173 protein-coding genes, 4 tRNA genes and 4 pseudogenes are annotated in these 197,406 nt (G+C 72.4%); 81 read left to right on the plus strand and 100 right to left on the minus strand.

Annotation, left to right across the window (positions count from 1 at the left end):
• Nucleotides 1-243: 243 nt before the first annotated feature.
• From IFT88_RS14710 to IFT88_RS14730, 4 genes and pseudogenes are all read right to left on the minus strand, one after another.
• Nucleotides 244-975 (minus strand): NADPH-dependent F420 reductase, encoded by a 732-nt coding sequence (locus IFT88_RS14710; protein ID WP_249409074.1) that lies wholly within the window; start codon nucleotides 973-975, stop codon nucleotides 244-246.
• 1,112 nt (nucleotides 976-2,087) lie between these two features.
• Nucleotides 2,088-2,686: pseudogene (locus IFT88_RS14720) on the minus strand (chaplin family protein); the annotation flags it as partial.
• 99 nt (nucleotides 2,687-2,785) lie between these two features.
• A complete protein-coding gene (locus IFT88_RS14725) occupies nucleotides 2,786-3,823 on the minus strand; it encodes a hypothetical protein (protein ID WP_192121460.1) in 1,038 nt (345 codons plus the stop codon).
• A gap of 183 nt (nucleotides 3,824-4,006) precedes the next feature.
• Nucleotides 4,007-4,690 (minus strand): hypothetical protein, encoded by a 684-nt coding sequence (locus IFT88_RS14730; protein ID WP_192121462.1) that lies wholly within the window; start codon nucleotides 4,688-4,690, stop codon nucleotides 4,007-4,009.
• 376 nt (nucleotides 4,691-5,066) lie between these two features.
• Between IFT88_RS14730 and IFT88_RS14735 the strand changes: the two genes are divergently transcribed.
• Nucleotides 5,067-6,359 (plus strand): ice-binding family protein, encoded by a 1,293-nt coding sequence (locus IFT88_RS14735; protein WP_192121464.1) that lies wholly within the window; start codon nucleotides 5,067-5,069, stop codon nucleotides 6,357-6,359.
• Nucleotides 6,360-6,456: 97 nt separating this feature from the next.
• Nucleotides 6,457-6,969 carry a MarR family winged helix-turn-helix transcriptional regulator gene (locus tag IFT88_RS14740; RefSeq protein ID WP_192121466.1) on the plus strand — a complete coding sequence of 171 codons (513 nt, stop codon included), beginning with the start codon at nucleotides 6,457-6,459 and terminating at the stop codon, nucleotides 6,967-6,969.
• Between the two features lie 22 nt (nucleotides 6,970-6,991).
• Here the strand turns inward: IFT88_RS14740 and IFT88_RS14745 are convergent, their stop codons facing one another.
• From IFT88_RS14745 to IFT88_RS14760, 4 genes are all read right to left on the minus strand, one after another.
• A complete protein-coding gene (locus IFT88_RS14745) occupies nucleotides 6,992-8,407 on the minus strand; it encodes a LamG-like jellyroll fold domain-containing protein (protein WP_192121468.1) in 1,416 nt (471 codons plus the stop codon).
• Between the two features lie 35 nt (nucleotides 8,408-8,442).
• Complete coding sequence (locus IFT88_RS14750; protein WP_043597598.1) at nucleotides 8,443-9,048, minus strand: hypothetical protein; 606 nt, start codon at nucleotides 9,046-9,048, stop codon at nucleotides 8,443-8,445.
• 183 nt (nucleotides 9,049-9,231) lie between these two features.
• Nucleotides 9,232-10,908 carry an ABC1 kinase family protein gene (locus tag IFT88_RS14755; protein WP_231567191.1) on the minus strand — a complete coding sequence of 559 codons (1,677 nt, stop codon included), beginning with the start codon at nucleotides 10,906-10,908 and terminating at the stop codon, nucleotides 9,232-9,234.
• 41 nt (nucleotides 10,909-10,949) lie between these two features.
• Entirely contained in the window at nucleotides 10,950-11,492 is a 543-nt protein-coding gene (locus IFT88_RS14760; RefSeq protein WP_043597601.1) for a PadR family transcriptional regulator, read from the minus strand.
• 386 nt (nucleotides 11,493-11,878) lie between these two features.
• Here IFT88_RS14760 and IFT88_RS14765 point away from each other — a divergent pair, with 386 nt between their 5' ends.
• Together IFT88_RS14765 and IFT88_RS14770 are read left to right on the plus strand one after the other, a co-directional pair.
• Entirely contained in the window at nucleotides 11,879-14,173 is a 2,295-nt protein-coding gene (locus tag IFT88_RS14765) for an Ig-like domain repeat protein (RefSeq protein WP_192121470.1), read from the plus strand.
• Between the two features lie 59 nt (nucleotides 14,174-14,232).
• Complete coding sequence (locus IFT88_RS14770) at nucleotides 14,233-14,646, plus strand: Ig-like domain repeat protein (protein ID WP_192121472.1); 414 nt, start codon at nucleotides 14,233-14,235, stop codon at nucleotides 14,644-14,646.
• A gap of 211 nt (nucleotides 14,647-14,857) precedes the next feature.
• On the opposite strand, the gene IFT88_RS17735 is transcribed toward IFT88_RS14770, so the two are convergent.
• The gene (locus IFT88_RS17735; protein WP_192121475.1) at nucleotides 14,858-15,817 is read right to left on the minus strand and encodes a CBM35 domain-containing protein; all 960 of its coding nucleotides are present in this window, start codon (nucleotides 15,815-15,817) and stop codon (nucleotides 14,858-14,860) included.
• A gap of 235 nt (nucleotides 15,818-16,052) precedes the next feature.
• On the opposite strand from IFT88_RS17735, the gene IFT88_RS14780 reads away from it, so the two are divergent.
• Nucleotides 16,053-17,123, plus strand: a complete 1,071-nt coding sequence (locus IFT88_RS14780; protein ID WP_342211828.1) for a LacI family DNA-binding transcriptional regulator — start codon at nucleotides 16,053-16,055, stop codon at nucleotides 17,121-17,123.
• Nucleotides 17,124-17,370: 247 nt separating this feature from the next.
• Here IFT88_RS14780 and IFT88_RS14785 read toward each other — a convergent pair whose 3' ends face one another.
• From IFT88_RS14785 to IFT88_RS14805, 5 genes are all read right to left on the minus strand, one after another.
• Entirely contained in the window at nucleotides 17,371-18,156 is a 786-nt protein-coding gene (locus IFT88_RS14785; RefSeq protein ID WP_192121477.1) for an SDR family oxidoreductase, read from the minus strand.
• A 258-nt stretch (nucleotides 18,157-18,414) separates the two neighbouring features.
• The gene (locus IFT88_RS14790) at nucleotides 18,415-20,826 is read right to left on the minus strand and encodes a beta-xylosidase/alpha-l-arabinosidase (protein ID WP_192121479.1); all 2,412 of its coding nucleotides are present in this window, start codon (nucleotides 20,824-20,826) and stop codon (nucleotides 18,415-18,417) included.
• Nucleotides 20,827-20,867: 41 nt separating this feature from the next.
• A complete protein-coding gene (locus tag IFT88_RS14795; RefSeq protein ID WP_056227554.1) occupies nucleotides 20,868-21,773 on the minus strand; it encodes a carbohydrate ABC transporter permease in 906 nt (301 codons plus the stop codon).
• Nucleotides 21,770-22,804, minus strand: coding sequence for a carbohydrate ABC transporter permease (locus tag IFT88_RS14800; RefSeq protein ID WP_043597606.1), 1,035 nt, complete (start codon nucleotides 22,802-22,804; stop codon nucleotides 21,770-21,772). Before IFT88_RS14800 ends, IFT88_RS14795 begins: the two co-directional genes overlap by 4 nt.
• A 10-nt stretch (nucleotides 22,805-22,814) precedes the next feature.
• A complete protein-coding gene (locus IFT88_RS14805) occupies nucleotides 22,815-24,101 on the minus strand; it encodes an ABC transporter substrate-binding protein (protein ID WP_192121480.1) in 1,287 nt (428 codons plus the stop codon).
• Nucleotides 24,102-24,248: 147 nt separating this feature from the next.
• On the opposite strand from IFT88_RS14805, the gene IFT88_RS14810 reads away from it, so the two are divergent.
• Genes IFT88_RS14810 through IFT88_RS14820 form a run of 3 tightly spaced genes read left to right on the plus strand, consistent with a single transcriptional unit; the run spans nucleotide 24,249 to nucleotide 26,680 of the window.
• Nucleotides 24,249-25,256 (plus strand): LacI family DNA-binding transcriptional regulator, encoded by a 1,008-nt coding sequence (locus tag IFT88_RS14810; RefSeq protein ID WP_192121642.1) that lies wholly within the window; start codon nucleotides 24,249-24,251, stop codon nucleotides 25,254-25,256.
• Nucleotides 25,257-25,316: 60 nt separating this feature from the next.
• On the plus strand, nucleotides 25,317-25,958 hold the full coding sequence (locus IFT88_RS14815; RefSeq protein WP_056227548.1) for a hypothetical protein: 642 nt from the start codon (nucleotides 25,317-25,319) through the stop codon (nucleotides 25,956-25,958).
• Nucleotides 25,955-26,680 carry a hypothetical protein gene (locus IFT88_RS14820; protein ID WP_192121482.1) on the plus strand — a complete coding sequence of 242 codons (726 nt, stop codon included), beginning with the start codon at nucleotides 25,955-25,957 and terminating at the stop codon, nucleotides 26,678-26,680. Before IFT88_RS14815 ends, IFT88_RS14820 begins: the two co-directional genes overlap by 4 nt.
• A 268-nt stretch (nucleotides 26,681-26,948) precedes the next feature.
• On the opposite strand, the gene IFT88_RS14825 is transcribed toward IFT88_RS14820, so the two are convergent.
• Together IFT88_RS14825 and IFT88_RS14830 are read right to left on the minus strand one after the other, a co-directional pair.
• Nucleotides 26,949-28,322 (minus strand): SLC13 family permease, encoded by a 1,374-nt coding sequence (locus IFT88_RS14825; RefSeq protein WP_192121484.1) that lies wholly within the window; start codon nucleotides 28,320-28,322, stop codon nucleotides 26,949-26,951.
• 118 nt (nucleotides 28,323-28,440) lie between these two features.
• Nucleotides 28,441-29,802: a homoserine dehydrogenase gene (locus IFT88_RS14830; RefSeq protein ID WP_342212170.1), complete on the minus strand. Its 1,362-nt coding sequence runs from the start codon at nucleotides 29,800-29,802 to the stop codon at nucleotides 28,441-28,443.
• A 167-nt stretch (nucleotides 29,803-29,969) separates the two neighbouring features.
• Between IFT88_RS14830 and otnK the strand changes: the two genes are divergently transcribed.
• Genes otnK through IFT88_RS14845 form a run of 3 tightly spaced genes read left to right on the plus strand, consistent with a single transcriptional unit; the run spans nucleotide 29,970 to nucleotide 32,724 of the window.
• On the plus strand, nucleotides 29,970-31,244 hold the full coding sequence (otnK, locus tag IFT88_RS14835) for a 3-oxo-tetronate kinase (protein WP_192121486.1): 1,275 nt from the start codon (nucleotides 29,970-29,972) through the stop codon (nucleotides 31,242-31,244).
• A complete protein-coding gene (locus tag IFT88_RS14840) occupies nucleotides 31,241-31,918 on the plus strand; it encodes a class II aldolase/adducin family protein (RefSeq protein WP_043597614.1) in 678 nt (225 codons plus the stop codon). The genes otnK and IFT88_RS14840 overlap by 4 nt, the downstream gene beginning before the upstream one ends.
• 20 nt (nucleotides 31,919-31,938) lie before the next feature.
• Entirely contained in the window at nucleotides 31,939-32,724 is a 786-nt protein-coding gene (locus IFT88_RS14845; RefSeq protein WP_043597616.1) for a DeoR/GlpR family DNA-binding transcription regulator, read from the plus strand.
• Here IFT88_RS14845 and opgC read toward each other — a convergent pair whose 3' ends face one another.
• The 13 genes from opgC to IFT88_RS14910 form a co-directional block, all read right to left on the minus strand.
• Nucleotides 32,725-35,271: an OpgC domain-containing protein gene (gene opgC, locus IFT88_RS14850; protein WP_192121488.1), complete on the minus strand. Its 2,547-nt coding sequence runs from the start codon at nucleotides 35,269-35,271 to the stop codon at nucleotides 32,725-32,727.
• A complete protein-coding gene (locus IFT88_RS14855; protein ID WP_192121490.1) occupies nucleotides 35,259-35,678 on the minus strand; it encodes an ATP-binding protein in 420 nt (139 codons plus the stop codon). Before IFT88_RS14855 ends, opgC begins: the two co-directional genes overlap by 13 nt.
• The gene (locus IFT88_RS14860; RefSeq protein WP_043597617.1) at nucleotides 35,671-36,003 is read right to left on the minus strand and encodes an STAS domain-containing protein; all 333 of its coding nucleotides are present in this window, start codon (nucleotides 36,001-36,003) and stop codon (nucleotides 35,671-35,673) included. The genes IFT88_RS14855 and IFT88_RS14860 overlap by 8 nt, the downstream gene beginning before the upstream one ends.
• The gene (locus IFT88_RS14865) at nucleotides 36,000-37,949 is read right to left on the minus strand and encodes a glycosyltransferase (protein WP_342212178.1); all 1,950 of its coding nucleotides are present in this window, start codon (nucleotides 37,947-37,949) and stop codon (nucleotides 36,000-36,002) included. Before IFT88_RS14865 ends, IFT88_RS14860 begins: the two co-directional genes overlap by 4 nt.
• Nucleotides 37,950-38,008: 59 nt before the next feature.
• A complete protein-coding gene (locus tag IFT88_RS14870; RefSeq protein WP_056227531.1) occupies nucleotides 38,009-39,199 on the minus strand; it encodes a GAF domain-containing SpoIIE family protein phosphatase in 1,191 nt (396 codons plus the stop codon).
• 157 nt (nucleotides 39,200-39,356) lie between these two features.
• Nucleotides 39,357-39,962: a hypothetical protein gene (locus IFT88_RS14875; RefSeq protein WP_056227528.1), complete on the minus strand. Its 606-nt coding sequence runs from the start codon at nucleotides 39,960-39,962 to the stop codon at nucleotides 39,357-39,359.
• Between the two features lie 77 nt (nucleotides 39,963-40,039).
• Nucleotides 40,040-40,432: a hypothetical protein gene (locus IFT88_RS14880; protein ID WP_249409075.1), complete on the minus strand. Its 393-nt coding sequence runs from the start codon at nucleotides 40,430-40,432 to the stop codon at nucleotides 40,040-40,042.
• A gap of 20 nt (nucleotides 40,433-40,452) precedes the next feature.
• Entirely contained in the window at nucleotides 40,453-41,544 is a 1,092-nt protein-coding gene (locus IFT88_RS14885; protein ID WP_192121492.1) for an Asp23/Gls24 family envelope stress response protein, read from the minus strand.
• A 96-nt stretch (nucleotides 41,545-41,640) separates the two neighbouring features.
• The gene (locus tag IFT88_RS14890) at nucleotides 41,641-42,243 is read right to left on the minus strand and encodes a hypothetical protein (RefSeq protein WP_056227520.1); all 603 of its coding nucleotides are present in this window, start codon (nucleotides 42,241-42,243) and stop codon (nucleotides 41,641-41,643) included.
• A complete protein-coding gene (locus tag IFT88_RS14895; protein ID WP_192121494.1) occupies nucleotides 42,240-42,818 on the minus strand; it encodes a DUF6286 domain-containing protein in 579 nt (192 codons plus the stop codon). The genes IFT88_RS14890 and IFT88_RS14895 overlap by 4 nt, the downstream gene beginning before the upstream one ends.
• Nucleotides 42,815-43,168: a hypothetical protein gene (locus tag IFT88_RS14900; RefSeq protein ID WP_043597627.1), complete on the minus strand. Its 354-nt coding sequence runs from the start codon at nucleotides 43,166-43,168 to the stop codon at nucleotides 42,815-42,817. The genes IFT88_RS14895 and IFT88_RS14900 overlap by 4 nt, the downstream gene beginning before the upstream one ends.
• The gene (locus tag IFT88_RS14905; protein ID WP_043597628.1) at nucleotides 43,165-43,353 is read right to left on the minus strand and encodes a DUF2273 domain-containing protein; all 189 of its coding nucleotides are present in this window, start codon (nucleotides 43,351-43,353) and stop codon (nucleotides 43,165-43,167) included. The genes IFT88_RS14900 and IFT88_RS14905 overlap by 4 nt, the downstream gene beginning before the upstream one ends.
• The gene (locus tag IFT88_RS14910; RefSeq protein ID WP_043597631.1) at nucleotides 43,350-43,787 is read right to left on the minus strand and encodes an Asp23/Gls24 family envelope stress response protein; all 438 of its coding nucleotides are present in this window, start codon (nucleotides 43,785-43,787) and stop codon (nucleotides 43,350-43,352) included. The genes IFT88_RS14905 and IFT88_RS14910 overlap by 4 nt, the downstream gene beginning before the upstream one ends.
• Before the next feature lie 191 nt (nucleotides 43,788-43,978).
• Between IFT88_RS14910 and IFT88_RS14915 the strand changes: the two genes are divergently transcribed.
• From IFT88_RS14915 to IFT88_RS14925, 3 genes are read left to right on the plus strand one after another with little or no spacing between them, the layout of a single operon-like run.
• The gene (locus tag IFT88_RS14915; protein WP_192121496.1) at nucleotides 43,979-44,614 is read left to right on the plus strand and encodes an RNA polymerase sigma factor; all 636 of its coding nucleotides are present in this window, start codon (nucleotides 43,979-43,981) and stop codon (nucleotides 44,612-44,614) included.
• The gene (locus IFT88_RS14920) at nucleotides 44,611-45,219 is read left to right on the plus strand and encodes an Asp23/Gls24 family envelope stress response protein (RefSeq protein WP_043597669.1); all 609 of its coding nucleotides are present in this window, start codon (nucleotides 44,611-44,613) and stop codon (nucleotides 45,217-45,219) included. The genes IFT88_RS14915 and IFT88_RS14920 overlap by 4 nt, the downstream gene beginning before the upstream one ends.
• Nucleotides 45,216-45,551 (plus strand): hypothetical protein, encoded by a 336-nt coding sequence (locus IFT88_RS14925; RefSeq protein WP_043597633.1) that lies wholly within the window; start codon nucleotides 45,216-45,218, stop codon nucleotides 45,549-45,551. The genes IFT88_RS14920 and IFT88_RS14925 overlap by 4 nt, the downstream gene beginning before the upstream one ends.
• 99 nt (nucleotides 45,552-45,650) lie before the next feature.
• Here the strand turns inward: IFT88_RS14925 and hxlA are convergent, their stop codons facing one another.
• Nucleotides 45,651-46,274 (minus strand): 3-hexulose-6-phosphate synthase, encoded by a 624-nt coding sequence (gene hxlA / locus IFT88_RS14930; protein WP_043597635.1) that lies wholly within the window; start codon nucleotides 46,272-46,274, stop codon nucleotides 45,651-45,653.
• A gap of 177 nt (nucleotides 46,275-46,451) precedes the next feature.
• Here hxlA and IFT88_RS14935 point away from each other — a divergent pair, with 177 nt between their 5' ends.
• Nucleotides 46,452-47,303, plus strand: coding sequence for a helix-turn-helix transcriptional regulator (locus IFT88_RS14935; RefSeq protein WP_192121497.1), 852 nt, complete (start codon nucleotides 46,452-46,454; stop codon nucleotides 47,301-47,303).
• A gap of 346 nt (nucleotides 47,304-47,649) precedes the next feature.
• Here the strand turns inward: IFT88_RS14935 and IFT88_RS14940 are convergent.
• Together IFT88_RS14940 and IFT88_RS14945 are read right to left on the minus strand one after the other, a co-directional pair.
• Nucleotides 47,650-47,722, minus strand: a tRNA-Arg gene (locus tag IFT88_RS14940).
• Nucleotides 47,723-47,809: 87 nt separating this feature from the next.
• Nucleotides 47,810-48,100: a hypothetical protein gene (locus IFT88_RS14945; RefSeq protein WP_056227446.1), complete on the minus strand. Its 291-nt coding sequence runs from the start codon at nucleotides 48,098-48,100 to the stop codon at nucleotides 47,810-47,812.
• A gap of 182 nt (nucleotides 48,101-48,282) precedes the next feature.
• On the opposite strand from IFT88_RS14945, the gene IFT88_RS14950 reads away from it, so the two are divergent.
• The 3 genes from IFT88_RS14950 (at nucleotide 48,283) to IFT88_RS14960 (ending at nucleotide 51,191) form a co-directional block, all read left to right on the plus strand.
• Nucleotides 48,283-48,870 (plus strand): helix-turn-helix domain-containing protein, encoded by a 588-nt coding sequence (locus tag IFT88_RS14950; protein WP_192121500.1) that lies wholly within the window; start codon nucleotides 48,283-48,285, stop codon nucleotides 48,868-48,870.
• Nucleotides 48,871-48,878: 8 nt separating this feature from the next.
• Nucleotides 48,879-50,258, plus strand: coding sequence for an MFS transporter (locus IFT88_RS14955; RefSeq protein ID WP_192121502.1), 1,380 nt, complete (start codon nucleotides 48,879-48,881; stop codon nucleotides 50,256-50,258).
• Between the two features lie 72 nt (nucleotides 50,259-50,330).
• A complete protein-coding gene (locus IFT88_RS14960) occupies nucleotides 50,331-51,191 on the plus strand; it encodes a phosphatase PAP2 family protein (RefSeq protein ID WP_192121503.1) in 861 nt (286 codons plus the stop codon).
• Between the two features lie 62 nt (nucleotides 51,192-51,253).
• Here IFT88_RS14960 and IFT88_RS14965 read toward each other — a convergent pair whose 3' ends face one another.
• Nucleotides 51,254-52,405 carry a VIT1/CCC1 transporter family protein gene (locus IFT88_RS14965; protein WP_056227437.1) on the minus strand — a complete coding sequence of 384 codons (1,152 nt, stop codon included), beginning with the start codon at nucleotides 52,403-52,405 and terminating at the stop codon, nucleotides 51,254-51,256.
• Between the two features lie 33 nt (nucleotides 52,406-52,438).
• On the opposite strand from IFT88_RS14965, the gene IFT88_RS14970 reads away from it, so the two are divergent.
• The 3 genes from IFT88_RS14970 (at nucleotide 52,439) to IFT88_RS14980 (ending at nucleotide 54,289) form a co-directional block, all read left to right on the plus strand.
• Nucleotides 52,439-53,311 (plus strand): DUF429 domain-containing protein, encoded by an 873-nt coding sequence (locus tag IFT88_RS14970; protein WP_192121505.1) that lies wholly within the window; start codon nucleotides 52,439-52,441, stop codon nucleotides 53,309-53,311.
• 89 nt (nucleotides 53,312-53,400) lie between these two features.
• Complete coding sequence (locus IFT88_RS14975; RefSeq protein WP_192121507.1) at nucleotides 53,401-53,913, plus strand: GNAT family N-acetyltransferase; 513 nt, start codon at nucleotides 53,401-53,403, stop codon at nucleotides 53,911-53,913.
• A 16-nt stretch (nucleotides 53,914-53,929) separates the two neighbouring features.
• Entirely contained in the window at nucleotides 53,930-54,289 is a 360-nt protein-coding gene (locus IFT88_RS14980) for a hypothetical protein (RefSeq protein ID WP_192121509.1), read from the plus strand.
• A gap of 365 nt (nucleotides 54,290-54,654) precedes the next feature.
• Here IFT88_RS14980 and IFT88_RS14985 read toward each other — a convergent pair whose 3' ends face one another.
• The gene (locus IFT88_RS14985; RefSeq protein ID WP_192121511.1) at nucleotides 54,655-55,074 is read right to left on the minus strand and encodes a YchJ family protein; all 420 of its coding nucleotides are present in this window, start codon (nucleotides 55,072-55,074) and stop codon (nucleotides 54,655-54,657) included.
• A gap of 402 nt (nucleotides 55,075-55,476) precedes the next feature.
• Between IFT88_RS14985 and IFT88_RS14990 the strand changes: the two genes are divergently transcribed.
• The 3 genes from IFT88_RS14990 to IFT88_RS15000 all read left to right on the plus strand — a co-directional run bounded on the left by IFT88_RS14990 (nucleotide 55,477) and on the right by IFT88_RS15000 (nucleotide 58,090).
• Nucleotides 55,477-55,872, plus strand: coding sequence for a hypothetical protein (locus IFT88_RS14990; RefSeq protein ID WP_043596840.1), 396 nt, complete (start codon nucleotides 55,477-55,479; stop codon nucleotides 55,870-55,872).
• Nucleotides 55,873-56,029: 157 nt separating this feature from the next.
• Complete coding sequence (locus IFT88_RS14995) at nucleotides 56,030-56,896, plus strand: metallophosphoesterase family protein (protein ID WP_192121513.1); 867 nt, start codon at nucleotides 56,030-56,032, stop codon at nucleotides 56,894-56,896.
• 177 nt (nucleotides 56,897-57,073) lie between these two features.
• Nucleotides 57,074-58,090 (plus strand): NAD-dependent epimerase/dehydratase family protein, encoded by a 1,017-nt coding sequence (locus IFT88_RS15000; protein WP_192121515.1) that lies wholly within the window; start codon nucleotides 57,074-57,076, stop codon nucleotides 58,088-58,090.
• Nucleotides 58,091-58,143: 53 nt separating this feature from the next.
• Here IFT88_RS15000 and IFT88_RS15005 read toward each other — a convergent pair whose 3' ends face one another.
• The gene (locus IFT88_RS15005; RefSeq protein WP_192121518.1) at nucleotides 58,144-58,797 is read right to left on the minus strand and encodes an HAD-IA family hydrolase; all 654 of its coding nucleotides are present in this window, start codon (nucleotides 58,795-58,797) and stop codon (nucleotides 58,144-58,146) included.
• Nucleotides 58,798-58,855: 58 nt separating this feature from the next.
• On the opposite strand from IFT88_RS15005, the gene IFT88_RS15010 reads away from it, so the two are divergent.
• The 3 genes from IFT88_RS15010 to IFT88_RS15020 all read left to right on the plus strand — a co-directional run bounded on the left by IFT88_RS15010 (nucleotide 58,856) and on the right by IFT88_RS15020 (nucleotide 61,158).
• Entirely contained in the window at nucleotides 58,856-59,275 is a 420-nt protein-coding gene (locus IFT88_RS15010; RefSeq protein WP_192121667.1) for a hypothetical protein, read from the plus strand.
• Between the two features lie 376 nt (nucleotides 59,276-59,651).
• Nucleotides 59,652-60,584, plus strand: coding sequence for an aminodeoxychorismate lyase (locus IFT88_RS15015; protein WP_235472244.1), 933 nt, complete (start codon nucleotides 59,652-59,654; stop codon nucleotides 60,582-60,584).
• Between the two features lie 304 nt (nucleotides 60,585-60,888).
• Complete coding sequence (locus IFT88_RS15020; protein ID WP_043596849.1) at nucleotides 60,889-61,158, plus strand: hypothetical protein; 270 nt, start codon at nucleotides 60,889-60,891, stop codon at nucleotides 61,156-61,158.
• Between the two features lie 140 nt (nucleotides 61,159-61,298).
• On the opposite strand, the gene glgX is transcribed toward IFT88_RS15020, so the two are convergent.
• A complete protein-coding gene (gene glgX, locus IFT88_RS15025; RefSeq protein ID WP_137848374.1) occupies nucleotides 61,299-63,356 on the minus strand; it encodes a glycogen debranching protein GlgX in 2,058 nt (685 codons plus the stop codon).
• 371 nt (nucleotides 63,357-63,727) lie between these two features.
• On the opposite strand from glgX, the gene IFT88_RS15030 reads away from it, so the two are divergent.
• Complete coding sequence (locus IFT88_RS15030) at nucleotides 63,728-64,774, plus strand: hypothetical protein (RefSeq protein WP_192121520.1); 1,047 nt, start codon at nucleotides 63,728-63,730, stop codon at nucleotides 64,772-64,774.
• A gap of 139 nt (nucleotides 64,775-64,913) precedes the next feature.
• Here IFT88_RS15030 and IFT88_RS15035 read toward each other — a convergent pair whose 3' ends face one another.
• From IFT88_RS15035 to IFT88_RS15045, 3 genes are all read right to left on the minus strand, one after another.
• Nucleotides 64,914-66,827: an amino acid transporter gene (locus tag IFT88_RS15035; protein ID WP_192121650.1), complete on the minus strand. Its 1,914-nt coding sequence runs from the start codon at nucleotides 66,825-66,827 to the stop codon at nucleotides 64,914-64,916.
• Between the two features lie 197 nt (nucleotides 66,828-67,024).
• Nucleotides 67,025-67,816 carry a response regulator gene (locus IFT88_RS15040; RefSeq protein ID WP_192121652.1) on the minus strand — a complete coding sequence of 264 codons (792 nt, stop codon included), beginning with the start codon at nucleotides 67,814-67,816 and terminating at the stop codon, nucleotides 67,025-67,027.
• 5 nt (nucleotides 67,817-67,821) lie between these two features.
• The gene (locus IFT88_RS15045; RefSeq protein WP_192121522.1) at nucleotides 67,822-70,365 is read right to left on the minus strand and encodes an ATP-binding protein; all 2,544 of its coding nucleotides are present in this window, start codon (nucleotides 70,363-70,365) and stop codon (nucleotides 67,822-67,824) included.
• Nucleotides 70,366-70,665: 300 nt separating this feature from the next.
• Here IFT88_RS15045 and IFT88_RS15050 point away from each other — a divergent pair, with 300 nt between their 5' ends.
• Both IFT88_RS15050 and IFT88_RS15055 read left to right on the plus strand, forming a co-directional pair.
• On the plus strand, nucleotides 70,666-71,331 hold the full coding sequence (locus tag IFT88_RS15050; protein ID WP_192121524.1) for a TetR family transcriptional regulator: 666 nt from the start codon (nucleotides 70,666-70,668) through the stop codon (nucleotides 71,329-71,331).
• 3 nt (nucleotides 71,332-71,334) lie between these two features.
• A complete protein-coding gene (locus IFT88_RS15055; protein ID WP_342212171.1) occupies nucleotides 71,335-72,111 on the plus strand; it encodes an aminoglycoside phosphotransferase family protein in 777 nt (258 codons plus the stop codon).
• Nucleotides 72,112-72,188: 77 nt separating this feature from the next.
• Here IFT88_RS15055 and IFT88_RS15060 read toward each other — a convergent pair whose 3' ends face one another.
• From IFT88_RS15060 to IFT88_RS15090, 7 genes are all read right to left on the minus strand, one after another.
• A complete protein-coding gene (locus IFT88_RS15060; protein ID WP_192121526.1) occupies nucleotides 72,189-72,932 on the minus strand; it encodes a glycosyltransferase in 744 nt (247 codons plus the stop codon).
• The gene (locus IFT88_RS15065) at nucleotides 72,929-74,302 is read right to left on the minus strand and encodes a PIG-L family deacetylase (RefSeq protein WP_192121528.1); all 1,374 of its coding nucleotides are present in this window, start codon (nucleotides 74,300-74,302) and stop codon (nucleotides 72,929-72,931) included. Before IFT88_RS15065 ends, IFT88_RS15060 begins: the two co-directional genes overlap by 4 nt.
• Nucleotides 74,296-75,480, minus strand: a complete 1,185-nt coding sequence (locus IFT88_RS15070) for an acyl-CoA dehydrogenase family protein (RefSeq protein WP_137847869.1) — start codon at nucleotides 75,478-75,480, stop codon at nucleotides 74,296-74,298. The genes IFT88_RS15065 and IFT88_RS15070 overlap by 7 nt, the downstream gene beginning before the upstream one ends.
• A 117-nt stretch (nucleotides 75,481-75,597) precedes the next feature.
• Nucleotides 75,598-75,930, minus strand: coding sequence for a hypothetical protein (locus IFT88_RS15075; RefSeq protein ID WP_052505121.1), 333 nt, complete (start codon nucleotides 75,928-75,930; stop codon nucleotides 75,598-75,600).
• A 166-nt stretch (nucleotides 75,931-76,096) separates the two neighbouring features.
• Nucleotides 76,097-76,186: transfer RNA gene (locus IFT88_RS15080), tRNA-Ser, on the minus strand.
• 478 nt (nucleotides 76,187-76,664) lie between these two features.
• Entirely contained in the window at nucleotides 76,665-78,029 is a 1,365-nt protein-coding gene (locus IFT88_RS15085; RefSeq protein WP_192121530.1) for an LCP family glycopolymer transferase, read from the minus strand.
• 141 nt (nucleotides 78,030-78,170) lie between these two features.
• Entirely contained in the window at nucleotides 78,171-79,232 is a 1,062-nt protein-coding gene (locus tag IFT88_RS15090) for a glycoside hydrolase family 6 protein (protein WP_192121532.1), read from the minus strand.
• Between the two features lie 277 nt (nucleotides 79,233-79,509).
• On the opposite strand from IFT88_RS15090, the gene IFT88_RS15095 reads away from it, so the two are divergent.
• Nucleotides 79,510-79,809, plus strand: coding sequence for a hypothetical protein (locus IFT88_RS15095; RefSeq protein ID WP_043593605.1), 300 nt, complete (start codon nucleotides 79,510-79,512; stop codon nucleotides 79,807-79,809).
• 144 nt (nucleotides 79,810-79,953) lie between these two features.
• Here the strand turns inward: IFT88_RS15095 and IFT88_RS15100 are convergent.
• The 3 genes from IFT88_RS15100 to serS form a co-directional block, all read right to left on the minus strand.
• Nucleotides 79,954-80,041: transfer RNA gene (locus IFT88_RS15100), tRNA-Ser, on the minus strand.
• Between the two features lie 118 nt (nucleotides 80,042-80,159).
• Nucleotides 80,160-81,014 carry an HAD family hydrolase gene (locus tag IFT88_RS15105; RefSeq protein ID WP_192121533.1) on the minus strand — a complete coding sequence of 285 codons (855 nt, stop codon included), beginning with the start codon at nucleotides 81,012-81,014 and terminating at the stop codon, nucleotides 80,160-80,162.
• Entirely contained in the window at nucleotides 81,011-82,276 is a 1,266-nt protein-coding gene (gene serS / locus IFT88_RS15110) for a serine--tRNA ligase (protein WP_192121535.1), read from the minus strand. The genes IFT88_RS15105 and serS overlap by 4 nt, the downstream gene beginning before the upstream one ends.
• A gap of 98 nt (nucleotides 82,277-82,374) precedes the next feature.
• Between serS and IFT88_RS15115 the strand changes: the two genes are divergently transcribed.
• Nucleotides 82,375-83,400 (plus strand): diacylglycerol/lipid kinase family protein, encoded by a 1,026-nt coding sequence (locus IFT88_RS15115; protein ID WP_137847873.1) that lies wholly within the window; start codon nucleotides 82,375-82,377, stop codon nucleotides 83,398-83,400.
• Nucleotides 83,401-83,434: 34 nt separating this feature from the next.
• Here IFT88_RS15115 and pheA read toward each other — a convergent pair whose 3' ends face one another.
• Complete coding sequence (gene pheA / locus IFT88_RS15120; RefSeq protein ID WP_043593582.1) at nucleotides 83,435-84,388, minus strand: prephenate dehydratase; 954 nt, start codon at nucleotides 84,386-84,388, stop codon at nucleotides 83,435-83,437.
• A gap of 69 nt (nucleotides 84,389-84,457) precedes the next feature.
• Here pheA and pgm point away from each other — a divergent pair, with 69 nt between their 5' ends.
• A complete protein-coding gene (pgm, locus tag IFT88_RS15125; protein WP_043593580.1) occupies nucleotides 84,458-86,077 on the plus strand; it encodes a phosphoglucomutase (alpha-D-glucose-1,6-bisphosphate-dependent) in 1,620 nt (539 codons plus the stop codon).
• Nucleotides 86,078-86,212: 135 nt separating this feature from the next.
• On the opposite strand, the gene IFT88_RS15130 is transcribed toward pgm, so the two are convergent.
• Nucleotides 86,213-87,022, minus strand: a complete 810-nt coding sequence (locus IFT88_RS15130; protein WP_192121537.1) for a M15 family metallopeptidase — start codon at nucleotides 87,020-87,022, stop codon at nucleotides 86,213-86,215.
• A 149-nt stretch (nucleotides 87,023-87,171) separates the two neighbouring features.
• On the opposite strand from IFT88_RS15130, the gene IFT88_RS15135 reads away from it, so the two are divergent.
• The 3 genes from IFT88_RS15135 to IFT88_RS15145 all read left to right on the plus strand — a co-directional run bounded on the left by IFT88_RS15135 (nucleotide 87,172) and on the right by IFT88_RS15145 (nucleotide 90,284).
• Complete coding sequence (locus IFT88_RS15135; protein ID WP_235472242.1) at nucleotides 87,172-89,001, plus strand: MDR family MFS transporter; 1,830 nt, start codon at nucleotides 87,172-87,174, stop codon at nucleotides 88,999-89,001.
• A gap of 398 nt (nucleotides 89,002-89,399) precedes the next feature.
• Nucleotides 89,400-89,960, plus strand: coding sequence for a MarR family winged helix-turn-helix transcriptional regulator (locus tag IFT88_RS15140; protein ID WP_137848128.1), 561 nt, complete (start codon nucleotides 89,400-89,402; stop codon nucleotides 89,958-89,960).
• Nucleotides 89,961-90,110: 150 nt separating this feature from the next.
• Nucleotides 90,111-90,284: a hypothetical protein gene (locus IFT88_RS15145; protein WP_156155460.1), complete on the plus strand. Its 174-nt coding sequence runs from the start codon at nucleotides 90,111-90,113 to the stop codon at nucleotides 90,282-90,284.
• A gap of 114 nt (nucleotides 90,285-90,398) precedes the next feature.
• Here the strand turns inward: IFT88_RS15145 and IFT88_RS15150 are convergent, their stop codons facing one another.
• On the minus strand, nucleotides 90,399-91,259 hold the full coding sequence (locus tag IFT88_RS15150; protein WP_192121539.1) for a DNA-methyltransferase: 861 nt from the start codon (nucleotides 91,257-91,259) through the stop codon (nucleotides 90,399-90,401).
• A 71-nt stretch (nucleotides 91,260-91,330) separates the two neighbouring features.
• Here IFT88_RS15150 and IFT88_RS15155 point away from each other — a divergent pair, with 71 nt between their 5' ends.
• Nucleotides 91,331-91,615 (plus strand): GNAT family N-acetyltransferase, encoded by a 285-nt coding sequence (locus IFT88_RS15155; RefSeq protein WP_043593575.1) that lies wholly within the window; start codon nucleotides 91,331-91,333, stop codon nucleotides 91,613-91,615.
• 70 nt (nucleotides 91,616-91,685) lie between these two features.
• On the opposite strand, the gene IFT88_RS15160 is transcribed toward IFT88_RS15155, so the two are convergent.
• The 6 genes from IFT88_RS15160 to IFT88_RS15185 form a co-directional block, all read right to left on the minus strand.
• On the minus strand, nucleotides 91,686-92,735 hold the full coding sequence (locus IFT88_RS15160) for a lipoate--protein ligase family protein (RefSeq protein WP_192121541.1): 1,050 nt from the start codon (nucleotides 92,733-92,735) through the stop codon (nucleotides 91,686-91,688).
• Nucleotides 92,736-92,744: 9 nt separating this feature from the next.
• Nucleotides 92,745-93,620, minus strand: coding sequence for an alpha/beta fold hydrolase (locus IFT88_RS15165; RefSeq protein WP_137848129.1), 876 nt, complete (start codon nucleotides 93,618-93,620; stop codon nucleotides 92,745-92,747).
• A gap of 44 nt (nucleotides 93,621-93,664) precedes the next feature.
• Nucleotides 93,665-94,315, minus strand: coding sequence for a PepSY domain-containing protein (locus IFT88_RS15170; protein WP_192121544.1), 651 nt, complete (start codon nucleotides 94,313-94,315; stop codon nucleotides 93,665-93,667).
• 161 nt (nucleotides 94,316-94,476) lie between these two features.
• Nucleotides 94,477-96,060: an ATP-binding protein gene (locus IFT88_RS15175; protein ID WP_342212173.1), complete on the minus strand. Its 1,584-nt coding sequence runs from the start codon at nucleotides 96,058-96,060 to the stop codon at nucleotides 94,477-94,479.
• Entirely contained in the window at nucleotides 96,053-96,730 is a 678-nt protein-coding gene (locus IFT88_RS15180) for a response regulator transcription factor (protein WP_043593570.1), read from the minus strand. The genes IFT88_RS15175 and IFT88_RS15180 overlap by 8 nt, the downstream gene beginning before the upstream one ends.
• Before the next feature lie 132 nt (nucleotides 96,731-96,862).
• Entirely contained in the window at nucleotides 96,863-97,615 is a 753-nt protein-coding gene (locus IFT88_RS15185) for an SDR family NAD(P)-dependent oxidoreductase (RefSeq protein WP_192121546.1), read from the minus strand.
• A 171-nt stretch (nucleotides 97,616-97,786) separates the two neighbouring features.
• Here IFT88_RS15185 and IFT88_RS15190 point away from each other — a divergent pair, with 171 nt between their 5' ends.
• Complete coding sequence (locus IFT88_RS15190) at nucleotides 97,787-98,491, plus strand: HAD family hydrolase (protein WP_192121548.1); 705 nt, start codon at nucleotides 97,787-97,789, stop codon at nucleotides 98,489-98,491.
• Between the two features lie 97 nt (nucleotides 98,492-98,588).
• On the opposite strand, the gene IFT88_RS15195 is transcribed toward IFT88_RS15190, so the two are convergent.
• Complete coding sequence (locus IFT88_RS15195) at nucleotides 98,589-99,008, minus strand: VOC family protein (protein WP_192121550.1); 420 nt, start codon at nucleotides 99,006-99,008, stop codon at nucleotides 98,589-98,591.
• A gap of 147 nt (nucleotides 99,009-99,155) precedes the next feature.
• On the minus strand, nucleotides 99,156-100,382 hold the full coding sequence (locus IFT88_RS15200; RefSeq protein ID WP_192121553.1) for a multidrug effflux MFS transporter: 1,227 nt from the start codon (nucleotides 100,380-100,382) through the stop codon (nucleotides 99,156-99,158).
• A gap of 75 nt (nucleotides 100,383-100,457) precedes the next feature.
• Between IFT88_RS15200 and IFT88_RS15205 the strand changes: the two genes are divergently transcribed.
• Complete coding sequence (locus IFT88_RS15205) at nucleotides 100,458-100,919, plus strand: MarR family winged helix-turn-helix transcriptional regulator (protein ID WP_043593561.1); 462 nt, start codon at nucleotides 100,458-100,460, stop codon at nucleotides 100,917-100,919.
• Nucleotides 100,916-102,304, plus strand: a complete 1,389-nt coding sequence (locus IFT88_RS15210; protein ID WP_082452481.1) for an MFS transporter — start codon at nucleotides 100,916-100,918, stop codon at nucleotides 102,302-102,304. Before IFT88_RS15205 ends, IFT88_RS15210 begins: the two co-directional genes overlap by 4 nt.
• A gap of 23 nt (nucleotides 102,305-102,327) precedes the next feature.
• Here the strand turns inward: IFT88_RS15210 and IFT88_RS15215 are convergent, their stop codons facing one another.
• Both IFT88_RS15215 and IFT88_RS15220 read right to left on the minus strand, forming a co-directional pair.
• Nucleotides 102,328-103,362, minus strand: a complete 1,035-nt coding sequence (locus IFT88_RS15215; RefSeq protein ID WP_192121555.1) for a YdcF family protein — start codon at nucleotides 103,360-103,362, stop codon at nucleotides 102,328-102,330.
• Nucleotides 103,363-103,465: 103 nt separating this feature from the next.
• Complete coding sequence (locus tag IFT88_RS15220) at nucleotides 103,466-104,317, minus strand: cation-transporting ATPase (protein ID WP_192121557.1); 852 nt, start codon at nucleotides 104,315-104,317, stop codon at nucleotides 103,466-103,468.
• A 175-nt stretch (nucleotides 104,318-104,492) separates the two neighbouring features.
• Here IFT88_RS15220 and IFT88_RS15225 point away from each other — a divergent pair, with 175 nt between their 5' ends.
• Nucleotides 104,493-105,545 (plus strand): hypothetical protein, encoded by a 1,053-nt coding sequence (locus IFT88_RS15225; protein WP_192121559.1) that lies wholly within the window; start codon nucleotides 104,493-104,495, stop codon nucleotides 105,543-105,545.
• A 121-nt stretch (nucleotides 105,546-105,666) separates the two neighbouring features.
• A complete protein-coding gene (locus IFT88_RS15230; protein ID WP_192121561.1) occupies nucleotides 105,667-106,539 on the plus strand; it encodes an endo alpha-1,4 polygalactosaminidase in 873 nt (290 codons plus the stop codon).
• A gap of 36 nt (nucleotides 106,540-106,575) precedes the next feature.
• On the opposite strand, the gene IFT88_RS15235 is transcribed toward IFT88_RS15230, so the two are convergent.
• The 3 genes from IFT88_RS15235 to IFT88_RS15245 are packed head-to-tail and all read right to left on the minus strand — an operon-like array spanning nucleotide 106,576 to nucleotide 110,107.
• The gene (locus IFT88_RS15235) at nucleotides 106,576-107,421 is read right to left on the minus strand and encodes a transglutaminase family protein (RefSeq protein ID WP_043595803.1); all 846 of its coding nucleotides are present in this window, start codon (nucleotides 107,419-107,421) and stop codon (nucleotides 106,576-106,578) included.
• Complete coding sequence (locus IFT88_RS15240) at nucleotides 107,418-108,344, minus strand: alpha-E domain-containing protein (protein ID WP_043595802.1); 927 nt, start codon at nucleotides 108,342-108,344, stop codon at nucleotides 107,418-107,420. Before IFT88_RS15240 ends, IFT88_RS15235 begins: the two co-directional genes overlap by 4 nt.
• Nucleotides 108,338-110,107, minus strand: a complete 1,770-nt coding sequence (locus IFT88_RS15245; RefSeq protein ID WP_192121563.1) for a circularly permuted type 2 ATP-grasp protein — start codon at nucleotides 110,105-110,107, stop codon at nucleotides 108,338-108,340. The genes IFT88_RS15240 and IFT88_RS15245 overlap by 7 nt, the downstream gene beginning before the upstream one ends.
• 277 nt (nucleotides 110,108-110,384) lie before the next feature.
• On the opposite strand from IFT88_RS15245, the gene IFT88_RS15250 reads away from it, so the two are divergent.
• From IFT88_RS15250 to IFT88_RS15275, 6 genes are all read left to right on the plus strand, one after another.
• Nucleotides 110,385-110,597 carry a hypothetical protein gene (locus IFT88_RS15250; RefSeq protein WP_055978025.1) on the plus strand — a complete coding sequence of 71 codons (213 nt, stop codon included), beginning with the start codon at nucleotides 110,385-110,387 and terminating at the stop codon, nucleotides 110,595-110,597.
• Nucleotides 110,598-110,745: 148 nt separating this feature from the next.
• Nucleotides 110,746-111,015, plus strand: a complete 270-nt coding sequence (locus tag IFT88_RS15255) for a GlsB/YeaQ/YmgE family stress response membrane protein (protein WP_043595797.1) — start codon at nucleotides 110,746-110,748, stop codon at nucleotides 111,013-111,015.
• Between the two features lie 468 nt (nucleotides 111,016-111,483).
• Nucleotides 111,484-112,224 carry an aminoglycoside 3'-phosphotransferase gene (locus tag IFT88_RS15260; RefSeq protein ID WP_192121565.1) on the plus strand — a complete coding sequence of 247 codons (741 nt, stop codon included), beginning with the start codon at nucleotides 111,484-111,486 and terminating at the stop codon, nucleotides 112,222-112,224.
• A gap of 59 nt (nucleotides 112,225-112,283) precedes the next feature.
• Complete coding sequence (locus IFT88_RS15265) at nucleotides 112,284-112,478, plus strand: antitoxin VbhA family protein (RefSeq protein ID WP_192121567.1); 195 nt, start codon at nucleotides 112,284-112,286, stop codon at nucleotides 112,476-112,478.
• A 73-nt stretch (nucleotides 112,479-112,551) separates the two neighbouring features.
• Nucleotides 112,552-113,070: a Fic/DOC family protein gene (locus IFT88_RS15270; protein ID WP_249409076.1), complete on the plus strand. Its 519-nt coding sequence runs from the start codon at nucleotides 112,552-112,554 to the stop codon at nucleotides 113,068-113,070.
• Nucleotides 113,071-113,190: 120 nt separating this feature from the next.
• Complete coding sequence (locus tag IFT88_RS15275; RefSeq protein WP_192121571.1) at nucleotides 113,191-115,905, plus strand: phosphoenolpyruvate carboxylase; 2,715 nt, start codon at nucleotides 113,191-113,193, stop codon at nucleotides 115,903-115,905.
• 128 nt (nucleotides 115,906-116,033) lie between these two features.
• Here IFT88_RS15275 and IFT88_RS15280 read toward each other — a convergent pair whose 3' ends face one another.
• The 5 genes from IFT88_RS15280 to IFT88_RS15300 form a co-directional block, all read right to left on the minus strand.
• The gene (locus IFT88_RS15280; protein ID WP_056227337.1) at nucleotides 116,034-116,996 is read right to left on the minus strand and encodes an SDR family NAD(P)-dependent oxidoreductase; all 963 of its coding nucleotides are present in this window, start codon (nucleotides 116,994-116,996) and stop codon (nucleotides 116,034-116,036) included.
• Between the two features lie 260 nt (nucleotides 116,997-117,256).
• Nucleotides 117,257-117,883 (minus strand): CDP-alcohol phosphatidyltransferase family protein, encoded by a 627-nt coding sequence (locus IFT88_RS15285; protein WP_043593207.1) that lies wholly within the window; start codon nucleotides 117,881-117,883, stop codon nucleotides 117,257-117,259.
• A 109-nt stretch (nucleotides 117,884-117,992) separates the two neighbouring features.
• A complete protein-coding gene (locus IFT88_RS15290) occupies nucleotides 117,993-118,427 on the minus strand; it encodes a hypothetical protein (protein WP_056227334.1) in 435 nt (144 codons plus the stop codon).
• Between the two features lie 177 nt (nucleotides 118,428-118,604).
• Nucleotides 118,605-119,690 (minus strand): alkene reductase, encoded by a 1,086-nt coding sequence (locus tag IFT88_RS15295; protein WP_192121573.1) that lies wholly within the window; start codon nucleotides 119,688-119,690, stop codon nucleotides 118,605-118,607.
• A gap of 105 nt (nucleotides 119,691-119,795) precedes the next feature.
• Complete coding sequence (locus IFT88_RS15300) at nucleotides 119,796-121,052, minus strand: MFS transporter (protein WP_192121575.1); 1,257 nt, start codon at nucleotides 121,050-121,052, stop codon at nucleotides 119,796-119,798.
• Between the two features lie 22 nt (nucleotides 121,053-121,074).
• On the opposite strand from IFT88_RS15300, the gene IFT88_RS15305 reads away from it, so the two are divergent.
• The gene (locus IFT88_RS15305) at nucleotides 121,075-121,650 is read left to right on the plus strand and encodes a TetR/AcrR family transcriptional regulator (RefSeq protein ID WP_192121577.1); all 576 of its coding nucleotides are present in this window, start codon (nucleotides 121,075-121,077) and stop codon (nucleotides 121,648-121,650) included.
• Between the two features lie 52 nt (nucleotides 121,651-121,702).
• On the opposite strand, the gene IFT88_RS17770 is transcribed toward IFT88_RS15305, so the two are convergent.
• The 3 genes and pseudogenes from IFT88_RS17770 to IFT88_RS15315 all read right to left on the minus strand — a co-directional run bounded on the left by IFT88_RS17770 (nucleotide 121,703) and on the right by IFT88_RS15315 (nucleotide 123,379).
• Nucleotides 121,703-122,188, minus strand: coding sequence for an NAD(P)-dependent oxidoreductase (locus tag IFT88_RS17770; protein WP_446718837.1), 486 nt, complete (start codon nucleotides 122,186-122,188; stop codon nucleotides 121,703-121,705).
• Nucleotides 122,171-122,577, minus strand: a pseudogene (locus IFT88_RS17775) (NAD(P)-binding domain-containing protein); the annotation flags it as partial. The gene IFT88_RS17770 and the pseudogene IFT88_RS17775, both read right to left, overlap by 18 nt.
• A gap of 52 nt (nucleotides 122,578-122,629) precedes the next feature.
• Nucleotides 122,630-123,379, minus strand: a complete 750-nt coding sequence (locus tag IFT88_RS15315) for a lysophospholipid acyltransferase family protein (RefSeq protein ID WP_192121579.1) — start codon at nucleotides 123,377-123,379, stop codon at nucleotides 122,630-122,632.
• A gap of 383 nt (nucleotides 123,380-123,762) precedes the next feature.
• Here IFT88_RS15315 and IFT88_RS15320 point away from each other — a divergent pair, with 383 nt between their 5' ends.
• Nucleotides 123,763-124,236: a hypothetical protein gene (locus tag IFT88_RS15320; RefSeq protein WP_192121581.1), complete on the plus strand. Its 474-nt coding sequence runs from the start codon at nucleotides 123,763-123,765 to the stop codon at nucleotides 124,234-124,236.
• Here IFT88_RS15320 and recQ read toward each other — a convergent pair.
• The 4 genes and pseudogenes from recQ to IFT88_RS15335 all read right to left on the minus strand — a co-directional run bounded on the left by recQ (nucleotide 124,197) and on the right by IFT88_RS15335 (nucleotide 130,316).
• On the minus strand, nucleotides 124,197-126,317 hold the full coding sequence (gene recQ, locus IFT88_RS15325) for a DNA helicase RecQ (protein WP_192121583.1): 2,121 nt from the start codon (nucleotides 126,315-126,317) through the stop codon (nucleotides 124,197-124,199). The genes IFT88_RS15320 and recQ overlap by 40 nt on opposite strands.
• A gap of 31 nt (nucleotides 126,318-126,348) precedes the next feature.
• Entirely contained in the window at nucleotides 126,349-127,056 is a 708-nt protein-coding gene (locus IFT88_RS17780; protein WP_446718838.1) for a CPBP family intramembrane glutamic endopeptidase, read from the minus strand.
• Between the two features lie 323 nt (nucleotides 127,057-127,379).
• Nucleotides 127,380-129,699, minus strand: a pseudogene (locus IFT88_RS15330) (bifunctional metallophosphatase/5'-nucleotidase); the annotation flags it as partial.
• Between the two features lie 197 nt (nucleotides 129,700-129,896).
• Nucleotides 129,897-130,316, minus strand: a complete 420-nt coding sequence (locus IFT88_RS15335) for a GNAT family acetyltransferase (protein WP_192121587.1) — start codon at nucleotides 130,314-130,316, stop codon at nucleotides 129,897-129,899.
• Nucleotides 130,317-130,445: 129 nt separating this feature from the next.
• On the opposite strand from IFT88_RS15335, the gene IFT88_RS15340 reads away from it, so the two are divergent.
• The 3 genes from IFT88_RS15340 (at nucleotide 130,446) to IFT88_RS15350 (ending at nucleotide 132,781) form a co-directional block, all read left to right on the plus strand.
• On the plus strand, nucleotides 130,446-131,321 hold the full coding sequence (locus IFT88_RS15340; protein WP_192121589.1) for a shikimate dehydrogenase: 876 nt from the start codon (nucleotides 130,446-130,448) through the stop codon (nucleotides 131,319-131,321).
• Nucleotides 131,322-131,323: 2 nt separating this feature from the next.
• Entirely contained in the window at nucleotides 131,324-132,163 is an 840-nt protein-coding gene (aroD, locus tag IFT88_RS15345; RefSeq protein WP_192121591.1) for a type I 3-dehydroquinate dehydratase, read from the plus strand.
• 219 nt (nucleotides 132,164-132,382) lie between these two features.
• Nucleotides 132,383-132,781 (plus strand): hypothetical protein, encoded by a 399-nt coding sequence (locus tag IFT88_RS15350; protein ID WP_192121593.1) that lies wholly within the window; start codon nucleotides 132,383-132,385, stop codon nucleotides 132,779-132,781.
• A 21-nt stretch (nucleotides 132,782-132,802) separates the two neighbouring features.
• On the opposite strand, the gene IFT88_RS15355 is transcribed toward IFT88_RS15350, so the two are convergent.
• Complete coding sequence (locus IFT88_RS15355; RefSeq protein ID WP_056227301.1) at nucleotides 132,803-133,273, minus strand: DUF805 domain-containing protein; 471 nt, start codon at nucleotides 133,271-133,273, stop codon at nucleotides 132,803-132,805.
• Nucleotides 133,274-133,430: 157 nt separating this feature from the next.
• Here IFT88_RS15355 and IFT88_RS15360 point away from each other — a divergent pair, with 157 nt between their 5' ends.
• Nucleotides 133,431-133,685, plus strand: a complete 255-nt coding sequence (locus IFT88_RS15360; protein WP_043593189.1) for a DUF6458 family protein — start codon at nucleotides 133,431-133,433, stop codon at nucleotides 133,683-133,685.
• An 82-nt stretch (nucleotides 133,686-133,767) separates the two neighbouring features.
• Here the strand turns inward: IFT88_RS15360 and phoA are convergent, their stop codons facing one another.
• From phoA to IFT88_RS15375, 3 genes are all read right to left on the minus strand, one after another.
• Nucleotides 133,768-135,708, minus strand: a complete 1,941-nt coding sequence (gene phoA / locus IFT88_RS15365) for an alkaline phosphatase (protein ID WP_342212175.1) — start codon at nucleotides 135,706-135,708, stop codon at nucleotides 133,768-133,770.
• A 206-nt stretch (nucleotides 135,709-135,914) separates the two neighbouring features.
• The gene (locus IFT88_RS15370; RefSeq protein WP_192121595.1) at nucleotides 135,915-138,917 is read right to left on the minus strand and encodes an AAA family ATPase; all 3,003 of its coding nucleotides are present in this window, start codon (nucleotides 138,915-138,917) and stop codon (nucleotides 135,915-135,917) included.
• Nucleotides 138,914-140,131 (minus strand): exonuclease subunit SbcD, encoded by a 1,218-nt coding sequence (locus IFT88_RS15375; RefSeq protein WP_192121596.1) that lies wholly within the window; start codon nucleotides 140,129-140,131, stop codon nucleotides 138,914-138,916. The genes IFT88_RS15370 and IFT88_RS15375 overlap by 4 nt, the downstream gene beginning before the upstream one ends.
• 206 nt (nucleotides 140,132-140,337) lie before the next feature.
• Here IFT88_RS15375 and IFT88_RS15380 point away from each other — a divergent pair, with 206 nt between their 5' ends.
• Entirely contained in the window at nucleotides 140,338-141,549 is a 1,212-nt protein-coding gene (locus tag IFT88_RS15380) for a M20/M25/M40 family metallo-hydrolase (RefSeq protein WP_199859306.1), read from the plus strand.
• Between the two features lie 153 nt (nucleotides 141,550-141,702).
• Here the strand turns inward: IFT88_RS15380 and IFT88_RS15385 are convergent.
• Nucleotides 141,703-142,494, minus strand: a pseudogene (locus IFT88_RS15385) (isocitrate lyase/PEP mutase family protein); the annotation flags it as partial.
• Nucleotides 142,494-144,161: an MmgE/PrpD family protein gene (locus tag IFT88_RS15390; protein WP_192121599.1), complete on the minus strand. Its 1,668-nt coding sequence runs from the start codon at nucleotides 144,159-144,161 to the stop codon at nucleotides 142,494-142,496. The pseudogene IFT88_RS15385 and the gene IFT88_RS15390, both read right to left, overlap by 1 nt.
• Nucleotides 144,162-144,344: 183 nt before the next feature.
• Between IFT88_RS15390 and IFT88_RS15395 the strand changes: the two genes are divergently transcribed.
• A complete protein-coding gene (locus IFT88_RS15395; protein WP_192121600.1) occupies nucleotides 144,345-145,097 on the plus strand; it encodes an Ltp family lipoprotein in 753 nt (250 codons plus the stop codon).
• 146 nt (nucleotides 145,098-145,243) lie between these two features.
• Nucleotides 145,244-145,912, plus strand: coding sequence for a hypothetical protein (locus IFT88_RS15400; RefSeq protein WP_192121602.1), 669 nt, complete (start codon nucleotides 145,244-145,246; stop codon nucleotides 145,910-145,912).
• A gap of 91 nt (nucleotides 145,913-146,003) precedes the next feature.
• On the opposite strand, the gene IFT88_RS15405 is transcribed toward IFT88_RS15400, so the two are convergent.
• From IFT88_RS15405 to IFT88_RS15415, 3 genes are all read right to left on the minus strand, one after another.
• A complete protein-coding gene (locus IFT88_RS15405) occupies nucleotides 146,004-147,008 on the minus strand; it encodes an acetamidase/formamidase family protein (RefSeq protein WP_082059782.1) in 1,005 nt (334 codons plus the stop codon).
• The gene (locus tag IFT88_RS15410; RefSeq protein ID WP_192121604.1) at nucleotides 147,005-148,459 is read right to left on the minus strand and encodes an APC family permease; all 1,455 of its coding nucleotides are present in this window, start codon (nucleotides 148,457-148,459) and stop codon (nucleotides 147,005-147,007) included. The genes IFT88_RS15405 and IFT88_RS15410 overlap by 4 nt, the downstream gene beginning before the upstream one ends.
• Before the next feature lie 115 nt (nucleotides 148,460-148,574).
• Nucleotides 148,575-149,501 (minus strand): proline iminopeptidase-family hydrolase, encoded by a 927-nt coding sequence (locus tag IFT88_RS15415; RefSeq protein ID WP_249409077.1) that lies wholly within the window; start codon nucleotides 149,499-149,501, stop codon nucleotides 148,575-148,577.
• Between the two features lie 127 nt (nucleotides 149,502-149,628).
• On the opposite strand from IFT88_RS15415, the gene IFT88_RS15420 reads away from it, so the two are divergent.
• The 3 genes from IFT88_RS15420 to IFT88_RS15430 all read left to right on the plus strand — a co-directional run bounded on the left by IFT88_RS15420 (nucleotide 149,629) and on the right by IFT88_RS15430 (nucleotide 153,455).
• Nucleotides 149,629-150,435: a FadR/GntR family transcriptional regulator gene (locus IFT88_RS15420; protein ID WP_192121608.1), complete on the plus strand. Its 807-nt coding sequence runs from the start codon at nucleotides 149,629-149,631 to the stop codon at nucleotides 150,433-150,435.
• 148 nt (nucleotides 150,436-150,583) lie between these two features.
• Nucleotides 150,584-152,314 (plus strand): alpha,alpha-phosphotrehalase, encoded by a 1,731-nt coding sequence (locus IFT88_RS15425; protein WP_192121610.1) that lies wholly within the window; start codon nucleotides 150,584-150,586, stop codon nucleotides 152,312-152,314.
• Nucleotides 152,315-152,699: 385 nt separating this feature from the next.
• The gene (locus IFT88_RS15430) at nucleotides 152,700-153,455 is read left to right on the plus strand and encodes a hypothetical protein (protein WP_192121612.1); all 756 of its coding nucleotides are present in this window, start codon (nucleotides 152,700-152,702) and stop codon (nucleotides 153,453-153,455) included.
• Between the two features lie 121 nt (nucleotides 153,456-153,576).
• On the opposite strand, the gene IFT88_RS15435 is transcribed toward IFT88_RS15430, so the two are convergent.
• On the minus strand, nucleotides 153,577-154,569 hold the full coding sequence (locus tag IFT88_RS15435; protein ID WP_192121614.1) for a siderophore-interacting protein: 993 nt from the start codon (nucleotides 154,567-154,569) through the stop codon (nucleotides 153,577-153,579).
• A gap of 158 nt (nucleotides 154,570-154,727) precedes the next feature.
• Between IFT88_RS15435 and IFT88_RS15440 the strand changes: the two genes are divergently transcribed.
• The 5 genes from IFT88_RS15440 to IFT88_RS15460 all read left to right on the plus strand — a co-directional run bounded on the left by IFT88_RS15440 (nucleotide 154,728) and on the right by IFT88_RS15460 (nucleotide 161,911).
• A complete protein-coding gene (locus IFT88_RS15440; RefSeq protein WP_056227268.1) occupies nucleotides 154,728-156,290 on the plus strand; it encodes a pyridoxal phosphate-dependent decarboxylase family protein in 1,563 nt (520 codons plus the stop codon).
• A complete protein-coding gene (locus IFT88_RS15445) occupies nucleotides 156,287-157,882 on the plus strand; it encodes a lysine N(6)-hydroxylase/L-ornithine N(5)-oxygenase family protein (protein ID WP_192121616.1) in 1,596 nt (531 codons plus the stop codon). Before IFT88_RS15440 ends, IFT88_RS15445 begins: the two co-directional genes overlap by 4 nt.
• On the plus strand, nucleotides 157,879-160,344 hold the full coding sequence (locus IFT88_RS15450; RefSeq protein ID WP_249409078.1) for a GNAT family N-acetyltransferase: 2,466 nt from the start codon (nucleotides 157,879-157,881) through the stop codon (nucleotides 160,342-160,344). The genes IFT88_RS15445 and IFT88_RS15450 overlap by 4 nt, the downstream gene beginning before the upstream one ends.
• A gap of 378 nt (nucleotides 160,345-160,722) precedes the next feature.
• Complete coding sequence (locus IFT88_RS15455; protein WP_192121618.1) at nucleotides 160,723-161,223, plus strand: MarR family winged helix-turn-helix transcriptional regulator; 501 nt, start codon at nucleotides 160,723-160,725, stop codon at nucleotides 161,221-161,223.
• Nucleotides 161,224-161,404: 181 nt separating this feature from the next.
• The gene (locus IFT88_RS15460; protein ID WP_043594550.1) at nucleotides 161,405-161,911 is read left to right on the plus strand and encodes a mycothiol transferase; all 507 of its coding nucleotides are present in this window, start codon (nucleotides 161,405-161,407) and stop codon (nucleotides 161,909-161,911) included.
• Between the two features lie 210 nt (nucleotides 161,912-162,121).
• On the opposite strand, the gene IFT88_RS15465 is transcribed toward IFT88_RS15460, so the two are convergent.
• The 3 genes from IFT88_RS15465 to yczR form a co-directional block, all read right to left on the minus strand.
• Nucleotides 162,122-164,284 (minus strand): DEAD/DEAH box helicase, encoded by a 2,163-nt coding sequence (locus IFT88_RS15465; protein ID WP_192121620.1) that lies wholly within the window; start codon nucleotides 164,282-164,284, stop codon nucleotides 162,122-162,124.
• Between the two features lie 712 nt (nucleotides 164,285-164,996).
• Nucleotides 164,997-168,143, minus strand: a complete 3,147-nt coding sequence (locus tag IFT88_RS15470; RefSeq protein ID WP_043594557.1) for an efflux RND transporter permease subunit — start codon at nucleotides 168,141-168,143, stop codon at nucleotides 164,997-164,999.
• 163 nt (nucleotides 168,144-168,306) lie between these two features.
• Nucleotides 168,307-169,761 carry a MocR-like transcription factor YczR gene (yczR, locus tag IFT88_RS15475; RefSeq protein WP_137847973.1) on the minus strand — a complete coding sequence of 485 codons (1,455 nt, stop codon included), beginning with the start codon at nucleotides 169,759-169,761 and terminating at the stop codon, nucleotides 168,307-168,309.
• A 62-nt stretch (nucleotides 169,762-169,823) separates the two neighbouring features.
• Between yczR and yczE the strand changes: the two genes are divergently transcribed.
• Together yczE and IFT88_RS15485 are read left to right on the plus strand one after the other, a co-directional pair.
• Nucleotides 169,824-170,450: a membrane protein YczE gene (gene yczE / locus IFT88_RS15480; protein WP_056227251.1), complete on the plus strand. Its 627-nt coding sequence runs from the start codon at nucleotides 169,824-169,826 to the stop codon at nucleotides 170,448-170,450.
• Nucleotides 170,451-170,562: 112 nt separating this feature from the next.
• Complete coding sequence (locus IFT88_RS15485) at nucleotides 170,563-172,839, plus strand: APC family permease (protein ID WP_342212176.1); 2,277 nt, start codon at nucleotides 170,563-170,565, stop codon at nucleotides 172,837-172,839.
• 322 nt (nucleotides 172,840-173,161) lie between these two features.
• Here IFT88_RS15485 and IFT88_RS15490 read toward each other — a convergent pair whose 3' ends face one another.
• Nucleotides 173,162-174,358, minus strand: a complete 1,197-nt coding sequence (locus IFT88_RS15490) for an NAD(P)-binding domain-containing protein (protein ID WP_192121622.1) — start codon at nucleotides 174,356-174,358, stop codon at nucleotides 173,162-173,164.
• A 140-nt stretch (nucleotides 174,359-174,498) separates the two neighbouring features.
• Here IFT88_RS15490 and IFT88_RS15495 point away from each other — a divergent pair, with 140 nt between their 5' ends.
• Together IFT88_RS15495 and IFT88_RS15500 are read left to right on the plus strand one after the other, a co-directional pair.
• On the plus strand, nucleotides 174,499-174,696 hold the full coding sequence (locus IFT88_RS15495; RefSeq protein WP_056227242.1) for a DUF3073 domain-containing protein: 198 nt from the start codon (nucleotides 174,499-174,501) through the stop codon (nucleotides 174,694-174,696).
• 13 nt (nucleotides 174,697-174,709) lie between these two features.
• Nucleotides 174,710-175,096 (plus strand): VOC family protein, encoded by a 387-nt coding sequence (locus tag IFT88_RS15500; RefSeq protein ID WP_056227237.1) that lies wholly within the window; start codon nucleotides 174,710-174,712, stop codon nucleotides 175,094-175,096.
• Between the two features lie 123 nt (nucleotides 175,097-175,219).
• Here IFT88_RS15500 and IFT88_RS15505 read toward each other — a convergent pair whose 3' ends face one another.
• Together IFT88_RS15505 and purM are read right to left on the minus strand one after the other, a co-directional pair.
• Complete coding sequence (locus IFT88_RS15505) at nucleotides 175,220-175,441, minus strand: hypothetical protein (RefSeq protein WP_043597427.1); 222 nt, start codon at nucleotides 175,439-175,441, stop codon at nucleotides 175,220-175,222.
• A gap of 109 nt (nucleotides 175,442-175,550) precedes the next feature.
• Nucleotides 175,551-176,675, minus strand: a complete 1,125-nt coding sequence (gene purM, locus IFT88_RS15510) for a phosphoribosylformylglycinamidine cyclo-ligase (RefSeq protein WP_192121624.1) — start codon at nucleotides 176,673-176,675, stop codon at nucleotides 175,551-175,553.
• Between the two features lie 71 nt (nucleotides 176,676-176,746).
• Between purM and purF the strand changes: the two genes are divergently transcribed.
• From purF to IFT88_RS15525, 3 genes are all read left to right on the plus strand, one after another.
• Nucleotides 176,747-178,207 (plus strand): amidophosphoribosyltransferase, encoded by a 1,461-nt coding sequence (purF, locus tag IFT88_RS15515; RefSeq protein WP_043597430.1) that lies wholly within the window; start codon nucleotides 176,747-176,749, stop codon nucleotides 178,205-178,207.
• A gap of 132 nt (nucleotides 178,208-178,339) precedes the next feature.
• Nucleotides 178,340-179,140 carry an ABC transporter ATP-binding protein gene (locus IFT88_RS15520; RefSeq protein ID WP_235477952.1) on the plus strand — a complete coding sequence of 267 codons (801 nt, stop codon included), beginning with the start codon at nucleotides 178,340-178,342 and terminating at the stop codon, nucleotides 179,138-179,140.
• Nucleotides 179,122-180,696 (plus strand): hypothetical protein, encoded by a 1,575-nt coding sequence (locus IFT88_RS15525; RefSeq protein WP_043597432.1) that lies wholly within the window; start codon nucleotides 179,122-179,124, stop codon nucleotides 180,694-180,696. Before IFT88_RS15520 ends, IFT88_RS15525 begins: the two co-directional genes overlap by 19 nt.
• A gap of 62 nt (nucleotides 180,697-180,758) precedes the next feature.
• Here IFT88_RS15525 and IFT88_RS15530 read toward each other — a convergent pair whose 3' ends face one another.
• Both IFT88_RS15530 and IFT88_RS15535 read right to left on the minus strand, forming a co-directional pair.
• Entirely contained in the window at nucleotides 180,759-181,169 is a 411-nt protein-coding gene (locus tag IFT88_RS15530) for a hypothetical protein (RefSeq protein WP_192121626.1), read from the minus strand.
• A 79-nt stretch (nucleotides 181,170-181,248) separates the two neighbouring features.
• Nucleotides 181,249-181,629, minus strand: coding sequence for a sterol carrier family protein (locus IFT88_RS15535; RefSeq protein ID WP_043597433.1), 381 nt, complete (start codon nucleotides 181,627-181,629; stop codon nucleotides 181,249-181,251).
• Between the two features lie 334 nt (nucleotides 181,630-181,963).
• Here IFT88_RS15535 and purD point away from each other — a divergent pair, with 334 nt between their 5' ends.
• From purD to IFT88_RS15555, 4 genes are all read left to right on the plus strand, one after another.
• Nucleotides 181,964-183,232 (plus strand): phosphoribosylamine--glycine ligase, encoded by a 1,269-nt coding sequence (purD, locus tag IFT88_RS15540; protein WP_192121628.1) that lies wholly within the window; start codon nucleotides 181,964-181,966, stop codon nucleotides 183,230-183,232.
• Entirely contained in the window at nucleotides 183,229-184,212 is a 984-nt protein-coding gene (locus IFT88_RS15545) for a phosphoribosylaminoimidazolesuccinocarboxamide synthase (RefSeq protein WP_192121630.1), read from the plus strand. Before purD ends, IFT88_RS15545 begins: the two co-directional genes overlap by 4 nt.
• A gap of 319 nt (nucleotides 184,213-184,531) precedes the next feature.
• Nucleotides 184,532-185,377, plus strand: coding sequence for a VOC family protein (locus tag IFT88_RS15550; protein WP_043597455.1), 846 nt, complete (start codon nucleotides 184,532-184,534; stop codon nucleotides 185,375-185,377).
• A gap of 49 nt (nucleotides 185,378-185,426) precedes the next feature.
• Nucleotides 185,427-185,996 carry a GNAT family N-acetyltransferase gene (locus IFT88_RS15555; protein WP_056049576.1) on the plus strand — a complete coding sequence of 190 codons (570 nt, stop codon included), beginning with the start codon at nucleotides 185,427-185,429 and terminating at the stop codon, nucleotides 185,994-185,996.
• Between the two features lie 100 nt (nucleotides 185,997-186,096).
• Here the strand turns inward: IFT88_RS15555 and IFT88_RS15560 are convergent, their stop codons facing one another.
• Nucleotides 186,097-187,599, minus strand: coding sequence for a catalase (locus IFT88_RS15560; protein ID WP_056049517.1), 1,503 nt, complete (start codon nucleotides 187,597-187,599; stop codon nucleotides 186,097-186,099).
• 56 nt (nucleotides 187,600-187,655) lie between these two features.
• The gene (locus IFT88_RS15565; protein WP_082060211.1) at nucleotides 187,656-188,168 is read right to left on the minus strand and encodes a Fur family transcriptional regulator; all 513 of its coding nucleotides are present in this window, start codon (nucleotides 188,166-188,168) and stop codon (nucleotides 187,656-187,658) included.
• Between the two features lie 127 nt (nucleotides 188,169-188,295).
• Between IFT88_RS15565 and IFT88_RS15570 the strand changes: the two genes are divergently transcribed.
• The 5 genes from IFT88_RS15570 (at nucleotide 188,296) to IFT88_RS15590 (ending at nucleotide 194,433) form a co-directional block, all read left to right on the plus strand.
• A complete protein-coding gene (locus IFT88_RS15570) occupies nucleotides 188,296-189,651 on the plus strand; it encodes an acyltransferase family protein (protein WP_192121632.1) in 1,356 nt (451 codons plus the stop codon).
• A gap of 288 nt (nucleotides 189,652-189,939) precedes the next feature.
• Nucleotides 189,940-190,203 carry a phosphoribosylformylglycinamidine synthase subunit PurS gene (purS, locus tag IFT88_RS15575; RefSeq protein WP_137848084.1) on the plus strand — a complete coding sequence of 88 codons (264 nt, stop codon included), beginning with the start codon at nucleotides 189,940-189,942 and terminating at the stop codon, nucleotides 190,201-190,203.
• On the plus strand, nucleotides 190,203-190,898 hold the full coding sequence (purQ, locus tag IFT88_RS15580; protein ID WP_043597441.1) for a phosphoribosylformylglycinamidine synthase subunit PurQ: 696 nt from the start codon (nucleotides 190,203-190,205) through the stop codon (nucleotides 190,896-190,898). Before purS ends, purQ begins: the two co-directional genes overlap by 1 nt.
• A gap of 35 nt (nucleotides 190,899-190,933) precedes the next feature.
• Nucleotides 190,934-193,249, plus strand: coding sequence for a phosphoribosylformylglycinamidine synthase subunit PurL (gene purL / locus IFT88_RS15585; RefSeq protein WP_056227580.1), 2,316 nt, complete (start codon nucleotides 190,934-190,936; stop codon nucleotides 193,247-193,249).
• Between the two features lie 101 nt (nucleotides 193,250-193,350).
• Nucleotides 193,351-194,433 carry an acyltransferase family protein gene (locus tag IFT88_RS15590; RefSeq protein WP_192121634.1) on the plus strand — a complete coding sequence of 361 codons (1,083 nt, stop codon included), beginning with the start codon at nucleotides 193,351-193,353 and terminating at the stop codon, nucleotides 194,431-194,433.
• Nucleotides 194,434-194,748: 315 nt separating this feature from the next.
• Here IFT88_RS15590 and IFT88_RS15595 read toward each other — a convergent pair.
• From IFT88_RS15595 to gltX, 3 genes are all read right to left on the minus strand, one after another.
• Nucleotides 194,749-194,820 (minus strand) — tRNA-Gln (locus IFT88_RS15595).
• A 54-nt stretch (nucleotides 194,821-194,874) separates the two neighbouring features.
• Nucleotides 194,875-195,810 carry an NAD(P)/FAD-dependent oxidoreductase gene (locus IFT88_RS15600; protein WP_192121637.1) on the minus strand — a complete coding sequence of 312 codons (936 nt, stop codon included), beginning with the start codon at nucleotides 195,808-195,810 and terminating at the stop codon, nucleotides 194,875-194,877.
• Nucleotides 195,807-197,297: a glutamate--tRNA ligase gene (gene gltX / locus IFT88_RS15605; protein WP_192121638.1), complete on the minus strand. Its 1,491-nt coding sequence runs from the start codon at nucleotides 197,295-197,297 to the stop codon at nucleotides 195,807-195,809. Before gltX ends, IFT88_RS15600 begins: the two co-directional genes overlap by 4 nt.
• Nucleotides 197,298-197,406: the final 109 nt, after the last annotated feature.

The raw sequence follows: 197,406 nt of genomic DNA on the forward strand, positions 1-197,406 counted from the left end.
GCGGCGCTGGGCTCGGACGAGGACGAGCTCGACGAGGACGACGTGTCGGTCGACGAACCGGAGTCCATCGAGCACGCGGCGAGCGAGAAGATCAGGGCGCCCGAGGCGACGAGGCCCAGCGTGGTCTTGGTGATGTTCTTGCGAGTGAAAGCGTTCATGGTGAAGCTCCTTGTCAGTTGGTCCCGGTGGGGATGTACAGGGTTCGCCACCGCACCCGAAAAGGATTGGAACGCATCTACTTCGTTACCCCGCCGTGACCTCCGACGTCTCGTCGACACCGGTGCCCGGGTTCGACGAACGTCGCGCGCGAGCCACCGCGAGTCCGCGTTGCGAGCTCCAGAAGTCGCGCACCGTCTCGCGGAGCTCGGATGCACCGACGTCCGCCCCGAAGGCCAGCGACCCCGGCTCGAGGGCGATGCCGTCGGCCAGGGTGGGCAGGGCGACGGGGTCGAAGCCGATGGCGTCCACGAGGTCCGCGACGACGTCGAGTGCCTCTCGGTCGTCCGACGCCAGGGCGATCGCGCTCCGCTCGGGATCACCGGCGGGCAGGGCTCCCTCGTCGAGGTCGTGGTACCCCATGTGGTTGAAGCCCTTCACGACGCGTGACGTGGGCAGGTGCTGCTGGACGAGCTCGCTCGTCGAGGTGCGGACGTCCGAGAGGTCGTCGCGCAGGCCGTCCGTCTCCCACCAGTAGTTCATGGCGTCGACGACGACCTTGCCCGCCAGGGCATCCACCGGGACCGAGTCGAGCTTGCCGAGCGGCAGGGCCAGGACGACGATGTCGGCCTCCCGTGCCGCGTCGGCCGACCAGACCGCTCGGGCCCCGGGGGCGATCACGTCGACGATGAGGCGGATGCGGGCAGGGTCTCCCGAGCCGGAGAGGAGGACGGGGTGGCCGGCGGCGTGGACGAGGCGGGCGAGGACGGTGCCGACCTTGCCCGCGCCGAGGATGCCGATGGTGGGTGCGGACGTCATGTGTCGTGCAACGCACGGGGGCATCCGGCGATTCCGGACGCGGCGATGCACCGCAGGCCCCTGAACCAGGTCTGCGGTGCACCGTCGGTGTGGAGTCGCTCAGAAGCGAGCGACGGAGGTGGCCGTCAGGCGCGGGCCGTCCGGCGGCGGGCCGCCACGAGCAGGCCGAGTCCGGCGAGCAGCGCCAGCAGTCCGCCCAGGAGCGGGGCCGTCGCGTCATCGCCGGTGAAGGCGAGCGACGAGTCGGCGGCGAGAGCCGAGGAGGCGCTGGTACCCGAGGCGAGGACGCTGCGGTCGGCCGCCGCGGCGGTCACGAGCACGGTGCCGGTGGTCCCGGTGGTCCCGCCGAAGCCGTCGATGCCGGCGGTGTCCTCGGTGCCGGGCGTGGTGGCGCCGTCGTCACCCGGGGTGGCGGGCGTCGTCGGGTCGACCGGGTCGGTCGGGTCGAACGGCTCGGCCGGGTCGACGGGGATCGTCGGGTCGGTGGGGTCGGTCGGCGTGGTGGGGTCGGTCGGCGTGGTGCCGGTCGTCCCGTCCGTGACGTCGGTGTCGCCGATCACCGCGACGGCGTTGCCCGACAGGTCGATCGGCAGCGAGATCGAGGGGACGATCTGGGTGCCGCCGAGGACGCCGTCGTCACCGCTCGTGGTGCCACCGGTCGTGCCGGTGCCCGTGGTACCGGTCCCGGTGCCGGTGCCGGTCGTGGTGCCCGTGCTGGCCGAGTCACCGACCACCGAGATCGCGTTGCCACCCACGGTCACGGGCAGCCCCACCGACGGCACGACCTGCGTGCCACCGAGGACGCCGTCGTCACCACTCGTGGTGCCACCGGTCGTGCCGGTGCCCGTGGTGCCGGTGCCGGTGCCGCTCGTGGTGCCCGTGCTGGCCGAGTCACCGACCACCGAGATCGCGTTGCCACCCACGGTCACGGGCAGCCCCACCGACGGCACGACCTGCGTGCCACCGAGGACGCCGTCGTCACCACTCGTGGTACCACCGGTCGTGCCGGTCCCCGTGGTGCCGGTGCCGGTGCCGGTCGTGGTGCCCGTGCTGGCCGAGTCGCCGACCACCGAGACGGCGTTGCCGCCCACGGTCACGGGCAGCCCCACCGNGCGGGGGCCTCGGTCGTGGTGCCCGTGCTGGCGGAGTCGCCCAGCACCGAGATCGCGTTGCCGCCGACCGTGACCGGCAGGGTCACGTCGACCAGGCCCTGGGTGCCCGAGCCGATCGAGTCGTCACCCGACGTGGTGGCCGGTGCGGACGCCACAGGGGCGGCCGGGGCCGGGGCCGGGGCGGGCGCCGCGGCGGCCGAGTCGCCGAGCACAGAGATGGCGTTGCCACCGACGGTGACGGGAACGTCGACCGAGACGATGCCCTGGGTGCCCGAGAGCACTCCCGAGTCACCGCTCGTCGTCGTGACCGGTGCCGCAGGTGCGGCAGGTGCGACAGGTGCGGCAGGTGCCGCCGCCGGGGCGGCGGGAGCAGCAGCTGGCGCGGCAGGTGCCACGGCCGTGCTGCTCGAGTCGCCGAGGACGCTGACCGCGTTGCCGAGCGCCGAGACCGGGGCCTCGACGACGGCGCCGACCTGGGTGCCCGAGAGCAGCCCGTCGTCACCGGTGGTGGTCGCCGCGTTCGCGGCGGTCGTTCCGAGGGCCCAGATGCCCCCGACGAAGAGCGCTCCCATGAGCCCTCTCGAGACGTACTTGTTCATGGTCTTCTCCAAGAGATGAGGTGTGTGGTGCCGCGCAGTCGCGGCGGGGTCGCTGATGTCGCCGGCAGCCGGGAAGCTGCAGGGGCGACGCGACCGGCCTCAGTCGGGAGAAGAGTCGGTGTCGTACGCAGGCGTCGACGGGAGGTCGTCGTCGCCGTCCGCGGACCCCGCCGAGACGGCGAGTCCGGGAAGCTGGGAGGCGCGGGTCGCGTCGAGCGCGACGGCACCGCCGGCCGCGCCCCCGCCCGTGGCCTGACCGTTCGCGCTTCCGCCGGTGCTCGAGGGCAGGGCGGGCGAGCCGTGGTCGTCGCCGGCGGGACGCGGCGTGGGGCCCTGGGTGGGTGCCAGGGGCACGGTGGTCACGTCGGCACCCGTCGCCGGACCGGCGGCGATCTGCGCCCGCAGGGTGGTGACCGCGTCGGTCGCCTCGGTCGCCGCGTCGGCGACCGACGCAGCCGTGACGACGTCGGCGCCGACAACTCCGAGGAGGTCGATCCCGTCGTCTCCTGCTGCCGCATCGGTGAGGGCGTGGCTCGCGGGGAGCGTGAGGCCGGGCCGGGGCGTGACACCCTCGGGCACGACGGGCGGGACGATCGGCGTGGCGGGGGCCGCCGCCGAGTCGCCCACGGCGGCGAGGCCCTCGTCGACGACGCCGGTCAGCGGGTCGGTCACGGTCGAGACGGGTGCCGGGCCGGTGACGGCGGACACCACGGGGACGGCTGCGACGACCTGGTCCACGGTCTGCGCGACCGGCGCGACGACGGCCGAGACCGGTGCGGCGGCCGCGACCTGCTGCACGACCTGTGGCACCACGGGGGCGGCGGCCTTCACGACCTGCTGCACCGGGGGCGCGACGGCGGTGGCCTGGACGGCGACGTCCGTGACCTGCGACACCGCGCCTCCTGCGGTCTGACCGACGGCGACCACGGGGGCGTCGAGCGAGCCGGCGACCTGGCCGACGGCCGAGGTGACGCCGCCGAGAAGTGACGAGGGGGCTTCGTCGGCCGAGGCCGACGTCGACGAGAAGGCGAGTCCGAGACCGACCATGCCGATCGCCGCGAGACCCGAGAGGCCGAGGAGGCGCACGAGACGGAGCGAGGCGGGTCGCCTCGTCGGCGTCTCGGCCGTCTGATCCACGGCGCACCTTCTTCGGTCACGTCTCACATCGGGCGGTTGGTCCCGACACCGGGGCCGTGAGCCCCTGATCACGCTGGTAAGACGCGATGTGCCGTCGTTTCTACGCCGACCGACCGGAGTTGTCCATGAGGACACCTCAGATGTACCCCGTTCAACCAGGCTTTCCCCAGGTGACGCGAGAGGTCACACCAGCTCGAGGTCCCAGGCCGGCGGCACGTAGGCGGAGCCCCAGCCTGCGCGTAGACGGGTGATGGCGCGGTCGAACGACTCGAGCACGTCCATCTCACGGCGGACCATCGACTGGAGCTGCAGCCCCTCGTACAGGGCGATGAGTTGCTCGGCCCCTCGGGCCGGCTGCATGGTCTCGGGCTCGCGCCCGAGCTCCACGTCCTGTGCGAGGGAGGCGTGGATCAACCGGTAGAACTGCAGCCACTGCTCGTACAGGGGCCTCGCGAGCGGGTGGCCGGGCGTGGCCGCGACGTTGACCGTGGCACTCAGCAGGCGCATCAGCGCGGGCTCGGCGGCGTTGGCCTGGACGATGGCCCGCAACAAGGCGATCGTTCCGTGGGTCCGGGCGAGCGGCAGCAGGGGGCGGGTGCGGCGACCGACCCAGAGGTCGACCGTCGCGAGCACGAGCCCGTTCCAGTGGGTGAACTCGTCGGTCACGACCTTCACGGGCAGGTCGGCCGCCTCGGCGACGAGCGCGAACGACGCCTCGTGGAAGGCGTGCACGGTAAAGACGCGCATGGCCGCCTCGACGATGGCGATGCGTCGCTCGACGGCGACGGACGGGGCTCCGAACGGGACGGCCGGGGCGGTGGTGGCCGTCGGGGCGTCCGCCGGCTCGGGGTGGCTCTCGTGGATCACGGATCGACGTTACGGACCGTGGCGGGCACCGGTCGACGCCCAGTCCGGGGCACAAGGCACCCGCTGCGCCGGTCGCGTCACCGAGGCGACGCGACCGACGGGGCCGGAGGGGGCGCGTACCCGAACGCCGCCGCCCTCCTCGCCGCACGACACCCGATGGGTCGTGGCCGGTCCTCACCCGAAGAGGACCGATGTGGCGTGTCCAAGTTGTACGCCAGCCATCACCCGACCCCCTCAACCCCGGGCGGATTATCAGGAACTGTTTTAAACATTGTGTTATGCGGTTGTTCCGCGTATACATCGAGTAGCGGGGAACTCCGACGCGTACCGATCACGTGTGTCCAGGGGTCTCCCCCTCTTCCAGTCAGGTGGCGCCATGCCCCGTTCGACGTCCACCTCCCTCCTGGCCCGTTCGGGGCTCGTCCTCGGCGTCGCCGCAGCACTCACGGTGGCTTCGGCCCTGCCGGCGAGCGCCGCGAACGTCATCGACGGTCCCGTCGACCTCCAGTCGGCCGGCACCTATGCCGTGCTCGCCGCGTCCACGGTCACGAACACCGGAACGAGCGTGGTGAACGGCGACGTCGGTCTCAGCCCGGGCACTTCGGTCGTCGGATTCGACGCCGGCGGCCCCGGTGTGATCGTCGGCGGCGTGCAGCACGTGAACGACGAACCGGCGCAGCTCGCGCAGCAGGACCTCACGACGGCGTACGACGTGGCCGCGGCCCTCACCCCGCAGGAGAGCAACGTCATCGACCTGGCCGGTCGGTCGCTGACCCCGGGCGTCTACTCGGGGGACGCAGTGCAGCTCACCGACAACGGCGCCCTCGCGTTCGCCGGCAGCGCCGAGTCGGTCTGGGTCATCCAGGCCGCCAGCACCCTGACCATCGGCTCGGCCACCACGATGACCTTCTCCGGCGGCGCGAGCGCCTGCAACGTCTTCTGGCAGGTCGGCAGCTCGGCCACCCTGGGCAGCGCCGCGGACTTCCGCGGGACGATTCTCGCCCAGCAGTCCATCACGGCCACCACCGGCGCGACCGTCATCGGACGCCTCCTCGCCCGCGGCGGCGCGGTCACCCTCGACACGAACACCATCACCGTTCCCGCGGCCTGCCCCACCGTCGGCACCCCGTCCGAGACCGTCGCCCCGACCATCACCTCCGGCAGCCCGACGGCCGCGACCGAAGGCACGCCCTACTCGTTCACCGTCACGGCGACCGGCACCCCGGCCCCGACGTTCACCGTCACCACCGGCACCCTGCCCGCCGGCCTCACGCTGAACGGCACCACGGGCGAGATCTCGGGCACACCGACCACGCCGGGTGACACCACCGTCACCATCACGGCCGACAACGGCACCACGCCGCCCGACACCGCGGACTACACGATCACGGTCACGCCGGCCGACGTCGTCACCCCGCCCCCGGGCGACGGCGGCACCCCTCCCGGCACCGTGACTCCCCCCGGCACGACCACGCCCCCCGGCACCGCCACCCCGTCGACCCCGGCGGTCCCCGTGTCCGACCGGAACGGCGACGGTCCCCGCGGCGACCTGGCCTACACGGGCTCGGACAGCGTGATGCCCGCGATCGGTGCCGGCCTGGCCCTGCTGCTCGGTGCCTCGCTCGTCGTCACCACCGCGATCCGTCGCCGACGCCTGAATCGTTCCTGACCGATGTCCCCGGGCGGCCCGTCGATGTGCTTCGATGGGTCGCCTGCGGATGTCCCCGTCACAGGACGGATGCTCGCGGACCACATGAGAGGTCCTGATGAGCCACGTCCCGACGACCCCCGACGACTACGTCCACGACCCCGACTCCACCTCGGGCCGCGTCATCGACGCGATCTATGCCCTCCAGGACGCCGAGGCCCTGTACCGGGCCCGACTTCGATCGAAGTTGGGCATCGGCGCCAGTGAGCTGACGACCGTCCAGTTCCTGGCGCGACTCGAGACCCGGAACATGTCGGCTCGGCCGACGGACGTCGCGGCGCACCTCGGGATGACGAGCGGAGCCGCCTCGATCATCATCGCCCGTCTCGTGACCCGCGGGTACGTCGTCCGCCGGAGGAATCCCCGGGACGGACGCGGGCAGCACCTCCAGCTGACCGACGCCGTGCACGGCGCGGTCGCCCGAGCGGCGGGTGGGGGCCCGCTGGGAGCCCTGGACGGGGTCCTCGGCCTGTCCGAGCGCGAATCACGACGCGTGGTCGCCTTGCTCTCGGGTGTGACCGACGGCTTCACCGACGGCGCCTCGATCGACCGACCCGCGCCTCCTGCCTGAGGCCCTCCCCTCGGGAGGCCGGTCACCGGCCCGCCGCGTACCTCGCGCTCACCTCGGCCGCCGTCGATGCCACGTCCAGGACCGTCGTGTCGTCGAGGTCACCGCGGTAGTACTTGCTCGTCGGGGACGACGGCCACGAGATGCTGACCGCGTCGTAGCCGATCCGCCAGTAGCCGCGGGCGTTCTCGGCGGCCGTCTGGGTCGACGAAGCGACGAGCGTGCCGTCGACGTAGAGGGCCGTGCCCGACGGGCCCAGGGTCGCCGTCGCCAGGTGCCACGCACCGTCCGTGTAGGCCGCCGGACTCTCGACGCTGAAGTAACCGCCGCTGTAGACGCCGAAGATCAGCCTGCCCTCGTCGGTCAGGTAGAGGTGGCGGTCGTACTGGCCCGACAGTCCTGCCCGGCTGTTCCCGAAGCCGATCAGCTTGCCGCCCGTCGTCGTGGTCGTGCGGAACCAGGTCTCGACGGTGAAGACCTGCGGACCGTCGATCATCTGCCCCGTCGTGACCTGACCGCTCACGCCGTCGAGCCGCAGGTAGGGTCCGTCGCCGGCGGCGCACGTGCCTCCTTCGATCGTGGCCCCGGGCGTGAGGGTCCCCGATCGTCCGTTGCCGCTGCTGTCGCGCGCGCTCGTGCCGACGCCGTCGTTGAACTGGTAGGCGAACCGCGCCTGCGCCGCCACCGGACGATCGAGGCACGAGAACCGGGACGTGGCGAATGCGCTCGACGTCGACGTGGTGGCCGAGAACGCGGCGTGGCTCGAGCCGACGACGAGGAACATCACGGCCACCCCGGCGACCACTGTCACCACGAGACCCGAGACCCTGACGGCGCGGGACCGCCCCGACGGGTGCGTGGGTGCGCGGTGGCGGGAGAGGGCGAGCGGGTCGGCGACGTCCTCGCTCGCCGGCTCGAGCCGCGTCGCCGCGAGCAGGAGCAGCACCACGAGGGACACGACGAGCACGCCCAGGACGCGATCGCCACCGTGCCAGAGCATCGCCGACCCGATCGACGGGACGAGCAGGACCCCGACGCCGTGCACGGCCCCGGGTGACACGAGGCTGGAGTCGACCTCGGCGTTGGCGTCGCCCTTCAATCGCAGCGAGCCGTCGTCGGTCGTGTCGACCAGCCGGTGCAACCGCAGGTCGCCGGCGCGGTCCGGGTCGTCGACGAGCAGCACCTGCCCCGCGTCGAGGGCGGCGGCGTCGACGGGCATCGCCACGACGACGTCCCCCGGGGTGATCGCCGGAGCCATCGACCCCGAGGCCACGGTCGTGGGCGACCAGCCCCAGAGGGCCGGGACGGCCGCCCAGAGCAGGAGGCACACGGCCGTCGCCAGGACGACCCGCGCCGTCGTCGCCAGGCACAGCGCACCCCAGAACGACAGGTCGGAGCGGACCTGCGGGGTGGTGGCGGCGGGGGCCGCGAGGGTCGTCATGATGGCGTGTTCCGGCTCGGGCGTCGACTCCCGCGCTAGCGGGTCTGGGCCTCCCAGGTGAAGGCGATCGCCGCCCGGGAGTCCTGACCGGTGTTCGGCGTCGACTGGCTGAGCGAGTACGAGAACTTGAACGAGCGAGCCTCGGAGGTCGTCCCGGTCGGCGACCAGGTCGGGGCGCCGTTCGCGTAGCCGGTCCGCTGGCTCGCGAAGTCGGCCAGCGTGCCCGAGAAGACCTGGGCCCCCTGGCTCGCCGGGGTGAAGCCGTCACACGACGCGCTCGAGGCACCCGACCCTTGTTGGATCGTCAGGTCCAGGTACGACGACAGCGAGTTGGTCGTGGTGGCCGCGGTGCCGTAGAGGCGGACGGCCGAGGGCAGGCTGCCCGTCGAGGTGACCGTGACGCACTTCGTCCCGGCGTCGCCGGGCATCAGGTTCGAGGCCGAGAACAGGGCGACGTCGGAGTCGTCGTCCGTGAGCTGCACGGTGCCGGTGGACCAGTTGCTCGTCGGGTTCGAGGTGGTGGCCGAGAAGGCCGAGTACGACGCCGTCGAGATGATGGCGCCGGAGGCGATGACGGCGACGGGCACGGCGGCCCAGCGGGCACGGCGCGTCCAGCGGGCGCGGCTGATCGATCGGGACATGTCGGGGAGTCCTTCGGGTGGGGTGTCGCCGAGGCCCCGTGGTGCCGGTCGGGAGGGGGCTCGGACGTCTCGGCACGGTGCCGATGGGGCGAAGGTACCGACGGATCGCCTTCTCGGTGAGGGTCGACGTGTCCCCAGTGAGGGGGATCACCCCCGTACCCCGCCGGTTCGTCCCGCCCTGCCTCAGCGGCCGCGGCCCGCCACGAGCGCGTGCAGCAAGGGGACGGCCGAGGTGACCATCAGCACCGTGCCGACCACGTCGTCCCCGTCGCGCAGGACCGCCCCGGCGATCAGCAGGGCCGCGAAGAGCACGGCCGAGACCACACGCCGCGCGGTCCGCTCGATGCGGGTCAGCTGGCGCTCGATCCGGGGGCTGCCCACCTCGAGCGTGCCGTCCTCGAGGCGCGTGACGAGGTGGTCGAGTCGGCCGGGCAGCCGCACGGCCACCGTGGCGGCGTCGAGGGTGCGGCGCGTGACGTCCTGAACCGCGTTGCCCCGTTCGTCACGGATCAGCTGGGCCGCGTACGGCTCGACCGAGTCCCACAGGTTGAAGGCGGGGTCGAGCGCGCTGGCGACCCCCGAGGTCAACGTCATCGCCCGCAGGACGAGCAGGAAGTCCTCGGGCAGCTGGAACGGCAACGACCGGATCAGGTCGCCGAACTGACCGGCGAACTCGCGGTACTCGCGCGGGTCGACCTGCCGGAGCTCGGCGAACCCCATGCCGCCGAACCGGGCGAAGGTGGCGGTCACGGCCCGCTCGAGCCCGAGCGTGTCGGCGCTCGGCAGCAGGACGCCGAGGTCGCGCATGGCGCCGACCATGCCCGAGCCGTCGCGGGACGCCGCCGCGATCAGCAGTTTCCGCAGGCCCGTCCGGGTGCCGGTCGGCACCTCGCCCATCATGCCGAAGTCGATGAAGGTGAGCTTCCACGGTCGCTGCCCGTCGACCGCGTCGGGCACGGGCGTGACGAAGATGTTGCCGGGATGCGGGTCGGCGTGGAAGAACCCGTGGGTGAACAGCTGGTCGAACATCACCTCGGCGAAGACGGGCGCGACCTCGGCGGGGTCGATGCCGGCCGCGGCGAGCGCGTCGACGTCGGTGATCTTGATCGCCGAGACGTCGTCCAGCACGAGGACGCGACGCGTGGTGCGCTCCCACACGACGTCGGGCACGCTCACGCGGTCGTCGTCGGCGAAGTCGGCGGCGAACCGGGCCGAGTTGGCGGCCTCGTTCAGGTAGTCGATCTCCTCGAGGCTGGTGCGCGCGAACTCCTCGACGAGGGCGGGGGCGTCGACCCGGTCCGACACCAGTCGGACGTGGCTGAGCCAGCCGCCGACGCGACGGAGCGCGGCCAGGTCGACGTCGACCACGGCGTCGATGCCGGGCCGCTGCACCTTGAGCACGACGGCGGAGAGGCCCGTGTCGGCCGCGTCGGCGGGCCCGAGCGTCGCGCGGTGCGCCTGGCCGAGCGACGCGGCGGCGATGGGAGACTCGGCCACCGTCGCGAAGACCTGCCCCAGGGGTCGGCGGAGTTCGGCCTCGGCCAGGGCCCGGATGCCCGCGAAGGGGACGGGCGTGACCTCGTCCTGCAGCCCCTCGAGCTCTTTCGTGATCTCGGGCGGCAGCACGTCGAGGCGTGACGACAGGTACTGGCCGACCTTGATCATCAGGCCGCCGAGATCGAGCGCGAGCGCGTGGAATCCCCGGGCGAAGCGACGCATGCGCCGGGCCCGGGTCCGCTCGGCCAGACGCCGCAGGCCGAAGCGGGGCAGGACGAGTTCGAACCACCAGGTGACGGCGAGATGCCGCGAGGCGAACCGCAGGATGCGGCGGTACCGCGCGCGACCGGCCCGGTCACGCACCGGAGGACTGGACGCGGAGGGGTCGGTCGACGCCACCCTCGTCAGTCTCGGGCGAGGATCGAGTAGATGCGACGACGGGCCTCGTCGAGCACCGCCACCGCCTCGTCGACCTGCTCGGGCGAGCCCGTCCGGCCGACCTGCGCCGTGGCGCGGGCCAACTCGACGCCGGCCTTGGGCAGGGCGCGGAAGCGGTCGCCGGTGGCGGTGCGCTCGGGCTCCCACGGTGCCGACGGGTCGACCCCGGCGGCGGCGCGACCGGCCTCGGTGAGCGAGTAGACCTTGCGGCCGTCGGTCTCCTCCGCGGCGACGAGCCCCTCGTCCGAGAGCAACTGCAGGGTCGGGTACACGGACCCGGCGCTGGGCTTCCAGTCGCCACCGCTCCGCTCGTCGATCTCGCGGATGATCTGGTAGCCGTGCATCGGGCGTTCGGCCAGCAGCGCGAGGATGGCGGCACGCACCTCGCCCCGGGGGGCGCGGGTGCCCTCGCGGCGGTCGAAGGTCGAGCGGAGCTGCTCCATGGCCTGCCACATGCCGTCGAGGCCGGTGCCGAATCCGAACGTGCCGGGTGCTGACGTGCTGCTCATGGTGTTCTCCTTCTCGAGGGTCGGACGCGGTCGAACGATACCCGGACGATATACCCCGTCCCCCGGAGCGTCAGGGCTGACGCCCAGGCAGGAGGCGCGGCCACGGAGATCCCGAACGGTCCTGTTCTGGGGGTGCCCGACCACTCGTACGGGGGGTCCGCGCCGGCGGACGGGGGTGGTTGAGTTCCATTCGTGGGTATGAACCCCCACCGACGGCTCGCTGCCGTCACCTCTCCGGCGTTCCCCGACGTCCGCCGGCGAGCCCTGCCGCCTCGGCGTTCCCCGACGTCCGCCGAGGCGGCAGGACCTCCGTCGTTCCCCGACGTCCGACGGAGCAGCACATCCTCGGTGACGACTCGCGCCTCCGAGACCTCTTGGAGTCCTGCATGCCCTCGTTCCCGACCGGCCGCCTCGCGGCCACCGCCGCCGCCGCGGCCCTGGTGCTCACCGCCCTGGTGTCCGCACCGGCCCAGGCCGCCGCCCCCTCGTCCGTCTCGGCCGGCACGGTTCCGGTGACGACGGCCTCGGCCTCGACCACCACGTCGACGTCCGCCGCCTCGACGGTCAGCGCGGGCGTCGCGGCCGACCTGTCCCGCGACATGGTGAAGGTGCCCGCCGCGCCCCTCCTGAAGGCCCAGACCGACGACGTCGTGTCGCCGGTGGCCGGCGTGACGAACCACCCGGTCTACGTCAGCCTCGCCACGGTGACGGCCGCGACCTCGGACGACTCCGCGACGCCGCCCGACGAGGCCTCGGTCCGCGCCGCCGTCACGCAGCTGCACGACTACTGGTGGGAGGAGTCGGGTCACACCGTGAACGTGACGCTCGCCGGCATCGAGACCCGCCCGCTCGACCAGACCTCGTGCGTCCCCGCCACGGTGCTCAACACGGTCCACACCTCGGCCTTCGGGGGTCGGTTCGCGAAGTACGCGTGGGCCGGCACCAACGAACACCTGATCGTCCTCAGCCGCGAGACCTGCGGCACGACGGCGACGGCGTTCGGCACGGTCGGCGGCGACGGCGGCGAGGTGTTCAGCTCGTACGGCGCGGGCACCGCGCTCGGCGTCCCGGTCCTGCTGCACGAGTTCGGCCACAACCTCGGGTTCGGCCACGCCGGCGCCGGCATGTGCCGCAGCACGACCTCGTTCGACGGGGCCGCGAGCGACTACCGCTACGCCACCTCGACCGACACCCCCGCCGCCTGCCCCGTGCTCGAGTACGGCGACTTCCTCGACATCATGGGCTACTCGGTCTCGTCGGCTCGACCCCACCTGTCGTCCGTGCAGCGCGTCCGCGCCGGCTTCCTGACCGACGTCACCACGCTCAGCGGGGCCGGCACCACCCGGCAGGTCACCGTCGCCCCGCTCGACGGCAGCGCCAAGGGCCGCGCCCTCAAGGTCGTCGATCCGCTCAGCGGGCAGGACTACTACGTCGAGTACCGCACCGCCACCGGCACGGACGCGACCAGCGCCGAGTTCGGCGGTCGGGCGGCGTCCTGCGCGCTCGTCGCGTCGGGCTTCACCCGCTGTGCCCTCACCAGCGACAAGGCGACCGGTAGCGTCCGGGTGCTCCGACCGCTCACCCTCTCGGGCAGCACGGTGTCGACCGTCGCCCTGGCCGTCGGCCTCGACGCGAAGCGCGACCCCAGCCGTCGCGACACCCACCTCGACGCGGGCGAGTCGTTCACCAGCGCGAACGCCGGCTTCACCGTGTCGGTCCGCTCCATGACCCCGTCGGGAGGCGCGGTGCTCGACGTCACGCTCGCCGGCGCCGCCAAGAAGGCTCCCGCCACGACGACCACGAGCGCGCTGACCGTCGACCGGACCCGCCAGACCTACGGCTCCACCACGCGCATCACGGCCACCACGCAGGTCACCACGGCCGACGGGTCCGCCCCGGCCGGCACGGTCACGCTGCGGGACGGCACCACCGTCGTCGGCTCCGTGCGGGTCGGGGCCGGCGGACGCGCCGCGGTGACCCTGCCGGGGACCACGGCCGCGGGTGCCCACTCGCTGCGCGCCTCCTTCGTCCCCGACACGGCCGCCCAGGCCGCGTCGGACTCGACGGTCGTCCCGGTCACGGTCGACAAGGCGGCGACGACGGCCTCGCTGACGCTGGACCGCAGCACCCAGGCCTACGGCTCGACCCCCGTGACGGTGACGGTCGCCGTCACCGGCGTCGCCGGGGTCGCACCGACCGGCACGGTCTCGGTGTCGCTCGACGGCACCCGCGTGGCACAGGTCGCCGTCTCGGGCGGCAAGGCGAGCTACGCGCTGCCCTCGACGACGACCGTGGGAACGCACCGCCTCGTCGCGACCTTCACGCCGGCCGACGCCTCGCTGACGTCGTCGACGAGCAGCACGGCCAGCATGACCGTCACGAAGGCGACGTCGACCAGCACCCTCGTGCCCGGCTCGACCGCCGTCAAGAAGAACACCGCCTCGAGCGTCACCGTCACGGTCTCGGCCGCGGGCGTCCCGAACCCGACCGGCACCGTCACCGTGACCGCCGGCGGCAAGGTCGTCGGCACGGCGACCCTCTCGGCCACGGGTTCGGGGCGGGTGACGGTCCCGGTCGCGAAGTTCGCGCAGGCGGGCACCTACTCGCTGTCGGCCTCGTACGCCGGGGCGAGCACGGTCTCGACCAGCGTCTCGAAGCCGGTGCAGGTCACCGTCCGCTGACCCCCGCCGCGCCTCCTGCCCGGCCGGCTCGAAAGGTCGGGTCCGACGGGCGCGCCACGGTGACCCTGCCGGGGACGACCGCGGCGGGCACCCACCAGCTGCGCGCCTCCTTCGTCCCTGCCACGACGACGCAGTCCGGCTCGGACTCGGCGGTCGTCGGAGTGACCGTCGACAAGGCCTCCTCGTCCAGCGCGCTGACCCGTGCGACGACGGCGATCACCAAGAACAAGGCGGCGACGGTCACGGTCACGGTGTCGGCCCCCGGCGTCCCCCGCCCCACCGGCACCGTGACCGTGACCTCGGACGGCAGGACCGTCGGCACCGCCACCGTCTCGGCCGACGGAGCAGGACGCGTCACCGTGCCGGTGGGGACCTTCACCCGCGGGGGCACGTACGTCCTGTCCGCGTCGTACGCCGGGTCGGGCAACGTGTCCGCCAGCGTCTCGAAGCGGATGATCGTCGTCCTGCGCTGACGAGCACGGCGCCGAGTCCGCGGCGCCGGTCCGCGGCGCCGGGTCCGCGGTGCCGAGTCCGCGGCCCCGGGGGCCGGAACGGCAGGAGGCGCGGGTCGCGACCACAGAGGGGCGGTGCGTCATGGCCCGGGACCGTGACGCACCGCCCGGCCCGACAGGAAGAGCTGTCGGGCGGCCGGGCCTTCTCAGGAGCCCGGCGGCCTGCCGGCGGCTACCGCGGAGTCACCGTGATCGAGTCGAGCTCGGCGAATCCGGTGCCCCCGGCGAAGTTCGGAGAACCCTTCGCCAGACGGATCACGTTGACCCCGGCCTTGAGCGTGACGGGTGTGGCCGCCGAGGTGGCGAACCGCCCCCAGCCACCCGTCGGTGCGTACGACACCGTCGAGAACGCACCACCGTTCAAGGCGAGGCCCTGCGTCGACGTCGCTGCGCCTCCGTTCGCGTAGCGGGTCGTCAACGAGTAGCTGCCGGCCGTCGGCACCTCGACCACGAAATCGACGAACGAGTTCGACCGGCCGTCACCCAGACCGTCGATGCGACCCACGTAGCCGGAGTTGGACGCCGAGGACGACGACAGGAGCGACGCGTTGACCACCGTCGCGTTCTCGGCCTCGTAGGTCTGCTGGTAGCTCGTGGCCGGGCCCGAGGCGGGCGTGACGACCACCTGGTAGGCGCCGAGGTAGTCCTGCTTCGGGATGGGGACGGTGACGGCCCCGTTCACGACGCCGACGGTGGTACTCGACAGCTGGGTCGGTGCAGCGACGTTCGACATTCGTCCCGAGCGCGGCGTGTAGTTCACCGTCACCCTGACCTGCGACCCGAGACCGGCCAGTCCCTTGACCTGTACGGCGTTGTCACCGAACGTCCCGCCGAACGCGACGTTGACGATCCCGCGTGTCGAGTCGTACGAGGCGAACCCGTCGAGATCGCCCGAGGGCGTCACGTCGACCATGGAGCCCGCCATCTCGCCGTACCACTTGTAGAGCCAGTACGACCCGGTCGGAGCGTTGTTCCAGACGAGTCCCCCGACCGTCCCGGATTCGTACCAGTACGCGCGTTCGGCGTCCTTGATGCCGGTGCGCTCGAACTGCGCGATGAAGTGGGCCGCGACGCTGGGGGTGTCGACCTGGTTCGGCGAACCGTATTCGTTGATCGAGATCGGACGCGGCACACCCGGTCAGGGCGAGCGACACGGCGGCCAGACCCACGACGGCGACGGCCGTCTTCTTGCTGCGGATGAACGAGATCACAGGAATTCCTCTCTGAATGCTGCGGGTTCCTCGTTCGGAGAGCGCCGCGCGGTGCCGCGAGGTAGAGGACGACCGGGGCGATGAAGGCCCAGGCGGCGCGACCGTCTCGTCGTCGAGAAGTTGTAACCGAAACCGGTTTCGGGTTGAAAGCTACATTTGGCACAGTTGCTTGTCAACACGTTCGTGAACTATTTTCGCTACATGGGTACGAGCAGCGGTGGTCGAGGGACGGGGGCGCCCGTCACGCTCGCGGACGTGGCCCGGGCCGCCGGCGTCTCGGTGGCGACCGCGTCGAAGGCCCTCAACGGGCGGGCCCAGGTACGCGAGAGCACGCGCGTCAAGGTGCGAGAGGCCGCCGCCGCCCTGTCGTTCACCCCGAACTTCTTCGCCCAGGCCCTCAACTCCCAGCGCACCGGCACGATCGGCATGGTCACGAGCGACCTCGACAACCGTTTCGTCCTGCCCGTGCTGCTCGGCGCCGAGGACGCCTTCGGCTCGGGGTCGCTCTCGGTGCTGCTGGCCGACGCCCGCGACGACGCCCTGCGCGAGCAGTTGCACCTGCAGAACCTGCTCACCCGACGCGTCGACGGGCTCCTGATCGTGGGCCGCACCACCAACCCCCGCCCCCCGGCTCCCGTCCTCGCCGACGTGCCGGTGGTCTACGTCTACGCGCCGTCGACCGACCCGACCGACGCGTCCTTCACCCCCGACAACGTGCAGGCCGGCCGTCTCGCCGCCGAGCACCTCATCGCCAAGGGTCGGCGGCGCATCGCGCTCGTGAACGGCGAGTCGTCTTACGCCGCCTCACGCGACCGGGCGGCGGGGGTGCTGGCCGCCACGCAGGCCGCCGGGCTCGAGCTCGTCGGCGGTGCCTCGTTGTACGGGCAGTGGGGCGAGGCCTGGGGGCGGGACTGCGCGCGCCTCCTCGTCCGGGGCGACGAGACCGTCGACGCGATCGTCGCGGGCAGCGACCACATCGCCCGCGGCGTGCTCGACGCGCTGCGCGACGAGGGCCGGTCGGTGCCGGGCGACGTCGCCGTCATCGGCTTCGACAACTGGGACGTCCTCGTCCGCGAGTCACGCCCGACGCTGACCAGCGTGGACATGAACCTCGAACAGCTCGGCCGGGCGGCCGCCCAGCACCTGGTCGACGCGATCGGGGGCTCGACCTCGGCGGGCGTGACCTACGGAGCCGTGCGCGTGCACGAACGCGAGTCGACCGGCTGACGCGCGGCGCGCCTCCTGCTCTGGCCCTCCGCGCCGGCCCGGTGGCCTCCCTGCCGGCCTGATGCCGCCCCCTGCCGGCCCGCAGCGCGACGAAGAACCCGGTTCCGAACGATGCACCCAGAAGCAACGGGGTGCATGGTTCGGAACCGGGTGCGAGGCGGCAGGAGGCGCGGGTGGGCGACCGGCGGAGGCGCGGGCCGGCCACCCGAGGAGGCACGGGTCGGCGACTCGGGACGCCCCGCGTACATCAGTACTTCGCGGACTGCCCGCCGTCGATCGGCACGACGGCCGCGTTGACGTAGGTGGCGTCGTCCGACAGCAGGAAGGCGACGACCGAGGCGATCTCGTCGGCCTTGCCGTAGCGCTTGGTCGGGTTGATCTGGATGAACTGCTCGGCGGCCTTCTCGGGGTTCTCGGCGTCGATCTGACGCATCGAGGCCTCGACCATGGGCGTCCAGATGGCGCCGGGGGCGATCGCGTTGACGCGGATGCCGAACTCACCGTACTCGACGGCCGAGTTGCGGGTGAGGCCGACGACGCCGTGCTTGGCCGCGGCGTAGCCCGACTGGTTGCCGACGCCGCGGATGCCGCCGACGCTCGCGGTGTTGACCACGGCACCGCCGTCGCCCTGCGAACGCATGACGCCGAGGACCTTCTCGAGGCCGAGGAACACCCCGCGCAGGTTGATCGAGACGACCTTGTCGAACTCGTCGGCGCCGAACCGCTCGGTCAGGTTCTGCTTGCCCTCGATGCCGGCGTTGTTGAAGAACGCGTCGATGCGCCCGAAGCGTTCGACCGTCGCCGACACGTAGCGGGCGACGTCGTCCTCGCTCGACACGTCGGCGACGACGATCAGCACCTCGGCACCGGGGACGGCCTCGAGCACGGCGGCCTGCGAGTCGGCGAGGCCCTTCTCCGAGACGTCGACGAGCGCGAGCTTCGCCCCCTCGCTCGCGACGCGGACGGCGGCGGCCCGGCCGAGGCCCGACCCTCCGCCGGTGATGAGGACGACCTTGTCGGTGAAACGCTCCATGGGACGGGCTCCGGTTCTCTCGTTCGGTGGGCCCGACGCGGCGCCGGGCCAGTCGCCGCGCGACCGTGTGCGACTCGCCGTAAGGCTACACATGTCGCCTTACTGCCCCCTGACCGCGGCGGCCGCCCGGCGCCTCCCGCCCGCCGCGCCGCGAAGAACCCCGTTTCGTGCGATGAACCACGAACCTTCGTGGTTCATCGCACGGAACGGGGTTCGCGGGCAGAGGAGGCGCGGGCCGGCAGCCCCGGGAGGCGCGGGTCAGCTCCCGGTGCGCGTCGCGATCTCGACGCCGACGATGCGCTCGTCGGCGATCGTCACGGGGTACACGTCGCCCGTGAAGCGCACCGTCGCCTCGGTCTCGCGTTCGGCGCACGAGGCGCCGACCCAGAGCTCGACGTCCCCGGGCTCGACGACCCGTCGGTGCTGCCGGTCCGTGAGCGCCAGACGGGTGGTGGGGACGCGGAAGACGACCCGCGCCTCCTGACCCGGTTCGAGCGCGACGCGCGCGTAGCCGAGCAGTTGCGCGACGGGCCGGGTGACCGAGCCCACGACGTCGTGCGCGTACAGCTGCACGAGGTCGGTGCCGGGGCGAGAGCCCGTGTTGGCGACCGTCACCGACGCGACGAACGAGCCGCCCGTGGGCACCTCGGCCGAGTCGACGACCAGGTCGGAGCGTCGCCACGAGGTGTACGACAGCCCGTGACCGAACGGCAGCACGGGCGTGCTGTCGGCGCTCGTCACCTCGGACGGTCCACCGAGCACCGGGTGCAGGTAGGAGAACGGCTGCGCGCCGGCCGACCTCGGCAGCGACACGGGCAGGTGCCCGGACGGCTCGACGCTGCCGGTCAGGACGCCGGCGACGGCGGCGCCGCCCTCCTCCCCCGGGAAGAACGCCTGGACGACGGCGGCGGGCGCCCCCGCACCCGACACCGCCCAGCCGATGGCGTACGGCCGGCCCGAGAGCACGACCATGACGGTCGGCGTGCCGGTGGCGACGACGGCCTCGACGAGCTCGCGCTGCACCCCGGGCAGCTCGAGGCTCTCGACGTCGTTGCCCTCACCGACGGTGCCCCGTCCGAACAGGCCGGCCCGGTCGCCGACGACAACGACGGCGACCTCGGCCCCGCGGGCGGCGTCGACCGCGGCGGCGATCCGTGACCGGTCGTCGCCTTCGACGTCGCAGCCGGCCTCGACCACGACGTCGGCCGCGGGCAGCTCGCTGCGCAGGGACCCGGCGACGGTCGGCAGCTCGATGCCGAGCGGCACGCCCGGGTGGTGCGCCAGCACGTGGTTGACGAACGAGTAGCAGCCCATCAGGGCCTCGGCGCTGTCGCCGTTCGGCCCGATCACCGCGACCGAGGCCGGGCCGGCACCTGCAGCGGTACCAGCACCGGCACCAGCCGCACCGGTACCGGTACCGGCACCGGCACCAGCGGCACCGGCGGCCCCACGAACCAGCGGCAGCACCCCGTCGTTCGTCAGCACGACGACCGACTCGTCGGCCAGCCGTCGCGCGACCGCCCGGTGCTCGGCCGAGTCGAGGTCGATCGAGGTCGGCGGCGGCGTCTCGAACGTCTCGTCGAGCAGCCCGAGCTCCTCCTTCTCGGCGAGCACGCGGAGGACCGCCCGGTCGACCAGCGCCTCGTCCACCTCGCCGCGGCGCACCCGCTCGGCCAGGGGCGCGAGATAGGCGTCACCGGTGGGCAGCTCGACGTCGATGCCGGCCTCGAGGGCCAGTGCCGCGGCCTCGCCCCGGTCGGCGGCGACGGCGTGCATCACCTGCAGGAACGCCACCGAGAAGTAGTCCGACACGACGACCCCGTCGAACCCCCACCGTCGGCGCAGCACCTCGGTCAGGTACGACGGCGTCCCGGCGACCGGCACCCCGTCGATCTCGGCGTACGAGTTCATCACCGAGCGCACCCCGCCGTCGAGCACGGCCATCTCGAACGGCGGCAGCAGGACGTCCTCGACGAACCGCGGTCCGACCTGTGCCGGCGCGTGGTTGCGCCCCGCCGCCGAGGTCGAGTAGCCCACGAAGTGCTTGAGCGTCGCGTGCACGCCGGCCGCCTGCAGCCCCTTCACGTAGGCGGTGCCGATGGTGCCGACGACGTAGGGGTCCTCGGCGATGCACTCGTCGACCCGACCCCACCGGGTGTCACGGATGACGTCGAGCACGGGCGCGAGACCCTGGTGCACGCCGAGGTCGCGCATGGACCCGCCGATCAGCCGGGCCATCTCCTCGACCAGCTCGGGGTCGAACGAGGCCCCCCAGGCGAGCGGCGTGGGGAACGTCGCGGCCTGCCAGGCGGCGAGGCCGGTCAGGCACTCCTCGTGCACCAGCGCGGGGATGCCCAGACGGGTCTCGTCCCGCAGGCGGCGCTGTTCGCGCCACAACCAGGAGGCGCGCTCGACGGGGTCCACCGGCCTGGTCCCGTAGACCCGCGTCAGGTGCCCGAGCCCGTGCCGGGTCGCCTCGACGTAGTCGCCCGACGTCGCCATCTCGCCCTGCATCGGGGCCACGTTCTCGGCCCCCTGGTCGACCCACCACCCGACCAGCTGGGCGAGCTTCTCGTCGAGGGTCATCTCGGTCAACAGCGACGCCACCCGGTCGGAGGCGCGGGGTTCGCCGACCGTGAGGGCCTGCGGTCGGTGAGCGGTGTCGGTCATGTCGGCTCGCGCCTCCTGGTCTGTGACGGTGTCGGTGGCGGTCATCCCTTGACCGCCCCGGTGAGCCCGCCGACGATGCGGCGTTCGAAGAGGCTGAAGAAGATCAACGCGGGCAGCATCGAGAGCGCCGTGAAGGCGAGCACCCGTGCCGTGTCGACCGAGTACTGCGACGAGAACGCCTGCACGCCGAGGGGCAGGGTGAACGTCGACGGGTCGTTGAGGATGAACAGCGGCAGCAGGTACGAGTTCCAGGCGCCGATGAAGGCGAGGATGCCCACCGTGATGACGCCGGGCAGCGACAGCCGCACCACCATGCGGAAGAAGAAGCCGAGGCGGCTGCAGCCGTCGATGAACGCGGCCTCCTCGATCTCGTCGGGGATCGCGCGGAGGAACGGCACGAGGATGATGATCGTCGTCGGCAGGGCGAAGGCGATCTGCGGCAGGATCACGCCGGCCAACGAGTTCGTCAGGCCCAGGTCGCGGATGACGAGGTACAGCGGCGTGATCGCGACGGTCATCGGGAACATGAGGCCTGCCGCGAAGAGCGCGTAGAGCACCCCGCGACCGGCGAAGCGGTACCGGGCCAGCACGTAGCTGGCGGCCAGACCGAGCGCGACCGTGCCGATCGTGGTCGCCCCGGCCGAGATCAGCGAGTTGCCGACCTGTCGCCAGAACGTGCCGCCGGTCAGCACGTCGAGGTAGTTGCCGATCTGCCACGGGCTCGGGAACCCGGACGGGTCGGTCGTGATCTGCGCGTTGGTGCGGAAGCCGCCGATCACGATGAACGCGACGGGCGCGAGCATCGCCACGATGACGACCGCCGCGACCACGTACGCGACGCCGCGTCCGGGGTCGGCGATGCCGCGCCTCCTGCGGGTCGGCGGTCGGTCGCCGGTGGCGGCGGGCCCGCGGCCCCGAGGAGGCGCGGTGAGGGTCGAGGCGGTCATCGTTCTTCTCCTGCGGTGGTCGCCGAGGTCGTGACGGCCCCGGCCGTGTCGCGTCGCAGCACGAAGCGCTGGTAGACGAGGGCGACGACGAGCGAGATGAGGAACAGCACGACCGCGACGGCGTTGCCGTAGCCGTAGCTGCCCGAGGTGCGGCCGTTCGCGACCATGTAGGTCGCCATGGTCGAGGTGCCGGCGGTCGCCGCGATGTACTGACCCCAGATGATGTAGACGAGGTCGAAGAGCTGCAGCGAGCCGATGATCGACAGGAACGCCCAGATGCGCAGCGTCGGTCCGAGCAGCGGCAGCGTGATGCGGCGCTGGATCTGCCACCAGCTCGCGCCGTCGATGGCCGCGGCCTCGCTGAGCTCCTCGGGCACGCCCTGGAGCCCGGCGAGGAAGAGGATGACGGCGAAGCCGACGTACTTCCAGGTGATGATCACCAGCAGCGTCCAGATGGCGATGCTGGGATCGGCGAGCCAGTCGGTGGCGAACGAGCCGAGGCCGACCTTGGTGAGCAGGTCGTTGACGGCGCCGCTGCCCTGGAGCATGAGGCTCCAGCCCGTGCCGACGACGACCTCGCTGATGACGTAGGGCACGAAGATCAACACGCGGATGAGCGACTGACCGCGCAGCTTGCGGTTGAGCAGCAACGCGAGGCCGATGGCGACCGGGCCCTGCAGCACGAGCGAGAGCACGACGATCGTGGCGTTGTGCCGCAACGCGTCGAGGAAGGTCGGGTCCTGGAAGATCGTGACGTAGTTGCGGAACCCGACGAAGTCGGTCGGCGGGCCGAAGCCGGACCAGCTGAAGAAGCCGTAGTAGGCGGCCATCACGATCGGGAAGACCACGAACGCCAGGAACACCACGAGGGCGGGGCCGACGAGCAGGGCGATCTCGAGGCCGCGGGCGCCACGCCCCTTCCGGGACACGGCCCGGGAGGCCACCGGGGGCGAGACGAGTGCCTCGCCCCCGGCGGTGGCGTGAGGCCGCGAGGGTGCGGCGGGCCGCACGGAGGGTTCGCGGAGGCTCACGATCCGACCTCTACGCCTTCTTGGCGGCGGCGTCGACGGCGTCGACGAACTGCTGCGGCGTGCCGTCGCCCGAGAGCAGGTCGACCACGGCGACGTTCATCGCGTTGCCGACGTTCAGGCCGTAGACGGTGTCGAGCCACTGCGAGACGAACGGGGCGTCGTTGTAGGCACTGAGCACGTCCTGCAGGTAGGGCTCGGTGACGGCCTGCTGCGCGACCGTGTTGACCGGAGGCGCGTTGAAGGCCTTGTAGTACGCCTCCTGCACGTCGGGGGTCGCCAGGTAGTTCAGGAAGTCCACGCACGAGTCGGGAGCGCCGGCCGAGCACGAATACCCGTCGACGCCGCCCATGATGGCGCCGGCCTCGCCGTCACCACCGTCGACGGCGGGGAAGGGGAACCAGCCCAGGTCGGCCAGCGGCTGCTGGTCGGGCGTGAGCGAGGCGATGACGCCCGGGTCCCACGCACCCATCAGTTCCATGCCGGCCTGGTGGTTGGCGACGAGGCCGGCCGAGCTGCCGGCGCCCTGCTGGGCCGCCGTGGTGAGGAAGCCGTCGTTGAAGGGCTCGGTGTCGCGGAAGTCGGCGAGGTCCTCGGCCGCCTTCACCCAGCAGTCGTCGCTGAAGTCACGGTCGGTCGCGGCCTTCTCGAGCACGTCCGAGCTGCACGAGCGCAGGGCGAAGAAGAAGTACCAGTGCGCGGCGGGCCACGCGTCCTTGCCGCCGAGCGCGACGGGCGAGACACCCGAGCCCTTGAGGGCGGTGACGGCCTGGTCGAGCTCGTCCATCGTCTTCGGGGCCTCGGTGATGCCGGCCGCGTCGAAGAGGTCCTGGCTGTACCAGAAGCCCCCGGGGAGGACGGCGACGGGCATCGAGTAGACCTTGCCGTCGACCGAGCCCGACCCGAAGGTGCCCTCGCTGATGTCCTTCTTCGCCTCGTCCGAGATGACGTCGGTGAGGTCCTTGACCTGTCCGGCCGAGACCATCGCCTGGAGCTTGCCGCCGCCGCGCTGCAGGAACACGTCGGGGGCGTCGCCCGAGTTGAGGGCGGTCTGCAGCTTGCTGTCGAAGTCCTCGTTCTGGACGGTCTGGACGTCGATCTTCACGTCCGGGTTGGCCTTCTCGAAGTCGGCCGCGGTCGCCGTCCAGAAGTCCTGGCCGGGGCCGGTCGTCGAGTTCTGCCAGAGGGTGAGCGTGCCGTCGTCCGACCCGCTTCCTCCCCCGGTGCTGCAGCCGGTCAGCAGTCCCGCTCCGATCAGCAGGGCCGCCGACCCGGCCAGGAGCCGTCGAGATGTGGTCATGGTTCCACCTTTTCCTCTTCGTTGAGCGGCCGTGGTCGGCCGAGCGTGCCGTGCTCCGATGCGCGGCATGGCCTCAGTGTCGAAAACGTCCGGACGGGTGTCAAACGTTTTCGAAAACCATTTCCGTCGGGCTAGGCTGCCGACGTGATGACGGCACGGGTGACGATCCACGACGTGGCGCGGGCGGCCGGGGTGTCGGTCGCGACGGTGTCGAAGGCGGTCAACGGGCGCTACGGCGTCTCGGCCCAGGCGATCGAGCGCGTCATGGCGGCGGTGGACGAGCTCGGCTACGAGTCGAGCCTCGTGGCCAGCAGCATGCGGGCCCGCCGCACCGGGGTGATCGGCGTGCTCGTCGCCGACTTCGAGCCGTTCAGCTCGGAGGTCCTCAAGGGCGTCGGGGCGGCCGTGCGGTCGCGGGGAGCCGAGTACGACCTGCTGGCCTACAGCGGAGCGCACCGCGGCGAGAACACCGGCTGGGAGCGTCGCTCGCTCAGCCGGCTGAGCGGCACGCTGATCGACGGGGCGATCCTCGTCACGCCGTCCGTGCTGACGACGGCCGCGAGCATCCCGGTGGTGGCCGTCGACCCGCACACCGGGCGCACCGACCTGCCGTCGGTCGAGGCCGACAGCCGCGGCGGCGCCTTGCTCGCCGTCGAGCACCTGCTCGGCCTGGGCCACCGGCGGATCGGATTCCTGGCCGGCCGTCCCGACCTGCGCTCGGCCTCGTTGCGCGAGGCGGGCTACGTGCAGGCGCTGCGGGCGGCCGGCGTCACCCGCGACCCGGCACTGACCCGCAACGGCGACTTCGAGTTGACGGCCTCTCGCCAGGCGGCCCGCTCGCTGCTGACCAGCCCCGACCGGCCGACGGCCGTCTTCGCCGCCAACGACCTCTCGGCCATCGCCCTGCTGCGCACCGCGCTCGACCTCGGCCTGCGGGTGCCCGACGACCTCAGCATCGTCGGGTTCGACGACATCCCCGAGGCCTCGCGGGAGTCGCCTCCGTTGACCACCGTGCAGCAGCCCATGCAGCGGCTCGGCAGCGCGGCCGCGGGCATGCTCTTCACGATGCTCGAGGGCGGCGAGCCGACCGCCCCCGAGGTGCAGCTGCCGACGCGGCTCGTGGTGCGCGGCACGACGGGGCCGCCGCGCGGGTGACCGCCTGCGACTGCGATCTCCCGTTCACACTTCCGTACGTCGGGGCGTACCCTTGTGTGCATGCCAGAGCAGAGTGTCGCCGACTACGCCGCCAAGAACGGTCTGTCGGTCCGCCGCGTCCAAGCGCAGGCGGCATGCGGCGCCCTACCCGCACGGCGGGTCGCGGGGCGTTGGTTGATCGACGAGTCACTCGAACACAGGGCCGTCGCCCGGCGCCCTCTCGGCGTCCGCATGCAGAAGGCCCTGTCCGCACGACTGGACGGTCTCGACGACGGATTGACGCCCACCGAGAGGCTGCGCCTCGCGAGGCATCTCGACGAATTGAGGTCTGACGCGGACCCCGCCGATCTCATCTGGGCATGGTTCCGACCCCGGCGGCCCCTCAGACTCGACGGACTGCCGAGCGATGTCGCCGACCTCCCCGCGGACGGCCGCGTCGTCCCCTCCGGGTTCAGCGACCCCCGTGCCGGGATCGCAGCCGCCGGGATGCTCGAGGCCCACGTCGGCGCCCATGACCTCGATGCCGTGCTCGACGACTTCATCCTCGAACCCTCCGACCGGCCCACCGTCCTGTTGCACGTCGACGACGTCCGCCCGAGTGATCCGGTGCCGTTGGCGGTCCTGCTCGTGGACCTCGCACAGAGCCCCGGGCCACGCGAGCGGGCCCAGGTCGGCCGTCTCGTCGCCGAGCACCTGGCATGACAATCGTCGCCCCCGTCATGACACCGACCCAGGCAGCCGCGTGGCATGCCCTCTTCGCCGTCCACCAGCGACTGCCGACCGGTTGGTGCCTCGTGGGTGGTCAGATGGTCCATTCGTTGTGCTGGGAGCACGGGATCACCTCGTCTCGCCCCACCGAGGACGCAGACGCGGTGTTGGACGTCCGGGCACATCCCCGGATGCTCTACGACTTCACCAGCAGCCTCGCGGACCTCGGCTACGGGCCGGACGGTGAGTCGTGGACCGGCCACCACCATCGATGGGTGAACGGCCGAGCGCAGATCGACGTCCTGATCCCGCGCTTCCTCGGCGTACGAGCGGATTCCCGACGAGGTGCCTCGGGCGGAACGACGATCGCTTCCGCGGGCGCACAAGGGGCCTTGAATCGGGCAGAGCCCATCCAGGTCGAGGTCGCCGGTGTCGTCGGAACGGTTCTCAGACCGACGTTGCAAGGCGCCCTGTTCGCGAAGGCGGCAGCTCTCGTCAACGATGACCCGAACCCCGACCGCCATCTCCTCGACATCGCCTTGCTCGGCACGGCCGTGGGCAGGACCGTCCGCCTAGGCAAGGGCGCGACGGCCGTCGAGAGGCGTCGCCTGCTCTCCGCGTTGGCACGGCTCGATCGCCGCCCGGCCCTGACGGCCGGACTCGAGCGCGGCCCGGGCGTGACTCGTCGAGTCCGGCTCGCTCTCGACCGGACCTGATCTCGACCCCCCGCAGACCCCGGTGTCGCCCTTGACACCAGAGTCCGTGCCGAGAGTTCGGGCTCCCGACGATGCCAGCGGTTCGGGCCGCCGACGGCGTGCCGCGACGGGGTCGGTCGGGCACGGGGTGCCCAGGGGCACCCGGGCATGTCTTCGGAGCGGCACGTCTCCCCCGTTTGGGTGACATCGCGAGAAAGGCGGACACGCAGGAGGCGCGGGTCACGCGACCCGCGCCTCCTGCGTCCTCGAGGCCGTCAGGCCCGACCGATCAGGCCCAGAGGAACGGCACCACGAACGCCAGCAGCGTGACGACCGGTCCGATGACCACCATCGAGAGGCCCCATCGGGTCAGGTGGCGGTAGAGGCGCGGCCGGTCCTCCTCGACACCCGAGGCGACGATGGTCGCGCCGGTCGTGCCGAACGGAGCGCAGTCGACGAGCGAGGCGGAGATCGCCAGGGCGTAGATGAAGCCGGTCATCTCGAGTCCGCCGCCCGGGACGAGCAGGGGGACGGCGAGCGGGATGAGCGCACCCAGGATGCCGATGGTGGAGGCGAAGGCCGACACGAGACCGGCGATCACGCAGATGACGAACGCGGCGAGCAGCGGCGACGAGACCGAGCGGGCGACCTCGCCGAGCTGGTCGATGGCGCCGAGCCGCGTCAGGACGCCGACGTAGGTGATGATCCCGCCGAGCAACAGGATGGTGTTCCAGTCGATGCGCGCCAGCGACGCACGGCCGACGTCGGGCTTGAGGAAGGCGAGGAAGACGGCGAGCGTCAGTGCGACCGCACCGAGGTTGAGGTCGACGTCGAGCAGCGTGATCGTGAAGAAGCCGACGATCAGCACCGGGATGCTCACGAGCACGACGAGCTGGTACGCGCCGAGTCGGGTGGCGGTGGCCGGCTCGGCGAGGACGGCGGTGCCGCCCTGACCGTGCCCGGCGCCGGCAGCGCGCCCGATTCCGGCACTGCGCGTGCCGCCGGTGCCGCCGGTCCCGCCGGCTGCCACCGCGGCCCGGGCCGCGCCCGCCGCCCGGGTCCGGGCGATCAGCTCTCGACCGCCGAACAGGAAGAACGCGACCAGCACGACGAGCGTGTTGACGCCGACCGAGAGGCCGAACATCAGACCCGGGTTGTACGGGATGCCCGAGGCCCGCGCCACGGTCATGACCGTGATGCCGTTGATGCTCGTCGGGGCGAGGGCACCGCCCACGATGGCCGAGCTCATGACGATGCCCATCATCGTCGAGTGGATCTTGTGCTTGTGCGCCAGGCTCATCGCGATCGGCACGATCGTGAAGGCGGCGTGCGACGTGCCGAGGCACGCGACGAGCGTGCCGATGACGAACATCGCCCAGGGGATGAGTGCGACGCGGTCGCCGATCAGACCGACCGAGCGGTCGACCAGCCAGTCGACGACGCCGGTCTCGCGGGCGATGCCGAACAGGTAGGTGATGCCGAGCAGGATCAGCAGGGCGTCGACCGGGAAGCCGCCGAGGACGTCGTCGAGGCTCTCGCCGACGACGAGCACGCCGACCAGGAGGGCGGCGACGAACGCCAGGGCGCCCATGTGCACGTTGCGGATCGCCGAGAGGGCGAAGACGGCGACGAGGACGATCAGCGCGACGAGCTCGACGCTCACGAGGTCGCCGCCGGGGTGGGTTCGGTCGGTTCGGGGGTGTAGGGCATCGTCGTCGATCTCCTGGTTCGGGGTGTCACGGGTCGGGAGGGGGGAAGGGGAAAGGCCGAGGAGGCGCGGGTCAGCGACCCAGCGCGAGCCCGGCCCGGTAGGCCGCCAGCGCCGCCTCGGGCACGTCGGCGAGGTCGTCCAGTCGCACGAGGTCGCCGGGGGCCACGTCGGCCACGAGCCGCGCGCCGCCGAGCAGGTAGTAGGGCGCGATCCCGTCGTCGTCGGGGTCGACGATGACGGGGACGACACCGGCGATCTCGTGGTGGTGGCCCTCGACGCGGAAGGCGGTGCCGACCGTCAGCGCCTCGTCGGCCCGGGCCGCGAGGATCGTGTGCTGCCGGGGCTCGGGCAGGCGCGACGTCCCGTCGACCGCGGCGACGATGCTCAGCGGGGTCTCGACGCCCATGAAGTGGTACGGCCAGTAGATGCAGGCGTGGCGGCCGTCGCGACTGACGACGTGCCCCTTGCCGCGCAGCGTCTCCCAGGTGACGGGGTCGCCGGTGCGGACGATCACGAAGACGCCGCCGGCGAAGCTGGCCTCGCCCGGCAGGCGGAGCATCGAGAAGACGTCGACGACGCCGGTGCGGCCGAGCAGACCGCCGTCCTCGCGCGCCGTGTAGAGGTCTGCGAGCTCGTCCGGCCGGGCGACGGGGTAGTGCATGGCCTCGACGTCGGCGCGGGCGCCGGTGTAGAGCGAGACGACGTTCATCTCGCACGAGTCGGCGGCCGCTGCCCGTTTGAGACCGGCGACCGCCGAGGCACGCGTCTCGACCGTCGCCAGGGGGTCGTCGCCCAGGTCGAGCAGCGACGCCAGGGAGGGAGCGTGGACGGTCGTGCCGGCCTGGTCGACGACGCCCGTGGCCGGGTCGAACGCGAGGTCGTACTCGCCCGACTTGCCGAGGGCCACGACGTCGAAGCCGCACTCGAGCACCCAGGCCACGAGACGCAACAGGTTCGCGGGCTGGTCGCCGTCGCCGGGCAGGTACCGCAGGCCGGCCGCACGGGCCTTGGCGCTCAGCGCCACGCCGGCGACGGTCTCGACCTCCTTGCTGACCATGACGACGTGCACCCCGCGGTCGAGCGCGGTGTCCGCGTAGCCGTGCCCGGCCTCGATGCGACCGGTGGCCTCGACGAGGACGTCGACACCGTCCCAGTCGACGGCCGAGGCGTCGGCGATCACGGCGATCGAGCCGGCCGAGACCGCCTCGGCGGTCGCCGCCGCCGTCGACGGCGTCGCGACGGACGCGGCGGGCACCCCGAGCTCGTGGAGCATGGCCGTCACCCCGTCGACGTCGGGGTCGACGAGCTGCGTGGCCGTCAGGTCGGGCAGGCGGCGCAGCTGGTCGAGCAGCGTGCGGCCGTAGCCACCGTTCGCGCCGGTGAGGAGGACGCGGACCGGAGTCGCGCGAGACGTCGTCGAGTGGAGGATCACCGTTGTTCCCGTTCGTTCAAGAGGCCAGGAGCGGCCCGGGCGAGCATGGCAACTGTAGCGAGACTTATCAAATTGTCAAACATCGCACCAAATAGTCACATAGACTGTCCTCGCCCACCCGCCCAGTCCGAGGCGCCGTGAGCCCGCCCGCCACCGAGAGGTCCTGCATGTTGATAGGTGCCGTCGCCGACGACTTCACCGGAGCCACCGATCTCGCCTCGGGCTTCCGCCGCCGTGGCCTCGAGACGGTGGTCGTCGTCGACCCCGCCGCCGTCGAACCGACGACGTACGCCGGCGTCGACGCGGTCGTGGTGGCCCTGAAGACCCGCACGGCCCCGGTCGACGAGGCCCTCGAGCAGTCGGCCGCCGCCCTGTCCTGGTTGGTCGAGGCCGGCGCCGGACGATTCGCCCTGAAGTACTGCTCGACCTTCGACTCGACCGACGAGGGCAACATCGGGCCCGTCCTCGACGCCTTCCGCGACCGGCTCGGGGTCGACCGGGCGATCGTCGTCCCCGCGTTCCCCGCGAACGGCCGCACCGTCCGCGACGGTCGCCTCTTCGTCGGCGACGACCTCCTCGAGGACTCGTCGATGCGTCACCACCCGTTGACGCCCATGACGCGCTCGCGGCTGCGCGATCTCCTGGCGCCCCAGACACCGACCCCCGTGACGGAGGTTCCCCTGGACGACGTCCGCGCCGGGGTCGACGCGCTCCGATCGACGCTCGACGACGCGCCGTCGGGCTACCTCGTCGTCGACGCCGTGGACGACTCCGACCTCGAGACGATCGGCCGGGCGACGGCACACCACCGCCTCCTCAGCGGCGGAGCGGGCCTGGCCCTCGGGGTCGGTGCCGCCGATGCCCCGCCACCCGCCCTGCCCGCCGAGTTCTCGCACGTGAGCGGGCGGCGCCTGGTCGTGTGCGGGTCGGCGTCCACCGCCACCCGCGGCCAGATCGCCCACGCGGCGGCCACCCACCCCACGCGCAAGGTCGACCTCGCGGCCGCCACGACCGACCCCGCGGCCGAGATCGCGGCACTCGCCGACTGGGTGCGCGGTCTCGACGCCGACTCGGTCCCCGTCGTCTACTCGGTGGGCGACCCGTCCGACGTCGTGGCGGCGGGCCCCCGCGGCCCGTCGACCTCGACCTCGACCTCGACTCCGTCGGCCGCGTCCGTGGTCGAGTCCGTCCTGTCGACCCTCGTGCACGACCTCGTCGCCGACGGCACGGTCGGGCTGGTCGTCGTCGCCGGTGGCGAGACCAGCGGTGCCGTCGTGACGGCACTCGGGGCACCCGCCCTGATCGTCGGGCCACCGCTGGGCCCGGGCGTCTGCTGGAGCGCCGCGACGACGAGTGACGGCCGACCGGTCGCCCTCGTCCTGAAGAGCGGCAACTTCGGTGCCGCCGACCTGTTCTCGACCGCCTGGGAGGCCCTCTCGTGACCGCCACGACCACGAAGACCGCGACGACCGCGGCCGAACGACTCGTCGACGCCGGCCGCGCACTCGTCGCCGCCGGCCTCAGCCCCGGCAGCTCGGGCAACGTCAGCGTCCGCGACGGCGACCGTCTGCTCATGACCGGCACCGGCACCATGCTGGGGTCGCTCACCGTCGACGACCTGTCGGTGCTCGCCCCCGACGGCACGCTGCTCGCGGGCCCGAAGCCGTCGAAGGAGGTCGCGCTGCACCGCGCGATGTACCTCAAGAACCCCGAGCACCGGGCCGTCGTGCACGTGCACTCCCCCTCCGCCGTCGCCCTGTCGTGCCTCGAGCCCTGGTCCGGGCACTGCGCCGTGCCGCCGCTCACGCCGTACTCGCTCATGCGGGTCGGCCAGGTGCCGCTGCTGCCCTTCGTCGCCCCCGGCGACCCGGCCATGGGGTCGCTGGTCACCGACAGTCCGCTGCCGTTCCGTGCGGCCCTGCTGTCGAACCACGGCAGCGTCGTCAGCGGCGAGGACCTCGACCGGGCCGTCCTCGGTGCCGTCGAGGTCGAGGAGGCCTGCCGGATCGCGCTGCTGACCCAGGGCGCCGACCGCCGCCTCATCCCCGCCGACCAGGTGGCCGCCATCACGGCGGCGTCGGGCATGCCGTGGACGGGCCCCACCGCACTAGGCTGACCGACGCGAGAAAGGCCGACGTGTCCCCCACAGCCCCCCTCATCCCCGAGCAGCGGCGCGAGAGCATCGTCGAGCACCTGCAGCGCGAGCGTGTCCTCAGCTACCGGCAGCTGACCGACCTCCTCGGCGTCAGCCAGATGACGGTCCGGCGAGACGTCGCGACCCTCGAGGACGAGGGTCGGGTCACGGCCACCCCCGGTGGCGCCAAGCTCACCCCGCGACTGCTGGTCGAGGCGAGCCGGGACGTCAAGCAGGACGTCGACGTCGCCCAGAAACGGGCCATCGCCCGCGCGGCCGCGGCGCTGGTGCGCGACCACATGACCGTCTACCTCGACGCCGGCACGACCGTGCAGGCCATGCGCGAGCACCTCGACGACCTCACCGGCCTGACGGTCGTCACGAACGACCTCGCGACCGTCCGGTCGTTCTTCGACCACCCCGACGTCGACCTCATCGTCGTCGGGGGCCGGGTCGACAGCGCGAACCAGTCGACGCTGGGGCGGCTGACCCGGTTGACGCTCACCGAGCTGTCGCTCGACCTCGCCTTCATCTCGTCGAGTTCGTGGGACCTCACGCACGGCGTCACGACGCCCGTCGAGGCCAAGGTCGAGGTCAAGCGGGCCGCGCTCGAGGTCGCCGAACGCTCGGTGCTCGTCGCGGACAGCTCGAAGTACGGTCGCTTCGGCAAGTACCGGGCCCTCCGCCTCGCCGAGCTCGACACGATCGTGACCGACGACCGCCTGGGCGACGAGGCGACGGCGGCCCTGGTCGACGCCGGTCTCGACCTCGTGGTCGCCGCCCCCTGATCAGCGCGGGACGACCGAGAACAAGAACTTCTTCTTCACCATCACCCAGAGCAACAGCACCGAGACCACGTGGACGACCGTGCCGACGATCACGTCCGAGCGGTCCAGCCCGGGGATCGACGCGACGGCGAGCACGAAGAAGACCTGCCAGATGAACACGTAGAGGCTGGCCTGCCCGAGGGGGACGTAGAACCAGCCGAGTGCCGCCGAGAGCGGCTTCCAGAACACGGTGAGGATCGCGTAGACGCAGACGACCACGAGCGCCACGTCGACGAGCCGGCCCCACTGCATGTCGACGCGCTGGTAGCCGGTCGAGTACAGGGTGTCGTACAGACCCGACGGGATCGGCCCCGGGCTGAAGCCGTAGGCGTGACCGGCCCAGATCAGCGCGAGGAAGCCGGCGTAACCGACGACTCCCACGCCCACCAGGACCTTGCCGAGCCGGGTGGTCAGCGCCGCCACGATCTGCCGCCGGTACCAGCCGATCACGAGACCGTGGGTGAAGAGCACCTGCCAGGCGAAGAGCGGGAACACCGGCTCGAACTGCGACGGCAGGGGGTGGAAGTCCGGGAAGACCACACCGACGGCGTAGATCGCCCAGCTGAGCAGCAGGACGGCCCACCAGGCACGCCGCTTGATCGCCCACGTCAGCGCCGGGATCGTCAGGCTCAGGACGACGAACAGGCCCATGATGTTGAACGGCCACGGCCCCATCTCGAGCAGCAGCAGTTGGCGCACCGCGTACCAGGGCGGCGGGTAGTCGAGCAGGCGGTCGACGTTCGGGTAGAGGTCGTAGACGCGTCCCTCGGCCGAGGTGCCCGTCATGCCCGTGCCGCGGTCGGTGAAGGTCGTGATCGCGGCGGTGTTCAGGAACGGCACGAAGCTCAGCGCGAAGACGATCAGGATGACCGCGAGGGTCACGACGTACTGCTTGCGCGCCCGGACGAACGCACCGATCGCCGCCGCCTTCTCGCCGTACTTCTTGATGCCGAGCGGGTAGACCATGCCCAGCACGATGCCGCTGAGGAACACGAACATCTCGGCGCCCGTGATCGCCCCGACGGCCTTCAGCGTGACGAACGAGAACGGCCCCGCGACCTCGATGTGCGTGACGACGACGGCCAGGATGATGAACCCGCGGAAGAGGTCGATGCGCAGGTCGCGGGCGGGGGATCCGTCGTCCGGGTAGCGCCAGCGGGGCAGCAGGCGCCCGACGACGCCGCTCACCAGGAAGGCCAGGGCGAGCGCCACGGCACAGGCGACGATCCAGCCCATCTCGTCGCCGCCGCCGTCGCGCACCTGTACGGTCGCGGCGTCGCCGTCGGTCGAGGTCACCCGGTCGCTGACCGGCCCGAGGTCGATGCGGTCGCCCGCCTCGAGGTCGGTTCGCAGGGCCTCCGCGATTCCCGGCTCGGCGGTGGCCCGCCAGTCGACGGGGCGGTCGCCGGCCTCGGCCTCGTCCCGCTCGACCTCGAGCCAGGTGACGCCGGCGATCCGGTCGTGGGTCGGCAGGGCGTCGAACACCTGACGCCACCAGCCCTGCTTGACGTCGAGCTCGGGGGCACCGTCGAACTCGTCGGCGTAGAGGGCGCCCGTGTCGAGCAGCATGGGTCGGTCGCGCCCCTCGGCGAAGCGCTCGTAGAACGTCGACGGCTGAGCCTCGGTGTAGCCCCAGGTCTCGTCGAAGCGCGCCTCGACCTCGCCCGCCGCCGGGGCCTGGTTCTCGACCAGCGGCACCGACGTGCCGGCGGCCGTCGAGGCGCTGCCCTTCGCGAAGTAGAACATCGACTGACCCACCCAGTCGACGGCGTCGTCGCCCGGGTAGTACGGCCCGTACGGGTCGTCGGCCTCGGTGACGCGCCCGTCGTCGTTCGTGTCGAGCAGGTCGACGTCGCCCGAGGGGGTCTCGGTGAGCCGGCCGACGGCGTCCGAGAACGGATAGCCCGCACCGTAGGACGGAGCCCACACCATGCGGGCCTGCGAGTCCCCGGCGTGGACCACGTCGGCCAGCGTGCGGAACGCCCCGACGAACGCCGTGGGCTGCTGCCCCCAGCGCTGCCAGTTGCCGTTCATCTCGGGCGCGAAGCGCACCAGTTGCAGCGTGCCGTACTGCTGGTCGATCTCGGTCAGCAGGTCGTCGGCCCGACGCGCGTCCGCGGCGTCGAGGTCGGCGAGCCGCCCGGTGGGCTCCAGGCTGACCACGAGCACGGCGCCCTGGGCGGCCGCGGCACGGGCCGACCGTCGCCACTCGTCGGTGGCCCGACCGTCGAGCGGGTAGTCGATGTTGACGCCGTACAGCGACGGCGTCGCGCCGAGTCGACCGGCGTAGCCGTCGGGGCCGTCCGAGCCCCAGTCGAGGTCGGGGCCGAACCACGTGCCCGAGGGTTCGGGAGGCGCGGCGGCGGCCGACGCGGACGTCGCGTCCCCGAGCACCGCCGGCCCCAGCGCCAGCGGCACGAACGCCGCGACGGCGAGCAGGGCCGCGCCGATCCGACGGGCCGCCCGCCGACGTGGCACCGTCGCCGACGGGTGCCTCAGCGTCGGCACACGAGCGTCCACACGTTGCGGCCGTCCTCGTGCCGGTAGTCGAGGCTCTCGAGGCTGAGGAGCGCCAGGGCCAGGCCGCGACCGTCCTCGTCCTCGAGGTCGGCCATCGAGACGGCGCTGAGGTCGATCTCGCTGGGCATGCCGTTGTCGTGGAAGACGGCCATCAAGCGGTCGTCGGTGGCGGAGAGCTCGAGGGTGAAGCGGCGGCCGCGGTCGGCCTCGGACCGGCGCGAGTGCTCGACGACGTTCGCCGCGATCTCGACGATGGCGGTCTCGAACGAGAAGCGCGTCTCGAGCGAGTCGTCGCCGAGCGAGGTCCACCACGCCTCGAAGGCGTTCTGCACCAGGTCGATGCTCTCGGGTTCGACGGCCACGTCGATGACGACGGGGCCGGGACGCTCAGTCATCGAGGGCGGCCGCGACCGAGGCGCGGGGCTTGAGGATGCGGTCGAGGTTCGTGAGGCGCAGCACCATCGAGACCTGCTCGGTGGGGGCCACGAGCCGCAGGTCTCCCCCGGCCTGGCGTGCCGACTTGAGGCACGACACGAGGGCCCCGAGGCCCGACGAGTCCACGAACGTCGTGCCCGAGAGGTCGACGATGATGAGGCGGTCGCCGGCCGCGAGACGTGCGGCCACCTCGTCGCGGAGTTGTGGTGTCGAGACGACGGTGAGGCGCCCCTGTGGGGAGAGCACGCAGCCGCCTTCGACGGCCTCGACGGTGACGGTCATCATGATTGTTCCTTGTCGTGGGGTGCCGAGGGCCCCGGATAGAGAACGGCCCGGACGATGATGCTGAAGATCACCAGGTCGAAGAGCACCCAGGCGATGTTGACGAGCGGCGCGATGCCCTCGGCCTGCCCGGTGGCGTAGCGGATGCCGACCAGCACGAGTGCGGCGACGAGGCAGGCGACGGCCCAGATCTGCGGTCGGACGAGGTCCCACCGGGGGCCGGTGGCCGCCTGCTTCGTCTTGGGCGTCACCGAGAAGCCGAGTGCGCGGCCGCGGTAGACGTTCTGGAACGCCGTGGTGACCGAGGCGATCCAGACCGGGAAGAGCGCCAGCGAGTACTGCTGCCCCCGCCAGGTCGGTCTGCCCGCCGCGACCACCCAGAAGAGCAGCTGGTTGAGGACCAGGAAGGGGATCAGGCGGGCGAAGAAGTCGACGCTGTAGGCCTGCACCGGGACGACGCCGAACGACAGGCACAGCACGGGCGCGGCGATGTAGACCACGGCCGCGAAGCCCGAGAGGTAGCTCCACATGGTGGAGAAGTACATGAGCCGCTGGCCCCACGACAGCCCCTTCTGCACGAGGGGGTTCTCGCGGAAGAACACCTGCATGGTTCCCTGGGCCCAGCGCAGACGCTGCGTCATCATGGTCGCCAGGTCCTCGGGCGCGAGCCCGATCGCGAGGGTCTCGTCGTGGTAGACCGACCTCCACCCCAGCCCGTGCAGGCGCATGGCCGTGGCCATGTCCTCGGTGACCGAGATCGTGGCCAGGGGCATGATCGCCTGCGCCTCGGAGCCGCGGTCGACGTCGAGCGCCCCGACGAGCAACGAGATCGACTCGATGGCGGCGAGCGGCGAGGACGACCGCTGCGCGAGCAGGTCGAGGGCCGCCTCGTCGAGGGCGTCGAACGTGTCGGGGCCGAGCGACATGGCCGCGAGCTCGGCGAGGTCGCCCTTCATGGCCGCGAGGTCGGCGTCGGCGAAACGGAAGGCGATCGTGTCGATGCTGCGCTGGAACCGGTAGGTGACGTCGCCGATGGACTCCCCTGCGGCGAACTCGGCCCGGGCCCGCTCGACGACGGTCTCGGCGTCGTCCAACGCCTCGAGCACGCGGGGCTGGCCGACGGCCTCCTCGCGGGCCCGCACCAACAGCTTCCGCGAGGTGCGGACGGCTCGACGCACGGCGGCCTCGACCTCGGTGACGTACCGCGAGACGCCCAGCTGCATCAGCGCCTCCCGACGGAGGACCGCGTTCGACCCGCAGAAGAACGCGCTGTTCCAGCCGTCCTTCGACTGCTGGATGGGCCCGTAGAACAACGGCGCCTGGCTGCCCAGGGGGTCGGACTCGGGCACGTTCTCGAACCACTGCGGCGTCTGCACGAGAGCGACGCGCTCGTCCTTGAAGTAGCCGAGGGTGCGGTCGAGGATCTCGGGCTTCGGCACCTGGTCGGCGTCGAGGATCAGCAGGAACTCGCCCTCGGTCGACAGGAGGGCGTTGTTGAGGTTGCCGGCCTTCGCGTGGCGCGGCCGGTCGGCCCAGTCGTCCGACCGGGTGATGACGCCGATGCCGGCGGCGTCGGCGGCGGGCCGGATCTCGGGGCGACCGCCGTCGTCGAGTATCCAGGTCGTGTGCGGGTATCGGATGCGCTGCGCCGCGAGGGCGGTGCGCATGACGAGGTCGACCTCTTCGTTGTAGGTGGTGACGAAGACGTCGACCGTGACCCGAGTCTCGAGGCCGTCCGGGTCGGGCGCGGTCGGCGGCTCGCCACGCTCACGCAGCCGCCAGGCCCCGAGGCCGAACAGCAGCGAGTCGATCACGCTGTACGTCTCGGCGAGGATCAGCGGCACCGCGATCCACCACGACGACCAGTTCACCGACGCGGCCCAGCGCCAGACGATGTAGTTCAGACCGGCGAGCGACGCCAGCAGGACCGCCACCCGGATCGCGACGATGCGGCGACCCGGGGTGGTCCGGTCGAGCAGCCGCTGGTCGCGGCGACTCAGGGTGTCGGTCACGCGCGACGGTCCATGACGACGACGGTGACGTCGTCGCGCGAGAGGCGTCGCTCGGTCAGGGCCGCCATCGAGCCGAGCAGGCCGAGGCCGTCGGCACCGCCGGTGGCGGGCCGCGTCGCGAGCCGCCCGACCTCGAGGGCCCAGTCGAACTCGTCGTCGAGGACGTCGAGGACGCCGTCGCTCATGACGATCAGCTGGTCGCCGACGCCGAGGCGGGTCGTCTCGGTGACGTGCTGTTGCTGCTCGTCGAGCCCGAGCGGCAGCCCCGTGCCCGCGAGGTGCTGCACGCTGCCGTCGGCCCGGACGATGATGGACAGCCCCGCCCCGGCGTCGACGAACGAGAGTTCGTCCGTGTCGAGGTCGAGCACGGCGTGGAAGTACGTGACGAACGTCCCCGTGCGCTGGAGGTCGGTCCGCACGGCTCGTTCGATGCGGTCGACCGCGAGGCCGAGTTCGCGTCCGGCGGCGACCTGCGGTGAGGCCGCACGACAGGCCGCCCGGACGGAGGACCCGATGATGGCCGCCCCGACGCCCTTGCCCATCACGTCGCCGACGGCCACGTGAACGAACCGGCCGACGAGTCCGTAGTCGTAGTAGTCGCCCCCGACGCTCAGCGAGGGCAGGCAGATGCCCTCGACCCGGACGCCCTCGACCTCGAGGGGCTCGGCCGGCAACAGCGCCTGCTGCGTGGACCGGGCGGCCGAGGCGTCGGCGTCGGCGAGGAGCTCGACCTGGGCCCAGGCGGCCAGGTCGCGGAACTCGGCCATCTCGTCGTCCGAGAGCTGCCGGGGCTCGGCGTCCATCAGGCAGAACGACCCCACGACGTTGCCCGATCCGTCGCGCAGCGGGTGACCGACGTAGAACCGCAGCCCGTTGTCGTTGAAGGCGCCCAGGTGGGCGAACCGCGGGTCGACGCGGGCGTCGTCGGTGGTGACGATCTCGCCCGTGTCGGTCACGAGGCTGCACGGGGTGTCGGTGCGCCCGGACTCGGGGTCGTCGAAGCCCGCCCGGCCGACGAAGAGCGCGCGCTCGTGGTCCATGACGGTGACCGACGACAGCGGCACCCCGAACACGGCCCGGGCGACGCGGGTCACGCGGTCGAGGCGGGCCTCACGGCCGGACTCGACGATGCCGAGCGTCTCGACCGCTCGCTGCCGACGTTCTTCGCGGACTTCGTCCCTGATCACACGGCTCCCTCTCGCTGGGCGCGCCTGGTGGGAGCGTGCCGTCTCCGAACCCTGCAACGATGCCACAGAGCCCTCGCCGCGTCATGCCCACCATTAGGGGGACACCGAGGAGGCGCGGTGCCGGTCGACCGGCACCGCGCCTCCTCGAGGCCTCGCGTCAGTCGAGGAAGTCGAAGACGAGATCGAGCGATCGGGCGGGCTCGATCGGAGCGGGCGACCCGGCAGGCGCCGCGACGAAGATGCTCAGCAGACCGTGCGGGGTCAGGACGACCGAACCGCCCCCGACGACCGGTGCGTCGGCATCGGCCGTGGCGACGAAGGCCCGACCGTCGAAGGCGTCCACGCGCTCGTCGTCGACCTGGTCGAGGGAGAGCCCGTCGACGTTCCCCTCTTCGGGCACCTCGGCGTCCATCCCGGCCGCGTCGAGCTCCTTCACCGTCGCGATGAACCCGACGCGTGACCCGTCGGCCTCGCTGGTCCACGTGCAGTTCGCCTCGTCGTCGCCGATGGTCGACGTCTCGGCGACGAGGGTCCGCCCCGTGACGAGATCACCCAGCACGACGCCCGCGGCGTCGCAGTCGGCGGGCAGGGTGAACTCGCCGGACGCCTGCTCGGCGGCGTCGGCCGTGGCCGTCGCCTGACCCGACGACGACCGACCGGCGTCACCGGAGTCGTCACCGCCGCCGGTGCAGCCGGCGAGCAGCAGCGTGAGCGCGACGGCCCCGGTGACGGTGGCGAGTGCTGGTGTGGTGCTGAAGCGCATGATGATCCCCCGGTGACGCGCCGGACCCCTTCCGACGACCGCCTCAGCCTAGACGGGTCGGTCCACCTCGGGACCGGTCAGTTGCCGGGCCAGAACCGGGCGATCAGGTCCTGGATGAACGGGATCAGGTCCTGCACCTGGTCGACCCCGGCGAGGGCGACGGCCACGAGGGGCCACAGCGACACGACGAGCGTCGAGATCACGGCCGCCACCCCGAGCACCCAGGCCAGGGCGCCGTTGCGCACCTTCACGACGAGCAGCAGCAAGACCAGGGCCAGCACGTAACCGATGGCGATCGCGGCGGCGATCGAGCCGACGGGCACGTCGAGGGCGCCGGCCGTGCCGCCGTCCGCCGCACCGATCAGGGTGAGGACGGGCAGCAGCACGCCGACGACGATGAGCACGCAGAGCACGACCGAGGTCACCAGGGCGGCCCAGACGGCCCGTGGCCGGGGACGTCGGGTCGTCATCGTGGTGCGCCGCCCGAACATCACTTCTCCGTCGTCGCGACGTCGTCGCCGTCGACGACGACCTGCGCGTCGCTGTCGGAGTCGACCTCGACGGTCACCGTGCCGCCGTCGACCGTCACGGTCACGTCGGCGCCGTCGGTGTGGCCTGCGTCTCCCGAGGAGGCGCGGGGGGCGTCGCCGTCCGAGGCCCGGTTCTCGTCCACCGCGTCGGCGACGCCGTCCACGGCGTCGGCAGCCTTCTCGCGGGCGCCGGCGACGACCTCGGACGTCTTGTCCAGTGCAGCGTCGGTGGCGTCGGCGGTCGTCGAGCGGGCGTCGTCGCCGCGGTCCGCCGCGGAGTCGCGGGCGTCGGCGGCAGCGTCCTTCGCCTGGTCGGCCACGTCGCGTGCCTCGTCGGCGACGTCGTCGGCCTTGTCCGCCGCCTTCTCGCCGACCTCGGCGGCGGTGGCCTTCGCCTGCTCGGCGACCTCGCCGGCCTTGTCACCCAACTCGCGGGCCTTGTCGGACAGGTCGCCCGCCGCGGCCGCGGCCTTGTCGGACAGGTCGCCCGCCGCATCCGCGGCGCGGTCCCGTGCCTCGCCGGCGGCGGCCTTCGTCTTCTCGCCGGCCTCCTTCGCCCGGTCACCCGCGGCGGAGGCGGCGGCGCCGACCTTGTCGCCGGCGTCCGAGACGGCCTGCTTCGCCTTGTCCGCCGCGGCGTTCACCTTGTCGGCGGCGTCCTCGTCGGAGTCGAACGGGCCGTGCACGTCCGTGACGGTCACGTTGACCGTGACCTCCTCGCCGTCGAGTTGCCCGACGGCGTGCTGGACCTGCGTGCGGACGGTGTCGGCGAGCGTGGTGACGTTGGTGGGGTACTCGGCCACGACGGCGATGTCGACCACGAGTCCCTCGTCGGTGGTGCCGGCCCGGACGCCGGGGACCGAGCCCGTGCCGATCGCCGTGCGCAGGGCACCGGCCAGTCGCTGGGTCGAGGTGCCGAGGGCGTGGACGCCCGAGACGCCGAGGACGGTGACGCCGATCGTGTGCTCGAGGACCTCTTCGGGCGAGGTGGCCTCGGTGGACGCCGCGGCGTCGATGTCGATGGGGGTGACGTGGTGGGTGGACTCGTTCATGAGACCGGCCTTTCATCGGGGAACGTGGGTGGTGCGACGGACGGCCCCCGTCCTCGGTCGAGGGCGAGGGCCGTCCGTGCGGTGGGGCGACGGGCGTCAGTCGAGCCGTGTCGCGGACGACATCTGGCTGCGCAGTCCGCCGTTGATCTGGATGACGACGGGCGTCTCGGTGCCGAGGACGCCGTCCCAGTGGGCGACGGCCTGGTCGATGCTCCGGCGGATCTCGGTCGGCGACACGCCCCGACGGGCGTTCGCGGTGACCCGCAGGACCGACTCGCGCTTGACGCGGAAGGCGGTCACGTCGACCGAGACGATGCCCGGGGTGTCGGCCAGCGCCTCCTCGAGGACCTGTTCGGCGACCTTCGCGTCGATCACCAGGCGACCACCGGTGGTCTGGTCGCGACGCGACCCCTCGTCGACGGTGAGCAGCGTGCCGGTCTGGCCGTGCCCCTGTCGCAGGGCGAACCAGGCGAGCAAGACGATCAGCACGAGGCTGACGACCGCGACGACCCAGAGGATCCACGGCTGGTCGGTGAGGGCGTCGGTGGTCGGGCCCTTCACGTCGGAGGCACCCTGCGAGACGGTCTGCTGGACGTCGGGCAGGAGGGCGCCGACGGCGACGGCTCCGCCGGCGAGCAGCAGCACGAGGCCGATGACGAAGACCACGATGCGGTTCAGAGCGCGATTGGTGCTGTTCATGAGCCGACCGTTCCTTTCTCGGACAACTTGACCTTGTGACGCAGGGCCGGGCTGAAGTCGTAGGCGTCCAGTTCGTCGCGGACGGCCTCGTCGATGCTGCGGACGTCGGTCTGACGGCCCGACGTGCGGGTGACCTCGATCAGGGCGCTGCGCTTGCCCACGCTGACGCTGACCTGCGAGGGGTCGACGTCGCCGGCGTAGCTCGCGGTGCGGGCCAGCGAGCGGGCGATGACCCGGTCGTCGACCACGGCCACGGTGCGCTCGGCTCGCGCCCCGCGACGACCCCGGCGACCGGGGGCGAGCGACACGATGATCAGGACGAGCCCGATCAGGGCCACGACGACCGCGACGGCCGTCAGCACCCCGACGGGAGCACTCGCGGCGTCGAGGGTCGAACCGACGAGGTCGGTCGGCGCCAGGAGCAGCGGTGCCGTACCGACGGCCTCGAGGACCGCCTCGGTGCCGATCCACGCCAGGGCGACGATCAGCAGGACGGCGAGGGTGATGGCGATGCCGGCCCGCGACGAGTGCGTCTCACGGCGCACGATGCGCTTGTAGAGCGATGCGGTGCTCATGCGACGCGCTTCCTCTCTCGGATGTCGGCACCGGTGATCTGCAGGTCGACCTTGTCGATGCTCGACCCGGTCAGCTGCAGCACGCGGTCACGGATGGTGGACTGGGCCGCCGTGAGGCGGTCCAGCAGGGTGCCCGAACGGCGTTCGGAGACGCCCAGGGGCGAGACCCGGATGGGGGTCTTGGCGATCACGCTGAGAGCGCCGTCGTGGTCGGCCAGCTCGACCGACACCTTCGACGCGGAGACCTCGAGGGCCTCCGCGGTGACGGCCGAGACGACCCGACGCACGGCACGTGACGTGATCTTGTTCCGGCCGTGGAGGGCCCGGTCGGCCGTCACCGCCGCGGTCACGACGACCGCCGCCCGCGGAGTGCGTCGGCGAGGCCGCGGACGTCGAGCTTGCCCTCGACGACACGGCCGACGCCGAACCCGATCGCCATGGCGATCGCGACGAACACGAAGGCCCAGAAGCCGAAGGCCAGGGCGGTCAGCGCCAGGACGGCGCCGACCAGCATGCCGGTGGTCGTGGCGGTCACTTGACGCGGCTGTCGTCGGTGTCGTCGTCGTTGTCCTCGGAGGGGATGTACACGTCGGAGACGGTGACGTTCACCTCGGTGACCTCCATGCCGACGACCTGCGAGATGGCGTCGGTGACGGACTTGCGCACGTCGTCGGCGACCTTCTGCAGCTCGACGGGGTACTCGGCGACGATGACGATGTCGGCGGCGACCTGCTTCTCGCCGACCTCGACCGAGACGCCCTGGCCGCGGTCCTGCTGGTTGATCACATTGCGGATCGCGCCGATGGCACGGGCGGCACCGTTGCCCAGGTCGTGGACGCCGCGCACCTCGCGGGCCGCGATGCCGGCGACCTTCGAGACGACGCCCTCGGCGATGGTGTTCTTGCCGGCGGCGTGGGACTGCGTGGTCTTGGCAGCGGCGGTGCTGGTGGAGGGGGTCACGTTGCTCATGGTTGCTCCTTGCTCTGGACCGGTGGGACCGGTCGGTGTCGGGGTGCCCGTGAAGCGGGTCACATCATTCAGACGCATGGGGCACGGCGGGTGTCATGGTGGGTCAGCCAGCTTTCAGGCAACGATTCACCACCACTCACATTTCGGCCATCACGTCCCCCGATCCGGGCACGGGGTGGTAGTCAAGAGGCATGGCGCGGGCCGTCCGGCCCCCGCCTCCTGGGTTCCGCCGCGTCCCGTCCCGCCCCATCCGATCGCAGGAGGTCGTCATCACCACCGACGACCCCCTCCTCGACGCCGCGGACGCGACGCTGGCCGTGCGGGCCCGCGACGGCGACGTCCACGCCTACGAGGTCATCGCGCGCCGACACGGACCGTTGATGCGGGTCTACGCCGCGCGCCTGCTGGGCTCCGACCTCGAGTCGGACGACGTCGTGCAGGACGCGTTCCTCACCGCCTGGCGGCGCCTGGCCGACCTCGACGACCCGTCCCGGGTGCGCAACTGGCTGATGCGCATCGTCAGCAACAAGGCGGTCGACCGTCTGCGGGTCCGGCGCGACCACGACGACGTCGACCGGCTCGAGGTGTCGGCCCCGCGACACGAGACGCCCGAGCGCGTGGTCGAGGCCCGGTTGCAGCTCGACGCCATGTGGTCGGCCCTCGACAAGCTCCCCCTCGACCAGCGACGGTGTTGGCTGTTGAGAGAGACCGCCGACTACTCGTACGCGGACATCGCCGAGGCCCTCGACCTGCCCGTCTCGACGGTCCGGGGCAAGATCGCGCGGGCCCGGGCGTTCCTGATCACCGAGATGGAGGCGTGGCGATGAGCATCGACGACCATTCCCCCCTCGACGTGCCCGAGACCGACGACACGGTCGACGGCATCCCGGTCGACCGCCTCGTCGACTACCTCGACGCGGGGCGCACTCCCCGCGACCCGGCCATCGAGGGGTCGGCCGCCTGCCGTCTCTACCTGCAGTCGCTGGCCCGGGTGCACGACCTGTCCCGCGCCTCCCTCGAGGACCGGGCCACCCGCGAGCCCGACCGCGACGGCGCCTGGATCGACGGCCTGCTCGACTCGATCCGACGCGAGGTCGTGGGCGGACGCGAGATCCCGGTGGGCCACCCCGACCCCGCGGTGCGGTTGAGCGTGACGGAGGCCGCGGCACGAGGGCTGGTGCGCCGGGCCGGTGACGAGCAGTCCGGCGTCGTGCTCGGATCGACGGCCTTCGAGGGTGACCTGACGACGGCGGGGGCCGACGTGGTCGTGCGGGTGACCGCCGCGGCCCGGTACGGACTCGACCTCGGCGCCGTCGCGGACGAGCTGCGCACGCGCATCACCGAGACGCTGACGCGGCACACCGGGCTGACCGTCGTCCGGGTCGACGTGCTCGTCGACGACGTCTTCGTGGCGAGGGAGGACGACCGATGAGCGACGACCTGCTGTCCCGTGACCTGACCGAGGTGCTGCGCGGCGTCGAAGGCGTGGTCGACGTGTTCGACGCGCACCCCGTCGTCGAGGGTGCGGTGCGGGCCGTGGCGGCCGGTCTCGACCTCGCGGGCTCGACCGGCCTCGTCGAGATCTCGCGGGCGGCCGGCTCGGTGTCCGTCACCGCCCACGTGGCGACCGCGCTGGACTCCCCGACGCCCGAGACGCTGGCCCGGGCGGCCGACGCGCTGCGGGGACGCCTGGCCGCCTCCGGCCTCGCGGGCGACGAGGTCGTGGTGTCGGTCTCGGCCCGCCTGGTCGACGCGCCCCGCTGACCGCGGGACGACGAGGAGGCGCGGTGCCGGTCCGACCGACACCGCGCCTCCTGCGCGTCAGCGCTCTCTCGTGAGCCGCTGCGGGTGGTGCGTGTGCTGCTACTTGATGGCGGCGCGGATCTCGGCGGCGGCACCGGCGACGTCGTCGGCCGAGTAGATCGCGGCACCGGCGACGGCGACGTCGGCTCCGGCGTCCTGGACCGAGCCGACGGTGGCAGCCTTGACGCCACCGGCGACCGAGAACGGCACGCCCGACGCCTTGCCGGCCTCGAGCAGCTTCTCGAACGTGAAGCCCTCTTCGGCCTGCTCGTCGAGCCCGGCGTGCATCTCGACGAACTCGGCACCGAGCGCGACGACCTCCTTGGCGCGGGCGGCCTTGTCACCGACGCCGATCAGGTCGACGACGATGCCCTTGCCGTGGGCCTTGGCGGCCTTGACGGCACCCGCGATGGTGCTGTCACCGGCGACGCCGAGCACGGTCACCAGGTCGGCGCCGGCCTTGAACGCCTCGCCCGCTTCGAGCTCGCCGGCGTCCATCGTCTTGAGGTCGGCGAAGACGATCTTGTCGGGGTGCGCCTCTTTGATGGCGGTGATGGCGCGGAAGCCCTCGGCCTTGATCAGGGGCGTGCCGAGCTCGATGATGTCGACGCTGGGCGCGGCGGCGGCGGCCAGCTCGAGGGCGGCGTCGGTGGTCAGGGTGTCCATGGCGAACTGCAGCTTCATGTGGTGCTCCTCGTGGGGGCGACGGGGCCCGATCGGGCCTCTGGGTACGTCGTCGATCCCGTTGCCTTCGATCCTGGTCCGACGATGCTGTGAGAGCAGCCCCTCGACGGGGGCGTCCCACCCACCCGTTCGGGTAGGGAGGGTGGCATCGGGTAGGTGGACGCCTAGGGTGGGCCCATGAGCCACACCTCGCACGACGGCCCCACCCGAGCCGGTTCCGACGCCCTCGCCCGGACGCTGGCGTCCGAGCACGCTCGGGCGACCGCCGACCTGGTGGACCGGCACGCGATGACGCTCGAGTCCGTGCTGGCCGCCCTGCGCTCGCGACGCCTCGACGACCGGGCGGCGCGGGCCGAGGCCATCGACGTCGCGGCGGGGGCCCTGGTCGCCCTGAGGACCGGCTCCGACCGCGACCGGGGCACGACCCTCGAGCCGGTCGTCGGCGCCTTCGCGCGCCTCCGGTCCGATCTGCGTCCGCTCGTGCGCTTCGGCGACCTGGACGTCCAGTTCGTCGAGCCGCCGGCGACGGGTCGGGCACTGCCGGGCGACGTGGCGCACGTGGCCCGGGCCGTCGTCCGGAACGCCGTGCTCACCTTCGTCGACGCGGGTGACGCTCGTCGGGTGCGCATCCAGTGGGACTGCGACGGCCTGAACCTGCTGATCGCGATCCGGGACGACGGAGCGGGCGAGTTGACGGCACACGACGACGCCCTGCGGCCGATCACCGAGCAGGTCTCGGGGGTCGGGGGCGAGCTGACGGTGGCGTCGACCGTGGGGTGGGGCTCGGAGCTGACGGTGCGCCTGCCGCTCGACCCGCCGCCGTCGAACGAGCCGTGGGAGCTGGTCGGGGCTCTGAGCGAGCGCGAGCGCGAGGTGCTGCACCGCGTGGCGGCCGGTGACCGGAACCGCGACATCGCGGCAGCGCTCGGCATCAGCGACAACACGGTGAAGTTCCACGTCTCGAACCTGTTGCGCAAGCTCGGTGCCCGCAGCCGCACCGAGCTCGCCGCCCTCGCCTCGTCCCCCTGACCCGGAGGCGGCACTCTGCCCTCTCGGCCCCCGCGTGACATCGAGTGGTCCCGAACCGTCCTTCGTCCCGCCACGAACGACGGTTCGCGACCACTCGACCACCGAGCGCGGGCAGGAGTGGTGACGGGCGCGGCGCGAAGCGCCGAGCCTCGTCCCGTGCGAGTTCGCGCCGAAGGCGCACGCCGCCGGAGGCGGCCGAACAAGCACCGAAGACGAGGAAAGCCCCTGCCGCCTAGGGCAGGGGCTTTCGAGTTCGCGCCGAAGGCGCACGCCGCCGGAGGCGGCCAGACAAGCACCGAAGACGAGGAAAGCCCCTGCCGTGTAGGGCAGGGGCTTTCGAGTCGTGTGCGCCTGGAGGGACTCGAACCCCCAACCTTCTGATCCGTAGTCAGATGCTCTATCCGTTGAGCTACAGGCGCGTTTCTCTGGCCGATTGGCCAGAGGAAACATTACACGAGGGAGGCGCGGGGCGCGAATCGAGCCGACCCGCGCCTCCTCGGGTCGTGTCAGTAGGTGTGTTTGCCTTCGCCGTCGCCCTTGTAGTCGCCGATCAGCTCGTCGACCTGGTCGGCGTCGGCCTGGCCGGGCTGGCGGGTGGGGACGGCGTCGTCGGCCGGCCCGTCGTCGAGCGTGCGCGAGCCGGTGCCGCCGTCGGGGTGGTTCTCGCTGGTGATCTCGACGGGGCGGTCGTCCCGCTCGCCGACGGTGTGGTCGCCGTGACCCTCGCCACTGCTGTTGCCACGACGCTCGAGGTCGGTCTCGTCGGTGCCGTGCGGGTCGTCCGGGGTCTTCGTCATCGGGTTCCTCCTGCGCGCCGGACTGTCCGGCGGTCGTGCTCCGAGCATGCGCCGCGGGTCCGACCTCCGCCCGCGACACCCACCACACTCACGGCTCGAACGGTTGGTCGGCCCGCCCCCGCCCTCGTCGAGAAGCACAACGACTCTTGCGCAACAGCTCTTGTGCACCTATCGTCGACTCCATGTCCCCCCGAGAGACCTCCCGCCACACCCTCACCGACGCCGCCTCGATGCGCGTGCTCGCCCACCCGACGCGGTTGCGCCTCCTCGGCCTCCTCCGCGAACGCGGCCCGCAGACGGCCGCCCAGCTCGGCGACGCCGTCGACGAGGCCCCGGGGACGATCAGCTACCACCTGTCGAAGCTCGCCTCGATCGACCTCATCGGGCCCGCCGAGCCGCAGACCGACGACCGCCGCGAGCGCTGGTGGCAGGCCACCGCCCAGCTCACCAGTTGGGAGCCCGCCGAGCTGCTCGACGACCCCGACCGCCTCGTCGCCTCGTCCGCCCTGCAGAAGTCGATCGGTCAGGTGTACGCGGCGCGCTTCGGCGAGTACGTCGACGCGACGCCCACCCTGCCCCGCGAGTGGGTCGCGGCCGGGGCGAGCGGTGACCGCAGCCTTCGCCTCACGGTGACCGAGCTCGCCGCCCTGCGCCGCGACCTCGAGGCCGTCGTCGACCGGTGGCTCGACGCCAGTGCCGCACACGACCCGGCGACCGACGACGGCGCCGAGTCGGTCGTGCTCGTCTACCAGTCCTACCGCCGCCCCTGAGGGCCGTCGTGAGCGAGAACGGACGAGCCGAGGAGGCGCGGGGCACCGACGACGCCCCTCACCTCGGCCGCACCGACCGGCCCCACGACGGGCGCCCTGGTCGCACCGCCCGCGTCGCCCTGTCGTCCCTGGTCGCGGCCCACGCGATCTCGCAGACCGGCAACGTCGTGACGGCCTTCGCGGTCCCCTTCTACGTCCTGGGGCTCGGGGGGTCGGGGGCCGAGGTCGGGCTCGCGGCGGCGTTCGCCACGGCTCCGGTGATCATCGGCGGACCGCTCGGCGGCGTCGTCGTCGACCGGGTCGGGCGCCGACGGGCCGCGATCGTCGCCGACCTGGTGAGCGGTGCCTCCGTCCTCGCGATGCCCGTGCTCGCCCTCACCGTCGGACTGCCGTTCTGGGCCCTGCTCGCGCTCGTGTTCGTGGGCGGGCTGCTCGACAGCCCCGGGCAGGTGGCGCGCCGAGTGATGCTGCCCGGGCTGACCGAGCGGGCCGGGGTGCGCATCGAACGCAGCGTGGGGCTGATCGACGGGTCCGAGCGCTTCGCCAAGCTGATCGGGGCCTCGATCGCGGGGCTGCTCGTCGCCGCCGTCGGGCCGGTCGCGTCGCTGTTCGTCAACGCCGCCACCTTCGCCGTGTCGGCCGCCCTGACCGGGGCGCTCGTCCCCGCGCCCGATCCGGTACGGACCGGATCACCGAATCCGAGAGACGACCACCCGACCGAGCCGACCGAGCCGACCCGCGCCTCCTACCGGGCCGACCTCGCCGAGGGAGCCCGGTTCGTCGTCCGCGACCCCCTGATGCGGCTGATCGTCGCGCTCGTGCTGGTCACGAACCTGCTCGACGCCGCCCGCGGGTCGACCCTGCTGCCCCTCTACGCCAACGACCGACTGAGAGGCGCGGCCGCCCTGGGGCTGCTCGTCGCCACCATGGGCGGGTGCGCCCTCGTCGGCAACGTCGCCTTCGGCTTCGTCGCCCACCGGGTGCCGCGCCGCGTCACCTTCGTCGTCTGCTTCACCCTCGCCGGGGGCCCCTCGAGCCTGGCGTTCGCCCTCGGCGCCCCGCTGCCCGTGCTGGTCGCCGCGACGGCCCTGTCGGGGCTGGCCGCCGGCGCGCTCAACCCGATCCTCGGCACGGTGCAGCTCGAGCGCACCCCCGAACACCTGCGCGGACGGGTCTTCGGGCTGGTCACGGCCGGAGCCTGGGCCGGCATCCCGATCGGCGCCCTGCTCGGCGGCCTCGCCGCCGACACCATCGGACTGGCGGTCGCGTTCGGCATCGTCGCCGTCGTCTACACGACCGTCACGCTCACCCCGCTCGCCGGCGGCGACTGGCGGCTGATGGAGCGCGGACGGGGGACGTCGCCGCGATCACCTGCACCCCCGCTGTGAGTCGTGCCGACCCCGGCGCATCGGCAGGTCGGACCGAGCCGGTTTCCAGGCGACGTGTAGTTAGCTCGTCCGGTGACTGCTCACCCGACCCTCTCGACGCCCCCGGCGGTCCGTCGACGGGCCACGGGTCGCTGGGTGGTCGCGTCGTCGGCGTCGCTCGTCGTGCTGGCGGGCGTCTACACGATCGCCGTCCTCACCGAACCGGGCCAGTCCATCGAGGACAGCATCCTCCGCTCGGTCGACGGCACCACGTTGCTGCAGTCCGGGGTCGCGCTCGACGCCATCTCCCCGCCGGCCGTGCTGCTGGTCGTCGCCCTTACGATGGTGGTGGCGTTCCTCCGCCGCCGACCCGGCTCGGCCGTCCAGGCGGGTGTGCTGATCGTCGGTGCCACGATCACCACCCAGGTGCTGAAGCAGCTCGCGCCTCGTCCCGAGCTGACGGGCGAGCTCTACGGCAACAGCTTCCCCAGCGGGCACGTGACGGTCGCCGTCGCCGCCGTGCTGGCGATCATGACCACCTTCGGCCGGCACGCCCGGCCGCTGTTCTACATGGTCGGTGCGGCCTTCGCGGCCGTGGTCGCCGAGCAGACCGTCGCCTACGGCTGGCACCGCTGCAGCGACGTCGTCGGCGCCTGTGCCGTGGCGCTGCTCTGGCTCGGTCTCGTGCGCATCGGTGCCGCCCGGCTGTCGCGTGACCCTCGCGGCCGCGACGACGTCGGCCCGCGGTCGCACGGGGCCACCTCGGTGGTGCTCGGCCTCGCGCTGGTCGTCTGCCTCACCCTGTCGGGTGCGATCTGGAGCATCGGCATCGGCTCCGACATGAGCCTCACGACGTCGACCGGCCAAGGGGTGCTGATGGGTGCGCGCCTGGCCGCGGCCGGTGTCGTGCTCGTCACGTGCTGGATCGCGTGGAAGCTCGACCGCAAGGCCTGACGCACCCGCAGGTCCGACCGGCCGGCTCGGCGTGCCCGCCGGGCTCAGCGTGCCCGCCGGGCTCAGCCCGCGGCACCCGTCCCGAACAGCAGCCCGAGCAGGTACGTCACGGCGGCCGCCCCGAACCCGATGCCGAGCTGACGCAGGGCCCGCCTGACCGGGCTCGCCCCTGACAGCAGCCCGACCACGGCACCGGTGCCGAGCAGGGCGACGCCGACCAGGGCGGACGCCACGACGACGGCCGCGAGACCGGACAGCCCGAACAGGTAGGGCAGCACGGCGATGACGGCCCCGGACGCGAAGAAGCAGAAGCTCGAGGCGGCAGCGCCGAAGGCCGTGCCGAGGGTCTCGTGGGTGGCGGGCTCGTCGGCCGAGCGCGCCTCCTGGTCCGGGGCGTCCGCCCAGCCGGCCGTGGCGGCGCCAGGCGCGGCCCCCGCAGGAGGCGCGCTCGGCGACGAGGCTCCTCGCCCCACGCCCGCGAGCACCTGCCGCGCGTGGGCCTCGGCCTCGTCCGGCGACATGCCCCGCGCCCGGTAGACCAACGCCAGCTCGTTCGCGTCGACGTCCAGGTCGGGCAGCACCTGCCGCGCCGTCGGGTCGGGGGTGGAGGCGTCGAGCAGCTCACGCTGCGACCGCACCGAGACGTACTCGCCCGCACCCATCGACAACGCCCCGGCGAGCAGCCCCGATAGCCCGGTCAGCAGCACCACGTGGTTCGCGACGCCCGACGCGCTGATGCCGAGCACGAGCGCCAGGTTGCTGACGAGCCCGTCGTTCGCCCCGAACACCGCCGCACGGAACGACCCCGACAGGCGATTGCGGCCCCGCTCGGCGAGCCCGCGCACGACCTCGCCGTGGATGCGCTCGTCGGCGGCCATCGCGTCGGTGGCGTCGGCGTCGGTCGCGTAGGGCGACCGCGCCTCGGCGCTCTGCACCAGCGCGAGCACGAAGATCGAGCCGAAGCGGCGGGCGAGCACCCCGAGCACGCGGGTGCGCAGGTCGGTGCGGGCCGGGCGTCCGACGTCGTCGCCGAGGAGGTCGACCCAGTGCTGCGCGTGACGGCCCTCGGCGTCGGCCAGGGCGATCAGGATCGCACGCTCCTCGCCGTCGCGGCGGCGGGCGAGGTCGCGGTAGGTCGACTCCTCGGCGCGTTCGTCGGCGAGGTAGCGCCGCCAGCGACGCAGGTCGGCCGGGGTGCGGGTGCTGGTGGGCATGGGGACAGTATCGGCCGCGAGTACGGTCGAACGGTGACCACACCCCGGCCCCGCTACCTCGGCGTCGACCTCGCCTGGCGCGACTCGACACCCGAGCGTCCCGCGAACGAGACCGGCCTGGCCGTGGTCGACGCCGACGGGACGGTGCTCGACGCCGGTTGGGCCCGCGGGGTCGACGAGGTCGAGGCCTGGGTCCTGCGCTGGTCGACGCCCGGTTCGGTCGTCGCGATCGACGCCCCGGTGCTCGTGCCGAACGCCACGGGAATGCGGGCCAGCGAACGGCTCGTGGCGCGCGCCTACGGTCGCTGGCACGTCTCGGCCAACGCGAGCAGCGCCTCCTTGCCCTGGCTCGGCGGGCGCACCCTCGGCGAGCGCCTCGAGCGAGCCGGCAGCGTCTACGACGACGGCGTCGTGCCGGTGGCGGCCGACGCGGTCGGGCACTTCGAGTGCTACCCGTACACGACGCTCGTCGGCATGGGCGAGCTCGGCTACGACGACAAGCGTCCCCGCTACAAGCGGCCCGACCTCACCTTGCCGAAGGAGGCGCGGCGTGAGGCCCGCGCGGCGGCCTGCGACGAGCTGCTGCGTCGGTTGGCCGGGCTGGCCCGGGCCGAGGTCCCGTTGCGTCTCGACTCGCACCCCGTGTCGGCGGCGCTGCTCGAGGAACCCTCGCCGCTGGTCGACCGGGCCTATAAGCACCGCGAGGACCTGCTCGACGCCCTGGTCTGCGCCTGGACGGCGGCGCTCCGCGCCCGCACGCCCGGACGCCTCCAGGTGCTCGGCGTCGACACCGAGCCGGACGACCGCGGGAGGCGCGCCACGCTGATCTCACCGGCCCGCCCCGAGCAGCGGCTCGGCCCCGCGCCCGTGGCGAGGCTCGGCCGAGACGCGACCCGCGCCTCCTGACGTGACGCCCTCGGGGCGCGACCCGGCGTGGTGACGCGACCCGCGCCTCCTGCACCCGCCTCCTCCCGCCCGTGTGGCAGGGTGGCGGCATGCCCGCACGACCCGTGACCGTCCGCCGCACGACCGCCGACGACTGGGAGCACGTGCGCGACCTGCGCCTCGCGATGCTCGCGGACACCCCGATCGCCTACGGCGAGACGCTGGCCGTCGCCCGCCGTCACGCCGAGGCCGAATGGCGGATGCGCGCGGCCCGGGGCGAGGCCGAGCACGGCACCTCTCTGGTCGCGATCGACGACGGGACGGGCGACTGGGTCGGCGCCATGGGCGGTTTCCTGCAGACAGCGGGGCAACCCCTGTTGGTCGGCGTGTACGTCGCCCCGACCCATCGGGGGCGCGCGGCCGGCGTCACCGACCTGCTGCTCGACGGGGTCGAGACCTGGGCCGCGACCGAGGGCGACACCCTGCGGTTGCACGTCCACGAGCAGAACGAGCGGGCCATCGCGTTCTACCGCCGACGCGGGTACGAGCCGACCGGGCACACGAACGCCTACGCCCTCGACCCCACGGCGCGGGAGCTCGAGATGCTCGCGCCCCTGCGCTGACCGCCGCACCGGACCGGTGGCGAGCACGCACGACGTCTTCCTCGAGGGCCCGCACGACGAGTCGCGACACCTCGTCGAGCAGACCCTGATCGAGCACGGCTTCACCCTGTCGCTCGCGTCGGACGGCAGCACCCGGGCCGTCCGCGGCACGCTGGCGTCCACCCTCGCGCTGCGCGCCTTCGCCGGGCGGACGCAGCTGCTGACACTCGGCGTGCAGTGGTTCGTCGACGACCGGGGGCGGCTCGTGGCGCGGGTCGTGCACGAGGCGGCCCTGTCGGTGCTGGGCGGGCCGGTCGGCCTCGTGCGCGCGCAGCGGGCCGTCGGCGCGGTGGTCCGGGCGCTCGAGGCGGTCGCCCTCGCGCGCCGCGCCCCCTGACGAGTTCGACCCGCGGCGCGCGGTGCGCCACGCGCCACGCGCCGTGCGCCGTGCGCCGTGCGCCGCGCGCGACGCGTCCTGTCCCCCGAAACACGCGTGCAGACGCCCTGCCTGTGAGGAGCGTCCACGTCTGAACCGCACCATCTCGTGCGGCCTAGCGTTCGGCGAGATGGAGGGTGTGAGCCCTGCATCGGTGTCGTCCGGACCGTGGGTCCCTGCCCGTGAAGCTCTCCCTGCGGCCCGGCGGCGTCACGGAGAGGATGCCGGGCCCGACGGACCCGCCGTCCTCTTCGTGACGCCCGATGCCGACGTCTCGCGTCCGCCCTGCCGGACCCCCGGGCCCGAGCTCGTGACATGCGCCCTGGTCAGCCCGAGATCCCGTCGACGTAGAGCCACCGCCGGTCGACCCGGGCGAACCGGCTGACCTCGTGCTGCGACCCCACGCCGTCGTCGTCGCGGAAGTGCGCCTCGAACTCGACCGTCCCCTCGTCGTCGAACGGCCCGCCCGCCTGCGTCCGCACGACGTCGAGCCGGAACCAGCGCGTGCCCGGATCGACCTCGAGCGTGGCGGGCCGCGTCGTCGGGTGCCACGTCTCGAGCAGGTAGGAGGCGCGGGCGAGCACGAACGCCGAGTACCGCGAGCGCATCAACCGTTCCGCCGTCGGGGCGGGCGTCGTGCCCCGGTGCAGCGGCCCGCAGCACGATCCGTAGGTCTCGCCGCTGAGGCAGGGGCAGCGGGCCGAGTCGTCGAGGTCGCGACCGTGGAGGGGAGCAGCAGGAGGCATCGTGCAATTCTCCGGCACGTCCCGGCGCCCTGACACCCCCGTCGGCCCGACCCCGCCCCACGGCCCCGCCCCCGCCCCACGGCCCCGCCCCCGTCGGCGTCGGCCTCGGCCCCGCCCCCCGTCGGCGTCGGCCTCGGCCCCGGCCCTGGCCCCGTCGGCCTCGGCCCCGGCCCCGTCGGCAACTCCTGCCTCCTGCCGCCGCCCGCCCGCACCACGCCCGTCCCGGCACCCCGACGCCGCACCGGGCAGGAGTTGCCGACACCGGCCGAGCACGACGGCCCGAGGTACTCCGTCGACCGGCGACGGGCGCGCCGAGTCGGCTCCCCAGTCCGGGTCGCACCCCAAGGGGCCGCCCCCGCACTGGGCGTCGCGTCGGGGGCTCCGACCTGCCACGGTGAGCGGGTGACGATCTCGCCTACCTCCGCCTCGCACCCCGTCCACGAGCAGGAGCTCGTGTTCGCCCACGTGCGTGCGGTCCTGGGCGCGGCGGAAGCCAGCCCCGTGCTGCCCCGGCTGTCACGCCGCAAGACCGCCCGCGCCCTGGCGTCGGCGGGTTTCTGCAACCTGACCGGCGAACCCGTCCGGGCCTCCGCCCTGAAGCACGACGGGACGCAGTTCTTCGACCGCTCCGAGACCGTCCTGGTCGAGTCGCTCAACAGCGGCCGACGGTTCTACGGTCTGTTCGTCGAACCGACCTCGCCGACCCACGAGGACTGGGCGACGATCACCGACATGTTCGCCGAGCTCGGTCGCCGCGTGCACGGCCGCCTCGCCCCCGCCGACCAGTTCCGCGGCTGAGCCCGCCCGCCACATCCGGGGTCGCACCATCGATGTGGTGTCGAACCACCCAACTGCGTGGTTCGATGCCACATCCGTGGTTCGACTCGACCGCCCGAGCGGACCGAGCCGCCCTGGCACCGTGCCGCTGCCACCCCGCACCCGGTAGCGTCGCGGCATGCACGCCCTGCCGCCCGGAGCCCTCCGCGTCGTCCACCTCAGCGACGCCCACCTGCTCGCCGACGGAGCCCTGCACCAGGGCGTCGTCGACACGACCGAGGCCCTCGACCGCGTGCTGGCGGAGGCCGCGCGGGTCGAGGGGGTGCGACTGCTGGTGGGGTCGGGTGACCTGTCGGACGACGGGACCCGCGCCTCCTACCGGCACCTGCGCGAGCGCACCGGCGCCTGGGCGCGCGCGGCGGGCGCCGAGGTGCTGCTCGTGCCGGGCAACCACGACGTGCGCGAGGGCTTCGCCGAGGTGCTCGGCGGCGACCCGGCGAGACCGCTCGACCTCGTCCGCGACGTCGACGGGTGGCGGGTGATCGGGCTCGACACCTCCGTGCCCGGGGCCGGCTACGGACTGCTGCGACCCGAGCAGCTCGCCTGGTTGCGCGACGAGCTCGCGACGCCCGCCGAGCGGGGCACCGTGCTCGTGCTGCACCACCCGCCGATCGCGGCGCCTACCACCCTGCACGAGTCTCTCGCCCTGCAGGACCCGGAGGCGCTGGCGGCGGTCCTCGAGGGATCGGACGTCCACGTCGTCCTCGCCGGGCACTACCACCACCACATCGTGGGCCACCTCGCGGGCGTGCCCGTGGTGGTCGCGCCCGGGGTGGCGAACGACACGGACGTGCTGGCGGCCGTCGGCACCGAACGGGCCGTGCGCGGCTCGGGCTTCGTCGTGGTCGAGGTGGCGGCCGACGGGTCGGTGCGCTCGACCCCGGTGTCCGTGCGCGACTCCCGCGACGGCGACGAGGTGTTCACACTGGACGAGGCCGCCGTCGCCCGCATCGCCGCCGAGGCCGGGCCTTCCTCCGCGGCCTGACCCGGACCCGCACCCACAGCCACGCGGCCTGACCGGGACCGGACCCGCGCCCACGGGCCACGCGGCCTGACCGGGACCGGACCCGCGCCCAGGGGCCGCGCGTAGGCTCGGAATCGGCCTGCCGCCCACCCGGGGCCGGCGAGAGGCCGATCGTCGAGTCGTGAAAGTGAGACCCCCATGCGCGTGGTCGTCGTCGGAGCCACGGGCAACCTGGGCACCGCCCTGCTCACCCGTCTGCAGGCCGAGCCCGAAGTGACGTCGCTCGTCGGCGTCGCCCGCCGTGGTCCGCGCATGGCGACGCCGCCGTACGGCGAGGTGACCTGGTTCTCGATCGACGTCGGGGCCGACGACTCACCCGTGGCCCTCGAGCACGCGTTCGCCGGGGCCGACGCCGTCGTCCACCTCGGCTGGGCCCTGCAGCCGAGCCACCGCAAGGCCGTCATGTACCGGACGAACGTGCTCGGCACCTCGCACGTCCTCGACGCCGCCGCCCGGGCCGGGGTGCCGCACGTGCTCGTCGCGTCCTCGGTCGGCGCCTACTCGCGGGGCCCCAAGGGCCGTCGGGTCGACGAGACCTACAAGACCAAGGGCGTGCGCCGCTCGAGCTACTCGAAGCACAAATCGATCAACGAGCGCGTCATGGACGCCTTCGCCGAACAGCACCCCGAGGTCACGCTGACCCGCATGCGCCCGGGCCTCGTGTTCCAGGCCGCCGCTGCCAGCGAGATCGTCGGCCTCTTCGCCGGCCGCTGGGTGCCCACCCGCTGGATGCAGCGCGTGCGTCCCCCGTTCATCCCGCTCGCCCCGCGCTTCGTGTCGCAGGTCGTGCACGCGAGCGACGTCGCCGACGCGTTCTGGCGGGCGATCGACCGCCGTGCCGGTGGGGCGTTCAACCTCGCCGCCGAACCCGTGGTCGACCCCGACCGCATCGCCCGGGCATTCGGCTCCCGCCTGCTGCCCGTGCCCTACCGCCTGCTGCGCGCCGTCGTGCAGCTCACCTGGCTGGCGCGCCTGCAGCCGACCGAACCCGGCTGGCTCGACATCGCGGCCAAGATCCCGGTCATGTCGACCGAGAGGGCGCGCACCGTGCTCGGCTGGACACCCCGTCACACGTCGGACGAGACCCTGAGCGAGTTCGCCCACGCCCTCGCCCACCGCACGAACCACGAGGGGTCGCACCCGCTGAACGGCTGACCGCCTGCGGCCCACCCGTCCGGCCCGCCCGGCCCGTTCGTCCGGCCCTACGGCTACGGCAGCGTCAGCTCGAGCAGTCCGTCGTCCCGGACGATCACCGACACGCCCTGGTACCCGGAGACACGGGGCAACCCGTCGGCAGCCGGCCCGTCGTGGTCCCCGACGACGACGACCGAGGCTCCGGAGGCGCGGGCGGCGTCGAGTCCCGCCGCGGCGTCCTCGAAGACGACGACCTCGCCCGGGTCGACGCCGAGCATCGCGGCGGCCAGCAGATAGCCGTCCGGCGCGGGCTTGCCCACGGCGACCTGCTCGGACGCCAGGACGACAGCCGGCCAGGGAACGCCCGCCTCGGCCATCCGTGATCGCGCCAACTCGTGGTTCGCGCTCGTCACCAGGGCCACGCGGTCGCCCGGCAGGCTCCCCAGGAAGTCGGCCGCGCCCGGGATCTCGACGGTCCCGTCCCGCGTTCCGGCCTCGACGGCCTGCAGCCCGTCGGTCAGCGTGCGTGCCTCGACCTCGGGCAACCCGGGCAGGAACCGCGTGACGGTGTCATGGGTCTGCCGTCCGTGGGCGAACTCCAACAGCTCGACGACGTCGAGCTCGTGCTCGGCCGCGAAGTCGCCCCAGATGCGTTCGACGACGGCCGTCGAGTCGACGAGCGTGCCGTCCATGTCGAACACGATCGCGCGGCAGGTGAGGGTCGTCATGTCGCCAGTCTGCCCCGGCGCACATGCGGCACGCACCCCCACGGCGTACCGTGCCCGCATGCACGAAGACGAGCAGGACACGAAGACCGGCACCACCACGGGCGACGCCACGACGGCCACGGACGGCGTCGGCTACGCAGGCACCCCCGAGACCGCACCGGACCGTCGCGACGCCGACGATCCGACCGCGGACTTCCCGCGGAGCGAGGCGACCACCGCCGAGATGCAGCGGTCGGCCACCGAGGACTCCCCCGCCGTGGACTCCGACACCGACCTGGACGCCGTCCAGGCCCTGCCCGGTGAGGGCGGGCCGGACGACGGCGGCGACATCGAGGTCGACCCCGACGACCTCAACCTCTCGGGCGAATCGATCCCCGGACACCCCAAGCCGGGCGAGCCCGACCCCGCCGACGCCCCCACGGGAGGCGGCGCGGCCCCGTCACACCCGAAGCCCGGCCCGCCCCGACCCCGGGACTGACACGTCCAGGACCGACCACGAAGGGCCGCACCGTCTCGACGGTGCGGCCCTTCGGCGTGAGTGGTGTGGTGCCGGGCGGGCCGCCCCGTGAAGAAGCTCCCGGCCCGCCGGGCACCACGCGCCCACCGAGGGCGGGCTCGTTCACGGTACCTCCGCAGACTGGACGCGCAAGGGATGAAGCAGTCAGGAAACCCCTGGTGAAGCCCATGATCTTGCTAGACGCGCTAGCGACGTGGCAGCTTCGGCACGCGACGCCCCCCGGCGAGAGGCCGCACGGCGGATGCGCGTCGCGAGGCCGTCTAGCCTCTCGACGACGAGCAATTCTCCACAGCCTGTCCACAAAGCGAAAACCCGGGACCGAGGTACGGTCGAGAGCGTGACCGACCTCGCCGCCGATGCCTCCCCCGTGACCGACACCGCACCTCCTGCCCCCGTGCTCGTGGTGATCGACCGGGCCCGGGCCGGCGCCCGAGGCGACGGGCCCGGCTGGCACGTCGCCGACGCGACCGAGCCGACCGTGAACGTCGTCGACCTGGGCGTGACGCGCGGCGACGGCATCTTCGAGGCGTTCGGGGTCGTCGACGGAGCCGTGCAGGCGCTCGAGCCGCACCTGCGCCGCCTGGCCCGTTCGGCGGCGCTGCTCGACCTGCCCGAACTCGACCTCGACCTGATCCGCGAGGCGGTGCTCGCCTCCGCGGCCGCCCACGCACCCGTGCCCTTCGCGTTGACCAAGTTGATCGTGACACGCGGACTCGAGGGCGTGCCCGACAGCGAGCCGACCGCATGGGCCCGCACCGAGGTGTACGAGGACCACGCCGCCGAACGCCGCGACGGCATCCGGGTCGTGTCGCTCGACCGCGGCTACCGGCACGATGTCATGCAGACCTCGCCGTGGCTGTTGCAGGGCGCGAAGACCCTCTCGTACGCCGTGAACAAGAGCGTGCTGCGCGAGGCCGCCCGCCGCGGTGCGGACGACGTCCTCTTCGTCAGCAGCGACGGGTACGCGCTCGAGGGGCCGTCGGCCTCGCTCGTCGCCCGCTTCGGCCACCGCTTCGTCACCCCGCGCACCGACCAGGGCATCCTCGAGGGCACGACGCAGGCCGCCGTGTTCGACGCGCTGGCCGACCTCGGCCACGAGACCGCGTACGAGCTGCTGCCCCTCGCCCGCGTGCACGAGGCCGACGCCCTGTGGCTGCTCTCGAGCGGGCGTCAGATCGCCCCGGTGTCGGACCTCGACGGGCATCCCTTCGCGATCGACCACGAGCTGACGACGACGCTCGTCGAGGCACTCTGGGCCCGTCGCGACTGAGCACGGCTCACTGCTCGGGGCGGGACGCACCTCACGGCGACGACCGTCGTTCGAACGAATGTCCACCTTGCGAACGATGCGTCGGCCGATGGTGGCGATCGATCGGCGACCTGCGAGAGTCGGGAACGCGTCGATTCACGGCGACGCGACCCGCACCACCCCGTTCCGCACGCGGTCGCAGGGCCGCAGAGATGAGCAGAACAATGAACATCGTCCACGCCTCCGGGCACCACCCCTTCGCGCACGACCTGGCTCCCACCGAGCCGATCGACATCAGCGCACTCCTCCTGGCCGAGGCCACGGCATGAGCGCCGCCGACCTCTCCCGTCTCAGCCACGACCAGCTCGTGGCACACGTCCGTCGCTCCGTCGACGTGACCGGTCACTACGTGGCCGACCGCCGGGTGCCCGCCGCCCGCATCGAGGTCTACCCCAAGCGTCGACCCGCCGTCCGGGCCCACCGGTCGCAGGCCGACCTCGGACCGGTCGTCTGCGGCACCGTCGTCGACATCACGCCGGGCCCGAGCTACGCGGACTTCTTCGCCCCCGCGGCGCAGCAGCTCGCCAGCGCCTGATCCCTGCTCGGCCTCGGCCGGCACGTTCTGAGACCGCCGTCCCCTCGGGGCGGCGGTCTTTCGCGTGACCGGCGGACGCAGGAGGCGCGGTGCCGGTCCCGAGGACCCGCACCGCGCCTCCTGCGCTCGCGTCGTCGGGCCTAGGAGGCGCGGCTCCGCAGCAGCGTGAAGCTCGCGTCCCGCACGAGCAGCGTCGTGACGGCGCCCTCGACCTGCTGGCCGGGGTCGCTCGACGCGGCGAGCTCCCACTCGCCGTGGGGCGCGTCGGGCACGTTGAACTCGACGACCGCCGTCGAACCGTTGACGAGGTAGGCGAACGCGTCGGCGTCCTTGTGGGTGAGCACGAAGGTGATCGCCTTGTTCTCGCCCTGCTGCCAGTCGCCGCTCGAGAACGAGTGGTCGTCGGCACGACGCACCTGCACGTGGTCGTCGCTCTCGACCTCGGGCGCGTAACGGAACCAGTCGGGCCGCAGCGCCGGGTTCTCGCGACGCAGCGTGATCAGCTCGGTCGTGAAGGCGAGCAGGTCGCGGTCGGCGCGCTCCCAGTCGAACCACGAGATCTCGCTGTCCTGGCAGTAGGCGTTGTTGTTGCCGCCCTGGCTGCGGGCGATCTCGTCGCCGCCCAGGATCATCGGCACGCCGGCGCTGAGCAGCAGCGTGCCGAGGAAGTTCCGGCGCTGGCGATCGCGGTACTCGTTGACCGCGGGGTCGTCGGTCGGGCCCTCGGCACCGCCGTTGAACGACTTGTTGTCGCTCTCGCCGTCCTGGCTGTCCTCGCCGTTCTCCTCGTTGTGCTTCTCGGCGTAGCTCGTCAGGTCCGCGAGGGTGAAGCCGTCGTGAGCGGTAACGAAGTTGACGCTCGACAGCGGCGAGCGACGGTCGGCCTCGTAGACGTCGGGGCTGCCGAGCACGCGGTCCGAGAACGTCGACAGGACGCCGGGCTCGCCGTTCCAGAACTCGCGCACGTCGTCGCGGAACTTGCCGTTCCACTCCGACCAGTCGGCCGGGAAGCCGCCGACCTGGTAGCCGGCGGTGTCCCAGGGCTCGGCGATCATCTTGACGCTCTGCAGCACCGGGTCCTGGTGGATCAGCGTGAGGAACGCGCTGTGCTCGCTGGCCTCGCCACCCTGACGGGTGAGGGTCGTGGCGAGGTCGAAGCGGAAGCCGTCGACGTGCATCTCGGTGACCCAGTAGCGCAGGCTGTCCATGATCAGGCCGAGGGCCGCCGGGTGGCTGACGTTCAGGCTGTTGCCCGTGCCGGTCGTGTCGAAGTAGTTGCCCTCGTCACCCTCGACCAAGCGGTAGTACGCGGCGTTGTCGATGCCCTTGAACGAGATGGTCGGGCCCATGTGGTTGCCCTCGGCCGTGTGGTTGTAGACGACGTCCATCCACACCTCGAGGCCGGCGGCGTGGAGGTCCTTGACCATCTGCTTGAACTCGGCGACCTGGCCGCCGGCCGTGCCCGCGGCCTTCGACGCGTACTCGTCGTGCGGGGCGAAGAAGCCGATCGAGTTGTAGCCCCAGTAGTTGCGCAGGCCCTTCTCCTCGAGGTGGCTGTCCTGCACGAACTGGTGCGTCGGCAGCAACTCGACGGCGGTGACGCCCAGGTCGGTGAAGTGCTTGATCGCGGCGGGGTGCCCCATGCCGGCGTAGGTGCCTCGGATGTCCTCGGGGACGTCGGGGTGGGTCTGCGTGAAGCCCTTGACGTGCACCTCGTAGACGACCGTGTCCTCCATCGGCGTGAGCGGTCGTCGGTCGTCGCCCCAGTCGAAGTCGCGGTCGGCGATGACGTTGCGGGGCATCGCGGCGGCCGAGTCGGACTCGTCCATGGTCTCGGGCTCGTCCATGTCGTGACCGAAGACGGCCTGGCCCCAGTCGAACGTGCCGTCGAGCGCGGTGGCGTAGGGGTCGAGCAGCAGCTTGTGCTCGTTGTGGCGGAGGCCGGCGGCCGGGTTCCAGGGGCCCGCGACACGGAGGCCGTAGCGGGACCCGACCCGCGCCTCCTCGACCACGGCGTGGAAGACGTGGCCGGTGCGGTTCGTCAGTTCGAAGCGGCGCTCGGTGCCGCCGTCGGCCTCGTCGTCGAACAGGCAGAACCAGACGTGATCGGCGGTCTCGGAGTACACCGCGACGTGGGCGCCGCCGTCGGGCAGGGGCGTCACGCCGAGGGGGTAGGGCAAGGAGCGGGAGTCGGTCATGCTCCCAGCAGTACAGGAGGAGCGCCGTCGGCGGCCAAGCTGAGCGCCGTACCCCGCCGAGGCGTCCCGCCCGCGCCGCCCCGCCTGCCCCGCGCCGCCCTGCCTGCCGCCTGCCCGCCCCGCGCCTCCTGCCTGCCGGCCCCGCGTCTCCTGCCCGCCGGCCCCGCGCCTCCTGCCCGCCGGCCCCGCGCCTCCTGCCCGCCAGTGAACCCGGTTTCGAACGCTGCACCCAGAAGCTTGTGGGTGCATCGATCGAAACTGGGTTCATGACGACCCGGCCGCCTCCTTCTCCATCTTGCTCACAGGCAGGTTCTCCCCAGACCAGGAGGCGCGGGACCGAGCCCGGGGACGGCATTCGCCACCATGGCCCCATGGAGCACACCGACCCGATCACATGCGAACTGCGATTCGCGGCGACGCACGGCGACGGCGCCCCCGAGACGATCGCCCTGCGTTCCGGTGTCGCGGATGGCTCGCTCGTGCGCATCCACCGCGGCGTCTACGCGACGGCATCGGACTGGGAGAAGCTGGACTCCCGCGGGCGGCACGTCCTCCTCACGCGAGCTCTGGCAACCGGCCCCGCACGGCACTGCGTGGTCTCCCATGTCTCTGCCCTGGCCGCGCTCGACCTTCCTCGCGTCCACGACGATTTCGACGACACCGTCACCGTCACGGACCCGCGCCGGACCTCGACCAAGACGTCCTCCCACCTCCTCCGACGCCCTGGGCAGGTCCCGGCCGACGACCTCGTACGTCTCGGCGACTTGTCGGTCACCGGGCTGAGACGGACAGCCGTCGACGTCGCCCGGACGGCCTCCTTCGCCGCTGCCGTCCTGTGCACGGACGCGGTCCTCCGCCGACTGGTCCTGCCGAACGGACATCGGACCGGGCCCGTGGTGGCCGCCGCCCTCCGACGCGAACGCGAGGCATTGCTCGGCAGGCTCGGTCCCACCACCCACCCGGGAAATCGCGCAGCACGCCGTGCCTTCCAGTTCGCCTCACCGTTCGCCGAGAACGGCGGCGAATCACTCCTCCGCGTGGTCCTGTTCGAACTCGGCCTCTCGAACGTCGAGCTGCAGCGGGAGTTCCACCTCGCCGACGGCCGCGTCGCACGATGCGACACGTACCTCGCCGCCCATGGTGTGGCCGTCGAGCTCAACGGTTTCGTGAAGTTGACCGATCCCCGCATGCTCGCGGGCCGGACGCCTGCGGAAGTCGTCCGTGACCGTGCCCGGCGTGATCGGTCCTTGTGCCAAGTGCCCGAGGTGCGCGCCGTCGTCAACTGCGAGTACCCGGATCTCGTGGTCCCCGATCGACTGGGTGAGTTGCTCCGAGACGTCGGCGTCGGCCTCGACCGACGCCGTGTCACGGCCGCCGCCCGCGCGGCGGCCCGTCGCTTCCGCGGTGACACCCCATGAACCCGGTTTCGAACCAGGCACCCAGAAGCTTCTCGGTGCATGGTTCGAAACCGGGTTCATCGCGGGGCGGGGGCGCGGGGCGGGCACGGGGGCGCGGGGCGGGCGCGGGGGCGCGGGGCGGGCACGGGGGCCCGGGCGGCTAGCTGACGTGCACGTCCGGGCGGCGGCTGCGCGAGGGCTCGGCCCGGCGCAGCACCTCGCGGGTCACCGGCGCGACCTCGCCCACCCCGGTCAGGAAGAACCGCCCCATGTTCGACAGCGGGTTGCCCTCGGTCCACTCGAAGTAGATGTCGGGCACGACGCCGGTCTCGTCACGGATCGCCAGCAGCACGCTGGCCACGGCGTTCGGCACGGCGCCGCTGGTCGTGCGCAACACCCGGTAGCCGTGCAACGCGTGTCCCGTCACGACGAGGTCCTCCTCGAAGTTCGACGAGTCCCCCTTGTGCACCTCGAGGAAGATGACCGGCGAGCGCTGCGGGATGCCGCTGTACTTCCGCTCGGCCGTCAGCTTCTTCTTGTAGATCTCGGCGACCTCGCGCCCCGGCTCGTGGGCGATGACGCGGATCGTGCCGTACTCGTCGGCGTCCTCACGAACGTAAGCGAGCGCGGTGTCGTCCAGGGTGACCGAGGTCGCCCGCAGCTGGAACGACCGCTGCACGCGCGAGACGAGCGACACCGCAATGATGCCGAAGATGAAGATCGCGGCGATGCGCACGCCGTCGGGGCGCTCGACGACGTTGGTGACGGTCGTGTAGACGAACACGAGGGCGACGACGCCGAAGCCGATCGTGCGCTTCCGCTGGCGCGCCCGTCGCGCCGACAGCGTCACGGCCACGGAGGCGCTGGTGATCAGCACGAGCACCCCCGTCGCGTAGGCCCCGCCCTGGGCGTCGACGTCCGCCTCGAACACGATGGTGATGACGAACGCGATCACCGTGAAGACCAGGACGAGGGGACGGACGGCTCGGGCCCACTGCGGCGCCATGCCGTAACGCGGCAGGTAGCGCGGCACGAGGTTGAGCAGCCCGGCCATGGCCGACGCCCCCGCGAACCACAGGATGCAGATCGTGCTGACGTCGTACACCGTGCCGAAGCCGTCACCGAGGTACTGGTGCGCCAGGAACGCGAGTGCCCGGCCGTTGGCCGACCCGCCGGCCTGGAACTCGGCCTGTGGGATCAACAGGGTCGTGACGAAGCTCGACAGGATGAGGAACGAGCTCATGATGATCGCGGCCGTCGCGAGGAGGCGCCGGGCCCCACGGATGCGTCCGACCGGCTTGGCCGGGGTGTCGGTCGGGTCGCCGGTGATCTGGGGCATGACGGCCACCCCGGTCTCGAAGCCCGACAGGCCGAGGGCCAGCTTCGGGAAGACGATCAGGGCGATGCCGACCATCACGAACGGGTTGCCGTGCTGCACGGTCAGCGCTTCCCACCAGTTGCCGATGACGACCGGGTTCTCGCCGATGTGGAAGAGCGACACGGCGATGACGACGAGGTTGAGCGTCAGGAAGATCGCGACGAGCACGACCGCGATGCCGATCGCCTCGCGGAAGCCCCGCAGGAAGACGGCGGCGAGCAGCGCGACGAGCACGAGTGTCAGCGGCACCTCGGCCCCGTGGAACCAGGACGGGGCGAACGGGTTCTCGACCGCGTGCGCCGTGGCGTCGGCCGCCGACAGGGTGATGGTGATCATGAAGTCGGTGGCGGCGAAGCCGAGCAGCACGAGGACGAACAGCTTGCCGCCCCACCAGGGCAGCAGCCGCTCGAGCATCGCGATCGACCCCTCGCCGCGGGGGCTCTCACGGGCGACCCGGCGGTAGACCGGCAGGGCGCCGAAGAGGGTCAACAGCACCAGCACGATGGTCGCGAGCGGCGAGAGCAGACCGGCCGCGACGGCCGCGATCGCCGGCTGGTACCCGAGGGTCGAGAAGTAGTCGACGCCGGTCAGGCACATCACGCGCCACCACGAGTGCGTCTTCTCCGGGGTCTCGGCGTGCGGCCCCTGGTGCGTCCCCGCGGTCTCGGTGAGGCCGTGCAGCAGCCAGCTCCGCATCCGTCGCGTGGTCGCGTGCGGGGACGGCGGTTCGACCCTGGCGGGTGACTCGGGCTGCGCGGACACGGGTTCCTCTCGGGCGTGCGGAGTGCACCGACCGGCAGGCGGGCACGCACCCTGCCACGTTAGGCCTCCCGCGCCTCCCGGAGGTGTCGTCGGGCGTTAGGAAAGCGTGAGGATCGCGGCGGCGTCCGCGGTCACGTCCCCTGGTCGGTCTGCCCGTCGGCATCCGGCACGAAGCGGTAGCCCATGCCGAGCACCGTGACGAGGTGTCGCGGTGAGGCCGGCACGGGTTCGAGCTTCTTGCGGAGTTGGGCGAAGTAGAGCCTCAGGTAGCCGGTGTCCTTCGCGTGGAAGGGCCCCCAGACCTCGGTCAGGATGGTCTCGCGCGTGATCAGCTTGTCGGGGCTGTGCAGCAGCAGTTCGAGGATCTTCCACTCGGTCGGCGTCAGCCGCACCGACTCGCCGCCGGCGCCACCGCTCCCGGCCGCCCCCGCGGCGCCACCCGCGCCCGGCACACCACCCGCGCCCGGCACACCGCCCGCGCCCGTCCGACGCACCACGGTCTTCGCCGCGAGGTCGACCTGCACGTCGCCGAAGGCCACCACGGGCTGTTCGTCGTCGGTGCCCGACGGCAGTCGGCGGGTCTGCGCCCGGATGCGGGCGAGCAGTTCGTCCATGGAGAAGGGCTTCGTGACGTAGTCGTCGGCGCCCGCGTCCAGGGCCTCGACCTTGTCGGCGGCGTCGGTGCGGCCCGACACGACGAGGATCGGCACGGTCGACCAGCCGCGCAGGCCGGCGATCACCTCGACCCCGTCGAGATGCGGCATGCCGAGGTCGAGCATGACGAGGTCGGGGTGCTCGCTCGCCGCCAGGTCGAGCGCCTCGCGCCCGTCGCCGGCCGTGACGACGTCGTAGCCGCGAGCCCCGAGGGTCACCTTCAGCGCCCGCAGGATCTGCGGGTCGTCGTCGGCGATCAGGATCTTCACGGCGCTCACGTGGCCGACCGTACCCGATCGTCCTCGCCTGCCCCGCCCGGTCCGGGCACCACCGGCAGCCCGACCACCATGGTCAGTCCGCCGCCGGGAGTGTCGTCGAGCGCGAGCGTGCCGCCCATCGCCTCGACGAACCCCTTGCTCAGCGCCAGGCCGAGACCGAGCCCCGTGCCGTTGTCGGTGTCGCCCAGTCGTTGGAACGCGACGAGGATCTCGTCCCGCCGTTCGACCGGGACCCCGGGGCCGCGATCCACGACCCGCAGCTCGACCCGGTCGCCGAAGGCGCTCGTCGAGATGCGGACGCTCGCGTCCGGCGGCGAGTGCCGAAGGGCGTTGTCGAGCAGGTTGACGACGACGCGCTGCAGCAGCACGGCGTCGGCCCGCACGGGCGGCACCGTGGCCCGCAGCGCCAGCTCGACGTCGGCCGGCCCCAGGCCGAGCTCGTCGAGGGCCCCGAGCACGACCTCGTCGAGGTCGACGTCAGCCGGCGTCACGGCGAGCGCCCCGGCCTGCACGCGACTGACGTCGAGCAGGTCGGTGACGAGGGTCGAGAGCGAGTCGAGGCTCTCGTGGGCGGTGGACAACAACTCGTCGCGATCGGCGTCGCTCCAGGCGACGTCGGTCTGCCGCAGTCCGCTGACGGCGGCCGTCGCCGCGGCCAGCGGGCGGCGCAGGTCGTGGCCGACGGCGGCGAGCAGGGCGCTGCGCATGCGGTCGACCTCGGCGAGCGGGGCGACCTGGCCGGCGGCCCGGCTCAGCTCGGAGTGCTCGAGGGCCGCCTCGACCTGAGCCGCGACGACGTCCAGGAGGCGCCGGTCGGCCGCCTGGAGCTCCGGTCCGGTCAGCTCGAGGGTCGCGTCGGTGCCCGCGGCGATCGACGTCGTGATCTCGGCCGGGGACCCGGGTGCGGGACGTCCGTCGTCGGCGAGCCGCGCCTCCCCCATCGGGACCCCGCCCTGGACGACGCGCACCCGGGTCATGCCCAGGGCCTCTCGGGTGCGGCCGATGAGGGCCTGCAGGGCGTCCTGACCGCGCAGCACGCTTCCCGCGACCGTGGCGAGCAGCTCGGTCTCGGCGAGCGCCCGGGCGGCGGCGCGACTGCGGCGGGCGGCCTGGTCCACCACGTAGCTGACGATGGCGGCGTTCAGCACGTACAGCACGAGTGCCGCCAGGTGCAGCGGCTCGGCGATGGTCAGCTGGTAGATCGGCGCGATGAAGAAGAGGTCGAGCGTCACGCCCGAGAGCAGCGCCGCGAGCAGGGCCGGCCAGATGCCGCCCGTGACGGCGACCACCACGACCAGCAGCTGGAAGACGAGCACCGTGCCCGCGATGCCGTCCTCGGAGCGGTGCCCGGCCAGCAGTCCGGTGAGCAACGGCCCCGCCACGAGGGCGAGCACGAACCCGGCGATCACGCGGCGGCGCGACAGGGCCCCGCCGAGTCGCGGCAGCACCCGGTCGCGACCGGCCGAGGCGTGGGTGACGATATGCACGTCGATGCGCCCCGACTCGCGGATCACGGTCGAGCCGATGCCGGGCCCGGTCAGGGCAGCGGCCAGTCGCCCGCGGCGGCTGACGCCGATCACGAGCTGCGAGGCGTTCACCCCGCGGGCGAAGTCGACGAGCGCGCGGGGCACGTCGGAGCCGACGACCTGGTGGTACGTGCCGCCGAGCTTCTCGACCAGGGCACGCTGCGCCGCCAGGGCTCCGGGTGCTCCCTGCCGCAGGCCGTCCTGGGCACTGACGTGCACGGCGACGAGCTCCCCTCCGGACGACCGGGCGGCGATGCGGGCTCCCCGGCGGATCAGCGTCTCGCCCTCGGGTCCGCCGGTCAGCGCGACGACGACGCGCTCGCGGGCCTCCCACGTGCTGTCGATGCCGTGCTCGTCGCGGTACGCCTTGAGCGCACTGTCGACCTCGTCGGCCAACCAGAGCAGCGCCAGCTCGCGGAGCGCCGTGAGGTTGCCCAGACGGAAGTAGTTCGAGAGCGCCGCGTCGACCCGGTCGGCCGGGTAGACGACGCCCTCGGCCAGCCGGTCGCGCAGGGCCTGGGGGGCGAGGTCGACGAGTTCGACCTGGTCCGCCGCGCGCAGCACCGCGTCGGGCACGGTCTCCCGCTGGGTCGCCCCGGTGATGCGCTCGACCACGTCGGTGAGCGAGTCGACGTGCTGGACGTTGACGGTCGACACGACGTCGATGCCGGCGACGAGCAGGGCCTCGACGTCCTGCCAGCGCTTCTCGTGGGTGGAGCCGGGGGCGTTCGTGTGGGCGAGCTCGTCGACGAGCGCGAGCTGCGGGGCCCGCGCGAGCACCGCCTCCAGGTCGAGTTCGTCCAGCGCGACGCCACGGTGGACGACCGCCCGGCGGGGCACGACCTCGAGGTCGCCGACCAGTGCCGAGGTCGCGCGCCTCCCGTGCGTCTCGACGACGGCCACGACGACGTCGACCCCTTCCGCCCGCAGCCGTGCGCCCTCTTCGAGCATCGTGTACGTCTTCCCCACGCCGGGTGCCGCCCCCAGCACCACCCGCAACCGCCCTCGCTTCATGCGCTCAGCCTGTCACCCCTGCGGACCCGCGCGTGCCGGACGGACCACTCGCCGGGAACACGGGAACGCCCCGTGACCACGGGGGCCACGAGGCGTGTGTCTCGAGAGGACCTGGCCCCCTCCGTGGTTCAGCTGGAGGGTCGCACCCGACGCGACCCTGCGCGATCTCACAGGGGGTTGTGTGCCTGGTGTCTCTCGAGGCCGTCCGACCCGAATCGGACTCCTTCAGGGTACTCGATTCGGAGGCTCCGTTGCCCATTGGGCATGGAGATTCTCAGGAAGCCCCGGCACGATGGTCCGATGCAGCAGACTCCGGCGCGTGGGGACCTCACCCGATTCGGCACGGAAGCGGTCGGTGGGCGCGACGAGAAACGTCGGGCGACGAGCCGCGGGCTCGCCGACGCGGCCTTCCGACTGGCGACCGAGAAGGGCTTCGACGGCTTCGTCGTCGAGGACGTAACCGCTCTGGCCGGTTACTCCAGGCGCACCTTCGCGAACCACTACTCGTGCAAAGAGGACGCCGTGGCCTCGGTGCTTCTCAACAAGGCGGGTGCCGCGGTCGACGCCTCCGACCTGTCCATGCTGGCGTCCTTCGAGGGCACCGACATCGATCTGCTCGAGCTGCTGCTCCTGTCCGCCGTCGACACCCAGCTCGTCGACTACATGATCAGCCTCCGCCACCTGCTGCGGACGCACGAGCCCCTGCTGCCCTACGTGCTCGCGGTCGGCGTCCCCATGACCGAACGGGTCGGCGACGTGATCGGCCTGGCCGTCGGCCCCTCGCGGGACGACCTGACCACGTCGTTGCTGATCCATTCGACCTGGGGTGCCGTCATCGCCGTGCTGCGCGGCGTCTACGACCCCTGGGCCGGCACGACCACCGACGACGAACGCGTCGACGCCCTCCGTGCCTACTGGGCGACGACCTTCGAGCGCTTCCGCACGGGCTTCGGCCCCGTCGCCTGAGCCGTGGACGCGGCGACTCCGGCCGACGAGGCCACGACCGACGAGACCCCCACCGGCGAGGTCCTGGCCGGCGGCAACATGAACGCGGTCGTCCGACAGGGCGACACCGTCCTCCGCGTCGCCGGCCCCTGGACCCCCACCGTCCATCGCTTCCTGTCGTACCTCGCGCGCGCGGGCGTCGGCGGCATCCCCCGGCCGTTGGGCGTCGAGGGCGGCCGTGAACGCCTGAGCTTCGTCGACGCCGACGTGCCCGTGTACCCACTGCCCGACCACGTCTTCACCGACGAGGCCCTGGTCGAGGGTGCGCGCCTGCTGCGCCGCCTGCACGACGCGAGCATCGGCTTCGGCCTCGACGACGCCGTCTGGCAGGCCCCGGCGAAGGTGCCGTCCGAGGTGATCTGCCACAACGACTTCTCCCCGCACAACCTCGCCTACGACGCCGCCGGCCACGTCGTCGGGGCGATCGACTTCGACTTCGCCTCGCCCGGCCCCCGCCTGTGGGACCTCGCCTACTACGCGACCCGCGCGGTGCCCCTCACCGACCGCACACCCCCGAACGCCCCCGGCATGGCCGACGCCGAGCGGCGGGTGCGGCTGCTCCTCGACGCCTACGGCAGCGAGGCGACCTGGTCCGACGTGCTGCGGGTCGCGATCATCCGGTTGCACGACCTCGCCGACATGAGCCGTGACAAGGCGGTCGAGTTGGGCAACCCGCGCCTCGCCGACGACGCGGACGGGTACGAGCGCGAAGCCGCGTACCTGGCGACCCTGCGCGACTGACCCGCACGCGCCTCCTGCGCTCGTCACGACGGCGGTCACCGGACCGCAGGGGACGAGGAGGCGCGGTGCCTGCCTCGTCAGGCCAGCAGGTCCACGGCGAGGTAGCCGGCGTAGCCGCCCGACGTGCGTCCGTCGCGCCGTCCCGAGGTCAGCACCTCGCCGACGTCCGAGGCGACGAGCGTCGCGCCGACGTCGCGCAGCCGGTCGACGAGGACGTTGTCCTCGTGCAGGTCGACGGGGGCGAACCCGCCGACGGACCGGTACGACGACGCCCTCACCCCGAGGTTGGCGCCGTGCACGTGGCCGTTCGGCCGTCCGGGCGTGTGCCGGGCCGTCCAGGCCGCGATCTGACGCGGCGAGAGGTCGGCGAAGTCCGGTCGCACGGTCCCGATCACGACGTCGGCGCCCGACGCCGCACGGTCGAGCTGGTCGTCGATCCAGCCCGGCGGCACGACCGAGTCGGCGTCGGTGCAGGCGAGCCACACCGCGTCGAGCGGCAGGTCGTCCGAGGGGGCGTCGAGCTCGTCCAGGGCGGCGTCGACGCCGACGGCCCGGGCGACGCCGACCCCCCGGGCGTCGATCTCGACGACGGTCACGCGTGGGTGCGCACGAGCGGCCGCCACCGTCCCGTCCGTGCAGGCGTCGGCCACGAGGACGACGACGACCCGCACCTCCGGGTGGGTCCTGGCCGTGTGCCGCCGCGCGACGTCGATGCCGTCGAGGGCGCGTGAGACGAGTTCTTCCTCGTCGTGCGCGGGGACGACCACCGCGACGGCCCGCGCGGGGCGGGCCGGGGTCGGGCGCACGGGGGCGTCGGTCATCGCAGTCCCGTCCGTTCGGCGACCGAGCGGGGGTCACGCGAGAAGACGTCGAGCACGAAGTCGCCCTCGACGTGGTGCGAGACCCGGTGGAGGCGCGGGTCGGCCCCCAGCCGGGCGTGCACGTCGTCCGCACTCTGCCGGAAGTCGCCCTCGGGCTGGGTCCAGTGGCAGGCGACGACGTCGCCGTCGTCGGCCAGACCGTCGACGATGGCGTCCACCAGCCGCCCGAACGCGTCGGGGGCCAGGTAGTAGCCGACCTCGCTGAGCACGACGAGGTCGAAGGTGCCCGACGGGTAGTCGGCGGCGGCGTCGGCCTGCTCGACCGTGACGTGCGGCAGGTTCGCGAGCCGTTCGCGGGCGGCCTGCACGGCGACCGACGACACGTCGAGGGCCAGCAGACGGTCCGCCGCGGGGGCCAGGTCGCCGGTCAGCACGCCGATCGAGCAGCCCACCTCGAGCACGCGGCCGTAGCGCTCACGCGGCAGCGACGCCACGGTGAGGGCGCGCTTGCGGCGCTCGTACCAGCGTGTCGTGACCCGCCACGGGTCGGCGCGGCGGGCGTGCGTCCGGTCGAACGTGGCCTCGGTCGCCGGGCCCGACCCCGGCTCGGCCACCACGAACACCTCGCGCCCGCGGGTGAAGTGCCGCTCGAACACCGGGTGCAGCACGGGGGCGTCCTCGGGTGCGTCCGAGAGGGGGCGACGTTGCGAGACGTACGCCGCGAGGGCCGAGCGCTTCGCGGCGTCGGCGACGGCGTCCAGGGACGACAGCCGCAGCGACGCCCAGGGCACGTCGGGGTGGTCGGGCGAACCCCAGTGCCACATCCAGATCGGGTACTCGAGCAGTGTCGTGCCGGCCTGGTCCGCCTCGGCCACCAGCTCGGCGGCGATCTCGCCGAGCACGCGGTGGTCCCGGTGGCCGTCCCCACGCCAGGGCGCCACGAGCAGGCCACCCGGTCCGGGCAGCAGGGGCCGCAGCCGCTCGGTGATCTCGGCACGGGCCTCGCGGACCGTCCCGTCGGCGATGCTCCACTGCACCAGCTCGACGTCGGGAGCCAGCAGGCCCACCGCGACCCGCGCCTCCTCGGCCCGCGTCGCGACGAGGGCCTCGGCGCTCGTGGTCGAGCCGGGGTGCGAGGCAGCACCGTCGGTCACCACGACGACCGTGACCGGGATTCCGTGGGCGGCCGCGTGGGCGATGAGCCCGCCGGCGCCGAGGGTCTCGTCGTCGGGGTGGGCGGCGAGCACGACCAGGCGAGACACGCTGGTCGGGACGACGGCGCCGTCGAGCGGCGGCAGGTCGAGGAGGCGCGGGTCGGCTTCCCAGGCCTCGACCGGGGTCCCCGGCGCGCGGCCGTCGAAGCTCACCACGTGGGGAGCCCGTCGCGGACGGCGTCGCGGAGCACCGTCTGGCCCAGGGACGCGTCGTCGCGTTCGCCGTGGTGTTGGCGGAGGTAGAGCTCGAGGTCGGCCACGCGCTTGGCGTGGGCCGCGTCGGTGGCCAGCGGCGCGGGGCCGAGGGCACGGGACGCCCGGGCCAGCACCTCGTCGCAGGCGTGCGCGACCGTCCCGCGGACGCGCTTGGCCAGCAGCCGCCCCGCCTCACCGGTCGCCTCACCGGCGTCGACGAGGTCGGCGGCCTCGACCAGCGCCCGGCGGGCGTCGGCCAGCCGCGTGTCGACGAGACCGAGGGCCTGCAGGAGGTGCGGGTCGGCCGGGCGTTCCGGCGCGCGCGACGAGGCGGTCACCGCCGCGGCCAGCAGCGTGCGGGCCACCCCGACCGCGCCGCCGTACCAGCACGCCGCGACGCCGATCCCGCCCCACGAGAAGCCGGGACGCTCGAGGTACCACCCCGGGGCGCCGACCTCGTGCGCCTCGACGTCGTCGAAGTCGACCGGGCCGGACGGGATCTCGACCAGGCCCCGGGCGTGCCAGGCGTCGGCCGTGACGGTGACGCCCGACCGGCGGAGGTCGACCGAGAACAACCGACGCTCGTCGCCGACCCAGGCGGTGACGAGGGCGCCGTCGACCGTGCCCGCCAGGGAGCACCAGGGCTTCGTGCCCGCCAGCGACCACGGACCCGACTCGTCCGGGCCCCGGGTCGCCGTCAGCCGGACGCCGGGCCCCTCGGCGGCGAACACGCCCCAGGTGAACGGGTCCGCGGTCCGAGCCCGCGGGGGGAGGGCCGAGCGGTAGCCGTCGTCCTCGTCGGACAGGGTCTCGGTGGCCGTCGCGGCGACGGCCTCGGCGTGCTGGTCGAGGATGGCGAGGGCGTCGAGGTGCGGTTCGGCCGCCCGGGCCGCACCGAGATCGTGCGCGGCGAGCGTCGCCAGGGCCTGCCAGAGGTCGGCTGTGGAGCCGAGTCCGGGCAGGGCACCGTGTCGACCGAGCTCGACGGCGAGGTCGAGGGCTTCGTCGACCGTCGGGGCCTGGCCGGATCGGAGCCGCTCGACGACGAGAGCCGTGGCGGTGCCGACGACCGGACCCGCGCCTCCCAGGGTGACCGGGACGACGGTCGCGGCAGGGCGCGCGGGCGCAGAAGGACTCATCCTCCCGACGCTAGTCGGTCGACCGGCCTCACGCGGGGCCTTGACACCGAGCCCGGCGACAGGTGTCGTCGACGCGGCGAGCGTCGTCGCCGGTCGGCGTCGTCGCCGCGGCCGGACTCAGAACTCGTCGGTGTCGAGCGGGATGCCCTCGGCGGGCTCGGCGGACTGGGGCTCGACCCCGCGGAGACGGTCGATGCGGCCCCCGATGTCGTCGACCAGGGGTCCGTCGGTGATCTCGGCCTCGTCGGTCTGCTCTTCGGAGACGAGCATCTGGCTCGCGGGACCGAGCAGCACCTGGAACCGCTGGTGCACTCCGCCTCGGTCCATGCCCGGGAGGTCGACCATGTCGGACTTGTTCTGCATCGCCAGCGCTCGTGCGTACTCGACCACGGCTGCTGCGATGTCGTCGCCGGTGACCAGGTACTCGTCGGTGTAGTGGATGCGTTTCACCGGTGTTTCTCCCTGCAGTCGAGACGATTCGCCGTCACCCGTCACGCTACGCCGCAGGCGTCTGGGAGCGCACCGCACCGGGGGACGCCAGGGCGCCCGGGCGCGGGCAGAAGAAAAGCCACCCCGGAACATCTCTGGCGAGAGAGAGAACCGACGTGGCTTTCCGCGGAGCCGGTGGGATTTGAACCCACGGTTCCCACAAAGGGAACTCCACCTTAGCAGGGTGGTGCACTAGGCCGAACTATGCGACGGCTCCATGCGGCTCGCGAGCGAACGCGCAGAGACCAGCATAGCGGCCCGAGGGCCAGATGCCGAAACGGGCCCGAGGCGGGCCGGACGTCGGGCCCGGAGGGGTGTGCACAGAACCACCCGTGCCCCACCCGCTCTGGGGGGCATGACCGGCTTGTCGGCATTTGTGCCGACACATAGAGTACCCCTGACGCCGACGACGGCCGAGGGGCAGTGGCTCGACAGCACGAGCCCGTTCACCCTTGCCGAACACGCCCCCCGACAGTCGTCGCGTCACGTGCCCCATCATCGAGCGCCGCACCCGAACTGCTGCGTCCGAGGGGCTCGCCGCCGGCATCGACGCCGGCCTCCACACCCCCCACGGTGCCGCACCCCTGATCCCGGCATCGCGGGGTTCTCATGCGTGCCGGTTCGGGCCGCCGCTTGAGGTCACCGGTCGTCCCGGCGAGCTGGTTACTCGCCGGGACGACTTCTCGGCCGTGCGCCTAGTTCGAGCCGAAAGCTACCGAGCAGGTCTGGTCGGCCGCCGTCTGACCCGTGAGTCCCTCGATGACGTCGGTCGTCGGCGGAGTCGTCGCCGCTCCTGCGCCCGGGTCGGTGGGCGCCGCCGTGTCGGCCGGTGCGGCCGTGTCGGCCGGTGCGGCCGGGGCCTGGCTCGCCGCCGTTCCGTCGCCCGTGGCGGTGTTCTCGGAGCCGATGCCGGTGCTGCCCTCGGGGATCGAGAACGGGACGTCGTTCTTGATGGCGTCGAAGAGCTGGGTCGCCACGGCCTTGTCGGGCTGCACCTTGCCCTCGTAGACGCCCGAGCCACCGGTCGTGCCGGGGTACTGGACGAAGTTGACGGAGTCGAGCGGCAGGTCCCGCAGCGCGAGGCCGATCTGCACCATGGTGTCGATCTTGGTCAGCTGGTCGGACAGGGTCATGTTGCTGGCCGCCGCACGGGCCAGCGAATAGAGCTTCGTGGGGTTGCTGAGGGTGTCGGCGCTCTTCACCGTCCGCAGCAGCGACGAGAGGTAGACCTGCTGGCTGCTGATGCGGCCGAGGTCGGACCCGTCACCCACGCCGTGGCGGGTGCGCAGGAAGGCCAGGGCGTCGGCCCCGGAGAGCACGGACTCGCCGGCCGGGATGTCGAGTCCCGTGTAGCGGTCCTTGATGGGGGTGGCCGCACAGACCGGCACGCCGCCGATGGCGTTCGACATCTCGATGACGCCGTTGAACGAGATCATCCCGGCGAAGGGGATGTCGAGACCGGTGAGGCTCGACACGGTCGAGGCGACGCAGCTGAGCCCGCCGTACGAGTAGGCCTCGTTGATCGGCCGGGCCGACATCGCCGAGTAGTACCCCGAGCCGTCCTCTTTCGCACACGACGGGATGGGCACGACCATGTCGCGCGGGATGCTGACGGCCGTCGCGTTGCTGTGGTCGGCCGAGACGTGCAGCAGGATGTTGACGTCGTTCAGGGTCGCGTCGCGTTCGCCGAAGGCACCCTGGTCTTGGCTGGCGTCGTTGTCGGTACCGACGACGAGGATGTTGAAGCCGCCCTCGTACTCGCTGATCGACGGAGGCGCGGGCTTGGTGGTCTCGCCCTGGGCGGCCTGCAGCTCGACCCCCGTGCCGAGGTCGCTGCGCACCTGGTACGCCGCGATCGCACCGACCGAGGCGCCGCTGACGAGCAGCACGGCCACGGCGGCGGCGACCACCTTCGTGACGGCCCGCACCGGGCCTCCGCTGGTCAGCCGGCCGTGACGGGCGACTCCCGTCGTCGCCGGGGTGGCACGGCGGCCGGAGGCGGTCGGCTCGGGCCGGGCAGCTCGGCGGCCACGGCCGGATCGGTCGCGAAGGTCGCTCACGCGGGGTCCTCTCGGTCATCGAAGGCGCTGTCCGCTCGCTCGGACCCGAGAGAACTCGTGGATCGTGCGGGCAGACGTGCACCGTTCGGTGTACGGGCAGAAGGAGAGTCTACGCAGGCGGTCCTGGACCGCCCCCGGGACTCAGCCGACCTTGCGGTTGGCGACGAGCTGCACGGCGTACGACGCGAACCACTGGCCGGCCGCGGGCCCGGCGTTGCACTGTCCGTCGCTGGCGCCGGGCGTCTTGATCCAGAGCAGGGCGTCCAGCTTCGTCGAGCCGGTCTGGACGGACGGTAGCGACCCCAGGCCGGCGCCGGGAGCGTTGCACCACGTGCCCTTCCAGCCGCGACCGTTGCGTGACGTGTCGATCACGTAGCGCGCGCCTCCTGAAGCCTGCGACACCTTCTCGGCGTACGCCCGCTCGGACTCGACCGGGTAGTAGTTCGAGACGTTGGTCGCGAAGCCCCGTGCCCGGTCCACGCCCGCGGCCTTGAGGCGTGCGGCCATGGTCTGCGACGGCACCCAGTTGGAGTTGCCGGCGTCGATGTAGGCCGGCACCCCGGCGTCCGCGAGCGTCGCCACGGCCGCGGCGATGGTCGCCTCGCGTCCGTTCGTCTGCGTCGGGCAGTTGCTGATCAGGGCGAGGGCGTCGGGTTCGACGATCACGGCGGCGCGGTGGCCGGCGAGGCGCGAGGTGACGAGCTGGTTCCAGCGGAGGTAGGCCGCGTTGTCGGCGGAGCCGCCGGCCGAGTGGCTGCCGCAGTCACGGTTCGGGATGTTGTAGGTGACGAAGACGGGGGTGGTGCCCTTCTTCTCGGCGGCGGCCACCGTGGCGTCGATCTTCTGCACGAGCTGCGCGTCGGTGAACCAACCGCCGAGCCAGGTGGCGACGGACTGCTGGGCGATCGTGCGGGCGGCCGACGCCTCGGCGGTGCGGCCCTGCGACGAGAGCGTCGCCGCGGCGCGGGCGGCCTCGCCGTTCGCGTCGACGAACAGGCCGCCCTTGTAGAGGGTGGCGCTGCTCGCGGTGCGGATGGTCTGCGGGGTCGTCGTGGCGGTCGTGCGGGCCGCCGCGGATGACGTCGGGGTCGGGGTGGGCCCGGCGGCGTGGGCAGCGGCCGGGGTGGCCGCGAGGCCGGCCACGAGGGCGACGGCGGCGCCGATGACGAGGGCGGCGCGGGTCGTCGGGGTCATGTGGGTCATGGGTGTCGGTCCTGGAGTGTCGGGGGCCCGGGCGGTGTTCGGCCCACCCGGGGTGCCGACCGCTGCGGGGTCGCAGGGGGAGGCTCGAACAGTGCAACACGGAGGCGCGGTCGCGTTCAGTCCCTGTTCGGGGGGACGGGGCGTTCCACTTCGGGGGCCACGGGCCGAGGCGCACCGCCGCCGACACGGCCTCGCGACGGCCCTCGCGGCGACCGACCTGGGACACTGGACCGGCGGTCGCGGACGCTCCCGCACGCACCAGGCCCCGGAGGACCACATGAACGGCGAGACCAACCGAGACGCGTGGCGGGACTCGGTCGAGACCTGGCTCAAGGGCGACGAGCGCAACGACGTCTTCGACGGCTACCTCGACTGGTACCGCGCTCCCGTCATCGCCGACACCGACGACTGGACCCGCGACTTCTTCGTGCTCCCCGCGGTCGGCTCGGACGTGCTGCACAAGCACGCGGGCTTCGTCGACGGCGACTCCGCGGTCTCGGTCGACGACACCACGTGGCGCGACCTCAGCACCCTGATCGGTGAGGCCTTCGCCACCTACGCCGCCGCCAAGGCCTAGCCCCGTCCACGAGGAGGCGCGGGCCGGGTCACCGGCCCGCGCCTCGTGTCGCGGAGGGCGTGGGATTCGAACCCCGCGGCGCGCCAGCGACGCGTCCGCCCGGTCGGCGCCCTCTGGGGCGCGGTGCGGAACGTTCGACCCGTCTGGCGGAGGGCGTGGGATTCGAACCCACGAGACATCTCTGCCCACTTGTTTTCAAGACAAGCTCCATCGGCCGCTCGGACAGCCCTCCCGGTGGCCTGATGAGCTACGCCGCAACGATGTGAGCAAAACGCCACGTTTGATCGTGGCGTCGTGTCCATCTCGTGGCGGGATGCGCGCACCCGGCAACCGGGGCCGAGTCTACCGGCTCAGAGCGTCGCGAGCACCTCGGCGAGCCCGTCGTCCAGGTCGCTCGACGTCTGCTCGTTCGCCACGGCCGCGACGTCGTCGGGCGCCTGGCCCATGGCGACCCCGCGCCCCTCGCCGGCGGCCCAGCGCAGCATGTCGATGTCGTTGCGCCCGTCGCCTGCGGCCAGCACCTGCGAGCGCGGCACGTCGAGCCACTGCCGCACACGCTCGAGGGCGGTGGCCTTCGTGACGCCGTCGGGGGCGATGTCGAGCCAGGCCGTCCAGCCGACGTTGTAGTTGACGTGCTGCAGGCCCATGCGTTCGACGGCCGTGAGGAAGTCCTCGGTGTCGTGGTCGGGCGAGACGACGACCACGCGGGTCGCCGGTCGACCGACGAGGTCGTCGAACTCGACCTTCTCGGCGTTGAGCGCGGCCGCCGCGGCGGGGAACGACCCGCAGTAGCGCAGCAGCCCCTCTTGGTCTTCGACGGCGTAGCCGGCGCCGGCGTCGGCCAGGGCCTCGCGGATGGTCGACAGCACCTGGGTCGGGTCGAATTCTTCGACGTGTACGCGGCGGTACCCCGTGGGGGCCGACTCGTCACGGCCCAGGGTGATCGCGCCGTTCGCGCAGACGACGTAGTCCGAGATGAGGCCGAGGCGCTCCATGACGGGCAAGGTCATCGACACCGACCGCCCGGTCGCGATCATGACCTGGTGGCCCTGGTCGTGGAGGCGCGTGATCTCGCCCAGGACGGCCTCGGAGATCGTGCCGTCCTCGGGCATGATCGTGCCGTCGACGTCGAGCGCGACGAGCCACCGGTCGGCGGCGGCCACGGGCTCGTCGTCGGGCCGGGGTGCGGCGGCGCCCTGGCTCATGCGACCGGCTCGATGACCTCGAGGCCGCCGAGGTAGCCGCGCAGCGCCTCGGGCACGACCACCGAGCCGTCGGCCTGCTGGTGCGTCTCGAGGATCGCGACGAGCCAGCGCGTGGTCGCGAGGGTGCCGTTCAGCGTGGCCACGGGAGCGGTCTTGCCGCTCTCGGTGCGGTAGCGGGTGTCGAGTCGGCGGGCCTGGAACGTGGTGCAGTTCGACGTGCTGCTGAGCTCACGGTAGGTGCCCTGCGTCGGCACCCAGGCCTCGATGTCGAACTTGCGCGCGGCGCTCGAGCCGAGGTCGCCGGCCGCGACGTCGATGACGCGGTAGGTCAGGCCGAGCGCCTGCAGCATGGCCTCTTGGAAGCCCACGAGCGCGTCGTGCTCGGCCTCGGCCTGGTCGGGGTGGACGTAGCTGAACATCTCGAGCTTGTTGAACTGGTGCACGCGCAGGATGCCCCGGTTGTCCTTGCCGGCGGCCCCGGCCTCGCGGCGGTAGCAGGTCGACCAGCCGGCGTAGCGGATCGGGCCGGCCTCGACGTCGAGGATCTCGTCGGAGTGGTACCCGGCGAGCGCGACCTCGCTCGTGCCGGTCAGGTACAGGTCGTCGGCGGGCAGGTGGTAGACCTCGTCGGCGTGCGACCCCAGGAACCCGGTGCCCGCCATGACCTCGGGGCGGACGAGCGTCGGAGTGATCAGCGGCGTGAAGTCGTTCGTCAGGGCGAGGTCGAGGGCCATGTTCATCAGGCCGAGCTCGAGACGCGCACCGATGCCGCGCAGGAAGTAGAAGCGCGAGCCCGACACCTTCGTGCCGCGCTTGATGTCGATCGCGCCGAGCTTCTCGCCGAGGTCGGCGTGGTCGAGCGGCTCGAAATCGAAGGAGGGGCGGGTGCCGTGCTCACGGAGCGTCACGAAGTTCTCTTCGCCACCCGAGGGCACGCCGTCGACGATCAGGTTGCCGATGCCGCGCGCGGCCGTGTCGAAGGCCGCATCGGCCTCGTTCGAGGCGACCTGCGCCTCTTTCACCCGGGCGGCGAGCTGCTGCGCCTGCGCGACGAGTGCCTTCTTCTCGTCTTTCGGCGCCTTGGCGACGGTCTTGCCGAAGGCGTTCTGCTCGGCGCGCAGGTCTTCGAAGGCGGCGATCGCCGCGCGGCGGGCCTGGTCGGCCACCACCGCGTCGTCGACCAGCGACTCGGAATCGCCCCGGGCCCGCTGGCTCTGCTTGACGAGGTCGGGGGATTCACGAAGCAACTGGGGATCGATCACCCGCCCATCCTAGGCAACGGCACCCGCGCGGCCGACGTTCTGCACAGAGCCTTCGCCTTCCCGTTACCTCACGGGGGTGCGTCCAATACGCTCGCCCCATGACCGCCACCTCCCCCTCCCCCGCCGAGCACGCCTCGGCATCCGAGCCCGAGACGGCTCGCCAGACCGCCGCGGTCGTCTACAACCCGATCAAGGTCGACCTCGACGCCATCAAGACGGCCGTCGGGCGCCACGAGTTCTCGAACGGCTGGGCCCCCACGAAGTTCTACGAGACCAGCAAGGAAGACCCGGGCGGCGAGGTGACGAAGCAGGCCCTCGCCGAGGGCGCCGACATGGTCATCGCCGCGGGGGGCGACGGCACGGTGCGAGCCGTGGCCGAGGCCCTGCAGGGCACCGACGCGTCCCTCGCCCTGCTCCCCTCGGGCACGGGCAACCTGTTGGCCCGCAACCTCGAGCTCTCGCTCGACAACCTCGACGACTCGATCGCGACGGCGTTCAGCGGTCGCGACCGTGACATCGACCTCGGCGTCGTCGACGTCGAGCGTGAGGACGGCTCGCGCGAGACCAAGGCGTTCGTCGTCATGGCGGGCGTCGGCCTCGACGCGAAGATGCTCGCGAACACCAACGACGAGCTGAAGAAGCGCGTCGGGTGGCTCGCCTACGTCGACGCCATCGCCCGCGCGCTCCGCGACGACAACAAGATCGACGTCCGGTACGAGCTCGACGACCAGGGCCGCAAGTCGATGCGCGCCCACACGATCATCGTCGGCAACTGCGGCCTGCTGCCCGCCAACATCATGCTGCTGCCCGACGCGGCGATCGACGACGGCATCTTCGACATCGTCGCCCTGCGCCCCGAGGGCTTCTTCGGCTGGGTGCAGATCTGGGTCAAGATCGTGTGGGAGAACGGCGTCATGCGCCGCACCCAGGTCGGCCGCCGCATCCTCGCCGCCAACAGCCGCGAGGTGCGCACCCTGCGCTACAACAAGGGCAAGAAGCTCGTGGTCCGCCTCGACTCCCCCCAGGACTTCGAGATCGACGGCGACTCCGTCGGCAAGGTCGTCGCCCTGCGCGCGGTCGTCGACCCGGGCGGCCTGACCGTCCGCGTGCCGGCCGACGCCTGATCGGCACGGGCGGCCGGCCGAGCGAGGCCGGTCGTCAGCGCAGGCCGCTGATCAACCCGCGCAGCCAGTCGCGAGCCTCGACGAAGGCCTCGTCGTCGTACCGCGGCGAGACCTCGGCCGGGGCACCGTCGGCGCGCGGGTACGACCCGAGGAACATCACGCTCGGGCTGAACCGCTTCAGCCCGAGCAGGGCGTCCGCGACGCGTTCGTCGAGCACGTGCCCCTCGAGGTCGATCACGAACCGGTAGCGCCCGAGGGCGTCGCCGATCGGCCGGGACTGGATCAGGCTGAGGTTGATGCCGCGGGTCGCGAACTGCTCGAGCATGTCGACCAGCGCGCCCGAGCCGTCGGTCGGCAGCTCGACGATCAGGCTGGTCTTGTCGGCGCCGGTCGCGGGAGGCACGGGAACCGTGCGGCTCACCAGCACGAAGCGCGTGACGGCCTGGTCGTTGTCGCCGATGTCGCGGGCGAGCACCTCGAGGTCGTGGTGGTCGGTGATGCCGGGAGGCGCGACCGCGGCGTCCGCGGAGCCCCCGACCCCTCCCTCCTCGAGCAGCGACGCGGCGGCGGCCACGTTCGACGACGCCGGCAGGTGCCCGTGGCCGGGCAGGGCGCGCTCGAGCCAGCGGTGGGTCTGCGCGTAGGCGACCGGATGCGCGTTGACGACCCGCACCTCCTCGATGCGGGTGCCCGGACGGGCGACGAGCACGAAGTTGACGCGCACCAGGTACTCGCCGACGATGCGGAGGCCCGGCACCGTGGCGAGGGCGTCCTGGGTCGCGCTGACCCCGCCCTCGACGCTGTTCTCGATGGCGATCATCGCGGCCGTGCTGACGCCCGAGACGACGTCGGCCAGGGCCTCGCCGACGTTGTTGACGCTCTTCCAGGTGGCTCCGACGGCCTCGGGCACCTGCTTGAGCGCCGCCTCGGTGAACGTGCCCGCGGGCCCGAGGTAGCTGTAGGTCGTCGAGGAGGCGCGGGTCGGCATGACGAGGAGCCTACTGAGAGCCGCCCGGGCACCGCGACGAAGGTCGTCGCCGGGTGCCAGGATGTCCCCATGACCGACCGTGCCGGAACCCCCGCAGAAGCCAGCGACCTGATCGACCCCGAAGAGGTCACGGCCGCGTACTACGAGCTCGTCCCCGACGTCGGCGAGGTCGAGCAGAAGGTCGTCTTCGGCACCTCGGGCCACCGCGGGTCCTCGCTCGACGCCGCCTTCAACGAGACCCACATCGCCGCCATCACGCAGGCGATCGTCGAGTACCGCGCGGGCCAGGGCATCACCGGCCCGCTGTTCATCGGCCGCGACACGCACATCCTCAGCGGCCCGGCCGAGCGCACCGCGGTCGAGGTGCTCACCGGCAACGACGTGAAGGTGCTGGCCGACGCCGAGGGCGGCTACGTGCCGACGCCCGCGCTGAGCCACGCGATCCTGGTGTACAACAACGACCCGGCCAACACCGACAAGGCCGACGGCATCGTCGTCACCCCCAGTCACAACCCGCCCCGTGACGGCGGCTTCAAGTACAACCCGCCGCACGGCGGACCGGCCGACAGCGACGCCACGAACTGGATCGCGAACCGCGCCAACGAGATCATCGCCGCCGGCAACGTCGACGTGAAGCGCGGTGTCGGCACGCCCGGCCGCCACGACTTCCTGCGCGGCTACGTGGGCGACCTCGTCAACATCATCGACATCGACGCCATCAAGAAGGCCGGCGTGAAGATCGGCGCCGACCCGCTCGGTGGCGCGAGCGTCGAGTACTGGGGCGCGATCCGCGACGTCTACGGCCTCGACCTCACGGTCACGAACCCCGGCGTCGACCCGACCTGGCGCTTCATGACGCTCGACTGGGACGGCAAGATCCGCATGGACCCGTCCAGCCCCTCGGCCATGGCGAGCGTCGTGCACCGCAAGGACGAGTTCGACGTGCTCACGGGCAACGACGCCGACGCCGACCGCCACGGCATCGTCACGCCCGACGGCGGCCTGATGAACCCGAACCACTACCTCGCGGTCGCCATCGACTACCTCTACACGCACCGCCCCGAGTGGCGCGACGACGCCGCGATCGGCAAGACCCTCGTGTCGTCGAGCATCATCGACAAGGTCGCCGAGTCGCACGGACGCCGCCTGTGGGAGGTCCCGGTCGGCTTCAAGTGGTTCGTGCCCGGCCTGGTGGACGGCTCGGTCGCGTTCGGTGGCGAAGAGAGCGCCGGCGCGTCCTTCCTGCGCAAGGACGGCACCGTCTGGACGACGGACAAGGACGGCATCCTGCTGGCCCTGCTGGCGAGCGAGATCATCGCCGTCACCGGCAAGACCCCGTCGCAGCTGTACGCCGAGCTCGTCGAGAAGTTCGGCGACCCGGTCTACCAGCGGGTCGACGCGGCGGCGACGAAAGAGCAGAAGACCCGTCTGGGCAAGCTCGACGGCGACGCCATCGAGGCGACCGAACTCGCCGGCGACCGCATCACGGCGAAGCTCAGCAAGGCCCCGGGCAACGACGCAGCCGTCGGCGGCGTCAAGGTCGTCACCGACAAGGCCTGGTTCGCGGCACGCCCGAGCGGCACCGAGGACGTCTACAAGATCTACGCCGAGTCGTTCGAGGGTCCCGAGCACCTCGCCCGCGTCCAGGCCGAGGCCAAGACCATCGTCGACGCCGCGCTGGGCGCCTGACCCGCGCCTCCCGCACCGCCCGACGGGCGTGTTCGTGACGGACGGGCGACTTCGGTCGCCCTTGTCCGACGAACACGCCCGTCGTGCGTTCGCTGGGCCGCGCGGCGGGCGGGCGGCGGCACGCAGGCTGCCGGCTCAGCCGGCGTAGTCGGGGGCGGCGGGAAGGCCGAAGAACTCCTCGAGCGTGGTGACGCCCGTGTCGTGCATCTCGGTGGCGAGCGGAACGCCCACGTACCGGAAGTGCCACGGCTCGAACGTGAAACCGGTCACGGCGACCTTGTCGGCCGGGTAGCGCAGCAAGAACCCGAAGCGCCACGCGTTGGCCGCCAGCCACCGTCCCTGGGGAGTGTCGCCGAAGCAGGCCTGCAGCGCACAGCTGAGCGGCACGGGGCTGATGTCGAGGGCGAGCCCGGTCTGGTGTTCGCTGAAGCCGGGGCGGGCGCTCTGGGCGTCGGCCTGCGCCTGCCCGAGGCGCTGGACCCAGCCGGCGTAGACGCTCACCTGGGTGTCGTACGAGCGGTACGCGCTCTGCACCTGGAACGCCCCGGCCCCCTCGGCCTCGCCCGCCTGGAACATGGCGACGACCGCGGCGGCGGCCTCGACGCGCAGCGTCGGCGGGTTCTGGTGCGTCACGTCGGGCGTGACGAGGTCGGCGGGCACGTAGTCGACCGGGTCGAGGGGGCGCAGCTTGTCGCTGACCACCCAGAGGCTGGCGGGGTCGTCGACCGACCGGGCCGCCTTGTCGAACGCGGGTGTCGTGGGGGACGTAGGAGGCGCCTCCTCGGTCGGGGTCGGGGTGGGGGTGACCGTCGGCGAGACGGTGGCGGCCGACGTGCTCGGGCTCGGCTCGGGCGCGCCCCCCGAGCACGCGGCCAGCAGGCCCGTCGAGAGGACGACGGCGAGGACGGTGGCCGCGGGGTGCGGCAGGGAGGGGCGGCGTGACATCGCGTCGAGCCTAGTCACGAGCACCGGATGGACACGGACGGACACCACGAGGGACGATTCCTCTTGTTGTCGGATGCTTGCCCGTGAAGTAACTTTGCGTACTGCGCAATTCCTCGTCGCGCCTTCCACTTCCAGACAGAAGAGACACCATGTCGAGCGCCGCCCCAGCCCCCACGACCACGGCCCCCGCCGAGCGCCAGGGCCTGATGACCCACCGCCAGATCCTGTACGTCATCTTCGGCCTGATGGCGGGAATGTTCCTCTCGGCCCTCGACCAGACGATCGTCGGCACCTCGATGCGGACGATCGCCGACGACCTCGACGGGCTCAGCCTGCAGGCCTGGGTGACCACCGCCTACCTGATCGTGTCGACCATCTCGACGCCGATCTACGGCAAGCTCAGCGACATCTTCGGGAGGCGACCGCTCTTCCTGATCGCGATCACGATCTTCTTGCTCGGGTCCGTCGCGGCCGGCTTCTCCGAGAGCATGTACCAGCTCGCCATCTTCCGGGCGATCCAGGGCATGGGCGCCGGTGGCCTCATGGCCCTGCCGCTGACGATCATGGGCGACATCCTGGCCCCGCGTGAGCGCGCGAAGTACCAGGGCTACTTCCTCGCCGTGTTCGGCATCTCGAGCGTCATCGGTCCGCTCGTCGGCGGACTGTTCGCCGGAGCCGACCAGATCCTCTTCGTCACCGGCTGGCGCTGGGTGTTCCTCATCAACGTGCCGATCGGCATCGTGGCGCTGTTCATCGTCGTCCGGTTCCTGCACATCCCGGGCCAGAAGCGACGCGAGAACGTGCGCATCGACTGGTTCGGCGCCGCCGCCGTCATCGTGGCCGCCGTGCCCCTGCTGCTGGTGGCCGAGCAGGGCCGCACCTGGGGCTGGAGCTCGCCCGGGGCCTTCGCCTGCTACGTGATCGGAGCGGTCGGCATCGTCGCGTTCGTCGTGATCGAGCGGTCGATGGGCGACGACGCGCTGATCCCGCTCAAGCTGTTCCGCAACCCGACCTTCTCGATGGCGACCGTGCTGGGCGTGCTCGTCGGCTTCGGCATGTTCGGCGCCCTGCTGACGGTGCCGCTGTACCTGCAGCTCGTGAACGGCGCGACGCCGACCGAGAGCGGCTTCCAGATGCTGCCGATGATCGCCGGCCTGATGATCTCGTCGATCGTCGCCGGCCAGCTCATCTCCCGCACGGGCAGGTACAAGATCTTCCCGATCACGGGCACGGCGTTCATGGCCGCCGGGTTCTTCTGGTTCACGAACCTCTCGTTCGACAAGCCGTACTGGTTCATGATGGTCGGCATGCTGCTCGTCGGCCTGGGTCTCGGGCAGCTGATGCAGACCCTGACCATCGCCTCGCAGAACTCGGTCGGCGCCCGCGACATCGGCGTGGCCACGTCGGCGTCGACGTTCTTCCGGCAGATCGGCGGCACGCTCGGCACGGCCGTGCTGTTCTCGGTGCTGTTCAGCCGCATCCCCCAGACCATCGCCGCCGCGTTCGCCGACTCGAGCCTGCAGGGCCGAGCCCAGGCCGCCCTCGCCGACCAGTCCGTGCTGACCGACCCGGCGAACGCCTCGATCCTGAAGCTCTACCAGGCGGCCGGCAACGGTGACACGTCGCAGGTCAGCGGGGCACTCGACGGCAACACGTCGTTCCTCAACACGGCCGACCGACGCCTCGCCGCGCCGTTCCTCGACGGCTTCGCGAACGCGGCGGTGACCGTGTTCTGGGTCGCCCTGGCGGTCGTGCTGGTGGCCTTCGTGCTGAGCTTCTTCCTCAAGGCCACGCCGCTGCGTCAGAAGTCGGCCATCGACGAGGCGGCCGACGACGCGCGAGCCGCCGTGGCCGCCGACGCCGCGCTCTCGGCCCAGGCCGCCGCCGCTCAGACCGGCTCGCTCGTCGCACCCGACACCGGCTCGATCGACGTCGTGCCCGCGGGCCAGCGGCGTGACGACACCCCGCCACGGCCCTGATCGCGCGCCCCTCGGGGAGACCGCCCGGCCTCGGATGCGCCCGAGCTGGTGTCGCGACACGGCAGGTGTCGGGTAGCGTTCCCTGGACGGCACTTCGGTGCCGAACGGTTCGTCCCGCGTCCGGCGTTCCCTGCCCGTGAAGCTCACGCGGGAGGCGAGACGACCGAAGGCCGCACACCCACGGGGTGTGCGGCCTTTCTCCGTCCCGGGACGCCCCACCGGGTCGATCCCCTGCGTGAAGCTCTGGTCGACTCGGGGGACGTCTCTGCCCACGCGAGGCGGACGTGTCGAGCCTAGGACGGCCATGAGCCGCTGCACAGGGGTTGACAACGAGAAAAATCCTGATCAGCATCGTCTTTTCTCTAGACGGTCTAGCAACGTGGGCTAGACTCCACCTCATGCCCGATCAGCACGCCACTGCCGCGCCCTTCGACGCGTCCGGCTATTGGTACAGCAGCAGCACCGAAGAGCGCGGCGTCACGGTGCTGAACACCCTCCGCGCCTACCGCGCCGCCGAGGTCGCGATGCGGGCCCGCACCCGCAAGTCGATGAAGATGAACGACACCGACCTCGCCGCCCTGCGGTTCCTGCTCCGGGCCCAGCGGCTCGGCGACCCCGTCAGCGCGAAAGAACTTGCCGCCCAGCTGAAGATCACCTCGGCCTCGACGTCGGTGTTGATCAACCGTCTCGTCGCGAGCGGGCACATGCTGCGCCACCCTCACCCGTCCGACAAGCGCGGGGTCCTGCTGACCGCCACGGGCGAGTCGAACACCGAGGTGCGCGACACCATGGCGGCGATGCACGCCCGCATGATCTCGACGGCCGAGTCGCTCGACGCCGACCAGGCGGCCGTGGTCGTGGGCTTCCTGCAGCGCATGACGGCCGCAATCGAGATCGACGACCACCACGTCGACGGCGACCCGACCGACGGGGCGGACACCGGCCGAGCCTCGTCCTAGCCGTTGAGCGAACAACTGGTGAACTGACTAGATCGACTAACCATCGACGTGACAGTCTGACCGCACGACGCCGATTCACGGCGGTGTCGTGACCGTCCGAAGTCCCACCGTTCCGCCAGGCATCGCAGGGGTGCCGGAGACGAGCCGAACATGACCACGATCGACGTCGCTCGCAGCGACCGCACCACCTCGACCCGCAGCGCCTTCTCCGAGGTGCGCGACACCGCCCGCCGACGAACGCTGGCCGTCATCGCGACGGCTGCCACCGGCGCGAGCGTCAGTCTCGTCGCCGCCCTGCTCCTCGCGCTCGGCGTCATGCGATGACGAGCCCGTCGGGCTTCTCCGCCCAGCAGATGCAGGGTCTCACCCACGAGCAACTGGTGTCGTTCGTCCGCGGGTCGGTGACGACGGCCGTCTCGGCCGCCGACCTGCACGCCGTCAGACCGTCTCGACCTGCGCCGACGGGAGCCGTCTGCGCATGACGGCCACCGCCTCCTCGTTGCTGTCGACGAGCAGGTAACGACGACCGAGGGCATCCGCGACCGCTCCGGTGGTGCCGCTGCCGGCGAAGAAGTCGAGCACCCAGTCGCCCTCGCGGCTCGAGGCCTGCACGATGCGGCGCAGCACGCCCTCGGGCTTCTGCGTCGGGTAACCGGTCTTCTCACGACCCGTCGGCGACACGATGGTGTGCCACCACACGTCGGTCGGCAGTTTGCCCCGGGCGACCTTCTCGGGCGTGACGAGCCCGGGAGCCATGTACGGCTCGCGGTCGACGCTCGTCGAGTCGAAGTGGTACCTCTTGGGGTCTTTCACGTAGACCAGGATCGTGTCGTGCTTGGTCGGCCACCGGTTGCGGCTCTTGGCGCCGTAGTCGTAGGCCCAGATGATCTCGTTCAAGAAGCAGTCGCGCCCGAACAGGGCGTCGAGCAGCACCTTCGCGTAGTGCGCCTCGCGGTAGTCGAGGTGCAGGTAGAGCGTGCCGTCGGACGCGAGCAGCCGCCAGGCCTCGGCCAGGCGCGGCTCGAGGAACGACCAGTAGTCCTCGAAGCGGTCGTCGTAGCCCATCAGATCGCCGCGGATGCGCTCGTACTGCACGCCCTTGAAGCCCGTCACCGAGGTGATCGAGTCCTCGGCGCTGCGCACCGACGTCGTGGACCGGCGCCGCTGCTGGCGCCCCGTGTTGAAGGGAGGGTCGAGGTAGACGATCGTGAAAGCACCGTCGGGCAGGTGCACCGTGACGTCGAGGTTGTCGCCCTGGACCACGAGGCTCGGGGAGGCGGTGGTCCAGTCGAGGGGCATCCGACCATTCTGCTGCCTGTCGGGCACCGACACGTGCCCGACTCCCGGCCGGGGGCGCGTAGCGTGTCGGGATGACCACCGAGGTAGAGAACCGCCCCACGCAGAACCAGTACGCCCTCGTCGAGGACGGCGAGACGATCGGCTTCGCGGCCTACGACGTCGTCGGCCACGAGATCCGCTTCACCCACACCGAGATCGAGCCCAGCCGCCGTTCCGGTGGCCTCGGGGCCCAGCTCGTCCAGGGTGCCCTCGACGACGTGCGCGCGAACACCGACCTGCGCGTCGTGCCGCTCTGCCCGTTCGTGGTCGACTTCGTCGACGATCACGTCGACTACCGCGAGCTGCTCGACCGCTGACCGCGGTGCGGTCGCCGAGGCGGACGCAGAGCAGGAGGCGCGGGTCGCCTCGACGGCGACCCTCGCGTGCTCAGGGCACGCGCGCCAGCCACTCGGGCGTCGCGAACTTCGAGGTGACGAGTTGCTCGGCCTTCTCGAGCTCGGCCTCGGTGACGTGGCCCTCGGTCGCGCCGTAGAGACCGGTGAAGGTCTGCTTGAGGCGCTCGATGATCTCGGCGCGGGGCAGTCCGGTCTGGCTGCGCAGCGGGTCGACGCGCTTGGCGGCGCTGGTCGTGCCCTTGTCGCTCATCTTCTCGCGGCCGATGCGCAGGACCTGCACCATCTTGTCGCCGTCCATGTCGTACGACATCGTGGCGTGGTGCAGCAGGGCTCCGTTGCCCAGGCGCTTCTGAGCGGCCCCTCCGATCTTGCCCTTGGCGCTCGTGATGTCGTTGAGCGGCTGGTAGAAGGCGTCGATGCCGAGCGACTTGAGGGCGGTGATGACCCATTCGTCGAGGTACGCGTACGAGTCGGCGAAGCTCATGCCCTGCACGAGCTCGCCCGGGGCGTAGAGCGAGTAGGTCACGATCGACTGGGCGTCCATGAACATCGCGCCGCCGCCGCTGATGCGGCGCACCACCTCGAAGCCGTGGGTCGAGGCGGCGTCGAGGTCGACCTCGTTCTTCAACGACTGGAAGCTGCCGATGACCACGGCGGGCTGGTCCCACTCCCAGAAACGGAGGGTGGGCCCGCGGCGGCCCGCTCCGACCTCTTCGGTGAGCACCTGGTCGAGGGCGAGGTGCACGTTGGGCGACACCGGGGCGTCGTGGATGATCTGCCAGTCGTAGTCGCGCCAGTCGGTCGCCTTCGAGAGGCTGCGGCGGATCGCCACGGCGATCGCCTCGGCCGAGAAGCCGAGCAGCACCGCGTCATCCGGCAGCCCCTGCTTGATCGTCGCCGCGATCGTCGCCGCGTCGGACTCGACCGGCAGGCCGTTCACCGCCCGGTCGACGGCGTCGAGCGCCGTGTCGGGCTCGAGGAAGAAGTCACCGGCGAGACGGAACCCGGCGATGCGCCCTTCTCTGACGTCGAGGTCGACGACCACGAGCTTGCCGCCTGGGACCTTGTACTCACCGTGCATGGTCGCAGCCTATGCCTGGTGCCCCACGCGGTCGTCGAGCCAGCGCACCAGGTCGGCCACGACCTCGTCGCGGTTGGTCTCGCGGAACACCTCGTGCCGCGCGCCCTGGTAGACCACGAGCTCGACGTCGCTGAGCCGACTGCGGTTGACGTACGCGTCGGCGAGCTTGCGGGCGCTGGCCTCGCCGCCGAGCGGGTCGTCGTCGCCGACGAGCACGAGCACGGGCAGGTCGCTCGCGAGCCGGGTCGAGGGGCGACCCATCAGCCGCAGCGTGTCGGCCGTGCCGAACAGTTGACGGGCCGTCGCCTGCACCGACAGGGGGTCGGCCGCCATGGCGTCGACCACGGCCTGGTCGCGGCTGAGCCACTCGTAGCCGGTGTCGCCGAGGTGGGCGTGCCGGGCGTTCAGGTCGCCCGCGTTCATGCTGCCGGGCATCCGGTAGGCCGTGCCGCTCAGCACGACGGCGTCGAACCGGTCGGAGCCCTCGTCGACGAGCTTCTGGGCCATCAACGAGCCCCACGAGTGCCCGAGCAGCACGAGCGGCGAGCCGGGGTTCTCGGAACGTGCGATGCCCGTCAACCGGACCACCGCCTCCATCGCCCCGCGCAGCCCGGCCGGGCCGAGCCGGCCGAGCTTCGTGTGGTCGCCGTCCCACTGTCCGAGGCCGGTCTCGCCGTGGCCGAGGTGGTCGTTCGCGTAGACCGTGTAGCCGGCCCGCACGAGGTCCTGCGCGAGGTCGTCGTAGCGCAGGGCGTACTCGCCGAGGCCGTGCGCGATCTGCACCACGGCCTTGGGCGCTGCGGCCTTCCAGACGTAGTAGTGCACGGTCACGCCGTGGGCGTCGGTGAACTCGTAGTCGCCTCGGGCGGCGGAGAAGGTGGGCACGTGACCAGTCTCCCATCACCGGCCCGGCTGCGGCCCTGCCCCCGTCAGCGGCGGGCGTCGACGTCGGTGCGCACGACGCCGAACGCCTGGTCGAGGTCGACGTCGACCTCGGTGCCGTCGTCGAGGCGCACGTCGACCTCGTAGGCCACGCCGGCGTCGTCGCTGCGGTCGGCGTCGGTCACCGTGCCCCCACCGGCGGCGGCGAGGGCGGCGGCCGCGGCCCGGTCGTAGTCGGCGCCGGTCAGGTCGTCGTCGCGGGTCGAGTCGTCGACCGAGTCGTCGCGCCCCGAACCCGCGACGGGCGTCGGGGTGGCGTCCGAGCCGAGGGAGTCGTCGTCGTCACGGTCGTCGCCGGCGGGCGTCGGGGTGGCGCCGGAACCCCGCGAGTCGTCGTCGACGCGGCTCGAGGTGACGGAGTAGTCGCCGCCGAGCAGCACCGTCGCCTCGCGCCCGTCGGGCAGGACGACCTCGACCTCGTAACCGGCGAGTCCGTCGTCGAGGGTGTCCACCTCGGTCACGGTGCCGCCGCCGGTCTCGGCGAGCGCCGCCTCCTGGGCCCGGTCGCGGGTCTGCGCGGAGACGCCGTCGTCGAGGCCCGAGGCGAGCGCCACGCCGCCGCCGCCCAGCACGAGGACGCCCGCGATGCCGCCGGCGATCAGCAGGGACTTCTTCTTGGTGAGGGTGTTCTTCAGCATGGTTCGCTCCGTTCGTGGGGCCGCCGGGCGGCCGGTCTGTCGCTCTCTCGAGCTGGTGACCCCACTCTCGCGAGCGAGCACTGAAGCCGTGCTGAAGCCCGCTGAAGAACCGTTCAGGAGGCGCGGGTCGCCTCACCGGGGCAGGGCGGGTGGCCCTCGGGTCAGACGGGACCGGCGGGGAGGTCGACCACGAAGCGGGCACCCCCGAGCGGCGACGTGGTGATCGAGACCGAGCCCCCGTGCACCCGGACGATCTCGCGGACGATCGCCAGCCCCAACCCGCTGCCGCCCGAGTCGCGGGCGCGGGCCTCGTCCAGGCGGACGAACCGCTCGAAGACCCGCTCTCGGTCGGCCTCGGCGACCCCGGCCCCGTCGTCGTCGACGGTGAGCACGGCGCGCCCGTCGCGCTCGTCGAGGGCGACGGCGACGCGGGTGTCGGCGTGCCGGGCCGCGTTCGCCACGAGGTTGTGCACGACCTGGCCGAGCAGTCCCTCGTCGCCGTCCACGCGGGCCGGGCCGACGGCCGTGGCGTCGACGGCGAGCGACCCCCGACCGTCGGGACGGGCGACGCCGCGCAGGCGGGCGGTCTCGGCGACCACGAGATCGTCGAGGTCGACCGGGCGACGCGTCACCCCGAGGGCGCCCTCGTCCGCCCGGGCGAGGACCAACAGACCCTGCACGAGCGCCGTCAGCCGCGCCTCCTCGCCGAGGACGGTGTCGGCCAGGGCCGCACCGTCGATGCTGCCGGGGTGCAGCAGCGCGACCTCGGCGTGCTGCCTGATCGTGGCGAGCGGCGTCTTGAGCTCGTGCGAGGCGTCGCCGACGAAGCGCCGCTGGGCCGTCGCCGACGAGTCGAGCCGGTCGAGCATGCCGTTCAGCGTGCGGGCGAGGCGGGCGATCTCGTCGCTGCCACCCGGGTCGGGCAGCCGGCGCGACAGGCTCTGCGCCGTGACCGCGTCGACCTCGCGTCGCATCGACTCGACCGGGCGCAGGGCACGGCCGACCACGAGCCAGGTCGTGACGCCGAGCACGAGCAGCGCCACGGGGATCGCGACCCCGAGCGTCACGAGGCTGGCCGAGGAGGCGGCGCTCGCCTCGTCGAGGGAGCGCGCGGCCACGACGCCGTACTCGGTCGTCACCGTCTCGGCGGGTTCGGGGGTGGCCTCGGGCGTCGGGGTGGTGTCGACGGCGGCGTCGTCGGCGTCTTCCGCGGCGTCGTCATCGTCGTCGTCGCCGGACCGCGAGGACGCGGTCGGAGTGGGCGTCGGTTCCGCGCTCGGCGTCGGCGTCGGCGTGGTCTCGACCCCGACGTCGTCCCGTTCGACGACGAACCGGTCGCCGTCGAGCGTCACGCGGTCGCCCGACCCGGCCGCCGCGAGCGACGAGGCGGACTCGACGAGGTCGTCTTCTCCCCCGGCGGCGAGCACGCGGCCCGAGGAGTCGGTCACGACGACGAGGGCTCCCTCCGCCTCGCCCGCGACTGCCACGTCGGGCGTCGAACCGATCGCCAGGGCCGACACGGCGCGGTCCACGTCGGCCGAGGCGGACCGGCGCGGGCCGTCGGCGAGCACGGCCTGTTGCACGAGCGCGAAGACGAGCGTGAACACGCCGAGGGTCAGTGCGACGGCGAGCACGGCGGCCGCGGTGATGCGGGAGCGCAGCGACGCCCGTCGGGGGCGACCCGGCCCGGTGCCGGCCGAGGGCCCGGGCCCGGGCACCGGGACGCGAGGGGCGCGCTCAGCCACCCCGCGCCTCCAGACGGTAGCCCGCCCCGCGCAGCGTGACGATGGCCTCGCGCCCGAACGGGCGGTCGACCTTGTTGCGCAGGTGGCGCACGTAGACCTCGACGATGTTGGGGTCGCCCTCGAAGTCGTCGTTCCACACGCCGTCGAGCACCTCGCGCTTGGTGACGACGCTGCCGGCGTGGCGCATGAGGAACTCGAGCACCGCGAACTCGCGGCTGGTGAGCTCGACCGCGACGTCGCCGCGGTGGACGCTGCGGGAGGCCGGGTCGACGCGCAGGTCACCGGCCTCGAGCACGACCGGTCGTTCGCGGGCACCACGGCGGACCAGGGCGCGCAAGCGGGCCAGCAGGACGGCGAACGAGAACGGCTTGGTGAGGTAGTCGTCCGCGCCGGTGTCGAGGGCCTCGACCTGGTCCCACTCGCCGTCCTTGGCGGTGAGCACGATGACGGGGGTCCAGTCGCCGCCCTCGCGCATGGCCCGGCAGACGGCGTAGCCGCTCATGCCGGGCAGCATGATGTCGAGGACGACCACGTCGTAGGTGCCCTCGCGGGTGCGCCAGAGCCCGTCGGTGCCGGTCGCCGCGACGTCGACCGCGATGCCCTCGGCCTCGAGCCCGAGCCGCAACCCCTCGGCCAGGGTCGCCTGGTCCTCGACGACGAGCACGCGCACGGGGCCTCCCTCGGTCGCGCCGGGTGCGCGTCGTGCCCATCATGGCGGCCCGGCGCTGAAGCGCGGCTGAAGCGGGCCGACCGAGGAGGCGCGGCGCGGGACTCCCCGCATCGCGCCTCCTGCACACCGTCGTCAGTGCGCCGAGTAGCCGCCGTCGACGAGGTGGTAGCTGCCCGTGACGAACGACGCCTCGTCGCTCAGCAGGAACAGGACGAGCGCCGAGACCTCGGCGTCGGTGCCCAGGCGGCCGGTGGCGTGCTGCGACTCGAGGTACGAGAGCGCGTCGCCCTCGAGCGAGGCGCGCACGAGGGGCGTGTCGATGAAGCCGGGGCCGACCGCGTTCGTGCGGACGCCACGCTTCGAGTACTCGAGCGCCGCGACCTTCGTCAGGCCGACCAGGGCGTGCTTGCTGGCGACGTAGGCCGCGTTCTGGGCGATGCCGACCGAGCCGAGCACCGAGCTCATGTTGACGATCGAGCCGCCGCCGACCTCCACCATGGCGGGCAGCTGGTAGCGCAGGCCGTAGAAGACGCCGTCGAGGTCGACCGAGCGGACGCGGTCCCAGGCGGCGATGTCGTACTCGCCGATGTCGGCGGCCGGGGCGCCGATGCCCGCGTTGTTCACGGCGAGGTGCAGGGCGCCGTAGGTGGTCTTCGCGAACTCGACGGCCGCCTCGGACTGCTCGGGCTTCGCGGTGTTCTGCTCGAAGGCCACGGCCGTGCCGCCGGCGGCGACGATCTGGTCCACGACGCCCTGCGCCGCCTCGAGCTTGATGTCGGTGACGACCACCGACGCGCCCTCGGCCGCCAGGGACCGGGAGATCGCGGCGCCGATGCCGCTGCCTCCGCCGGTGACGAGTGCCGTCTTGTCGCTGAACCGTGCCATGGTGTGTGCCTCTCTCCGTTCGTGGGCCGGCCGTCGGGCCGGTCGGGCTCGTCGACGAGCCCGCCTGCGAACATACGCCCGCATCGACACTCGGACAACAGGTGTCGCTTTGCCCTCGGCGAAATTCGTGCAGTCCGTGCAGCCCTGCTCGTTCAGGGGCAGGGTGGCGGGATGACCTCCCCCACGTCCTCCTCGCCGTCCACCGCCGTCCTCTTCGACATCGACGGCACCCTGGTGGACTCGAACTTCGCGCACGTCGACGCCTGGTCGCGGGCCTTCAGCGACGTCGGCCACCCCGTCGACAGCTGGCGCATCCACCGGTCGATCGGCAAGGACTCGGCCCTGCTGGTCGAGGGGCTGGTCGGGAACGACGCCGCCGCGCGCCTCCTCGACGACGCGAAGGACGCGCACTCGCGCCACTACGCCGAGCACCTCGGCGACGAGGGCGACCTGCACGTCTTCGAGCGGGCGACCGACCTGCTCGCCGAGCTCGCGCGCCGGGGGCACGGGGTCGTGCTCGCCACGAGCGCGCCCGAGGACGAGCTGAAGGCGCTGCGCGGCCTGCTCGACGTCGAGGACGCCCTGTGGGCCGTCACGTCGAGCGAGGACGTCGAGACCGCCAAACCCGACCCCGGCATCGTCGAGGTCGCCCTCGAGAAGGCGGACGTGCCGGCCGAGCGCGCCGTGATGGTCGGCGACGCCGTGTGGGACGTCGAGGCCGCGCACCGGGCGGGCGTGACCTGCGTCGGCGTGCTGAGCGGCGGCTTCTCCCGGGCCGAGCTGGTCGAGGCCGGGGCCGAGGAGGTCTACGACGACGTGGCCGACCTGCTCGCCCGGCTCGACGAGAGCGTGATCGGTCGGCTCGGACGCGCCTGAGGCGGGGCGTCCTCGGAGACCGCCCCCGCGCCTCCTGGTCCGTGGGCGGCGCGACCCGGGCTCAGGCCGCCTGGTCCGTGGGCGGCGCGACCCGGGCTCAGGCCGCGGCACCGCCGACGTTGACCATCCAGTGCTGACCGAAGCGGTCGTCCAGCATGCCGAACGAGTCGCCCCACGGCGCCTGCGACAGGGCCTCGTGCACGGTTCCGCCCTCGGCGAGCGCGGCGAACCACGTCGTCAGCTCGTCCGCGTCGTCGGGTCCGCCGAAGAGCGAGAGCGACACGCTGCTCGCCTCCTCGAGCGGGTACGAGTCGGGGCGGTCCGCCCCCATCAGCAGCAGACCCGACGGCGTCTTCAGCTGGGCGTGCATGACCTTCCCGGCCTCGTCGGGGGTGCCCACCCCGAACTCGCCGAAGGTGCTGAAGGTGGGGCTGCCGCCGAAGACGGAGGCGTAGAAGTCGAACGCCTCCCTCGTCTCGGAGCGGAACGCCAGGTACGGGGTGAGCTGCACGGTCACGGGGTCCTCCTCGGGTCACGGCGCCGGTCGGCGTCGAGCCCAGGGTGGCACCGCCCGGTCCGGCGCACCAGCCCCGGATGGACGGCAGGAGGCGCGGGTCGCGTCGCCGAGGTCGGGTCGCGTGGGTGCCGCCCGACGCCCCGTGGGTCAGGTCGCCGGGGTCCCGGGTCGCGACGAGGCCCACACCTGCACGGCCAGACCGACCGCGATGAACCCGAGCATCAGCGCGCCCATCACGACGGCCGTGCCGCCGAGTGCCCCGGCGAGCGGGGTCGCGGCGCCGCCGAGCCCGAACTGCAGCCCACCCGCGAGCGCGGCGGCCGTGCCGGGCGCGCGGTGCCCGAGCGCCTGCGTCAGCGTGATCGACCCGGGGATGACCCAGCCCCAGCCCGCCGTCACGAGGGCGAGCGCGGGCCAGATCAGTGCCGGGCCGACGCCGGTCAGCGCACCGACGAGCACGAGGGCCGAGCCCACGGTGCAGGTGACGAGGCCGGCGGTGAAGAGGTGGTCCTCGGCGAAGCGCCCGACGAGTCGGCGGAACACCAGGGTCGAGGCGATCATGCACGACGCGTTCGAGGCGAAGACGAGCGTGTAGAGGCCCTCGCCGAAGCCGTACTGCTCCTGGAAGACGAACGACGACGTGGCGATGTACGAGAAGAAGCCGATCGTCGCGGCGCAGCCCGTCACGAGGTACCAGCGGAAGCGCGGCATCGCGAGCAGCGTGCCCATCCGTCGCAGGGACGCGAGCAGCGAACCCGCACCCGGCTCGGGATCGACGAGCGTCTCGGGCAGGCGCCGCGCGGCCGCCCAGGTCAACGCGGCGCCGAGCACCGCCAGCACGACGAACGTCGCCCGCCAGCTCGACACCGAGAGCACGACGCCGCCCACGAGCGGCGCGACGACCGGACCGACGGCGTTGATCGCGGCGAGCGTCGCGAAGAGCCTGCTGCGCACGAGGCCCGTCGTCGAGTCCCCCACCATGGCCCGTGCCGCCACCGAGCCCGCCGCGCCGCCGAGACCCTGCGCGACACGTGCGACGACGAGGGTGGCCGCGTCGGGAGCCACGGCGCAGGCGATCGAGGCGAGGGCGAACAGGACGGTCCCGCCCAGCAGGATGCGCCTCCTGCCCCGACCGTCGCTGATCGGCCCGATCACGATCTGGCCGACCGCGAACGCGACGAGGAACGCCGTCAGGCTGAGCTGCACCTCGGCCGTCGTCGCCCCGAGGTCGCGCGCGATGGCCGGCAGCGCGGGGATGTACATGTCGGTCGCGAACGGCGAGATGCCCACGATGAGCGCCACCGTCAGCACGGCCCCACGCCCGGTCAACCAGGAGGGGCGGCTCGGCTCGGCCGGGACGTCGTCGTCGCTCATCGGTCCGAGCCTAGGCGCACGCCGTCCGGGCCAGACGTTTACTTAGCCGAACTAAACGAGTATCGTGGCCCGGCGATGACCGACTCCGCGCCTCCTGCCCCCTCCGCCACCCGGGCCGTGCCGCACGCCCACCTCGCGACCGACGTCCGCGGGGCCGTGCTGCGACTCGCCCGTCGACTGCGCCAGCAGAAGGCCGACGCCGACGTCACGGACGCCCAGATGGCCGCTCTCGGCTACGTCGTGCAGAACCAACCGTTGACGATCGGGGCGTTGACCGCCCACGAGGGCGTCACTCCCCCGTCGATGAACCGCACCGTCGGCAAGCTCGTCGACGCCGGGCTACTGCGTCGCACGGTCGACGACGACGACAAACGCCGCGTGCTGCTCGAGACGACCGAGGCCGGTGCCGCCTTCGTGTTCGAGACGCGTCGACGCCGTGACGAGTGGCTCGTGCCCCGCCTCTCGGCCCTGACCCCCGACGAGCGTCGCACCCTGGCCGACGCCACCGAGATCCTGCGGAAGCTGACGCGCTCGTGACGGCCATGTTCCGCAGCCTGTCGCTGTTCAACTACCGCCTCTGGTTCGCCGGCGCGCTCGTGTCCAACATCGGCACCTGGATGCAACGGACGGCGCAGGACTGGCTCGTCCTCACCGACCTGACCGACAACGACGCCACGGCGCTCGGCATCACCATGGCGCTTCAGTTCGCGCCGCCGATCCTGATGGTGCCGATCACCGGGCTGATCGCCGACCGGTTCGACCGGCGGCGGCTGCTGATGGTGACGCAGCTGAGCATGGGCCTGCTCGGGCTCGGCCTGGGCGTGCTCGTGCTGACCGACAGCGTGCAGCTCTGGATGGTCTACCTCTTCGCCCTGTTGCTCGGCGTCGCGGCCGCGATCGACGCCCCGGTGCGGCAGAGCTTCGTGTCCGAGCTCGTGCCCCCCGGCCACCTGACGAACGCCGTCAGCCTGAACTCGGCCTCGTTCAACGGCGCCCGCCTGATCGGCCCCGCCGTCGCCGGCGTGCTCATCGCGACGATCGGCACGGGCTGGGTGTTCCTGATCAACGCCGGCTCGTTCGCCGCCGTGCTGCTGTCGCTGCGGTTCATCCGCGTCGCGCAGCTCGAGCTGAAACCGGCGGTGTCGCGGGCCAAGGGCCAGATCCGCGAGGGGTTCCGGTACGTGCGCGAGCGACCCGACCTCGTCGTCGTCTTCGTCATGGTGTTCGTCATCGGCACCTTCGGCCTCAACTTCGCCATCTTCACCTCGACCATGGCCAGCGTCGAGTTCGGTGTCGACGCGAGCGGGTTCGGCCTGCTGTCGTCGGCGATCGCGGTGGGGTCGCTGGTCGGCGCCCTGCTCTCCGCCCGACGCGAGAAGCCTCGCTGGCGCGTGCTCGTCACGGCGGCCCTGGCCTTCGGCGTCACCTGCCTCGTCGCCGCCGTCATGCCGACCTACTGGAGCTTCGCGGCCGTGCTCGTCACCGTCGGACTCGCCTCGATCACCCTGATGACGACGGCGAACGCCACCGTGCAGCTGACCACGGCACCCCGCATGCGAGGGCGCGTCATGGCGCTCTACATGGCCGTCTTCACCGGTGGCACGCCCCTCGGCGCACCGATGGTCGGCTGGGTCGCGAACGTCGCCGGACCGCGCTGGGCCATCGGCGTCGCCGCGGCGTCGGGCTTCGTGGCGGCCGGCGTCGCCGTCGTGTGGCTCGTGCGCGGGCAACACCTGCGGGTGCGCCGCGTCCGCGGGGGCGAGCCCGACCCCGTCACCGGAGCACTGCCCGTGCTCGGGGCGGGCCGGTTCCACTACCGCCTGCAGCACGACGGCGACGCGGCCGCGGCCGCGGCCCGGGCACGCGACGAGACCGCGGCCGAGTTGGCCGTCGACGAGGGCACGGCGACGCGACCGTCCTGACCAGGAGGCGCGGCGCCGGCGGGTCAGAGGCGCGCGTAGACCAGCAGGGACGCCAGCATCACGACGAACGGCGCGACCAGCAGCACGTTGAGCAGCTTGTGCTCGACCATGACGGCCACCCACTCGCGCAGGAAGGCGCTCGGCACGTAGTACGCGGCGGTGGGGGCCCCGACCACGTCGGCGCTGCTGCCGGCGTCCCGTGCCAGCAGGGCGGCACGCAGCACGTGGTAGTTGTTCGTCACGACGAGGGTCGGCCCGGTCCGACCGGCGTCGGCGAGCACCCGACCCGACAACACGAGGTTCTCGCGGGTCGAGCGCGACGCCGTCTCGGGTAGCACGTCGGCCGGGTCGGCACCCTGGGCGATCAGGTACTCGGCCATGGCCTCACCCTCGGGACGCGGTTCGTCGGTCCCCTGACCGCCCGACGGCACGAGCACCGGCCGCCTCACGCCCTCGGGAGTCGCGCGGTAGATCGCCAGCGCCCGGTCGAGTCGGCTGCGCAGCAACGGCGGCACCTCGCCACGGATCAGACCGGAGCCGAGCACGATCAGGGCGTCGGGCTGCTCGCGCACCCGGGGTCGGGCGTAGACGAGTGACCACAGGGTGAACGCGGCGAACGTGAGCGCGGCGTAGCCGGTGACGAAGACCACGACGATGCCGAGCCCCACGGCTGCGTCCTGGAGGGCCGCGACGTCCGACCGGCGACCGGCCTCGACGATCACGACGACGAGCAACGGCACGCCGATCAGCGCGATGCCGACCAACAACGACAGCAGGTTGCCGAGGCTGCGCCCTTCGGACCGGAGCATGGTGACGCCGTTCGCGATCGCGAAGACGGCGAGCGCGAGGACGAGCAGGGGCACGAGCGCCACGGCGACGAGGAACACGAAGACGAGCGGCGGGAACGCGGCGACGAGGACGTTCGCGGCGGCGACGACCCCGAACCCCCCGGCCATCAAGAGGAAGACCCCGTTGCGGAACCTCCGGGCGTCCCGTCGACGCGACACGGCGAAGAGCAGGAGGAAGACGGCGGCGATGCCGACCGAGATCGCGGTCATTGCCCGAGGCTACCGGCGTGAGGCCCCAGGAAGTCGCTTGGACCCCCGCGCGCGCGGAAGGGTCTCGGCGAGATCCTGGGGTCTCAGGACGCGACTCGCGCGGTCAGCGGTCGAAGAGGTTGCCGAGGCCGGGGATCTGGAACCCCTCGCCGAGGTTGCCGAGCTGGTCGCCCAGCCCGCCCACCTGGTCGCCGAGGCCGCCGACCTGCTCGCCCAGGCCGCCGAGGTACTCCTCGCCGCCTGCGGTCAGACCGTCGAGCCCTTCGAAACCGAACCCGTTCGTCAGCTGGTCGAAGTCGATGCCCGACGTCACGGCGTCGGACAGCAGGGGCAGGGCGACGCTGCTGACGGCGGCCGCACCGGCCACGGCGACTGCGAGGCCCGCGACCCCGGCCACTCCGGCGCCGACCGCGGCACCCGCCGCGACCTTGCCACCCGTGCTGCCGAGCACGCGCTTCATCAGCCCGGGGTGCGCGGTCTCGCCGCGCGTCGCCGCCCGGGCGAGGTCGGCGGGGGAGCTCGAGGCGGGACGTTCGCCCTGGGGCACCTCGGCGCTCAGGCGGGCGAGCACCTGCTGGCGCTGCTCGGGGGTGAGCCGCTCGAACGCGTCGCGGTGCACCTGCTCGAGCTGCTGCGGCGGGGCGGTCTGCAGCAGGTAGTCGTACTTGGCGAGGGCCGCACGATCGGCGGCGGAGCCCTGCGGGGCGTGCCCACCCGTCGCCGGACGACCGACGCCCTGCTGAGGTGCGCCGTACCCGCCACGCTGCGGCTGCTGCCGGCCCTGCTGCGACTGCACGGTCTGACGGTCGTCGCCGGTGACCTTGTCGGAGACCTTGCGCACCATGTCGCGCCAGTCGGTGGAACCGCCGGACGCACCACCGCGCCCGGTCGAGGAAGAAGAGGAGTTGCCGAGCGCACGCGCGGCGGCACCCAGGAGACGGTCGAAGTTGGCCATGCCCCCGATCCTCCCGGCCCCGCATCCGAGAAGCCCCCGCAGAAGCCGAGCATCGCCCGGGAACGGCGCGTCCACCTCCACGGGTTACGGTCGAGCCCCCGTCGGGGTTACATTCGCAGGGGACGTCCGCGCGGGCCCGACTCGCGGCGTGCGCCCCACGGACAGGAGGTGTCGCATGGGCAAGGCAGCAGTCACGGGCTGGGTCGCTCTCGCGATGCTCGTCTCGGGTGCCGCGCTCGTCATGGCCGCCACCTTCCGCCTCGCGAGCGTGGGCCTCTTCGCCGGCGGCTTCCTGCCGATCGGCGACCTCGACTTCGTCACCATCGCGATCTGGCTGCTGGGCGCCGCCCTCGCCGTGGGCGGCGTCGCGATCGCGCTCGTCGGGCTGACCGACCGGGTGCTCGGCGCCCTGCCGCGCGACGAGCCCGACCGCGGTCTCGAGCACGAGGCCGCCCGTGGGACGGCACCGGTCACCACGCGTCCGGCGGCCCGGGAGGCGCGGGTCCTGCCCGCAGGACGACCGACGTCCGCCGCCGTGCTCGCGTCCGCCCCCGTGGTCGCCGCCGCACCGACCCCGGCGGTCGCCTCCGCCCCGAGCACGCCCGTCGAGAACGAGTCCGCTCCCCTGGCCGCGCCCGAGCCGTCCCCCGAGCCGGTGACCGCGGGCCCGACCCTCGCCGAGCGCCTGCGTCCCGTCCTCGCGTCCGCCGCCGCCCACGTCGCGGCCGCCACGCGCGCCGCCGGCGACGCCCTGGCCCGTGCCGGCCGAGCCACGGCCCGGAGCATCCGTCACGCCTCGGAGGCCCTGGTCGCCTGGGTCCGACGCACGACGCCCGTCGTCGTCGCGTGGTTCCGCACGACGGGCACCACCGTGGCGACCCGCACCCGACCGGCCGCTCGTTCGACCTGGGACGGCGTCCGTCACGGCAGTCGAGCCACCGCGGCCGGAGCCGCCGTCGCCGCCCGGGCCACGGGGGCGACCGCACGCCGCGCCTCCTCGGCCGCCGCCACCCGCGCCCGCGACAACGCTCGCTCGCTCGCGGCGACGCGCGCCGCGTCCCGGGCCGCCGCCCGCCAGGCCGAGCTCGATCGGGAGTCGGCCCGACAGGCCGCGCGCCTCGACTTCCTGGCCTCGCGACGCGCCCCGGTGACGCCTACCCCGGCGGTCGACGCCGCGGTGGACGCCGCGGTCGAGCGCGAGTCCGCCCCGCTCTCGCACACCGCCTGACGCACACACCCGCACGAGCACTCCACCCGACGACGACGCCGAGTGGACAGGGCACCGCGGCGTGCGGGGGTGCCGTGTCGACCCGACGGTGTCGCCGAGCGGTCTCCCCTAGGCTCGCCGCATGCGCGTACCCCTCGGATTCGTCGGCCTGGTCGCCGTGGCCCTCGCCGTGACGGGCTGCACGAACGTCGACGCCGGGGTCGGTGAACGACCCGAGCGCGCCTCCTCGTCCGCGGTGGTGGCGTCGGGGGCCGCGACGGCCGACGGCGTCGTGCTGCCGCCCGAGGGCGCCCGCTTCGACTACCAACTGGGAGGCGCGTCGCCGGTCCCCGACGGAGCCACCGTCGTCGCCCGCGACAGCACCGACGACCCCGCCGAGGGCGCCTACGGCATCTGCTACGTCAACGGGTTCCAGACGCAGCCCGGAGTCGAGTGGCCGGACGAGCTGCTCGTGCGGACGGCCGACGGCGAACCGCTGGTCGACCCGGGCTGGCCGGACGAGCACCTGTTCGACCTGTCCACCGAGGCGAACCGGCAGGCCGTGGCCGAGCACCAGGCCTCGACGATCGACGGGTGCGCCGCCTCGGGCTACCAGGCGGTCGAGTTCGACAACCTCGACTCGTGGACGCGGTCGGACGACGCCTTCGGCGAGGACGACGCGGTCGCCTTCGCGACGCTGCTCGTCGCGCGGGCCCACGCGGCCGGGCTGGCGACGGCGCAGAAGAACACCGCCGACCTCGGTGCCCGGGGCCGCGACGAGGTCGGCTACGACTTCGCCGTCACCGAGGAGTGCGACCGCTACGACGAGTGCGACGCCTTCACGGACGTCTACGGCGGGCTCGTGTTCGACGTCGAGTACACCGACGACCTCCGCGGCTCGATCGCCGAGGTCTGCGCCCGCGTCGGCGAGCTCGACCCGGCCCCCTCGACCATCGTGCGCGACCACGACCTGGTGCCGGCCGACGACCCGGCCCACGCCTACACGGCCTGCTGACCCGCGCCTCCTGAGCCCCCGGCGGGCCGGGCCGCCCTAGGCCTCGCGGGTGATCTCGACGGTGACGAAGAGCTCGCTGTTCGACGACCCCGCGTAGACACCGCGCAGCGGCGGCACGTCGCGGTAGTCGCGGCCCTGGCCGACGACCACGTGGCGTTCGCCGATGTCGATCAGGTTGGTGGGGTCGTAGCCGTGCCAGGTGCCGCAGAAGAACTCGACCCAGGCGTGGGACTCGCCCGTGACGGTCTCGCGCAGCTCGGCCGAGGGCTTCGGGTGCAGGTAGCCGCTGACGTAGCGCGCCGGGATGCCCGCCGCCCGCAGCGCACCGACCGTGACGTGGGCGATGTCCTGGCAGACGCCGGCCCGGGCGGCCCACGACTCGGCGGCCGTGGTCTTCACGTTGGTGACGCCCGGCAGGTACCGCACCGCGCCTCCGACCGTCTCGCAGATCGCCATCGCGGCGGCGCACGGGTCGGCGTGCGACGCCCGTGCCTCGGTGCCGACCTCGGCCAGGTCGACCGGAGGCGCGGTGAGGGGCGTCTGCTCGAGGTGCTCGACGAACGACGTGCTGGCCCCCGCGACCGCCGCCAGGTCGTCCCACGAGATCGTCTCGGACGGATGCGCCTGAGGTCGCACCTCGACGAGCGAGGTCGCGGTCAGCGACAGCTGCCGGTGCGGCAGCAGCACCTCGAACGACGACACCCGCGTGCCCCAGTAGTCGACGTACTCGTGCGACGCGGCGACGGGTTCGATGCGCAGGTGCGACGAGAGCACGAACTGGCCCTCGGTGTGCGCGGGCAGCATGCGCGCCTCGTTGTAGCTCGCGACCGCCTCGCCCTGGTACGAGAAGCCCGTCAGGTGCCGGATGCGCAGCCGGCTCACGATCGCTCCCCCACCCAGGTCGGTGCCGCGCTCGTCGGGAAGTACCGTTGCCGGATCGCCTCGGACGCGGCGCTCGTCGCGGCCTGCACGGTGTCCATCTGGCCGGGCAGGTCGTCGAGGATCTCGCCGATCGGCCGGTACTCGAGCTCGCTGCGCATCTGACCGAGGATGCGCACCCCGCTGTCGGACGCCGCCACCCGGTGGTTCGTCGGCTCGACGTCGCGCAGGCAGGCCTCGGCCCGACTGATGGCGAACAGCACGCTGCGCGGGAACAACCGGTCGAGCAGCAGGAACTCGGCGGCGTTGCGAGCGCTCGGCACGCCCCGGTAGGTGCGCAGGTAGGCCTCGTACGCACCGCACGACCGCAGGATCGTCGTCCACGACGGGCCGGACGCCTCCGTCAGCGTGCGGGTCGCGAGCAGGCGCGCGGTCATGTCGGCCCGCTCGATCGACCGGCCGAGGGTGAAGAACTGCCACACCTCGTCGCGGCTCGTCGCGCTCTCGATGATCCCCACGGCGAGCGCGCTGCGCTCGCGCACCCAGGCGAAGAACTCGTGCACCTTGTCGTCGGCGACCTTGCGCGGCATGCGGGCGCGCGTCGTGTTGAGGCACTCCCACAGCTCGGTCGAGACGATCTCGCGGGCCCGTCGGGCGTTCTCGCGGGCGGCGCCGAGCGAATAGGCGATGGAGGCCGGGTTGTGCCGGTCGACCGCCAGCATCGACAGCACGTCGCCCCGGGCCAGGTCGCCCTCGGGGGCGTCGCTGCCCATCACGGCGAGGAGGCTGCGGCAGGCGACGTCCTCCTCGATCCAGGGGTCCTCGAGCAGCAGCTGCAGGTGCACGTCGAGGATGCGTGCCGTGCCGTCCGACCGCTCGATGTAGCGGCCGATCCAGAACAGGCTCTCGGCGATGCGGCTCAGCATGATGGCCCTTCGGTCGGGGTGGCTCCGCGGTCGGGAACGCGGGACGCAGGAGGCGCGGGTCGGCTTCGTGACCCGGCCCGCACCTCCTTCGCCTGTTGCTGTTGCGCCTGCTGGTCGTTGCGGGGGTCGTCCTGGGGCGCGTGGTCGGGGCTGTGGTCGGCCGCGGCGGCCGCGGCCTCGGCGAGCTGCTCGGGCGTGACGATCGGGATCGACTGGGTCGGGGTCGTCTGCTCGGCGATCAGCGCGCTCACGTCGTGACCGGCCCAGGCGTTGACGTCGCCGCCGACGATCCAGGTGTCCTTCGAGCCGCCGCCCTGGCTGCTGTTGACGACCAGCTGCCCCTCGGGCAGGGCGACCCGGGTGAGGCCGCCGGGCAGCACCCACACGTCGTCGCCGTCGTGCACGGCGAACGGCCGGAGGTCGGCATGGCGGGGGCGGAGGCCGTCGTCGACCAGGGTCGGGATCGTGCTGAGCTGCACGACGGGCTGCGCGATCCAGCCGCGAGGGTCGCGTTGCAGCTGCGTGCGCAACTCGTCGAGCTCGCGTCGACTCGCGGCCGGACCGACGACGAGGCCCTTGCCGCCCGAGCCGTCGACCGGCTTGACGACGAGCTCGTCGAGGCGGTCGAGCACCTCGTCCAGGGCGCCGGGGTCCTCGAGCCGCCAGGTGTGCACGTTCGGCAGCAGCGCCTCCTCGCCCAGGTAGTAGCGGATCAGCTCGGGCAGGTAGGTGTAGACGAGCTTGTCGTCGGCGACGCCGTTGCCCACCGCGTTCGCGATCGTCACCGTGCCGAGACGGGCGGCCATCAGGAGGCCCGGCGAACCGAGCACCGAGTCGGCGCGGAACTGCAGGGGGTCGAGGAACTCGTCGTCGACGCGGCGGTAGATCACGTCGACGCGTTCGGGTCCGCCGGTGGTCCGCATGAAGACGCGGCCGCCCGAGCAGTAGAGGTCGCGGCCCTCGACCAGCTCGACGCCCATGAGGCGCGCCAGCAGGGTGTGCTCGTAGTAGGCGGAGTTGAACACCCCGGGGGTCAGCACGACGACGGTCGGCTCGTCGACTCCCGACGGGGCGCTCTTCTTCAGGGCGGCGAGCAGCCGGTTGGGGTAGTCGCCCACCGGACGCACGCGCATGGAGACGAACAGCTCGGGCAGCGTCTGCGCCATGACGCGACGGTTCGAGATCACGTAGCTGACGCCGCTCGGCACCCGCACGTTGTCCTCGAGCACGCGCCAGGCACCCGCCTCGTCGCGGATCAGGTCGATGCCGCTCACCTGGATGCGCACGCCGTTGGCCGGGTCGATGCCGCTCGCCTGCCGGTGGAAGTGGCTCGAACTCGTGATCAGGCTCGCCGGGATCACCCCGTCGGCGATGGCGGTCTGCGGGCCGTAGACGTCGGCGAGGAACGCCTCGAGGGCCTTGACCCGCTGCTTGATGCCGCGCTCGACGGTCGTCCACTCGGCGTGCTCGACGACCCGCGGCACGGCGTCGAGCGGGAACGGCCGCTCCTCGCCGGCGAAGTCGAAGGTGACGCCCTGCGCCAGGTACGAGTCGGCGAGCGCCGCGGTGCGGCCCCGCAGGTCGTCCTGCGTCATGCCCTCGAGCGTCGCGTGGATCTCGTGGTAGGCCCGACGGGGCGTGCCGTCCGGCTCGAACATCTCGTCCCACGCGGCGGCCGACGGACGGGCGCCGGCTGGTCGGGTGCCGACCGACCGGGCCGCGGCACCCGTGGTGGTCGCGTATCCCTCGAAGAGCTCACCCATGGCTCGACGCTAGCCAGGGGGTGTTGCCGGGGTGTTTCGGCCGTGCGGCGGGGGTGTGTCGGGGGCTCGGAGGTGGCTATGCGACACGTGTCGTCCGGGTGTCTGGCCGGGTGTCGGCCGGGCGTCGGCCGGGCGTGGGCCGAGCGTCGGCCGACCGAGGGGCAGGACAAAAGCGAACAACGGGCGCTTCCCACCAATCCGATTTGTAACAGAGAACTCCCAGGAGGAATAGCGTCACCCCCGAACGACAAGAACGTCCCACTGGGAGGACCCCCACATGCGCTTCAAGTACCTCGTCATCGCCCTCATCGCGTTCCTCGCGTACACCTACGGAGCCAAGGCCGGAAAGGGTCGCTACAAGGAGATCAGCAACTTCTTCGACTCGTTCTGGAACGACCCCAAGGTGAAGAAGGCGCGTGCCCAGGCCAAGAAGGACGTCGCCAAGGCCCGCAAGGCCGCGGTGAAGAAGGCCCGCAAGGCCGCGCACTAGTCCTTCCAGCCGCAGGGGCCCGAGAGGACGACCTTCTCACGGGCCTCTTCGCATGCGGCCGTCACACGGACCCCGCTGGCACGCACCCGATCCCGACCGTCTCAGCAGCATCAGCGCAACCCGCGCACCAAACGAAAAGGAACACATCATGGGCTTCCTCGCCTTCATCCTCCTCGGCCTCATCGCCGGTGCCATCGCCAAGCTCATCCTCCCCGGCCGTCAGGGCGGCGGCTGGATCGCCACCCTGATCCTCGGTGTCATCGGCGCCCTCATCGGTGGCTGGATCGGCGGAGCCGTCTTCAACGTCGGCTACGACGGCTTCTTCAGCATCCAGAGCTGGATCATCGCCATCCTCGGTGCGCTCGTCGTCCTCGTCATCTGGGGCTTCATCACCGGCCGCAAGGGCAGCCGCGCGTAAGCAGCTCCCCCCGCACCACGACAGAGCGGGCCGTCCCTCCGGGGGCGGCCCGCTCCGTCGTCTCCAGGGGCGCCTTGCCGTTCCCGGCGTGCCCGCACCCCACCCGCGCCTCCGCGCCCCGTGTGCCGAACCCGCCGTGCCGCACCCCACCCGTGCCTTCGCGCCCCGCGTGCCGAACTCGCACCTCCGCGCCCCGCACTCCGCACCCCCGCACTCCGCGTGCCGAACCCGACCCGCACCTCCACACCCCGCGTGCCGAACCCGACCCGCACCTCCACACCCCGCACCCCGCGTGCCGAACCCGACCCGCACCTCCCCACCCCGCGTGCCGAACCCGACAACCGCCGCGCGCCACGCCGCTCATCTCCGCCCCACGGCCCCGATCCCCAGCCGACCGTCGCGAAGTGCACACGGCGGCCAGGCAGCAGGGGCGCCAGGGGCAGCGGGTGCGGGTGCGAGACTCGGGGCATGTGGACGCAGAATCGGCCCGACCCCGACCTCGAGGTGCCGGAGGCGGTGGTCACGGCCGCGCGCGGCGACGCGATCACGGCGGTCTGGCGGAACGAGGCCGGAGGCACCACGTACCGCCTCGGCGACGGGCCGACCCGGCGCTTCGCGAAGTGGGCCCCGCACGGCAGCGGCCTCGACCTGCACGCCGAGGAGATGCGGTTGCGCTGGGTCGTCGACTTCACCCCCGCCCCCCGCGTGCTCGAGATCGGCGGCGACGACGCGGGCGAGTACCTGGTGACGGCGGGTGTGCCGGGGCGCAGCGCCGTCGACCTGCTCTGGGCCGCCGACCCGGCGACCGCCGCGCGCGAGGCGGGACGAGGGCTGAGGCGACTGCACGACGTGCTGCCGGTCGACGAGTGCCCGTTCGGTTGGTCGGTGGACGACCGCATCGCGACCAGCGAGAAGGCTCGCACCGCGCCTCCTGGACTCGGCGACCCGCCGGCGATCGACCGCCTCGTCGTCTGCCACGGCGACCCCTGCGTGCCCAACACGTTGATCGGCGACGACGGACTCTGGTCGGGGCACGTCGACTTCGACGCCCTCGGCGTCGCCGACCGCTGGGCCGACATCGCCGTCGCGACGATGAGCCTCGGCTGGAACTACGGCCCCGGCTTCGAGCAGACCTTCCTCGACTCGTACGGCGTCGCCGACGACCCCGTCCGCACGGCGTACTACCGGGCGCTCTGGGCCGCGACGTGAACTGGGCGAGCAGGTAAAATGGGACGATCCGAGCCAGCCGCCATCGTCCGGGAGCGACCATGACACCGCCGTCCGACCCTGCACAGCTGACCCTTTTCCGACAGCGGTCGGTCCACGAGGCCGAGCACAGCGGCGAGATGGAGGGCCTGCACGTCGACTCCGACACGTCGTCGGATGCCGTCGACTACGTGGCGGGGCGGATCGACTCCGACGAGCTCGTCGCCCGGGCGCGGGCTCGCTACGGACTTGCCTGACGGCGTCGACCCGTACGTCGATCCGGCCACGGGAATCCTTCGGAATCTCGTCGGCGCGACCGATCGGCGGTCGTTGGACGAAGCCGAGGGTGCCCTCGCGTTCGCCCGGCTCGTCCAGCTCTCGGACCACGAGGCTCCGAGCACGCGCGACCTGGCCGAGCTCTGTGGCATCCACCGTCACCTGTTCCAGGACGTGTACGACTGGGCCGGCACGCCGCGCATCGTCGACATCCGCAAGAACACCCCTGGTGCCGAGCATTTCCTGCCCTGGTCGATGATCGAGCGAGCATCGGCTTTCGCGTTCGACGAGCTGCGGGCCGACGACCACCTCCGCGGCATGGACAGGACGCGGTTCGTCGAGAGGCTCGCCCACCATTTCGACGCGATCAACTACATCCATCCGTTCCGCGAAGGCAACGGCCGGGCCCAGCGGGTCTTGTGGGGCCGGATCGCCGAGGACGCGGGCCGGCGCCTCGACTGGCGCTCGATCGACTCCACCACCAACGTGGCAGCCTGTCGTGCGGCGTCGGAACGCCAGGACTTCGAGCCGTTGCTCGCGCTCTTCGACGACGTGGTCGTCGACGCGACGTGACCCGGGCGACGTCGCACCCGGGCCCACGACGCCACGATGTGGGCACCGCGCCACGATTAAACATGGCGGTGTGACCAGAACGTGGCGTCATACATCGCCCGGGTCGTCCAAGATGGTGCGGTGACCGACATCGAGACCACACGACGACACGACGGCAGCCGTGACGACATCAGCGGCGCCGTCGACGGCAGCCTCCGTCAGGACGTCAGCTACCTCGGCAGCCTGCTCGGCCGGGTGCTGCGCGAATCCGGCGGCGACGAGCTCTTCCAGGCCGTCGAGGACGTCCGGGCCGCCGTCATCGCCGCCTACGAAGGAGCCGACGGCGCGAGCCTCGACGATGCCCAGCGCCTCGTCGACGCCCTCGACCAAGGGCTCGCCGAGCAGGTCGCCCGCGCCTTCACCTGCTACTTCCACCTCAGCAACCTCGCGGAGGAGCACCACCGCGTCCGCGTGCTGCGCCGCCGCGGCAGCGAGGCGAGCGCCGCGGGCGACTCGGTCTCGGCCACCCTGCGACAGCTGACCGACGAGGTCGGCGCCGACGAGGCCTCGAAGCGGCTCGACGCCCTGCGCTTCCACCCCGTGCTCACCGCGCACCCGACCGAGGCCCGTCGCCGTGCGGTCGCATCGAGCATCCGTCGCATCAGCGACCTGATGATCGACCGCGATCGGCTCGAGAACGACGTCGCCGTGGCCGAGGCCGAACGCCGCCTGCTCGAAGAGGTCGACACGCTCTGGCGCACCTCGCCGATCCGCACCACGCGCCCGACCCCGCTCGACGAGGTCCGCACGGCCATGAGCATCTTCGACCAGACGCTCTTCGAGATCGTGCCGCAGGTCTACCGCCTGCTCGACGACCGGCTGCTCGGCGACGCCGCCGGCCGCGAGCCCGCCGTCGCCCCCGCCTTCATGCGCCTCGGCACCTGGATCGGCGGCGACCGCGACGGCAACCCGCACGTCACGGCCGAGGTCACCCGGGCCGCCGCCGACATCGCCGCCGAGCACGTCCTGCTCGGCCTGCACCGCGCGACCTCCCGCATCGGCGGCACCCTGACGCTCGACGAGGCCGAGACCCCGGCCTCCGACGAGCTGGTGGCCCTCGCGGAGGCGCAGCGCGGCATGGACGCGAACGTCGCGTCCCGCATCGGCGTGCGCTCACCCCACGAGCTGCACCGCCGCGTGCTGATGTTCGTCGCGGCCCGCATCGACGCCACCCGCCGCGAGGGAGCGCCGCTCGCCTACGGCCACCCCGACGAGCTGCTCGCCGACCTGCGGGTCGTTCAGCAGTCGCTGCGCGCGGCCGGCGCGCACCGCAGCGCCAACGGCGACCTGCAGGGCCTCGTCTGGCAGGTCGAGACGTTCGGCTTCCACCTCGCCGAGCTCGAGGTGCGCCAGCACTCGCAGGTGCACCGCACGGCCCTCGCCGAGCTCCGGGCGGCCGACCCGGTGGCGGGCGGGGAGCAGTCCACCGGCGGCGACGCCGGGTCCGACACCGCGCCTCCTGCACGCAGCGAGATGACCGACGAGGTCCTCGCGGTGTTCCGCACGATCGCGGACCTGCAGAAGCGCTACGGCGTGCGGGCCGCGTCGCGCTACATCGTGTCGTTCACGCAGTCGTCGGCCGACCTGGCCAACGTCTACGAGCTCGCCGAGCGCGCGATGGGCGACGAGCCCGCACCCGTGCTCGACGTGATCCCGCTGTTCGAGACGTTCGCCGACCTCGAGGCCAGCACGCGCATCCTCGACGAGGCGTTGCAGACCGAAGCCGTGCAGCAGCGCCTCGCGGCGACCGGCCGCCGCCTCGAGGTCATGCTGGGGTACTCGGACTCGTCGAAGGACGTCGGCCCGGTCTCGGCCACCTTCGCGCTCTACGCCGCCCAGGCCCGCATCGCCGACTGGGCCGCCGAGAACGACATCGAGCTGACGCTGTTCCACGGTCGCGGCGGCGCCCTCGGCCGCGGTGGCGGACCGGCGAACGAGGCCGTGCTGGCGCAGCCGCCGGCCTCCGTCGACGGCCGCTTCAAGATCACCGAGCAGGGCGAGGTCATCTTCGCCCAGTACGGCAACAAGACGATCGCCGCCCGACACGTCGAGCAGATGGCCGCGGCCACCCTGCTGGCGTCGAGCCCGTCGAACGAGCAGGCCAACGCGACCGCCGCCACGCGGTTCGCCGAGGTCGCCTCGACGATGGACGTCGCCTCGCGCGAGGCGTTCTTCGGCCTGGTCAAGGCCGACGGCTTCGCCTCGTGGTTCGCCGCCGTCACCCCGATGGAAGAGGTCGGCCTGCTCGCGCTCGGTTCGCGCCCGGCCCGTCGCGGGCTCTCGGTCGAATCCCTCGAAGACCTCCGGGCGATCCCGTGGGTCTTCGCCTGGACGCAGGCCCGCATCAACCTCGCCGGCTGGTACGGCCTCGGCTCGGCGCTCGAGGCCGTGGGCGACCTCGACCTGCTGCGTGAGGCCTACGCGACCTGGCCGCTCTTCTCGGCGATGATCAAGAACGTCGAGATGTCGCTCGCCAAGACCGACGAGCACATCGCCCGCGAGTACCTGGCCCTGGCCGACCGCGACGACCTCGCCGGACGCGTGCTCGACGAGATGGCCCGCACGCGCTCGTGGGTGCTCGCGGTCAGCGGCCACGGAGAGGTGCTCGACGGACGTCCGGTGCTGAGCCGCGCGGTGCGGCTGCGCTCGCCCTACGTCGACGCTCTCTCGCTGCTGCAGTTGCGCGCCCTGCGGGCCATCCGCGTCGCGGGCGGTGGTGACCCGGCCGACGCCGACCACCGCCTCCTGCTGCTCAGCGTCAACGGGATCGCCGCCGGGCTGCAGAACACGGGCTGAGCCGCGGCACTCCGCAGGACGCAGGAGGCGCGGGCCGGGTCGTCGACCCGGCCCGCGCCTCCTGCGTGCTCCGCCCGTCGCTCGCGCGCGCGCGTCAGCCCGGCGGGCGCGTCAGCCCGGCGGGCGCGTCAGCCGAGCAGCTGCTCGCTGAGCGCCCAGAGGCGGTCCGACTGCTCGGGGTCGAGGGCGTAGTCCTTCACGCCGCGGCCTCGGGCGTCCTCGCGGAACGGCTCGGCCTCGGCGACGTCCTCGAAGTAGCGGGCGCCGACGCCCTCGACGAGCGGGTGGACGGCCACGAAGACCGACGTCGCGGCGCCCTGCTGGGTCGACTTGAAGGCCGGGTTGGGGGTGCCGTCCTCGTCGATCCAGCCACGGTCGAGCATCTCCTGCTTGGGCAGGTGGCGCTGCAGCGGCGTCAGGATGCCGCCCGGGTGCACGGCGTTGGCCAGCACGCCGTCGTCGGCCCAGCGCTGCGTGACGCCGACCGCGAAGAGGGAGTTCGCCGTCTTGGACTGGCCGTAGGCCGACCACGGGTCGTACTCGCGACGCTCGAACATCACGTCGTCGAACACGACGGGCGAGAAGTGGTGGCCGGTCGAGCTGAGCGACACGAGGCGCGACGGGGTGCCCGAGGCCTGGGCGCCCTCGACGAGAGCACCTCGGAGCGCGTTCGCGAGGGCGAAGTGACCGAGGTGGTTGTTGCTGAACTGCAGCTCCCAGCCCTCGGGGGTGCGGGTCTCGGGCGTGGCCATGATGCCGGCGTTGTCGATCAGCACATCGAGCGGGCCCTGCCACGCGTCGGCGAAGGCCTGCAGGGTGTCGCGCTTCTCGAGGTCGAGGATCGCGGCGCGGACCGTGCCGCTGCCGTCGCCGGTGCTCTCGCGGATGTCGGCGACGGCCTGCTCGCCCTGCTCGGGACGGCGGACGGCGAGGGTCACGTCGGCCCCCGCAGCGACGAGGGAGCGGGCGGTCTCGATGCCGATGCCGGACGCGGCGCCGGTCACGACGATGCGCGTGCCGGTCAGGTCGAGGCCGTCGACGACCTCGTTCGCGGTGGTGGCGGCACTGAAGGGGGTGGTGATGCGAGTCATGACGTCGACGCTACGCCCGGGAGGGGACACCTCTCTCGGCGAACCGGTGACGGCCGGGCACGTCCCGACCGGCACCGCGCCTCCCGGACGTGCCGAACCCGACCGGCACCGCGCCTCCCGGGCGTGCCGAACCCGACAACCGCCGGCCGACACGCCGCCCGGTTCGCGGGGAAATCGTTCTCCCCGACCTCGGTCGTCGCGAATTGCACACCTGCGCAGGACGGCAGGAGGCAGACGGCAGGGGCGGGCGAAGGCGCGGGTCAGGCGGTGCGGCGTGCTCGGCGCATCCGGACGAGCGCGGCGGCGTAGAGGGCCGCCGCGACCCAGTGGCCGACCAGGCCGATCCAGAGCACCACGAGGCCGATCGTGCGAGCGACGGCACCGGCGTCGGCGAGCGGTGGCGACGCCGCGCCTCCGGACCCGCCGAACTGGTCCACGACCGCCGCCGCGACCAGCACGAGCAGCAGCCCGACGAAGATCAGCGCCGTGCGGATCTTGCCGACCCACGTCACGGGGAACGACGCCCCGGCCAGCACGAACAGCGCGTAGGCGCTCAGCAGCAGGTCGGGCACCAGCAGCAGCGGCAGCACGGGCCAGGGCACGAGCCCTCCGGCGACGAACGCGATGACGACGACGATCACGGTGACGCGGTCGGCGACCGGATCGAGCCACTTGCCGAGTTCGGACGTCGTGTTCGTGCGGCGGGCGATGAACCCGTCGAGGAAGTCGGTGACGAAGACGACCGCGATGACGACCATGGCCGACCAGTAGTGCTGATCGACGATCAACACGAGGAACACCGGCAGCAGCAGCAGCCGGGCCGCCGAGATGGCGTTGGGCACGGTGCGCCACTCGTCCTGACGGAACAGCTTGTCGACGAGCGTCACGAGGCCCCCTCTGCGCGATCGCGCGGACAGTCGGTGCGGTCGCACCGGTCACACCCGAGGAGGCGCGGGTCGCTCCCCCGAGATCGCCTCGAGTCTACGGGTGCCCCGGTCAGGCGGTGCCGTACAGCGCGTCGGGCAGCTCGCGCGTGAAGATCTCGGCGGTCTTCGGGCCGACACCCTTGAGGTCGGTGAGGCGGCGGGTCAGTTCGGCCCTGTCCGCCGACGACCGCACGAGGTGGTTCACCGAGCCCCAGTCGGAGTCGACACGTCCCATGACCTCGTGCAGCTCGTCGCTCATCACGTGGTCGATGCGGGCGTAGCCGGCCTCGTCGAGCAACCGGCGCAACCCCTCGTGGTCGTGCTCGGCGAAGCGAGCAGGGCTGGTCAGCCCGTGGTCGATCAGCACCTGGTACGTGTCGGCGGCGACGCCCTGCTGCACGGGCCGGCCGAACAGCACGCTCGCGAGCAGCCAGCGGTACAGCTGCTGCGGCGAGCCCTCACTCACGTCGATCCCGAGGTCGGACGGGTGCTTCACGTCGCTCATGCCGTCCTGTCTACGCCCGGTGCGCGACGCGGGTGACGCGCACCGCACCTCCTCGGCTCGCCGCGGACGCGGCCGCCGCGCGGGCCGACCCCACGACGAAGAACCCCGTTCCGCGCGATGAACCACGAAGAAACGTGGTTCGTCGCGCGGAACGGGGTTCGCGGTGCAGGCGACCGACTAGCGGTCGGCGTGCTGCAGGGTCGGGTAGTCCGTGTAGCCCTCGGCACCCTCGGCGTAGAACGTGGCGGGGTTGGGCTCGTTGACCTCGTGGTCGCCCTGCCACCGCTCGACCAGGTCGGGGTTGGCGATGGCGAAGCGGCCCACGGCGACGGCGTCGGCCTGGCCGTCCGCGACCTCGGCGATCGCCTCGTCGCGCGTGGTGATCTGGCCGAAGCCGCTGTTGGCGACGAAGGCGCCGCCGAAGCGCGTGCGGAGGTCCTGCACGAGCTCGCCGCGCAGGTCGGCGTGCAGCACGCTGAGGTAGGCGAGGCCGAGCGGCGCGAGACCCTCGACGAGCGCACGGTAGACGGCCGTCACGTCGGCGACGTCGGTCTCGACGACGTCCTGGATGTTGTGCATGGGCGACAGGCGGATGCCGACGCGGCCGGCACCGATCGCCTCGGCCACGGCGGTCGCGGTCTCGATCGCGAGGCGGGCACGGTTCTCGGGGGTTCCGCCGTACTCGTCGGTGCGGACGTTCGAGACGGGCGAGAGGAACTCGTGCAGCAGGTACCCGTTGGCGCTGTGGATCTCGACGCCGTCGAGTCCGGCCTCGAGCACGGCGCGCTTCGACGCGGCGACGATGTCGGCCGTGACCTGGTGCACCTCGTCGGCGGTGAGGGCGTGCGGCACGGGGAAGTCGACCTTGCCGGCCGAGGTGTGCACCTGACCGTCGATGGCGATCGCGCTGGGGCCGACGATGCGGTCGGTGCGGGTGATGTCGGTGTGCGAGACGCGACCGCCGTGCATGACCTGCATGACGATCTGGCCGCCCTCGGCGTGGACGGCCTCGGCGACGCGCTTCCAGCCGGCGACCTGCTCGTCGGTGACGATGCCGGGCTGGCCGTCGTAGGCCTTGGACTCCTGCGAGGGGTAGGTGCCCTCCGTCGTGATCAGGCCGAAGGAGGCGCGCTGACGGTAGTGCTCCACGACGACGTCGCCGGGGATGCCGGCGTCGCCGGAGCGCAGACGGGTGAGGGGCGCCATGACGACGCGGTTGCGCAGCTCGAGCTGGCCGAAGGTGGCGGGAGAGAAGAGGTCCAAGGGTGGTCCTTCCGAACGGTGGGTCGCCCTCGGGCGGGGGCGCCCGTGAGGCAACCCGGCGGTTGCACGCTGCATTCCCCGTCGGGTGCGCCGACACCTGGGAAGTCACCGAGCACCCTGGTCGCGGGCAGAGATCTTCGCCACGCCCCGGGGTCTGAGACGACCGAGGCCCGCCGCGAGGAGGGCCGCGAGCGCGGCCAGGACGAACGCCGTGCCGTAGCCGCCTGTGTCGACGAGCGCCCCCAGGCCGACGGCCCCCACGGCCTGGCCCAGCACCAGCAGCACGAAGAGCAGCGCCGTCCCGCTCGCGGCCCGCTCGGCGTCGATCTCGGCGGTCCAGGCGATGAGCGCACCCGTCGCCGCCGTGTAAGCCCAGCCGAACGCCGCGCAGGCCGCGAACGCCACCGGCACGACACCGGGCAGGGCCGCCGCCCCGGCAGTGCCCGCCGACATCACGGCCAGGGTGAGCGTCCAGACCGTCCCGGGGGCCAGGCGTGCCAGCGGTCGGGCGGTGACGATGACGGCCGTGCCTCCGGCGCCGAGGCAGACCCAGGCCCCGACCGACAGCTCGGCCGCCACCCCGGTGTCGACCAGCAGGGTGCGTCCGTAGTTCCAGACCGCGGCCGAGGCGGCACCGGCGAGCAGCGCCGCGAGCAGCACCCACCGGTGGGCGACGAACCACGACTGCGGCGGCAGGAGGCCGCGGGGACCGGTCGGGCCGAGGCCCATGGCGCCGCTCGGGCGGGCGGTGTCGGCGCGTGCGACACCGGTGGCCCCGTCCGCGACGAGGGATCGAGCGGAGGAGGCGCGGCGGTCGAGCACGAGGACGGCCCCCGCCGCCGCGACGGCTCCCCCGGCGGCCACCAGCCAGGCGAGCCGCCAGTCGGGCAGCAACGCTAACGCCAGGAGGCCCGCCGCCATCAGTCCCGGCCCGGTGCCCGCGTTGACGACCGTCTGGGCGCCCGCCTGCCGCACGTCGCCGAGACCGCGCTGCAGCACGCGCACGAGCGCGGGCGAGGCGAGCCCGGCACCGGCCGAGCCCAGCACGGCCGCGAGTGCGAACGGGACCACGTCGGGGGCGAGGGCCATGCCCGTGGCCCCGACCCCGGCCGTGGCGCCCGCCGCGACGACGAGGGCCCGGGAGTGGCGACCGGCCGCGGCGAACCCCGCCACCGCGCCGGCCACGTAGGCCAGCGAGCCTCCGGACGAGACCGTTCCTGCGACACCCGCGTCGAACCCGAGGTCGGCCTGCATCTCGGGCAGGCACAACCCGTAGGCGAGGCGCACCAGACCGTAGGTCACGGCGATCAGGGCCGTGCCGGCGGCGACGAGCCCGACGTCATTCGAAAACGTACGTTTCATTTTCACAGCCTAAGCTGTCCGCATGCCCCTGCGCCCGGCCAGCGAGAAGAAGATCCTCGACGCCGCCGACGAGCTGTTCTTCACGAACGGCATCGCGGCGACGCCCGTCGACGCCGTCCTCGCCCGCGCGGGCGTCTCGGCGGCGACGATGTACCGCGGCTACCGCAGCAAGGAGGCGCTGGTCGCCGCAGCGCTGACCCGTCGCCACCACGACTGGCTCGCCACCTGGGACGCCGCCGTCGCCCGGCACGACGAGGCCGGCCCGCGCCTCCTCGCGGTCTTCGACGCGCTGGACGACTTCCGGTCCCGCCCGACGGGGGCTCGCTGGTGTGCCTTCCTCGCCTCGGCGGCCGAGTACGTCGATCCACCCGCCGACGTCGCCGAGGCCGTGCGGCTCGACACCGAGTCGCTCCGCACGCGACTCACCGACCTCGCCCGCCCGCTCGTCGGCGGGCAGGCCGAGGCGCTGGCCGAACACCTGTTGCTGGTCGTGACGGGCGACCTCGCCATGCGTCTCCGCGAGCCCGCGCGTGACACCACGACCGCCCGTGCCGTCGCAGCCGCGCTCGTGGCCGCCGCGGGCGATCAGGGACGCTGACACCCCAGGAACACGCCGAGACCCTTCCGCGCGCGCGAGGGTCTCGGTGGTTTCAGGGGGTCTCGGCGGAACCCTTCCGGTCGAAGCCGGTGCGGACCGCGGCGATGTCGTCGCCGCCGTGGCCCTGCTCGGCAGCCGAGGCGTACACACCGGACAGCGTTTCGAGCAGGCCGGTGTCGAAGCCCGTGCCCTGGGCGGCCTCCTGCATGAGATCGAGGTCCTTGCGGATGCCGTCGAGCGCGAACTGGGCCGGGTACTCGCCCACGATCATCGTCGCGCCCTTGAGGTGCGCGTACGGGGTGTCGGACTGGCCGCCGTCGATCGCGTCGAGGAAGAGCTGCGGATCGAGGCCGAGGGCCTCCGTCAGCGCGAGCGACTGGGCCGTGGCGGCGGTGATCGTCGCGATCCAGGCATTGGCGGCGAGCTTGAGCGCCGTCCCCTGCCCGACCGTGTCGCCCGCGACGATCGTCTTCGATCCCATGGCGTCGAGCACCGGACGCACGGCGTCGAGCAGGGCTTCGTCGCCGGCGGCCAGCATGACGAGCTTCCCCGTCGCGGCCGGCTTCTTCGTGCCGAGCATCATCGCCTCGACGAGCCGGAGCCCGTGCCCGTCGGCCGTCCGGACGACGCGCGCCGTGTCGGCCTCGCCGATCGTGCTGGCCTGCACCCAGACGGCGTCGGGCCGGCTCGCGTCGGCGGCCTCGTCGAGGACCTCGAGCACGGCGTCGCCGTCGAACAACACGGTGACGACCACGTCCACCCCCTCGACCGCCTGACGCGCCGTGTCGGCGACCACGGCGCCTCGGCGGCCAGCGGCTCGGCCCTCGACCTCGTGCGGTTCCAGACCGTGACCTCGAACCCCTCGCGCAGCAGTGTTCCCGCCACGCCCTGACCCATGATGCCCGTCCCGAGCACTGCGACCTTCATGGCTCCGACGCTACGCCCGGAGCGGGCGAGCGGCGCGGGCGAGCGGCGCGGCTCAGTCGAGCGGGTCGGGCCCCACGGGGTCGGGCCGAATCGCGCGGCGCACCCGCGCGACGACCGACGGAGCCGGCGGATCGTTGTACGAGCCCGCCTCGACCTGCCCGCTGAGCCGCTGGATCGCCGCCATCACCTCGTCGGTCGCGTGCCGACGAGCCCGACCCGACTTCGCCTCACCGTGGCGCGAGAGGTCGATGGGCTCGCCGAACTCGACGGTGACCTTCCGGAGGCGCGGGAGGCGCGTGCCCGCCAGCTGCAGTTCCTGGGTCCCCGTCAGGGCGACCGGCACGACCGGGGCCCCGCTCGTGAGCGCGAGCCAGGCGACGCCCGTCCGGCCGCGGTACAGCCGCCCGTCGAGGGAGCGCGTCCCCTCGGGGTAGATCGCGAACGCGTCGCCGTCCGTCAGCTTGCCGAGACCCAGGTCGAGGGCGTGCTGCGCGGCGGACCCGGCCCCTCGCTCGACACCGATCGCGCCGATGCCCGTGAAGAACGCGCGCGACGCACGACCCCGGAGACCCGAGCCGGTGAAGTAGGCGTTCTTCGCGAGGAACGAGACCTGACGGGGTGCCATGAGGGTGATCACGACGCTGTCCATGAACGAGAGATGGTTGCTGGCCAGGATGACGGCACCACGTCGCGGGACGTTGCGCCGCCCGATCACCCGGGGACGCCAGACCACACGCACGAGGGGTGACAGGACCGATCGGCTGAGGGTTGTGAGCACGCTCCACTGTGCCCGACGCCACATTCCCCGAGGCGCATGGCTCGCCCCCGCGCCTCACCCGGGGCCCCTCGACACCCACCCGCACCACCCGATTCGGGGAACAACGGGTGTCCCCCTCAGGGAGGATTGCCGCCGACGGAGCCGCGCCCTATCGTCGGAGACCGACCGAAACGGGACGCTCGTCCGGTTCACGACCCTCCGGCGAGTCCTCGTCGGGGGATCGGCCCGAGACCCGGGACGAGCGCCGCGACGCACCGCCCGACCCCGTGGGCGGTGGTCCGGCCGGACGAACGGTCGGCCTCCCGCGTCCCCGACCCCGACAGCCGGGGACGACCCCGGAACCCCTGGTGCCCGGAGCGCCCGGCATCAGCCCCCGACGACAGCCCCGACGACCCGAGAGGACCGCCTTGGACGACGAGACCGTGACCACCCGCCCCTCGCGCCTGCCGTTCGTCTTCGGTGCCACCGCGCTGATCTCCACCTACTTCGCCGTCACCAGCATCGTCGGCGCCGGCACCTCGGTGGGCGTCGGTCTCACCGCGACGGTCGTGGCGTCCGGCCTCTACGGGCTGTCGGCGATCGTCTGGCTCGCGCTCGTCGTCGTGGCGGTCTCGTCGCTCCGTCGGACGCGACGAGGTGCTGCGCTCGACCGGACGAGCATGCGCTTCATCGGGTTGGCACCCCCGGCGGGCGGGGCCGTGCTGCTCGCCGCGGCCTACGTGGCCCGCATGAACGGACAGCCGTTCTTGGGCGGGTTCTCGGCCATGGTGATCACGACGGTCGCCCTGGTCGTCCTGTCGCAGGCGTTCCCGCTGCTCGGCTTCGGCCCGTCGACCCCGGGTCAGCGCCAGTCGTCGGGCGGCGGCGGCGCGTCGTCGTAGGGATCGAACGGAGCGTCGGACGGCAGGTCGTAGAGATCGTCGGCCGGCACCTCGGGCACCTCGTCGACCGCGGGAGGTGCGGCACGGCGGGCACCACGACCGGCGGACGGAGCCGTCGACGTCGTGCGGGGAGAGCGGGCCGTGGCTCTGCTCGCCGCGGACACGGACGCCGTCTCGGGCGTCCCGACGGCCGCCGCCTCGGCCGGGGCGGTGCCGCCCACGACGGCGAGCACCTGCTGACCGTACGTGTCGAGCTTCTTCTGGCCGACGCCGCTGATGCCCGCCAGCTGGTCGAGCGAGGTGGGCCGTTCGGACGCGATGCCCCGCAAGGTGACGTCGCCGAACACGACGTAGGCCGGGACGCCCTGCGCCCGGGCGACCCCGGCGCGCCACTCGCGCAGGGTCTCGAACAGGGCGGCGTCGTCGCCGGTCAACTCGGCGGCACCGCGTGACGAACCGCGGCTCGACGAACCCGAACCACCCCGCCCGCGGGCCGAGCGCACCGGGCGCTCGGGCTCGCGTCGCAGCCGGACGGTGCGGCCGCCCGAGAGCACCTCGCCCGCGGCGTCGGTCAGCAGGAGCGTGCCGTACCCGTCGGGCGAGACCGCCAACAGCCCCTGGGCGAGCAGCTGTCGGACGACCCCCCGCCACTCGACGTCGCTCAGGTCGGTGCCGATGCCGAAGGTGGACAGCTGCTCGTGGCGGTTCTGGAGGACCTTGGGGGTCGACTTGCCGACGAGGATGTCGACGATCTGGCCCGCGCCGAACTGCTGGTTGCGCTCGCGCTTGAGCCGGACGACCGTCGAGAGCAGCTTCTGGGCGGGCACCGTGCCGTCGAGCGACTCGGGCGGCGAGAGGCAGGTGTCGCAGTTGCCGCATGCGGTGCTCGCCTGCCCGAAGTAGCCGAGCAGCTGCACGCGTCGACACTCGACCGTCTCGCACAGGGCGAGCATGGCGTCGAGGTGGGCGCCGAGCTTGCGGCGGTGCTCGGCGTCACCCTCGGACTGGTCGATCATGCGTCGCTGTTGCACGACGTCTTGCAGGCCGTAGGCCAGCCACGCCGTCGAGGGCAGGCCGTCGCGGCCGGCACGGCCGGTCTCTTGGTAGTAGCCCTCGACCGACTTGGGCAGGTCGAGGTGTGCGACGAAGCGCACGTCGGGCTTGTCGATGCCCATGCCGAAGGCGATGGTGGCGACCATGACGATGCCCTCGTCGCGCAGGAACCGCGCCTGGTTGCGCGCCCGGGTCTGTGCCTCGAGGCCCGCGTGGTAGGGCAGCGCCGGGATGCCCTGCTTGACCAGGAACTCGGCCGTGCTCTCGACCGACTTGCGGGACAGGCAGTACACGATGCCGGCGTCGCCGTCGTGCTCGGCGCGGATGAACCGCAGCAGCTGCTGCTGCGGGCCGTCTTTCGCCTCGATGCGGTACTGGATGTTGGGGCGGTCGAAGTCGGCGACGAAGTGCTTCGCGTCGTCGAGCTCGAGGCGTCGCGAGATCTCGCGGTGGGTGGTCTCGGTGGCCGTCGCCGTCAGGGCGATGCGCGGCACGTCGGGCCAGCGCTCGTGCAACACGGACAGTTCGAGGTAGTCGGGGCGGAAGTCGTGGCCCCACTGCGCCACGCAGTGGGCCTCGTCGATGGCGAAGAGCGAGACGTGGCCCCGGTCGAGCAACGACTTGGTGGACTCGAGCTTGAGCCGCTCGGGCGCGAGGTAGAGCATGTCGAGCTCGCCCTCGACGAACGCCTGCTCGACCGCACGACGACGGTCGGGGTCTTGCGTCGAGTTGAGGAACGCCGCGCGGACGCCGACGGCCTCGAGGGCGTCGACCTGGTCTTGCATCAGGGCGATGAGCGGCGAGACGACGATGCCCGTGCCCTCGCGGACCAGGGCGGGCACCTGGTAGCAGAGCGACTTGCCGCCACCCGTCGGCATGAGCACGAGGGCGTCGCCGCCCTGGACCACCTGGTCGATGATCTGGGCCTGCTGGCCACGGAACTCGTCGTAGCCGAACACCCGGTGCAGCACGTCGAGGGCTGCGGTGGGGGCGTCGGGGGCCAGGGCGGGCGAGGCGGTGGTGGTCACGCGACGAGTCTACGAGCGGCCACCGACGCGGTCAGCCGACCCGCGCCTCCTGGGGACGGTCGCCCGCGGGAGGCGCGCTGGGGACGAGAGGAGCGCTGCGAACCGTCACGAGACCGGTGCGCCGAGCCGCCCGCAGCACGAGCCACACGTAGAGCGGCGTCGAGACCACCGTGACGGCGAGGGCGAGGGGGCTGCCGTCGCTCGACTCGACGCCCGCGAACGGTGCCGACAACAGGAAGAGGACGGTGTTGTTGAGCACGTGCGCCACGATCGCCGCCTCGAGTCCGCCGGTGCGCCAGGTCAGGTAGGCCGCGGCCACGCCGAACACGGCGACGTCGAGCATGCCCCACGCGTTGTAGTCGTGGCCGAAGGCGAATCCGATCGTGGGCAGGACGATCGCCGCGATCGGGTACCTCAGCCACGAGCCGATCGTCTGCATCGCGAGCCCGCGGAACGCGTACTCCTCTGCCGTCGCCTGGAGCGGCGTGACCACGAGGATGACGACGACCGCCCAGACGAGGGTGTCGGCCGGCGTGGTGACGGGTCCGGTGCCGATCGGCTCACCCGAGAGCGGGGGCACCACGAAGTAGCTGAGCCCCACCGTCAGCGCCATGAACGCGAGGGCGGGCACGAGGCATCGCGCGAGCCACCGCCACCGCAGCCGCCCGGCGACGCTCCAGAGCCCGCCGACCGCCCCCGGCCCGACGATCAGGGCGCCCAGCATGATCGCCGGCAGCATGACCGCGATCGAGGCGAGCGTCGTGAAGAGGACGAGCGGGTCGGCCGCGGCCAGCGCGTCGCCCTCGATGCCGCGCTGCAGTCGTTCGGCGGCGGCGCTCCCGCCGACGGCCGTGGTCACCCCGAGGACGCCCACGTAGACCACGACCGACGCGAGCAGGTACGTGACGGCCGCCACGACGGCCGCCAGCAGCGGCTTCCACCACCGGTACGAGGGCAGGGAACGGAACAGGCGGTGGTACGCGAACGTCGTCACCCGACGAGCGTACGGGAGGCGCGGTGCCGGCCCCCGGGAACACCACGAGGAGGCGCGGGCCGGCAGGNAGCCCTCGGTGCGCGTCACCGTCGCGCGGAGGCGGCGTCGACGGGCGACGACCAGCGCCGAACCGCCGGCCAGCATGAGGGCGAGTGCGGCGAGGGCCGCGAGACCCAGGCCGTCCTGGCCGGTGAATGCCAGCGAGCCGTCGGCGTTGCGGACCGTGCCGGCGGGAGTGGAGCCCGAGCCGGAGCCGGAGCCGGGGGTGGTTCCGGGCACCGTGCCACCGGGGGTCGTGACCGGGGGCGTGGCGCCCGGGTCGGTCGGGTCGACGACGACCGGCTCGGCGGCCGCGGCGAACACGACCGGGACGGTCGCCGTCGTGCCCGTACCCGCGACGGTCAGGACGACCTGCCGCGTGACCGGCCCGGCGGTGGGAGCCGTGATGCCCTCGGGGACGACGAACTCCAGCAGGGCACGACCCTGCTCGTCGGAGTTGTCGATCACGGTGGCGTCGATCGGCGCGGATGCGAGCTCGACGCCGTCGAGGGTCGCGGTCACGACGCCGGGCTGCGCCGCGGCCGTCACGACCTCGGACGGATCGCTAGGGACCTGCTCGAGAAGCAGCGACGACAGGCTCATCGACACCGTGTCACCCGCGACGAAGCCACCGTCCGGTGCGGTCGTGACACCCGAGACACCGACCGAACGCGAGGCGAAGTCGGGGTCGGACGGGTCGCCGGCCCGGGAGTCGAAGTACTCGAGCTGGCTCTGCAGGTCGACCTTGCCGCTGTCGGCGTGGGCCCGCCCGTTGGCGAAGGCGGTGAAGCCGTCGCCGCCCGAGGCGAGGAACGAGTTGACGGTCACCTTGTAGATCGTGGCGTCGTCCATCGCCGCACCGTCGAGCGAGACGGCGGCGATGCGCGAGCCCGCCGCCGCCGCGGGGTCGTAGGTGTAGGTCAGGCCCTCGGACGTGCCGAGCTTCAGGGTGCTGGTACGGCCGGCGGTCGGCCACTGCTGCTCGAGCACCTGGCGGATCTCGGCACCGGTCATGTCGACGACGACGAGCGTGTTGGCGAAGGGCTGCACTGCTGCGGCGGCCTTGTACGTCACGGCACCGTCCGGCGCCACGAAGGGCAGGTCGTCCCGCAGGCCGCCGGGGTTCATGAAGGCGAGCTGGGCACCGCTCGCGGTGGTCGACGAGAGCTGGATGTCGGCGACGAAGTTGCCGAGGGTCGACTCGCCCGCACGGTTCGACACGGGGAGCCCGTTGGCGTCCGGGGTGGCGTTGTAGGCCCGGTTGAAGGAGTCGCTGATCGAGCCGATCACCTCGGCACCCCGGTCGGCGGCCACCGCGACGGCAGCCGCGACGATCTCGGCGACGGCGGGGTCGGGCGTGAAGGCACCGTAGAGCGGCACCAGGCGGTGCGACGCGATGGTCACCCGGTCGCGGAAGGCGGTGGCCGCGGGGTCGACCGTCATGGTCACCCGGGCCAGGTTCGTCCCGTAGCTGCCCGTCTGCACGACGGCACGCTGCGGGCCGCCGTCGGACGGCGAGACGAGGTAGTCGTAGCCCTGGTGCGTGTGTCCCGAGAAGATGGCCGACACGTCGCCCGAGACGCCGCGGGCGATCTCGCCGAACGCGTTGTCGCCGGTGACGGAGTCCAGGCTGCCGGTCTCGGCGCCCTCGTGAAGCAGCAGGACGATGGCGTCGGCCGCGTCGGCCTCGACGATGTCGTCCGCGACGGCGTTGACCGACTCGACGACGGGCGCGAAGGTGAGCCCCTCGATGCCGGCCGGGCTGACGAGCGTCGGCATGGTCTCGGTCAGCGCGCCGATGAAGGCGACGCGGACGCCGCCGACCTCCTCGACGACGTACGGACGGTACGCGGGGGTCCCGTCGCTCTTCAGGATGTTCGCGTTGACGTAGGGGAAGTCGCTGTTCGTCTGGACGCGACCGGTGAAGTCGTCCTGGCCCTTGTCGAACTCATGGTTGCCCGGCGTGCTGACGTCGAGGCCCATGGCGTTCAGGGCGTCGAGGGTCGGCTCGTCGTCCTGGATGAACGACGTGAACGTCGAGGCGCCGATGTTGTCACCCGCCGACACGAAGAGGGTGTTCGGGTTCTGCGCCTCGACCGACTTGACGGCACCGGCGAGGACGGCCGCACCGGCGATGGACGCGCGAGCACCGGGGGCATCGGCCTCGAGTCGGCCGTGGAAGTCGTTGATGCCGACGAGGTCGATCGTGACCGGGACGGCCTGGGCGGGTGCCGCGGCGACGAGGCCGAGCAGCAGGGTGCCGGCGGCGACGGACGCGAGGGCCGCACCGCGGACGCGCCGCCGGCCTCCCGTCGGGACGGACTCGGATGACGGGGGGCTGATGCGCATGGGCGTCGGTGCTCCTGGAGAAGGCGGTTCGGGCGGGACGGCACCCCCCGACAGGGGGCACGTCACACGACCATAAGTTCTCGCTGTGTACCCGACAAGAGTCCGCCGAAGATCGTCACATGTTGTTCATCAGACGCGCCGCGGACGAGCGGCGAGGCGGCCGACCGGCCCTTCCGGGAAGTGATGCCTGCCCCGTCTCAGTCGGCGATCAGCCGCTTGCCCATGCCGAACGCCTCGTCGACCGTGTACCCGAGGTGCTCGTAGAACGCCCGCACCCGCTCGTTGCCGGTGCGCACCTGGAAGCTCGCCTTCGGGCACCCCATGGCCTCGAGCAACCGCTCCACCTCGGCCATGAGCTGTCGACCGAATCCCTCCCCCTGGCGATCGGGCTCGACCGCGACGTAGTAGACCCAGCCACGATGGCCGTCGTAACCAGCCATGGCGGTCGCCACCAGCGCCTCCTCGTGGTCGACGCCGACCAGGAAGAGTTCGCGCTGCACCGTCAACTTGCGTTCGATGTCGCGTCGGGGGTCGTTCCACGGGCGGGTCAGCCCACAGCGCTCCCAGAGCGCCACGACGGTCTCGGTGTCGGCCTCGTCGAAGGGTCGGATCTGCATGCCTCGACCCTGCCAGACCCGACGGGACGAGGAGGCGCGGTGCCGGTCACCACGGCCCCGCACCCCCTCAGGGCCCTCGCGTTAGGGTGGGTCGTCGTCCGAGCCGCGGGCGCAGGGAGGGGCCCACCCGTGACCGATGCTCGCCGACGTCTCGCCGTCCTGGGGTCGCCGATCGAGCATTCGCTGTCACCCGTGCTGCACCGCACGGCGTACGAGCACCTCGGGTTGCCCTACGACTACGACCGGGTCGAGGTCGCCTCGGGCGGGCTCGCCGACTTCGTCGGGGGCCTCGACGCGAGCTGGCGTGGGCTGAGCCTGACGATGCCCCTCAAGCGCGAGGTGCTGCCCCTGCTCGACACCGTCTCGCCGCTCGCCCGACGCCTCGGGGTCGCCAACACCGTCGTCCTCGACGACGACGGTCGCCGCCACGGGCACAACACCGACGTCGACGGCATCGTCCGCAGCGTCGAGGGGTTCCACGACGCGCGGCCCGCCGCGGCCACCATCCTCGGTGGGGGCGCGACCGCCCTGTCCGCGATGGCCGCCGCGTGGGATCTCGGCGCCCGGTCGTTCTCCATCCACCTTCGCAACCCCATGCGGGCCGGCGAGCTGACGTCCCTGGCCGCCGAGCTGGGCGCCGACGTCATGGTCGCCCCGCTCACCGAGCTGCCCTCGCTCGGCCCTCTGGACTTCGTCATCAGCACGCTGCCCGGCGGGGCCGCGGACGACCTGCACCTGCGTCCGACCAGCAACTCGTCCGTCCTCTTCGATGTCGCCTACGAGCCCTGGCCGACGCGCCTGGCGTCGCGCTGGTCGGCCGACGGCGGCATCGTCTTCAACGGTCTCGACATGCTCGTCGAGCAGGCGCTCGGTCAGGTGCGGCTCTTCTCCGGGCGGGCACAGGACGAGCCGGTGCCCGACGAGGACGTCCTGCGCGACGCGATGCGCGCCTCCGTGGGCTCGCCGATCCGCGGCCGGTCGACGACCGACAGCGTGGCGGGTTGACGATGGCGACCCCTCTGCCGGTCTCGATCGGCCGGATCGCGCTCGGCACCGGGCGGCCCGCGGTCTGCGTCCCGCTCGTGGCCCGGACCGTCGACGCACTGGTCGACGCCGCCTCGGGGCTCGACACGGCCACGGCCGACCTGGTCGAGTTGCGCATCGACTTCGTCGACGCCGCCTTCGCCGCGGCGCCCGATCCCGACGGACCCGTCGGCGCCGGCACCCCGGCGACGGGCGCCGCCGACCTCGACCTGGTGGCCGACGTCGTCCGTCGGGTGCGTGGCGCCCTCGACGCCGAGCTCCCCCTGCTCTTCACCCTGCGCACCGAGCCCGAGGGAGGCGAACGGGACGTCGCCCCGGCGACCTACGACGCCGTGCTGCGCTCGGCGATGGCCACCGGGCTGCTCGACGCCGTCGACGTCGAGATGTACACCGACCCCGACCTGCTCGGCGAGCTCGTCGACGCCGCGCACGACGCCGGTCTCGTCGTCGTGATGTCGGCGCACGACTTCAGCGGCACCCCCACGCAGGGCGAGATCGTGTCGCGCCTGCTCGAGCAACAGGAGAACGGCGCCGACGTGGCCAAGTTCGCCGCCATGCCGTCGAGCACGGACGACGTGCTGACGCTGATGCGGGCCACCGCCGAGTTCCGGACGGGGGCCGGCATCGTGCCCGCGATCACCATGTCGATGGGGCCGCTCGGCGTCGTGTCCCGGCTCGCGGGCGAGACGTTCGGCTCGTGCGTCACGTTCGGGTCGGCGGGGGCGACGAGCGCGCCGGGGCAGCTGCCGGCGGCCGGGCTGCGGGCGGCGCTCGACCTGGTGCACGAGGCGCGACAGGGCTGAGGGCGACGGCTCGGGATCTCACCGGTGTCGTAGGGGGGCCTCGAGCGTCAGGGCTCCGGAGGCCCGACGCACGCAGAGTCCACCACCGGGAAACGAGCGACGGACGTCGCTCAACGGGACCACCACGGCGGTCGGGCCCACCGGAGTGCGAACAGGTTAGCGGTCGGTGGCCCGACCCCGTAACCCCCTTGCGGACAGGCAACGGCCGTACCCTCAGGCATGGACGAAGCAGAGATCGACGACCACGCCCGCCAGCTCGTGACGGCTTTCGCCTTGCCCAGCAAGGTCGGCCGCCTGAACAGCCTGCGCTCGACCGACGAGAAGCGGGCGAAGTTCCGGACCGGGCTCGGCCTGATGCCGTTCCGATCGGACCGCACCACCCGGCTCAGCCACGCCGACTCGTCGCCGTCCGCCGTGCTGACCCGACTGCGCGACCTCGGAGCCGGCGAGCGCTGCGTCGTGTTCGAGGAGGGCAGGGAGTGGGCCGGCACCCTCGACGACGCGGTCGCCGCCGTGGTCGGGCAGGGCGACGGCGCCGTCATCTCGTGCCTGCCCGGCCGTCTCGGTTACGCCGAGTCCGAGTCGGGCGAGCGACTCGTCCTGTCCCTCGACGAGTGATGCGGAGGCCCGCGCGAGCGGTCAGGCGGGCCCCGGGTACTGTCGCTCGCCGCCGGTGTCGAACCGCTCCCCCGAGGCGCGTGAGGGCAGCAGCGACATGACCAGCAAGGTCAGCCACCCGAAGACCGGCAGCAGGTAGAAGAGCGCGTACCAGGCGGTGAAGCCCCCGTCGTGCAGGCGCCGCGACTGCAGCGCGAGGGTCGGCAGGAAGCTCACGACCGACCACAGCACGACGACGACGCCCTGGGGATCGATGTAGGTCCAATCGCCGTTGTCGCCCCCGGCCCAGGTCGACGTCCCGCCGCTGCCCGTGGCCCAGGCCTGCAACGCCCCCTGGAACACGAGCGCGATGACGAACCACCACCAGTACTCGCTGCGGCTCGCGCGCCCGTGGAACGTGGCGTACTTCCGCCAGAACCGGACGACCGCGACCTTCGGCGAGGCACGGTGGTACGGCTGGTCGAGGGGCACGGGGCCGGCGGCTCCGGTCATGGGATCTCCTGCGGTGTCGGGTGACGGGCTGCCCCATCCTCTCAGCGCCCCCGCCGCGTCGTGGCCCGTCGACGCGGCCCGTCGGTACTGTGGGGCCCGCCGACCCTCGCGTCGGCGCCGTCGCCCATCCGGGGCGGCGCCAGACGAAGGAGACCCCATGAGCATCGGCGGCGGAATCGCCTTGATCGTGATCGGCGCGGTCCTCGCGTTCGCTCTCGACTTCCAGGTCGCGGGCATCGACATCAAGCTGATCGGCTACATCCTCATCGCGGCCGGCGTGGTCGTGACCATCATCGGCATCGCCTTCGCGTCGCGTCGGCGCTCGACGGTCTCCACGACCCGCAGCGCGGTCGACCCGGCCACGGGCGAGCGCGTCGAGCGTCGTTCGACCGACAGCGACCCGCTGGTCTGACCCGAGGGTCCGACGCGACCCGAGAACGCAGGAGGCGCGGTGCCGGCTGGCACCGCGCCTCCCGTGTGTCGGGCCGGGGTGGCTAGAGCTGCACGCCGTCCTGCACGGACGCCGCACGGTGGCGACGGCGCAGCACGAGGGCGGCACCGGTGCCGGCGAGCATCAACGCGAGCAGCAGGGCGGGCAGCGCGTCGGAGCCGGTGAACGCGAGGGGGCCACGTCCGTTGCCGGCCGTCCCCGCGCCTCCTGCGCTCGAGCCGTCACCGGGGACCGCCGCGGGCGGGGTCGTCGGCGCCGGGGTGACGGCGCCCTCGACGACCGCGACCGTCGTGACCAGGGTCGTGCCGCTCTGCGTGCCGGTCAGCGTGATCGTGTAGCTGCCGGGCTCGGTGGGGGCCGTGACCGTGTAGGTCGCGACTCCGTCGACGACGTCGGCGATGCCGAGGTCGGTCACCGTGCCGTCGACGTCGACGTCGAGCGTTCCCGTGACCTGGCGGTCACCGGCGAGGCCGGCGGTGCTGACCGGGAACTCGGCGCCGGGGGCGACCTCGGTCGGAGCGGAGATCGTCGCGTCGGCACTGAGGCCGTCGAGGTCACGGTCGAGCTGCAGGGCGTTCACGATGGTGAAGAAGTTGTCGGTCTGGTCGATCAGGCCGACGACGTTCGCGGCGCCGGGGCCGTAACCCGCGACGCGCAACTGCGTGCCGGTGTGCTGCTGCGAGCCACCGGCCGCGGCCGTGCCGTAGGCGATCTTCATCGTGGTGCCGTCGACCGTCGTCAGCGCGGTGCTGAGCGTGGCGGGCGGCGTCGAGTCGACGATCTGGCTGGTGTGGGCGTGGTCCGCCGTGACGATGACCATCGTGTTGCCGTCGGCCTTCGCGAAGGCGAGGGCGGACTGGACGGCCTCGTCGAGGTCGAGCACCTCGCCGATCTGGCCGCAGGCGTCGGCGCTGTGGTCGCGCTTGTCGATCGAGGCACCCTCGACCTGCAGGAAGAACCCCTGGTCGCCCGTGTCGAGCAGGTCGATGGACTTCTCGGTCAGCGACTGCAACGAGAGACCGGTCGACAGGCGAGCCGGGTTCGGCTGGCAGGTCTGCGGGGCCAGGTCGGCTCCTCCGACGGTGGCCGTCGTGGCGGCGTACCGGGTCGGGAAGTTGCCGTCGGTGAAGGTGCCGAGCACGGGCTGCGTCTGGTCGGCGGTCGACAGCGCGTCGAGGCCGGCCGCGTCACGCACGACCTGGTAGCCGCGATCCTGTGCCTGGGCGAACAGGGTGTCGCCCTGCCACTGACCGGCGCGGGCCGACTGACCGAACGAGGTCGCGCCTCCGCCGAGGGTCAGGTCGGCGCGGGTGCCGATGATCTGCTCGCTGATCGAGCCGAGGCCACCCTGGTCGAGGGCGTCGGCACCGCACTGCGTGACGCTGTCGGGGCCGTAGCAGCTGCGGGCGGCGACGTGCGCGGCCTGGACGGCCGGGGTGGCGTCCTGCAGCTCGGCGGTCGAGACGTTGCCGGTCTTCTTGCCGTTGGCCTTGGCGATCTCGATCAGGGTGTCCTGCGGGACGCCGTCGACGTCGACCGAGATGGCGTTGTCGTAGGTCTTCGTGCCGGTGGCCCAGGCGGAACCGGTCGCGGCGGAGTCGGGCACGTAGTCGGGCTTGCCCTTGTTCGCGCCGTCCCGGTAGACCGAGTACGTCGTGTACTGGCCGGTCAGGGGCAGGGCGTCGATGCCCGGCAGCGTTCCGCCGGCGCCGTAGGCGTAGTTGCGTGCCGAGGTGATCTCGCTGTCACCCATGCCGTCACCGATCAGCAGGATGACGTTCTTGGCGGGCCCGGCCTCCACCGAGTCGAGCAGCAGCTGCGTGCTGTCGTCGATGCTGCGGGCGGCACCACCGTTCTGGGCGACGTTCGCGGGGGTGGCCGCGAAGGCGGCGACGGGGGTGAGGGCGAGGGCGGCGACGGCGGCCGTCGCGACGACCCCCGTCGTCAGGGCCGCACGCCGGCGGTTCGGGGTGTTCTTCGACACGGTTCTGCTCCTGTGATCGTGATCGTGATCCGGTCGCCACGCGACGGAGTCGTCGCGGGACGGAGATCAGCAGACTCCTGCCGGGTGGCCGTCGAGTGAACGAGGGCGTGCGCGCGGGTGAACACCCTCGGACGGGGGTCGCCGCACGACGCGGGACGCCGTAGGACGCGGACCGCGGTGTGGTGCGGTACGGACCGCCGACGGCCTCAGCCGACCGTCGAGCGGAGCACCGACGACCCGTCGGGGCGGCGTCGCACCTCGACCCGGTCGGCGATGCGCTGCTTGAGCTCGTCGACGTGGCTGACGATGCCGATCACCCGCCCCGAGGCGCTCAGGCGACCGAGCTCGCTCATGACGGCGTCGAGGGTGTCGGGGTCGAGCGAGCCGAACCCCTCGTCGACGAACAGGGTGCCGAGCTCGAGTCCGCCGGCCTCGGCCTGCACGACGTCGGCGAGACCGAGGGCGAGGCTGAGCGAGGCGTAGAAGGTCTCGCCGCCCGAGAAGCTGCCGGGGTCGCGGGTGGTGTCGGTGGTCGCGTCGCGGATGACGAGCGAGAGCCCGGTCTTGCGCGACCGCGACCCGACCTCGCGCTCGTCGGACGACGCGAGCTCGTACCGCCCGCTCGACATGACCGACAACCGCACGTTCGCCGCCGCCACGACCTCGTCGAACCGACGCAGCAGCACGTAGGTGCCGAGCGTCACACCCTTGACGTTCTCGCCGGTCGAGGCGCTGGCGAGGTTCGCCATGCGCACCACCGCCCGGGCGTGCTCGACGGCGGCGTCGGCCGCGGCCGTCACGGCCTCGAGGGCGGCCAGGGCCTGGCGCGACCGTCCGGCCCGGTCGCCGGCGCGCGTCGCCCGGTCGGTGGCCTCGTCGAGCTCGGTCTCGACCCGGTCGAGGGCCTCGACGGCCGACTCGACGTCGGCCGCCTCGTCGCCGGTCAGCACGGCGACCTCGGGCTCGGCGAGGCCGGCCGAGACGACGGCCCGTTCGCGCTCGTGCCCGGACACCCGCGTCTCGAGGGCGGCCCGGTCGCCTGCCTCGAGGGCGGCGTCGGCGACCTGGGCGACGTCGTCGAACCCGCTGCGCTCGAGGACGGCGGCGAGCTCGGCACGTCGGACGACCGCCGCCTCGGACGCCACGTCGGCGGCGTCGAGGAGGGTCAGGAGGCGCGTGTCGCGTTCGACGCCGTCACCGACCGCGGCGGCGAGCTCGGCGATCGTCGGAGCCCGACCGTCGAGCAGTCGCGCGATCTCGGCCTCGTCGTCGAACAGGGCGCGTCGGTCGGCGGCGACGCGCTCCCGGCCGGTGGCGGCCCGTTCGCGGAGGTCGTCGAGCTCGGCCCGCAGTCGGTCGACCTCGCGGTCGTGGGCCACCAGGGCCGCGTCGGCCGCCACGAGGGCGGTCCGGGCCCGGATGGCCTCGGACACGCGCAGGGCCAGCCCGGCCAGCTCGGACTCGACGTCGTCACGGGTCAGGTCGCCCAGGGCGCGGCGGGCCTCGGCGGCCCGCCCCTCGGCGGTCGCGTGCCGTGCGGCGGACTCGCGCTGACGGGCCTCGGCCGCGCGTGCCGTCAGCGACGCGGCCTCGACCTGGTCGTCGGTGGGGTGCTCGGTGCCGGGAGCCGCCGGGGCCGGATGCTCTCGCGAGCCGCACACGGGGCACGGGTCGCCGACGACCAGACCCGCGGCCAGATGACCCGCCATGCCCTCGATCTGCCGCCGGCGGAGGCCGGCCTCGTCGTCCAGGGCCTGCAAGGCCGCCGCCGAGTCGTCGACCAGTCGTTCGGACGCCGCGTCGACGGCCCGGCCGAGGGCGTCGAGGTCGTCGAGGTCGCGCAGACGGACGCGCGCCTCGGCCGTCGCCTGCTCGGCGGTGACGAGGTCGGACGAGGTGCCGACCAGGTCGTCGCGCTCGACGACGAGAGACGCCCGGACGGCGGGGGCCGCGACGAGGCGGTCGTCCAGCTCTCGGCGCCGCTCGTCGGCGTCGACGAGGGACTGCTCGGCCGCCTCGAGGGCTGCACGACGCCCGGGCAGGCCTCTCTCGGTGCGGGCCGCCTCGGTCAGGAGGGCGAGTTCGGAGAGCCGGGCGTCGCGCCGCGCGGCGACGTCGGCTCGGACCGGGACCCCATCGGCTGCAGCGGACACGGAGCCCTCGCCGCCCGTGACGCCCCGGGGGGCCTCGGCCAGGCGGGACGCCGCGTCACGCTCGGCCTCGTCCGCCCGCGTGACAGCGGCGAGGGCGTCGGTCACGGTGGCGGCTCGGGCCGCCGCGGCCACGCGCGATCGCACCGTGGCGATCTCGGCGTCGCCCTCGTCGAGACGCGTCCGTCGGACGATCAGGTCGGCCCGGCGGTCGAGTGCCGCCTTCAGCGCTCGCACGCGATCGAGCGACCGTCGCGCCGCGTCTCGGGCCTCGACCGCTCGGGACCGCCGTGCCGCCGTGTCGGAGGCCTCGGTCTCGAGGGCCCCGAGCACGGCAGCCGCGCCGTCGGCGACCAGGGCCTCGTCGAGGACGTCGGCCTCGAGTCCGCTCGCCTCGAGCAGTCTCGCGCGGGCCAGCTCGATGTCTCGGTCGGCGGCGGCCACGGCGGCGTTCGCGACCTTGCGTCGTTCGACGAGCTCGGCCGTGGTCCGCTCGTAGATCTCGGTGCCGAAGAGCGACTGCAGGACCTCTTTGCGCTTCTCGCCGGTCGAGCGGAGGAAGGCGGCGAACTCACCCTGGGGCAGGACGACGGTCTGCACGAACTGCTGGCGCGTGAGCCCGAGGATGCGCGAGACCTCGGCGCCGGCCTCTTGGGTGCTGATCGAGACGATCTCGCCGTCGACGGCGTCGGGCGACGAGAGGCGCCACAGTTTCGCGGTCGCGTTCGCCGGCGTCGTGCCCGTGCCCCGCGCCTTCGGGCGGCGGTACGCGGGCGTCCGGCGGATGCGGTGGACGCCCGCGCCGTTCTCGAAGACGAGCTCGACGAAGGGCTCGACGTCGGGGGCCGCGTGGTGGCTGCGCAGGCGGTCGGGCGTCGACGCCGAACCGGCGAGCCCGCCGTAGAGGGCGAAGACGATCGCGTCGATGATGGTCGACTTGCCGGAGCCCGTGGGGCCCTCGAGCAGGAAGGTGCCCGAGGCGCCGAGCGCGGCGAAGTCGATGCTGTGCTCGCCCGCGTAGGGCCCGATGGCCCGCAGCGTCAGCCGGTGGAGGTTCATTCGCTCGCCTCGCTCGCGAGCGCGGCCTCGTAGGCGCCGCGCACCACGGCCAACTCGGTCTCGCTCGCCGCACCACCCGAGGCGAAGGCGACGAAGGCGGCCGCGACCTCGATCGGGTCGGACTCGGCCGTGACGGCGGCGAGCGCCGGGGCCTCGACCGCCCCGACGGGGGTGTGGTGGATCGCGAGGGCGTGCGGGAAGTGCTCGGCCACGCGCGTGTAGAGCCGCTCGGGGTGCACGGGGTCGGTGACGAAGACCCGCAGCCAGGCGTCGCGCAGGTCGTCGTGTCGGCCGTCGAGCAGGGCGTCGAGGGTGTCGGTCACCTCGGCGAGCCGACGCGGCACGGGGGCCGGGACGAGGTCGACCGAGACCGAGCCGTCGGCGGCCAGCTCGACGATCGTGGACGACTTGACCTGGTTCCGCTCGCCGAACGAGAAGGCCAGGGGCGACCCCGAGTAGCGCAGGCGACCGGACGGGCCGACGCGTTGGGCACCGTGCAGGTGACCGAGGGCGACGTAGTCGACGCCGTCGAACACGGCCGAGGGGACCGAGTCGACCCCGCCCACCCGGATGTCGCGCTCGCTCTCGCTGCGCTCGGGAGCGGTCCCGTCCTCGAGGTCGACACCCCCCACGGCCGCCTCGGGGTCGGCGGCGGGCCCGGCCACGACGAACGCGTGCGCCACCACGACCGACCGGGTGGTGGGTCGCCCGGCGAGGTCGTCGCGCACCCGCTGCATCGCGGCACCCACGACGGCCGAGTGCGACCGGGCCAGCGGCTCGTCCGCGCCCGCCGGTGCCAGCGATCGCCGGACGCTGTCGGGGTCGAGGTAGGGCAGCCCGTAGAAGGCGACCGGCCCGTCGGGGTCGTCGACCACCACGGGCTCGTCGAGCAGGTCGACCGACGCCCGCAGGTGGAGGCCGGGTCGCATCAGCTCGGCCGCGAACCCCAGTCGCACCGCCGAGTCGTGGTTGCCGGGCGTGACGATCACGGTGGCGTGCTCGGTCAGCCCGGCGAGGGCCCGGCCGAGGAGGCGCACGCTGGGCACCGCGGGGACGGCCCGGTCGTACACGTCGCCCGCGACCACGACGACGTCGATCGAGCGTTCGGCCACGAGACCCACGAGATGGTCGACGAAGGCCTGCTGGTGCTCGTGCAGGTCGACCCCGTGCAGCGTGCGCCCCAGGTGCCAGTCGCTGGTGTGCAGGATGCGCACGGCGCCCCTCTCGTGGATGTCGCGGTCGGTGCGGCAACGGGTGCCGGAGTCGGTGCCCCCGACTGTATCGGGGGCCTCCGACAGAGCCGACCGCGCCTCCCCGGGTCCGGCGACGCGCCTCCTCGGGACCCGCACCGCGCCTCCTCGTGTCCGGCACCGCGCCTCCCGGCCGGTCGCCACCCCGCCCACGGGAGTGAGATGGTCAGATGCCCGCACACCGCGGCGGGCCCGACGAGAGCGAGACCGTGAGCCACGACGCCCTGCAGCCCGACCAGGTCACCGCCCTCCGCCGCGAGGTCGAGGCCCGCCTCGACGCGATGGTGGCCGACCTGACGACCTACGCGAGCCTCGAGACGCCGTCCGACGACGTCGACCTGCTCGAGGCGGGGCTGCGATGGATCGAGACCTGGCTCGGCGAGACCGTCGGTCCCCCGGCCGACCGCCGGGTGCACGTCGTCGAGGGCTACGGCGACACGGTGACGCTCGACTACCCGTCGCCGTCCGGGTCGACCGAGTGGGTGTCGGCCCTGTGCCACTACGACACGGTGTGGTCCGAGGGGACGCTGGCCGGGTGGCCCGTCACGGTCGAGGGCGACCGCATGACCGGCCCGGGCGTCTTCGACATGAAGTCCGGGCTGATCCAGCTCGGCAACGCCCTCGCGATCGGAGATCGCCTGGGGCTGCCGCGTCCCAACGTGCGCCTGCTGCTGAACGGGGACGAGGAGGTCGGCAGCATCGCCTCGCGCGAGGCGATCGAGCGCGAGGTCGGACGAGGAGGCGCGGTGTTCGTCTTCGAGTCCGCCGCCGACGGTGCCGTCAAGACCGCCCGCAAAGGCGTCGGCATCTTCGAGGTCGAGGCCTTCGGGGTCGAGGTGCACGCCGGCCTGCACCCGCGCTCGGGTGCGAGCGCCGTCGACGAGATCGCCCGCGTCGTCCTGGCCCTGCACGCGGCCGCCGACGTCGAGGCGGGCACCTCGCTCAACGTGGGAGTGCTGCAGGGCGGCACCCGCACCAACGTCAAGGCCGGCTACGCCCGGGCGATGGTCGACGTCCGCGTCACCTCGTCGACCGAGGCCGAGCGCATCGAGCGGGTCTTCGCCGGGCTCGCGGCGCACGATCCGGCCGCGACGCTGAAGGTCACCGGCGGCTGGAACCGCCCGCCGATGGAGCGCTCGGCCGCGACCGGCGCGTTGTACGAACGCGCCGCCCGGGTCGCCGCCTCGCTCGGCTTCGAGTTGCGCGAGGTGTCGGTCGGCGGCGCCAGCGACGGCAACTTCGCCGCCGCACTCGGCCTGGCCGTGCTCGACGGGGTCGGCGGCGTCGGCGGCGGAGCCCACGCCCGACACGAGTGGATCAGCGTGCACGGCATGGTCGAGCGCACCGAGTTCGTCGCCGCCCTGCTCGCCGACCTCGCCTGACCGCCGCGCTCCCCGGCGACCGGCGCCGCGCCTCCGCCCGGACCCCGGGAAGTCGCCGAGACCCCCGTGCGCGCACGGGGGTCTCGGCGACTTCCCGGGGTCCGGGCGGAGGCGCGGCGCCGGTCGCCGGGGAGCGCGGCGGTCAGGCGAGGNCTCGAGCGACCCGTCGGCCACGAGCGCGTCGAGTGCCCGGGACGCCGCACCCATCGCGGCACGCATCAGCGACACCGGGTGGATCACCATGCTCACGCCCACGTCGTGCAGCTGCCGGTGCGTGAAGAGGGCGCTCTTGCCGAACTCGGTCATGTTGGCGAGCACCGGCACGTCGAGCGCCGAGCAGATCGCCTCGAACTCGCCGAGGTCGGCCATCGCCTCGGCGAAGATCGCGTCGGCGCCGGCGTCCACGAGCGCGCGGGCCCGGTCGACCGCCGCCTCGAGCCCGTCGAGCGCCCGGACGTCCGTGCGCGCCATGATCACGAGCGACGGGTCGCGGCGCGCGTCGACCGCGGCCCGGATGCGCCCGGCCGCCGTCGCCGCGTCCACGACCTGCTTGCCGTCGAGGTGGCCGCAGCGCTTGGGGTTGACCTGGTCCTCGACGTGCAGCCCGGCCACGCCGGCGGCCTCGAGCGCCTGGACGGTGCGGGCGACGTTCATCGGCTCGCCGAACCCGGTGTCGGCGTCGACGAGCACGGGCAGGTCGGTCATCGACGCGATCTGCCCGGCCCGTGTGGCGACCTCGGTGAGCGTGGTGAGGCCGATGTCGGGCAGCCCGAGCTCGTTGGCCATCACGGCGCCCGACACGTAGACGCCGTCGAAGCCCTTCTGCTCGATCAGGCGCGCGGTGAGCGGCGTGAACGCGCCGGGGAAGACCAGGGTGCGCTCGTCGGCCAGCCCGGCCCGGAACGCCGCACGCTTGTCGGCCGGCGACACCGTCGAGTACAGCATCAGAAGAGTCCGCCCGGCTGGGCGGCGGCACCCGCGAGGGCGTCGGGAGCGACGATGCCCAGCTGCCGCACCTCGGCCGCCGTCAACGAGGGGAGGCGCGTGGCCAGGTCGACGAACCGCTCGACCTCGGCGTCGGGCAGCACGCCCTCGGCCAACGTGCGGAACTTGCGCACGTAGTCCTCGCGTCCGAAGGGCCGCGCCCCCAGGGGGTGGGCGTCGGCGACGGCGATCTCGTCGACGAGGGTCGTGCCGTCGACGAACTCGACCTCGATGCGGCCGCCGAACGCCTTCTCGGCGGGGTCGGTCGAGTGGTAGCGGGCCGTCCAGGCGGGGTCCTCCGCCGTGGTGATGCGCTGCCACAGCTCGACGGTGTCGGGACGCTGCGCCCGGGCCGGGGCGTAGCTGCGCTCGTGGTGCCATTCGCCGTCCTGCAGGGCGACGGCGACGATGTAGGGGATGGAGTGGTCGAGCGTCTCGCGGCTGGCCGTGGGGTCGTACTTCTGCGGGTCGCCGGCGCCCGAGCCGATCACGACGTGCGTGTGGTGGCTGGTGTGCAGCACGATTCCGCGCACCTGTGCCGGGTCGCGGAGGGCGGGGTGCTCGCGGCCGAGCCGCCGGGCGAGGTCGATCCAGGCCTGGGCCTGGTACTCGGCCGAGTGCTCCTTCGTGTAGGTGTCGAGGATGCCCCGCTTGGACGCACCCGGCGCCGGCAGGGGCACGTCGTACGACGCCCCGGGTCCGTCGAGCAGCCGGGCGATCACGCCGTCCTCGCCCTCGTAGATCGGGGCGGGGCTGCCCTGGCCGCGCATCGCGCGGTCGACGGCCTCGACCGCGGCCTTGCCGGCGTAGGCCGGGGCGTAGGCCTTCCACGACGAGATCGCGCCCTTGCGCGACTGCCGCGTGGCCGTCGTCGTGTGCAGCGCCTGGCCGATCGCCTGGTGCACCACCTCGGTCGAGAGCCCGAGCATCGTGCCGAGGCCTGCCGCGACCGATGGGCCGAGGTGGGCGACGTGGTCGATCTTGTGGGCGTGCAGGCTGATCGCCCGGACGAGGTCGACCTGCACCTCGTAGCCGGTCACGATGCCGCGCAGCAGGGCCGCACCGTCGAGTCCGCGGTGCTGTGCGACGGCGACCATCGCCGGGATGTTGTCGCCGGGGTGCGAGTACTCCGCCGCGAGGAACGTGTCGTGGAAGTCGAGTTCGCGCACGGCGACCCCGTTCGCCCAGGCGGCCCATTCGGGCGAGACGGGGTGCTCGGGCGCGGCGCCCGTCACCTGCGAGCCCGCGCCTCCGGTGGTCGGCGGGTGCGCGAGCGCCTGGTCGCGTGCGACGGCGACCGGCGCGCGCAGCAGCGACGCGGCCGAGACGGCGGCGTTGTCGATCAGGCGGTTGATCACCATCTCGGTCACGTCGTCGTCGACGGGTGCGTCGTCGGTCGCGAGCGCGGCGAGGCGCCACGCGAGCTCGTCCTCGCGGGCCAACGGCTGGTCGCTGCGGTGCACGCGCACCGCGTGCACGACGAGGTCGGCGGTCGGGGTGGCCGGCCCGTCTCGACCGTCCGTGCCCCCGGACGAGGAGGCGCGGGTCGCGTCTCCCCCGCCGCTCGCGTCGGTCGTCGCCCCGGCGTCGTGTGCGTGCTCGGACGCCTGCTCGTGCTGCGTGCCCATCGGCCACCCTCTCTGGTGGGGCGGGCGTCGTGCGGCCCGCCGTGCGCCGTCGTCGGTGACGGCCGTGTCGTTGCCGACCAGTCTCGCACCCGGGCCGGGCGACGCGCCTGGCATCCCCCCGGCCCGCCGACGCGCCCCGTTCGGGGGTGAACCCGTCTGTCCGCCACCTGGCAGGCTCGGAGCATGACCACCGAGAGCCCGCTGGGGGGCGGCTCCGACGAGCGACGCCCCTCCGCCGACCAGCCGACCACCTCCTACCCCGCGACGGGGACGTCCACTCCGCCGCCGCGACCGGGCCGCCCGATCGGGCTCGCGATCGCCGCCCTCGTCGTGGGCATCGTCGCGTTCCTGCTCGGCCTCGTGCCCGTGGTGGGCACGATCGTCGGCGTCGCCGCCGTGGTGCTCGGCATCATCGCGCTGCTGCGGCACCAGTCGAAGGTCATGGCGTGGATCGGCCTCGGCCTGGGAGCCGTCGCCACCATCGTGTCCATCGTCGTCGCCGTCGGCCTCGGCGCGGCGATCGACAGCGTGCAGCAGGACGACCCGGCCGTGACCGCCACCTCCGAGCCCGCCCCCGTCCGCACCTCGTCGACCCCCGCGCCCACCGCGCCGCCCACGCCGACGTCGGCGGCCGCCGACGTGCCGGCCGACTACTCGGATGCCCTGGCGGACGCCGAGACCATCGCGAACGGCCTCGGCAGCAGCAAGCTCGAGACCTACACGAAGCTAGTGGCCGGCGGAGCCTCCGAGGCCGCGGCGCAGTACGCCGTCGACACGGTCGACGCCGACTGGCAGGCCAACGCCGTCCGCAAGGCCAAGGCCTACGCGGCGGACGGCATGACCGGTGACGTGCTGCGCAACCAGCTCGTCAGCGAGTACGGCGAACAGTTCACCGCCGAGGAGGCCGACTACGCCCTGGCGCACCTCGACGACTGACGCGTCGTGACGCGATCGTGACCCTGGCCGGCCCGACCTCATCCTCCGGGACGAGTGCTCGGGCCGGACCGGTCTGTAGCGTCGAGATCGGCGAACGGTCGGGACGGCACGACGACCAGGAAGGCACGACCATGAGGGGCACGACCATGAGGGGCACGACCGCGAAGCGGACGGCGACGATCACGGGGGCGACGGCCTGCCTGGTGCTGGCCCTCACGGCGGGCTGTTCGAGCGGTCCCGGCGAGGCGACGCCCGATCCCTCGAGCCCCGGCTCGTCGGCGCCGTCCTCGCCCACGCCGTCGGGCACTGCCACACCCGCGCCGACCGAGACCCCCGGGCCGATCGCCCTGCCCACCGACTGCACCGACGTCGTCGACCAGGCGACCTACGCCGCGACCTTCGGCGACAGCCCGCTCAACCCCGTCGAGTTCGGCGGCTCGGGCACCACGTCGGGCGTGGTCACGCCGACCGAACCGCCCGCGGGGGCCAGCGCGGTCCAGATCGTCCGAGCGGCGAACGAACTGAGCTGCCTGTGGCGTGACCCGCGCGCCGACATCTCGGGCATCGGGGTGGACATGGGGCACCTCGACCCCGCGGTCTCGGGCCCGGCCTTCGACTCTCTCGCCTCCGCCGGCTTCACGTGCACGACCGTCCACGAGGGCCGCAGCTGCCAGCTCGTCACGCCCGAGCAGCCGTACCCGGTCGACCGCACGCAGACCTTCTGGGTGCGGGACGACGTGGTCGTCACGGTCGACCAGACGAACGTGCCGACGGACGACCTGATCGGCTCGATCGCGACGCGCCTCTGGGGCTGAGCCCGCGCCTCCTGCGGTCGTCGGACCCCCGGAACCCGCCGAGACCCCCGTGCGCGCACGGGGGTCTCGGTGACTTCCTGGGGCCTCGGGCTCAGAGCACGCTCTTCGGCACGCGGTGCAGCGTGACCGCGCCGACGGCGTCGAACGGGTGCAGCGGGTCGGGGGCGACCGAACCGGTCGGGCCCCCGAGCCGCGAGTGCCCCACGGCGCTGAGCACGGCGTACGCGTCGCCACGCGACCAGCCGTGGTCGTCCACGAGGAACGAGAAGGCGTCCTCGTAACCGCGGCGGATGCTCTCCTGCACCGGGTCGCCGAGACCGACGAAGATCCAGTCGTCCGCGGTCTCGATGCGCGGCGCCCGCAGGCCGAGGCCCGGCACCAGGTCGATCGAGACGACCGCGGTGCCCTCGGCCTCGATGGCCACGAACGACGACTCACCCTCGGCCATGATCGCGTGCACGTCGCCGATCGACAGGTACGCCCCCTCGACCATGACCGGCAGGTAGACCGTCGACCCGACCGTGTTCTCGGTGACGTCCATGTTGCCGCCCTGGGCGTACGCGGGCATGATCGTCGAGTTCTCGCCCTCGGCGGGCGCCGTGCCCATGCAGCCGATCATCGGCCGGGCCTCGAACACGTGCCGGTCGGTGACGTGCACCCCGTCGGAGTCGATCGGCACGCGACGGGTGAACATCTCGTCACCCATCGCGTGCTGCAGGGCCCCGGACCCGGGCAGGCTGACCGACCAGCCGTGCTCGATCAGTCGGATCTCGTGCACCGTCACGGCGAGCGCGTCGCCCGGCTTCGCGCCCTCGACGTACACCGGCCCGGTGACGGGGTTGATCGGCACGGACAGCTTCGCCAGGTCGTGGTGCCGGTGCAGCTCGGCGTAGACGGCGTCGCTCGTCTCGAACCCGATCCGTTCGCCCGTGCCGGGTTCGATGCGCAGGGCCGGCTCCACCGTGGCGGTGAAGCCGGGGCGACCGTGCTCCTTGCCGAGGAAGTGGTCGATCCCGTCGTGCCGTGGCCCCGAGGAGGCGCGGGTCGGCTCCCCGACGGAGGCGCCGGCCCCCGGGCCGGTCCCGTCGCCGCTCATGCGTCGCGCCGTTCGGAGTCGGTGGCGGGGGTGGACGCGACCGCGGAGTCGTCCGCGGCCTGCCCGAGGGACGGCGCCGCGCCTCCTCGGCTGCGGTAGTAGAGGAACACGCCCGCGCCGAGCACCAGCCAGACCACGCCGCCGATCTTGGCCTCGGGTGCGGCGTTGACCAGCACGTAGCCGATGATCAGGAACCCGACCACGGGCACGACGAGGTGCAACGACCAGTTGCGCGACTTCTTCTTCACGACGTAGTGCACGACGACCGAGACGTGCAGCAGCATGAAGCCGAACAGGGCTCCGAAGTTGACCAGCGACGAGATGACGTCGATCTGGCCGACGAAGAACAACACGAGCACGGCCGAGAGCGCCGACACGACCAGGATCGCGGCCTGCGGCACCTGACGCGTGTTGATCTTCGAGAGGAAGGTCGGCAGCTGCCCGTCGCGGCTCATCGAGAAGAGCAGACGCGAGGTCGCGGCCTGGGCGGCCATCGCGTTGGCGATGCCGACGGCGAGCACGTTGACGACGAAGAACGCCGTCGCCCACCCGCTGTTCGACGCCTCACGCACGAGGTCGAAGAAGGCGTTGCCGGCCTCGCCCTCGGGGAACGAGTCGCGGCCGCCGGCGAGCGCGCTGGCCAGCCAGGTCTGCAGGACGAAGCAGAACGCCACGATGAAGAGCGCGATGATCATGGCCTTGCCTGCTCCGCCGCGCTTGCCGGTGCTCTCCTCGGCGAGGGTCGAGATGCCGTCGAACCCGAGGAAGCTCAGCACCGCGATCGACAGCGCCGAGGCGATCAGCGGGGCCGTGACCTTGCTGGAGTCCCAGATGGGGTCGGTCGTGAACTCGGCACCGGGGATCGTGCCGCCGTTGAGCGCCGTCACGGCGATGATGACGAAGATCACGATGAAGACGACCTCGATGGCGAGGAAGACCCGGTTCATCAGCTTGATCGAGCTGATGCCGAGGAGGTTCACCGCGGTGTTGATCGCGACGAAGATCAGCGCCCACATCCAGCGCGCGGTGCCCGGGAAGATGCCGATCATCGATTCCGCGGCGAAGACGTAGAGCAGCGTCGGCACGAGCAGGTAGTCGAGCAGGATGGCCCAGCCGGCGAAGAACCCGGCCACGGGGTGGATGCCCCGCCCGACGTACGAGAAGACCGACCCGGCCAGCGGGATCGACTTCGCCATCTGCGCGTAGGCGAGGGCGGTGAAGATCATCGCGACGAGTCCGACCAGGTAGACCAGCGGCACCATGCCCGACGACGCGTTGTAGACGGTGCCGAAGATCGCCCAGGGCGCGATCGGCACCATGAAGATCAGGCCGTAGATCAACAGGTCGACGGTCGAGACCGACCGCTTGAGTTCTTGCTTGTAGCCGTACTGCTCGAGCTGCTGCTGGTTGCTCAGCTCACCGCCGGAGGCGGTCTTCGTGGGCAGGGACATGGTGTGCTCTCTCGCTCGGGTGGGGATCGGGTCGGTGCGGTGGGGATGGGGTGCTGTGGGGGTGGGGGTGGGGAGGCACGGGCCGCGTCGGTTCAGGAGGCGCGGCCCGCGCCGGTCAGGAGGCGCGCGCGGCGTCGCGCAGCCCGTCGTGCGCCGCCAGGAACGGTGCGACGACGGCCCGGAACTCCTCGGGCTGTTCGAGGTGCGAGCAGTGGCTGGCGCCCGCGAACACGTGCGAGCGGACGTCGGCGATGCCGTCGACGAACGGCTGCCAGGTGGCGGGCGTCGCCTCGTCGTACTCGCCCGCGACGACGAGGGTCGGCGCGGTGATCGACGGCAGCCGGTCGACGATCGTCCAGTCGCGCATCGTGCCGATGACGTGGAACTCGTTCGGCCCGTTCATCGTGTGGTAGACGGTCGGCTCGGCCTCCATCTGCTCCTCGCTGTCGACGAAGTCCTGCGGCATGGGCACCACGCGGCAGACGTGACGCTCGTAGAACACCTGGGTGGCGTCGAGGTACTCGGGGTCGGTCGTCGTGCCGTCCGCCTCGTGGCGGGCCAGCGCCTCCCGGGTGTCGGTCGGCAGCTGGTCGCGCAGCTCGCCGGCGCCCTCGACCCAGAGCTGCATGGACGCGGGCGAGTTGCAGATGGCCAGGCTCGCCAGCCCGTCCGGTGCCGTCACGGCGATCTCGGCGCCGAGCATCCCGCCCCACGACTGGCCGAGCAGGTGGTACCGCTCGAGGCCGAGGTGCGCGACGAGGGCCTCGAACTCGGCGACGAACAGGCTCGGCTGCCAGAAGTCGACCGGGGCGTCGGGCAGGTGGGTGCTGCGACCGCAGCCGAGCTGGTCGTAGTGCACGACCGTGCGACCGGTCTCGTCGGCGAAGGCCTCGAGGTTGCGCAGGTAGTCGTGGGCCATCCCCGGGCCGCCGTGCACCACGACGAGGGGCAGCGCACCGTCGCGCGGCTCGTCGGGCGTGGTGACCCGGTACCAGGTCTCGGCGTCGTGGAAGGGGGCGGTGCCGGTGGTGATCGTGGACATGCGGGTGAGCATGCACCCGGCTAAGGTCTCGCGACAAGACCTTTCGCGATGCCTTAATCTGCTCGTAACACGACGAGACCTCGAGTGCCCCGCGCACGACGGGTCGGCGAGCCGGGACGGGGACGCGATGGGCCAGGACGACAGCCGAGGAGGCGCGGGCGGCTCGCGCTCGGACGTCGCGGTCGACGGCGCCCTCGGTGGCGCCCTCGGAGCCCCTCTCGCACCCACGACCCGGGTCGACGACCTCACCGACCGCCTCGTCACGGCCATCACGATCGGCGAGTACCTGCCCGGCTCGCGCCTCCCCCCGGAGCGCGACCTCGCCGCCTCGCTGCGGGTCGGCCGCATGACCGTGCGGGCCGCCCTGGCCCGACTCGTCGAGCAGGGGCTGATCGTGACGCAACGCGGGCGCGGCGGAGGCTCGTTCGTCCAGGCGCCGGCCCCGGGGTCGGGCACCGACGTCGTGCGCCGCACGCTCGCCGCGCGGTGGTCCGACCTGCGCGACACGAGTGAGGCGATCAGCCGCCTGCACGGCGTCGTCGCCGAGGCCGCCGCCGAGAACCGCACCGCGACCGACGTCGACCGGCTGCACGACCGGCTCGAGGGCTACCGCGACGCGGCGTCGGGGCTCGCGTCGCAGAAGGCCGACGAGGCCCTGCACGTCGCGATCGCCGAGGCCGCCGGCAACGCGACGCTGCGCGACGTCCTGTTCGACCTCGAGGCCCGGGTGAGCATCTCGGCGCCGGCGCACCTCTGGGGCGGGCCGGACGGCATGCGCGAGATGGAACTGCGCGCCCTCGCCGACCACGAGGCGCTCGTCGCCGCGATCTGCGACGGACGCGCGGCGGAGGCCGCGGCCATCGCCCGCGAGCACGTCAAGATCGACCTCGAGCTGCTCGAGCGCGAACTCGGCCGCCCGGACGCGACCGGTTGAACCCTGCCCTGGTGGCCGACCCGCGCCTCCTGAGCCCCTCGCACCCCAGGAACTCGCCGAGACCCCCACGCGCGCCCGGGGGTCTCGGCGAGCTCCTGGGGTCTCGGCGTCACGCCGCGGTCGCGCCCGGCCGTGACAGGCTGGACGGGTGAGCGACTCGACGACGAACGACACCGGCCCCACGACCACCCCGCCCGCCTGGTGGACGACCGCGACGGTCTACCAGATCTACCCGCGCAGCTTCGCCGACTCGAACGGCGACGGGGTGGGCGACCTCGGCGGCATCCGGCAGCGGCTCGGTCACCTGCACGACCTCGGGGTCGACGTGATGTGGCTGTCGCCGATCTACCGCTCGCCCCAGGCCGACAACGGGTACGACATCAGCGACTACGACGACGTCGACCCGCTGTTCGGCACGCTCGCCGAGTTCGACGCCCTGACGGACGAGGTGCACGCGCTCGGCATGAAGCTGGTCATGGACCTCGTCGTCAACCACACGAGCGACGAGCACCCGTGGTTCGTCGAGGCCCGGTCGTCGCGCGACTCCCCGAAGCGCGACTGGTACCTCTGGCGCGACCCGCTGCCGACGGGCGAGGGGACGGACGCCGCGGGCACACCCGGCGCAGGCAGCCACCCGACCGCGTGGCGCAGCGCGTTCAGCGGCCCGGCCTGGACCCTCGACGAGCCCACCGGCCAGTACTACCTGCACATGTTCGCGTCGAAGCAGCCCGACCTCAACTGGGAGGACCCCGACCTGCGCCGGGCCGTCTACGACATGATGAACCGCTGGCTCGACCGGGGCGTCGACGGGTTCCGCATGGACGTCATCAACCACATCGCGAAGGAGCCCTCGTCGCTCGCGCCCGGAGCCTCGCACTTCGTCATGGGCGGGCAGATCCACGACCACCTGCGCGAGATGCACCGCGAGGTCTTCGCCCACCGCACCGACCGCGAGCTGATCACGGTGGGCGAGATGCCGGGGGTGACGGTCGACGACGCCCGGCTGTTCACGGCCGCCGACCGGCACGAGCTCGACATGGTGTTCCAGTTCGAGCACGTCGGCCTCGACCACGGACCGGCCTCGAAGTTCGACAACCTGCCGTTCGACCTCGTGGCGCTCAAGCGCTCGCTGTCGCGGTGGCAGGAGGGCCTCGCCGACCAGGGCTGGAACAGCCTCTATCTCGGCAACCACGACCAGCCGCGGTCGGTCTCGCGCTTCGGCGACGACGGCCGCCACCGGTTCGAGTCGGCGACGCTGCTCGCCACCGTGCTGCACCTGCACCGGGGCACGCCGTACGTCTACCAGGGCGACGAGATCGGCATGACGAACGCCGGGTTCACCTCGATCGAGCAGTACCGCGACATCGAGTCGATCAACTGGTTCGACGAATCGGTCGCGGCGGGGGCCGACCCCGAGCACCTGCTCGAGGCGTTGCGCTTCCGCAGTCGCGACAACGCGCGCACCCCGGTGCCGTGGTCAGGAGGCGCGGCGGCGGGCTTCGGCACCGGCACCCCGTGGATCGAGCTGGTCGCGAACCACGACACCGTGAACGTCGAGGCCGACCGTGCGGCCGGGGAGCGTTCGGTGTTCGAGCACTACCGCCGCCTGATCGCGTTGCGGCACGAGTCGCCGGTCGTGGCGCTCGGGTCGTTCGAGCTGCTCGCCCCGGACGACGAGCGGCTGTACGCGTTCACCCGCACGCTCGGTGACGAGCAGCTGCTCGTCCTGGCGAACTGGTCGGGCGAGGCGTACGAGCTCGACCCCGCCCTGCACCCGGCGCTGCGGCGTCGCTCGGTGCCGGAGGTCGTGATCGGCAACGTGCCCGGCGGGGCCGGGCTGACGCTCGCCCCCTGGGAGGTGCGCGTCCTGCGGTCCTGACCCGCGCCTCCCCGCCCCCTCGCCCCGTCGCCCCCTCGCCCCCGCCCCTCACGTGTGCAAATCGCGACAGCGGAGGCGCGGCGCGCCGCTCAGGTCCGAAGATGAGCGGCGCGCCGCGCTCCCCTCGTCGGGTTCGGCACGCCGCACGGGGCGCGGACGGTCGGGTTCGGCACGCCGCACGGGGCGGGGACGGTCGGGTTCGGCACGCCGAACGGGGCCCGGACAGTCGGGTTCGGCACGCCGCACGGGGCCCGGGCCCCCGACGCGAGCACGCGTCGCACCGTCGAATGAACGTCGCGCCGCCCCTGTGCACGGTGCGACGTTCATCCGACGGTGCGACTCGTGCCCCGGACCTCACGCCGCGGACCCCGGTAGCGTCGGCGAGGTGAGCGATCCCGACGACGCGCCCGCGCCTCCTGAGGACTCGACCGAGCGCGACCCGACCGCCCCGGCCCGAGCGAGCGCCCCCGCACCGACCGACCCGAGCGACCCCGACCCTGACCCGAGCGACCCCGACGCGACCGACCCGGCACCCGCCGGGCTCCCGCACGGCTGGGTGCGCGTCGGCGAGCGCCGCTGGTGGTCGACGTGGGTCGGGGCGACGACCGCGTTCGCCTTCTTCGCGGCGATCCAGGCAGTCCAGTTCGTCTTCCGCATCGCCGAGATCAGCTTCCGGTGGGATCTCGCCCTGTTGGTGGCAATCGGGGTGACGGTCGGGATCTTCGCGCTGATCACGGTGATCCGGAACGCCCGGGCCCCGCAACCCTGGGTCGACCTCGACTCCGGGCAGCTGCGCGCCGGCACCCGCCGCCCCGTCCCCCTGGCCCGGTTCGACCGTGCCGTCCTGACGACGGCCCCGGTCGGCAACGGCGGCCGCGTGCTCGTGCTCCGCCTGACCGCCAAGGAGGCGCGGGTCGACTTCATCCTGCGCGACCGGAAGGACGCGACCCTCGACCCGACCTCGACCGCCGTGTTGGCGGAGGCGCTGCGCCGCACCTCCGTCGCCATGCCGACCTCGATCCACGACCCGACCGGCCGGTTCGCGCGCTACAACTTCCCCGGCCACGTCGACCGAGACGACGCCGTCGCCCTCGTCGAGCACCCGCCCGCGGCCGGCGACCCGCTGCCCGCGGCCTGGTGACCGGTTCGCCCTCGAGCGCCATGGTCAGGGACCACGTCGCACCACCGTCGTGTCGTCGAACCACGCGAGTAGGTGGTTCGACGACGCGACGGTGGTGCTACCTCGCCGGCGGGCCCCGGACTCAGCGCTTCCAGTACCCCGAGAACGTGATGCGGTTCTTCGGCAGGCCCGCCGCGTGCAGGTGCCGCCGCCCGCCGGTCGCCAGCGCGGACTCGCCCACGACGTAGGCGTAGGCCCGTGGGTCGGCCGCCGACCGCGAGAGCAGTGCGGCGAGCGCCCCCTCCCCCGGCGCGACACCCCCGGCACCCCCGGCGCCCCGAGCGTCTGCGTCGTCGTCGCCGCCGAGCGCCCGGGTGCCGGACCCCAGGACGCCGAGCGCCCGGGCGTCGAGCTCGTCCCGCACCACCCACGTCACCTCGACGCCGTCGGGCGCGTCGAGCGGACGCACGTCGGCCCGGGTCGGCACCTCCTGGATCACCGACCCCACGGAGGCGCGGTGCAGCGATCGCACGATGCCTTCGGTCCCCGGCAGCCCGGTCTCGTCGGCGACCAGGTGGATCTCGGTCGCGTCGTCGGGGGCGTTGAACAGCACGCCCTGGTCGAGCAGGCCGAGGGCGTCGCCGGGGCGGGCGGCGCAGGCCCAGATCGCCGCGCCTCCTTCGAGTTCGCCGGACTCGCCGCGGTGCAGCACGAAGTCGATGTCGAGCTCGGCGCGCGACGCCCCGGCCGCGCCGGCACCCGCACCCGCACCCGCACCCGCACCCGCACCCATACCCACACCCACACCGGCACCCGCTTCCGTCCCGGCCGAACCCGCCGGCCGGAACTCGCGCACCGTGTAGTTCGCGCAGTGCGGCCGCTCGGCCTCTGGGATCGCCAGGTACTGCGCGTACCAGAGCGAAGTAGTCGCCCGCGGCAGCCGCAACGAGTCGCTGCCGGGCACCGGCAGGAACAGCCGGAACCACTGGTCGAAGCCCATGTCGCCGAACTCGTGAAGGTCGTCACCGACGACGGTGACGCGCTGGAAGCTCGGCGAGACGCGCTCCGAGCGCAGCACCTCGAGCCGGTGCACTCGGGGGTCGGCGGGCTTGACGGGCGGGCGGCGGGTCGACATAAGGTAAGGCTAACCTAACGAACCGCGGGCCGCATCCGACGTCGACGACCACGCCCCCGACGGGCACGTCGGCGTCCAACCGCCCGCACGATCCGCACGACCAGCACGACGCGCGACAACGCGCCCTGCCCCACCGCTCCACGATCCGAAGGAGACCCGTGTCCGAACGCCACGCGTCCGCACTGCTGACCACCGCGACCGCCGACGAGTACGAACGCCTCACCGGCGCCGCCGTCACGCGCATCGCCGACCGCTTCCGCACGACGCGCCAACCCTTCTCGGGTGAGAGCCGCGCGCACCTGCAGCACCTCGTCGACTCCGTCGACCTCGATGCACCGGGCACCGGCACCGACGACGCCCTGCGCGAGGTCGACGAGCTCTTCACGGCGAACGCGGTCTGGTTCCACGACCCCGCCTACCAGTCGCACCTCAACTGCCCGGTCGCCCTGCCGGCGGTCGCCGCCGAGGCCGTGCTGGCCGCGGTCAACCCGTCGGTGGACACCTACGACCAGTCGGCCGTCGGCACCCTGATCGAGCGTCGCCTCGTCGACTGGACGGCCGAGCGCATCGGCTTCGACCCGGCCACCCGCGACGGCGTCTTCACCTCGGGCGGCACCCAGTCGAACCTGCACGCCCTGCTGCTCGCCCGCGAGCACGCCACGGCCCGTGCCCGCGCCGACGCCCGGGACGAGGAGGCGCGGCTGCGGAACACGGCCGCCCCCGGTCACCGCCCCGTCCCGCGCGCCACGGCGCTGCACGACCTGCTCGGCCGCATGGTCGTGGTCGCCACCGCCGAGAGCCACTTCAGCGTGCAGAAGTCGGCCCGCCTGCTCGGGCTCGGCGAGGACGCCGTCGTGACCGTCCCCACCGACGACGCCGGTCGGATGCTGCCCGCGGCACTCGCCGTCACCCTGGACGCCCTCGTGCAGGCCGGACACCTGCCGGTCGCCGTGGTGGCGACCGCCGGCACGACCGACCGCGGCTGCCTCGACCCGCTCGCCGCGATCGCCGAGGTCTGCGACCGCACCGGCGTCTGGCTGCACGTCGACGCGGCCTACGGCGGCGGCCTGCTCGTCTCGCCGACGCGGCGGCACCTGCTCGACGGCATCGAGCACGCCCGGTCGGTCACGGTCGACTTCCACAAGACGTTCTTCCAGCCGGTGTCGTCGAGTGCGTTGATCGTGCGCGACGGGCACGACCTCGACCCGGTCGCCTGGCACGCGGATTACCTCAACCCGCTCTCCGACCCCGAACCGAACCAGGTCTCGAAGTCGCTGCAGACCACCCGCCGGTTCGACGCGCTCAAGCTCTGGGCGACGCTGCGCGCCCTCGGCCCCGACGGCGTGGGCGAGCTGGTCGACCGGGTGGTCGACCTCGCGGCCGAGGCACACGACCTGCTGCGGGGCGACGACGAGTTCGTCCTCCTCGCCGAGACGCAGCTCAGCACGGCGCTGTTCCGCTGGCAGCCGTCGGACGTCGACGACGCCACCGCCGACCGACTCGTCCCGCTCGTCCGACGCGTGCTCTTCGAGTCCGGCAGGGCGATCGTCGCGAAGACCGTGGTCGACGGGCGTCCCTGCCTCAAGCTGACGCTGCTCAACCCCGACGCGGGTCTCGACGACGTGAGGGGCGTGCTCGAGCTGGTCCGCGCCTCCTCGTGGGCCCTGCTCGAGAGCGACGCCCCCGCCCTCGTCGCCGCCGGGACGGAGGCCGCCCGATGACCGCCGCCGCCACCACCGCACCCCGCGACGCCGCGCACCTCCACGACCTGGTCGGCATCGGCCTAGGCCCGTTCAACCTCGGCCTGGCCGCCCTGTCCGATCCGCTCGACGACGTCGACGCGGTGTTCCTCGACGAGAACGACGGCTTCGCCTGGCACCCCGGCATGATGATCGAGGGCGCGACGATCCAGGTGCCGTTCCTGGCCGACCTCGTGACGATGGCCGATCCGACCTCGCGCTTCGGCTTCCTGAACTGGCTGAAGACGACCGGGCGGCTCTACCCGTTCTACATCCGCGAGGAGTTCTCCCCGCTCCGCGCCGAGTACGACGCCTACTGCCGCTGGGTCGCCGACCAGCTCGACACCCTGCGGTGGGGCCGCCGCGTCACGAGCGTCGACGAGCAGCCCGACGGGACGTACGTCGTGACCTCGCGACGCGCTGCCGACCAGGCCGTCGAGACCTGGCACGCCCGACACGTCGTGCTGGGGGTGGGAACCGAGCCGCGCCTCCCCGAGCCGCTGCAGCGCCTCGCCGACCGGGGCGACGCCCACGGCCGGGGTGACGCCCACGGCCCGGTCGTGCACAGCGCCGACTACCTGAGGGCGCGGGACCGCCTGCGCGCCGCCGACTCGGTGACGATCGTCGGCAGCGGGCAGTCGGCCGCCGAGATCTACCGCGACCTGCTCGACACGACCCGCGTCTGCGACCGACCGGGGCACCGGCTCGACTGGGTCACCCGTTCGCCGCGGTTCTTCCCGATGGAGTACACGAAGCTCACGCTCGAGCTCACCAGCCCCGAGTACACCGACCACTTCCACTCGCTGCCGCGCGAGACCCGCGACCGCCTCGGCCGCGAGCAGCGCAGCCTCTACAAGGGCATCAGCGGCGACCTCGTCGACGGCGTGTACGACACGCTCTACCGGCTGAGCGTCGACGGGCCGGTCGACTCGACCCTGCTGACCGAGACCGAGCTGGTCGACGCCCGGTGGGTGGACGCCGACGAGCAGCTCGAGCTGACGGTGCGGCACGCGCAGCTCGGGACCACGACCACGCGCCGCACGGACGCGCTCGTCGTCGCGACGGGCTACGCCGCCCGGGTGCCGTCGTTCCTCGACGCCCTCGGCGACCGGGTCGACCGTGACGACCTGGGTCGCCTGTCCGTGGCGCGCGACTACTCGATCGACGGGGGCCGAGGGCGACTGTTCGTCCAGAACGCCGAGGAGCACACCCACGGCCTCACCGCCCCCGACCTCGGCTTCGGCGCCTGGCGCAACTCGAGCATCATCGCGTCGATCACCGGCCGCGAGCCCTACCCCCTCGAGCGCCGCATCGCCTTCCAGACCTTCGGCACCCCTGCCCCTGCCCCCGTGCCCGCCCCTGCCCCTGCCCCCGCTCCCGCTCCCGCGCCCGCCCCCGGCTGTGCAATTCGCGACAAGTCCGACGCGCAGAGCTGTTCCGGAGCAGAAGTGAGCGGCGTGTCCCCCCGCGACGGTCGGGATTTGCACGCCCCGGACCTGGACGGCGGTCGGGTTCGGCCCGGCGGCCGCCCGACCGAACCGACACCGACCGAGGAGGCGCGGGTCACCCGATGAGCACCACGCACGACGCCGAGGCGCTCGCGCCCGCAGCAGTGCCGGCAGCGGCACCCGCAGCACCCGCAGCACCCGCAGCACCCGCGACACCCGCAGCACCCGCAGCACCCGCAGCACCGTCCCGCACCGACGACCGGGCGACGGGCGTGGCGTTCTCGCGCCGCGCCTCCTGCGGTCTCGTCACGATCGAGCCGTTCGCGGCCGACCCCTACGCCGTCTGCCTGCGCCGCTGGCTGGCGCACCCGGCATCGGCCGCGTGGCAGATGGCGGGCCTGAGCACCGACGAGGTGCGCGCGTACCTGGCCGAGATCGACGCCGACCCGCACCAGCAGGCCTGGCTCGGGCGGGTCGACGGCGAGCCGACGTTCTTCGTCGAGACCTACGACCCGGCCCGGGTGTTGCTCACCGAGGTGCACGACGCCGAGCCGGGGGACGTGGGCATGCACCTGCTCGTCGCCCCGCCGCGCGGGCAACGGGTGCACGGTCTGACCAGCGCGGTCATGGCGAGCGTCGTCGACTTCGTCTTCGAGATCGAGCAGGCCCGGCGGATCGTCGTCGAGCCCGACGTGGCCAACGACCGCATCGCGGCGAAGAACGACGAGGTGGGGTTCCGAGCACTCGGCGACGTCGAGCTGCCCGACAAGACGGCGCGGCTCTCGGTGCTGACGCGACACGACCGGGCCGCGGCGCACCTCGCCCCCGGCCCGATGGAGTGGGCTCATCGACACCTGGTGAGCAAGGCGCTGAGCGAGTTCGCGCACGAACGGCTGATCGCCCCGGTGGCCGACGACGCCGCGACCGCCCCCGCAGCGGACGACGACGCCGCGGACGGCCCTTGGCGGGTCGCGCTCGACCACGACGGCCACCGGATCGACTACCGGTTCACGGCCCGCCGACAGGCCCTCGAGCACTGGGCGATCGACGAGGCGACGGTCACCCGCACGGTCGACGGCCGCCCCGAGCCCCTCGACGCCCTCGCGTTGATCGTCGAGCTGGACGACCTGCTCGGCATCCCGGAATCGCTGCTCGCCACCTACCTCGAGGAGGTCTCGTCGACCCTGGCGAGCGCCGCCTACAAGCGTCACCGGGGCGGTCCGACCGCCGAGCAGTTGACCACCGCGGACTTCCAGACCGTCGAGGCCGCGATGACGGAGGGGCATCCGGGCTTCGTCGCGAACGCCGGGCGCATCGGTCTCGGACTCGACGAGTTCCACGCGTTCGCCCCCGAGGCCGCGGCGCCCGTACGACTGGTCTGGCTCGCCGCCCGGCGCTCGGCGACCCACCTGGCGCTCGGTGCGGGACTCGACGAGCGGTCGCTGTGGCAGACCGAACTGGGCCCCGAGGCCGTCGCCCGGTTCGACGCGACCCTCGCCGCGAAGGGCCTCGACCCGGCCGGGTTCCACTACCTGCCGGTCCACCCGTGGCAGTGGCAGCACCGCGTCGCGATCTCGTTCGCCCCCGACGTCGCCCGGCGCGACCTCGTGCTGCTCGGCGAGGGCGACGACACGTACCAGGCGCAGCAGTCGATCCGCACCTTCGCGAACCGCAGCCGGCCCGACCGGCACTACGTCAAGACGGCGCTGGCGATCCAGAACATGGGCTTCGTCCGCGGTCTCTCGCCGGCTTACATGAGGCCGACGCCCGCGATCAACGACTGGGTGCACGACCTCGTGCACACCGACGCGACCCTGCAGGAGGCGCGGTTCCGGGTCCTGAGGGAGCGCGCCTCCGTCGGCTACACCGGTGACGCCTACCACCGGACGACGACGTCGTCGCCTCACCGGAAGATGATCGCCGCGCTCTGGCGCGAGAGCCCGGTGCCGCTGGTCGGCCCGGGTGGGCGGCTCGCCACGATGGCGGCGCTGCTGCACCGCGACGGCGCCGGCGACGCACTCGCCTCGGCCCTCGTGAAGGCCTCGGGGCTCTCGGCCGAGGACTGGCTGCGGTCGTACCTGCACGCCTACCTCCGGCCGGTGGTGCACTGTCTGCGCGCCCACGACCTGGCGTTCATGCCGCACGGCGAGAACGTCATCCTCGTGCTCGAGGGCTGTGTGCCGACGGCCGCGTTCATGAAGGACATCGGCGAGGAGATCGTGGTCGTCGCCCCGCGCGAGGTCCCCGAGGCGGTGCGGCGGACCGTGCACCCGGTCGACGACCGCGAGAAGGCGTTGGCGGTGTTCACGGACGTCTTCGACGGGGTGTTCCGACACCTGGCCGCGATCCTCGACGGCGACGGCGTGCTGCCCACGGCCCGGTTCTGGGCACTCGTGGCCGAGTGCGTCGAGCGGCACGCCGACGAGCACCCCGACCTGTCGGGGTCGGTCGACCTGCGGGCGGCGCGCTTCGACCACTCCTGCCTCAACCGGCTGCAGCTGCGCGACACGCGCCAGATGGTCGACCTCGCGGCGCAGTCGTCGTCGCTGATCTTCGCCGGGACGCTGGCGAACCCGATCGCGAGGTAGGGGGCGGTGCCCCGGGGCGGGGGCGGTCGGGCCGCCTCCGCCCCTGGGAGGTGGCGGTCGATTCACGGTCGACCACCACCCCGATCCGCGTAGGCCACGGGCCGTGCGGGCCACCGCCGATCACAGGGGGAGAACCATCGGCGGCGGGTCGAGGTGCTCGAGCGACGATACCGCCGTCGAGTTGCTTGGTCTTGAAGATACTCGTCTGGCAAGGGGAAGGCAACGAACGAACGCTGGGCATTCGCTGCACGTGGGCGGGTGATTCGAAGCTCGAACAACTCACTCGGCGAGGTATCGTGGCCTGCGTGGCGTCCGTCGCCGCGCCTCCTCGTCTTCGCTCCGTCCTCGCCTCGCCGTCCCGCCAGCAGAGAGCCCGCCATGTCCGACGTGTCACCCCAGCCGCCCGCCGGCTCCCCTCCGCCCCTCGACGACGAGGGCCAGCTCGACGTGACCCTCGTGCTCACGGCGTACGCGTCGCTGCAGCGACAGGGCGAGCGCGTGCAGAAGGTCGTCGCCGACCACTTCGGCATGGGCACCACCGACCTCCGCTGCCTGACCTTCATCGCCACCGACCACGACACGACCCCGAAGCGCGCCGCCGAGTTCCTCGAGCTGTCGACCGGGGCGACGACCAGCCTGATCGATCGGCTCGAGAGCGGCGGGTACATCTCGCGCCAGCCGCACCCCTCCGACCGGCGGAGCGTACTGCTCGAACTGGCCCCGGCCGGCCGCGAGGCGATCGACCAGATCCACGACTTCTACCGCCGGGCGTTCCGCGACGCGGTCGACCCGAACCACCTCGACTTCCTCGCGGCGGCGATGCGGGCGATCGGCGACTCGCTGACGCGCGCGGCGGCCGGCGACGACGCCGTCGCCTGAGCGACCGCCGCCACCGCCACCGCCACAGCCACCGCCACCACGCCGCCACCACCAGGTCGAACCACCGATGTGGCATCGAACCACGCACTCCGGTGGTTCGACGCCGCTTCGGTGGTTCGATGTCGTCCGGCTGGTCCGCGCGACCCGCACGGGCGCGCGCGAGCGGTCGTAGGGTGGGCCGATGACCCCCTCGGACGTCCTCGTCGAAGCCTTCTCGCGCCTCCCCGCCATCGCCGTGCGGGCGGTCGCCGACCTCTCGGTCGACGACCTCGCCTGGCGTCCGGACGACGAGGCGAACACGATCGCCTGGCTCGTCTGGCACACCGCCCGCGGGCAGGACGTCCAGATCGCCGACCTCGCCGCGTCCGACCAGGTCTGGACGGCCGACGGTTGGGCCGAGTCGTTCGCGCTGCCGTTCTCGCCGGCCGAGATGGGCTACGGCATGTCCCCGGCCGACGTGGCCGCGGTGCGGGTCGACGCCGAGCTGCTGATCGGCTACCTCGAGGCCGTCACCCTGCGGACGCGCGGTTACCTCGACGACCTCGACGGCGCCTCGTACGACGACGTGGTCGACGAGGCCTGGGACCCTCCGGTCACGGCCGGCGCCCGTCTCGTCAGCATCCTGAACGACTGCGTGCAGCACCTCGGCCAGGCCTCCTACGTGCGCGGCCTGCTCGACCGCCGCTAGCCGCCCGCCGCACCGAGACCCCCGGAAGTCGCCGAGACCCCTCGTCGCGCGGGGGTGTCTCGGCGACTTCCTGGGGTTTCGCGGTCGCAGGAGGTGCGGCCGCACGACGAAGAACCCCGTTCCGAACGATGAACCCCGGAGATGCGGGGTTCGTCGTTCGGAACGGGGTTCGAGACCAGGAGGCGCGGTGCGCGCCCCGAGGAGCGCTCGCTACGCCTGCACGCCCGCGAGCTCGTCGATCAGGCGGTCGCCCGAGCGGACCTCGATCATCTCGGCGTCGATCTCGGCGCGGTCGAGCAGCTCTTCCATGCGACGGCGGCGCTGACGCGTGATGAGCGTGACGACGGTGCCCTCCTTGCCCGCGCGGCCGGTGCGGCCCGAGCGGTGCATGTAGGTCTTGTACTCGTCGGGCATGTCGGCCTGGACGACCAGCTCGATGTCGTCGACGTGGATGCCGCGGGCGGCGACGTCGGTCGCGACGAGCACGTTGACCTTGCCGCTCGTGAGCAGCTGGAGGTTGCGCGTGCGGCGGGCCTGGTTCAGGTCGCCGTGCAGGCTCGTCGAGCGGATGCCGGCGTCCTCGAGCTGGTCGGCGAGCTGCTCGGCGAAGGCGCGGGTGCGGGCGAAGACCAGGGTCTTGCCGCCGCCCGAGGCGAGCTGCTCGATGACCGCGGTCTTGTCGCGCTGCTCGATCAGCAGCACGCGGTGGTCGATCGTGGCGCTGGCCTGATCTTCGCCGGCGACCTCGTGGACAGCCGGGTCGACCAGGAACTCGTCGACGAGCTTCGCCACGCCCTTGTCGAGCGTCGCGCTGAAGAGCAGCTTCTGGGCACGGGCGCCGTCGGGGCGGACCGTGGCGGTCTCGCGGATGATGCGCTGCACCGGCTCGAGGAACCCGAGGTCGCACATGTGGTCGGCCTCGTCGAGCACGGTCACGACGACCTCGCTCAGGTCGAGGCGACCCTGGTCGATGAGGTCCTCGATGCGGCCGGGGGTGCCGATCACGATGTCGACGCCGCGGTTGAGCGCACCGACCTGGCGCTGCTGGGGCACGCCGCCGTAGACCTGCGTGGTGAACAGGCCGACCGAGCGGGCGATGGGCTGCACGGTGCGGTCGATCTGCATCGCGAGCTCGCGGGTCGGGGCGAGGATCAGCGCACGGGGCTTGCGGCCCATCTTGCGGTTCTTCGCGCCGTTGTTCTCCATCAGCTTCTCGACCAGCGGGGCGCCGAAGGCGATCGTCTTGCCCGAGCCCGTGCGGCCACGGCCGAGCACGTCACGCCCGGCGAGCACGTCGGGGATCGTCGCGGCCTGGATCGCGAACGGAGCCGCGGCACCCATCGAGGCCAGCTGACGCTCGATGTTGTCGCCAAGGCCCAGGTCGCCGAAGCTCACGCCCTCGACGTCGGCCGCGGTGACGACCTCGGCCTTGAGCTTCTCGAGCTTGACGTCGTCCTCGGGCGAGTAGTGGGTCGCCGCGTCGCGCTTGGGGTAGAAGTCGCTCGACCGGTCGCCGACGCGGGCCGGGCGGTCACTGCGGTCGCTGCGGTCGAAGCTGCGCGGGGCGCGGTCGTCGCGAGCGGGGCGGTCGCTGCGGTCGAAGCTGCGTGCCGGACGGGCGTCGCGGTCGAAACCGCCGGAGGCGCGGCCACCGCGCTCGGGACGGTCACCGTACGAACGGGGCGCGCGGTCGTCGCGCGCCGGGCGGTCGCTGCGGTCGAAGCTGCGCGGGGCGCGGTCGTCACGCGAGCGGTCGTCGCGAGCCGGACGGTCGCTGCGGTCGTAGCTGCGGGGTGCACGATCGTCACGAGCCGGACGGTCGTTCCGGTCGAACGAACGCGGGGCACGATCATCGCGAGCCGGGCGGTCGCTGCGGTCGTAGCTGCGGGCGGCGCGGTCGTCGCGGGGAGCGGGGTCGTCGCGAGCCGGGCGGTCCGAACGGTCCCACGAGCGGGGTCCGCGATCCGAGCCACGGGCGGCGTCGCGGCCACCGTCACGGCCGTAGCCGCGCGCGGCCTCGCGGCCACCGTCACGGCCGAAGCGGGGCGCGGCGTCACGGCCACGCTCGCCGTTGCGGCTGTCGAAGTCGCGGTTGCCGAAGCGGTTGCCGCCGGCCGGCTTCTCGCGGGGCTCCCAGTTGGGGCGTCGGTCCTCGGAGCGGGCGGCGCCGGGGGCACGGTTGCCGCCACCGTCGCGGGTGCCGAACTCGCGGCGTCCGCGGTCGGCACGCTCGCTGGCGTCCCAGCGCTTCTTGGGGGCCGGGGCCCCGACCTCGTCGGCACGGTGGCCGCGGTGCTTGGGGCTCTTCGAACCGGCCTTGGGGGCACCGGCGGTGCGGTCGGTGCGCGGGCGGGAGTTGTCATAAGGAGACATGGAGGAGTTCTTTCCGGGCTTGTCAGAGATGACGCGAAGAAATACCCGGGCAGCCATTGACCAGGACCGTTCACAATCGTGAATTCATCCCGTCGTGACTCGACGGGAATCCGGCCCACAAGACTTACAAACCCTCGTGCTGTTCAAAGCTGTGCATGATCGGCACCCGCAGGTGCCGATGTGCTCGCGCCACAGGCGCGGTGTCTTGAGCCGACCCACCTACGATACCCGAGCCTCCCCCGAACCGGAAGCCCCGCCTCCTCGGGTCGATCGACGACCGGAGCCCACGTCACGCGGTGAAGCGGGCGAGTTCGTGCCCGACGGGCCAGCGCGCCAGCCCGTCAGGCACGGACTCGCCCGTTGTGCCGGCACATCCCGGCGCCGATCCCCGACGTGCCTCGCGCACCACCCGGCCGCAGCGCAGAACCCGACCTGCCTGCCGGCGTACCGAACCCGACCCGCCGGCCGCATCCCGGCGTACCGAACCCGACCTGCCTGCCGGCGTACCGGACCCGACCGCCTCCCGGCTTACCGAACCCGACCCGCCGACCGCATCCCGGCGTACCGAACCCGACCCGCCGGCCGCATCCCGGCGTACCGAACCCGACACGACCGGGCTGACACGCCGCTCAGGTCCTGCCCTGGGCGGCGTGTCGACCGCCCGTTGTCGCGAATTGCACAGCCAGGGCCGAACGCGGCACGCCGGCCGTCGTCACACCCGGGTGGGAGCCTGCTCGGCAGCCTCCGCCGCCCGCCGGTCGGCCCGGCGTTCGCCGATGCGCTCGAACAGGTAGTAGATGACGGGCAGCACCACGAGCGTCAGCAGGGTGGACGACACGAGCCCGCCGATCACGACGATGGCGAGCGGCTGCGAGATGAAGCCGCCGTGCCCCGTCACGCCGAGCGCCATCGGGGTGAGCGCGAAGATCGTGGCCGCCGCCGTCATGAGGATCGGCCGCAACCGCCGCGACGCCCCCTCGAGCAACGCCTCACGCACGCGCAGCCCCTTCTCGCGGTACTGGTTCACCAGGTCGATCAACACGATGGCGTTGGTGACCACGATGCCGACCAACATGAGCACGCCGATCAGCGACGCGACACCGAGCGGCACGCCCGAGGCGAGCTGCAGCAGGATCGCCCCGGTCGCCGCGAACGGGATCGACACGAGCAGCAGCAACGGCTGGATCAGGCTGCGGAACGTCGCCACCATGACGATGTAGACGATCAGGATCGCGATCAGCACGGCGAGCCCGAGCTGCGAGAACGCGTTGGCCTGGTCGGCCGTCGCCCCGCCGATCGTCGCGTCGGTCCCGTCGGGCAGCTCGACCGCGGCCACGGCGTCGGACACCTCGGTGCCAGCGGCGGACAGGTCGTCGCTCGACGGCGTGATCGTCACGGTCGCCGAACGCACCGCGTCGGTCGTCGTGACCGACGTCGGCCCGGTCGTCTGCTCGACCGTCGCGATGGAGTCGAGCCGAACGGGCCCGGTCGGGCTCGGCAGCTCGAGGGCCTTCAGCTCGTCGAGGGTCGTCGGCGGTGTCGGATCGACCGTGTAGACGTCCACCGAGCTGTCGTCGATCTCGAGCGAGCCCACCCGGAAGGGCTGAATCGCCTGCGACACGATGCCGCCCACGGCGACCTCGCTGTAGCCGAGCGCCGCGGCGGCGGCGCGGTCGACCTGCACGCCGATGACCGGCTGGGCCGCCTGGAGGTTCGAGCTGGCCTCGGCCGTGCCGGGAAGTCCCTGCACCTTCGTCAGCACCGCGTCCGTCGCGGTCTGCAGGCTGTCGGGGTCGGGTGCCGTGACGTCGACGGTGATGTCGTTGCTCGTGCCGAACCCGCTCGACGCCGACACCTCGATCTCGCCCGCGTCGGTGACGTCGTCCAGCTGCGACCGGACGTCGGCCTGGAGGGCGTCCTGGTCGGCACTCTCGTCCGTGGTGATCGAGTAGGTCACCGTGCTGTCGCCCGAGCCACCCAGGAAGCTCGCGATCGACGTTCCGCTCGAACCGATGGTCAGCTGCACCGTCTCGATGCCGTCGACGCCCTCGAGTACCTGCTCGACCTGGTCGGCGGCGTCGGACTGCGTCTGCAGGCTCGACGCGGGCGGCAGGGTCTGCGTGACGGTGAAGGTGTTCTGCCCGCTGGCACCGAGGAAGTTCGTCTTCATGAAGGGGATGACGGCGCCCGTCCCCACCAGGATCAGCAACGCCACGAGGATCGTCACGACCGGGCGCTTCAGGGTGCCCCGCAGCACGGGGACGTACGCGCGACGCAGGCGGTCGAGCGGCCGGGTGTCGGACGGGTCGGAGGCGCGGGTCGTCAACGACTCGGTCGTCGCCCCCTCGACGGCGGCGGCCTCGCCTCCCGGAGCGTGCTTGTGGGCCTTCGGCGCCCGCAGGAACCAGTACGCCAGCACCGGCACGATCGTGAGCGCGACGAACAGCGACGCGACGAGCGCGATGGTGACCGTCAGGGCGAACGGTCGGAACAGCTCGCCGGTGATGTTGCCGACGAACGCCAGCGGCAGGAACACCACGACGGTCGTGACCGTCGACGCGGTGATGGCACCCGCCACCTCGCGCACGCCGACCTTGATCGCCTCGAGCCGGTCGACGCCCGCGGTGAGGTGCCGCTTGATGTTCTCGATGACGACGATCGAGTCGTCGACCACGCGGCCGATGGCGATCGTCAGCGCACCCAGGGTGAGGATGTTCAGCGTGTAGTCCGCCGCCTGCAGCCCGATGAACGTGATCAGCACGCTCGTCGGGATGCTGATCGCGGTGACGATGGTCGACCGGATCGACAGCAGGAAGATCAGGATGACGATCACGGCGAACACGAGGCCGAGCAGCCCCTCTTCGGCGAGCGCGTCGATCGACTGCTGGATGAACGGCGCCTGGTCGAACACGACCGTGAGCTCCACGCCGTCACCCAGGTCGGAGGCGAGGCTCGGGATGGCGTCGCGGACGGTCTGCGACACGTCGACGGTGTTGGCGTCGAGGGTCTTGGTGATGGCGACCGTGAGGGCGTCCTGCCCGTCGACGCGGCTGATCGAGGTGACGGGGGCACCGGTCAGCTGCACGTCGGCGACGTCGCCGATCGTGGTGGCCGAGGTCCCGCCGAGCAGCGGCAGGGCGCGGATCTCGTCGACGCTGGTGATCCGCTGCCCGGCCTGGATCGACAGGGTCTTGCCGTCCTGCGTGATGGTGCCGCCGGGGATCAACGTGCCGTTGGCGTCGAGGGCGTCCTGGAAGGCGGCGGTCGTCAGCCCCGCGGCGGTGAGCGCCGTCTGGTCGGGCGAGATGGTGACGCGCTGGCCGGCGTCGCCGTAGATGGACGCCTCGCGGACGCCGTCGAGCTTCTGCAGGTCGGGCACCGTGACGGTGGTCAGCCGGTCGACCAGGGCCTGCGAGTCGGCCGAGTCGTAGCCGGTGACGGCGATCTGGATGACCGGCAGGTCGTCGAGGCTGCCCGTGACGACCTGGGTGTCGACCGAGTCGGGCAGCGAGAGCCGGTTGATCGCCGACTGGATCTTCTGCTCGGCCGAGTCGAGGTCGGTGCCGTAGGTGAACTCGGCCGACACCGTGCTCTGTGAGGTGCTCGAGGTCGCCGAGGTGCCCTCGAGGCCGGGGATGATCTGGACGGCCTGCTCGATCGGGGTCGAGACGTCCTCGTTCACGACCTCGGGCGTGGCACCCGGGTAGGAACTGACGATCGCGATCTGCGGGAACTGCACGTTCGGTGCGAGCTCTTGCTTGAGCGAGGTGAGGGCGATGCCACCGAAGACGGCGACGACGATGGTGACGAGGGCGATCAGCGCGCGGTTGCGCAGGCTGAAGACGGACAGCAGGTGCACGGTGCTCCGGTGGTGAGAGGGAGAGCGGAGGAGGCGCGGTGAACGACGTGCACCGCGCCTCCATTGTCACCAGCCTCTCTGGGAACTGGCGGCGCTTCCTTACATGCTGTGCAGATCGCTGCCCGGTCACCGTGATGGGGACGAGCCGACCGCACGCCCCGGCTCAGACCACCTCGGCCAGCAGCGGCGAGGCCGGCGCCTGCACCCCGTCGACCCCGTCCCACGCCGCACGCAGGGCCGCGAGCGCGCGGTCGGTGTCGCTGTCGGCGTACGAGAACGGCACGCGCAGGAACCGTTCGAACGCTCCGTCGATCCCGAACACCGGCCCGGCGGCGAGCAGCAGCCCTTCTCGGCGGGCGGCGAGGGTGAGCTGCGAGCTGACCGGCGCTCCGAGGCCGACCCAAGTGGTGAGCCCGCCCGCCGGCGACGGCACCTGCCAGGACGGGAACGCCTCGCGGAGGCCGTGGACGACGCGGTCGCGACCTCGGCGCAGGTGGCCGGCCCGCGCCTCCAGCACGCGGTCGAAGTCGCCGAGCAGCTCGGCGACCACCAGCTGCTCGAGCACTGGAGTGCCCAGGTCGCCCGCCGAGCGGGCGCGCACGAGCCGGTCGACGAGCGGGCGTTCGGCGCGGATCCAGCCGATGCGCAGACCGCCCCAGAGCGACTTGCCGACCGAGCCGATCGTCACGGCTCGTCCGTACGCGGCCATCGGCAGGGGCCGCTCGACGCGCGAGCCCGGCTCCACCCCGTCGATGGCCATCTCGGCCATGGTCTCGTCGGCGATCACCACGGTGCCCTCGGCGGCCGCCGCCTCGAGCACGCGCACCCGCTGGTCGGCGGGCATCGTCGCGCCCGTGGGGTTGTGGAAGTCGGGCATCAGGTAGGCCACCGGCGGGCTCGTGCGTCGCAGGGTCTGCATCAGTGCCGCTTCGTCCCAGCCGTCGTCGACGGTGACGCTGACCGGCACGAGGCGGGCGCCGGCCCCGCGGAGGGCCTCGAAGGCGTGCGGGTAGCCGGGCGCCTCGACGACGGCCCGGTCGCCGCGCGAGACCAGCACGCGGGCGAGCAGCGCGATCGCGTGCTGCGCCCCGAGGGTGACGACGATCTGGTCGGCACTCGTCTCGAGCCCGCGGCGTCGGTACCGTTCGGCGACGGCCTCGCGCAGCACGGGCCGCCCGACCGGGTCGTAGCCCGGGTCGTCGAGGTAGGCGCCGAGCCGCCCCGCCGCCCGCTGGGCCGCCTCGGCGATGCCGTCGACCGCGGGCAGGGCCGCCTTCGTCAGGTCGAGCAGCCCCTCGGTCGTCGTCGGGCGAGGCACCGAGGCACGAGCCGGCAGGCGGACGACGCTGCCGCTGCCGCGGACGCTGTCGACGTGGCCCGAGTCGCGGAGGGCGGCATACGCCGCGGCGACGGTCGTCCGGCTGACACCGAGGTGCGCACAGAGGTCGCGTTCGGACGGCAGGCGCGTGCCGACGGGCAGCCGCCCGTCGAGCACGAGCAAACGGATGCGGTCGGCGAGCGCCAGGTAGCCGGGAGCCGAGGAGGCGCGCCACGAGTCGAGCAGCACCCCGAGCGCTCGCGACGAGACGGTGGTGGCACCGTGGTCGAGGTTGGTCACGCGGCCACCCTAGGCCGATTGGACCCTTGCCACCAGGCCAGTCGGACGTTTGGATCGACCTCATGCTCCTCTCGCGTCGCCTGCTGCAGTTGTTCGTCGGCCTGACCGCCTACGGCTTCGCCATCGCCGTCATGATCCGCGCCGGCATCGGCGTCGCCCCCTGGGACGTGCTCTCGCAGGGCCTCGTGCGGCACACCGGGCTGACCTTCGGCACCGTCACGTTCGTCACGAGCTTGGTCGTCCTGCTGCTCTGGATCCCCCTGCGCCAACGCCCGCGCTTCGGCACGATCGCCAACACGCTGATGATCGGCCCGGTCGCCGACCTCGGCCTGCACGTGCTGCCGCAGCAGACCGAGTGGTGGGCGCAGGGCCTGACCTTCGCGGGTGGCCTGCTGTTGCTCGCCGTCGCGAGCGGTCTCTACATCGGGGCCGACTTCGGGCCGGGCCCGCGTGACGGCCTCATGCTCGGCCTGCACGCCCGGCTGGGTTGGCGGGTGGGCGTCGCCCGCACCGCCATCGAGGTCTCGGTGCTCGCGGTGGGCTGGCTGCTCGGCGGCCAGGTCGGCATCGGCACGGCGGCCGAGGCCCTGCTGATCGGCCCGCTCGTGGCGATCACGTTGCCGTTGTTCGCCCGGCGGCGGATGGCGACCTCCGTCGTGGTGCCGGCCCGCGCCTCCTCGTCCGCCTGAGCCCGAAGCCCACGGCCGGTACGAACCAGTTCGGACGGACCCGCGCTGACCGGGAATAAACCGCCCGCGAGCGAAGTTGACACGCCCTCGCACGGGAGTAGAGTCGCCGCTCGTGACCAACGACACCCGGTCGCCGAAGCGTTGGCTGATCGGTGAACCCCTGCCCTCGGAGAAGCTCGAGGGGCAGCTGCTGCCGAAGCACCTCGCACTGCCGATCTTCGCCAGCGACCCGCTCAGCTCGGTGGCGTACGCGCCGCAGGAGCTGCTGATGATCCTGCTGATCGGCGGCCTCGGGTTCCTCACGCTCGCACCGTGGGTCGCCGTCGCGGTGGTCGTCCTGCTGCTGGTCGTGGTCGCCTCGTACCGCCAGTTGATCAAGGCGTACCCGTCGGGCGGCGGCGACTACGAGGTCGCCCACAAGAACCTCGGCGAGAAGGCCGGGCTCGTGGTCGCCTCGGCGCTGCTCGTCGACTACGTCATGACGGTGGCCGTGTCGGTCGCCTCGGGCGTCGACAACATCATCTCGGCCGTACCCGAACTGGCGCCGGTGCGCGTCGAGCTCGCGATCTTCTTCGTCATCCTGCTGGCCGCCGTCAACCTGCGCGGCGTGCGCGAGTCGAGCAAGGCCTTCGCGATCCCCACCTACCTGTTCGTGTCGAGCGTCTTCGTCATGATCGTCATCGCGCTGGTGCGCACCGCCCTCGGCGACCCGCCCGTCGCCGAGAGCGCCGAGTACACGGTGCAGGCCGACCAGCTCACGCAGGCCGCCTTCGTGCTGTTGCTGCTCCGGGCGTTCTCGAGCGGCTGCTCGGCCCTGACCGGCGTCGAGGCCATCGCGAACGGCGTGCCCGCGTTCCGACGCCCCAAGGTGCAGAACGCCCAGAAGACCCTCGTGCTGATGGGCAGCATCGCCATCGTCCTGTTCGCCGGCCTCGTCGCCGTCGCCCTGATCGCGAAGGTGCACTACGCCGAGGACGCCTGCGACCTGCAAGGGTTCGTGGACTGTGCCACCACGCCGCAGCGCAGCCTCATCGCGCAGATCGCGAGCGCAGTGTTCGGCGGGGCACTGTTCGGCATTCCCTTCTACGTGATCCAGGCCTGCACGGCGGCGGTGCTGCTGCTGGCGGCGAACACGGCGTTCAACGGGTTCCCGCTGCTCGGTTCGATCCTGGCCCGCGACCAGTACGCCCCCAAGGCGCTCAACACGCGCGGCGACCGACTGATCTACTCGAACGGCGTGATCGTGCTGGCCCTCGTGGCCTGCGCCATCCTGCTCGTGTACCAGGCCAGCGTCACGGGGCTGATCCAGCTGTACATCATCGGCGTCTTCGTCTCGTTCACGCTCGGTCAGACCGGCATGGTCGTGCACTGGACCCGCATGCTGCGCGAGGGATGTGCCGACCGTGGAGCGGTGTACCGCGCCCGCGGCATCAACGCCTTCGGCGCCCTGCTCACGGCGTCGGTGCTGATCGTCGTGACGGTGACCAAGTTCACGCACGGCGCCTGGCTGGTGTTCGTCATCATGCCGATCCTCTTCGTGCTGATGCTCGGCGTGAACCGCTACTACCGCGACGTGCTGGTCGAGATCGAGCCCGACGCCACGACGCAGTTCGGCTCGCACGGCGACCACGCGATCGTGCTGGTCGGCACCATGCAGAAACCCGTGCTGAAGGCCCTCGACTACGCCATCGCCGCACGCCACGAGTCGCTCGAGGCGATCCACGTGGGCATCGACGACGAGGCCACGGCGCTGCTGCAACGACAGTGGGCCGAGCAGGACATCGACGTGCCGCTGCGCATCGTCGCCTCGCCGTACCGTGACATCAGCATGCCGCTGATCAAGTACATCAAGGCGCACCGTGAAGAGCACGGCAGCGAGGTCGTGACGGTCTACACGCCCATCTACATCGTCGGCCACTGGTGGGAGGCCGCACTGCACAACCACAAGAGCCGCCGCATCCGTCAGAAGCTCATGCTCGTGCACGGTGTGACGATCTCGCTCGTGCCGTGGCTGCTCGACTCGTCCGAGGTGCTCTACGGGCGTCGATCGCGGCCGATCCCCGGCCAGGACCGCCGTGGCGAGCCGATCCGCCCCCGCCCCGTGCCGCGCCGCGTGCTCGAGCCGGCCGGTCGCCGGTCGGGCGCCGCCGGCGGGGCCCTGGGCGCCGACGCGGGCCCGGACGGCCGCGCCGGGGCGGCGGTCGAAGGAGGCGCGGTGCAGCGGGGCCTCGACGTCCAGCCCGCGCAGAACGGCACGAAACCCGGCCCGAAGCAGACCCCGCGCGCACCGGGCTCGGCGGCCGGCAACCGCGGAGGCGGCGCCGCCGCACGCAAGGCCCGCTCGGCCGCCCGCAACTCGACCGGCACCTCCCCCCGCAAGAAGAAGTAGCGCCGGCGCCCCTCCTGCCCCGCCCGGCCCCGCTCCACCCCCTGTGCAATTCGCGACGAGCGGGCGACGACACGCCGCTCGACGGGCGGGACGGACGGCGTGTCCTGCGCCGGCGGTCGGGTTCGGCCCGCCCAGCAAGCCCGGCCCGGTCGGGTTCGGCCCGCCCAGCAAGCCCGGCCCGGTCAGGTTCGGCCCGCCCAGCAAGCCCGGCCCGGTCGGGTTCGGCCCGCCCGTCCAGCCCGCCCGACCAGCCCCGTCCGACCAGCCTGGCCCGGTCGGGTCCGGCCCATCGACGGCCGCCGCCGCCGCGGTCGGATCGACCTCAGCCCCGGCTGCGACGCTCGGCGTCGCTCTCCGACAACCGCGCGACCACCTGACGGGCGATCGCCCGCCCCGCCCGGTTGGCCCCGATGGTCGACGCCTGCGGCCCGTACCCCGCGAAGAACAGCCGCGGGTCGAGGGTGGAGGCGCCGCCCTCGACGCTCACGCCCCCGTCGGCCGACCGCAGCCCGAGGGGTGCCAGATGGCGCAGCTCGGGGCGGAATCCGGTCGCCCAGACGATGGCGTCCGCGTGGGCGAAGGTGCCGTCCGCCCAGCGCACACCGTTCGGCTCGACCGCCGCGAACATCGGCCGCTCGACCAGCACGCCACGCTCGATGCCCGACACGAAGCGGCGGGTGCGGGGCACGCCGGTGCCACTGACGATGCTCGGCAGCGCCTGTCCCGCCCGGGCCGCGCGATCCTGGGCCGCCACCGCGGCGACGGCCGACTCGACGTCGAGCTCGCCCTGGTCGAGCCAGTCGACCGGTCGGCGCGTCACCCACGTCGTCGAGGCCGCGATGCCGTCGAGTTCGAGCACGAAGCCGATCGCGCTCGTTCCGCCGCCGACCACGACCACGTCGAGCCCCTCGAGCTCGGACGCCGCCCGGTAGTCCGAGGTGTGCAGCTGGCGCCCACGCAAGGTGTCGCGCCCGGGGTACCACGGCACGAACGGGGCACCCCAGGTGCCGGTCGCGTTCACGACGACCTCGGCCCGCACCGATCCCGAAGCCGGCACCGAGGCGGCCCCGGCCCCGGCCCCGGCGCCCGGGGCCGTCGCGGCCTCCGAACCGAGACCCGAGGAGGCGCGGGCCGCCCACCGCACCGAGAAGCCGTCCCCCAGCCCGGTCACCCCGGTCACCTCGACCGGGCGCCGCACGTCGAGCCCGAGCGCGTCCTCGTACCGGGCGTACCGGTCGGCGACGACGTCACGCGCCGGGGCCGACCGGTCGGCGTCGGCGAACCCCAGCCCCAGCCCGTCCATGCCCGGCAGGTCGTGCACCCGGTGCGCGGCACCCAACCGCAGGCTCTCCCAGCGGTGCTGCCACGCGCCTCCGGACCCGGGGCCCCGGTCGAGGACGACGAGATCGCGACCCACCTCGAGTCCGAGCCGCCGCAGGTACCACGAGACCGACAACCCGGCCTGGCCCGCGCCGATCACGAGGACCCGCGTCCGCTCGCCTTCGCCCCCAGGAGTCATCCCGACCATCATGCCCGTCCGAGGCGGCAGCCGGGGCTAGGGGTACATGATAAGATCGGTCCAGTTTTTCAAGAGCATCCTGTCGGCAGTTCCCGGGTCGTCCGACACCGTTTCCGGGCCGAGTTCAGAGGGGGTCACGCATGGGGCGCGGCCGTCAAAAAGCCAAGCACACCAAGGTCGCCAGAGAGCTGAAGTACTTCAGCCCTGACACCAACTACGGTGCACTCGAAAAAGAGTTGGCGACGAAGAACGACTCCGGCGACGAATACGTCGACAAATGGGCCGACGACTTCGACGACGAATACGACACCGAGCACGACCAGAACAAGAGCGCCTGAGGCCGGTCGGCTGATGACCTCTTCGTCCTCGTCCCTCGTGTGGGAGCAGGTCGTCGTCGACTCGAGCGACCCCGCACGGCTCGCACGCTGGTGGGCAGACGCCCTCGGCTGGGTGGTCGTCTCGTCCGACGACGACGAACCCGAGATCCGTCCGACGCCCGACACGCTGCCCGGGTTGCTCTTCGTGAGCGTCCCCGAAGCCAAGACGGTCAAGAACCGTCTGCACCTCGACTTCCGCCCGACCCCGGTCGACGGTCAGAGCCGCGAGGCGACGCAGGCCGACGAGGTCGCGCGACTCGAGTCGCTCGGGGCCGTCCGTGCACAGGTCGGCCAAGACGACTCCGACGTGTCGTGGGTGGTCCTCGCCGACCCCGAGGGCAACGAGTTCTGCGTCCTCTGAGTCCGCACGACGCACGCCACACGACGATGGCCCCTCGATCTCTCGAGGGGCCATCGTCGTGTGTCACCTGCTCGACGGGCGACGGGTCGAACGCGCGACGGTGCCGCCGTCAGGAGGCGCGGCTCAGCCGCCGACGAGCGTCGCGACCGCGGGCAGCAGCCCCACGACGAGCAGCAGGATCATGCCGCCGGCCGTGAGAGCCGCGACCTTGCGCCCCCCGGTGACGGGTGACGCGGACGACCGCAGCGGTGCGGGCTCGGCGGGGACGCGGCTGATCCGGGCGCTGCGCGGGGCGGCGACCGCCGCACGCGAGACGGCGGGGAGGGGGATGCGGGTGGTGCTCATGGGTCGACTCCTTCGTCGTCCGGTCTGACGTCGTCGTCAGCGCGCCCGGCACGGGCGTGCGTTCATCGTACGCCGACGCCGGGGCGACGCCACTCGGCGTGACGGGCGATCAGCCCGCGTAGGACCCGACGAGCCGCACCGCGCCTCCGTCGACGCCCTTGGCGCCCTGTTCGAACCCGGCGAGATCGCGCTGCCCGGTCGAGACGGTGCCGACGGGCCAGGTCGCGATGCCGTCGGCCTCGAGGGCCGAGGTGACCGCGTCGGCCTGCGACGCGGCGACGACGGCGATCATGCCGATGCCGAGGTTCCAGGTGCCCTCGCTCGACTCGAGGGTCGAGCCGGCCAGGTCGCTCAGCACGCGGAAGACGGGCAGCGGCGACCAGGTCGAGCGGTCGACCTCGGTCCACGACCCGCGGGGGAGCACGCGAGCGAGGTTGGCCGCGATGCCGCCCCCGGTGACGTGGCTGAGCGAGTGGATCGCGCCGTCGAGCGCGGGGTCGTCGAGCACGCGCAACAGGGGTGACGTGTAGAGGCGCGTCGGTTCGAGCAGCGCCTCGCCGACGGTGCCCGAGAACTCGGGCAGGGTGTCGTCGTAGCCGAGGTCGCGTGAGGCCAGGATGTGGCGCACGAGCGAGAAGCCGTTCGAGTGCACGCCCGACGAGGCGAGCGCGAGCACGACGTCGCCGTCGCCGACGAGGTGCGGGCCGAGCTGGCGCCCCGACTCGACCGCACCGACCGCGGCGCCGGCCACGTCGTAGTCGTCGGGCCCGAGCAGGCCGGGGTGCTCGGCGGTCTCGCCGCCGACGAGGGCGGTGCCCGTCTCGCTGCAGGCCCGGGCGATGCCCTCGACGATCGAGGCGATGCGGGCCGGCACCACGCGGCCGCAGGCGATGTAGTCGGTCATGATCAGCGGCCGGGCGCCGACCACGACGATGTCGTCGACGACCATGCCCACCAGGTCTTGCCCGATCGTGTCGTGCTTGTCGAGCGCCTGGGCGATGGCGACCTTCGTGCCGACGCCGTCGGTCGACGTGGCGAGCAACGGCTTGTCGAAGTCCTTGAGGAACGACACGTCGAACAGCCCGGCGAACCCGCCGACGCCGCCGACGACACCGGGGCCGTGCGTGGCACCGACGGCCGCCTTCATCAGCTCGACCGCCCGGTCGCCGGCGGCCGTGTCGACCCCCGCTGCGGCGTAGGAGGCGCTGGTCGAGTGGGCAGAGGAGGTCGCCATTCGTTCATCCGTTCGGTGTCGCTCTAGACTGTCGCGGTAACCCCAACTCTACGGTCTGGAGCCAGATCCGCATGTGCGGCATCGTCGGTCTCGTCGCGCACGAGCCAGCAAATCAACTCGTCTACGACTCGCTCCTCCTGTTGCAGCACCGCGGGCAGGACAGCGCCGGCATCGCCACCGCCGAGGGCGGCATCTTCCACGTGCACAAGACCAAGGGGCAGGTCCGCGAGGGCTTCCGCACCCGCGACATGCGTGCGCTGCTCGGCAACATGGGCCTCGGCCACGTGCGCTACGCCACCAAGGGCGCGGCCAGCAACGAGCAAGAGGCGCAGCCGTTCTACGTGAACGCGCCCTACGGCATCGTGCTGATCCACAACGGCAACCTGACGAACACGCGCGAGCTCACCAGCGAGCTCTTCCACGTCGACCGGCGCCACCTCAACACGAACAGCGACACCGAACTGCTGGTCAACGTGCTGGCGCACGAGCTGCAAGAGCAGGTCAACGGCAGCGAGCTCGACCCCGAGCAGATCTTCGCCGCGGTCTCCCGCGTGCACGACCGGGTGCAGGGCTCGTACGCGGCCATCGCCATGATCGCCGGCCACGGTCTGCTGGCCTTCCGCGACCCCTTCGGCATCCGCCCGCTGGTCCTGGGTCGCCGTCTCGCCGCCGACGGCGTCCGCGACGAATGGATCACCGCCTCCGAGTCGCTCGTCCTCGAGTCCGGCGGCTACGAGATCGTCCGCGACGTCGCCCCCGGCGAGGCCGTCTTCATCTCGCTCGACGGCCAGATGGTGTCGAAGCAGTGCCACGCCAGCCCGCGCCTCATCCCCTGCTCGTTCGAGTACGTCTACCTGGCCCGCCCCGACTCGATCATGAACGGCATCTCGGTCTACGACGCCCGACTGCGCCTCGGCAACCGGCTGGCCGACACGATCGCCGCGCACTCGCCGATCGGCGACATCGACGTCGTCATGCCGATCCCCGACTCGTCCCGCCCCGCAGCAATGCAGGTCGCCCAGAAGCTCGGCATCGAGTACCGCGAGGGCTTCTACAAGAACCGTTACGTGGGGCGCACCTTCATCATGCCGGGGCAGGCCGAGCGCAAGCGGTCGGTGCGCCAGAAGCTCAACGCGATGTCGAGCGAGTTCAAGGGCAAGAACATCCTGATCGTCGACGACTCGATCGTCCGCGGGACGACGTCGCGCGAGATCGTCGAGATGGCCCGGGCCGCCGGAGCGAACAAGGTGACCTTCACCTCGGCCGCTCCCCCGGTGCGCTTCCCGCACGTGTACGGCATCAACATGCCGTCGCGGCACGAGCTGGTCGCCCACGACCGCAAGATCCCCGAGATCGCCCGCGAACTGGGTGCCGACCACCTCATCTACCAAGAGGTCGCCGACATGCAGGCCGCCATCACCGAGGGCAGCGACGTCACCGAGCTCGAGATGAGCTGCTTCACGGGCGACTACGTCACCGGCACCGTCAGCCCCGAGTACCTCGCCTGGGTCGAGGCCAACCAGCTCAGCTGAGCCGGCGCGTCCGTCGGCACCCGCGCCTCCTGCGCTGCGTGTCGACCGCGCTCCCGTCGCCACCCTCGCCTCGCCCCGCTTCCACCCCCTGGGGGAGGCGCGGTGCCGGTGGGCGTCCCTAGGCTGGGGGCCATGAGCGACGTCGGCATGCCCCGCCCCGAACCGACCGCGACGCCCCCGGCGTCCGCCCTGCAGATCACCGGTCTGCGCAAGGCGTTCGGCGACAAGGTCGCCGTCGACGGAATCGACCTGACCGTGCCGACGGGTTCGTTCTTCGGCCTCGTCGGCCCGAACGGCGCCGGCAAGACGACCACGCTCTCGATGGCGACCGGGCTGCTGCGTCCCGACGCGGGCCGGATCGAGGTGCTGGGCGTCGACGTCTGGTCCGACCCGACGCACGCCAAGTCGCTCGTGGGCGTGCTCAGCGACGGCATCTCGCTCTTCGACCGCCTCACCGGCGAGCAGCTCGTCACCTACCACGGCCTGCTCAACGGCATGAGCCGCGAGACGACGGCACAGCGGGTCGGCGACCTCCTCGACCTGCTCGACCTCCGCTCGGCCGGCGGCACGCTCGTCGTCGACTACTCCGCGGGCATGACCAAGAAGGTGGCGCTCGCCTGCGCGCTGGTCCATGCGCCGCGCCTCCTCGTCCTCGACGAGCCGTTCGAGTCGGTCGACCCGATCTCGGCCGCGAACATCCGCGACATCCTGCACGGTTACACGCAGAACGGCGGCACGGTCATCGTGTCGAGCCACTCGATGGACCTCGTCCAACGCATGTGCGACCACGTCGCCGTCATCGCGGCCGGTCGCGTGCTCGCGGCCGGCACGACCGACGACGTGCGCGCCGGCTCCACTCTCGAAGACCGCTTCGTCGAACTCGTCGGCGGTCGTCAGCACAATGAGGGGCCGTCGTGGTTGCGCACCTCCTGAGTCTGCGCTGGCGGGTGCTGCTGAACGGCTTCAAGCGCAGCACCTGGCAGATCGTCGCGGCCGTCATCGGCGGGCTCTACGGCCTCGGCGTGCTCGCCGCCGTCGTCGTCGGCCTCGTCGCCCTCTCGTTCGCGCCCGAGCGCTGGGCCTGGACGGCCGGCGTGCTCGGTGGCTCGCTCGTGGTCGTCGGCTGGGTCGTCGTGCCGTTCGTCGCCCGGGGCTACGACCAGACCCTCAGCGTCTCGAAGCTGCGTCAGTTCCCCTTGCCCGCCGACCGGCTCCTCGCCGCCCTGTTCGTCGCGGGGCTGCTGGGCATCCCGGGCATCGTCACGCTCGTCGCCGCCCTCGCGACGACCTTCAGCTGGCTGCAGCACCCGCTGTCCGCCGTCCTCGCCCCGTTCTGTGGGGTGCTCGGCGTCTTCGTCTGCGTCGCGGCGTCCCGTGCGGTCGAGACCGCCACCAGCGCGCTGGGCGCCAAGCGCCGCTACCGCGAGCTGATGAGCGTTGCGATCTTCGTGCCCCTCATCCTGGCCGGGCCCCTGATCGGCCTGGTCGGACAGGGACTCAGCTCGCTCGGCGACGACCTGCCCCGCGTCGCCCACGCCCTGTCGTGGAGCCCGCTCGGCGCCGCCTGGTCGATCCCGGGCGACGTCGCCCTCGGCCGACCGGGCGAGGCCGCCCTCAAGGCCCTCATCGCCCTGGCCACCCTGGGTGTGCTCCTGCTGCTGTGGCGGCGGGGCCTGGCGACCGCGCTCGTGGCTCCCCCGGCCGTCACGGCCACCTCGGCGTCCAAGGGCCTCGGACTCTTCGCACGTTTCCCCGCGACGCCGACGGGTGCGGTCGCGGCCCGGACGGCCGTCTACTGGTTGCGCGACCCTCGGTACGGCGGGTCGCTGATCGTCGTCCCCCTGATGCCGGTCCTGGCGATCTTCCTGTCATTCTCCCTCGAGACGACCTGGCCGCTGTACGCCATCGGCCCGGCCGTCGCCGCCCTGCTCGCGATCACACTGGCCGCCGACGTCTCGTACGACGGCACGGCCTTCGCCGCCCACCTGTCGACCGGGCTGGCGGGTTCGGCCGACCGCGCCGGTCGTGTCCTCACGCTCTCGCTGTTCGCGGTGCCCTCCGTCGTGCTCGCCACGCTCGTCCCGCTGGCGGTGGTGGGTCGATTCGACGTGGCCCCGGCCCTGCTCGGCATCGGCCTGGGCCTGCTGCTCACCGGGTTCGGCGTGTCGAGCGTGGCCTCGGCGCTGTACCTGATGCCCGTCCCCGCGGCGGGCGAGAGCCCCTTCAAGTCCCCGCCCGGGGCCAACGTCACCTCGGCCCTGGGCCTCTACGCCTCGTGGGCGATCGTCTTCGTGGCGTCGCTGCCCGAGCTCGTGCTCGGCATCGTGGCGCTGGTTCAGGGGTCGGTGCTGCTGGGGCTGCTGACGCTCGTCGTCGGCGTCGTCCTCGGGGCCGTGCTGATGGTCGTCGGCATCCGACGTGGTGGACGCCTGCTCGACGCCCGGGGGCCCGAGCTCCTCACCCGGTTGCGCCGGGCTCGCGGAGCCTGACCCGGGCCGTCGGCTCGCACGCGGTCGGCCGGGCGACGTCAGGCGCGGTCGGCCGGGCGACGTCAGGCGCGGTCGGAGTCGCCGTCGGTCACCTGACGGGGATCGGCGTCGGGCTCGGCGACGGGAACCTCGAGGCGTTCACGTTCGACCTGGACGCGCTTCGCGCCCCGGCTGGTGATCCGCTCGGCGACGATGGCGACGACGCAGCCGGCGGCCCCGCCGATCGTGAGCCCCCACAGCGAGATGTACCCGTAGGTCTGCGCGACGCCCTCGCCCGAGTCGAACGGGAAGAGCGAGGTGACGATCAGCGACACGACGACCCCGAGCGCCGCGCCCATGATCAAGAAGACGGGCACCTTGGGCGCCCGACGCACGGTGACCTCGTCACGTTCGACGGTGGACTCGGCGGCGCGACCGACGGAGGGCTCGACGACGGGCTCGGGTCGCTGCTGGTCGTCGGGTGCGTTCGTCACCCGCCCATCATCCCAGAGGCGGCTGACCATCGCCGACGCCCGTCTCGACGTCGAGCATGGGCCACCGAGGAGGCGCGGGTCAGCCCCGCTGCCAGGCGATCGGCACGTAGCCGGTCAGGTCGGCCCTGCTGCCGGATGCCGACACGAGCGCCCCGGCCCGCGCCTCCTGCCAGCTGAGGTCGCCGGTGGCGAGTCGCACGAAGGTGGCGGCGTCGGTCTCGACGACGTTGGGCGGTGTGCCCCGGGTGTGGCTGAGACCCTCGCGGAACTGCACGGCGCCGAACGGCGGCACGCGCACCTCGACCGTGGCCCCGGGTTCGCCGTCGGCGAGCACCTGCAGCAACCAGCGGACGGCCATGGCGGTCACCGGCCGCGGTGCGGTCCCGTCGGCGGCGAGCGCGGTCCGCACCTCGCCCACGGCGGCCGATCCCGCCGCGTCGTCGATCCGTGCCCTGGCCATGCGCCCACGCTACCCGCGCCTCCCCTTCCCGCACTGCGCCTCCCCCTCCCGGTCCAGGTCCCGCTCCCCGTCCTCGTCCCGTCCCCGTCCCCGTCCGGTCCCGTCCCGTCCTCGTCCCGTCCCGCGCGAGCACATCCCGACCGCCCAGGGCGCCCCCGGCGGGCCGAACCCGACATCCACCCCCCGACACTCCGCTCACCTCCGCCCTCCCGCGGCGTGGCGCAGCCCACTGGTCGCGAATTGCACACCCCCGCCCCCGCCCCGGACTCGGCGCCGCAGCGCAGCCGCCACCTCGGACTCCGCACCGCGGCACACCCTCGGTAGGCTGTGGCGCGTGCGAATCCTCGTCCTCGGTTCCGGTGCTCGCGAGCACGCCATCATCACCGCCCTGTTGCGCGAAGACGCGGGCCACGAGATCACCGCGGCCCCCGGTAACGCGGGCATCGCCGACCAGGTCGGCATCGTGCACCTCGATCCGTCCAACGGTGCCGTCGTCACCGAGTACGCGCTCGAGAACGACGTCGAGCTGGTCGTCGTCGGCCCCGAGGCACCGCTGGTGGCCGGTGTCGCCGACGCCCTCCGCACCCGGGGCATCCCGGTCTTCGGTCCCGGCAAGAAGGCCGCGGCACTCGAGGGCAGCAAGACCTTCGCGAAACGCATCATGGACGAGGCCGGCGTGCCCACCGGGCGGGCCACGCGCGTGGGCACCCTCGACGAGGCCGTCGCGGTGCTCGACGACTTCGGTTCCCCCTACGTCGTCAAGGCCGACGGGCTGGCGGCCGGCAAGGGCGTCCTCGTCTCGGACGACCGCGCCGCGGCGGTCGAGCACACCACCTACTGGTTGCAGCACGGGCCCGTCCTCGTCGAGGAGTTCCTCGAGGGCCCCGAGGTCTCGTTGTTCTTCCTCAGCGACGGCCACACGGTCGTGCCGCTCAGCCCGGCACAGGACTACAAGCGCCTGCTCGACGGAGACGCCGGCCCCAACACCGGTGGCATGGGCGCCTACTCGCCGCTCCCCTGGCTGGCCGACCGCTTCGGCAGCGAGAAGGACTTCGTCGACGAGGTGCTCGACACCATCGCCACCCCGACGGTGCGACAGCTCGAGTCCGAGGGCACGCCGTTCATCGGCCTCCTCTACGCCGGGCTCATCCTCACCGAGAACGGCGTGCGCGTCATCGAGTTCAACGCCCGGTTCGGCGACCCCGAGACGCAGGTCGTCCTGCCCCGTCTGGTCACGCCGCTGAGCGGACTGCTGCTCGCCGCCGCGACCGGGTCGCTCGGCAACCACGAGTCGCCGCGCTTCTCCACCGACGTCGCCGTGACGGTGGTCCTCGCCAGCGAGGGCTACCCCGAGGGCGCCGTCAGCGGTCGCCCGCTGCGGGGGCTCGACGACGCGACCGCCGTCGCCGGCGTCCACGTGGCCCACGCCGCGACCGCCCGCCTCGACGACCGGCTCATCGCCACCGGCGGGCGCGTGCTCAGCGTGGTGGCCGAGGGGTCCGACTTCACCGAGGCCAGGGGTCGGGTCTACGACGCCCTCTCGCGCATCGAGCTCGAGGGCGGCCAGTACCGTCACGACATCGCCGAGCGGGTCGCCCGATGACGGCCCCCGACGGCACCACGGCCCCGGCCGACGGGACCGCAGGAGGCGCGACGCGCCAGGCGACGCCCGTCACGCCGGGCACCCCGCGCCACCTCGACGGCTGGACGCCCGTGTACTCGGGCAAGGTCCGCGACCTCTACGTCCCGGCACCGGTCGCCGGCTCGGTCGGCGACGCCGCCACCCTCGCCGACACCGAGCACGTGCTGGTCGTCGCGAGCGACCGGGTCAGCGCCTTCGACCAGGTGCTCGAGCCCGGCATCCCGGGCAAGGGTGCCCTGCTGACGCAGCTCAGCCTGTGGTGGTTCGCGCAGTTGGCGACCGTGCCGAACCACCTCGTCGACCCGACCACCGCCTCCGTCTCGTTGCCCGCGCAGGTCCGGGACCGCGCGATGCTCGTGAAGCCGCTCGACATGTTCCCCGTCGAGTGCGTCGTCCGCGGGTACCTGGTCGGCAGCGGCTGGGCCGAGTACCGCGAGCACGGCACCGTCTGCGGCATCCCGCTGCCCGAGGGGCTGTCGAACGGCGACCGCCTGCCCGAACCGATCTACACCCCGGCGTACAAGGCGCCGCTCGGCGAGCACGACGAGAACATCTCGTTCGAACGCACCGTCGAACTCGTCGGCGCCGAGACCGCGGCGGCCCTTCGCGACCGGTCGCTCGAGATCTACCGTCTGGCGTCCGACGTGGCCGAGGCCCGCGGGGTCATCCTCGCCGACACCAAGTTCGAGTTCGGCGCCGACAGGGCCACGGGCGAGATCACCCTCGGCGACGAGGTGCTGACGAGCGACAGCAGCCGTTTCTGGGACGCCGAGGTCTACGCCTCGGGCAACCGCACCCAGAGCTTCGACAAGCAGATCGTCCGCGACTGGCTCTCCGCGCACTGGGACGGCACGGGCGAGGCCCCCGCCCTGCCCGACGACATCGTCGCCCTCACGGCCGCCCGCTACCGCGAACTCATCGAGCGCCTCACCGCCCGCTGACCCGGGTCCGCACCCTGGACCCCGTTCCGGACGACGAACCCCCGTTTCTCGTGGTCCATCGTCCCGAACGGGGTTTCTCGCGTGCCGAGGGTGACGACTCGTGTCGGCCGGGAATGCCGGGCACGGCCGGCCAGTTCATGTCGATGACACGTCACCGATCAGGTGACCACCCGACCCGACCAGACCGAGGGCACCCATGACCGACACCTCCGCGACCGACGCGACCCGCGCCTCCTCGTCCTCCGCAGCCGACGCGTCGGCCACGGGACGGCGGGCACCGGGTGCACGCCGCGCCGACCTGCTCGCCGCCGACACCGGCATGGGGGCGGTCACCCTCCGGGTCGCCGACCTCGACGCGATGACCGCCTACTACCGCGACGCCGTGACCCTGACGGTGCTGGCCGCCGAACCGACCGTGGGCCGCGTGGTCCTCGGTCGAGGAGCGACCCCGATCGTCATCCTCGAGCACGCTCCCGAGCTGAAGCACGCCGGGCCGCGCGAGGCTGGCCTGTTCCACACCGCGATCCTGTTCGAGACCGAGGCCGACCTCGCCGCCGCCGTCTACGGCGTCGCGACCCGTCACCCCGGCACGTTCACCGGCAGCGCCGACCACCTCGTCAGCAAGGCCTTCTACTTCACCGACCCCGAGGGCAACGGCATCGAGCTCTACTGGGACCGTCAGCGCTCCGAGTGGTCCTGGACCCACGGCCAGGTCGACATGGCGACCCTCGCCCTCGACCCGAACGCGTTCGTGCAGCAGAACGTCACCGAGGAGGCGCTGGCCGGCTCGGCATCCCGTCCCGCCACGGTCGGCCACGTGCACCTGAGCGTGGGCGACGTCGAGTCGGCCCACCGGTTCTACGTCGAGCAGCTCGGCTTCGAGACGACGACGCGCTTCGGGCCGCAGGCCCTGTTCGTCAGCGCGGGCGGCTACCACCACCACATGGCGATGAACACCTGGAACAGCGCCGGGGCCGGGCGTCGCCAGCTGGGGCTGGGGCTCGGCCTGGTGCGCATCGAGGTGCCGACGGCCGACGACCTGGGCGCCCTCGGCGAGCGCCTCGGCCACCACGGCGTCGCCACCCGGGACGACGGGCGGGTGCTCGGGTTCGACGATCCCTGGTCCAACCAGCTCCAGGTGACCGTGCGACCGCAGTCGGCTTAGCCCTCGGTCGCAGGCCCCCTCGGCGGCGCCGATGGCTACGGTGGTGAGCATGCCTGCAGCCGAATCCCCCACGTTCTCCACGACCCCCGAGGGCGACCTCACGCTCGACGACCACGAGGCGATCGCGGCGATGCTCGCCCGGGCGTTCCCGAGCTACGACCACTGGTACGCCGGGGCTCGCAGCTGGGCGGGGATGCAACCCGAGCTGCGGGTCGTCGCGCGTCAGGGCGACGTCGTGGTGGCGCACGCCGGCCTGCGTCGCCAGTTCGTCACCGTCGGCGACACGGACCTGCTCGTCACGGCGGTCGGCATGGTCGCCGTCTCGCCGACCGTCCAGGGCACCGGCCTCGGCGGCGAACTGCTCCGTCAGGTCGACGCGGCACTGACGTCGCTCGGCAGCGGCTTCGGCGTGCTCGAGACCGGGGACGACGTCCAGGGCTTCTACCGGCGCGGCGGATGGCTGCCGCTCGACGGTCTCACGGCGCACTACACGGCGTTCAGCGCCGACGGCGCCGGCGTCCTCGTCACCCAGGACCACGGCTGGCTGCTCCGCGAGGGCACGCGCACCCTCGCCGACTGGCCCCAGGGCGAGCTGAACTGGAACGGCCAGATGGTCTGACCCGCACGGCACCCGAGGCCGCACGTGCCCCGGAACGCCGAGGAGGCGCGGTGACCGACGAACGGTCACCGCGCCTCCTGCGGTCTGTCGCGACTGCCGACTACGCCGGGACGCCGACCTCCGCCGGGTCCTCGTTCGAGCCGGGAGCCTCGGGCTCGACGCCCTTGCGGACGCGCAGACCCAGGGTGGGGTCGACGTTGGTCCAGTACTCGTAGACGCGCTCGCGCAGAGCGGGCTGGGTGACCTTCGAGACGTGGCCCACGATGTTCTGCACCAGGCGGTCGCGCTCCTCGTCGTCCAGCACCTCGCGGACGAGCGTGCCGGCCTGGCCGAAGTCGTCGTCCTCGGGGTGAAGCGTCACGGACGAGCGGACGAGCTCGCCGTCGCTCTCCCAGCCGCCGGTGTCACCCGCGGCCTGCGGGTCCGCCGCCGGGCCGCCCACCGAGTTCGGTGCGTAGACCGGAGCCGTCGCCTCGCTGAAGTGGTACCGCGCGGCGCCGTCCTTCGAGTACGAGTGCACCTCGGTCTTGGGCGTGTTCACCGGCAGCTGCTGGTGGTTGACGCCGATGCGGTAGCGGTGGGCGTCCGCGTAGCTGAAGATGCGCGCGAGCAGCATCTTGTCGGGGCTGGTCGCGATGCCGGGGACGAAGTTCGACGGGGCGAACGCGGCCTGCTCGATCTGCGCGAAGTAGTTCTCGGGGTTGCGGTTCAGCGTCATGGTGCCGACCTCGATGAGCGGGTAGTCCGCGTGCGGCCACACCTTCGTCAGGTCGAAGGGATTGAAGCGGTACGTGGCCGCCTCGTCGTAGGGCATCACCTGCACCGACAGCGTCCAGGTCGGGAAGTCGCCGCGGTCGATGGCCTCGGAGAGGTCGCGGATGTGGAAGTCGGCGTCCTCACCCGCGATGCGGTCGGCGTCGTCCTGCGTGAGGATCTTGTTGCCCTGGTTCGTCTTGAAGTGGTACTTGACCCAGAAGCGCTCGCCCTCGGCGTTGATCCACTGGTACGTGTGCGAGCCGAAGCCGTCCATGTTGCGCCACGAAGCGGGAAGGCCCCGGTCGCCCATCAGCCAGGTCACCTGGTGCGCCGACTCGGGCGACAGCGTCCAGAAGTCCCACTGCATGTCGTGGTCGCGCAGGTGCGAACCGGGCAGGCGCTTCTGCGAGTGGATGAAGTCGGGGAACTTGATGCCGTCACGGATGAAGAACACGGGCGTGTTGTTGCCCACGAGGTCGTAGTTGCCCTCGCTCGTGTAGAACTTCAGCGCGAAACCGCGGGGGTCGCGCCACGTGTCGGGGCTGCCCTGCTCGCCGGCGACGGTCGAGAAACGCGCGAGCATCTCGGTCTCGACACCGGGCTGGAAGAGCGCGGCGCGCGTGTAGCGCGAGACGTCGGCAGTCGTGACGAACGTGCCGAAGGCTCCGCCGCCCTTGGCGTGGACGATGCGCTCGGGCACCTTCTCGCGGTTGAAGTTGGCCAGCTTCTCGACCAGCTTGTGGTCGTGCAGGACGATCGGGCCGTCGGCGCCGACCGACTGCGAGAACTCGTCGCTGGCGGCGGGGGCGCCGTTGTCGGTGGTGGTGATCTTCTTGGCGTCGGTCATGTGTCCTCTTTCGTTCGTGGTTCGTCGTCGTGTGAGATCAGGGGGCGGGCGGCGGGTCAGGCCACGGGGACGGCCGCGTCGGTCGCGGCCAGGCGGTCGGACGAGGAGGCGCTGCTCGACTCGTCGCCCTCCGCACCGTCGGCCTCGGCCGCTCGACAGGCCGGGCACAGACCCCAGAAGGTCACCTCGGCGGTCTGCACGAGGTATCCCGAGTCGTGTGAGGGTGTGAGGCAGGGGGCATGACCGACGACGCAGTCGACGTCGGCGACCGAGCCGCACACGCCGCAGACGACGTGGTGGTGGTTGTCGCCCGTCCGCAACTCGTAGAGCGCCGCCGAGCCCGCGGGTTCGATGCGGCGCACCAAGCCGGCGCCGGTCAGCGCGTTGAGCACTCCGTACACCGCCTGGACCGATGTGCCGGGCAGTTCGAGGGCCACCCGGGCGAAGACCTGCTCGGCGGCCGCGTGCGGCGACGGCTCGAGGGCGCGCAACACGGCGAGCCGGGGCTCGGTCACGCGCAGCCCGGCGGAGCGCAGGGCCTCGCGAGGGTCGTCGGTCGGGTGGGTCATGGGTCAAGTGAACCACTCTTTTGATCCGATCAAAACAATCCGGGCCGGCTCGGAGGCTGTTCCCGGGTTCGGACGCGCCCTGTGGACAACGACCCCGGGGCGCCGTCGGGTCGCTAGCGTCATCGACATGACCACCGCCGCCACGACCTCGTCGTCAGCCGCCCCCGCCGTCCCCCCGGGGCGCGACCTCGTGGTCGACCTCGCCCGCGTCTTCTGCGTCCTGTTGGTCGTCGCGATCCACGTGATGATGGTGGGCGTCGCCGTCGACTCGACGGGTGCCGTCGTGGCGAACCGCCCCCTGCAAGAGCAGTCCTGGTTCCCCCTGTCGACCTGGGCCGGGCAGATCATGCCGCTCTTCTTCGTGGTCGGCGGCTTCGCCAGCGCCACGGCCTGGGCCGGCGCTCGTCGCCGCGGCGACGATGCCGGCGACTTCGTCCGGGGCCGCCTGCTGCGGCTCGCTCGGCCGGCGAGCGCCGTCTTCGCCGTCCTCGCGCTCGCCCTCGCCGTGGCGGCCCTGCTCGGGGCCGATCCCGACCTGGTCGACGTCGTCGCGACCGGGGTGGGTTCGCCGTTCTGGTTCCTCGCCGCCTACGGCATCACGCAGGTACTCGTGCCGGTCATGGCGCGATTGCACGCCACCCGCCCCTGGGCGACCCTGTTCGTCCTGGTCGTCGCCGCCGTCCTGGTCGACGCCGTGCGGTACGGCACCGGCGTCACGGCCGTCGGCCTCCTCAACCTCGCCTTCGTGTGGTTGTTCGTGCAGCAGCTCGGCTTCGCCTACGCCGACGGGCTGTTCCGTCGGACGCCTCGGGTCGTGCTGCTCGTCGTCGCCGTCGTGGCCTATGCCGCCCTGGTCCCGCTGACCGCGGCCGGGCCGTGGTCCGACGACATGCTGAGCAACCTCAACCCGCCGACGGTGCCGCTCATGGTGCTCGGGGTGGCCCAGATCTGCGTGCTCTCGCTCGTGCACCCCGCCCTGTCCCGCCTGATGTCCACGTCGTCGGCCCGTGCCGTCGTGTTCGCGATCGGCAGCCGCGGCATGACCGTCTACCTCTGGCACCTCCCGGTGCTGATCGCCCTGCTCGGGTTCCTGCTGGCCGTGGGCGGGCCGCTCCCGCAGCCCTCGACGGCCACCTGGTGGTGGACGCGCCTGCCGATCTGGGCCCTCGTCATCGGGCTGACCTGCCTCGTGTCGCTGGCCACGGCTCGGTTCGAGCGGCCCCCGCGAGCGCTCCCCGCGGGCCGGCGCCGCGCCTCCTGGTGGCTCATCGGGGCGGCGGCGGTGCTCGCGATCGGACCACCGTTCGACGTGATGCAAGAGGGCCTCGACCTCCGCAACGCGGTGGCGGGTGCGATCTGCCTGCCCCTGGCGATCTGGCTGCTCGGACGGTCACGACCCGCCGTCACCGCCGAGGGCGTTCACCGGCCCGCCCAGGCCCAGGCCGAGGCCGTCGGGCCGACGGACGTGGCCCGGAAAGGGTAGACGCCCGGCCGACGGGGGGTTCGGCCGGGCGTCCGGCGGTCTCGGGGCGGATCAGGAACCCTTCGACCGGAAGCGGAACAGAAGGCCCGATCACGAGGCCCGTGTTCTGTCCGCCGAGATCACTGTGCGGCCCGAATCCATGATCCGGCTGACAAGAGCCTCGCATTCCGCTGACGATCGCCGCGGCGGCCCGTCCACCCCGCACGACGGACGGCACCACCTGGAGGCGCGCCCGGCTGCCGTAGACTCGTCGCGTCCACCCGTTGACGCCTCTGCAGGAGTAAACCAGTGCCCACAATCGTCGTCGAGGTCATGCCCAAGGCTGAACTGCTCGACCCTCAGGGCAAGGCCGTCGCCGGCGCCCTCTCCCGTCTCGGCAAGGGGGCGTTCACCGACGTCCGCATCGGCAAGCGCTTCGAGATCACGGTCGAGGGCGAGGTGACCGACGCCGTGCTCGCCGACGTCCGCGAGCTCGCCGACGACATGTTCTCGAACTCGGTCATCGAAGACGTCGTCTCGATCACCGTCGCCGACGCTCCCGCCGCCCTCTGATGCGCGTCGGCGTCGTCACCTTCCCCGGCTCCCTCGACGACCGCGACGCGCAGCGCGCGGTCCGACTCGCAGGCGGTGAGCCTGTCGCCCTCTGGCACGGCGACCACGACCTGAAGGGCGTCGAGGCGATCATCCTGCCCGGTGGCTTCAGCTACGGCGACTACCTGCGAGCCGGCGCGATCGCGTCCTTCTCGCCGATCATGGCCGACGTGGTCGACGCCGCGAACGCGGGCATGCCCGTCCTCGGCATCTGCAACGGCTTCCAGATGCTCGCCGAGGCCCGCCTGATCCCGGGTGCGCACACCCGCAACGCGCACCAGCAGTTCATCCGCCGCGACCAGCGCCTCGTCGTCGAGAACGCCCGCACCGACTGGACGAACGGCTTCACCGAGGGGCAAGAGATCACCATTCCCCTCAAGAACGCCGACGGCCGTTTCATCGCCGACGCCGAGACCGTCAAGCGCATCGAGGGTGAGGGGCAGGTCGCGTTCCGCTACGTCGGCGTCAACCCGAACGGGTCGATGGACGACATCGCCGGCGTCACCAACGCGCGCGGCAACGTCGTCGGCCTCATGCCGCACCCCGAGCACGCCGTCGAAGAGGGCTTCGGCCCCGACACCCCCGCCGCGATGTCGAGCGGTGTCGACGGCCTGACCTTCTTCACGTCCGTTCTCGAGAGGGCCCTCGCCAAGTGACCGACCAGACCGACCGCGCCCCGCACGACGCCGAGATGATCGACGTCCGCCCCGAGGGGCACGTGCCCGACACCGTGGCGAACGCCGCGGCGACGCCCGACCGCGAGCAGCCCTACGGAGCCCTCGGGCTGAAGGCCGACGAGTACGCGAAGATCCGCGAGATCCTCGGTCGTCGCCCCACGAGCGGCGAACTCGCCATGTACTCGGTCATGTGGAGCGAGCACTGCTCGTACAAGTCGAGCAAGATCTACCTCCGCCAGTTCGGCCAGAAGGTCTCGCCCGCCATGAAGAAGAACCTCATGGTCGGCATGGGCGAGAACGCCGGCGTGGTCGACGTGGGGGGCGGCTGGGCCGTCACCTTCAAGGTCGAGTCGCACAACCACCCCAGCTACATCGAACCCTTCCAGGGTGCCGCCACCGGTGTCGGCGGCATCGTCCGCGACATCATCTCGATGGGCGCCCGTCCGGTCGCGGTCATGGACCAGCTGCGCTTCGGCGACATCGACGCGCCCGACACGGCGCGCGTGGTCGACGGCGTCGTCGGCGGCATCAGCTTCTACGCCAACTGCCTCGGACTGCCCAACATCGGGGGCGAGACCTACTTCGACGCGGTCTACCAGGGCAACCCCCTGGTCAACGCGTTGGCCGTGGGCGTCCTGCGCCACGAAGACCTGCACCTGGCCAACGCCCGGGGCGTCGGCAACAAGGTGGTCCTCTTCGGCGCTCGCACCGGTGGCGACGGCATCGGCGGCGCCTCCATCCTCGCCTCCGACACGTTCTCGTCCGGTGGGCCGACCAAGCGTCCCGCCGTCCAGGTCGGCGACCCCTTCGCCGAGAAGGTGCTCATCGAGTGCTGCCTCGAACTGTTCCGCGACGAGCTGGTCGAGGGCATCCAAGACCTCGGCGCCGCCGGCATCAGCTGCGCCACGTCCGAGCTCGCCTCGAACGGTGACGGCGGCATGTTCATCGAACTCGACAACGTCCTGCTGCGCGACCCGTCGCTCACCGCCGAAGAGATCCTGATGAGCGAGAGCCAGGAGCGCATGATGGCCGTCGTGCGTCCCGAGAAGCTCGACGCGTTCCTCGCCGTCGTGGCGAAGTGGGACGTCGAGACCAGCGTGCTCGGCGAGGTCACCGACACCGGCCGTCTCGTCATCAACTGGCACGGCGAAGAGATCGTCAACGTCGAGCCCCGGACGGTCGCCGTCGACGGCCCGGTGTACGAGCGCCCCGTCGCCTACCCCAGCTGGATCGACGCCCTGCAGGCCGACAGCGCGTCGTCGCTGCCCCGCCCCACGGGCAACGCGGTGCTGCGCGAGCAGTTCCTCGAGCTGCTCGGCTCGCCCAACCTGGCCGACAAGAGCTGGGTCACGAACCAGTACGACACCTACGTGTTGGGCAACACCGCGCTCAGCTTCCCCGACGACGGCGGCATGATCCGTGTCGACGAAGAGACCGGTCTCGGCTTCGCGATCGCGACGGACGCCAACGGGCGCTACTGCCAGCTCGATCCCAAGCAGGGTGCGCGTCTGGCACTGGCCGAGGCGTACCGCAACGTCGCCGTGACCGGCGCCGTGCCCGCCGCGGTCACCGACTGCCTGAACTTCGGCAGCCCCGAGGACCCCGAGGTCATGTGGCAGTTCTCGCAGGCCGTCGAGGGACTGGCCGACGGGTGCCTCGAACTCGAGATCCCGGTCACCGGCGGCAACGTGTCGTTCTACAACCAGACCGGCACGCGCCCGATCCACCCCACACCCGTGGTGGGCGTCCTCGGAGTCATCGACGACGTCGCCAAGCGCATCCCGTCCGGCTGGCAGGACGAGGGCGACAACATCTACCTGCTCGGCACCACGTCGCTCGAGCTCGACGGGTCGGCCTGGGCCGGCGTCGTGCACGACCACCTCGGCGGCCGCCCGCCGGCGGTCGACCTCGCCGCCGAGGCCCAGCTCGCACAGCTGCTGCACGCCGGTGGCGACCAGTCGCTGATCGCCGCGGCCCACGACCTGAGCGACGGTGGTCTGGCGCAGGCACTGGCCGAGGCCGTGATGCGCTTCGGCGTCGGTGCCCGCGTCTGGCTGGGCGAGGTGCTCGAGCGTGACGGCATCGACGTCGCGACCGCGCTCTTCAGCGAGTCGACCGGTCGTGTGATCGTCTCGGTGCCCCGTGAGGACGACGTTCGTTTCCGCGGTCTCTGCGAGGGCCGTGGTTACCCCGTGGCCCGCATCGGCGTGACCGACGCCCAGTCCGGGTCGCTCGAGGTGCAGGACGTCTTCACGGTGTCCGTCGACGAGTTGCGCAGCACCCACCGCGGCACACTGCCGGCCCGCTTCGGAGCAACGATCGGCGAGTGATCCGCTCACACTGACAGCCGAGGCCCCCACCATGCGGTGGGGGCCTCGGCTGTTCCGGCCCGACTTCCCGTCGTCGACGACGACATGTAGCATGTCGGACCGTGACGATCTCGTCGGCCGCCTCGCGAGCCCCCACGGCCCACCGCCGGCACTTCGACGGCATCCAGGCCCTCCGCTTCGTGGCCGCCCTGCTGGTGGTGGTGACCCACACGATCTTCTACGCGCACGAACGGCTCGACCCTTCTTTCGCCCCATGGAGCTACGGGTCGGTCGGCGTCGACGTCTTCTTCGTCATCAGCGGTTTCGTCATGATGCACGCCGTGCGGTCCATGCCAGCCTCCGCCGACGCCTGGAAGACGTTCGCACGTCGACGACTCGAACGCATCGTCCCGCTCTACTGGATCGCGACGACCCTCAAGGTGGTCTCGCTGTTCGTCGTCCCCTCGGCCGTCCTGCACGCCACACTCGAACCCGTCAACGTGGTCGCGTCGTACGTCTTCGCTCCCACCCGCAACGCCGAAGGGAAGATCGAGCCCGTGCTCGGCGTCGGCTGGACACTCGTCTTCGAGGTCGCGTTCTATGCTCTCGTGGCCCTCTGCCTCGCGGCTCGGGTGCAGGTCCTCCCTGTCGTTGCGGTGGTGCTCACCACGTGTGCGGCGCTCTGGTGGGCGTTCGACCCAGGGCGCCCGGCCTGGGCGGTCTACTTCGACCCCATCGTCCTGTTCTTCCTGATCGGCATGGTGATCGCCGAGTTCTCGCTCCCCGGGCGCCGTCGCTGGCTCTGGACCACGTGGGCGCTCGCGCTCGTGGCGCTGATCGCCGTCCTCGTGGCACCCGGCGTGGACGGCTCGTTCGAGCGGAACGCACCCGCCCGCTTCGCGTCGGTCACCGCTCTCGTCGCGACGACGGTCCTGGCCGAGGGCCACCTCCGCCGGATGACGCCCGGGTGGGTCTTGACCGGCGGGGCGGCATCGTACGCTTTGTACCTCTTCCATCCGATGATCGCCCCGGCCGTCCCCGAGTTGTTCGCCCGCCTCGGGTGGACGAACGGCTGGCTCTCGGTCGGGGTGTCGGTTCCGTTGGTGGTGGCGTCGTCGATCGCCATCCACCGGCACGTCGAGCGTCCGATCGCGGCCGCCCTCATGCGCCGTCGCACCACAGGCCATCCGGCCCCCAGCCCTTGACGCTTGTCGCTTGGCGCTCCGTGCTCCGTGCTCAGCGCTCCGTGCTTGGAGCCCAGCCCTTTGCGCTTGTCGCTCGGCGCCAGGTGCTCAGCTCAGCGCGCGAGGCCTGTCCAGTCGGCCGCGAAGCGCGGCCCCGCTTCTTTCGACGAAACCGGTCACGCCGTCGCGGGGGGCCGAGGGCACGGAAAAGGAATTCCGTCGGGCCGAAGGGCCAAGACAAACCCCGTTCGGCGAAGCCGAACACCCCGCCGGAGGCGGCCAAGCAAGCACGAACAGCAATTCCCCCAGGCCGTAAGGCCAGGGGGAATCAAATTGCTGGGGTACCTGGACTCGAACCAAGAACAACTGAACCAGAATCAGTCGTGTTGCCAATTACACCATACCCCAATGATGACAACCGTAAGGTCTACATCACTGTCGGCCCATCACCTGGACCGACGTCTACTGTACAGCATCCGCCAGGTGTTCGAGGCCACCGATGAGGTCGCGATTGATCACGGCGGCCACCCGGGCGCCATCACCCGCGGCGACGATCAATTGCTGAGGCCCGGGCGCCGTGCTCTCGCCGGCGGCGTAGAGCCCCGGCACCGACGTGCGACCGTGCCCGTCGACCACGAGCAGCCCGTCGTCGTCCAGGTCGGCTCCTGTGCCAGCGACGTAGTCGAGCGCGGCCGACCACTCCGGGCGCACGAAGCCGCCGGCCCGGGGGACGATCGTGCCGTCCTCGAGCACCACCCCGCGCATGCCTTCGCGGTCACCGTCGATGCTCGCCACCCGGCGTCGGTCCACCGTGATGCCGCGGGCCACCAGCGCAACCTCGTCCTTCGGCGTGACGACGTCCGAACCGTGCGTGAACACGATGAGGTCGTCGGTCCACTGCGAGAGCAACAGCGCGCGCTCGACGAGGTCGGAGTGCTCACCGATCAGCGCGAGCGGTTGGTCGCGTTTGTCGTACCCGTCACATTCGATGCAGCTGTGGACGTACGTGCCGTAGAACGCTCGGAGTTGGGCGATGTCGGGCAGGGTCTCCGTCAGCCCCGTCGTCACCAGCACGACCCCCGCCACGGCAGATGACTGCTGCCCACGAAACTCGCACGAGAGGTCGAACCCACCGGGGACGGGGACGACGTTCGTCGCGATGGTCTGTCGGTGCTCGGCGCCCTCGTAGCCCAGGAACTCGTCGCGCCCGAGCTTCCGCAGCTCGAGCGGCGAGATGCCGTCCCGCGTGAGGTACCCGTGCGAGAGCAACGTGGCGGAGTTGCGCGGCCGGTTGCTGTCGATCAGCAGGACGCGTCGTCGCGCGCGGACGAGGTTGAGCGCAGCGCTCAAGCCCGCGGGCCCTCCCCCGATGACCGCGACGTCGTAGCGCTCGGTCATGAGCGGCGGGCGAGGGCGGCGAGCCGGGCGAGAGTCGACTCGCGCCCGAGGATCTCCATCGACTCGAACAGTGGCGGACTCACGCGGCGTCCGGACAGCGCCACGCGGAGCGGCCCGTAGGCCACGCGGGGCTTGAGTCCGAGCCCGTCGACCAGTGCCGCCTTGAGGGCGGCCTGGATCGGCTCGTGCGTCCAGTCCGACACTCCCTCGAGAGCAGCCGAGGAGGCGCGCAGCACCTCGTCGGACCGCTCACCGAGCGAGGCCAGCGCGTCGTCTTCGTGGACGAGCTCGTCGTCGGCGGTGAACAAGAACCCGAGCATGCCACGGGCCTCGGACAAGAGGGTCATGCGCTCCTGGACGAGAGGCGCAGCCTGCACCAGCACGCCCCGCTCGGCCTCCGTCGGCGGCACGCTCACGATCCCTTCGAGGTAGGGCAGCAGTCGCTCGGTGAAGTCGTCGACCGCGAGCAAGCGGATGTGGTCGCCGTTGATGGACTCGGCCTTCTTCACGTCGAACCGTGCCGGGTTCGGATTCACGTCGACCACGTCGAACGCCGCGACCATCTCGTCGATCGAGAACACGTCCCGGTCATGTGTCAGGGACCACCCCAGGAGCGCGAGGTAGTTGACGAGGCCCTCGGGGATGAATCCGCGGTCGCGGTGGTGGAACAGGTTCGACTCGGGGTCGCGTTTCGAGAGCTTCTTGTTGCCGTCGCCCATGACGTAGGGCAGGTGGCCGAAGCGAGGCACGAATGTCGTGATGCCGAGCTCGACCAGCGCCTCGTAGAGAGCGATCTGCCGCGGCGTCGACGAGAGGAGGTCTTCGCCTCGCAGGACGTGCGTGATGCCCATCAAGGCGTCGTCGAGCGGGTTGACGAACGTGTAGAGAGGAACACCGTTCGGCCGGACGACGACGAAGTCGCTGAAGGACCCCGCCGGGAACGTGATCGGACCACGCACGAGATCGTCGAAGCTGAGATCGCGGTCGGGAACCCGCAGTCGGAGCGCCGGCTGACGGCCTTCAGCCCGGAACGCGGCCCGCTGCTCGTCACTGAGCTCTCGCTCGAAGTTGTCGTAGCCCTGCTTGGGGTCTCGACCGTTCGCTATGTTGCGGGCCTCGATCTCTTCACCCGTGGCGAAGCTCTCGTAGAGCAGGCCACGCTCCAGGAGTTGATCGATGACTCCGCGGTAGATGTCGTGGCGCTGGGACTGCCGATAGGGACCATGAGGCCCGCCGGCGTCGACACCCTCGTCCCAATCGATCTTGAGCCAGCGCAGTCCGTCCAGGATCTGCTCGTAACTCTCTTCGCTGTCTCGGGCGGCATCCGTGTCTTCGATGCGGAACACGAGCTTGCCGCCCGTGTGCCGGGCGTAGGCCCAGTTGAAGAGAGCGGTGCGGATGAGACCGACATGCGGCGTTCCGGTGGGCGAGGGGCAGAACCGCACGCGCACGTCGGCGCCGGTGGCGGTGGAGAAGGGAGCAGACATCGGGTCGATCTTACCGGGGTCCACCACCTGATCAGCGTTAAACGCAGAAAGGCCCCTTCCGAAGAAGGGGCCTTTCTGGTGTTGCTCGTGCTCTTCGCACTAAAAGGAG

It is taken from the genome of Frigoribacterium sp. CFBP 8751, assembly GCF_014841545.1.
Classification (GTDB): Bacteria; Actinomycetota; Actinomycetes; order Actinomycetales; family Microbacteriaceae; genus Frigoribacterium.

Coding starts and splice junctions, on each gene's coding strand:
- IFT88_RS14790 (WP_192121479.1), bottom strand. CDS start 20,826: ATGACCGACACCGCTCACCGACCGCAGGCCCTCACGGTCGGCGAACCC.
- IFT88_RS15300 (WP_192121575.1), bottom strand. CDS start 121,052: ATGAAACGTACGTTTTCGAATGACGTCGGGCTCGTCGCCGCCGGCACG.
- IFT88_RS15520 (WP_235477952.1), top strand. CDS start 178,340: ATGAGCGACGTCGGCATGCCCCGCCCCGAACCGACCGCGACGCCCCCG.
- IFT88_RS15245 (WP_192121563.1), bottom strand. CDS start 110,107: ATGGGTGAGCTCTTCGAGGGATACGCGACCACCACGGGTGCCGCGGCC.
- IFT88_RS15380 (WP_199859306.1), top strand. CDS start 140,338: ATGCCCGCACACCGCGGCGGGCCCGACGAGAGCGAGACCGTGAGCCAC.
- IFT88_RS15550 (WP_043597455.1), top strand. CDS start 184,532: ATGGGGGCGGTCACCCTCCGGGTCGCCGACCTCGACGCGATGACCGCC.
- IFT88_RS15390 (WP_192121599.1), bottom strand. CDS start 144,161: ATGGGCACGCAGCACGAGCAGGCGTCCGAGCACGCACACGACGCCGGG.
- IFT88_RS14885 (WP_192121492.1), bottom strand. CDS start 41,544: ATGAACGAGTCCACCCACCACGTCACCCCCATCGACATCGACGCCGCG.
- IFT88_RS15355 (WP_056227301.1), bottom strand. CDS start 133,273: ATGACCGGAGCCGCCGGCCCCGTGCCCCTCGACCAGCCGTACCACCGT.
- IFT88_RS15035 (WP_192121650.1), bottom strand. CDS start 66,827: ATGCGGAGCTGGCTGCTGCACGGCCTCACCGAGACCGCGGGGACGCAC.
- IFT88_RS15565 (WP_082060211.1), bottom strand. CDS start 188,168: ATGACCCACCCGACCGACGACCCTCGCGAGGCCCTGCGCTCCGCCGGG.
- yczE (WP_056227251.1), top strand. CDS start 169,824: ATGCTCCTCTCGCGTCGCCTGCTGCAGTTGTTCGTCGGCCTGACCGCC.
- IFT88_RS15185 (WP_192121546.1), bottom strand. CDS start 97,615: ATGGCACGGTTCAGCGACAAGACGGCACTCGTCACCGGCGGAGGCAGC.
- IFT88_RS15260 (WP_192121565.1), top strand. CDS start 111,484: ATGTGGACGCAGAATCGGCCCGACCCCGACCTCGAGGTGCCGGAGGCG.
- IFT88_RS15305 (WP_192121577.1), top strand. CDS start 121,075: ATGCCCCTGCGCCCGGCCAGCGAGAAGAAGATCCTCGACGCCGCCGAC.
- IFT88_RS15050 (WP_192121524.1), top strand. CDS start 70,666: ATGCAGCAGACTCCGGCGCGTGGGGACCTCACCCGATTCGGCACGGAA.
- IFT88_RS15200 (WP_192121553.1), bottom strand. CDS start 100,382: ATGAGCGACGACGACGTCCCGGCCGAGCCGAGCCGCCCCTCCTGGTTG.
- IFT88_RS14785 (WP_192121477.1), bottom strand. CDS start 18,156: ATGGAGCGTTTCACCGACAAGGTCGTCCTCATCACCGGCGGAGGGTCG.
- IFT88_RS15560 (WP_056049517.1), bottom strand. CDS start 187,599: ATGACCGACGCCAAGAAGATCACCACCACCGACAACGGCGCCCCCGCC.
- IFT88_RS14935 (WP_192121497.1), top strand. CDS start 46,452: ATGAGCCACACCTCGCACGACGGCCCCACCCGAGCCGGTTCCGACGCC.
- IFT88_RS15255 (WP_043595797.1), top strand. CDS start 110,746: ATGGGCTTCCTCGCCTTCATCCTCCTCGGCCTCATCGCCGGTGCCATC.
- IFT88_RS15060 (WP_192121526.1), bottom strand. CDS start 72,932: ATGACCGACGCCCCCGTGCGCCCGACCCCGGCCCGCCCCGCGCGGGCC.
- IFT88_RS15570 (WP_192121632.1), top strand. CDS start 188,296: ATGACCACCGCCGCCACGACCTCGTCGTCAGCCGCCCCCGCCGTCCCC.
- IFT88_RS15090 (WP_192121532.1), bottom strand. CDS start 79,232: ATGACCCACATGACCCCGACGACCCGCGCCGCCCTCGTCATCGGCGCC.
- IFT88_RS17780 (WP_446718838.1), bottom strand. CDS start 127,056: ATGCTGCCGGCGATCATGCTGGGCGCCCTGATCGTCGGGCCGGGGGCG.
- IFT88_RS15600 (WP_192121637.1), bottom strand. CDS start 195,810: ATGACCGAGCGCTACGACGTCGCGGTCATCGGGGGAGGGCCCGCGGGC.
- IFT88_RS15225 (WP_192121559.1), top strand. CDS start 104,493: ATGGGCAAGGCAGCAGTCACGGGCTGGGTCGCTCTCGCGATGCTCGTC.
- IFT88_RS15505 (WP_043597427.1), bottom strand. CDS start 175,441: ATGAGCACCACCCGCATCCCCCTCCCCGCCGTCTCGCGTGCGGCGGTC.
- IFT88_RS14750 (WP_043597598.1), bottom strand. CDS start 9,048: ATGTCCCGATCGATCAGCCGCGCCCGCTGGACGCGCCGTGCCCGCTGG.
- IFT88_RS15205 (WP_043593561.1), top strand. CDS start 100,458: ATGACCGACTCCGCGCCTCCTGCCCCCTCCGCCACCCGGGCCGTGCCG.
- IFT88_RS15350 (WP_192121593.1), top strand. CDS start 132,383: ATGGACGAAGCAGAGATCGACGACCACGCCCGCCAGCTCGTGACGGCT.
- IFT88_RS15095 (WP_043593605.1), top strand. CDS start 79,510: ATGAACGGCGAGACCAACCGAGACGCGTGGCGGGACTCGGTCGAGACC.
- IFT88_RS14805 (WP_192121480.1), bottom strand. CDS start 24,101: ATGACCACATCTCGACGGCTCCTGGCCGGGTCGGCGGCCCTGCTGATC.
- IFT88_RS15045 (WP_192121522.1), bottom strand. CDS start 70,365: ATGAAGCGAGGGCGGTTGCGGGTGGTGCTGGGGGCGGCACCCGGCGTG.
- IFT88_RS15465 (WP_192121620.1), bottom strand. CDS start 164,284: ATGTCTCCTTATGACAACTCCCGCCCGCGCACCGACCGCACCGCCGGT.
- IFT88_RS15140 (WP_137848128.1), top strand. CDS start 89,400: ATGCCCGATCAGCACGCCACTGCCGCGCCCTTCGACGCGTCCGGCTAT.
- IFT88_RS14765 (WP_192121470.1), top strand. CDS start 11,879: ATGCCCTCGTTCCCGACCGGCCGCCTCGCGGCCACCGCCGCCGCCGCG.
- IFT88_RS14855 (WP_192121490.1), bottom strand. CDS start 35,678: ATGACTGAGCGTCCCGGCCCCGTCGTCATCGACGTGGCCGTCGAACCC.
- IFT88_RS15000 (WP_192121515.1), top strand. CDS start 57,074: ATGCGCGTGGTCGTCGTCGGAGCCACGGGCAACCTGGGCACCGCCCTG.
- IFT88_RS14895 (WP_192121494.1), bottom strand. CDS start 42,818: ATGAGCACCGCATCGCTCTACAAGCGCATCGTGCGCCGTGAGACGCAC.
- IFT88_RS15435 (WP_192121614.1), bottom strand. CDS start 154,569: ATGTCGACCCGCCGCCCGCCCGTCAAGCCCGCCGACCCCCGAGTGCAC.
- IFT88_RS14880 (WP_249409075.1), bottom strand. CDS start 40,432: ATGACGACCCGACGTCCCCGGCCACGGGCCGTCTGGGCCGCCCTGGTG.
- IFT88_RS14945 (WP_056227446.1), bottom strand. CDS start 48,100: ATGACGAAGACCCCGGACGACCCGCACGGCACCGACGAGACCGACCTC.
- IFT88_RS14875 (WP_056227528.1), bottom strand. CDS start 39,962: ATGCGCTTCAGCACCACACCAGCACTCGCCACCGTCACCGGGGCCGTC.
- gltX (WP_192121638.1), bottom strand. CDS start 197,297: ATGTCTGCTCCCTTCTCCACCGCCACCGGCGCCGACGTGCGCGTGCGG.
- IFT88_RS15130 (WP_192121537.1), bottom strand. CDS start 87,022: ATGTCACGCCGCCCCTCCCTGCCGCACCCCGCGGCCACCGTCCTCGCC.
- IFT88_RS15265 (WP_192121567.1), top strand. CDS start 112,284: ATGACACCGCCGTCCGACCCTGCACAGCTGACCCTTTTCCGACAGCGG.
- IFT88_RS14745 (WP_192121468.1), bottom strand. CDS start 8,407: ATGACGACCCTCGCGGCCCCCGCCGCCACCACCCCGCAGGTCCGCTCC.
- purM (WP_192121624.1), bottom strand. CDS start 176,675: ATGGCGACCTCCTCTGCCCACTCGACCAGCGCCTCCTACGCCGCAGCG.
- pgm (WP_043593580.1), top strand. CDS start 84,458: ATGACCGACCGTGCCGGAACCCCCGCAGAAGCCAGCGACCTGATCGAC.
- IFT88_RS15250 (WP_055978025.1), top strand. CDS start 110,385: ATGCGCTTCAAGTACCTCGTCATCGCCCTCATCGCGTTCCTCGCGTAC.
- IFT88_RS15230 (WP_192121561.1), top strand. CDS start 105,667: ATGCGCGTACCCCTCGGATTCGTCGGCCTGGTCGCCGTGGCCCTCGCC.
- IFT88_RS15145 (WP_156155460.1), top strand. CDS start 90,111: ATGACCACGATCGACGTCGCTCGCAGCGACCGCACCACCTCGACCCGC.
- IFT88_RS15415 (WP_249409077.1), bottom strand. CDS start 149,501: ATGTCCACGATCACCACCGGCACCGCCCCCTTCCACGACGCCGAGACC.
- IFT88_RS15005 (WP_192121518.1), bottom strand. CDS start 58,797: ATGACGACCCTCACCTGCCGCGCGATCGTGTTCGACATGGACGGCACG.
- IFT88_RS15360 (WP_043593189.1), top strand. CDS start 133,431: ATGAGCATCGGCGGCGGAATCGCCTTGATCGTGATCGGCGCGGTCCTC.
- IFT88_RS14860 (WP_043597617.1), bottom strand. CDS start 36,003: ATGATGACCGTCACCGTCGAGGCCGTCGAAGGCGGCTGCGTGCTCTCC.
- purQ (WP_043597441.1), top strand. CDS start 190,203: ATGCGCGTCGGCGTCGTCACCTTCCCCGGCTCCCTCGACGACCGCGAC.
- IFT88_RS15290 (WP_056227334.1), bottom strand. CDS start 118,427: ATGAGCGACGTGAAGCACCCGTCCGACCTCGGGATCGACGTGAGTGAG.
- IFT88_RS15030 (WP_192121520.1), top strand. CDS start 63,728: ATGGAGCACACCGACCCGATCACATGCGAACTGCGATTCGCGGCGACG.
- glgX (WP_137848374.1), bottom strand. CDS start 63,356: ATGACCGACTCCCGCTCCTTGCCCTACCCCCTCGGCGTGACGCCCCTG.
- IFT88_RS14975 (WP_192121507.1), top strand. CDS start 53,401: ATGCCCGCACGACCCGTGACCGTCCGCCGCACGACCGCCGACGACTGG.
- IFT88_RS15160 (WP_192121541.1), bottom strand. CDS start 92,735: ATGCACGGTGAGTACAAGGTCCCAGGCGGCAAGCTCGTGGTCGTCGAC.
- IFT88_RS15500 (WP_056227237.1), top strand. CDS start 174,710: ATGACCTCTTCGTCCTCGTCCCTCGTGTGGGAGCAGGTCGTCGTCGAC.
- IFT88_RS14950 (WP_192121500.1), top strand. CDS start 48,283: ATGTCCCCCCGAGAGACCTCCCGCCACACCCTCACCGACGCCGCCTCG.
- IFT88_RS14890 (WP_056227520.1), bottom strand. CDS start 42,243: ATGAACAGCACCAATCGCGCTCTGAACCGCATCGTGGTCTTCGTCATC.
- IFT88_RS15070 (WP_137847869.1), bottom strand. CDS start 75,480: ATGAGTCCTTCTGCGCCCGCGCGCCCTGCCGCGACCGTCGTCCCGGTC.
- IFT88_RS15455 (WP_192121618.1), top strand. CDS start 160,723: ATGTCCGACGTGTCACCCCAGCCGCCCGCCGGCTCCCCTCCGCCCCTC.
- pheA (WP_043593582.1), bottom strand. CDS start 84,388: ATGCCGACCCGCGCCTCCTCGACGACCTACAGCTACCTCGGGCCCGCG.
- IFT88_RS15445 (WP_192121616.1), top strand. CDS start 156,287: ATGACCGCCGCCGCCACCACCGCACCCCGCGACGCCGCGCACCTCCAC.
- IFT88_RS15495 (WP_056227242.1), top strand. CDS start 174,499: ATGGGGCGCGGCCGTCAAAAAGCCAAGCACACCAAGGTCGCCAGAGAG.
- IFT88_RS14710 (WP_249409074.1), bottom strand. CDS start 975: ATGACGTCCGCACCCACCATCGGCATCCTCGGCGCGGGCAAGGTCGGC.
- IFT88_RS15410 (WP_192121604.1), bottom strand. CDS start 148,459: ATGTCCCTGCCCACGAAGACCGCCTCCGGCGGTGAGCTGAGCAACCAG.
- IFT88_RS14965 (WP_056227437.1), bottom strand. CDS start 52,405: ATGCCCACCAGCACCCGCACCCCGGCCGACCTGCGTCGCTGGCGGCGC.
- IFT88_RS15115 (WP_137847873.1), top strand. CDS start 82,375: ATGACCGCCACCTCCCCCTCCCCCGCCGAGCACGCCTCGGCATCCGAG.
- IFT88_RS15400 (WP_192121602.1), top strand. CDS start 145,244: ATGAGGGGCACGACCGCGAAGCGGACGGCGACGATCACGGGGGCGACG.
- IFT88_RS14915 (WP_192121496.1), top strand. CDS start 43,979: ATGGCGCGGGCCGTCCGGCCCCCGCCTCCTGGGTTCCGCCGCGTCCCG.
- IFT88_RS17770 (WP_446718837.1), bottom strand. CDS start 122,188: ATGCTGGCCGCCGGCGACGAAGCCCTGCTCGACGCCGTGCGTCCGGTG.
- IFT88_RS15535 (WP_043597433.1), bottom strand. CDS start 181,629: ATGGCCAGGGCACGGATCGACGACGCGGCGGGATCGGCCGCCGTGGGC.
- IFT88_RS14760 (WP_043597601.1), bottom strand. CDS start 11,492: ATGAGCAGCACGTCAGCACCCGGCACGTTCGGATTCGGCACCGGCCTC.
- IFT88_RS14815 (WP_056227548.1), top strand. CDS start 25,317: ATGCCAGAGCAGAGTGTCGCCGACTACGCCGCCAAGAACGGTCTGTCG.
- IFT88_RS14735 (WP_192121464.1), top strand. CDS start 5,067: ATGCCCCGTTCGACGTCCACCTCCCTCCTGGCCCGTTCGGGGCTCGTC.
- IFT88_RS14910 (WP_043597631.1), bottom strand. CDS start 43,787: ATGAGCAACGTGACCCCCTCCACCAGCACCGCCGCTGCCAAGACCACG.
- otnK (WP_192121486.1), top strand. CDS start 29,970: ATGTTGATAGGTGCCGTCGCCGACGACTTCACCGGAGCCACCGATCTC.
- IFT88_RS15215 (WP_192121555.1), bottom strand. CDS start 103,362: ATGACCGCGATCTCGGTCGGCATCGCCGCCGTCTTCCTCCTGCTCTTC.
- aroD (WP_192121591.1), top strand. CDS start 131,324: ATGGCGACCCCTCTGCCGGTCTCGATCGGCCGGATCGCGCTCGGCACC.
- IFT88_RS14920 (WP_043597669.1), top strand. CDS start 44,611: ATGAGCATCGACGACCATTCCCCCCTCGACGTGCCCGAGACCGACGAC.
- IFT88_RS15335 (WP_192121587.1), bottom strand. CDS start 130,316: ATGCAGATCCGACCCTTCGACGAGGCCGACACCGAGACCGTCGTGGCG.
- IFT88_RS15190 (WP_192121548.1), top strand. CDS start 97,787: ATGACCTCCCCCACGTCCTCCTCGCCGTCCACCGCCGTCCTCTTCGAC.
- purF (WP_043597430.1), top strand. CDS start 176,747: ATGTGCGGCATCGTCGGTCTCGTCGCGCACGAGCCAGCAAATCAACTC.
- hxlA (WP_043597635.1), bottom strand. CDS start 46,274: ATGAAGCTGCAGTTCGCCATGGACACCCTGACCACCGACGCCGCCCTC.
- IFT88_RS15555 (WP_056049576.1), top strand. CDS start 185,427: ATGCCTGCAGCCGAATCCCCCACGTTCTCCACGACCCCCGAGGGCGAC.
- IFT88_RS15220 (WP_192121557.1), bottom strand. CDS start 104,317: ATGGCCAACTTCGACCGTCTCCTGGGTGCCGCCGCGCGTGCGCTCGGC.
- purL (WP_056227580.1), top strand. CDS start 190,934: ATGATCGACGTCCGCCCCGAGGGGCACGTGCCCGACACCGTGGCGAAC.
- IFT88_RS14810 (WP_192121642.1), top strand. CDS start 24,249: ATGACGGCACGGGTGACGATCCACGACGTGGCGCGGGCGGCCGGGGTG.
- IFT88_RS15150 (WP_192121539.1), bottom strand. CDS start 91,259: ATGCCCCTCGACTGGACCACCGCCTCCCCGAGCCTCGTGGTCCAGGGC.
- IFT88_RS15280 (WP_056227337.1), bottom strand. CDS start 116,996: ATGACTCGCATCACCACCCCCTTCAGTGCCGCCACCACCGCGAACGAG.
- IFT88_RS14820 (WP_192121482.1), top strand. CDS start 25,955: ATGACAATCGTCGCCCCCGTCATGACACCGACCCAGGCAGCCGCGTGG.
- IFT88_RS14740 (WP_192121466.1), top strand. CDS start 6,457: ATGAGCCACGTCCCGACGACCCCCGACGACTACGTCCACGACCCCGAC.
- IFT88_RS14925 (WP_043597633.1), top strand. CDS start 45,216: ATGAGCGACGACCTGCTGTCCCGTGACCTGACCGAGGTGCTGCGCGGC.
- IFT88_RS14995 (WP_192121513.1), top strand. CDS start 56,030: ATGCACGCCCTGCCGCCCGGAGCCCTCCGCGTCGTCCACCTCAGCGAC.
- IFT88_RS15450 (WP_249409078.1), top strand. CDS start 157,879: ATGAGCACCACGCACGACGCCGAGGCGCTCGCGCCCGCAGCAGTGCCG.
- IFT88_RS15460 (WP_043594550.1), top strand. CDS start 161,405: ATGACCCCCTCGGACGTCCTCGTCGAAGCCTTCTCGCGCCTCCCCGCC.
- IFT88_RS15315 (WP_192121579.1), bottom strand. CDS start 123,379: ATGTGGCGTCGGGCACAGTGGAGCGTGCTCACAACCCTCAGCCGATCG.
- IFT88_RS15490 (WP_192121622.1), bottom strand. CDS start 174,358: ATGACTCCTGGGGGCGAAGGCGAGCGGACGCGGGTCCTCGTGATCGGC.
- IFT88_RS14795 (WP_056227554.1), bottom strand. CDS start 21,773: ATGACCGCCTCGACCCTCACCGCGCCTCCTCGGGGCCGCGGGCCCGCC.
- IFT88_RS15545 (WP_192121630.1), top strand. CDS start 183,229: ATGACGGCCCCCGACGGCACCACGGCCCCGGCCGACGGGACCGCAGGA.
- IFT88_RS14985 (WP_192121511.1), bottom strand. CDS start 55,074: ATGCCTCCTGCTGCTCCCCTCCACGGTCGCGACCTCGACGACTCGGCC.
- IFT88_RS15405 (WP_082059782.1), bottom strand. CDS start 147,008: ATGAGCGGCGACGGGACCGGCCCGGGGGCCGGCGCCTCCGTCGGGGAG.
- IFT88_RS15135 (WP_235472242.1), top strand. CDS start 87,172: ATGTCGAGCGCCGCCCCAGCCCCCACGACCACGGCCCCCGCCGAGCGC.
- IFT88_RS15370 (WP_192121595.1), bottom strand. CDS start 138,917: ATGAACCTCCACCGGCTGACGCTGCGGGCCATCGGGCCCTACGCGGGC.
- IFT88_RS15170 (WP_192121544.1), bottom strand. CDS start 94,315: ATGCTGAAGAACACCCTCACCAAGAAGAAGTCCCTGCTGATCGCCGGC.
- IFT88_RS15420 (WP_192121608.1), top strand. CDS start 149,629: ATGGGCCAGGACGACAGCCGAGGAGGCGCGGGCGGCTCGCGCTCGGAC.
- IFT88_RS15395 (WP_192121600.1), top strand. CDS start 144,345: ATGACCACCGAGAGCCCGCTGGGGGGCGGCTCCGACGAGCGACGCCCC.
- IFT88_RS15155 (WP_043593575.1), top strand. CDS start 91,331: ATGACCACCGAGGTAGAGAACCGCCCCACGCAGAACCAGTACGCCCTC.
- IFT88_RS15105 (WP_192121533.1), bottom strand. CDS start 81,014: ATGAGCCAGGGCGCCGCCGCACCCCGGCCCGACGACGAGCCCGTGGCC.
- IFT88_RS15240 (WP_043595802.1), bottom strand. CDS start 108,344: ATGCTGAGCCGCATCGCCGAGAGCCTGTTCTGGATCGGCCGCTACATC.
- IFT88_RS15020 (WP_043596849.1), top strand. CDS start 60,889: ATGAGCGCCGCCGACCTCTCCCGTCTCAGCCACGACCAGCTCGTGGCA.
- IFT88_RS15010 (WP_192121667.1), top strand. CDS start 58,856: ATGCACGAAGACGAGCAGGACACGAAGACCGGCACCACCACGGGCGAC.